Here is a 228606-nt window from a genome sequence, read left to right as displayed (position 1 = left end):
AGAAGGGTCAAGGCGATGGCGCGGCGCCAGTTGAAGGGGCGGCTGGAAGGACGACGGCGGGCGCCGTTCTTGTGGGAGGCAAGAGTGGTCATGGCGTGTCCTTAGTCCAGGTCAGACTGGTTGCCGCGGAGGAACTTCATTTGGATGAAGGCAACGATGGCGAGGATGAGGAAGAGGATGACGGCCAGGGCGGATCCGTAGCCGAAGTCCTGTTCGTTGAACGCGCGCTGGTAGATGTAGAACTGCAGCACGCGGGTCGCGTTGACAGGTCCGCCAGCGGTGGTGACGGCAACGGTGTCGAAGACCTGGAAGGAACCGATCACGGTCACAACGAGGACAAGCACCAAGACCGGGCGCAGCAGCGGCAGAGTGATCCGCCAGAAAGTGCTCACGGCCTTGGAACCGTCGATGCTTGCAGCCTCGTAGACGCTGTTGGGGATGGCCTGCAGGCCGGCGAAGATCAGTAGTGCTGTGTAGCCCATGTGCCGCCAGGTATTGATGAGTGCCTGGGTGGGGATGGCCCATTGCTCGCTGCCGAAGAAGGCCACCCGAGGCAGCCCGGTCCATTCGATGACCTGATTGATGATTCCGATCTGGTAGTCAAGCATCCAGAACCACAGCAGGGCCGCGATGACGTTGGCCATCAGATAGGGCATCAGGAGTGCACCGCGGATAAGTGTGGACTTTGCCACCCGGTGCATCAGGATTGCCAGGCCCAGGGCCAACGCCGTCTGAAGGACAATGTTGATCACGACGTATTCAGAGGTGACGCCCAGGGCGTTCCAGAACAGCGGATCCTTGGCTATGCGTTCGTAATTCCTGGCACCAATCCATTCCGGGTCACCCAGGATGCTGTACTCGGTGAAGCTCAGGTAGATGCCCCGGATGGTCGGCACGAGGTAGAAGAGGATCAATCCGACCATCGCGGGAGCGATGAAGAAGAGAGCGACCTTCAGGTCCCCGATGCCGCGGAAGCCGTCGGACGGTTTTCCCCGTTTCCGTGACTTTCGGGGCCCGCTGGGGACGGAGAGCCCCGGATCGGGTTGCTTGGTTAGCGTGGTCATCGTCGACCCTTTCCTAGCTGTGATGTGAATAACAACTGGGATAGAATCTACACGAGTAGATTTAGCTTGTGCAACCCTTTTTGGGATTTTTTGTTCGTTTATGTCCAATCTGTTGACTCGAGTAGATCGCAATGGAAGACTCAAGCGAACCCACTAAAGGTCACAACAAACTGCTGCCGAGTCAGCTTCAGGGAAGGCAAACGATGACGTTTTCGATCGGTGTTCTAGGTGTCGGGCAATTCGGCAGCCAGTTCGCGCACCTCTTCAAGCTCCACCCCGGCGTCAGTGCCGTCTACGTGGTGGATGAACTACCGGAGCGAGCTACGGCGGCTCAGGAACGCTGGGGCCTTGATGGCGTGTTGGGAAGTTTTGAAGAACTCCTGGAGTCCGACGTCGATGCTGTCGCCATCTTCACGCAACGGTGGACTCACGGACCCCTCGTCGAGCGGGCGCTGCGCGCCGGCAAGCACGTGTACTCCGCCGTGCCGATGGCGATCTCCGAAGCCGAAATCGAACGGATCATCCAAGCCGTGCGCGACACCAAGCTTGTTTACGCCATGGGGGAGACCAGCTACTACAACCCTGCAACAGTCTTCGCCCGCCAACAGCATGCCGCAGGGAAGTTTGGCCGGATCTTCTACACCGAAGGCGACTACGTCCACGACATGGACCTGGGTTTCTACGAGGCCTACCAGTACAGCGGTGGCGAACGGTGGAAGGAAACGGCGAGCTACCCGCCCATGCTGTACCCGACCCACGCCATCGGCGGCGTCCTCGGCGCAGTGCCAGCCCACGCCGTCAGCGTCAGTTGTATTGGGGTCAAGGACGATCGCGGCGATGGCGTCTTTGATAAGGACATCAGCATGTTCGCCAACGACTTCTCGAATGCTACGGCCTTGTTCGAAATGAACGACGGCGGTGCGATGCGCACCAACGAGATGCGAAGGGTCGGCTATCCCTCGCATCTACGCGAATCCCGTTTCCGCTTTTTTGGCACGGAAGCCAGTTTCGAGCAGCTCGCAACCACCACGGTGTGGCAGGACAAATCTTCTGTGCAAGACGTGTCTGAGCAGGTGGAGACGAAACCGACCATGTCCGCGGATGACCCGTCCCTGGCTGACGTCGCACCCGAACTGCGGGATGCCTTCATCTCAGGCCTGGCACCCGTGCACGACCAATCACGGCTTCCGGAAGAATTCCTCGGAGCGCCCAACGGACACGAAGGCAGCCACCAATTCCTGGTGGACGATTTTGTCACTGCGGTCAACAACCGGACCTTGCCGCCCGTGAACGCCTGGGTTGCGGCCCGGTTCACCTTGCCCGGCATCGTCGCCCACGAATCCGCCCTCCGCGGTGGCGAACGCCTTCCTATCCGCGACTTCGGCGACGCTCCCTCCTTGTAGCTAGCATTTACCTCATGACAACTTCGGCAGTACAAACCCCGCGCGGACCGGTTACACGCAAGGACGTGGCCCGGTACGCCGGGGTGAGTACCGCCGTCGTGAGCTATGTTGTAAACGGCGGGCCCAAGAACGTGGCCCCGGCGACGGAAGCCAAAGTGCGCGATGCCATCCGTATCCTCGGCTACCGTCCCAACGCTGCAGCGCGGGCTCTGAAGCTCGGCTCAAGCGAAACCGTGGGCGTGATTGTTCCCGACAACACCAACCCCTTTTTCTCGCAGCTCGCCCACGCTGTTGAAGATGCTGCGGCAGAACTTGGCTACGGCATGGTCCTCACCAACTCCGGCGGCAGCCTGGCCAAAGAGCGCCAAAACATCCGCAACCTTGCCGCACGGCAAGTGGACGGAGTGTTCCTGGCCAGCTGTGTGTTCGATCCCGACCTGACCGACCTTGAAGCCTCGGAAATCCCGTCGGTGTTGCTGAACAATGCCGGTTCGCCGCCAGGGTTCACCAGTGTAGGTGTGGACCTCGAAGCAGGCGCCCGGGCCGCCGTCGAGCACCTCATAGGCCACGGCCACACAAACATTGGCCTGGCCATAGGAACCAACACAGGTAACCAGCTCGACGGGCGTGAAGTGGGCTGGCTACGAACTTTGCGCGACGCTGGACTGCCGGATGGCCCCATGCTTCATGGCGAGTTCAGCAGGCCGGGAGGCTACGAAGTAGGCAAGCGCTTCCTCGCCATGGCCAACCGACCCACGGCAATTTTCGCCAGCAACGACATGCAAGCCATCGGAATCCTCCGCGCCCTCCATGAGGCGGGCGTTCGGGTGCCTGATGACATTGCCTTGGTGTCCTTCGACGGTTCCCTTGATTCCGAATACAGTTGGCCGGCGTTGACCACTGTGGCGCAGCCCGTTGAAGCCATGGCTGAAGCCGCTGTTCAGGCGCTCGTTGGGGAGGGCCGGGGAGAGGCACTGCAGCACAGCATCCTGCCCACCGAATTGATCGTGCGCCAGTCCTGCGGCTGCAAGTAAGCTTCCAACGTTCTCTCACATCCTGCCGTGTTGGTGCGGATGTTCTCTCACTTCCTGCCGTCTGGAGGGCGGATGTTCTCTCACTTCCTGCTGTCTGGAGGGCGGATGTTCTCTCACTTCCTGCCGTCTGGAGGGCGGATGTTCTCTCACATCCTGCCGCCTGGAGGGCGGATGTTCTCTCACTTCCTGCCGGTCGATGTGAGAGAACATCCGTCAAAAAGCGTCCCGATGTGAGAGAGCGTCGGTCAAAAAGCGTCCCGATGTGAGAGAGCGTCGGTCAAAAAGCGTCCCGATGTGAGAGAACATCCGTCAAAAAGCGTCCCGATGTGAGAGAACATCCGGGGGTTACGAGTCCATGTTGGCGTAGCGTTCGGGCCGGGCGAGTACTTGGCTGATCTGCGCCGTGCCCGCGGCCAGGGCGAGCCGGACCAACAGGAAACCGGCCGCAAAAACTCCACCGACGGTCAGGAACACCACAGGCCGGGTCAACAAGGCAGGACCCGCCAGTGGGAGAACCAATGCCGCTGCTGCGGCCGCAGAGATGCCCGCCACCAGGAGCAACGGCGACATCACTGCCCTGACGCGTGCAGCCACCATTAGTTTCTGCGGCATCCCAACCCGGTCCAGGGCGACGAGGGTGGAGGCGCGGTCGAGCACGGCAGCGGCCTGGTTCACGCCCGAGGAACAGGCCACCATCAGGAATGAGCCCAGCAGGGTGATCATCACGCCGGTGTTGATATCACGCACCAGCAGCGTGGTCTCATCCGACGTGCTGCCGCCCATCGTGTCCGCGACCGCCATGCCGACGCCCACGAACACTCCCACAAAACTGGTCATCGCGACGCCCCCAACTTGTCGCCACGATTCCTTGGGACTTTCCAGGACTGTCCGGGCAGCGAGCAGTTGTTCGGGACGCCTTGCCCTCTTGAGCAGCGATGACGCCTGCAGCCGTAACACCCACGGCCCCATCAGATTCAGTGCAAGCAGCGCCAGTCCGAAGCAGCCGCCCATGACGGCGATAATCACCAGAAACGCGCCCAAGCTGCTGAGCATGCCCATAGCCACCACTCCGAAGACCACCACCACAGCCGCAATGACACCGCGGACCCAGTGGGCGCCGTCGGCCGTTTGCCTGGTCCGCACGCCCAGTGGCGTCAGTACCACCTTCCGCAGGCCAAGCGCAGCGCTCGCTCCGGCAAGCAGGCAAACCGCCAGGATACAGGCCAGGATGGACGGCACGGACAACCAGGCATGGCTGCCGATCGCCTGTCCACGGAACTGGATCAGCCCGAGGAACGGCGCCGCGCAGGCGTACAGTCCCGCGCCCGCCACGGCCCCGATTGCCGCCAGGATTGTTGACTCCATGATCGTCATCCACATGACCGTGGCACTGCTGGCGCCCAAGAGGCGAAGGGAGGCCAAGCGGTCATCACGACGACGGGCGGCGAGTCGCGCTGCAGAGGCACCGAGCGTCAGCAGCGGAATAACGAGCAAAACCATGGCGACGACGGCCAGCGCCTGGTAGGTGCCCGCGATGTCATCAGACCAGGACCAAAAAACTTGGGAACCGCCGGCCACCGTTAAGAGAAGTGCCGTGACGGTGCCGAACGCGAGAACAGGCAACCCGGCGTCGCGCAGTTTGGTTTGGTGCAGCCCGGTTTGACGAAGGCTGCTGCCCCGGGAAAGGTACGGGGCGAGGCGAAGGGCAAGGGCAAGGCTAGACATTGAACGCACCCTTGAAGTCAGTAGCGGCAGGAACCGGCTGGCTGGGAGCGGCAACAGCACAGCCAGTGTCCGCTACGATTCGGCCGTCACGCAGCTCAACGACGCGCTGGCAGCGTGCTGCCACGTTGGGATCGTGCGTGACCACCAGCAGTGTTCGGGCATTGGATGCGACGGATTGAAGCAACACGTCCAGAACTTCACTTGAGGTAGCGGAGTCCAGGGCACCTGTGGGTTCGTCGGCGAAGACGATGCGTGCCCCTGTGACCTGGGCCCGGGCGATGGCCACCCGCTGGACCTGCCCGCCGGACAATTCACCGAGCCTGCGCTGTTCCATGCCGCCCAGGCCAAGGGCCGCCAGCCACTCCGCCGCACGGGCCTCGGAGGTAGTCCGATCGGTGCCGTTCAGCATCAGCGCCAAAGCCACGTTCTCAAGGGCGGTCAGTTCCTGGAGCAGCATGCCCTGCTGGAAGACGAAACCGAATTCCTCCCGGCGGAGACGCGAAAGCGCCCCATCTCCGAGGGAATTCAACCGGATCGGTCCGGCCGCCGAGCTCAAGGTGACCGTACCGGCGTCGGGCTTCAAAATCCCGGCCAGGCAGTGCAGAAGGGTGGTCTTACCGGAACCCGACGGCCCAATGATTGCAATGGATTCACCCGCGATTGCGGCGAAGTCCACGTGGTCGAGCGCGATGTTGCCGGGGTAGTGCTTGGTGAGTTGCTGAGCGTGGAGGATGGCGTTCATGAATCCAGCATCCCCAAAGGCCCAATCCCTCGGCGTCAGCCCACTGGTTGAACTCCCCGGGCAGGCCTCCACCCGCGGTATGAGAGCCTACTTGGCCTGGACGTCCGCGATTCTCAGCTTTGCAACATTCTCGGCGAGTACGCGGCGGGCATCCTCACCCAGGTTCGAATCGGTGATGAGCTCGTCGGCTTCTTCCAACTGGGCTATGGAGGCTATGCCCACTACGCCCCACTTGCTGTAGTCGGCCAGGACCACAGTGCTGCGGGCCGATGCCATGAACGCCCGGTCCGTTTCGGCCTCGAGCAGGTTGGGGGTGGTGAAACCGGCTTGTGCGTCCATGCCATGGACACCAAGGAACAGGACATCCAGATGAAGCTGCTTGAGCGAGGACGTCGCAATCGGCCCCACCAACGCGTCCGACGGCGTGCGCTCGCCGCCAATCAGGATGACGGTGGAGCCGAACCTGGCCGGCCCTGATGAAGACCCATGATGGAAGAGATCGGCAATCCGCACGGAGTTGGTGACAACTGTGATCCGGGGACCATGGACGAGCTCCTGCGCCAACGCCCATGTGGTGGTTCCTGCGCTGAGCCCGATCGCCATGCCTTCGTGGACCAGCGAGGCAGCCTCGACCGCAATGGCATGCTTTTCCGCGGTCAGCTGTGTGGACTTGAGCTCAAAGCCGGGCTCGTGGGTGCTGGCATCGCCGGGAAGTTTGGCGCCGCCGTGGATGCGTTCCACCCGGCCGGTTTCCTCGAGGGCTTCGATATCGCGCCTCACCGTCATGGGAGAGACCCCCAACAGCTGGGCGAGGTCCGATACCCGCACAACGCGCTCGCGCTGGACGGCATCGATGATGGCGGAGTGGCGTGCTGCCTGAAGCATCAGGGCCTTTCTGGAGAGCCTCATCAAACATGAGGCTGATTCTGGCTCCAGTCTAGGACGCGACGCTGCTGCGGGGTGGCAAATGCCGTCGCGGCGCCGTCACGATCCTTTTGAACGCACGACGGCGCCGCTCGCCTTGGGAGGGGAGCGGCGCCGTCGACCAGTGGGACCGGGTGACGCTACTTACGCAGCGATTCCGCGATCTGGGTCATGATGCCCGGGTCTGCCAGGGTGGTGGCGTCGCCGGTGTCGCGGCCTTCTGCGATGTCCTTCAGGAGGCGGCGGACAATCTTGCCCGAGCGGGTTTTCGGCAGTTCCGGCACGATCAGCAACTGCTTGGGTTTGGCGATCGGGCCGATTTCCTTGCCCACGTGGTTGCGGAGTTCCAGGATGGTCTCTTCACCGTTGTTCACGGCGTCACCGCGGAGGATGACGAACGCGACGATCGCCTGCCCGGTGGTCTCATCGGCGGCACCAACCACGGCGGCTTCAGCGACGGAGGGGTGCGAGACGAGGGCGGATTCGATCTCCGTGGTTGAGAGGCGGTGGCCGGAGACGTTCATGACATCGTCCACGCGACCCAGAAGCCAGACGTCGCCGTCTTCGTCCTTCTTGGCACCATCGCCGGCGAAGTACATGGTGTCGAAACGGGACCAGTAGGTGTCTTTGAAGCGCTCCGGATCGCCCCAGATGCCGCGAAGCATGGAGGGCCAGGGTTCGCGGACCACGAGGTAGCCGCCTTCGCCGTTGGCCACTGACTCGCCGGTTTCGTCCACCACGTCCACGGCGATGCCGGGCAGCGGAACCTGTGCGGAGCCGGGCTTTGTGGCGGTGACGCCGGGCAGCGGGGCGATCATCTGCGCGCCGGTTTCGGTCTGCCACCAGGTGTCCACGATCGGGGCGGGGTGTTCCTTCTTTTCGCCGTTCTTGCCGGCGTTTCCGCCGATGACTTCGCGGTACCACATCCACGCTTCGGGGTTGATGGGTTCGCCCACGGAGCCCAGGACGCGGATGGAGGACAGATCGTACTTGCCCGGGATCTCCCGTCCCCACTTCATGAACGTGCGGATGGCCGTAGGGGCGGTGTACAGGATGGAGACTTTGTACTTCTCCACGATTTCCCACCAGCGGCCCTGGTGCGGGGAGTCCGGGGTGCCTTCATACATGACCTGGGTGGCGCCGTTGATCAGCGGCGCGTAGGCGACGTACGAGTGGCCGGTGACCCATCCGACGTCGGCGGTGCACCAGTACACATCCGTTTCAGGGTGGAGATCGAACACAGCCTTGTGCGTGTACGAGGTCTGCGTGAGGTAACCGCCGGTGGTGTGCAGGATGCCCTTGGGCTTGCCGGTGGTACCGGAGGTGTACAGGATGAACAGCGGATGTTCGGAGTCATGCCCGACGGCGGTGTGCTCGGTTGCTGCCTTGTCAACGGTGTCGCTCCACCAGAGGTCGCGGCCTTCCACCCAGTTGACGTCCTCGCCATTGCGCTTGACCACGACGACGTTGTTCACAGAGTGCCCGCCGGTGTTTTCCATGGAGCTGAGGGCCTCGTCGACGGCTGGCTTCAGCGGGCTGGGCTTGCCGCGGCGGTAGGTACCGTCCGCGGTGACCACGAGCTTGGCCTCGGCGTCCTCGATCCGGGACCGGAGCGCATCCGCGGAGAAGCCGCCGAACACCACGGAGTGCACGGCGCCGATCCGGGCACAGGCCAGGAGCGTGATGACGGCCTCGGGGATCATCGGCAAATAGACGGCCACGCGGTCACCCTTGGCCACGCCGAGGGATTCGAACGCGTTCGCTGCCTTCTTGACCTCTTCGGTCAGCTCCGCGTAGGTGTATGTGCGGGTATCGCCGGGCTCGCCTTCGAAGTAGATGGCAACGCGGTCTCCCAAGCCGTTCTCCACATGGCGGTCCAGCGCGTTGTAGGCAGCGTTAACCTCACCGCCAACGAACCACTTGGCGAACGGCGGATCAGACCAATCCAAAGGCTCGCCGAAGTCTTTGTCCCAGCTCAACAGCTCACGGGCCTGCTTGGCCCAAAACGCGGGTCGGTCCGCTTCGGCCTCTTTGTACTCATCGGCGGTAGCCACGGCGTTCGCGGCAAACTCAGGTGATGGCGGGAATTTACGGTTCTCGTGGAGCAAATTCTCGAGAGCCTCGACGTGCGGTGCCCGACCGTTCTGCGGCGTCGACGCTGCAGCGGTGGTCGTGGATCCGGTGGTGTCCTGGGACATGGTGAACCTCATCATTCATCGATCTTTGCTGCGCGGACGCCGCCGGCTAAGTCCGCACTCCAGCCGTGAGCCGTTGTAGTGCGTCCCGCGGAGGATCCGCAGAGTGCTGTCCGTCTTCAACATTATCGCTTCGGGAGGTCCTACGTGTGCGTGGTCACAAATGGGTCAGCGAGCGGTACGGATTCGGCGACGAATGGCTGTTTTGGCTGTCAGGAAACGTTTACATGACGACGATTGGCAACGCTTGTTTGTAAGGAACCTTGGAGTTTCCTGTGGACGGCGCAGCGTGGCCGATTTCAGCTAGAAGACTGTCAGTGGCGTGGCATAGGCTGAATAAGTCTTGGGACGCATCGTCAGGTGTGCCCGGTTTTCCGCGGAAACCCTGCGGAAAATACCGGTCCGGACTGTCCAAGGCGCCGCCGTACGAAGGAGAAATAGATGAACCAGCTGAGCCCAGGCCCGCACGACTCACACCCAACGGGACCGGACACCGCGGCTGGAAAGGCGAACGACGCCGGTACCACCACTGCTGCGAAGTCCGCCTCAGGCGCACCCACCAAATACGAGGCGGTTGCCGGCCCTTTCACCATTCGTGACCTCACGGTTTTCGGTTCTGTACTCCTGATGTTCATCGCCTCGCTGCTGCCCATGTTTGGTGGCCGCTTCAACCTGTGGAACCTGGACAACCTTTTCTTCCTGCTCCTGGGAATCATCCTGCCGGTAGTGGTTGTGGCGCTTTTCGTTGCCCGTCGGCTGCAGCCCGGGACCATTGTCCGCGTCGGCTCGCTGTCGATTGACCAGTTCGCTTCCGTGACCGCTGCATTCGCCGTTGCGCTGTTCTTCCTAACGATCGCCCAATCCTTCAACGGCAGTGTCCTGCTGGGCCTGGTGGGTTCCGTGGGTCTGCTGGCGGCCACCGTTCTGGCCCCGCATCTGCCATTGCTGTCCACTGATTTCAAGGGCCGCGCCGAAACGCCAGCCCACATTGTTGCCCGCCAGGCAGCGATTCCCACCCGTAAACCCGCCGCCCCGAAGCCTCCCAAGGAACCCAAAGCGCCGAAGCAGGCCAGCGGTCTCTCGACGCCGGGCTCCCAAGCAACGGGGTATCAGGCACAGAGTGCAGGTTCTGCCGGTTCCCATCCGTATGCTCCGCCAGCCGGTGCGAGCCCCTACGCTCCGCCAGCCACCTCCGGCCCTGCTGCTCCGGCCCCAACTGGTGGGCCCGCCGTCGTGCATTCGGCTGATGCCACGCCTGCTACGCAAGCTCAAGCTGCCGCCCCGGCTGCTGGTTCCGCGCCCTCAGCTGCCACCCCAACCGCCGCAGCCCCGGCTGCATCCGGGTCGGCCGCCCAGACGTCACCGGCAGAGCCTTCACCGGCCGAGCCCGACGTCGTCGTGGAAAACCCGGTTGTGGGAAACCCGGTCGTAGGAAACCCGGGAGAACCGCAGTCGCCGACACAGGCACCGGCCACTACCCAGCACGCCCAGCAACCGGCTGCCCAGGTGCCGGACGCCCAGCAACCCGCTGCCCAGCAACCGGCCTCCCAGCCGCCCGGCAATGACCGCGGATGGGCTGCCACCATGGCCACGCCTATCGTGTCCTCCAATACCCGTTCCGTGAGCGACTCCATTGGTGCCACCGTGGATCCGTCCAGCCGACCTGATGACTCCGGGTCCTCTCCTGCCTATGAAGCCTTCTGGTTTGCCGTAGCCCAGCCCCGAACCGCCTATGACGAACGGACGGGTGCTCCGGCGTTCACCATTGAGCCGGGCGGTTGGGTTCTGGCGCTCGAGGACCGTGGCGACGAATTCCTGGTTCAGGACACCGATGGCAAGGTTGGGGTCCTGCGGGAGCTCAGCAATATCGAACGCGGCTGAGACCGACGCTGTGGCCATCGCTGAAGCTGGTTCCCTCCTCGCCCTGAAACGCCGGGCACGCAAGATCAACAGGATCCTGGCAGACAAATACCCTTATGCCCACGCGGAGCTGGATTTCCGGAACCCGTTTGAGCTTGTGGTGGCTACGGTCCTCTCAGCCCAGACTACGGACGTGCTGGTCAACCAGGTCACCAAGATCCTGTTTGCCCGCTACCCTGACGCCCGTGCCTTGGCGGAAGCGGACCCTGCTGAGCTGGAATCGATCCTGCAGCCCACTGGTTTCTTCAGGGCAAAGGCCAGGAACGTCCTGGCTCTTAGTACCCGTTTAGTGGACGAGTACGACGGCGAGGTTCCAGGTCGCCTTGAGGATCTGGTGACGCTTCCGGGCGTCGGGCGGAAAACAGCCAACGTGGTCCTCGGGAACGCCTTTGGTGTCCCCGGAATTACTGTTGATACGCACTTCGGGAGGCTGGCACGCCGTTTCGGGTGGACGGTATCCGATGATCCCGTGAAGATCGAATTCGACGTCGCTGAGCTCTTTGAACCACGCGACTGGACCATGCTTTCGCATCGCGTGGTCTTCCACGGCCGGAGGATATGCCACGCTAAGAAACCGGCCTGTGGGGCGTGTCCGGTCGCCAGCCTCTGTCCCAGCTATGGCGACGGCGAGACGGACCCTGTTAAGGCTGCAAAGTTGTTGAAGTACGAGCTCGCGCCCGGCAACGAGGCCCTGTTGGAGAAGTTGCTGGCCGAGACGCACAGGGCGGCGGAGATCCGGATGGAATCACAGAGGAGGCCGGGTGACCGCGTTTGAGGACCTTGCCACGCTGGTAGCGCGCTTTGAAGCCGGCGAGCAGCAGCATTCTTCCCATTGGTCGCAGTTGCCCGTCACGCCGGAAACCAATCGCGCCGCAGCCGTGCTGATGCTCTTTGGTGTGCTGGACAACATCCCGGCAGAATCCGGACGCCCCTTTGCGCCAGCGGACCTCGACGTCCTCCTGCTTGAACGGGCCCACACCCTGGACGACCATCCTGGGCAGGTAGCGTTTCCGGGCGGGAGCGTGGATCCGGAGGATGATTCCGTAGTTTCCGCCGCCTTGCGCGAGGCTGTGGAAGAGACCGGGCTGGACGTCAGTGGCGTGAAGGTGTTGGGCGTCATCCCCGAGCTCGGGCTGATCCGCAGCAATTTCCGGGTGACACCCGTACTTGCCTGGTGGGACTCGCCATCACCCGTTCGCGTGGTCGATTACGCTGAGTCCGCCCAGGTGTTCCGGGTACCGGTTCGGGACCTCCTGGACCCCGTCAACCGGGTAACCGCCACTCTTTCCCGCTTCGGCCGGACTTTCAGGAGTCCGGGTTTTACGGTCAACGGCGTCGTGGTCTGGGGCTTTACCGGGATGGTACTCAGCGGTTTGTTCGACGAACTGGGATGGACGGTCCCCTGGGACCAGGAGAAGCTGTACGAGATCGAGCTTTAGCAGCTCCACCGCAGGCGTCGTTCAGGCTGCCCGTCGGTTCGCCGTCGAGCGGTCTACGATCAGCCCTGTCGCAGCGTTTTCACGCACTGCATTAATGCCGTCCACCACGCCTTTGAGATGTTTGAACGTTGGTGACTCCGCTACAACCGTTCCGTCCGCCGCTGTAAGGCGAAACCGGTACGAGCCGTCGCTGTCTTTGAGAATTTCGAACCTGCCAGCCATTTTGTGCTGTCCCCCTTGATGCTTCCTTGCAACAGTCGTGGGCCGGTGTGCCGGTCCCACCTAGAGAACGTATCCAGAAGCTGGCGGGAAAGGAAGTTACTTGGCGGTACTGGTCATGGAATTGTCATGCACCATCACACTGCGGAATGTGACTGGCTTGTTCTGAGGGTGGCAGCTAGTCTGGGCCGCTCTCTACTCCGTCTACTCCGTCGACGGCGAACGGGCGAAATGATCAACTTGGCAGCATTCGGCGAGGCTCGGGGATAGGAGAGCTGTGCAACGCTGCATGGAGGCTGGCCTCGGTCTCGACGAGCCGACGCAGTTCCATGCTTTGAAGGGCCTCGACATCCAGGGGCTCTACACCGGGCATTTCTGCGAGGCTTTTAATCCACGCCTGGCCAGCCACGCTGTCGTGTTGTTCCCCGAGGAGACGCTGCAGGACCATCGATGGTTGGATGATCGCCGTGGCGCCCGCACCCAGGACCTGGGCCACAGCCTCCACGGAATACCGCAATACTTTGATGTCCTTTCGCGCGCCGTGGAGCACTTCGTTGCGTTCCGCTTCATCAGGATGCCCGTTTTCCGCTTCCAGGCTTCGTTTCGTACTGTCCAAGCTCTTTTGGACCGTCTCCCAACGCGGCTGCAGGAGTTCTGCAACCTCGAGGAGACTGGGATGGTTGTCAATCTCCCGTGCCGCCGAGTGGGCCGTTCCAGGAAGCAGGGCTTGCCGGGTGGCCCGGACGATTCCCTGCCAACGCTTTCCGGTCCCGATGCGGGTAGCCATTTCGTTGCTGCCGGCCAGGAGCTGATTCACGGCTTCATGGAGTGCTTCCGGCGACAACCAGGCTTCTGACGCGTCCAGCCATAGCGCCGTACGCTGGGACAGAACGTATGCGTCGCGGGCTTCGCCGAGCGAGCGAGCCAGCCACCGGACGTCCCGGCCCGTGGCCTCAGGGACGTCAGGGAGAACGGATTTGTAGCAGGAAAGGACAGAACGGAGCCGCCGAAGGGCCAGCCGGGCACCGTGGACCGCCTCCTGGTCAGCAGCGCCAACCAACGGCAAGCAGCCCTCCAGCTCAGCAAGTTGTAAAGCGATGTACGAATCCACGGAATCACGCACGTCCGAACCCACGTGGCCAGTTTCCCCCGGACAGCCGGGGCGGACAAGCGGGCGCCTACTTCGCTTTGTCGTAAGAATCGACGACGGCGACACTCACCGGGAATTCGACCGGAATCCGGCCGAACATCAGCTCTTTCGCTGCGTTTGCGGACTCCTCGATCGCCTGGATACAGGCTTCTACGGCTTCTTCCTGGGCATGGACCATTACTTCGTCGTGGAGGAAGAAGACGAGTTCCCCTGAGGGTAAGCCTTCGGCATCCAAGGCCCGCAGCCGTCGTCGTAATTCCGCCAACCAGCAGGAAGCCCATTCCGCGGCCGAACCCTGGACCACGAAGTTTCGCGTGAAGCGGCCACGAGAGCGCGCCAGGTTGTCGGCCCGCCGCTGCTCCTCGGCCGTGGTGGACTGTTGGCTCCGCAACCAGCCCTGGGACGGGGGTGGGCTGCTTCGTCCCAAACGAGTGGTGACGGTCCTGCCTGCCTCGCCTTCCCTGGCTGCTTGCTCCACAAAGCCCACCGCTCGCGGATACGTCCGTGCCAGTTGCGGCATGAGCCTGCCCGATTCACCGGTGGTGGCGCCGTAAATGGCGCCGAGGAGCGCAACCTTCGCCTTGGACCGATCCCCGCCGAACCCTTGTGCTGCTATGCCTGCGTAAAGGTCCTTGTCGCGTGCGGCCTCGGCCATTTTTGTGTCCTGGGCGAGCGCTACAAGGACGCGGGGTTCCAGTTGGGAGGCATCGGCGACGATGAGCTTGTGGCCAGGGTCCGCACGGACTGCGGCCCGGATATTTCGGGGAATCTGCAAGGCACCTCCGCCGCGTGAGGCCCATCTTCCGGACACCACGCCTCCCACCACGTACTCGGGATGGAACCGGCCATCCTGGACCCAGGCATCCAGCCAGGCCCAACCATTCGCGGTGTGCAGGCGGGAGAGCTTCTTGTACGCAAGCAGAGGCTGGATCGCAGGATGTTTGGACTCCTGAAGCTCCCATTGCCGGGTGCTTTTGACTTCGATTCCGTTCCGATGAAGGGCCCGCATAAGGTCCTGAGGGGAGTCCGGGTTCAGCCCTGGTGATGTGAGGATCTCCCGTAGCTCGTTGCACAGCATCTCAAGTGCCGGGGGCCTGTGGCCAAGTGGCGGACGAGGCCCCAGGACGTCGGCAAGGATTTGCTCGTGCACCTCTTCCCGCCATGGAACACCGGCGTGCTGCATTTCCACCGCAACGATTGCACAGGCGGACTCGGCCGCGAGCAGCAATTGCAGGCGTTGCTTTCGTTGGTCGTCTGCGGGGACCTGGGCGATCGCGTGCTGTTGCGCAGCAAACTGTTCCCGCAGTTCAGCCAGCCCCGGACTTTTGGACGTCGGGGTGAAGTCGTCAAAGAGTGCACCTTGATCGGCGGGCGGGGGTGGGGGCTGCAGTGCCCGGGGCGGCGTTGAATCGTCGTCCTGCGTCAGCTTTTCTGCGTTCTTTGCGTAGTCTGTGTGCGCCGTGAAAGAGGAGTGCGCCAGGATAGCTCCGCAGAGAACGAGGTCGTGGCAGCGTTCCAGCTTCACGCCGTTCCTCAGGAGCTCCGGGTAGAAGTCCTGCGCGCGATGCCACACCCAGCGGGGCCGCTGGCTTTCCAGTTCACTAACGACGCCGGGCAACTCACCTCGCGTGACGACGCGGGGGTCGGTGGTGGCCTTCCCCGTGGGAGAGACTCTTTGTATGGCTGCGCCGTCCGGATGGGCGGCGAGCAGCAAATACATGGTTTCCATTCTGCCCTGTGGGAATACACCAACTGTTCCTCCACACCCCTTGTTTGGGCCGGTTTGTCCACATGGGGCGTTTGAGAGCTTATGTTCCAGGGTTCGACGCCGGGAAAGTGGCTTCATGAGCAAGCGACATCTTGGGCACAGACGGTCCGGCAACGAACTCCCGGGGCAGGCTGCGGACGATTCCTGGATGCCGGGGGAAGCTGCCGATATCCTCCTCGTCACCGGCGACGCCTATCTTCAGGAGGAGGCGCGAAGAATCGTCGCTGCCGCAGGTGGCAGCCTCCAGTTGGCTGCCGACGTCGGAGCCGCAATGCATGGCTGGGATGGGGCCGACGTCGTCCTGGTGGGCAGCGACATCCGCGAGTTGCCGCCTCGAAGACAGGCGCCCACTGTGTTACTGGGCAGGTCTGTTGAGGGCGATGGTTTGTGGCGGCTGGCTGCTGCCCTGGGCGCAGAGCGCGTAGCTGTCCTGCCCGAGGCCGCAAACTGGTTGGCCGAGTACTTGAGTGTGTCCGCTTCGCCGGAACCTGTCGGGTTTGTTGTCGGGATTGTGGGCGGCTGCGGCGGGGCTGGAGCCTCCACCACAGCAATTTGGCTTGCCCAGGCAGCGGCGGGCCACGGCGTCAGCACCATCCTGATGGACGGAGATCCCCGGGGCGGCGGCCTGGAACTGGCAATCACCGTTCAAGAGTTGGCTGGCCTGCGCTGGCCGGACTTCGCCGAAACGCGGGGAAGCATTGATCCTATCCAATTCAGGGACTCCCTGCCGGTGGCCGGCGGCTTCGCGTTCCTGTCCTGGCCGGGCACACGTGAAGCGTTCACAACACCGGATGCCGGTTCTGTGGCCGCTGTCCTGGATGCCGCGCGACGTAGTTTCGAACTCGTGGTGGTGGACATTGGCCGAAGTGAGGACTGCCTGCGAACCTTTGCGTGGGACTGCGAGAGGATCCTGTTGATGACCACAGCCCACCTGAAACCGGCTGTTGCCGCAGCACGCATCCTCAATGAGTTGCCACCCCTGGATACGGGATTGGTGGTTCGGGGTGGTGGCCCTTCTGCCGTTGATGCGCAACTCATTGCCGAATCGTTGGGACTGCCGCTGTTGGGGATTCTTCCGGAGATTCGAGGAGCAGCCGCAGGGACCGAACTCGGTCGGCTCCTTGATCTGGGGCGTCGCAAGTCCGTGAACCGGTTTGCCCGGGGCGTGCTGGAATTGAACGGCATGGTTGAATGACCCGTCAGGACAGAAGCGCGCAAACCTTCACCCGGGCACCCTTCACCGCGGGCCGCCGGAGTCACAGCCGTCGGTTGGACTCAGTCCTTCTTGAAACCGTACGGGAGTCTGTCCTCTCGGGAAACGGGCCAGTAACACCCTCCACTGTTGCGGCCGCCGTACAGGCCAGCGGCAAACTGTTGGGTACCGCCGGAGCGCTGGAAGCCGCAGAATCCATCAATGCTGAATTGAATGGCCTGGGGCCCCTGCAGCAGCTTGCGCACGATCCCTCGGTCACAGACATCTTCGTCAATGGCCCCCAGTCCGTCTGGCTCGACCGGGGACGCGGCCTGGAACGGTCCCCGGTGCATTTCGATTCTGAACAGCAAGTCAGGGCGCTGGCCGCAAGGCTGGTCTCTGCAGGTGGTCGACGGCTGGACGACGGCTCTCCCTGCGTAGATGTCAGGCTCAAAGGCGGCTATCGCGTGCATGCAGTTCTGGCGCCGATATCAACCGCCGGGACTCTGTTATCGATTCGAATTCGACGCGAAGAAACCTTCACAATGGCTGAACTGCGCGAAGGTGGCATGTTCGATCACCACATCGAGGCTCTACTCCGCGCGATTGTGGAACGGCGCCTCAGCTTCCTGGTCAGCGGTGCCACGGGATCAGGGAAGACCACACTCCTGTCCACCATGCTTGGGCTGTGCCACCCGTCCGAACGATTGGTATTGATCGAGGATGCCGCCGAACTCAACCCAGTCCACCCGCACGTACTCACGCTCGAATCGCGCCATGGAAACCTTGAGGGAGGTGGAGCGATGGATCTTGGCGAGTTGGTACGTCAAGCCCTTCGTATGCGTCCGGACCGGCTCATTGTGGGGGAGTGCCGCGGCGCCGAAGTCCGCGAGTTGCTCACCGCGCTCAATACCGGTCATACAGGCGGTGGAGGAACGATCCACGCCAACACGGCGGAAGCAGTTCCGGCACGACTGACAGCCCTCGGCGCGCTCGCAGGGTTGAACGCCGAGGCCGTAAGGCTGCAGGTCTCAAGTGCATTGGACGTTGTGATTCATGTGGAACGGACGCCTTCGGGCCGGAAAGTAGGCTCGATCGGTCTGCTGAGTGACTCCTTGCATGGCCAACGAGTAGTGACTGCACTGCAATGGAGCCCCGAAGGCCTGGTGCATGGACCAGCGTGGGCGGAGCTGAGTTTACGGCTTGCTCCTGGACTATCCGGGGAGGCGGACTTATCTTTACAGGGCCTGACCGTCGGCTCGGACGTGCCCGCAGTGACGGGCCTGGACTTGTGATCCCCACCCTGGTTCTAGCACTGGCGTTGGCGGCATTGCTCCAGCTCAAGCCGCCCCAGGCAGGCAGTCGCCGAATGCGGGCGAGACTGGCCAAGCCCCCACCCCTGAGCGGGACCGGTGTTCGGAAAGAGCACGCAACACCAGGAGCGGGCAAAAGGCCGTGGCGCCGGCTCTGGCGGACTAAGGTAGAACCCCTCTCCCTGGTGGTGCTGGTGCAGCAGCTCGCTGCACTCCTGCGAGGAGGACGCGGACAATCGCAGCTTTGGGAAGAATTATGGCTCGTCCACGGCTCGGGACAGGGTTTGGAGGCCCAGGCGAGGACTACAACCCACCGTCCGACCCCGGGAATCTCAGTGGAATCGGCCAGGGTGCTGGCTTCAGCGCGGGCAGCCTCAACCATTGGAAACTCCCCAGCAGAGGCCATTCGCAACACCTCCGCGAAGGTCTATCCCGGCCGGGGAAGCACAGAACGCCGCATCTGGATGGAATTGGCTGCATGCCTCGATGTAGCCGAAACCAGCGGCTGTCCACTCGCAGAGCTCCTCACCCGGTTCGCAGCACAGCTCGAGGCTGAGGAGGATTCTGAAGCAGCGCGTCAAACTGCCCTCGCTGGACCCAAAGCCACTGTGAGGCTGTTGTCCTGGCTCCCGGTCCTTGGCTTGGTACTGGGGATGGCCCTCGGAGTGGACCCGTTGGGAATCCTGCTGGGTAATATCCTCGGAGTGGCCACTCTGGTCAGTGGCCTTCTGCTGACCGTGGCAGGGCGTGTGTGGTCCTCCCGACTCGTCGCTTCAGCGGTAGGGGCCACATGATGCTGTCTGCGCTCGTGGCTGTACTGGCTCTGGCAGCGTTTGTGGGATTCGCCAGGCCGGCAGGTCTTCGAAACCGGATGTACGCAAGTTTGGCCGAGGACCCCAACTCCAAGGACGACCCCAGCCTTCAACCGGAGGCCGCCACTGCCGGGGACGGGCTTCGCGACACGGCGATGATGCTGGAACTCGTAGCTTCCATGCTGGATGCAGGTGCCGGAATCGGGCGGGCACTGGAACTGATTTCCCTTTGTGCCGCACCGAAAATCAGCCAGGATCTCCGTCCCGTCGTCGCTGCGCTGGCCATTGGGGCCGACTGGGAGGCTGCCTGGCGAAACCCTACGCGGCGTCAGCCCGAGGTAGCGCGCTTGAAGGATGCTCTGTCTTTCGCCGCATTGACCGGTGCGCCCTCGGCTTCCATTCTTTACGCCCAAGCAGCTAGGGAACGCCGCGAGCAATTCCGGGCCGCTGAGAAGCGAGCTGCCGCCCTGGGAGTGAAGCTTGTGGTTCCCCTGGGCCTTTGTTCCTTGCCGGCCTTCATTTGCCTGGGAATCGTGCCCGTCCTCATTGCCATGCTCCCGGCTGGATAAGGGAAGGGCATCAGCGCATGCGCGTCTCTTCCTCGACAGGCCTCTCTCTTCCTCCACAACCAGTCCCAGCGGGTCTTTATCCACTTGGATGAACCAGGGGCTTCAGGGGCGGCCCGAGTCAGGGAAGAGTCGATGTCACCCGGCAGACCTGCCGGATCATTTGAAAGGAACACACTATGGAAACTCCCTCGAGCACCCTCCCCGCCCGGCGCTCCGGGCGACGGAACGGTTCGCGTGCGCTGACGCCAACTCCGGCGGGTGTTGCATCAGTGGGAAATGGCAGCGGTCAGGATGAGGCGCCACAAAACAAGAGTGGCAACCGCGCGGGTGTGCAGTTCGGGATTGAACAGAATGGGATTGACCGGCGTGGGATGGAGCAGTTGGGGATCGAGCTTTTCACTCCAGTAGAACCTCACGGCCAGGCCGCAATCCCGCGGTTGGACAACCAACGGGTTGGGACAGCTTGGACCAGCAAGTGGACCAACTACCTGCGCTGGCGTACACCCAGCGGAATCCGCCGACAGGCCAGCTCGAAGCCGAACAGCCCCAAGCAGACCACTTCCAGCCAGACAAAGCAGAACACTCTCAGCCAAACCATCCCCATGCAGACGACCCTCAGCCAAACCACCCTCAGGCGAACCCCGCTCATGGGGTCCGAAGGCGGAATGGCGACGGCGGAATACGCCATAGCAACGCTAGCGGCCGTGGGGCTCGCTGGTTTGCTGGTGGTTATCCTTCGGAGCGAGGAAGTGCGGGGCTTCCTGCTCAACCTGGTTCGCACCGCGCTGTCCTTGCCATGACCTCGTTGGCGCCTCTCCCAATCAAGCTGGCGCCTCTTCCACTCAAGCTGGTGCCTATCCCAATCAAGCTGTCGCGTCTCCCAATCAAGCGGGTGACTCTCCCAATCAAAATGCCCGCAAGACAGAAGCAACGTGGTGCCGTGACAGCTGAGTTCGCAGTCGCTCTGCCAGCGGTGATTTTGCTGTTCGCCTTCTTGTTGGCTGCCGGTGCAGCAGGAATAACGCAGCTGCGGTTGGAGGAGGCGGCCAGGGCCGGTGCTCGAAGCCTTGCGCGGGGTGAGAGTTCCGGCGAAGTGCAGGGCATCGTCAGGCGCTTGGCGGGCGAGGGAGCCGCTGTGGGGGTGGCAAGCGACGGCGATTGGGTGACTGTGACAGCCTCCGCAGCGGCAGGAGGTTCGCTGGGCTCACTGATCCCCTGGACGTTGACGGCTTCGGCGTCTGCCCGCGGTGAAGCAGCTGGGGCATCTGTTCGGAGCGACGCGAGCGACCTGCCGGTGGCCTCGGTGGTCGGTGCACCGCAACTGGCATTACCCGAACTGTCGTCGCCCGAACTGGGATCACCGCCACTGGCATCACCGCGGAACATGCCACCGGGGGATGCTGCCTCACGGGTTGCGGCGAACCCTTGGATTCCGTTGTGAGGGTGCGCTGCCTACCACTGCTGCGAACCCTCAAGGGGCGTCCTGTAGCGTCAAACCCCGAGCAAGGATCCGGCACAATTCTGGCTCTAACACTGGGGTTTGTAGTCTTGGCGTTGCTTGCCGGGCTGCTGCTTCTTGCCCAAGCGGGGGTCATGGCGTCGCGGGCTGCGTCGGCAGCAGACCTGGCAGCTCTCGCTGCGGCCGATGCTGCGCGTGGAATAGCCTCGGGTGATCCCTGTGCCGTGGCGGCCGGCGTGGCAGGCCAGCAGGGTGCCACAGTGACAGCCTGCGACGTCGTCCGGGGCGAAGTGGTGGAGGTCGCCACCGAACTGGAACAACCGTTCCTCCTCGGCAGGGCTACAGGCAGGGCGCGGGCTGGCCCCCCTCCATAGGCAAGGGGCTGGGCCGCCTCCTTAACCGAGCGGGCTGGGACGTCGTGTTGGTTGGGACTGCCCCAGGCTAGATGTATTGACCTGGGAGGTTGGTGACGCGGCTGGCCGGTGTCTGACCCTTGAGGGCAGTGTGGGCTCGGTGGTGATTGTAGGCATGGAGCCACTCGGGGAAAGCTGCGACACGCTCGGCCTCGGAGCGGTAGGGCCGGATGTAGGCCCATTCCTCCAGCATCGTGCGGTTGAACCGTTCGACCTTGCCGTTGGTCTGCGGGCGATAGGGGCGGGTGCGTTTGTGCTTGATGTCCGGGCCCAGGGCCTGAGCGAAGGCCTTGGACCGGTAGCAGTTCCCGTTGTCCGTCAGGACCCGCTGGATAGTGATCCCTTGGGCTTGGAACCAGATATTGGCCCGCTGCCAAAAGGCTGCTGCTGTTTCCTTTGTCTCGTCCGCGAGGATTTCGGTGTAGGCCAGGCGGGAGTGGTCATCGACTGCGTTGTGGAGGTAGTGGTAGCCGGGCCGGCGGTTGGACGGCGTCCCGGCTTTGTTTCGGCGTCCGGCGGCCCTACTCAGAACCCGGTGTCCACCGCCGTCCGGGATCCGGCCGAGTTTCTTGATGTCGACATGGACCAGGTCCCCGGGCCTGTCGTGTTCGTAGCGGCGGATCACCCTTCCGGTGCCGCGGTCGAGCCAGGCCAGTTTCGCCAGCCGGTAACGGGACAGCACGCGGTGCACAGTGGACGGGTGGATGCCCAGCAGATAACCGATCCTGGCAGGCCCCCACCGGCGGTTGACGCGCAGGGCGATGATCCGCCGCTCGATACGCGTTGCCGTCCGCCGTGGAGAAGAATGCGGGCGGCTGGAGCGGTCCTCCATCCCAGCCGGGCCGTGCTCGCGGTAGCGCCGCGCCCACCGCGCGGCGGTCGGAACCGAGACCTGGAACCGTTCCGCGGCCCGGCGCAGACTCCAGCACTGATCAACGACACATTGCGCGAGCTGCAGCCTGCCACGAGGCGTCAGAAGAGCGTTAGGGTGGGACATGAAGACCTCCGTGCGTGGAATTGGACTCTAGACAAGCCCCACTCCACCCGGAGGTCTTCTTCATGTCACCAAACCACGCCGAGCGTCATCAACGTCCGTGGTCAATACAGCTAGACCGCATCTTTCAAGAGGACATCCAGAAGTGTGATGGCGGCTGCCTTGTCCAGTGGGTTGTTCTTGTTGCCGCATTTTGGCGACTGCACACAGGACGGGCAGCCGGCTTCGCATTCGCACGCCTTGATGGCCTCCCGGGTGGCTGTAAGCCAGACCTTGGCCTTCTCAAAGCCTCGCTCGGCAAAACCGGCGCCACCGGGGTGCCCGTCGTAGACGAAGATCGTTGGCACCCCAGTGTCAGCATGCAGGGCGGTGGAGACACCGCCAATGTCCCAACGGTCACTGGACGCCACCAGCGGAAGGAGGCCGATCGCCGCGTGTTCCGCCGCATGCAGAGCGCCGGGGAACTGCGCTTCCACCAGACCGGCACTATGCAGTGACCTGTTGTCCACAACGAACCAAACCGCCTTGGTAAACAGGTCCCTTGCCCCGAGATCCAGCGGCTCCTCGCCCAGGATCTCGTTCGATATCAATGCCTTGCGCTGGAAGGAAACCACTTGGGTTGTGACCTTGACGTCCCCAAAGTGCGCCGTGATGTCGCCCCACTGAACCGATCGCAAGGTTTCCAGGACTTCGATCTGCGTTACATCCCGGGCTGTGGTGTAGAAATCGGGGTTCACGCGCCTCACTATGACGCAGTGGTCGGCCTCGTTGAGTTCCTCCACCAGGTAACTGTCCCCCTGATGGACATAGATCGCTCCGGTGTGGGCCTGATAGTGCGTTTGCGGCGAGTCCATCGTGCCCAAAAGGGAACCTGTCCCGGCGTCGACGATGCTCACGGGTCCGCCACCGTCGGCCCGCAGATTTACCATCCCGGCTGCACTCTCCGGATGGGTCCAGAACCATCCGGCCGGGCGTTTGCGGAGATACCCCTGCACGACCAGCCGGTCAAGGAGGCTTTCCGCTGTGGGCCCGAAGAGTTCGAGCTCAGACGGACCTACGGGCAACTCCGCTGCTGCCGCGCACAGGTGAGGTCCCAGGACGTACGGGTTTCCCGGATCAAAGACTGTGGCCTCGACCGACACATCGAAGATGGCTTCCGGATGGTTCACAAGGTATGTATCCAAGGGGTCGTCGCTTGCCACGAACGCCGCTATGGCATCCTGGCCAGCCCTTCCTGCGCGTCCAATCTGTTGGAAGAGCGAGGCCCTGGTCCCGGGCCAGCCGGCGACCAAAACCGCGTCAAGCCCGGAGATATCGATGCCGAGTTCCAAGGCAGAGGTACTGGAAACCCCCAGCAGCTGTCCGGACCGCAACGCCTTTTCCAAGGCACGCCGTTCTTCAGGCAGGTACCCGGAACGGTAGGCCGCCACGCGGCTGGGCAAGCTGGGATCCACCTCGTCCAGGAGCCGCTTGGTGATGGACGATATCGATTCAGCACCGCGCCGGGACTTGATAAAGGCAATGGTCCGTACCCGCGAGGAAACAAGGTTTGCCAGGATATCGGCTGTTTCGGCCACGGCAGTCCGCCGTTGCTTCGCTCCGTTTTCGCCCTTGACGTCTGTCAAGGCTGGCTCCCAGAACGCGACGGTTGTAGAGCCATGTGGAGAACAGTCTTCGGAAACTTCCCTCACTGGAGCACCGATGAGCCGCCCGAAGGAGACAGCGGGCTCGGAAGCAGTGGCAGAGGCGGCGATGAATACGGGCTCAGGGAAGGAGCTCCCGGCGCCGTAGTAGGCGCAGATCCGGCGAAGGCGCCTCATAAGGTTGGCTACGTGCGAGCCGAAAACACCCCGGTAACTGTGTGCCTCATCCACGATCACATAGCGCAGCCTGCGGAAGAACCGCGCCCACCACGCGTGGTTGGGCAGAATGCCAAAGTGCAGCATGTCCGGGTTTGCCAGGATGAAATTGGCATGGTCGCGGATCCAACGGCGCGACGCGACATCGGTGTCGCCGTCGTATGTTTCTGCTCGAACCGTAGGGAGCTTCAGCGCACGGATGGCCGCCAATTGGTCCGCCGCCAGTGCCTTCGTGGGGGACAAATAGAGTGTCACGGCACCGTCGTCGTGGATCTTTCCGGGCTCGGACAATACGCGCAGCTCCGAGCGGTGGATCGCGTCCAGTGCGGGTAGTTGGTAGGCGAGCGATTTCCCTGAGGCGGTCCCCGTTGCGATCACCACGTGCTGGCCCGCCTGGGCGAGGTTAGCGGCCTGGACCTGGTGTCGGTACGGCTCGTGGATGCCCAGGGAGCCGTAGGCCTGGACGATGTCCGGGTGCACCCATTCGGGCCACGGTTCGTTGACGGCCTTGCGGGCAGGGATGGTGTGGACATGGCGCAGCTGCTCCGGGTCCGGGGTCCGGCCCAGCAGGGAGATCAGCGAATTTGGTGCAGCCACCAAATCATTCTGTCACTCTGCGCCGGCGCCTACGGCGGCACCCGAAGGGACCGGCGTCGACGAGGGCCGTTAAACAAGCGTTTTCACGCTACGGAAAGGTCCGAACCTTCACCGGTGCTCACTGACATCATCAGAACGTGGCACACAACGTCCCACCCCAGGTGGGAGTAGAGCTTCTGGCCGTCCAAGGAGGCGAGGAGGAGGCCGTTTTGGACGTCGTGCTCGAAGGCCTGGGCGGCAAGGGCCTTCATGATGAAGCTACCCAGGCCACGCCGCTGAAAGGCAGGCTCAGTAACGATCTTGTCGAAGACTGCAGTGCCGTTCACCACGAACACCCGGCCGCTGGCAGCAACTTGCTCTCCCGAGTGGACCACCGCGTGGTGGACTCCGTTGGATTCTGAAGTGGCAAGTTCCAGGTCGTCATCCGGCAGCCAGGGATCCTCGGCGTCCTGGGTTTCCATGTCCACGATCATCATGGTCTGGGAGGCCGAGTTGACGTTCAACCCATGCTGTTCGGCCAAGTACTTATAACGCTGGACGTCATTGGTGAGTACCGTCAGAATCCGTGTCTCGGCTTCCGCGGTCTTCGCTGCGAGGGCGGCAAACTCTTCGTCGGACGGATCATGGGCGAAGTACTCCCAGTCACCGGTTTTATCGGCGCGCAGCGCGGCAGGAAAGCGTCCCTCTTGACGTGACTCATAGCCCCGGCAGCCGGACCAGCCGGCCACCCAGACTTCCAAGAGGTGCGCGATGTCTTCAACCAAGGCGTCTGGACTCATGTAGAGAGACTATGCCAGCGCCCGGGGAAGCAACAGAGGCCGGTCAGGGGAAGAATCCGTGCTTATGAAATTGTGACTTCGGCGCTGGGAGCGTGTCAGGTTTCTCCGGGCCTTCAGTGCATCCGTAAGCGTAGCGCAGCGGATTTTAGTACACCCAGTACCCTTTAATAGTGGCTTTGAACCGAATTGTGCTTTTCTATGGCTTTACCCCGATCGCCGACCCCGACGCCGTGCGTCTGTGGCAGCGTGCCCTCTGCGAGAAACTGGGGCTCACCGGCCGGATCCTGATCTCCAAGGACGGTATTAACGCCACGGTTGGCGGCGAGCTCAACAACATGAAGCAATACGTGAAAACCACGCGCGAATACAAGGGCTTCCATGACATCGACTTCAAGTGGTCCGAGGGCGGGGCTGCCGATTTCCCACGCCTCAGCGTTAAGGTCCGCGACGAAATAGTTTCCTTCGGGGCTCCCGGTGAGCTGAAGGTCGACGAAAAGGGCGTGGTGGGCGGAGGCAAGCATCTCCAGCCTGAAGAACTTCACTCCCTGGTGGACGCAAAGAAAGCGGACGGGGAAGAGGTGGTGTTCTTCGACGGTCGCAACGCCTTCGAGGCGGAGATCGGCAAATTCAAGGACGCCATCGTTCCGGACGTCGCCACTACGCACGACTTCATCAAGGAACTCGAATCCGGCAAGTATGACGCCCTCAAGGACAAGCCCGTTGTCACTTACTGCACGGGCGGCATCCGCTGCGAGGTGCTCTCAAGCTTGATGGTCAACCGCGGTTTCAAAGAGGTGTACCAGCTCGATGGCGGCATTGTCCGCTATGGCGAAACCTTCAAGGACAAGGGCCTCTGGGAGGGGTCGCTCTACGTATTCGACAAACGCATGCATCTGGAGTTCAGCGACGAAGCCAAGACCATCGGCGAGTGCGTTCGCTGCGCCTCGCCCACCAACAAGTTCGAGAACTGCTCCAACCTGAGCTGCCGGACGCTGACTCTCTACTGTGCAGAATGTGCCTCAAGTCCTGAAACCCTTCGCTGCCCCGGAGGCTGCGAAGCCGCCTGAGCTCCAACGCCCTTCAGAGCCTGCTGACCCGATACGCAAAGTTCGCGTCGGATCGGGCACCCACAGTGATGGCCAGGATGGCGTCCTTTTCCAACTGCACCACGCTCACCCGGGCATTGGCGCATCCCAAGGTCAGGTCAACCAAGTCCGTCTCGCCTACGCTGACTGCGAATGAAACGCGGCGGGTGCCGCGGCACGCCAGCGTCACCGCGTACGTTCCGCCGGGCAACTGTACGGTCTGCTCAGTTCTGGACTCACCGGAATTCAGGAAGCCGCTGCTCGAATAGAACGACTGCCCCTGCGATTCCGGCAAGGCCGCTTTGGCCCACTCTTTCAGGGCCTCACCTGTAACGGTTTGCTCCAGGGCTGGGTCGGGAGGAAGCACGACATTGCTGCCGGTAGTGTCTGTGGGGCTGGAATCCGCACGCCCGCCGTCGTCATAGGTGTACTCGCACGCCGTCAGCGCGCTACCCAGCACGAGCAAGAGCCCGACGGCGGCACTTGCCAGCCGTCTGGACACAACCGAGCCAGCCACCTTGCTGCCCATACGTTGACTTTACGCTGGCCTGGAAGCGCACCATAGTGCTGGCGCAAGGGGCTAATTAGCGGCGGGCACCAGCTGGTAAGCAAAAATCAGCGGGGCATCCACACTACTCGTGGAGATAGTGAGTGCGGCGGTGGCGGGGACTTTGATCTTCACCACTTCAAGGCTGCCGTTGCAGGCGGCTCCCGCGTCGGCGATTTGCTTTCCACCGGAAGAGACGGCGAAGAACACCTTTCCTCCTCCATCACAAGCCATCGTCAGTGTGTAATTCCCTGCTGGAACGCCCGGTGACTCCTTGATCAGCGGGTCCCGGTTCAGGATCTTGCCGGAAGCCTCCAACGTCACGGTGCTGGCAGTGGGCAGGACTTTATCTTTCCACGCCGGCACATCGGCATGTTCGACGCTGACCGGACCCTGGCAGGCTGAGGCCGCCAGGAGCGTCCCAGCAGCAATGACAACAAGGCCTGCGCGGCGCCTTGTGGAGGAATGGTTGAGCATGCTTCCACGCTACCGGGTCCCACAACAAGGTTTTGTCCACATAGCCCAAACCGGAAACGTCTCCCATGAAGCGGCGCCCATAGACTTGCAATGTGACTCAAACCCCCGAAATATTTACCGCTGGCAATACTGACGACGCCCCGCGCAGCGACCACCCGGAGCTCCTTGCGTCGCTGGCCTCAGACCTTCGCGCCATCTCATACACGGTCGACGGCGTTGCGGAACTACTGGGGGAATCCGCCTATGCCGCATTGAACAGGGACCAAATCATTCCAGCGTTGTTGGTGAGTGAACGCATGTCCAAGAGCGGCGTGGAAAGCACCCGGGCGCTGTCCGTCATAGTGCGGCTGTGGTTGCTTGCTGTCCCACAGCCGCAGTCCGATATTGACCTTGCACTCCCCGGCGTGGGCGCCCAAGGACTCGCCCGGCTTGGACTTATCACCCTGGACGCCGGTGTTGCCACGGCCAAGGTGGATCTACGTCCCTATGGCTGGGAGGCCAATGCGGACGGCAGCGGGGGAGCGGAGCTTTGGGTAGCCAGTGATCTCGCTGCCCACCAACAAGCCGGGGTCCTAAGGCACGACCACGTGCTGGGGATAGGACGGGCATCAACAACCCTTGTCCAGACAACCATCAGGCAGCACACGCACCGTGCGCTGGACCTCGGGACAGGCTGCGGCATCCAGACGTTCCATTTGTTGCATCACTGCGAACATGTCACGGCAACGGACATCTCCGGGAGGGCGCTCGCCTTCACCCGTTTCAATCTGCTCCTTAACGCTCAGGAACTGGACCTGGATCCGAACAACCTCGAAGCCCGCGTCAGCCTGCGCCTGGGCTCGCTCCTGGAACCCGTGGCGGGGGAACGTTTCGGGCTCGTCGTCTCCAACCCGCCCTTCGTCATTACCCCGCGCAGCGCCGGTGAATCCTTGGCTGATCAATTTACATACCGCGACGGCGGACTGCCCGGCGATGAGATCGTCGCCTCGTTGGTGCGGACCCTGGCAGGCGTCCTTGAACCCGGCGGCACAGCCCAAATGCTCGGCAACTGGGAGATCCGCACAGGGACACCATGGCATGACAGGCCTTCCTCATGGCTGAAAGGTTCAGGCCTGGACGTTTGGTTCATTCAACGTGAGCAGCTGAGCCCGGAACAGTACGCAGAGACCTGGCTGCAGGACGCTTCGGAGAACCGGGACCGCACTCACTATCAGCAGTCCTACGCCGCGTACCTGGACGACTTCGCATCGAGGGATGTTGAAGGAATCGGCTTTGGCATGATCTGGCTACGCCGCCCACAAACTTCAAACGAAGCACGCATCAGCCGGTTTGAGGAGATTACTTACCCCATTGAGCAACCTATCGGTCCCCATCTGGGCGCGGCCGTGGAACGCGCGGACTGGCTCGCTGGCAGTACTTTGCCGGAAGTACACCTTGTGGTGGCCGAGGACGTCACCGAAGAACGCCATCAGCGTCCCGGGGCGGTGCATCCAGGCGTGATCCTCCTCCGGCAAGGGGCCGGCCTTCGTCGAACAAACCTGCTCAGCACGGAGCTGGCGGGCTTTGTTTCTGCTTGTGATGGCCAATTATCCGTAAGGCAGATTGCCGGAGCCTTGGAAGCACTCCTGGGAGGCGCGGACGACTTCGATTCAGGGTCCTTCCAAGAAGGGCTTCTTGCCGAAGTACGGAATCTCGTCCTGGACGGGTTCCTCCTCCCGGATACGCAAGAGGCGTCCGTATGAACAGTGCACGGCCGCCGCGCCCGCTCGGTAGCAAGTCCTCAGTTAGTGACCCTGCTTACACTGATGAAGTGATTGCGAACAACCAGACATCCCAGGCGTCGGGCGATGCCCCTCGGCGAAAGAGGGCCGAGAAAACGGTTGAGATAACCGATCCCAAGGCTATCCGTGCATTGGCGCACGCCGCCCGCCTTGAGGTCATCTCCGAGCTCTACGCAACACAGGTAAGCCACACGGCTACTGAGCTCGCGGCCCGCACCGGCCTGACACCCAGTGCCATGAGCTACCACCTCCGTGCACTCCAGAAATGGGGGATCGTTGCCCCGGCCGAAAATGCCGGCGACGCAAGGGAACGCCGTTGGAAGGCTGCTGGAACTGACTTCAGGATTTCAGGCGGCAGCGTGGCCAGCCCGGAGATCGCAGTGGTCGATCTTGAGCTGGATGCCTTCCGGCGCAGAGCTTCGGCTTTTGCCAAGGCCCGCGGAGAACGCCGGCAACGTGGCGAAGCGGCGGACGAGCCGGCGTCGGTGGTGCTGGCGAGCAATTTGCTGTACTTGACCAACCAGCAGCGCAAAGAGCTTTCCGAACGGATCAGGGAGGTCCTGCGGGAGTACGAACTGGACGACCCCACCCGGATTCCACAAGGTGCCGAGCGTGTTGCTACTCTGTGGTCAATGATCCCGGATGACCGCATGGCACCTGGGCACTAGGGGTCCGGCCAGACCCTCGGATTTCCACGCCGGAACGCAGGATTCTGCAATCTATGGTGAACTAGGCCAATATGGGCACCAGCCCAATTACACATTTTTTCTGTAGGAGCACCGTGCCCAGCAAGGCAAAAACCGGCAAGAAACTCGTGATCGTGGAGTCTCCGGCCAAGAGCAAGACCATCGCCAAGTATCTTGGCGAGGGCTTCATCGTCGAGGCTTCCATCGGCCATATCCGGGATCTCCCGCAGCCATCGGACCTCCCTGCAGAACTGAAGAAGACCTCGCTGGGCAAGTTCGCCGTCGACATCGAAAACGACTTCAAGCCGTACTACGTCGTATCCCCGGACAAGAAGAAAAAGGTCGCCGAGCTCAAGGCCCAGCTGAAAGACGCTGACGCGCTCTATCTCGCAACCGATGGGGACCGCGAGGGCGAAGCCATCGCGTGGCACCTCCTTGAGGTCCTTAAACCCAAAGTTCCCGTGTATCGCATGACTTTTGGCGAAATCACCAAGGAAGCGATTCACCGTGCCATGGATAACCTTCGGGACGTCGATACCGCACTGGTTGATGCCCAGGAGACCCGGCGTATTCTGGACAGGCTCTACGGCTATGAAATCTCACCGGTTCTGTGGCGCAAGGTCGCCAGGGGGCTCTCCGCAGGACGTGTGCAGTCCGTGGTTACCCGTATGGTGGTTGACCGCGAACGTGAACGTATGGCTTTCCGGGCCGCTTCCTACTGGGACCTGACCGGCCAGTTCGGAGCCGACTCGGGATCCTTCAAGGCGAAGCTTGCTGCGGTGGACGGTTCCAAGGTCGCCAGTGGTCGTGACTTTAACGACAATGGCCAGCTCACATCCTCCAACGTGGTGCACCTGAACGAGGAACTTGCCACGTCCTTGGCCGCAGGCCTGCAGAACGCCGATTTCCGCGTTCGTTCGGTAGACACCAAGCCGTACACACGCCGTCCTGCCGCACCGTTCACCACCTCCACGCTGCAGCAGGAAGCCGGTCGAAAGCTCAGGTTCTCCTCGAAGAGCACCATGCAGGTCGCCCAGCGCCTCTACGAAAACGGCTACATCACTTATATGCGTACGGACTCCTCGGCTTTGAGCGATGAAGCTGTCACAGCAGCCCGGCGCCAGGCCGCGGAGCTCTACGGCCCCGAGTACGTGCCCCAAAGCCCCCGCGTCTACGCCAACAAAGCTGCAAATGCCCAGGAGGCCCACGAGGCCATCCGCCCCGCCGGTGACTCGTTCCGCACTCCCGCCCAGGTGGCCAAGCAGCTCAGCGGAGACGAATTCCGTTTGTACGAGCTCATTTGGAAGCGCACGGTCGCGTCCCAGATGGCCGATGCCAAGGGCTCCACAGCCACCATCCGGCTGGGTGCCGTAGCAGCTGACGGGCGCGACGCTGAATTCTCGGCCTCCGGTACCGTCATCACCTTCCCCGGCTTCCTCGCCGCATATGAGGAAGGCAAGGACGAGAGCCGCGGAGATGAAGACTCCGATGAAGCGCGCCGGCTGCCCAACGTGGCCAAGGATGACTCCCTGCAGGCCTCGGACATCGTCGCTGTGGGGCACGAAACCTCACCGCCTCCGCGTTACACCGAAGCGTCGCTGACTGCTGAGCTGGAAAAGAGGGGCATCGGCCGTCCGTCGACCTATGCCTCCACGATTTCCACCATCCAGGACCGTGGTTATGTCCGCAAACAAGGTTCTGCCCTGGTCCCCAGCTGGATCGCTTTCTCGGTGATTCGCTTGCTTGAGCAGCACTTCACGGATTACGTCGACTACGAGTTCACCGCTGACATGGAAGGCGATCTGGACAAGATCGCCAACGGCCAAGCCGTGGGCGCAGCGTGGCTGAAGCACTTCTACTATGGTGAAGACGCTGATCCCGGGCTGTTGAGCATCGTGAACAACCTCGGCGAGATTGACGCCCGCGAGATCAACTCCGTGCCCATAGCGGAGGGCATCACCTTGCGTGTGGGTAAGTTCGGCCCGTACCTGGAAAGCAGCATTCCCACCGTTGATGAGAAGACCGGTGAAGTGGTGGAGTCCGCACGGGCCAACGTCCCGGAGGAGCTCGCACCGGATGAGTTGACAGCCGCGAAGGCAATCGAACTCATGGAAACTGCGGCTCCTGAGGAACGTGTCCTGGGAACCGATCCACACACGGGCCATACCGTGGTTGCCAAGAACGGCCGTTACGGCGCCTACGTCACCGAGATCATTCCCGAGATGACCGAGGAACAGCTGGCAAACCAGCCCGTTGAGTACTACAAGAACGGCAAGCCCAAGCCTCCAAAGAAGCCGGTGAAAGCCAAGCCACGCACAGGTTCGCTGTTCAAGTCCATGACCGTGGACAGCGTCACCCTGGATGAGGCCCTGCAGCTCATGAGCCTGCCCCGGGTGCTGGGCGAGGACGCTGAAGGAAATGTCATCACCGTCCAGAACGGCCGGTTCGGACCTTACCTGAAGAAGGGTACGGACTCCCGTTCAATCGGCTCCGAAGAAGAAATCTTCACCATCACCCTGGAACAGGCCTTGGAGATCTACTCCCAGCCCAAGCAGCGTGGTGCCCGGGCCGCCGTGCCGCCGCTGGCCGAGTTCGGCCCGGACCCCGTGTCCGAGAAGAACATTGTCGTGAAGGAGGGCCGATTCGGTCCATACATCACCGACGGCGTCACGAACATCACGGTTCCGCGCTCAACGTCCCTTGAGGAACTGACCCGGGAACGCGCCGTCGAACTTCTTGCCGAGAAGCGGGCCAAGGGTCCCGTCAAACGGACGACCACGCGCAAGGCGCCAGCCAGGAAAGCCGCCGCCAAAAAGTAGCCAGCCAAAAGTGGCCCGGCCAAAAGCAGGCGGGCCAAAAGTAGCCCGGCCAAAAGCAGCCGGGCCACGAGCGGCCGGCGTCAAGGTGACGCCTCAACAAGACAGGGTGCGGTCCGGGAAGCCATCGAATTGCGTCCCGGACGGCATCGTGGTCGAGTAGAACCATGACTGAACAGACGGCTTCACCGGACAACGGACCCTTGAACGACCTCGAAGCGAAGCTCGCCTTGGCTGAACAGCCGGACGCCAACCCGGTAGACGTCATCCTTGCTTTCCTGAACAACGAGGTCTACCTCATCAGTTCCGAAGCAGTGGATGGACCGGACTCTGCCGTAGAGCCATTGGTCCTTTCGAACGCTGATGGACAGCCTGTTCTTGCGGTGTTCAGCCACCCGAGCCGTGTGGATGAGCGCTTCCTGGAAGCGGCCCCGCACATTCTGGGCACCATGGGTTCGGCGATCCTCGGCAACATCGGCGACGAACTGGGCATGGTCATCAACCCCGGAAGCGAATATGGCTTCGAAATCGATCCTGAGGGGATCGCCAACATCCGCCGCGACTTCAAACGGGCAGACGAGGCAGGGGAGCCAACGGAATAGCTGGCATCCTGGGCACGGGAGGTCTGCCTGGCAGCGAAACGTGGCCGCCAAGTTGCTTCCCCGGCTTCGAATCAGTGAATAATGGCAGAATGCGTCTTGGCGTTCTCGATATCGGTTCAAACACCGTCCACCTGCTGCTCGTGGACGCCCATCCCGGTGCCCGCCCAGTGGCTTTTGCCTCCCACAAACGGCCACTCTCCCTGGTGCAATACCTCGACGGCGATGGCAACATCAACGATGCCGGCCAGACTGAGCTGATTGAGTTCGTCCTGGAGGCGTGGGAATTCGCAGCACGCCACAAGGCCGAGGATTTGCTCGCGTTTTGTACCTCGGCAATCCGTGAGGCAACCAACGGCGCCGAGGTCCTGGCCCGGGTGAAACACGAGACCACGGTGACTCTCCAGGAGCTCACGGGCAGCGAAGAAGCGTCAATGACTTTCTTTGCCGTTCGTCGTTGGTACGGCTGGGGCGCCGGTCCGATCCTGGATCTGGACATTGGCGGGGGATCCTTCGAAATGGCCTACGGCACGGACGAACTCCCGGAATTCGCTACGTCCGTTCCCTTGGGAGCCAGCCGGCTGACGCGGGATTGGCTCCATGATGATCCACCCAGCGCCAAGAGCGTCAAGGAGCTGAGGCGGTACATCCGCTCTACCCTTAAGCCTGTTGTCCGAAATTTCCACGAGCTTGGCCGGGCCAACCTGGTGGCGGGTACCTCCAAGACGTTCCGCTCCCTTGCGCGGATCGCTGGTGCTGCCCCCAGCGCGGCCGGTCCGTATGTGAAAAGGGAACTCCACGCCGCCGATCTTGGCTTGTGGGCCCAGCGCATATCCGCCATGAAGGTTGAGGACCGCCTATACCTCCCAGGCGTTTCAGATGCGCGCGCCCGACAATTGCTGGCCGGGGCTCTGGTGGCGGAGGCCGCATTGGAGCTCTTTGAATTCCCTAAGATGGAAATCTGTCCGTGGGCTTTGCGGGAAGGGCTGATCCTTCGACGCCTGGACCAATTGGTCTTCGATGATGCCGTGGATCCTGCGCCTCACGTCGGGAAGCGCAAGAAGGACAAGTCCAAGAAAAAAGCAGCCAAGGAAGGCGACAAGACGACGGACAACGACGAGCCCCAGCACACGTTTGAGGAGTTCCCTGTGCCCGTGAACAACCCTGCTCCTGCACCAATTCCGGCCCCCGTGGCAGGCGGGCTGGCTTCCTGAGATGAGCACCGACGTCGAGCCCGTTGCAAATAACCGCCACATCCCGGTGGCACTGTCCAGTGCCTCCGTCTATCCGCTGAGCGTCCATGATGCTTTCGCGGTTGCCCAGGACCTTGGTTATGAAGGTGTTGAGGTCATGGTCACCAACAACGCCGTGAGCCAGAATCCCGACGCCCTCATCCAATTGAGCCATCGTTACCACCAGCAGATCGTCTCTATTCACGCGCCCACACTGCTGCTCACCCAGCAGGTCTGGGGAGCCGCATGGAACAAGATCGAGAAGTCCTGCCAGATGGCCAGGGAGGTCGGCTGCGACACCGTGGTGGTCCATCCACCGTTCCGCTGGCAGTCGAATTACGCCGAGAACTTCGCTGCGGGCGTTCGGGAAATCGCTGCAATGTACCAGGTGCACATCGCAGTTGAGAACATGTACCCGTGGCGTGTCCGCGGACGGGAGGCTGTTGCCTACCTGCCGCACTGGGATCCCTTGGGACAGGATTACGACGACGTCACTTGGGACTTCTCGCATGCGGCAACTGCGGGGGCAAACAGTTTGGAAGCCATCCAGGCACTAGGCAGCAAACTCCGCCACGTTCACCTCACGGATGGTTCAGGTTCCGGGAAGGACGAGCACCTGGTGCCGGGTACGGGGACGCAGCAGTGCGCCGACGCCCTCCAACACCTTGCTTCCAACGGTTTCAGTGGTGTTGTGGTGGCGGAGATTTCAACCCGCAAGGCCAAGGTGGCTGGTGAGCGTGAAGAAATGTTGGCGGAAACGCTTCGTTTCGCACGTCAGCACCTCAGCATCCCGCTGGTGCGGTCGCACGATAATTAGTAGCCAACTCGCTAATTGGAAGCCAACGCCATTAAAAGCGAAAGCACCGGCGGCCGAATCGGGAAATGGGGGAAAACCCGCCCCGGCCACCGGTGCTGTTGGCGGGCATCCCCATGCCCGCCTCATCACTCGCACCCTCAATGAGGTAACTACTAAGTTACGGACCAAGGTTGGGTGCTGCCTGCAATATTCTTGGGAACAAGCTGTGAATCCGGACAGCGTTCGACCCCTCCATGGGCAAACTGCCATGATGGTGCAATGAGCAACCGAATCGCATTCCTTGGCTGTGGATCCATGAACGAGGCAATTCTGGCCGGTCTCCTTGCCGCCGGGGCTGACCCATCCGATGTCGTCGCCACTGTCCGACGTGCCGAGCGCGCAGAAGAGCTTGCGCAGCGGTACGGCGTTATGGCGATCGCCGGCGAGGAAGAGCCGGACAACAACAAGCTCGCCGCCAAGGGTTCAGGCATAGTCATCCTTGGGGTCAAGCCAGTTGGCATTACAGACCTTGCCCGGGAAATCAGCCCGGCACTCGCGAAGGACACCGTTGTTGTGAGCGTGGCAGCTGCGGTTTCCATCGCGCAGCTTGAGGCCGCCCTCCCGGAGGGGCAGCCGGTGATCCGCACCATGCCGAACACACCCGCAAAGCTGGGTCGCGGCGTCGTATCCGTTTCGCCCGGGACGCACTGCACGCCGGAACAGCTGGAGAAGGTGAAGGCAGCGCTGGCAGGAGCCGGCAAGGTTGTGGAGGTGCCGGAGGAACAAGTGGACGCCTTGTCCGCCATCAGTGGATCCGGCCCCGCCTACGCGTTCTATTTGGCTGAGGCCATGGCCGCTGCGGGTGTTGAATTGGGGCTGGACGCCGAACTGTCCGTCATGCTGGCCCGCGAAACGGTGGCGGGCGCCGGTTTCATGCTGGCGGAACCAGGTGCGGACCCCACTGCACTTCGCGTTGCCGTAACCAGTCCCAACGGCACCACCGAGCGAGCTATCGCAGCATTCGACGACGGCGGGATCCCCAGGATCATCGCTGAGGGAGCCCGTGCGGCTGCCAACCGCGCAGCCGAGATCACAAAACAGCTGGGCTGACCGCGCCCTAGGGCCGTGCTGCGAAGCGCTCCAGGAGATCGACGTGTCCGGACACGATCAGCATGTCGTGTCCTGACACCTTGGTTTCCGGCCGCGCATACGTGAAGTCCTCACCGGGGGTCTTCACGCCGACGATCGTCACGCCGTATTTGGAGCGCACCTTGGATTCCTCCAGGGTGAAGCCCACAGTTTCCTTGGGCGGATACATCTTGACGATCGCGTAGTCGTCGTCGAACTCGATGAAGTCCAGCATGCGCCCTGACACCAGGTGCGCGGCACGGACGCCGGCGTCGGCTTCCGGGTAGATCACGTGGTTTGCGCCGATCCGGCTGAGGATCTTGCCGTGGGATGGGGTGATCGCCTTGACCCAGAGGTGTTGGATGCCCAGGTCCACCAGGTTCACCGTGATGAGCACCGAGGACTCGATGGACGTGCCCACGCCTACCACGGCGGAGCTGAACTCCTGGGCCCCCAGCTGCCGCAGGGCATCGATGTTGGTGGCGTCCGCCTCCACCACGTGGGTGAGCACGGGAGCCCATTTCTGGACGAGCGTCCGGTCGCGTTCAATCGCCAGGACTTCCCGGCCTTGCTTGACCAATTGCTCGGCTGTGGCCGACCCGAACCGGCCAAGGCCAATGACCAGCACTGGTGCGTTGTGGGCGGGGCGGTTGGCCGCCCCTGTGGTACTAGCCAATGATTGGCCTCTCTTCCGGGTAGTGGTACAGCTGGCTGCGCTGGCGCAGGGCCAGGCCGGCAGCGAGGGTTACGGTGCCCACACGGCCTGCGAACATGAGTGCGGTCAGGACGTAAACGCCCGACGGCGGCAGCTCGGCGCTGAGGTTGGTGCTCAGTCCCACTGTGGCAAAGGCGGAGATGGTTTCAAAGAGCACCCTGTCCAGTGTTGCGCCGCTGATGGAGAGCAGCAGGAATGCCGCGACCGATACAAGTGTGGCGCCGGCAACAATCACCGAGATGGCCACCCGCATGGTGCCTTGGGGAATCGTGCGTCCGTAGACCTTCACATCGGCATCTCCACGGGCCTCGGCAACAATGGCGAGGAACATGACCGCGATAGTGGTCACCTTGATGCCACCCGCGGTGGACGCCGAGCCGCCGCCGGCAAACATGAGGGCATCCGTGAGGAGCATCGTGGTGGATTCCATGTGGTTCTGGTCAACCAGGTTGAACCCGCCTGAGCGCGTCATCACTGATGCAAAGAGGGAATGGATGAGCTTGTCGCCAAGATCCATGTGCGCGATGGTCCGCACGTTGTCCCATTCCATGAGCGCCCACAGGACCGTGCCGGCGAGCAGCAGGATGAAGGACACCTGGATGGTGAGCTTGGTGTGGAGGTTCCACTTCTTCCAGTTCAGGCCGTTCTGTTGCAGAACCATCACTACCGGGAAGCCGAGGCTGCCAAGGAACACGCCCAACATGAGTGGAACCAGGATCCAGAGGTCGGTCTCGTAGGGCACGATTCCGTCCGAGTGCGGCGTAAATCCGGCATTGTTGAAGGACGAGATCGAGTAGAAGACCCCGTGCCACACCGACTGCCAGAATGGCTCGCCGAGAAGCATGAAGCGGGGGATCAGGGCCAAGGCAAGGGCGCCTTCGATCACCACGGAGGTCACGATGACGATGCGCAGCAGCGTACCCACTTCACCAAGCCTGCCGGCGTTGTTCATGGCCTCCTGGGCGATGAGCTTGCCGCGGACACCGAGCCGCTTGCTGACCATGAGGGCCAACAGTGAAGCGAGGGTCAAAGTGCCAAGGCCGCCCACGAAGATGCCCACCAAAATAATGAGCTGGCCAAGGAAGGACCAGTGGGTGGCGGTGGAAACCACGGTCAGGCCGGTCACGCAGACACTGGAAACCGCCGTGAACATGGCCTGGTGCAGAGGAGTAGGTTCGCCCGAAGCCGAGGAGAACGGCAAGGACAACAAGCCTGTGAAGAGCAGGATCACCGAGGCGAAAGCGACCAGGGCCAGGCGGGCCGGGGACGTGTTGGCGATGTTGTCAATGAAGTCGCGCGCACGCGTGAAAATCCACAGACCTTCACGTTCCTGCTGGCCGGGTTGCCAGTGGGCCGGGCTCGCAGAGCGCGACTGGCTTTGAGACATGGGTTCTTCCTCGGTTGAACATGCTTTCCTGAGTAGTAAACCACTATTCCTGCAGCGTAACCGGGCGGTAGAGCTCCGCGGCCTCAGGTAGCCTGTTCTGGATGAACTCCAGGCTTGGAACAACTGCTTCCAGCATTACGCGATCCGCACTGCCAACGACGGTTGTGTGGGATCCGGCCATGACTGCTTACAACTTTGGTCCCAGCCATCCTATGGCCCCGCAGCGGCTGGAGTTAACTGCGAGGCTCGCGGAATCCCTCGGTCTTTTCAACCACAGCCATGTGGCGGTGGAGAAGCCGGAGCTGGCCACCGACGTCGAACTTTGCTCGGTGCACAGCGCGGAGTACGTCGCGGCGGTGCGCCGCGTTAGCCAGGATCCGTCCATGCCCGAGGAAGACCGGGGGCTCGGAACCGAGGATGATCCCGCATTTGCCGGCATGCACGAGGCCAGTGCCCGACTCGCCGGTGGTTCCCTGTTGGCTGCTGAGTCCATCCTCTCCGGGAAAGCCGTGCGCGCCGTGAATTTCAGTGGTGGATTGCATCATGCCGCGCGCGAGCGGGCCAGCGGATTCTGCGTCTATAACGACGTCGCAATCGCCATCCAGCGGCTTCTGGACGGCGGTGTGCGGCGCGTGGTGAGCATCGACGTCGATGCCCACCATGGCGACGGAACGCAAAGCATTTTTTGGAATGACCCCCGCGTCATGACAATTTCCCTGCACGAATCCGGGCTTACCCTCTTTCCGGGAACGGGTTTCGCTAATGAAACCGGCGGCCCGGATGCGCAAGGCACGGTTGTCAACGTCGCGTTGCCGGCGTTCACGGGAGACGCCGCATGGCTTCGCGCCTTTCACGCGGTGGTACCGCAACTGGTTGGAGCTTTCAATCCCGAGGTGATTGTCAGTCAGCACGGCTGTGATTCGCACCGCCTGGATCCATTGACGCACCTCAACCTCAGCGTGGACGGGCAGCGGGAGGCGGCCAGCGCCGTCGCCAGCCTTGCCGCCAGGTACTGCGATAACCGGTGGATAGCCACTGGTGGAGGCGGCTATGACATCACGGGTGTTGTGCCACGTGCGTGGAGCCACCTGATCGGGATGGTGACGCAGCGGCCGGTCCCGCTAAGCACTCCCGTTCCCGAGGCCTGGCGGACCTATGTCAGGGAAACTTACGGGGTTTGGGCGCCCGAGTCGATGAGCGATGACGTGGATGTCTGGTGGCGCTCCTGGGAGGTTGGATACGACCCCGCGGACGAGGTGGACAGGACGGTCATTGCCACGCGCAAGGAGATCTTCCCTTTGTACGGGCTCGATCCCTGGTTCGATTAGACGGTCTTGCCACCTACGGCCCAGTGTTCTCCGTCTGGAACACCACGCCCGCCGCACCCACGAGCCAGCCCAGCAACGACAAAGCAAATGCTCCGATGAGGTCCGTGGACGCTTGGCCCTTGAACAGCCATAGCACCAGGACCAGCAAGCCCATGGTGATGTAAACCATGATCGCGACTATCACCCGTCCCGATAACCGCAAGGCAACCTCGGCCGGGCTGACGACGGCACTGGATTCGCCCGCGTTCGCGCTGTCCCGCTTAACCTCCGAAATGGTGAACCCCAGTGCGGATGCCGTTAGCGAACTCAGGGACGTGGCGAGGACGCCCGCCGCGGTAACCAGGGCGCCGTTCAGTTCAGGGGCCGTCAGATCACCTGTTGGAACCCAGGTGCCGACCCGAAGGAGCACGGCACTCCACACAAAGACGAAGACGGCAAGGAACACACCGGCGATGATGTTGAAGATTTGGCGCCGAAGGAAATCAGTCATTGCCCCGCCCCCGTGCTTTTGGCGGCCGGGGCCTGGCAGCCCGGACGGACCGTGAATCCGTTTTAGCATTGGCCTTGGATAGGGTCAACGATCCAGCGCCGTCGCGGCACGAAACAGGGATGCCATTTGGCGTATATGTCGCTAGGGTGGGAGGCATGGTGACTGACGACGTATTTGCCGTCATAGCTGAGGCAACCAGGCGCGACATCCTGGTTTCACTCCGCTCTGGGGATAAAGCTGTAGGCGAACTGGTGGAAGAACTGGCTGCAAGCCAGCCCACTATCTCCAAGCATCTGAAGGTGCTCCGCGAGGCTGACCTCGTCAGCATGCGCGCCCAGGGGCAGAAGCGCTACTACGCGCTGAACCCGAAGCCGCTGGCAGGTGTGGCTACCTGGCTGGAAACGTTCGACGTCGGACCCTCGGCCAGCGCCGCCGTCGGACCTTCCGAGGAAGCAGCGCCGCAAACGGTGGCTTCCGCTGAGGCTGTGCCCGCCGGGTCGAATGTGGAAGCCACTTTGCCGGATCTCGTTGCAACTCGTGCCGAGGCCGTCAGCAAGGCCGTGAAAGTCCACTCAGATGGGATGCCCCTCTCGCTGGATCCGGCATCGGACGATACCGTTCCGCAGCAGATTGGCCGGACTGTTGGCCGCGCTGCCACTAAAGCGGCGGATCTGCTGGCCAACCTTCCGAATCTTCCCAACCTTCCGAAATTCGGTCGCAAGCGCTAGTTCGCTTACCAACTCAATACAACGTGATCTTGAACACCTTGTGAGGTTTCGTTAGCGTCAGGTTTCCTTGCGTTTGCGGGGTTTTTCTACGGTTGTGTTAACTCTTCCCGTGGGTCACATTCTCGCTGGATGGAGATCCTACGTCCAATGATGCAACGATGACGGGACTGAATCGTCTCGTCGCCAGTCGGCGCATGGATGGATAGGAAGACGCATGGATTCGAGGCTCGAAGCTGTCCGGAACACCGTATTGGCGCGGAACCCTGGCGAGAAGGAGTTCCACCAGGCGGTCACCGAGGTCTTCGAAAGCCTGGGGCCTGTTCACGATCGGCACCCCGAATTACTTGAGGGTGCCGTGCTGGAGCGTCTGTGCGAACCCGAACGGCAGATCATCTTCCGCGTGCCGTGGACCGACGACTCAGGCCGCGTCCACGTAAACCGCGGTTTTCGGGTGGAGTTCAACTCGGCGCTTGGCCCGTACAAAGGCGGGCTCCGGTTCCACCCGTCGGTGTACCTGGGCATCGTGAAGTTCCTCGGCTTTGAGCAGATCTTCAAGAATGCCCTTACAGGCATGCCGATCGGCGGTGGCAAGGGCGGCTCCGACTTCGATCCCCGCGGACGCTCCGACGCCGAGATCATGCGGTTCTGCCAGTCGTTCATGACTGAGTTGTACCGGCATATCGGTGAATACACCGATGTCCCGGCCGGCGATATTGGGGTTGGCGGGCGCGAGATCGGCTACCTCTTTGGCCAGTACAAGCGCATCACCAACCGCTATGAATCCGGCGTCCTCACCGGCAAGGGGATTTCCTGGGGTGGCTCGTTGGTCCGGCCGGAGGCTACCGGTTACGGCACCGTGATCTTCGCCCAGGAGATGCTCAAGACCCGTGGTGCTTCCTTTGATGGCCAGCGCGTTGTGGTGTCCGGTTCCGGAAACGTGGCCATCAACGCGATTGCCAAGGCACAATCTCTCGGTGCAACCGTGGTGGCCTGTTCCGATTCCGCCGGTTACGTCGTGGATGAGGCGGGAATCGACGTCGGGCTTCTCAGCCAGATCAAGGAAGTGGAACGCGGGCGCCTCACCGAATACGCTGCGCGCCGTTCCGGAGCCAGCCACGTTGCCGGCGGTTCCGTGTGGGACGTGAACGGCACGGTCGCGCTGCCATGCGCCACGCAGAACGAGCTCGACGGCGAAGCTGCCGCCAAGTTGGTCAGCAACGGCCTGATTGCCGTAGCTGAAGGCGCCAACATGCCCTCCACGCGTTCGGCAGTGTCAGTGTTCCAGGAGGCGGGCGTTCTGTTCGGCCCGGGTAAAGCCGCCAATGCTGGTGGTGTTGCTACGTCCGCGCTGGAAATGCAGCAGAACGCCAGCCGTGATTCGTGGTCATTTGAGCACACGGAACAGCGGCTTACCGAGATCATGGTGGGCATCCATGACCGCTGCGCAGCAACCGCCGAAGAATATGGTTCGCCGGGAAACTATGTGGTGGGCGCCAACATCGGCGGTTTCGTCAAGGTAGCCGACGCGATGCTGGCTCAGGGCCTGATCTAGAGCCCGCGCCCCCAACTGGGTAGCAGTTAAGCGCGTTTAGCGGGCTCAAAACGTGCTTAACTGCGACCTAGTTGGGTGGCTACTTCTGCAGCAGCCGCACGTGGTCCGGGTTCAGGTCCGATACCTTGCTGACGCCCAGGAGTGCCATGGTGCGGGTCATGTCCTTCTCGAGGATCTGGATCGTGCGGTCCACGCCTTCGCGTCCGCCGGCCATGAGTCCATAGAGGTATGCGCGGCCGATCAAGGCAAAGTCTGCCCCCAAGGCGAGGGCGGCCACGATGTCGGCGCCGCTCATGATGCCCGTGTCCAGCATGATCGCGGCCTTGCTGTTGTCCGCCTTCAGGGCCGCCGAAACTTCAGGCAGCAAATGGAACGGGATAGGCGCCCGGTCCAGTTGGCGGCCACCATGGTTGGACAGGACGATGCCGTCGGCGCCGTGGTCCACCACCTTGCGGGCGTCTTCTACGGTCTGGATGCCCTTGACCACAAGCTTGCCCTTCCAGGTTTCACGCAGCCAATCAAGATCCTCATACGTCAGCGTGGGGTCGAACATTGAGTTGATGAGGTCCGCCACCGTTCCCGTATACCGCGAGAGCGACGCGAAGGTCAGCGGCTCATGCGTCAGGAAGTTGAACCACCACGCGGGTCGGTAGGACGCATCCAGGACTGTCTTGAGTGTCAGCGCCGGCGGGATGGTCATGCCGTTACGGACGTCCCTCAGTCGAGCCCCGGCGACAGCAGTATCCACGGTCACCATGAGGGTATCGTTGCCTGCTTTGGCGGCGCGCTCGATCAACTCCAGGGAGCGGTCACGATCGGTCCAGAGGTACAGCTGGAACCAGTTGCGGCCGTTCGGAGCCGCCGTAGCAACGTCCTCGATCGAGGCCGTGCCCATCGTGGACAGCGTGTAGGGAATGCCGGCAGCTTCTGCGGCCTGCGAGCCGGCGTATTCGCCCTCGGACTGCATCATCCGGGTGAATCCGGTGGGCGCAATGCCGAAGGGGAGGCGCGATTCCTTCCCCAGAATGTCCGTACGGAGGTCGATCCTGGAAACATCGCGAAGGATCCCGGGGCGGAATTCGATGTCCTGGAACGCCTGGCGCGCCCGGCGTAGCGTGACCTCGGCTTCCGCGGCGCCGTCGGTGTAGTCGAATGGGGCCTGCGGCGTGCGGCGCTTGGCGATGTCGCGCAGGTCCCAGATGGTGCTGGCACGCTTGAGGCGGGCCGCCTTGCTGAATTCGGGCTTCTTGAACTGCATGAGCGGCGCCAGGTCCGACACCTTGGGGATGCGCCGCTTCAGTGCCGGAGATTGTACGACGGCGGGCGTCGGCTGGGGCGGCCGGCTGACGGTTTCGTCGCTCCCGGCATTGGCCGGGGCTGCTGTGATCTTCGGATCGAGGGTGTCGGTCATGCGGTTCTCCCTTGAAATTCTGTGGTCCTACCACTGTGGTCTAACCACACTGTAAGCCATGTGGTTGGACCACATCAACTAGTATTCCCGTATGCGTACCCACGAACTAGTCCTGCAGTGGATAGAAAAGCAGCTATCCGACGGCGACCTCGCCCTCGGCGGTCGGCTCCCCGGAGAGCGGGCAATGGCCGAGCAGCTGCAGGTATCCAGGACATCTGTACGGGAGGCCGTGCGGATCCTTGAAGCAATGGGTGTTGTGCGCGCGGGTGTTGGCTCGGGCAAGGATGCGGGAACTGTAGTGATCGCCGAGCCCGGCTCTGCACTGGGCTCCACGCTCCGCCTCCACGTGGCGACCCGGCACCTTCCCGTGGCCGACATCGTGGAGACCCGGGTGCTGCTCGAATCCTGGGCAGCTGCCCGGGCCAAAGTTGGCGCCCCTGCCCTTGATGAGGCGGCGGCGCTGCTCGAGCAAATGGACAACAGTCCGGACATCGAGGCGTTCCTGGCCCTTGATGCCCGGTTCCATGTGGCACTGGCACAGGCTGCCGGAAATACAGTGGTCAGTGCAATGATGGCGTCATTGCGGGGCGCAATTGAAAACTACGCCGGCGAGTTGACGGGGAACCTTCCGGATTGGAAGGCGACTTCCGAACGGCTCAGGGCCGAGCATCGCGCCATCCTCGCTGCTGTGAACAACGACGACGGCGGCCGGGCAGCACAGCTCGTGGCGGCCCACATCGAAGGCTTCTACAAAGAGGCCGGAGTGGGCTCGCAGGCTTCCGGAGACTAGAGCAACGCGGGGTCACTTAGGGCCCATGGTGGGCTTCCGGATGGGCCCTAAGTGACCCCGCGTTGCATTTCTATGCGGGCTTGAAGGCCGGGGCTGCAGTGCTCTTGCGGATTTCCATCCTCGGCGAGAACTCATCCTGGGCTTGGGTGGTGGATTCGCCTGCTTGCTGGATCTGCTCCCGCATCCTGCGCCACGCCAGGCTCCCAAGTTCATTGATGGGCACGGCGGCGGTAGTCAGCGGGGGAGTGGTGTACTTGGCGAACGGGATGTCGTCGAACCCCGTCACCGAGATGTCCTCCGGAACCCGCATGCCACGCTCGTGCAGGCCACTGAGCAAACCCATGGCGACGAGGTCGTTAAAGGCCAGGATGCCGGTGGCGCCACTGGCGATGATGGCCTCGGTGGATTCATGTCCGGAGTCGAAGTTGGACCCGCCGCGGAGCATTTGGAGTTCAATCTCCGGGTGCTCTTTCCGGAATTTTTCCAGGCCCACCAAGCGCTGGCGGTTGGATGCGCTGTGCTCCGGGCCGGAGAGATAGGCCAGCCGCCGGTGGCCCAGGCCCACCAAATGCTGGGCGAGTTCCTGGATACCTTGGCCGTAGTCCACGCTGAGGCTTGGAGTGTTGGTGGCCACCGTGGTGCGGTTGATGAGTACCAGCGGATGCAGGGTAGGTGCCAGCTCTTCAAGTTCGGCATCGCCCATTCGGGGTGCGCAGAGCACCACGCCATCGCAGCGGCGACGGGCTTCTCCGGCCAGGATTGCTTCCTCGCTGGTTACCTCGGATGAATCCGCGATCAGGACGCGATACCCGTCCTGGGAGGCGGCAATGCTAAGTCCGCGGAGGATGGCCTGGAACGTGGGGTTTGCCAGGTCCGGGACAACTATGCCGATGGTGTCGGTTTTGCCCAAGGCCAGGCTTCGGCCCACCGGGTTGGGTTGGTACTTCAATTCGGCTGCCGCCGCACGGACGCGCTCGGCAATGCCGGGATCAACGGCGGCGTTACCGTTCATGACGCGGGACACTGTGGCGTGCGAGACGCCTGCCTTCTCCGCGACATCGGCAATGCCAATCCGCCGATTGGTGTTCCTCCGTGCCATGTTGCCCCTTCCGGTTGGCTGTCCGCGTGCTGCCCCTGCGTTGGGGCAATGGTTGACGGAACCGCCAGAGTCTTGATACAAAGCTTATAACGCTCTGAGAAAACGCTTTCTCATGATTCTTCCCAGATCACGCCGGGCCGTCAAGCGGTTCACTCCTGCCTTTTGAAAGGGGCCTTCCCATGGTCAACGTCGACACCGCCGAGACCCAGTCGCCCGCACCGGGCACTTCCGGGTTCTCCGCCGGAAGCACTGCCCGCCATCGGACGCGCATTGCCCTTATCGGGACCGGGGGCCGCTCCGAAATGTACATTCGCGCGATCTATGGACAGCACGCAGACGTAGCTGACCTCGTCGCCCTCTCAGACGTGAACCAGGGCCGCGTGGAGTTCTACCAGGAACTCATCAAGGAACTCGGCGGAACAGAGCCGGTGGCGTTCTTCGAGCCGGCAAAGCTAACCGGGTTCATCCAGGCCAACGGCATCGAACGCGTCATTGTCACGACGCCGGACTACACCCACGCGGACTACATCGTGGAGGCACTCGAGGCGGGTGCCGACGTCGTGGTTGAAAAGCCGCTGACGATCGATGTCGAGGGCTGCCGCCGCATCACCACTGCCGTGGCAGAAACCGGTCGGAACGTCGTAGTCACCTTCAACTACCGTTACTCGCCGCGCAACACCGCCCTTAAGGAGATCATCCAGAACGGCGTGATCGGCAAGGTCACGTCCATCGACTTCACCTGGGTGTTGGACACCGTGCACGGCGCGGACTACTTCCGCCGCTGGCACCGTGAGAAGAACAACTCCGGGGGCCTCCTCATCCACAAGGCCTCGCACCACTTCGACCTCGTCAACTGGTGGATCAATGACGTCCCCGAGCGCGTTTTCGCCTCCGGGGGGCTCCGGTTCTATGGCGACAAGAATGCTGCCGAGCGCGGTCTGGGTGCCCGCCCGGAGCGCGGCACGGTTGATGGCCTGGCGCGTGATCCGTTCCGCCTGGACATGCGGGAGGACGAACGCTTGAAGGCCCTGTACTACGACAACGAAAAGTTCGACGGCTACCTGAGGGACCAAGACGTGTTCACGGAAGGCATCACCATCGAGGACAACCTGGCCCTCGTGGTTGATTATCAGGGCGGGCCCACGTTGAGTTACTCGCTGAACGCCCACAGCCCGTGGGAAGGGTACAGGGTCAGCGTCAACGGCACGGAGGGCCGCGCCGAGCTCGAAGTGGTTGAGCGCGCAGCGGTCCAATTCAGCACAGACAAGAAGACTGTGGTGGACCCTAGCGCCACGCCTGTTGAGGAAGAAGACGCCGTTCGACGAAATGGAGAGCGCCTGGTGGTCCAGCGTCACTGGGAGGCGGCCTACGAAGTCCCGATCGTCAACGGGGAAGGAGGCCACGGAGGCGGCGACAACCTGCTGCTCTCCGACCTCTTCAATGGACCCGGCGTAGACCCCCTGGGCCGTCCGTCGGGGTATATCGATGGCCTCCGTTCCGTCTCAGTCGGCATCGCCGGCAACCAGTCCCTGGACACCGAACTCCCCGTCCGCATCAGCGAACTTGGCCTGGGCATCGATCTCAGCCGCGGCCAGGCCTAACGGCCCAACACACACGAGGACAAACACCATGAGCAGGATTTTCGTCACCGGCGGTTCCGGCAGGCTTGGCCGCAGCGTCGTGGCCGGCCTCGCCCAGGCCGGACACGAGGTGGTATCGGTTGACCGCGACGCCATCCCGGCGGAGCAGTTGCCGGCCGGCGCCGTGCAGTACGCAGCGGACCTTTTGGCCCCGGGAGAAGCTGAGCGGCTCCTCCGGGAAACAACTCCCGACGCCGTCATCCACCTCGCTGCTATCGCCGTACCTTTCAGCGCCCCTGAGGAAGTCATCTTCAGTACCAACACCCGGCTCGCCTACGCGGTCATAAGTGCAGCCACCGACGCGGGTATTCCGAAGATTATTACGGCAAGCAGCCCCACCGCCCTGGGCTACGGCTCACCGGCCGGTTGGCTGCCGCCGTCGTTCCCGTTGGACGAGCAGACGCCGCCCAAGCCCTGGAATGCTTACGCGTTGTCCAAGCTGATCGCCGAGCAGACAGTGCAGATGTTTGCCGCGGCGCAGGGGGACAAGATCCGCTACGCAGCGTTCCGGCCGTGCTACGTCATTTCCCCCGAGGAATGGCAGGGCGCGCCCACGCAGCAGGGCCACACGGTTCGCGAGCGGTTGCAGGATCCCGCGCTGTCCGCGCCGGCACTGTTCAACTATGTCGATGCCAGGGACGTGGCAGACTTCCTGGACGTGCTGCTGGAGAAGATGGACGCCATCCCCAACGGGCAGGTCTTCTTCGTCGGAGCGAAGGATGCCTTGGCCACTGCTCCGCTCGCTGAGCTGTTCCCGCGTTTTTTGCCGGGCAGCGGCCCGCTTACCGAACACCTGTCCGGTACCAGCCCCGCGTTCTCCATCGGGAAAGCGCGTGAGCTTCTGGGCTGGGAGCCCAAGCGCAGTTGGCGAACCGAACTTACGCCGCCCTTCGAAGGCGAAGACTCAGCAGCATCAGAGCAAGCACTACTCAACGACGAGAATCCTGCCGGCCTGGTCCCGGCGGGAGCAACCAAGGAGACACCATGAACTTCGACGGCGTATTGTTTTTCCCCGTCACACCCTTTGCCGAAGACGGCTCGGTGGATGTAGCCCTTCTGAAGGAGCACATCACCTCGCGCCTTCCTTACGGCCCCGGAGGTGTTTTTCCAGCGTGTGGCACGGGTGAATTCCACGCCCTCTCCCTGGATGAGATCCGCACTGTGGTGGCTGCCGCCGTCGAAGCTGTTGCCGGTGCTGTTCCGGTAGTCGCAGGCGCCGGCGGCCCGCTCGGCCACGCACTTGCTGCCGCCAAGGTTGCCGAGGAGGCAGGCGCCGATGCCCTGCTGGTTCTCCCGCCGTACCTCGTTACAGGGCCAACAGACGGCGTGGTTGCTTACGTCGAGGCCATCGCCGCTGCCAGTAGCCTCCCCGTGATCGTCTATCACCGTGGCACGGCGAAGTTCACTGCCGCGGCCATGACCCGCCTTACTGCCAATCCCAAGGTCATCGGGTTCAAGGACGGGATCGGGGACGTCGGCCTCGCGCAGGAAATCGTATCGGCCATCAACGCCAGCGGCCGAACCGACTTCGCACTTTTCAACGGACTCCTCACGGCAGAGCTGACCCAGGGCGCTTACCGTGGCTTGGGCATCCCGCTCTACTCCTCGGCCGCATTTGCCATGGCCCCGGAGATTGCAAAGGCCTATTACGACGCCTACGTGTCAGGTGACGAGGAACGGCGCAACGCCCTGCTCGAGGGGTTCTATTCGCCCCTTGTGAGGCTTCGGGACCAGACGCCCGGCTTTGGCGTCTCGCTGATTAAGGCAGGCCTTCGCCTGGCAGGGCTCCCGGTTGGCTCCGTCCGACCACCGCTGGTTGACCCTACGGAGGAACAGCTGTTGGAGCTCAAGTCGATCCTGGCCAAGGGCCATGAGTTGGCCGTCAGCTGATGACAGCGCGCATTACCGGACTCAGCACACGGTTGATCACGGTTCCGTTGCTGCGCAGCTGGGGTGCTGAAGCCCCCGAGAACCATGTGATCGTCACCGAACTAACCACTGACGACGGCGGCGTGGGCCACGGTTTCTCGTGGACACCTACTATTGGTCCCCAAGCGGTCAAAGCGCTCCTGGAGCACGACATCGCCCCCTTCGTCCTTGGGCTTGAGGCCAACCCGGAGATCGTCTGGGACCAGCTGTGGAAGCGTCTGCACGAAGCTGGCGGGGGAGGCCTGACCACCATCGCCATGGCCGGCGTGGACCTTGCGCTGTGGGACCTTAAAGCGCGGCAGGCGGGCACGTCCGTCACCGCGCTTCTGGGCCAACGCCAGGAATCGGTGGAGGTCTATGGCTCGGGTGTGAATCTCCACTACTCCCTGGAACAGCTCGTGGAGCAGGCACAGCGCTGGGTTGCCGCTGGTCATAAGGCTGTGAAGATCAAGGTGGGAAAGCCTGAGCTACGCGAAGACGCTGAACGGGTGGCAGCCGTTCGGCAGGTCATTGGCCCCGACCGCCTGCTCATGATTGATGCCAACCAACGCTGGGACCTGGCGCACACTTTCCGTGCCTTGGATGTTTTGGGGGAGTACGGATTGGAATGGCTTGAAGAGCCAATCCGTGCTGACGATCTGTGGGCCTACCGGCGCCTGCGTAAACATTCTCCGGTGCCTATCGCGCTTGGCGAGAACGTCCACACTACCTACCGTTTCCGTGACTTCATCGAAGCCGAAGCTGTTGACATCATCCAACCCAACATTGTCCGCGTGGGCGGCATTACGCCGTTCCGCAGGATCGTTGAGTTGGCCCGTGCGAACAGCATCAGGGTGGCGCCGCACCTTCTGCCGGAGCTCTCCGGACAATTGGCGCTCACCTTGGCTGAGGCCGTGAGCGTGGAAGAAGTGGAAGACGCTTCCTTCGAGCAACTCGGCATCCTCGCCGGGCCCTCTCCCATCCGAATCCGCAACAGCAGGCTCAGCTCCGTAGGCCGTCCAGGTCTTGGCTTCGACTTTGCCGCAACGCCGGCCGCGCGTCAGAGCTCCGCCCCTGAGAGTAAAGGAAACCACATTGAGTACAGCAACTCTTGACCTGACCGAGGTTACAGCCGCTGCCGCCGCAGCCTTCAAGGTGACCGCCGCAGCGTCCGACGCCGAGCGCGCAGCCTGGCTGACCGCCGTCGCCGACGCCCTGGACGCCAACGTGACGGAACTGGTGGCCATAGCTGACTCCGAAACCAGCCTTGGCACGGTTCGGCTCACCGGTGAGGTGGCGCGGACGAGCGGCCAACTCCGGTTGTTCGCGAGGGTGATCACGGAGGGCTCGTACTTGGAGGCCGTCATCGATCACGCGGATCCTGCCGCCACCCCGCCCAGGCCTGACCTGCGCCGCATCCTGCGTCCGATTGGACCGGTGGCCGTGTTCTCGGCGTCGAACTTCCCGTTCGCGTTCTCGGTGGCCGGTGGCGACACCGCATCGGCGCTGGCTGTCGGCTGTCCGGTGATCGTCAAAGCACATTCCGGCCATCTACGACTGTCCGAGCGGACTGCCGGGATCGTGACCGAAGCCTTGGCCAAGGCCGGGGCCCCGGAGGGCATCTTCGCCCTCGTGAGCGGACGCGAGGCCGGTACGGCATTGGTGCAGGATCCCGCCATCAAGGCGGTGGGCTTCACCGGGTCCATTCCCGGCGGCCGCGCACTGTTCGACCTCGCAACGTCCCGCCCGGAACCGATCCCCTTCTACGGCGAACTGGGCAGCCTGAACCCGGTGGTCATCACGGATGGTGCTTTGGCTGATCGTGCTAAAGAACTTGCTGCCGGCCTGGCTGGTTCGTTCACCCAGGGAGCGGGGCAGTTCTGCACCAAGCCAGGACTCGTTTTCATCCCTGCGGGCACCGACTTCGCTGCCCAGGTGGCTGAGGCGAGCAAGGACAAACCGACCGCCGCCATGCTGACCGAGCGGATCGCGGAGGCCTACCCTTACGGCTTGCGCAGCGTCGCCGAGCAGCCGGGTGTTGCGGTGGTGAGCGGCATTGTGGATCAGGACAGCCTGGCCGATGGCGCCGCTCCGGTGGTGTTCTCAACGAGCGCCGCCAACGTGCTGGAACGTCCGGATGAGCTGCTGGAGGAGTGCTTCGGCCCCACAACTCTCCTCATTGAGTACGCCAACAACGACGAACTGTCTCAGGCGCTCGCCAAGGTTCCGGGCAGCCTCACCGGCACCGTACACGCGCAGCCAGGTGAGGACATTTCAGCGCTTGTGGAGCAGCTGAGTGAGCTCGCCGGCAGGGTCCTGTTTGACGGTTGGCCCACTGGCGTTGCCGTGAACTGGTCGCAGCAGCACGGAGGACCGTACCCCGCCACCACATCGCTGTTTACCTCAGTGGGCGCTACCGCGGTTCGCCGCTTCCAGCGTCCCGTGGCTTACCAGGACGCTCCGGAAAGCATCCTGCAGCCGGCCCTGCGCGAGGCGAACCCGTTGGGCATCCCGCGCCGTGTGGACGGCGTGCTGACGCTCGGCTAACTCACCTACAGCGCACCCAACTAAGTAGCAGTTAAGCGCGTTTTGAGCCGTCAAAACGCGCTTAACTGCGACTTACTTGGGTAAGAGCAGATGAAAGAGGCGGGGTCACAATCGCGGTGACCCCGCCTCTTTCGCGTTGACTCGAGCTTGACGAAGGCGCTACTGCCGCAGGGTGATCGGACGACGGCGACCGTCCACTTCCGTCGTCGGCCAGCGGTGGTCCACGGTCAGCACGCGCAGCCCCGAGTCCGTGAGCAGCACGGTGTCTTCGATTTTCACACCAGGTCCTGAGGGGTTCCACGTGAACGGCTGGTGGAGGACGATCCTGTCCGTCACGTCCGCGGTGACCCGCGGATCACGGCCCGCATAACCTGCAGGACCACCTTGGTGATGCAGGGTCCATTGATCGGGACCAAAAAGGTGGCGCACATAGGCATCCTGAATCTCGGCGAAGACCTCACTGAGCTTGGCACCCGGCACGGTGGCCCGGAAGATGTCTGCTTCAACTGCCGCGATGCGGGCTTCGGCGTCGAGCTCCTGCGCGCTACCGGCGTCGAACGCTACCCAACGGGTCACGTTGGCCACCAAGCCATGACGACGTGCGCAAACCACAACCATGGCCCTGCGCCCGATGGGGGCGTGCGTTGCCAGCGGGTGGCGGAAACCGCTTCTCGCCGCCCCGTTGCACAGCAGCACAAGGGGCTCGGCGCCCACTGCCACAATCCGGGCAGCCAGGTCCGAGACAAGCTCAAATTCGGTTGTCGCGGGCGTTGCTGCCGTGAGGACGTCCGTCATCGCGGTTGCTGCGTCGGCGGACAGCCGGGCATAGCGGGCTGTTTCTGCAGGCAGCAGCTGTTGTCGCGCTGCCCGTAGTTCCCCTGCGACGGCGGCTTCCATCAGCGGGTTTCCGTCATCGGCCAGCGCGGCCGCAGATGCGTGCAACTGGCCGTGCCACGGAACACTGTGCAGGTTGACGCCCTCCGGAAGTTCCTCGGCCTCGATGCGGCCGGCTTCATTGTTGAACGTCACCAAGTGATCCCCGGCTCGATCCACCAGGAGGGCCGCGATGGGATCCCCTGCCAGGCTGATATGGACCCGGCTGCCGTCCAGGTACCACGTGAGTGCCGTGTTGCTGGTGAGCAGAAGTGAGTCGCGACCCGAATGGTCCAGGATGTCCAGCATGCGGCGGCGCTTCACCACGCGGTCGGCGGCATTGCCGGGAGCCGGGGACGCGGTGCCGGATGTTGGCGCGGCGTCGGGTGTCACTGCAGATCGAGTCGGAGCGTTCATGCTGGGTCCCCCTGGGTTGAGATGAGCTGTTCAATGTCCTGAGTGGCCAGGAAGCCGTCAGCGATGAGCACCCTGACGGTGCGATGCACAGGGCGGCCGGGTTCTGCGGCCACTGGAGAGTCCCAGGCCAAGGACAGCCCCACACCCGGATAGCCCGAGTGCCGAACGAACCAGGGGTCCGGGGCTTGGGGGGATGCCAGGAAAACGAGCGTTGCAGGATGGCCCAGGCCCGGGTCGCCCGCACTGCGGCCCCCGGCCGTTCCGGCGTCGAAAGTTCCTGACCAAGCCAGCCAGGGCGCGACGCTGCCATGGACGGCATCTTCACCACGCGCCACAGGGGTCCAGATGGTCGCATCACTGACCCTCGGCAGGCGCCAGAAGAAGCCACCGTAACCGCCCTGCGGCCTTCCGTTGGAACCGGGGCTGCCCAGCAGCACCGAGCGTCCCGTGGCGGATTCGAGCGTGAAGTCCAGCGTCAGCTGCCAGGCGGAATTCCCGACGGCGGCCCAGCGCCACTCGCGCTGTTCGCGGAGGAGGGGCTTGCCGTCGGGGCCCACCCAGCTCAGCAGCTCGTCCCTCTGACCATCCCTGTGCTCCGCGGACTCAACGAGCACGCGGCCGTGGTCCTTGCGCCAGACGTACGCTCCGGCGTCGCGGGTGTAGGTCCGGCCACCCCAGAAATTGACGCCGTCGACATCCTGGATGGCGACCCCTGCTCCAAGGTGCCACACATGGTCCTCCGGAATGTGGTCACATACAACCGTGCCGGCAAGGGTTCGAACGGGGTGGAGATATGGACGCGGCGAGGAGGTTGGCCGGATGCGCGAACCGTCGTGCATCGTAGCCACGGATATTCCGTTGACTTTCAGCTCTGGCTTGACTGCTGTAGCCCCCGTCTGTCCGGCCTCCGTCTTCGAAACCCACGGCGTCCCGAGTTCCGCAAACGTTGCTTGCCCAAGGGCGGCCCGGCGGATCCACGATTCCACGGCCTGCACCACGGCATGGGCGTCGTCGCCTTCGCCCAGCCACGTCACGTGGTCCGGATGGATGAGCCGGGGTGCGTCCGAGGTCCGGACCGCTTCCAACACGGACATATAGGCGCCCGTTTCACTCAATGGGCTGAGCAGATCCTGTTCGGTCCGTGCTGAAAGGAGGTTTTCCAGCAAGTCCGTCCGCCCGAAGGCCTCATTCCGGATCCCGTCGGGAGTAGTGATCTCCACTTTGTCTTCGGTGTAGGAAAGCCGGATCTGCCCGAGCGTGCCGTAGACGGTCACCGATGGCGCTGACTGCACGGGCGCGCATAATGTCAGTGCGCAGGTCAGCACTGTGCCCGTTGCGGTCCGGACCCTGATCACTGAGGTGTCATCGCTTTCGGTGTCATTCGCCCGGTAAAGGTCGGTTTCAACCAAGTCGACGTCCGCAAGGGTCCTGGCACCAGCGAGTCGCAGCCCGGTGGCCACGGCGTGTGCCAAGGCGTTCGTCGCTACGCCGTCCACAACATCCGTACCATTCAGGCTTCGCTTGCCGGCCCAGCGGGAGCGCGTGAAGTACCGCTTTGTCCGAAGCCATTGGCCGGTCGCGCTGATGCCGCGGACCTCGCCGATTTCTCCCGATGCCACAAGCTTTTCAATGGCGGGAAGGGCGTGCGAACCAAGGCTTTGGAAACCGACTTGAACCATCCGCCCGGCGCTCGCCGACGCTGCGAGGACGCTTTCGTACTGCGCCATGGAAGCCACGGGAGGCTTTTCGAGGTAGAGGTTGGCACCGGCCCTCAAAGCGGCGAGGGCGAGGGTGGCGTGGGTTTGGATAGGAGTGGAAATGATGACGACGTCGGGGGCATTTCCCGCAGCCAGGAGCTCATCCAAGGAACTGTAGACGCCCACATCGGGAGGCAACTGGCCTTGGGCCGGTGGCTGTGGATCGGCAACAGCCACTAGTTCAAGCACTCCGGCGGAATTGAGCCGATGGAGGTTTTCAAGGTGTCGTTCGCCGAATCCGTGAACGCCAACCAGTGCTACCCGGGGCAGTTGGTTGTGGGTGGCCGAGCTTGTGTGGGGCGCCGTTGCGGGCAAAGTCATAGTGCTGTCCTAGCGGGATCAGTTGAGGGGAAACCCGGGGCTTCATTGGCCTGGAGGGTGGAGGAGAGAAAAGTTGCCGCCTCTTCCTGCATGGCGGTGGAAAAAACATGGGGCCCGGGCCAAAAGCTGCCTGTGTACCGCCCAGCCGGCATCCGCTGCGAAAGGTGGGCATCGGCGTCGCGCATTCCCGCTTCCGGAAACAGCTGGTCGGCCAGTGCGTATTGGACCAGGACAGCGCCGGCAGTTGAACGCACCACAAGATCGGGCCAATCCCCAAGCTTTGACAGGCCAGGGGAGTGGAGCAACCAGGAATGCGCATCGAGGTAGGCGGGAAGGAGGGACGCGAAGGTGGTCATCATGCAGGTGACCACGTAGCTGCGGATCAGTGGACTAAGGGCGGCGAGCACCATGGCCCGGCCGCCTCCACCTGAAAATCCGGTGCAACCAAGGCGTTCCGGATCGACTCCGGGGAGGGACGCCAGGACGGCCAACGCCGCGAGGTCGTCATGCGCGACCGTGCCGGCGATGCTGGTGCCAAGGAGCGTTGCGGCTTTTGCCACGGTTTCTTCGTGATCGGCCGCTGCTGCGTTGTAAAGATCCGCCGAGGATGGTTCGACGCCGGCCTCCCGCCACAGTGCCTGCTGGCCGTTGATGGCCCGGGCCGTCCGCCAAGGCTGGTCTTCCAGGCCAAAGCCGCGGCTGCCCCACATGAAGGCGTCGTGTGCCAGGACAGCGAAACCCTGCTGGGCAAGCCATGTAGCCATGGGCCGCCCACCGTAGAGCTCTTCCCGTAACTGGGCCGGCACGGGACCGAAGCCAACCGGAGTGGTGGCCCCGGCGTCGTTCCCTTCATCTCCTGGAAGCAGGACAAGCCGTTCCGCGCCATGGGATTTGATCCCGCCATGGCAATGAAGGGCCAGTATCCCGGGTAGTGGGTCCGTGATGCCGGTTGGCCGCACGAACCAAGCCGAGGTCCTTGGCCCGAAACCAAGCTGCCAGGACAGGCCGGTGGTGATGACGCCGTCGTGCTTTGTTTCGGTGTCTACCCTGTATTTCGGAACCGGTGCAGTGGGAGGGACGCCGAGGGTGTCAACCAGCTGCTGCGCACTTGGAGAGCCTGCCGCGAAGTGCTTCCGGGCGGCGTAAGCGGGCCAATCCTCGTAGCGGCCAAGAGCACTGGGGCGGATGGGCATTCCTGCCATGTCAGCAGTGGTCATGGCAGTCGCCGTGCTTGGGGAACAATGGTGTCCTGCCTTTTTGGTGCGGATGATGTGCGAAAGCACACGCCGGGCTTCTTCGGCGTGTGTAAACCAGGTATGGGCGACTTCCTCAGAAAACGCTTTCTCAAAAATTAGCAAAAGGCTGTACATGGGTCAAGAAAGCGTTTACTTTGGTACGGAGCCGCTGATCACCAGGATGCACATCCCGGCGAGTCAAGGGGTACCGCCAGGAGAATGGCGGCGTCCCGGAAGGCAAGCATCAACCACACTCGTACTCCGTGGATGGCCACGATGACCAAAGGAGACCACATGGCCGCATATGAACACACGGGGACGCCGAAAGGCGTTCGCGGTCAGGCTGGAGGGAAGCGATGAGCGCCATCGGCGAACTCTCCACCATGACACGCCGCAAGGGGCCCATGACCAAGGAAGAGAAGAAGGCGAACGGCCGCGACAACAAGGCCGCCTATGTTTTCCTGCTTCCGTGGCTGATCGGCCTCGTGGTCATCACCGTGGGTCCGATGCTGATGTCGTTGTACCTGTCCTTCACGGACTACAACCTTCTGCAACCACCGCAGTGGGTGGGAATCGACAACTTCGTCCGCATGTTCGGCGATGCCCGCCTCCATAACTCCTTGCGGGTTACTTTCACCTACGTGTTGGTAGGCGTGCCGCTCCAACTGGCTGTGGCCCTTGTCATCGCCCTGGTCCTGGACAAAGGGCTTCGCGGCCTTCCGTTCTACCGTTCCATCTTCTATTTGCCGTCCCTCCTGGGCGGATCTGTGGCTGTTGCGATTCTTTGGAAGCAGATCTTCGGCACCACCGGCCTTGTGAACCAGGTCCTTGCCATGATCGGCATCCAGGGGCCTGGATGGATCTCGGATCCAAACACGGCGCTCGGCTCCATCATCCTGCTGCATGTCTGGACGTTCGGCAGCCCGATGATCATCTTCCTGGCGGGCCTGCGCCAGATCCCGAACATGTACTACGAGGCCGCCGAAGTTGACGGCGCCACCACCTTGCAGAAGTTCTGGCGCATCACGCTGCCCATGCTGAGCCCCATCATCTTCTTCAACCTGGTGCTGCAAATCATTGGTTCGTTCCAGTCGTTCACGCAGGCATTTATCGTCTCCGGCGGAAACGGCGGACCGTCCGACTCCACCATGTTCTTCACGCTGTATCTGTACCAGAAGGGCTTCGGCCAGTTCGATATGGGCTACGCCTCGGCGATGGCCTGGTTCCTTCTGGTCATTATCGGCGTCTTCACTGCCATCAACTTCATCGCTTCAAAGTATTGGGTGTTCTACGATGACTAAAATCCAGACCCTCCCGGCCGCAGCTGAGGACCAAAGCAGCAAGCCCAGTAAAAGCCCGCGCCGCCGCGAATCGCCAGGAAACCTGGCCTTCAGCCGGAACGCCCGCATCAAGGGACTCATCAAGCACGCCATCCTGATCCTCGTTGGCGGGATCATGATCTATCCGCTGCTGTGGATGGTTGTTTCCTCGCTGCGGCCCAACGACCTCATTTTCCGCGAGCCGGGCCTTTGGCTGAACAACCTGGAAATGAGCAACTACACCGATGGCTGGTCTGCGCTGACGCACCCGTTCGGGCATTACATGATCAACTCTGCGATCGTCGTACTCGGCTCGATCGTCGGAAACCTGATCTCGTGCTCCATGGCCGCCTATGCCTTCGCCCGGCTTCAGTTCAGTGGCAAAAAGCTGTTCTTCGGAATCATGCTGCTGACCATCATGCTGCCGTTCCACGTCGTGATCGTGCCGCAGTACATCCTGTTTTCGCAGATCGGTTGGGTGAACACGTTCTGGCCGCTGATTGTGCCGAAGCTCCTGGCCACGGACGCGTTCTTTGTGTTCCTCATGGTGCAGTTCATTCGTGGCATTCCGAAGGAACTGGATGAGGCTGCCCGCATTGACGGCGCCGGCCACCCGAGGATTTTCCTCCGCGTCATACTTCCCCTCATGGTTCCGGCCCTCGCCACCACCACGATCTTCACCTTCATCTGGACCTGGAACGACTTCTTCGGTGCTCTCATCTACCTCACGGATCCGGACATGTTCACTGTCCCCGTAGCGCTTCGCGCTTTCGTTGACTCGCAGTCCGCTACAAGCTGGGGCTCACTCTTCGCGATGTCCATCGTGTCCTTGTTCCCGGTGTTCCTTGTCTTCCTGTTCGGCCAGCGGTTCCTGATCAAGGGCATCGCAACTACCGGCATCAAGTAGGACCTTGCCGTACTCAATGGAAGTCCGGGGCTTTCGCCCCGACAAGTAATACAAGCTGGGATCTTGTCATACAAGATTGTGACTTGTACCATAAAAACCACGCAAGAAAACGCTTTCTCAGTTCGCATCAAGATCAACGAGGATCGGAGACAACAGTGCCGGTATTTCCAAAGGGTGAAGCAGTCGCCCCCGAAGGTGCTTCCAAGGCCCGGGCATCGGAACCGAAGGGCAAGCGGTCCAGGCGGCGGCTTCGCGCCTCCGCCATTATCGCTGCCACAGCTGCTGCCGTTCTGGCGCTTAGCGCTTGCGGCGGTGGCGCAGAACAAAAGAGTGCCGACGGCAAGGTGGAGCTCCGCTTTTCCTGGTGGGGTGGCGACAAGCGTGCGCAATTGACGCAGGCAGCCATTGCAGCTTTTGAAGCCGAGAACCCCAACATCAAGGTCAAGGCCGAGTATGGAGACTGGAGCGGCTACTGGGACAAGCTGGCAACGCAAGTTGCTGCCAACGATGCTCCGGACATCATCCAGATGGACGAAAAGTACATCACCGAGTACTCCACCCGCGGCGCGCTGCTGGACCTCTCCAAGTACGACATCGACACCTCCAAGCTGGACGAAGCGGCACTGAACGCAGGCAAGGGCGCAAAGGGGCTCACCGGTATTGCGGCAGGCATCAACGCTGCCACGATCCTGGCCAATCCGGCGGTCTTCAAGGCTGCCGGCGTTGCACTCCCGGATGACAAGACCTGGACGTGGGAAGACTTCGAGCGCATCGCTGCTGAGGTCACCAGCAAGTCGCCGAAGGGAACCTACGGGGCTGCTGCATACGGTACCGACGAGGCGTCCCTGGGTGTGTGGCTACGCCAGAATGGCAAGTCGCTGTACACGCAGGACGGCAAGCTTGGCTTCGAACCCTCGGACATCGCAGGTTACTGGGACTTCCTGAAGGATATGAGCGAGAAGAAGGCCGTTCCGTCGGCATCGGAGATAGTTGAAGCCGAAGCTGCGCCGCTGGACCAGAGCGGCCTGGCAACGGGCAAGAACGGCATGGCCTTCTGGTGGTCCAACCAGTTGCCGGCGCTCGAGAAAGCTGCGGGCGGGGAGCTGCAAATCCTCCGTTTCCCGTCCAAGACGGGCAAAGCCGCTGATACCCAGCTTTGGTACAAGGCCTCCCAGTTCTGGTCTGCATCCTCCAGGACCAAGCACCCTGAAGAGACGGCCAAGTTCATCGACTTCCTGACGAACAACGTCAAGGCCGGCGAAATACTGCTGGCTGACCGGGGCGTCTACCCCAACTCGGACGTCCGCGAAGCAATCGCTCCCAAGCTGGCCCCGGCGGACACCAAGGTGGTCAACTTCATCAGTGACATCCAGCCCGAGCTCGGTGAAGCTCCGGCTGCGCCGCCCAAGGGTGCAGGTGCCATCCAGGAAATCATCAAGCGCTACTCCTCGGAAGTCCTGTTCAATAGGCTCTCCACCGAGGAAGCCGGCAAGAAGGCCGTGGACGAAATGAAGTCCGCCATCGGAGCCTAGCTTCCGGCGGCACCGGACCAAGAGAACCACCGCACCAAGAGAACCGCGTCCCGGGCGAATCATTCGTGATCCGTCCGGGGCGCGGTTTTTGCGCGCGCGCACCCAACTGAGTCGCATTTGTGCGCGTTTAGAAGGCTCAAAACGCGCACTGCTGCTACTTGGTTGGGCTAGTCTTCCGCGATAACTGCCACAGCTCCGGCGGGGACCACGCCGGTGAAGCGCGCTCCGCTCAGCAGCTCGTCGCCGTCGGCCTTCACAGTCACGTCCTCCCGGCTGTGGTTGATGGCGAAGAGGAAACTGCTGCCATCCGCGGATCGCCGCCGTGTGAGTTCGACGCCGGCAGAAGCCTCGGCAACGGCCGTCACCCCAGCTTCCTCCAGCAGGCGGGCAGTCAGCGAATCGATGCCGTCGGCGTCGGGTAGTGTCGCAAGGTACCAAGCCGCCCCCGCCCCGGTGGGTCTGCGCGTGAGGGCGGGAACGCCGTCGAGCGGGTAGTCCGTAAAGGTAGCCAGAACCTCAGCTGGCCGGCCGTCAGATTCAGCCACGTGAACGTGTTCGCTCCACAAGGAACCAAGTGTTCCATCGCTGAGGGTGACTGTGCTGCCGGGGAAAAGCGGATGGAATTCCTCGGTTCGGATACCCAGCAATTCGCGGAAAGCGCCCGGGTAGCCACCCAGCCGAACGTGGTCCTGCTCGTCCACGATGCCGCTGAAGTAGCTGATGAGGACCGTTGCGCCGCCCTCTGCTGCGGCAGCGATAGAGGCGGCCGCGGCATCCGTCACGGCGTAGAGGGTGCAGACCAGAATGAGATCGTAGCCGGAGAGGTCGGCGGAGGGGTGGACGAAGTCCGCACTGACACCACGCAGGTACAGCGAGCGGTGGAAAGCACGCATGGTTTCCAGGTACTTCAGGTCCTGGCTTGGGTGCGAGTCCAGCTCGGAGGCCCACCATGCTTCGTAGTCAAAGACGAAAGCAACGCGCGATTCCACGCGGGAACCCTTCACGGATTCCACCTTGGAGAGGGCTTGGCCGAGCTGCACCACATTGCGCCAGACCTGTGTGTCGCGACCGCCGTGCGGAACCATGGCTGAGTGGAATTTTTCAGATCCAGCCTTGCTCTGGCGCCATTGGAAGAACATGACGGCGTCGGCGCCGCGGGCCACATGGGCCAGGGAGTTGCGGAGCATTTCCCCGGGCATCTTTGGCTGGTTATGGGGCTGCCAGTTGACCGCCGATGTGGAGTGTTCCATCAGGATCCACGGTTCGCCCCCGGCCACGCCGCGCGTGAGGTCAGCGCTGAAGGCAAGTTCGATTTCCCGTTCAGGATCGGCAGCCACCAGATAATGGTCGTTCGCGATCACATCCATGTCCTTGGACCAATCGAAGTAGTCCAAGGTTTTGGTGGCACTGGAAACCATGAAGTTGGTGGTGGCCGGGACGTTCGGTGTAACTTCGCGGATTACTGCCAGCAGGGCGCGGTAGTAATCGATGAACGCCCACGAGTTGAAGCGTGCAAAGTCCAGCTGCTGTCCCGGGTTGAGCGTGGTGGGTGCGGCGCCGGGCGGGATGATTTCCTCGAATGAGGCGTAGTGCTGGGACCAGAACGCGGTTCCCCATGCCTCGTTGAGGGCCTCGATGGATCCGTACCGGCGTTCCAGCCAGGCCCGGAATGCGGCAGCGTCTTCTTCGCCGTAGAACTCGCCAACATGGCAGCCGAGCTCATTGTCCACATGCCACAATGCCAGCGCGGGGTGGTTCTTGTAGCGTTGGGCGATGACCTTCGTCATCGTGGTTGCGTACTTGCGGTACATCGAGGACGACGGCGTGTAGTGACGTCGCGAGCCGCGTTCCAGCCTTGTTCCTTCCGCTGTCACGGGAAGGATTTCGGGGTGTTTCCTGGCCAGCCAGGCTGGCGGTGACGCGGTAGCCGTAGCCAATGCCACCTTGATGCCGGCTTCGTGGAGGTTGTCCAGGACGTCGTCCAGCCAGCCGAAATCGTACTGGCCTTCTACCGGTTCCAGCAGGCCCCAGGAGAAGATGGCGACGCTCAGGAAATTGACCCCCGCCTCCTTCATGAGCTCGATATCTTCACGGCGGACGTCTTCTGGCCATTGCTCAGGGTTGTAGTCGCCGCCGTAGGCCAGGCCATTGATGCTGTTCCATACGGGCGATGCTCCGGACGGGCTTTCGGATGGGCCTCGGGAGAGTTCAGGGGAGGACAAAGGGACTCCTTGGTCAGGTTCGGCTGTGCGGGATAACTGTGGAGCTTGGCTGCTATCAGGTTAGGCGAGGATCTTGGAAAACGCTTGCCCAGATTCCCGATTGGGGATATTGTATCGATTCAGAACGAGTGTAAGCGAGGTCACTCTCCCTGGTGGGGAACCGAAAAGGCTTGCACCAACTGAGCAAGGAGGCTCTCATGATCAACAGAAGGAATTTCCTCACCACGGTGGCCCTTGGCACTGCATCCGCGGCATTCCTGTCCGCCTGCGGCCAGTCTTCGTCGTCCAGCAAGACGGGTTCTGCCGATAACCCCGTGACCATCACGTACACCTGGTGGGGCAACGACGACCGTGCTGAGCGCACTCGCAAGGCCATCGCACTGTTCGAATCCAAGAACCCTGACATCAAGGTCAACGGCAACTTCACCGACTTCGCCGGATACTGGCAGAAGCGCGCCACTGAAGCTGCCGGTGGTGGCTTGCCGGACGTCATGCAGTGGGATTTGTCCTACCTGCGCGACTACGGCCAGCGCAACCAGCTACTGGACCTGGGCACCGTAAAGATCAACACGGACGCCTTCGACAAGTCACTACTGCCCTCGGGCCAGATCCGTGGCAAGACCTACGGTATCCCCACCAGCACCAACGCCTTCGCGGTCTACTACGACCCCGCCAAGCTCAAGGCCATGGGCATCGCTGAGCCTGATGGAACGTGGAACTACAAGGAGTTCAACTCTTTCCTTGCCGAGGTGGGGCAGAAGGGCAACGGAACATTGTTCGGCGGCACCGACTACACCGGTGTTTGGTGGATGTTCAACATCTGGCTGCGCCAAAACAACATTCAGGCCTTTACGGATGAAGGCAAGCTCGGGTTCTCCAAGGACGACCTCAAGAAGTGGTGGAACACTACCGCCCAGCTTCGCGGAACCCCGGCGTTAGTGGGCGAAGACAAAACGACGCAGCTGCTGCCGAAGTCCCCGTTCGGCTCAAACGTCACTGCCACTGAAGCCACGTGGGACAACTTCATGGCCGGTTACCTCGGCGATAGCGGCGCCAAGGAACTGAAGCTGGTGCCGGTTCCCTCCGACGACCCCGACAACCTGGGACTCTTCCTCAAGCCGTCAATGCTGATGGTGGCCAGCGCCAAGACCAAATACAAGGATGCTGCTGCCCGGTTCATCGACTTCATGGTCAACGATCCCGAGGTAGGCCAGATCTTCAAGACCTCCCGTGGTGTTCCGGCATCCAAGACCCAGCGCGACGGAACCACCTTCGAAGGCACAGACAAGCTGGTTGTGGACTACGAAAAGTCCATCGAAAAGTACCTCAAGGATGCTCCGCAGCCGCCCATCGTCGGTTTCGGCACGCTTGAATCCTCTTTCAAGCGCGTCAGCTCCGAGCTCAATTACGGCAAACTCACCATCGACGCCGCTGCAGATGCGTGGTTCAAGGAAGCCGAAGACCTTATCAAGCAGAATGCCTGAGCAGACTTTTGTGTCTGATCCAGGCTTCCCAACTGACGGACTGATCCCGTGACTCAAACCCCAACCCTGAGCAGGCGCTCCCAGTCGTCCGCTCCCTCGCAGCCGCGTACATCGCGGAGACGAGGGGCGGACGCCCGCGCCGGCTACACCTTCCTGCTTCCCTGGCTGCTCGGATTCATTGCCCTGACCGTGGGCCCGATGATTTCCTCGCTGTACCTTTCCTTTACCAACTACAACCTCTTCGATCCCCCCAAGTGGATAGGCCTGGACAACTACGCCACGCTCTTCCAGGACGAACGCTTCCTGCAGTCGGTGGGAGTGACCCTTAGCTACGTAGTGTTCGGTACCCCTTTGAAGCTGGCGGCGGCGTTGGCGATCGCGATGCTGCTCAACAGCAAGCGCAAGGGCCAGGGCTTCTACCGCTCCGCGTTCTATGCCCCGTCCTTGATCGGCGCGTCCGTGTCCATCGCTATTGTCTGGAAGGCGATGTTCGGCGATTCCGGTCCTGTGGATGAAGGCCTGTCCTTCTTCGGGATCAACCTCGGCGGCTGGGTGGGCAATCCATCCATGACGATGCCCATGATGATCCTTTTGACGGTGTGGCAGTTCGGGGCCCCGATGGTGATTTTCCTGGCCGGGCTCAAGCAGATTCCTGCCGATCTCTATGAGGCGGCTTCGATGGACGGCGCCGGTCCGGTCCGTAAGTTCTTCAACATCACCTGGCCCATGCTTTCCCCGGTGATCTTCTTCAACCTGCTCATGGAAACCATCCACGCGTTCCAGATCTTCGCCTCGGCGTACATCATCTCCAACGGTGAAGGCGGCCCGGCAGGCTCCACCCTCTTCTACACCCTCTACCTGTACTTGCGCGGTTTCAGCGACTTCCGGATGGGCTACGCCTCGGCTATGGCCTGGCTCCTGGTGATCGTGGTCGGCATCATCACGCTGATCTTCTTCAAGACCTCCAAGTCCTGGGTCCACTACAGCGGTGATTCAAAATGACAACCATGGCAACGCCCACCCAATCCACGCCCTCCACGGCGGCCCCGGCCTACAACCCGAAGTCCGAGTCGGGCACCGCCAAGCGCATCAAAAGCATCATCTTCCACATCGTTGCGCTGGCGCTTGTGGGGGTGGTCCTCTACCCGGCGCTCTGGATGGTGGCCTCGTCCTTCAAACCGAACTCTGAAATCGGTGGTTCCACCACCCAGCTATGGTCCAACAACTTCAGCTTCGACAACTTCGTCACGGCCATGGACGGCATCGGCGGGGTGTCCACCCTGACGTTCTTCACCAACTCCCTGATTCTGGCCGTAGGCGCCGTGGTGGGCACTGTCCTGTCAGCGTCCATCTCCGCCTACGCCTTCGCAAGGATCAATTTCCCAGGCCGTGGATTGTTCTTCGGCATGATGATTGCCACCTTGCTGCTCCCGTTCCACGTGGTGATCATCCCGCAGTACATCGTGTTCCAGCAGCTTGGCCTGGTGGACACCTACGTGCCCCTGCTGATCGGCAAGTTCCTCGCCGCGGACGCGTTCTTCGTCTTCCTCATGGTCCAGTTCATGCGTGGCCTCCCGGCCGAACTGGACGAGGCCGCCCGCATCGATGGCGCCGGACACGTCCGAATCTTCGGCTCGATCATGCTCCCGCTGATGAAACCGGCACTGATCTCCACGTCGATCTTCTCCTTCATCTGGAGCTGGAACGACTTCCTGGGCCCGCTGCTCTACCTGAACACCCCCGAAAAGTACCCGCTTCCCCTGGCGCTGCGCCTCTTCGTGGACCAGACCCAGAGCTCGGACTACGGTGCCATGATCGCCATGTCCGTTCTTGCGCTCCTGCCCGTGCTGGTCTTCTTCCTGGTCTTCCAGCGCTACATCGTAGAAGGCGTTTCAACCCAGGGCCTCAAGGGCTAAGGAGTACAGGAGATGAGCATCATGGACACGACAGGAAATTCCCACGCGGAGAAGCCCGGCATTCCGGTCAACCGCTTTGCCCTCTTCTCCGAGACCATCCTTGCGGGCGTCGTTGTCCTTCTCCTGTCGATTCCCTTGGTGACGGCGCCGGCGGCCTATGCTGCCGGCGTCGCCCACCTTGAACGGCACCTCAGCGGCAGGGATGATTCCCTCAGGAGCCTTTGGAGCAATTTCCGCCGGGCGCTGCCCGGCAGTTGGAGGACGGGAATCACGACGGCGGCAGCCGCCGTCGTGATTGTAATGAACCTGCTGCTCGCTTGGGTTGGTCAACTGCCCGGCCGGGCAGTCATCCTTCCGGCGACCTTGATTTTGGCCGCAGGGGGCGCGGTGCTGTTCCTGCGGATCGCCGCCAATTGGATCGGCGGCGTGAACTGGAGTGGCGATGCCGCCGAACTCCCGGGGCCGCAGCGCTGGCAGGCGGCCTACGCCGAAGCCAAGACTGATGCCGTCCGCGACTGGAGTGGATCCCTCCTCCTGCTGGCAGCAGTGTTCATGGCGGTGGTGTTTGTGTGGATGCTTCAGGCGCTCTTCCTGATCGTGCCCGGCATGCTGATTCTGGCCGCCGCCGCCATCAGGATCAGGACCGCCAACCGCACCCACATCTGAGAGTGCATCCGACAACCTGCTGAATCGAGCTGACAGCCCCCCGTGTCACCGCGTCCGTTGCCACCGCCCCGTCCCTCTGACCAGACCTCGAACTCCGCCGGCAAAGACGCCATACCGCCAAGGCCCCGCTCCACCGAATCGTGGCACTACCCACTCCGCCACCACAATTACCGGATCTTCGTGACGCTTTCGCTCGTCGGCAGCGGCGGAGTGTGGATGCAACGACTCGCCCAGGATTGGCTTGTCCTGCAGCTCACTGGAAGCCCGGCCGCGGTGGGGTTGGCCGTGGCACTTCAATTCCTGCCCATGCTGGTGGTTGGTCCCGTCAGCGGCGTGCTGGTAGACCTCTTTCCGAAGCGCCGAATCCTCATGGTGTGCCAGTCTGTGGCTGCACTGCTGGCCGCTGGACTAGCTGTTTGGAATGCCATGGGCGGCACGGATGTGTGGGTTGTCTATGGCTCCTGCGTTGCTTTGGGAATTACAAGCTCCATTGATGGGCCCGCCCGGCAAGTCTTCGTCAACGAGGTAGTTGGTGATGCCGGCCTGCCGGCGGCTATCGGCCTGAACAGTGCCATAGGTCAACTGGGTGCCATGCTCGGTCCCGCCCTGGCCGGCATCGTCATTGCCCAGGCTGGCCCAGCCGCCGCGTTTGCGACGAACGCGGGGATCGGGGTGGCCGTTTTGGTGATGATCGCCATTATCCGGCCATCTGAGCTTCATCACGCACACGACCCCGACGCTCTGCCGCGGGACAGGCGTGGACAAATCCTGGCTGGCTTCAGGTATGTGAGGGCGAGGCCCCAGCTTTTGCTCATCATGCTGTTGGCGGGGCTCCTGGGAGCGTTCGGCATGAACGGTCCGGTGGTCCTTGCAGCGTTCGCTGACCGTGTGTGGCACAGCGGTCCTGCCGGATTTGGGCTCTTCAATATGGTCAGCGCCTTGGGAGCCTTGGCTGGTGCTCTCCTGGCTCCCCGGATCAAGCACTTGGGCCGCAAGGGGATCGTGGGTAGTGCCGCGCTGTTCGGGTTCACGCAGTTTCTTGCCGCGCTCATGCCTACTCAGGAATTGTTCGTAGCCATGCTCGTGGTGGTGGGATTCATGACGCTCATGTTCCTCACAAGTGCGGCCACCAGCGTCCAACTCGAAGCCGGCCCAAGCGTGCGGGGCAGGGTCTTGGCCCTCTACTTTCCACTTCTCCTGGGCGGGCATGCCTTGGGAGGCTTGCTCGCTGGCTGGCTCACGGAAGATTTCGGCGTGCGTACCGCATTGCTGGTCACCGGTGCGCTGGGGATGATATCCGCTGCGGTGATCGGGTTGTTGCTGTGGCGCAAGCGCGCTAGCTGTATTGACCTGGGAGGTTGGTGACGCGGCTGGCCGGTGTCTGACCCTTGAGGGCAGTGTGGGCTCGGTGGTGATTGTAGGCATGGAGCCACTCGGGGAAAGCTGCGACACGCTCGGCCTCGGAGCGGTAGGGCCGGATGTAGGCCCATTCCTCCAGCATCGTGCGGTTGAACCGTTCGACCTTGCCGTTGGTCTGCGGGCGATAGGGGCGGGTGCGTTTGTGCTTGATGTCCGGGCCCAGGGCCTGAGCGAAGGCCTTGGACCGGTAGCAGTTCCCGTTGTCCGTCAGGACCCGCTGGATAGTGATCCCTTGGGCTTGGAACCAGATATTGGCCCGCTGCCAAAAGGCTGCTGCTGTTTCCTTTGTCTCGTCCGCGAGGATTTCGGTGTAGGCCAGGCGGGAGTGGTCATCGACTGCGTTGTGGAGGTAGTGGTAGCCGGGCCGGCGGTTGGACGGCGTCCCGGCTTTGTTTCGGCGTCCGGCGGCCCTACTCAGAACCCGGTGTCCACCGCCGTCCGGGATCCGGCCGAGTTTCTTGATGTCGACATGGACCAGGTCCCCGGGCCTGTCGTGTTCGTAGCGGCGGATCACCCTTCCGGTGCCGCGGTCGAGCCAGGCCAGTTTCGCCAGCCGGTAACGGGACAGCACGCGGTGCACAGTGGACGGGTGGATGCCCAGCAGATAACCGATCCTGGCAGGCCCCCACCGGCGGTTGACGCGCAGGGCGATGATCCGCCGCTCGATACGCGTTGCCGTCCGCCGTGGAGAAGAATGCGGGCGGCTGGAGCGGTCCTCCATCCCAGCCGGGCCGTGCTCGCGGTAGCGCCGCGCCCACCGCGCGGCGGTCGGAACCGAGACCTGGAACCGTTCCGCGGCCCGGCGCAGACTCCAGCACTGATCAACGACACATTGCGCGAGCTGCAGCCTGCCACGAGGCGTCAGAAGAGCGTTAGGGTGGGACATGAAGACCTCCGTGCGTGGAATTGGACTCTAGACAAGCCCCACTCCACCCGGAGGTCTTCTTCATGTCACCAAACCACGCCGAGCGTCATCAACGTCCGTGGTCAATACAGCTAGCTCGCGAGACGGCATTAGATGACAGTTGAGACGCAAAACATTGCCATCAAATGCCATCTCGGCGAACCAAGCGTTGGATTTCCTGGAGATCCAGCTTTCCGTCACTGATCCAGACGAAGTTGGTGCGCTTGACGGTGGATCCGGCTGTGAGCTCAACGGCCTTGTCCCAAGCGAGGGCCGAGCCGACGGCCGGGTATTCGGACAACCGGACGAACCATGGGTCCGGCGATTCCGGTGGCGCGGCAAAAACCAGAGTGGCAGGGCCGCCGTCGAACTCTCCCGTCCACGCCAGCCACGGCGCAACGGAACCATGCACGGCAGGCTCCCCGTCACCTGTTAAGGAGAAGACGCGCGGCGAGCTATTGACAGGAAGACGCCAGAAGAAGCCGCCGTAGCCGCTGCCCGGGGCACCATGCGAACCGGGGCTGCCGAGTGAAACATCGACGGCGGCGAGCAGTTCCGTCTCGATGTCGAGGCGCCAAGTGCGCGAGTCAACGACGGTCCGCCCGTATGATCGTCGCTCCTTGAGGACCAAGCCGCCGTCGGAGGCCAGCCAGTCGAGTTCAAGGGTCGTCCGGTCGCCTTCACGGGTGATCTTCGCTGCTTCAATGCGGCCGTGGTCCAAGAGGTCCACATACTTCCCAGCCGATCGGCGGTAGCTTCGGCCGCCCCAGAAGTTGCTGCCATTGACGTCCTGCAGGGCGAATCCCGCGCCGAGATGCCAAACGTGATCCGCCGGCAAGTGATCGGTCACCACTGTGCCGGACAACGTGGAGACCGGGTGGAGATACGGCCGGGGCGAGAGCTCGGTTTCGAGGTCCGGTCCGCTGCGAAGGGTGGCCGCAGGGTTGTTCCCTGAAGAGAAGAGAGGCTCCGCACCCGTGGTGGTCGGACGGGCCCAAGGGAGGCCCAATTCGCTGAAGGTGGCGTGGGCGCGCGTGGCACGATCCAGGATTTCCTCGATGCCTGGGATGACGGCGTGGGCCTGATCGCCCTGGCCAACCCAGTCGACACTGGTGTGGGGAATGAGCGCGGGAGCCTCGGCGGTGCGGATGGCCTCGAGGACACGCATGAAGGCGCCGCTGTGATCCAAGGGGCTCAGGAGCGGCGTTCCGGACGACAGGTGCTGGAGCAGGTTTTCGGTGAGGTCGTCGCGGCCGAAGGTGCGGGTCGATTCGCCGTCGCCGTTGCGTACTGTGACACGGTCCTCCGTGTAGTGGAACACGGCAGTTCCTTCCGTTCCGTGGAGGGTGACGTAAGGTTCCACGGACTCGGCGGCGCAAAGCGTCAGGGCGCAGGTGATGGGCAACCCGTCCACGGTCCGCATCCGGATCACTGAGGTGTCATCGGCTTCGATGTCGTTGGCACGGTAGAGGTCGGTCTCCACCGAAGCGAGGTCGTTTGCGGTGCGGGCGCCGGCGATGCGCAAGGCCGTGGCAATGGCGTGGGCAAGCGGGTTCGTGGCCACACCGTCCACGACGTCCACCCCGTCCAGGCTGCGCTTTCCAGCCCATCGCGACCGCTTGTAGTAGGCGCGGTCCCGAACCCATCGGCCGGTAGCCGAGATTCCTTTGAGGGTTCCAATACCGGGGAGTTCGTCCGTGGCTTCGCCGCTGGCCAGGCGTTCAAGTGCCTTGATGGCGTGTGAACCGAGGCTTTGGAATCCGATTTGGACGCTGCGGCCGGCAGCGGTGGCGGCTTCCTGAAGTCGATGGAAATCCTGCATGGACGCGACCGGGGGTTTCTCCAGATAAAGGTCCGCGGCGGAGGCGAGCACTGCGAGTGCCAGCGGCGCATGGGTCTGGATGGGAGTTGCCACGATGATGACGTCTGGCTGGTGTCCACCTGCCAACAGGGCATCCAGATCGGCGTGAATGGCGGTGTTCTCCGGCAACGCGCCGGGTGCCGGAGGGTTGGGATCCGCCACAGCGACGAGGTCTACCGTTCCCAAATGGCCAAGACGTTCAAGGTTGCCCAGGTGGTGTGCTCCGAAGCCGTGAACACCAACCAGGGCTATTCTCGCCGGAGCTCTCCCGGGCGTCTTGGTGCTCAGGGCTGACTCGTCGGACGGCTTGTCCATGGTTCTCCTCTGCTGGCGCTGCAACGAGGCAATGACGCCGTCGTCAGGGTAATTCGTGAAGTGTCCCAGCGGGTTCAGGCTACACCTAGCAAGCGCTTTCCCAGACCCGACTGAGCTCAGTGTAGCGCGGATTTGGCTGGAATGTAACGATTCAAGAATTGTCTTGACTCTCGCGAGGGGATGCGTCTAGATTTTCGGGAAAGCGTTTACTGACTGTGACGCGGCCCACCCGGGCTACCCTGATCGGCTTGCATGACTCGTTGTTCTGCCACTTCGCAACACTTTTCTTGCCAGCCGATCGGGGCTTCTTCTGCAACGATGGAGAGGGGATGCCATGGCGTCTGCCGCCTTCGCCTTTAAGGCCTACACGCTCTTTGACACGCTCTTGTGGATTGCATGCCTGAATATCCTGTGGATCATTTTCACGGTACTGGGTGGCGTTGTCCTTGGGTGTGGTCCCAGCACTGTGGCAGCTCACATCCTGGTTCGCGAGAAGGTGCGCGGCGATGCCGCGCCGCTTGTGCGCCGCTTCGCCCGCGAGTACTTCAAGAACTTCGGCAAGGGGAATGCTCTTGGGTTGCCTGTGCTCATGGTCGGCGTAGCGCTCGTCCTGAACTGGGGGTATTTCTCGGCGGGCTGGGACTTTGGCTCGCAAGTAGCGTCGGCCGCGATCTTCGTCGCTGCCCTGTTTGCTGCCGGGGCGTGCTGCTACCTCTTCCCGATGTTTGCCCGCTACACCTTGCCGTTGCCCCAGTACTTCCTGATGTCCTCACGCTTTGCCATGAGGCACCTCGCCGGTACTGCCATTCTCCTTTTTGTGACTGCGGCCGCCGTGTTTGTTTGCCGTTCGGTGCCCGGATTGATTCCATTCTTTGGGGTCGGGGCGTGGCTCTATGTCACCGGGTGGCTGTGCGATCGCTTCTTTGCTGCCAACGACCACGCCATGGCCGCCGGCGAAGCGGCCGGGACCGAGGTCTTCGTAACCCCGGCAGCGGCAAGCCCGGCAGCGGCAACCCCGGCAACTGCCGCCCCAGCCGTCAGGCGGGAGGGCAACCTTGTCTGAGGCTCCACGCAACCGCCCTCCCGTTGATACCAGGATGCTCCTTCATCGCTCCTTGGACACCCCGGTCGCCGGCATGAATGAAACGTATCAAAACGAATCGTCACTGTGGAGTTTCAAGAGCTTTCCTGCCAACTCCGCAGATACACCCTCGATCTCAACCAACCCCGAAGAAGTGGAAAAGGAACAGCAATGACCAACAACGTCCTGTCCCGTAAGAAGCCAACGCTGGCGGCCGCCGTCGTCGTCGCTGCCGCCTTGGCCCTGACCGCCTGCGGTGGCGAAGCGCCGGCGTCGGACCTCTCATCCGTGAAGATCATGGCGCCCTTCCTGGAGGCGCAACCGCCGACGCCGGACGGCGCCGTGCAGAAGAAGCTTGAAGAGCTCACGGGCAAGGACATCAACATCTCGTGGGCGCCCAACGCCTCGTACGAGGACAAGATGAACATCACCTTGGCCTCCTCCGAGATCCCGAACGTCCTGGTGGTCCAGGGCAAGTCGCCGGGCTTCGTGAAGAACGCAGAAGCCGGGGCGTTCTGGGACCTCACCGATAAACTGAAGGACTACCCGAACCTGAAGACCACGTTCCCCGAAGTCCAGCAAAACGCCAGCGTCAACGGCAAGGTTTATGGGGTTTTCCGGGCTCGTAATCCGACCCGCGCCGCCGTGATGTTCCGCCAGGACTGGCTGGACAAACTGGGCCTGAAGGCGCCGGAGACCACCGAAGACCTCTACAAAGTGGCCAAGGCATTCACCGAGCAGGATCCGGATGGCAACGGCCAGAACGACACCTACGGCATCACGATTCCCAAATGGGGCGCCCTGGGCACCAACAGCCCCTACGACATGATCGAGACCTGGTTCGGCGCCGGAAACCGCTGGACCGAGCGGGACGGCAAGCTGGTGCCGAGCTTCGAAACCGAGGAATTCCTGCAGGCTGATCGCTTCATCAAGAAGATGGTGGACGAGAAGCTCATCAACCCCGACTTCGCCACCTTCGATCCCACCAAATGGAATGAACCCTTCTTCAACGGCAAGGGCGGCATTATTGTCGACGTCGACTCCCGGGTCAGCGTACTGATCAACCTTTTCAAGCAGGCCAACCCGAGCGACTTCCAGAACAAAGTGGGCTTCGTAGGCAGCCTTAAGGGCCCGGACGGTGAACTCCACGCCCACCCGACCGACGGCTACTCCGGCTTCCTGGCCATCCCCAAGTCCAGCGTCAAAACCGAAGCCGACCTGAAGAACGTCCTGACATTCCTGGACAAACTCAACAGCAAAGAAGTTGCAGTGCTTCTCAACAACGGCATCGAGGGGGTCAACTTCACGGTTGAGGACGGCCTCGCCGCCACCATCAAGCCGGAAACGCCGGAGGGCAAGGTAGTCAACACCGACATCAAGAGCTACGCGCAACTTGGAACCAACGTCACGGGGAACAACTTCTACCCGGTGAAGCAGGCGTCCGAGTACGAGCAGAAAGTCTTTGACGATCGCGTTGCAGTGATGGCAAACGACCTCAAGAGTGCCGTGTACAACCCGGCCGCGGCCTTCGTTTCCCCCACATATGTAGCCAAGGGCGCTCAACTGGACAACATTGTGGCCGATGCCCGCATCAAGTACCTGGCCGGGCAGCTGGACGAGCAGGGCTTAAAGGATGCCATCAAGCTGTGGAACACCAGCGGCGGTGACAAGGTCAAAGAAGAAATAAACAAGCTGTGGCAGGACACCAGGAAGTGACCGCCCCGGTCGTCGAAGCCAAGGCCCCGGAGCGGGCGGCCAGCGTGCCGCCCGCCCCGGCGCGGCGACGCAGCTTTGCAGTCCACTTCGCACATTACAAATGGTTGTATCTTCTCCTCCTGCCCGGCGTTCTGTACTTCGCAGTGTTCCGGTACGGTCCCATGTACGGGGTGTCCATCGCCTTCAAGGACTACGTTCCGTTCCTGGGCGTCAACGGCAGTCCATGGGTGGGATTGACGAACTTCACCGATTTCTTCGCCAACCCGGACTTTCCGCGGTTGCTGGGCAACACACTGATCCTGGCTTTCCTGAACCTGGGGATCGCCTTCCCGCTGACCATCGTCCTGGCATTGCTGCTTAACGAGGTCCGGCTCTCGGTTCTGAAGCGAACCGTCCAGACACTCGTCTACATCCCGCACTTTCTGTCCTGGACCATCGTGGCGTCCCTGAGCTTCCTGCTCTTCGCACTGGACATCGGGCCGTTGTTCCAGTTCGTCAACGGGTTGTTCGGCACCAACGTGGACATCCTGTCCGATCCGAACTGGTTCCGGCCGCTGATCGTGCTCCAGGAAATCTGGAAGAACACCGGTTGGGGAACAATCATCTTCCTGGCGGCACTGGCTACCGTGGACCAGGACCAGTACGAGGCCGCAATTATCGACGGCGCCGGCAGGTTCCGGCGCGTCTGGCACATCACCTTGCCCGGCATTCGGTCCACCATCATCGTGATGCTGATCCTGGCCATAGGGCAGATGCTCAACACCGGCTTCGAGCAGATCTACCTCATGACCAACGCACTCAACCGCAGCGTGGCCGACGTCTTCGATACCTACGTGTACTTCGTAGGCATCACCCAAGGCGCCTACAGCTACAGCACCGCCGTCGGGCTTTTCAAGTCTTTGGTGGGCATCGTACTGATCTTCGGCACCAACTGGCTGTCCAAGCGGTTCAACCAGAGCGGACTTTTCTAATGGAGATTCACAACACGCGCGGCGGGCGGATTTTCGATGCCGCCAACTACGTCTTCTTGTCCCTGATCGGCATCATCACCCTGTTGCCTTTCGTCTACGTCCTGGCAGGATCCTTCGCCAACGAAGCGGAAATTACCCGGCGGGCGTTCTTCGTCTGGCCGGAGCAATTCACGTTGGGGGCGTATGAGTACATCTTCTCCACGCCGGCATTTACCCGGGCACTGATCACCACCGTGCTGGTCACACTGGTTGGGACGCTGGTGCAACTGGTCCTCACGGTCACCATGGCCTACCCGCTGGCCAAACGTGGACTTCGGGGCCGGAAACTGATCCTGTCCCTGGTGGTTTTTGCCATGGTCTTCTCAGGCGGCATGATTCCAACGTTCCTCCTGGTGAAGGACCTGGGCCTGCTCAACAGCTACTGGGCGCTCATTCTGCCCGCGGCCATCAATCCGTTCAGCCTGATCATCATCAAGAACTTCTTCCAGGAACTCCCCGCCGAGCTCGAGGAATCGGCCAAGATGGACGGCGCGACGGAGATCGGAATCCTCTGGCGGATCCTGCTGCCGCTGTCCAAGCCGGTGTTGGCCACGTTTGCGCTGTTTTACGCGGTGGGTATTTGGAACGACTTCATGTCCCCGCTTTTGTACCTCAGCGACAACAACATGTGGACGCTTCAGATGTACCTGCGCCAGGTCACCGCCGCCTCGGATCTCCTTGGCACCGGCAACGTGGATCCGTCATACATTCCGCCCGAGCAAGGCATCAAGTTTGCCGTGATCGTGGTGGCAACCCTGCCCATCCTTATCTTCTACCCGTTCCTGCAGAAGCACTTTGCCAAGGGAATGCTGATCGGTTCGGTTAAGGGGTAGCAGCTCCTTGATGAAAGGAAAATCATGAAAATCCTCCTCGCGGGCGACTCCACTGTGGCAGCCTGCCCCAGCTACGAATACCCGATGAGCGGTTGGGGAGCCCACCTCGCGCCCGAAACCTATTGGTGGGCTGCGGTGCACAACTATGCCAAGGGCGGTGCCACTACAAAGTCGTTCCGCGATGAAGGCCTCTGGTATCAGCTGCTGGACCAGACCGTTAAGGGCGACCTCGTGCTGATCCAGTTCGGGCACAACGACCAAAAGCGCGGGCATCTCGCTGCCCGAACGGGCTACACGGAGAACCTGAAGCGGATGGTGGCCGATGTCCGTTCCAAGGGCGGCATTCCCATTCTGTGTACACCGGTGGAACGCCGGAACTTCCTGGATGGAACGCTGCAGCAGACGCTGGGTGACTATCCCGCCGTCGTGCGTGAACTTGGCATGGAGCTGGGGCTGGACGTCATCGACCTCAACCAGTGGACCCGCGCGCTGTACCAGGAACTGGGGGAGGAGGGGTCCAAAGAGCTGTTCTTCCACTTCGCTCCCGGCGAGCATGCGCACTGGGCTGGCGGCCTTGAGGACAACACGCACTTCCATGAGACGGGTGCGCGCCGGGTTGCGGTGTACGTCGCGGAGCAGCTCGAAGCGCTCGGCTATGGGTTGGCTGCCACCCTCAAAGCTGGAGTGGGCGCTTGATCTACTCCAACCCCTTGCGGGGTCCTTCGGATATCGCTGGTTGGGTCGCCGAAGGGCCGGTCCAGTTCGGAGTGTACGACGACGGCGGCCCGGATTTGGGCGGCGACGGAACCAGGGCGCTGGTTCTGTCGGGCTCCCTTGACCCAGAGGAACACGGAGACCATGCCCACTGGACCCTCTGGTGCCCTGAGGAAATCCCGGACCATGCCCGGATCGGATGGGAGTTCCTTCCGCTTGAGGAACCAGGCCTGGCCATGGTGTTCTTCTCCGCGCGGGGGCACGATGGCAAGGATCTGTTCTCCGCTTCGCTGGCACCGCGGACCGGTTACTATCCGCAGTACCACTCGGGGGATATTGATACGCTCCACATCTCCTACTTCCGCCACAAATACGCCGCGGAGCGTGCCTTCAGGACGTGCAACCTGCGCAAAAGTGCCGGCTTCGAACTTGTAGCGCAGGGAGCGGACCCGCTTCCTCCAGCTGAAGATGCAGGCGGCTTTTATCGGATGGAAGTCATCAAAGCTGGTCCCCGTGTGGCCTTTTCGATTAACGATTTGCCCCTCTTCGACTGGGTGGACACCGGCCAGGAACTCCTGGGCGGCGGCTACTTTGGAATCCGCCAAATGGCCCCTCTACGGGCGGCTTACCGAAACCTCTTGATCACTCCCTTGTAAGTCCCCGTCCTGGTGACCGGCGACACAACCCTATGACGTAGGATGTCCTCATGCCTCTCTTTGACCTGCCCCTTGAGCAGCTCCGTAACTACACCTCCAGCGCCGTTCCGCCTACTGATTTCGACGCTTTCTGGGAGCGCACCCTCGCCGAGGCCCGGGCCTTGCCCCTGAATGCTGCGTTTGAGCCGGTGGACAACTACCTCAGCGTCATGGACACGTACGACGTCACGTACTCCGGCTTCGGGGGAGACCGCATCAAGGGCTGGCTCCACGTTCCGTCGCACCTTGAGCCAGGGCAGCAGCTTCCCGTTGTCGTGGAGTACATCGGCTACTCCGGCGGACGCGGACTGGTCAACCAGAACACCCGGTGGGCGCAGGCTGGATACGCCCACTTCATCATGGACACCCGCGGCCAGGGCTACGGGGGCGTATCCGGTGACACCCCGGATCCACATCCGTCAGCCGGCGGCATCAGCTATGCAGGCCTGATGACCCGGGGAGCCGGCCATCAGGACGATTACTACTTCCGCCGGGTCTACGTGGACGCCTTCCGTGCGGTAGAAGCGGCGCAGAGCCATCCCGCCGTCGACCCTTCCAAAGTGGTGCTGGCCGGTATCAGCCAAGGAGGTGGCATTACGGTGGCGGCCGCCGGCCTGATGGCCGGAAGGCTCGACGGCGTGATCGCCGCGCTGCCCGACGTCCCCTTCCTGCAGGACTTTCCCCGTGCGATCGACATCGCGCCTCGTGGGCCATACCCGGAAATTGCCGGCTTCCTGGGGCGGCACCGCGACAAGTATGAGCCCATGCTTGCCGTGCTGAATTACTTTGACGGCGTGCATCTCGGCCGGGCAGCCACAGTGCCTGCCCTCTTCTCAGCAGCCCAGATGGACGATATTTGCCCGCCCTCAACCGTGTTTGCAAGCTTCAACAACTACGGCGCTGGAAACCCGGCTTCGGGCGGAGATGCGCCCGCCAAGGACATCGAGGTCTACCGCTTCAATAACCACGAGGGCGGCCAGGAACACCACTGGATCAAGCAGCTCCAGTTCCTCCGCAAACTTTTGTCATCATGACGGACCCAATTTGCCCGGTTTGACGAACCGCGGTTATGGTGTGGCTATGACTAAGCGTTGGTATGCGTATTTTTCGTTGGCTCTGGAGGGGCCCGCGTCTAACTGACACGCATCCAACTTTCCTTCAGAGCCAGCAGGGCAGAGATTATTCTCTGCCCTTCGCCATATCCGGCGGGTTCTGAAAAGGGGCCCGCTCCGCATCCGGAACAGGACCCAGAAATGACCAGCATCGCTGCAGAATCCACCGAGACACTCGATAACGAGGCACTCCCCGCTGCCGGGAAAGCTTCCCAGCCCGCCACCTCCAACTTGCGGGTAGCCCGCTTCGAGCCCCTTCCGGCCCCTCAGGACCTCATCGCCGAGCTGCCGCTGGACGCCCGCTCAGCTGCCGTCGTCGACCGTGGGCGGGATGAAGTCCGGGCCATCATGGACGGCGTGGACGACCGCCTGCTGGTCATCGTCGGGCCTTGCTCCATCCACGATCCCAAGGCCGGCCTGGAATACGCGCGTCGACTGGTCAGCCAGGCGGAGAAGCACAAGGAAGACCTGCTGATCGTCATGCGGACCTACTTCGAGAAGCCCCGCACCACAGTCGGTTGGAAGGGCCTCATCAACGATCCCCACCTGGACGGCAGCCACGATATTGCCGCCGGCCTGCGGGCAGCCCGCGGCTTCCTCAAGCAGGTCACCGCGCTTGGACTGCCCACCGCCACGGAATTCCTGGAACCTATCAGCCCCCAGTACATGGCGGACCTCGTCTCCTGGGGTGCCATCGGCGCCCGCACCACGGAAAGCCAGATCCACCGCCAGCTCGCCTCCGGGCTGTCCATGCCCATCGGCTTCAAGAACGGAACCGACGGCGACCTCCAGGTGGCCATTGATGCCTGTGGCGCCTCGGCGGCTGAGCAGGCTTTCCTCGGAATCGACGACGACGGCCGGGCGGCTCTCGTGGCCACGTCCGGCAACCCGGACACCCACGTGATCCTGCGCGGCGGCCGCAAGGGCCCCAACTACTCGCAGGAAGACGTTGCCGCTGCCTCCGCCAAGCTCGCCGCCAAGGGACTGAACCCACGCCTGATCGTGGACGCCAGCCACGCCAACAGCGGCAAGAGCCACCACCGCCAGGCCGAGGTTGCCTTGGAAATCGGTGCGCAGCTTGAAACCGGTTCTTCTTCTCCTGTTGCCGGCGTGATGCTGGAAAGCTTCCTGGTGGGCGGGGCGCAGAACCTCGACGTCGCCAAGCAGTTGGCTGGTGAGCAGGAACTGGTCTACGGCCAGAGCGTGACGGATGCTTGCATGGAATGGGACGTCACTGCTTCAGTGCTGGAGCAGCTCGCTGCGTCGGCCCGGAAGCGCCGGCTGGTTCCGGGGGAGTAGCCGGGGAGTAGAGTCCCACTTACCGGAAATGCTTTCACATTGGTCACTTCAGCCTCTAGAGTATCTAGCACATGGTTGTTTGATGGCTCAGCATCGGCACACCGTTCTACTGGGGGTGTCCTGTCCAGCTGAGAGCAAAGGAATATGGGAAATGTCCGCGGAGACTAACTTCTCGAATGCGCGTTTCATGACTGTGGCTGAAGTAGCCGACGTCCTGCGTGTTTCCAAAATGACTGTGTATCGCCTGGTCCACTCAGGGGAAATGCCTGCCGTCAGGTTTGGCCGCTCCTTCCGGGTGCCTGAAGAAGCCGTGGCCCAGTACCTCAAGGGTGCTGTGGTCGACGGACAATCGGAGACCGCCTGAGGGCGCCGGAGTCCGTCCCGCGGACCGTGGTCACGGGGTGCCCCTTTGAAGCGGTACTCTGTTAAGGAACGTTTTACGTCAATGTAAGAATCTGTCAGTTGTACTGTCTGCTGCTAGTCCGCGGATCCGTTCCAACAGACAGGACCTTCATCTAGTTTGTAAGGAACTTTCGTGGGTTCAGTTATTAAGAAGCGCCGCAAGCGTATGGCCAAGAAGAAGCACCGCAAGCTGCTTCGCAAGACTCGCCACCAGCGCCGCAATAAGAAGTAGAGATACTTCACCAAGCGTGAATGCCCGTTGCCTCCAAGGCGGCGGGCATTTTTGCTCTCTCACATCGTGACGCGTTTCGCCGGATGTTCTCTCACTTCCTGGCCTGTTTGGCGGGATGTTCTCTCACTTCCTGGCCTGTTTCGCCGAATGCTCTCTCACTTCCTGACCCGTTTGGCGTGATGTTCTCTCACATCCTGACCTGTTTGGCCGAATGCTCTCTCACATCCTGACCTGTTTGGCGTGATGCTCTCTCACATCGCGTTCCTGGCAAACCCCGACGCAACGGATGGATCCATCCATGCAGTCCGCAGGGCCCTCTTGATCTGCCGAACGGCATTGCCGAAGTTGTCCGCCTGGTCCTCTTTTCCAAAGACAAGGACAGTCCAACCGGCTGCTCTGAAGGCCTTATCCCTGTGCCGATCGCTATGCATCTGCTCCTCCTCAAGGTGATGGCCGCCGTCGTACTGGATCGCGAGGCGACGGGCCTTGAAACCCAAGTCCGCTGAGGGCGAGAAGGGGTCGTTCGCGCGCAGCATCACCTGAAGCTGAGGTTCCGGCAAATTGGCATCAAGCATGGCCATACGTAGCAAAGTCTCTGGAGCCGAGTCGGCCCCGACGCGCATAAGGTCCAGGGCTTGCCGTGCACGGACTACGCCTTGGCGGTTTTTGTGTCGCTCGACGATGCTCCCGAGCTCCTCAGCAGTAGCAAACGGTGCATCGCGCCCCTCAAACTCGGGCCGCGGAATGCGGATCAACTGATCTGCCACGCATACGAGGTCATGAAGGGGGAGACGACGCGCCAAATCCAGCCATGTTCGGGCTCGAGTGCTCATCCAAATCCCTTGGACTTGCTCAATCTCTCCCTCGAAGTGCTTTTCCGTGTGCCCGATGATGCCCTTGCGCCGAACAGATGGCAGATGTCGGGGTTTGCTCAAATGCAGTTCATTGGAATCCGAAAGCCACGCTGGCAAGACAAAACCATAGAGCCTGGCGGCAGTTGTGTGGGAGATCCAAGCGCCAGGGCTGGCTGAGGAAAGGGAACGGGCGGCTGCCGGAAGGTCGAAATCCCAATCGCTTGGCCGGTACAAGCCACGGCTAACGGGAAGAATGTTGCTGCTGCGCCAAATGGCAGCGGGGTTGATGCCCGCTGCTTTGGCTTCGTTCAGGCTGAAAGGCCGCAAGATCGGGCTGGACGGGTTGAGTAGCGAATTCTGCATACCCGCATTGTTTCTTGGAAGCGGCAAAGCGTGCAGAAGTTATCCACAGGCAGACCAGTGCTAATGGAGGATGAGAGAGCGGAACGGTGGAAACGCGTTGGGATGTGAGAGCGGAACGGTGGAAACGCGTTGGGATGTGAGAGCGGAACGGTGGAAACGCGTTGGGATGTGAGAGCGGAACAGCTAGCGGGGACCACGGAACTTTGAGAACCCACGCCACAATCCGTAAATGGCTCCGCCGACGGTTGCGGCCTTAAGTCCTAGGGTTGCTGCACGGCGTCCGGAGCGGAAGTCGTATACAGGCCAGTTGTTGTCGCGGGCATGCCGGCGCAGCTTGGAGTCGGGGTTGATCACCACGGGGTGACCCACCATAGTCAGCAGCGGGATGTCATTGGCAGAGTCGCTGTAAGCCCAGCAGTGTTCCAAGTCCAAGCCTTCTTGATCAGCTATGAGTTGGACGGCGATGGCCTTGGCCGGCCCGTGCAGGATGTCACCCACAAGCTTGCCGGTATACATTCCGTCATGGACCTCGCCCACGGTCCCCAGCGCGCCCGTCAGTCCGAGCCTTGTGGAGATGACTGTGGCAACCTCAATGGGGGTGGCCGTCACTAACCACACCCGTCGGCCTACACGAAGGTGCTGCTCCGCGAGTGCCTTGGTTCCGGGCCAGATCCGTGACTCGATCATTTCGTCATAGACTTCTTCGCCGAGGGCTTTGATGTCCTCCACGGTTATCCCGGCAGCCAGAGTCAGGGCCGAGTCGCGCACCGCATGGACGTCGTCCATATTCTCGCCACGCATGACAAATTTGAACTGCTTCCACGCGAAGCCAGCCGCCTGGGACAGGGTGAATGCCTTGCGTTCGTACATCTTGCGGGCCACGTGGAAGAGGCTCGCGCCCTTCATCAAGGTGTTGTCGACGTCGAAGAAAGCGGCTTCGCCGGTGTGCTGTGGCACCTTGGCGTCGGCGACCACGGCGGCGTTCTTCTCGTCGGGCATGCCTTGAGTCTAGTCAATCGCCCGGCCCCGGCGTTGAGGGCGCACGGTGGGCGACCGCCGGGGTGGATGTGAGAGAGGGATGGCCGGGGAGGGGGTGGATGTGAGAGAGCGTTGGGGCGGTTACCGTTGTGTCATGGCTATTCCCGACGTCGTCCTCCTCACCAAAGCTGACTGCCACCTGTGCACGGAGGCACGTGCCGCCGTCGAGCGCGTTACCTCGGCACTGGGCATCCAGTGGACCGAGCAGGCAATCGACGGAAAGGCAGAACTGCAGGAGCGTTACGCGGAGGAAATTCCAGTGGTGCTGGTGGATGGGGTCCAGCGCGACTTTTGGAAGATCGACGAGCAGCGCTTGACACGTACATTGAAAAAAGTTCTCGAAGGCTGAGGACCACGGGACTCTGTTACCCGGAAGTACCGGCTTTTGTTGAGTCCGCCCAAGGGCCATAGAGTGGAACAACAAGCGACGCAATGGAGAAAACCGTGACTGCGCTGGAACCGTCCCCGGGGGCAACAAGCGGGGACAACGAACCTGCCGCCAAGCAGATCCCGCCCGCGGCTGTGGCCCGGATGACTCTCTATTTGCGCGCGCTCAACTCGCTCCTGGCAGAAGGCGTGGAACGTGTGTCATCGGACGCGTTGGCCGAGGCTTCAGGCGTCAGCTCCTCCACGCTCCGCAAGGACCTCTCCTACGTGGGCTCGTACGGGACCCGCGGGGTGGGCTACGAAGTCCAGTACCTGAGCCGTCACATTGCTGCAGCCCTGGGCCTGACGCACGACTGGAAGGTCGCAATTGTCGGTGCCGGTAACCTCGGCAAGGCGCTGGCGCGGTATGGCGGCTTCGAGTCCCGGGGATTCGACGTCGTGGCTATCTTCGACGCAGACCCCATGGTGATCGGCAACGAGGTGGGTTGGTTGCGGGTCAGCGATTCAGCGGAACTTGAACGTGTCCTGGAACGCACCCACACCAACATGGTGGTGCTGGCATTGCCCGCCACAGTGGCCCAGGAAGTCTGTGATCGCGTCATCGCTGCCGGAATCCGGAGCATCCTGAGCTTTGCTCCGGTTCTCCTGCAGGTTCCGCCGCACGTGAACCTCCGCAAGGTGGATATGGCCACCGAGCTGCAGATCCTGGCGTACCACGCACAACGGGCGCAGACACCGGGTCAGGCTGTCTAGCCTTTCCGGGTCCGCGCCCGCTGTGGAACGAACTGCCGTGGTTTAGCGGCCGTACGGGTTCTGGTAAGGGTTGGCGAAAGGCTGCGGCTTACGGAAATAGGGAGCCGACGCCGGCAGGTACAGCAGGACGATTGCGGCCACTCCCAGCAGGATCACCAAGAGCTGCAGGATGCCATACGTAGCACCGAACTGGAACAGTCCGGCGAGGCCGAGGACGGAGATCGCCGCGAAGACGGTGCCCAGGATCCTGGCCCAGTTCTTGCCCTTGCGGACCGGGAATGCAACCAAGGCGTAGAGGCCCAGGGACACGATGGCCCCAATGATGGCGGCAACGACGATACCGCCACGCATGCCTTCCAGGGAGCCTTCCGGGAATTCAGTGCCCTGCTGTGCAGCCTGCTGGATCATCGAGTTGATGAAGGCATCCGAGCCGGTGGTGGCCAGGATCAGCGAGCTGATGGCGGACAGGATGCCCGCTGCGATGATCATCCAGAAGGAGATGTTGACCAGCGGGGGAACCGTAGCAGGCCCTGGCTGCTGGCTGGGCCAGTTGGTGTCCTGCCCGTATTGCGGGGCCTGCTGACCGTAGGGAGACGGCTGCTGGCCGTACGGCGACTGCTGGCCAAACTGCGGCGACTGCTGACCAAACTGGGGAGCCTGCTGACCATATTGGGGAGCCGGGGGTTGGCCATATTGGGGAGCAGCCGGGGACTGCTGACCGTACTGCGGAGCGCTCGGCTGCTGACCATATTGGGGAGTCTGCTGGCCGTACTGCGGTGCCGACGGCTGACCGTACTGTGGCATGGATGGCTGGCCCGGCTGCTCAGGCTTGTTGGCGTCGCCCTTGTTATCACCTGTGTTGGGATCGCCCGGTTTGGCGTCCCCGGCGTTGGACGGCGGGTATGGAGGGTTGCTCATGGCATTCCTTTGCTTGTTCGACTGCTGGTACGGCTGCCGGGATCAGCAAAAAGACCCTGCCCCCAGCCTGGTTCTGCTTCCACCGTACCTCCGGGGTCCGGTGCTGCGGTTGATCACACGCAGGAATTTCCTGCTTCAGATGAAATCATCACGATGGCGTACGCCTTCATGATGAAGGCCGTGGTGGTCGAATGGACCACCACGGCCTTGTGCACCTGTCAGGGCGGCTTGGATGAGCGCCCGACGGCGGTACTTCAGGCAGGTTAGACGGCGCCCTTTACTGCCTTGAACCACAGCTGCGAGTTCGGCAGCCACATCAGTACAACGGCCACCGCGCTGACCAGGAAACCGAACCAGTTGCCACCCAGGCCTGCACCGGGTCCGCCGGCGTTGATGGAGCCGAAGATGGCGAGCAACAGGGAAACTGCGGCAAGGACGGTGAGGGCGAGGCGTGCCCATTCCTTGCCTTCCTTCATCTTCATGGCAAGGACTATCTGGGCGGCTGCAACAGCAAGGCTGATGATCAGGAGAACCAGCAGGAGTGCGGCAACTCCCGGCATGAAAGCGAACGCTGCGATGATGGCGAAAAGCCCGATGAGGCCAAACAGGAGGCCCAGGAGTCCCGAGATGACCCAAATGAAGTACGACACTTTGAGCTCGGTGGGCAGGCCCATGGTCTTGAAGAGGCCCGAGAAACCACCTTGGGGAAGGATGTCATTGAAGTTGCGGGGGCCGTCGGTGGGCATTTCGAAGTGGAAACCGCCCGCCTGTCCGGGCTGGCCTGGCCCGGGCTGCGAGTACTGGCCAGGCTGCGAATACTGACCTGGTTGCGACGGCGGCTGGTAGCCCTGGGGTGGTTGGTAACCCTGCGGTGGTTGGTAACCCGCAGGAGGAACATTGCCGGGCTGCGGAGGCTGGGCGCCGGGCTGCTGAGGCTGTGGTGCTTCGTCTGGGTTACTCATGGCATCACTTTAGACCGCAGGTTGAGGGATGCATAGGAAATTCGGAGCTGCCGCGCAGTGAACTACAGGGTGTTTGCCGAATAATCGCAGGGTGACGAATGAGTATGCGAAACGGCGCCCCCACAGCGGAACTGTGACGGGGCGCCGTTTACTCGGGACTGCTGTACGAGTTCCCGTGCAAGCTGCTGTGGATCTAGGCAGCTGCCGGTGCGATGAACGCGAGTTCCAGGTTGATGACAACCTTGTCGCTGACCAGGACGCCACCGGCCTCAAGCACGGCGTTCCAGGTCAGGCCGAAGTCCTTGCGGCTGATGGTAGTTTCGCCGGAGACGCCTGCACGGGTGTTGCCGAAGGGATCCACTGCGACGCCGTTGAATTCGGTTTCGATGGAAACTTCCTCGGTGACTCCCTTGATGGTGAGATCGCCCACAAGATCGAAGCCGTCGCCGTTTGCCTTGACGTGGCGGGAGACGAAGGTGATCTCCGGGTACTTCTCCACATCGAAGAAGTCTTCGCCCTTGACGTGGCCGTCGCGGTTGACGTCGCCGGAGTCAAAGCTGGCGGTCCGGATGGTTGCGTTGACCTTGGAGTCCGTCAGCGTCTCGCCGACTTCGAGGGTTGCTTCGGCATCCTTGAAGACGCCGCGGACCTTGCTGATACCTGCGTGGCGGACGGTGAAGCCGATCTCGCTGTGAGAAGCGTCGAGGGTCCAGATGCCGGTGGTGACGTTGGCGGGAAGGGTCATCATGATGTTTCTCCTGTATGTAGTGGAAGGTACCGCTTGCTTGCCCGGCGGACTGGTTGATGCATTTACTTGAAACGTCAACCGAGCTTCGTGTCTAGTATAAACATGCATATGCATCTTTTATTCCAACTCCACGGAACATTTTGAGAAAACTTTGAGTTCTACTGACGGTAGAAGATTTCGGATCGCCCCGCTTCTTTGAGAAACTGGTAAACATGCCCCAAGCAACTGTCCATCTGCTTCGCCATGGCGAGGTCCATAATCCCGATGGCGTCCTCTATGGCCGGCTGCCTGAATTCCATCTCTCCGAGCGGGGCCGGGAGATGGCCCGCATGCTGGCCGAGCACTTCACCGTCCGCGCAAACGAGGGTGCCAGGATTGTCCACTTGGTCGCCTCGCCGCTCACGCGCGCCCAGGAAACGGCAATGCCCACTGCCGAGGCGCTCCATCTCGATATCCATACAGACCCCAGGATCATCGAAGCAGAGAACCACTTCGAGGGACTCCACCCCACGCGCAGCGAATTCCTGAAGCCCAAGCACTGGCTCTATTTCCGGAACCCCCTGCGCCCGTCCTGGGGCGAGCCCTACAAAGAGCAGGCCGCACGCGTCATGGCTGCCGTTGAAGATGCGCGTGTCAAGGCGATCGAACTGGGTGGCGACGGCGCGGAAGCGATCCTCGTCAGCCATCAGCTTCCCATCTGGTCCACCCGCCTGTCCGCCGAGGGCCGCCGGCTGGCGCACGACCCCCGTAAGCGTGAGTGCACCTTGACCTCCCTGACATCCCTGGTCCTGGACGAGGACGGCAGGATTGTGCGGGTCGAATACAGCGAACCTGCTGCCGTGCTCCTTCCCGGTGCAGCAAGCACTCCGGGGGCGTAGGCACATGGACAACAACGTTTCGCGTCGCGGCGTGCTCACAGCCGGTGGTGTCCTGTTGGCAGGACTTACCATGGGCCTGTCGGCCTGCGCCCAGAAGGACTCCCTCGCAGAGCAGGCCCGAAAAGGCGACAACAAGAACTACGTGGCCGGGGATGGTTCCGTCACCGAGTTCGCCAAAGCCGACCGTGCTGCACCGGTGGCGCTCAAGGGGACACTCTTCAATGGGGAGACGGTCAAGCCCGAAGACCTCAAGGGTAAAGTCACGGTCTTGAACTTCTGGTTCGCGGCCTGTGCCCCGTGTCGCGTCGAAGCTCCCCAGCTTGAAGCCCTGCACCAGGACTTCAAGGACCAAGGCGTTCAATTCTTCGGCGTTAACCTGCGTGACGAGAAAGCCACCGCAGAGGCCTTCGACAAGACCTTCAACCTCACCTACCCGAGCTTCAACGACAAAGACGGGGCTGTGCTCCTGTCTGTGTCCGGAATCGTGCCTCCCGGCGCGGTGCCCACCACATTGGTCCTGGACAAGGAAGGCAAAGTTGCCTCCCGCGTCCTCGGCGAAATCGAGAAAAGCACGTTGAAGGCCCTCATTACGTCCGCAGTGGCTGAGTAGTACCCATGAACAGTCCTTTCGCCGAGACGATCCTGAATGGATCACTGCTGCTTGCCGTGCCGGTTGCGCTGCTGGCCGGACTCGTCTCGTTCCTTTCGCCGTGCGTGCTGCCGCTCGTCCCCGGCTACCTTGGCTACGTCACGGGACTGACCGGCGTCGACCTCCAAAAGCAGCGGCGCGGCCGCATGCTGGCAGGTATTGGGCTGTTTGTGCTGGGCTTTTCGGTGATCTTTGTCCTCCTGGGCGGTGCGTTTGGGCAGCTCGGGACCCTACTGACAGGCCCGCAGAACGCCTGGATCACCCAAGTGCTGGGCATTCTGGTCATCCTCATGGGCGTCGTCTTCATGGGTGGCTTTGGTTGGCTGCAGCGCGACGCCAAAATCCATGCCAAGCCTCCGGCCGGCCTGTGGGGCGCGCCGCTGCTGGGGCTGACGTTCGGTCTGGGGTGGGCTCCATGCATCGGGCCCACATACTCCGCGGTACAGTTGCTGAGTTTGTCCGGCGGATCGTCGGCGGCAAAGGGTGCGCTCCTGGCCTTCGTTTACAGCCTTGGCCTGGGTATCCCGTTCCTCCTGATCGCCCTTGCCGTCCGGCGGGGCATGGGCGTCATGTCCTTCTTCCGGACGCACCGCCTGGCGATCCAGCGGTTTGGTGGAGGCATCCTGATTTTGCTCGGCATCCTGATGGCCACCGGTGTGTGGGGAACCTGGGTGACCGAGTTGCAGTACTGGTTCCAAACCGATGTGAAGTTGCCAATCTGATGAGCGAGTCCGTGAAAGCCAAGAAGAAGTCACCACCCGCTGAAAGCACGAACACGAAGACAGCGGAAGGAAAACTCCAGCAGGCCAAGTCCGAGGCCGCGCTGCCCTCCCTGGGTATCCTGGGCATGCTTCGGTGGGCTTGGACCCAGCTGACGAGCATGCGGACGGCATTGTTCCTGCTGCTCCTGTTGGCTGTGGGCGCGGTGCCGGGGTCCCTGTTCCCGCAACGCCCTGCAAACCCCGCGGTTGTCACCCAGTACATCAAGGACAACCCGTCCTACGGGCAGCTGCTCGACGCCCTGCAGCTTTATGACGTGTACTCGTCGGCCTGGTTCTCGGCCATTTACATCCTGCTGTTCATCTCCCTGATCGGTTGCGTCACCCCGCGGGCCATCGCCCACTACAAGGCGATGAAGTCGCAGCCGCCGCGCACCCCCAAGCGCCTTTCGCGACTGCCGGAGTACGGCACCTTGGCGCTGCCCGCCGACGCCGGGATCCCGGCGTCGAAGGCTATCAACGATGCCGCCGGACTGCTCAAAAGGCGCGGCTACCGCGTGGAAGTCAGGGACGTCGACGGCGACCTCCCGTCCTTGGGTGCCGAGCGCGGCTTCCTGAAGGAAGTCGGCAACCTGGTCTTCCACACTTCACTGATCGGCGTGCTGGTTTCCGTGGCTATCGGCGGCCTGTTCGGCTACAGCGGCCAGCGGATCCTGGTAGAAGGCGAGACGTTCGTCAATACTTTGGTGGGCTACGACCAATTCACGCCGGGCACCAACTTCCAGAGCAGTTGGCTCCAGCCCTACTCCATTCGGTTGGACAAGTTCGAGGCCACCTTCGATCGCGAATCGCCGAAGAAGATCGGCCAGCCCATCGACTACACCGCTGAGGTCACCACCAAGGAAAATCCGGATTCGCCGGCGAAGAAGGAAATCCTCAAGGTCAACGACCCCATCACACTGGGCGGCACCAGCCTGTACCTCACGGGAAACGGCTACGCCCCCGTAGTGACTGTCCGCGACGGCGAGGGCAACATCGCGTTCCAGGGGCCGGTCACAGCCAAGGTCCAAGGCGACAACTACTACTCATCCGTGGTCATCAAGGTGCCGGACGGCAAACCGGACCAGCTGGCGTTCCAAGGCTTCTTCCTGCCCACGGCCTTCAAGTCCGATGAGGGCATCTCCTTCAGCGCAAGTCCTGAACTCTTCAACCCACAGTTGAGCCTTGACTCCTACTACGGCGACCTCGGCCTGGACAAGGGCGTGCCGCAGAACGTGTTCGAGCTGGACGTCAGGGACCTCACGCAGCTCAACGGCCGGAAACTTGAAGCCGGCGGAATCACGCTTGCCCCAGGAATGACGAAAACACTGCCGGACGGCAAAGGCAGCATCAGCTTCGACGGCGTCAAGAAGTACATCGGCGTAGACGTCCACCACAACCCCGGGCAGCTGTACGCCTTGATCTTCGGCCTACTCGCCGTTGCCGGCCTGGTGACTTCGCTCTACGTCAACCGCCGCCGTGTCTGGGTCCGCACGGGAACCCACCAGGACGGCCGCACCATGGTGGAATATGGCCTGCTGGCGCGAGGCGAAGACCACCGGCTCGCGGGCGAAGCAGCAGCCCTCCGCGAACTCTTTACCCGGGAATGGCAGATCTCCTCTGACTCCGGCAACCCGGCAGCAACCCCCACAGTCTCTTCCCCAACCTCGAAGGACCAGTAATGCCCGTCATCAACGAAACCCTGGGCCAGTACAGCGAGCTGTTCATGCTGCTGGCCGCCGGCACGTACACCGTGGCGTTTATCGCGTTTGCCTGGGACCTGGCCAAGAGCAGCAAGGCGCTGCGTGCAATCGACTTGAAGGCTGCCGCCAGCTCTCCTTCAGAGAAGGTGGCGGTGGCCGCTGGTCGCGCCAGCGGACGCTTGGGAGGGACCGACGCCGGTGGGCCGGCTGGCCGTGCCGAGCGTCCGACGTCGGGCCTCACCATCGAGGGTGGCACAGCGGCCGGTGACATGAAGTACTCAGCCGAACGGCGTGTGCCTGCCCGGGTGGCTGTGGCACTTACAGTACTGGGCGTACTCATTCATGGTGCGGGCGTTGTGACCCGTGCACTGGGCGCAGGCCGGGTGCCGTGGGGCAACATGTACGAATTCCTCACCACCGGTGCATTCGTCGCCGTGGCAGTCTTCCTGATCGTGCTCATCCGCCGTGACCTGCGGTTCCTGGGTACGTTCGTCATCGGCCTGGCCATCATCATGCTGGTGGCTGCTTCGGTATCGTTCTGGACGCCGGTGGGCCACCTGGTCCCGGCCCTGCAGAGTTACTGGCTGATCATCCACGTCTCCATCGCGGTCCTCTCCTCGGCCCTGTTTACTTTGACCTTCGCCATGTCCGCGCTGCAGTTGGTTCAGTCGTACCGGCAGAAGAACCTGGCCGCCGGCCGGGCGGACAATCTTGGCTTCATGCGGGTGGTTCCGAACGCGCTGAGCCTGGAAAACCTGTCCTACCGCATCAACGCGATCGCCTTCATCGGCTGGACGTTCACCCTCATGTTCGGTGCCATCTGGGCTGAGAAGGCCTGGGGCAGGTTCTGGGGCTGGGACCCCAAGGAAGTGTGGACGTTCGTCATTTGGGTGGTCTACGCCGGATACCTTCACGCCCGGGCTACCCGTGGTTGGACTGGAACCCGCGCAGCGTGGTTGTCGATCGTTGGCTACGCCTGCGTGATCATCAACTTCACACTGGTGAACACCGTCTTCAACGGCCTGCACTCGTACTCCGGGCTCTAAGCCGTGCTCGGGCTCTAAGCCGCGGAACGCCTTAGATTTCCGTCGCGCGCCGGCGTCCGCTTATCAGCCACGCCGTGGTGGAGGGCAGGAACAACAGGATCAGGCCTGCTGCAGCCAGGACGTACTGCACGGCAAGCAGCACAGTGGACAGGATGCCTTCGCTTCCCGGCGCGACGACGAAATCGGCCGTGATCACTGTGACCACGGCGTGCAGGAGCGCCACCGGTGCCAGCAGCCAGCGCGCCCAGCTGCGGCGTTTGAAGGCCACAGCCAGCAGGACCGCTTCCATCGCGACCACCAGCGCAAGCATGGCCAGGCTTCCCAGGAACACGACGGCGGTTGCTCCCTCGATTGCCTGGGCGTCGCCGTCGGGGAGCTTTCCCGCGATAACGTCCTGGAGACGATCCAGGTGCGAATCGCGGGCAAGGAAACTGGTGACGACTACTGCGGTTCCTGCGGCAAAGCTGGCTACCCACAACCACCTGGACAGCAGCGCCGGGCCTGGTGGCCGCACGACGGCGTCGCCGGGTGCGGTTTCGACGGGTGCGGTAGAAGAGCCGGGCGGGGTAGGCGCGCCGGGTGGGGGAGGAGACAGGGAAACGCCGGAGCTGGCCTGCGGCGTGGACGGTGGTGGCCCGCCGATGGGTGACGCGGTAGTAGAAGACTGCCGTGATCCATCAGCTTGCCGGGCCATGTTCCCTACTTCAGTTCGTCGGTGCCATGGGTATCCGGCTCGCCGCGTTTGGCATCGCCGGACTTGTACCCGGGGGCTTTATTGCCCTGGCTGCCCTCCTGGCCATCAGTACCATTGAGCTTTCGCTCTTTGGCTTCCAGCTCTGCCTTGAGCTTCTTGAGGCGCTCTTCTTCGGCGGTGTTCCGGCGGCGGGTTTCGAGGTTGCGGAGGAACTCGGGATCGTCATCCGGGGCGGTGGGGTGGCGGCGGATGGGCTGCGCCGAGGGCTTGCCGTAGGGCCTGCCGAAGATGAACCAGAGGACTGCACCCAGGAGGGGCAGGACGATCATGACCACGATCCAGGCGGGCTTGGAGATGCCGCGTGTGTATCTGCCATCGGTACGTATCACGTCCACGAGGGCGTAGACGAAGATAACAAGGACGACGACGACGCCAACAACCCGGAGCATGCACCAAGTCTAGTCGCCGGAAGGCATTCACTGGACGCCCGGCTCCGGCTGTGATCAGAGTGCAACCATCCGGGCGGCTAAACTTGGATAGTGGCTTTCCTGAAGTATTCCCTCATCCGTTTGGCGCTGTTCGTGCCGCTGTTCATCCTGTTCGCCCTTTTGCAGGTGGGCTGGATCCTGGCGGTGGTCTTCGCGGGGCTGATCGCGTTCGCCATCAGTTACCTCTTCTTCCAGAAACAGCGCGACGCCGCCACTGCGGCCATCCGGGACCGTATTTCCGGCCGGGCCAAGCCCATTCGCACCGCTGGTGAAGTTGAGGACGCCGAGGCGGAGGATGGCCTGGTGGAGCAGAACCCGGACATTGCCGTCAACAACGACAAACGCCCGGGTTCCAAGTAGCTTTCGTTACAGAAGCTCAGAAGCTCAGAAGCCCCGGCTCAGGATCAGCCCCAGCGAGAACAGCAGGCTGTAGCCGAGGTTGATCAGTCCGGTCTGCTTGAGCACGGGAATGAGGCTCTTGCGCTTCTTGCCGTTGACCATGAGCCAGGCGGGCATCAGGCAGGCGGGGATCAGCAGGAGAACGATCAACATCCACGGCTTGGTGGGTGCCAGCACAATCACCAGCAGGATGGCGACGGCCAGCATCAATACGTAGCTCTCGCGGGCGTGCCTGTCTCCAAGACGCACGGCCAGGGTGCGTTTGCCTGCCGCTGTGTCTGTGGGAATATCCCGGACGTTGTTGGCCATGAGCAGGGCGCAGGCGATGAGTCCAGTGCCGATCGCGCCGATGACTGCTGCAAGGCTGACCTGTCCGGCCTGGGTGTAGGTTGTGCCGAGCGTTGCTACCAGTCCGAAGAACACGAAGACGAAGACGTCGCCCAAGCCAAGGTAGCCGTAGGGGTTTTTGCCGCCCGTGTAGCCCCAGGCCGCCAGGACGCAACCGAGGCCCACCAGGATCAGCCACCAGGTCTGGGTGATGATGACCAGGATCAGCCCGCACACCATGGCCGCGCCGAACAGTCCAAAGGCCGCCCACTTCACTTGCTCGGGCTTGGCGAGCCTTGAACCAACCAGGCGCAGCGGCCCTACCCGGTCCTCGTCCGTCCCGCGGATGCCGTCCGAGTAGTCATTGGCGTAATTGACACCTACTTGGAGGAGGAGCGCCACGAGCGCCGCCAGGATCGCATTCGGCAGCCGGAAAGCATGGAGCTCGTACGCCGCTGCCGAACCGATCAGTACGGGCGCGATTGCCGCGGGCAGTGTGCGGAGCCGGGCTCCTTGAATCCATTGTGCAGCTGTCGCCACGTGTAGTACCTCGTGTATTTCGCGTTGATCTTTGGTCGGAGTCATGAGGGCAGAACGTGTCTATTGTCCCTGATGCACGGCGGAAAGCTGTTCGATCATGGCCAGCCGGTCCGGTTTTCCGTTGGGCAGCATCAGCAATTCCTTCCTGGCGACCACAGTCTTGGGGGCCAGAACTCCCAATGCTGCTTCGCGGCGGGCCGTGAAGCCCTTAAGCCCTTCCGGCGAGGGGTCGGACATGGCCACGTAGGCTGCCACGGCCTGGCCCCATTCTCGCGACGGTACGCCCGCGACGAAAGCCGCAGTGACGCCGTCGAGCTCTTCCAGTTTGCTTTGGATATACCCGGCAGAGGCCTTGACGCCGCCGCTGATGATGACGTCGTCGGCGCGGCCCAGGACAGTGAGCTTGCCGTCACCGGCAACTTCGCCGAGGTCGCCCGTGACGAACCAACGCACGCCGTCTTCCTCGAGGAACGCGGCCTTTGTGGCCCGCGGGGCGTCAAGGTAGCCCGCCGCCACGGTGTCGCCGCCCAGCAGGATGCGGCCTTCCAGTTCGCCCTCGCCGATGCGGACCTCGACGCCGTCCAGCGGCTCGCCGTCGTACACGCACCCGCCGCACGTCTCGGCTGATCCGTAGGTGGTCACCACCTTGAGGCCCTCGGCATGGGCGGCGGAAAGGAGTTCAGCCGAAGCGGGCGCGCCGCCCAGCAGGATGGCATTGAAGCGGCGCAGCACGGCAAGGGTTTCCGGTGCGGGGGAGTCCAGGAGCCGCTGCAGCTGGGTGGGGACCAGCGACGTAAAGCGGATCTTGTCCGTCAGTTCCCCCGCCGCAGCGGTGAATGCCTCGGGCGTGAAGCCGTTCGACTGGTCCATCACCCAGGGCCGCGTGCCTGCGTAGAGCGAGCGGACCAGGACCTGGACGCCGGCCACATACTGCAAGGGCAGTGCCAGCAGCCATTGGCCTTCGCCGCGCAATGCCATGGCCGTGGCCACGGAGGAGGCCGCCAGGGCATCCACAGTAAGGACGGTGGCCTTCGGTGTCCCGGTGGAGCCGGAGGTCCGCACCACCACCGCGGCCTCTTCCACGCCGGTCTCTACCGGAACGGCTTCCGGCCGCCCGTCCTCGTGAACCACGATTTCGACGGCGGGACCCTCGCCATGCAGGGCAGCAGCCAGTGCTTTGAGTACGGGATCGATGTCCACAGGGGAGTCCTAGAAGTAGTAGGGGAAGTTGGACCAGTCGGGGTCGCGTTTCTGGAGGAAGGCTTCCTTGCCCTCCACGGCCTCGTCCGTCATGTAGGCCAGCCGTGTGGCTTCACCGGCGAAGACCTGCTGCCCGGCCAGGCCGTCATCGGCCAGGTTGAAGGCGAACTTCAGCATGCGGATGGCCTGGGGGGATTGGCGGGCGATATCAGCCGCGTACTCCAGTGCGACCTCCTCCAGCCGCGCGTGGTCCACGGCCTCGTTCACGGCTCCCATCCGGACCATGTCCTCGGCGGAGTATTCGCGGGCCAGGAAGAAGATCTCCCGCGCGGCTTTCTGCCCTATCTGGCGGGCCAGCAGCGCAGAGCCGTATCCGGCGTCGAAACTTCCCACGGTGGCGTCAGTCTGCTTGAACTTGCCGTGTTCGCGGGAGGCGATAGTGAGATCGCTGACCACGTGGAGGGAATGACCGCCGCCGGCTGCCCAACCGTTGACGACGGCGATGACCACCTTGGGCATGGTCCGCATGAGCCGCTGGACTTCCAGGATGTGGAGGCGTCCGGCGCGTGCGGGATCGATGGTTTCCTGGGTGTCTCCTTGGGCGTAGCGGTAGCCGTCCCGGCCACGGATCCGCTGGTCGCCGCCAGAACAGAACGAGTGCCCGCCGTCCTTTTCCGACGGTCCGTTGCCCGTGAGCAGCACGGTGGCAACGTCAGGAGACATGCGCGCGTGGTCCATGGCCCGGTAAAGCTCGTCCACAGTGCCCGGACGGAAGGCGTTGCGGACCTCGGGGCGGTTGAAGGCGATACGTACAGTGGGGAGGTCCTTGATCGTGCCGTCGCTGGAACGCTCAACTTGCCGGTGGTACGTCATGTCCTTGAAGTCGTCGAAGCCGGAAACGGTGCGCCAGCGTGAGGGGTCAAAGATGTCGGAAACCTTGGCAGGGAGTTGGTTGTTCACAGTCCGAGTCTAGTAATGGCCTCGGCTGATGCAGAACTCGCGGCCCTGATGCAGGCCTTGGCATGCCTCTGTTACCCGGTGGGGAGGAAGTCCGGCGGGATCGCATAAATGAGAACCACGGCCAGGAGGTTCTTGGCCGCATGGACGAAGTAGGAGAACATCAGGTTCTTTCCCGTCCACACGTAGACCGCCACCAGCACCAGGGCCATGCCGAGATAAGGCGCAAGGGCCGACAACGCCAGCCCTTCCCGGCCCACAACATGGATCGACGCGAAAACGCCTACCGAAATCGCGCAGCAGATCCAAATGTTCACGTGCTGCGACAATTTGCCGATGAGTAGGTGCCGGAACAGGTACTCCTCGACGAACGGCCCCAGGACCACCAGCAGCGGCACCATGAGCCAGGCCGGCACACGCTGAAGCAGGCCTTGGATGCCCAACTGGTTTTCGGAGGTCTGCGCCGTACCGAGCGCCGCAACCAGAATTGCCGTGACGATCAGCATGACCACCACCGCAAGGGGGACCATGCCAAGGGTGAACCAGGGACGGGTGCCCAGGATCTTGATGTCGCGGCCAACAATGCGCCAGGCGGACGCCAAGGCAAAGACCCCGACGGCAGCATAGAAGACCGCGTTGACGGCATAGGAAGCCGTGGCGGGGTCGGAAAAAAGCCGGAGCATCATTCGCTCCACGGATTCGCCCGCAAAAGTGAAGTAGACCGTGAACCCCACGTAGGCGGCCACGGCGACTGCGTCCAGGGCATTGAACCGGTAAAGCCTCGCCCCCATCGAAATGGTGCCCATATGACCAGACTATCTTTGCTGGGTGGCCCCCGCTTCGCTACACTTTTCGGTATGCCTAACTTTCCGTTTCGGCGCGCCAAAGTTGTCCGCCGATTCGCCGCCTTACTGACCGCATCCGCTCTGGTGCTCGGGGTGTCCGCCTGCGGAGGAAATTCCTCCGCCGGAGGTGACGACAAACCCGTTGTCCTGACCACGTTTACCGTTTTGGCCGACGTCGCCAAAAACGTCGCCGGTGACAAGCTCCGCGTGGAATCCATCACCAAGGCCGGGGCCGAAATCCACGGCTATGAGCCGACTCCCGGGGACATCCGCAAGGCTGCCCAGGCCGACCTCATCCTGGATAACGGCCTGAACCTTGAAGCATGGTTCTCCCAATTCGTGGAAGGACTCGATGTACCCCACGCTGTGGTGAGCGACGGCGTGAAGGTCATGCCCATCGCAGAAGACTTCTACCAGGGCAAACCAAACCCGCACGCATGGATGTCCCCCAGCAACGTCCAGATCTACGCCAACAACATGGCCAAGGCCTTCGCCAAGCTCGACCCCGCCCATGCCGGCGAGTTTGAAGCCAATGCCAAGGCCTACAACGCCAAACTGCAGACCGTCCAGGACGAGATGGTCTCCAAGCTCTCCGTTCTGCCCGAAGCCCACCGGGCGCTGGTGACGTGCGAAGGTGCGTTCTCCTACCTGGCCCGGGATGCCGGACTCAAAGAGGTCTACATCTGGGCCGTGAACGCTGAGCAGCAGGCCACGCCCCAGCAGATCGCGCGGGCCATCGAATTCGTCAAGGACAACCAGGTGCCGGCCGTGTTCTGCGAATCCACCGTCTCCGACGCCCCCATGCGGCAAGTCGTCGGTGCTACCGGCGCCAAATTCGGTGGCGTACTCTACGTGGACTCGTTATCAGAAGCAGACGGTCCTGTTCCCACGTATTTGGACCTCATCCGCCACGATGCGAAGACCATCACCACAGCCCTGGCAGGAGGAGCGTCATGACCAGCCCCGCGATCGTCGTTGAGAACGTCACGGTCCACTACGGCGAGGTGCTGGCGCTGGACTCCGCATCCCTCACCCTGGACCACTCCAGAATCTGCGGTTTGGTCGGCATGAACGGCTCGGGCAAGTCCACCCTGTTCAAGACCATCATGGGCATGGTGAAGCCCGATTCCGGCCGGGTCCTCATCAACGGTCACCCGCCCATGAAGACCCGCAAGGAGGCCGGCATCGGCTACGTCCCGCAAAGCGAGGATGTGGACTGGGCCTTCCCCCTGTCCGTGCGGGACGTAGTGATGATGGGCCGCTATGGGCACCTCGGTTTCACCCGCCGTCCGCGGAAAGCCGACCGGGACGCCGTCGAACAGGCCCTGGACCGCGTGGAGCTTGGCGAGTTTGCCGACCGCCAAATCGGCCAGCTGTCCGGCGGGCAGAAAAAGCGTGCCTTTGTAGCCCGGGGCATCGCACAAGGCGCCACCATGATGCTGCTGGATGAACCCTTCGCCGGAGTGGACAAGCGATCAGAAGCCACTATCACCAGGCTCCTGCGCGAACTTGCGGCTGACGGCGCCACCATCCTCATCTCCACCCACGACCTCCACGCGCTCCCTCAGCTCTGCGACGAAGCAGTGCTCCTGATGCGTAAGGTGCTGATGCATGGCAGCCCGGACGTAGTGCTGCAACCTGAAAATCTAGCCATGGCATTTGGCCTTGACGTCATGAACAGGGGCTAAGCCGTGGAATTCCTGCTTGAACCTTTGAGCTACGACTTCATGGTCCGCGCCCTCGCCACCACGGCAATTGCTGCGGTGGTTTGTGCGGTCCTTAGCTGCTGGCTCGTTCTGATCGGCTGGTCCCTCATGGGCGACGCCGTATCGCACGCGGTGCTTCCCGGCGTCGTGCTCGCCTACATTGTGGGTGCGCCGTTCGCGCTTGGTGCGTTGGTGTTCGCGCTGATCGCCGTGACGTTGATCGGGGTGGTGCGGAACACCAGCCGCGTGAAGGAAGATGCGGCAATCGGCATCGTGTTCACGTCGCTGTTCGCGCTGGGCCTGGTGCTGATCTCCGTGACGCCGAGCCAGACTGACCTGAACCACATCATCTTCGGCAACCTTCTGGGCGTCAGCGTCCCTGACCTCATCCAGGTTGTGGTCCTTGGCGTGGTGGCCTTCGCGATCCTGATCCTCAAGCGCCGGGACCTCACGCTGTACGCGTTCGACCCCACGCATGCCCACGCCATTGGACTGTCGCCCAGGCGGCTCGGAGCGCTGCTGCTCGGCCTGCTGGCGCTGACATCGGTGGTGGCTTTGCAAACCGTGGGCGTGGTGCTGGTGGTGGCCATGCTGATCATTCCCGGCGCCACCGCCTACCTGCTGACGGACCGGTTCTCCCGGATGCTGGTGATCGCCCCGGTCATCTCGGTGGCGTGCTCCATGACCGGCATCTACCTGAGCTACTACCTGGACACGGCATCAGGGGCGATGGTGGTGGTCACCCAGGGTGCGGTGTTCGCCGTCGTCTATCTGTTCAGTCCGCGGCAAGGGCTGATTGGTACGCGCGTGGCAAAGGCCCGGCGGAAGCGCGCGGTCGCGGCGGCCTGAAACTTGACGTGCCCCGATTCGCCGGGCAGTCTGGAGCGATGAAGTCTTGAGAGCAGCCCGTCCATGCGGCTGCATCCCCAGTAGACCACTGAGGCAGTACCCCAAGGGTTTCCTGCCATTCACTGCGGACTTTGCGAGGACCTCTCTTGACTGACCACCTTCACCTTTCCGGCGTTTCCCACGGCTACGGGGACCGCGAACTTTTCCAGGGCGTTGAACTCACCATCGATCACGGCGAGCACGTTGCCATTGTCGGGGAAAACGGGGCGGGGAAATCCACCCTTCTCCGCCTGCTGGCCGGCGTGGAAACGCCCGACGACGGCACGGCCGGGTTGGCAGGGAACGCCGGCTACCGCCTGGGCTACCTCGCCCAGACGCACGGACTTCCTGCCTCGATTACTGTCGGCGACGCGATCGACGAGTCCCTTAAGGCACTCCGCTCGCTTGAGGCCCGCATCACCGAACTGGAACAGGACCTGGCGGACGCGGACCCCGAAACCCTGGAACTCTACGGAAGCCTGCAGACCCAGTACCAACTCCGCGAGGGGTACGCTGCCGAGTCCCGGGTGGAAGCAGCGCTGGACAGGCTGGGGCTGGGAGGCCTGGATCGGCGTCGAACGCTTGGGTCTTTGTCCGGCGGGGAGCAGGAGCGCGTTGCCCTCGCCTGCCTGCTGGCAGATCCTGCCGAAGCCCTGCTCCTGGACGAGCCCACCAACCACCTGGACGCCAACGGCACAGCCTGGCTGGAATCGAGGTTGGCTGCGCACCGAGGCACCGTGGTGGTGGTTTCGCACGACCGCGTCCTGTTGCGGAAGGTAGCCAGCACAGTAATCGAAGTCGACGCCGAGCGCCGTTCCGTCAATAGATACGGCAACGGCTACGAAGGTTACCTGCGGGAGAAAGCGGCCCAGCGGGCCCGTTGGGTGCAGCAATACGAGGAATGGCTCGACGCCATGGCCGCCGAACGGTTCCAGGCCGCCACGGTTTCCGGCGGCATGGGCTACGGCCGGGTGCGCGACAACGACAAATTTGCGACCGGCTTCAAAAAAGGCACCTGGCAACGCGCAGCCACCAGCAAAGTTCGCAACGCCCAGGAACGCCTGCGGCGGCTCGAAGAGAACCCCATTGACCGGCCACCCGTGCCGCTCAAGCTCGCCGCGCAACTTGACGTTCAGCTCGAGGAAGCTGCTGGACCGGCCATCGAAGCACGCGGCATTAGCGTGCCCGGTCGCCTCAAACCGACTGATCTGCGCGTCGAAACCGGGGAGAAGGTCCTCATCACCGGGCCAAACGGCGCAGGAAAATCAACGCTGGTCTCCGTGCTCGCCGGGACGCTTGAGCCGGCCAGCGGAACCTTGGCCGTTCAGGGCACGGTGGGGTATCTGCAGCAGGAACTCGACGTGCCGCCGCGTCCCGGGCTCCGGCTCCTTCCGGCGTTTGCCGCAGGACTGGGCGGAAACATCGACGAACACGCCGAGGCCCTGCTTCGCCTGGGCTTGTTCCGGCCTGCGGAGTTCCACGTTCCCGTGGGCAGCCTCTCGGCCGGACAGCAACGCAGGCTCGCCCTGGCCAGGCTGCTCCTGGGCAGCTACGAAACCATGATCGTGGACGAACCCACCAACCACCTTGCGCCGGTGCTCGTGGAACAGTTGGAAGCTGCGCTCGCAGGCTTCGCCGGGACACTGGTCATCGTGAGCCACGACCGCGCGCTGGGGGAGTGGTTCGATCGGTGTGCAGCGGCCGGTTCAGTGGGTAGCTGGGTCCGGTACGGGATGCAGGATGGTGAGTTGCTGTAGGCCGACGTGGCCGCCGCTGCCGCCGGGGTGAGCTGTTCGCAAAGGGATCGTTACGCCGTGTCCTGCATATGGAAACACGGCATCGAGCGTCCTGAAACAACGGCGGAGCACCATGGAAGGAAGCCGGCCGAAAGGATCTTTCCGTGATTTCCAAGAACCTCTTCCTTCAAGGCATATTCCCGTTTGACGGCATCGGTATGGAAAAGCCGGTTCCCCTCCACAGCGAGCTCGCGCACTTTGTCCCGGACGGCGTCGTGAACCAGACGCTCTACTTCCGCGGCGGCAACACCAGCTCCGAACTCATCGCGGTTGTCCTTATGCGCGACGGTGTGCCGATGCGGTATTTCCCCATCGGGGCCAAAGGCGATGTGCACGTCCCGTTGCGGGTCGTGGAAGATATCGAGGGCGGCTCGATGATCGAGTTGTACATCGCCGCGCCGGCCGGCGTCCGCGGTTCCGTGGTGGTGGACCTGGGCATGGTGGAGCACTGATGACCAGGCAGCTGGTGGTCATCGGCAACGGCATGGCCGGTGCACGTGCGGTGGAGGAGATCCTGGCCCGCGGCGGCGGGGACGCGTTCGACATCACCATTTTCGGTGACGAACCGTATGGAAACTACAACCGCATCATGCTCAGCCACGTGCTTTCCGGCGAGGAAAGCGATGCCGACATCTTCCTCAACGCGCTGCCGTGGTACCAGGAAAACAACATCACCCTGCACGCAGGGGTCCGGGTGGAGCGCATAGATAAGTACAGCAAACACGTCTTTGCGGCCGATGGCAGGGTGGTTCCCTACGACGTCCTGATCATCGCCACCGGAAGCCACTCTTTCCTTCCCCCGATGGATGGCCTCTACACGCCCAGCGGATCGGTGCGCCACGGGGTTTTCACGTTCCGGACCATGGACGATACCCGCAAGATGGTCCAGTTCGCCCAGCACGAGCATCACCGCAAGGCTGTGGTGATTGGCGGGGGATTGCTGGGGCTTGAGGCTGCCCGCGGACTGCAGGCGTACGGCCTTGACGTGGCGGTGGTCCACTCCGGTGGCCACCTCATGAACGCGCAATTAGGGCCCGATGGCGGCGCAATACTGCGGCGAAGCGTCCAGGCGCTGGGCATCGAGGTCCATACAGGAAGCCGGACCACTGCGGTGCTGGGCAAGGACCGGATCACCGGCGTGCGGCTGCGTGATGACACTGAGCTGGACTGCGACATGGTGGTTGTGACTGCCGGCATCCGGCCCAACGTGGATGTCGCCGTCGTGAGTGGATTGGCCGTGGAACGGGCCATCGTGGTGGATGACCACCTGCGCGTCATGGACGAAGAGGACATCTATGCCGTGGGGGAGTGCGTTCAACACCGGGGCGAGGTCTATGGGCTCGTAGCGCCCCTGTGGGAGCAGGCCGCTGTTCTTGCGGACCAGATCACCGGTGTGGATCGTTCCTCGGTCTATCTGGGTTCCAGGACCGCCACCAAACTGAAGGTGGCCGGCGTCGACGTCGCTTCCATGGGCCTGGCGGGCCCGGAACGGGACACGGATGAGCACATTGTTTTTTCGGAACCGAGCCGGGGCGTGTTCAAGTCGATCGTGATCCGGGACAACAAGATGGTGGGCGCTACCCTTCTTGGTGACAGCCGCAAGGTTGCCTACTTGACCCAGGCTTTTGACCAGGGCCTGCCGCTGCCCGAGGAACGGCTTTCGCTGATGTTCGATCTCGGCTCGCCGGGTGAAGAGGAAGGTGTTTCCGAGCTGGCGGATTCGGCACAGGTCTGCAACTGCAATGGGGTTTCCAAAGGAACGCTTGTTGCCGCGGTGCAGGGTGGTTGCCGTTCGGTACCGGCAGCCATGGACGCCACCCGGGCCGGCAAGGGCTGTGGTTCCTGCAAGCTGCTGGTCACACAGGTGGTGGAGTGGGCGGCCGACGGCGCCGTAGAAGATGACCCGGCTGCCAGCTACTACGTTCCCGGTATTCCCCTGGACAAGGCCGCGTTGATATCCCGGATCCGGGAGCTTGGTCTGCGCTCGGTTTCCCAGGTGTTTGCTGCGCTGGCTCCCGGAAGCGCTGAAGATGCCAAATCCAAGATGGGCCTTGCCTCGCTCCTGAAGATGATGCTGGCAGAGCAATACATCGACGAGCGTGACGCCCGCTTCATCAACGACCGCGTGCATGCGAACATCCAGCGTGACGGTACGTTCTCCGTGGTTCCGCAGATGAAGGGAGGCGTGACGTCCGTGCAGCAGCTCCGCACGATTGCCGACGTCGCGGAGAAGCACAACATTCCCATGATCAAGCTGACCGGTGGGCAAAGGATCGACCTTCTGGGCGTTCCAAAGGAAGACCTTCCGCAGGTTTGGGCCGATCTGGACATGCCCTCCGGCTACGCCTACGGCAAGAGTTTCCGCACCGTGAAGACCTGTGTGGGGAAGGACTACTGCCGCTTTGGCACGGGTGATTCCACGGGTTTGGGCATCTCGCTGGAATCCCGCTTCCAGGGAATCGAGTCGCCGGCAAAACTGAAACTCGCAGTCTCCGGGTGTCCGCGGAACTGTGCGGAGTCCTTGGTCAAGGACGTAGGCGTCGTTGCGGTGGAAGGAGGCCGCTGGGAAATCTATGTTGGGGGAGCGGCCGGCGCCCAAATCCGCAAGGGCGATCTGCTGGTCACGGTGGATACTCCGGAGGAAGTCACACTGCTGGCGGGTCGGTTCATGCAGTACTACCGGGAGAACGCGAACTGGCTGGAACGGACGTATGCGTTTGTTCCCCGGGTGGGGATCGATCGCATCCGCAGCGTCATCCTGGACGACTCCGAGGGCATCGCCGCCCGCCTGGATGAGGCGATGCAGGAGTCAGTGGACAACTACGTGGATCCGTGGAGTGAGCGCGATGATCCACTCACGCCCGGCCAATTCCGGACCTCGCTGCCGCTCACAGTCCTGCCGCAGGTGCCGGTCCGATGAAGATTCCACACGTCATAGGGCCGGTGGACCAAATTCCGTTCGGCGAAGGCCGGGCGTTCGGGATCGACGGCGAGCAGGTTGCGGTCTTCCGGCTACGGGACGGGACCTTGCGGGCTGTGTCGGCAGTGTGCCCACATAAGGGCGGCCCCCTTGCCGACGGAACCATCGACCAGCGCGTGGTGATGTGCCCGCTCCACCAGCACTCGTTTGAGCTGGAAACCGGGTGTTCCACCACGGGAGCCAAGCCCCTGCGGACGTACGAAGTCTTCGCAGATGAGAGCCGGAATATCGTGCTGATCTCCTAAAGCAACGCGGGGTCACTTACGGCCCATTCCGGGGGGAAACATGGGCCGTAAGTGACCCCGCGTTGCTGTGTCCAGGCCGGGTGTTGTTGCCTGCGTCACGGGCATTCCCATTAATCCCGTAAGATAGACGGGTTGCGCGAACCTTCGGCGTTCTGCGTTCTTTGTCACACTTCGACGCCCTCCAACGGGGAAAGCTCGAATTTTGTGTGGCCAAGACGCCCATGTTCCGGCATAGGCGTAAACACCTACAGCAATACCCCAACCCACAAGGAACAGCTGTGCCGCAAAGTACCCCCACAGATCTCCAGAACCCGACGGCCCCATCCACCGCCGTCGGCTCCACCCTCAGCGCCGAGGGTTACCAGAAGACCCTGAGCCGGCGCCACGTCACCATGATCGCCATGGGCGGCGCAATCGGCGTCGGCCTGTTCATGGGCGCCGGTGGCCGCCTGGCCTCCACCGGCCCGGCCCTGATTTTCTCCTACGCCATTGCCGGCGTCATCGCTTACCTGCTGATGCGTGCCCTCGGTGAACTCATCATGTACCGCCAGACGTCCGGCTCTTTCGTGAGCTACGCCGGTGAAATGTTCGGCAAGAAGGGCGCCTTCCTTTCAGGTTGGATGTACTTCATCAACTGGGCCATGACAGGCATTGCCGAGCTCATCGCAATCGGGCTGTACTTCCAGTTCTTCTTCCCCAACGTTCCCGTTGAACTGTCCGCCATTGCAGCGCTGGTGCTGCTGGTGGCCGTGAACTTGTTCAGCGTCAAGGCCTTCGGCGAGTTCGAATTCTGGGCCTCCTGCCTCAAGGTCGCAGCCATCCTGATCTTCCTGGCCGTTGGTACCTTCATGGTTGTCACCAACGCCCAGGTGGGTAACGGGCATGCCTCGGTGGGCAACCTGTTCCACGAAGACGGTGGCATGTTCCCCAAGGGCGGCCTGGTCATGATCCTGGTCCTCAACGCCGTGATCTTCGCCTACAACGCAATCGAACTCGTTGGTATTACCGCTGGTGAGATGGAGAACCCGGAACGCGAAGTTCCCAAGGCGATCCGCGCCGTCGTGATCCGCATTATTGTCTTCTACGTCGGTTCCGTGATGCTGCTTGCGATGCTGCTGCCGTCGGACCAGTACAAGGCCGGCACCTCGCCGTTCGTCACCGTGTTCGGCCAGATGGGCCTCGGCTGGATGGGCGACGTCATGAACATGATCGTCATCACCGCCGCGCTGTCCTCCTGCAACTCGGGCCTGTACTCGATCGGCCGCATCTTCCGGACCATGGCCAACAACGGCCACGCGCCGCAGTGGCTCACCAAAATGTCATCCCGCCACGTGCCGTACGCTGCCATCCTGGCGATCGGCGGTGTGTACCTGGTGGGTATCCTGCTCAACATCTGGCTGGGTGGCTCCCACGCGTTCGACCTCGCGCTGAACACGGCCTCCATCGGTGTGATCTTCACCTGGGGCTCCATCTTCGCGAGCCAGATTGCCCTGCGGAAGAAGCGCGGCAACGTCTCCAGCCTGCCGATGCCCGGTTCGCCGTGGACCAGCTGGCTGGGCCTGGTTGCGCTGCTGGCCATAACCGTACTGATCGGCTTCGACACCATGACCGATAAGGCAACCGGCGAGGTCTTCCTCCTGGGTCTCTGGACCTTGGCGACCATCCCGTTCTTCGCCCTCGTCCTGTGGCTTGGCTGGCAGAAGGTCAAGAACAACGAGCCCAAGAGCGAACTGTTCAGCTAACGCTTGGCTCATAAACGCTCGACGGCGGGTGCCTCCTTTCCGGGGGCACCCGCCGTTCGCGTTGTGGGGCATGGTCTGCATTCTATGTGACGAGTAGGGGCGCAGGGCAGGCCCCACAGCGTCTCGGCTATGAGGACGGGCGTTCGGCCAGTTGGACCTTTACTTCCTGGGTTTCTGATCCCCTGCGGAATTCCACCGTCACGTTCTGCCCGGGACTCTTGGTTCTCAAGGCTGCGAGGAGATCCTCGGGGGTTGCCAGGTCCTTGCCATCGAGCTTGACGAGTACGTCCCCTGGCTGGATGCCGGCTTTGGCGGCCGGCCCGCCATCCTGCACCGAAAGGGCCAGCGCCCCGTGGGTGTCAGGTAGGCCCAGCCGGTCGGCGATCTGTTGAGTGATATCCCCCGGTCCCAAACCAATGAAGGCGTGATCGGCTGTGCCATCCTCCTTCAGCTGGTCAGCCACTTTCACGGCGGTGGCAGCGGGGATGGCAAACCCCAGGGCAACCGCACCTGACTGCGGCGGAATGTAGGCTTCGCTGATGCCGGTCACTTCGCCCCGGCTGTTCACTACGGCTCCGCCTGAGTTGCCGGGGCTGATCGCGGCGTCGGTCTGGATGAGGTCCACCAGAGACTGGCTGCTGGACGCCGAACCCGGGATCTGGCGGTGGAGGCCGGAGATGATGCCCGCCGTCGCCGTATTTTCGAATCCCAGCGGCGAGCCTATGACGATCGCCAGCTCGCCGATCCGGGGCAGGGAGGTTTGGAATTTCGCGGCCGGCAAACCTGTCCGTTTTGCTTCCACGAGGGCAAGATCAGTGATGGCGTCGGTGGCCCGCACGGTGCCAGCCACCCGCTGGCCGTCAGCAAAGCCAACCTCAACATCGCGGTTGCCGCGCACCACATGTTCATTGGTCAGGATCAGGCCATCCTGCGAATATACGACTCCACTGCCCAAACCGCCGTCCGTGAAGATGGTAACCACCGACGGCTGGACATTGCTGATGATGTCAGGGATGTCCGCGGCACCCTGCTGAGGGGCCGGGCTGCTGGCCCCTTGACCGGATTGTCCGGCGGATTCTCCTGCGGATTGCCCGGCGGTTTGTCCGCCGGGTGGGCTGCCGGTCGCGCCCGAGAACTGTGAAGTCGACGGTCCCTGCGGGCTGGGCCCAGGAGCTGTGCAGCCGGAAACCACGGAGGCTAGGACAGCTGCTGCCGCGAGGAGTTCGACGGGACGGGACGCAGTGCACTTGGCTGAAGCTGGCCGATGGTTCATTGAAGAGTCCCCTTCATCACCGGGCTCTATGGATGCTTTTTAAGGCTAATCCCGCCCTTGTTCCCCCGCCAGTTGGGACTGTCAGTGCCCGGGTCTAGGCTCGATGTATGGATCACACCACCACCCTGACGCAGCACATCAACGCCAGCCCGGAGAAAGTTTGGGCGGTCCTCTCGGACATCCCGGGCTCGGCCGGCACCCTTTCGGGCATCAATGCAATCCAGATGCTCAGTGAGGGTCCTTATGGGGAGGGCACCCGCTGGAAGGAAACACGGACCATGATGGGCAGGCAGGAAACCGTGGAGATGTGGGTGTCCCAGGCTGACCCACCCCGCAGCACCACAGTCAAAGCACTCCAGGGCGGCGCCGACTACACCACCCGCTTCAATCTGGCGGAGCGCGACGGCGGAACTGACCTTACGCTGACATTCGGCGCCGAGGTCCTCAAACCCACGCTCGGGAGCAAGGTCGCCATGGCCTTGTTCGGGAAGATCGGCATGAGCATTACGCGAAAGGCCCTCAGCAAGGACCTTGCCGAGATCGCTGCGAAGGCGGAATCCCTCTAATGGCGGCTGCAAAAGTGGCAGCCCCCAAGATCTCCCCGGTGCGCCTGGAAGAACTGCGCGACGACGACGCCCCGGACTTCCAGCGTGGCGAACGGTATGACGGCATCAGGTTTACCCGGGTGTCTGCCGATGGGGAGGAACTGAGCGGTGCCGACTTCATTGAGTGTGAGTTCACAGGAGTCTCGTTCAACGAGGCCCAGTTGCGTGGCGCCACGTTCCGGGAATGCATCCTTGCGGAGCCGTATGCGCCAGTCTTCACTGCGGCACGGACTTCCTGGCAGGACGTGGAGATCAGCAATCCGAGGTGGGGATCAGCCGAGCTGTACGAAGGCACGTGGCGTTCGGTGCGGATCGAAGGCGGCAAGCTGGACTACGTGAACCTGCGCGGCTCCAAGCTGATGGACGTCCAGATTTCAGATTGCATCATCAACGAGCTCGATTTGGGCGGCTGCACGGGAACACGGCTATCGCTGAAGAATTGCACCATCGGCACCCTGGACGTGACCGGCGCCAAGCTCAAGGACGTGGACCTGCGGAGTTCGGAGTTCCGGGGTATCAACGGGTTGGCCGGGCTTGCCGGAGTTGTTATTGACGATTACCAGTTGAGTCTCATGGCCCCGTTGCTGGCCGGCCATTTGGGCATCCGGGTGGTCTGAGGCGATGCCGTGCCGGGCTGGGGAAGTGGCTTCATCTGTTGACCCGGACGGCAGGCCGTGTAATCTTTATAGAACGAACGGTCGGTATATTATTCCGGGGCCGGTCCCTTTCACTTCGCGAAGGATGTTCTCATGGTCGAGGCTTTTCTTGTTGGCGGCGCACGGACGCCGGTTGGTCGTTACGGCGGGGCATTGTCCTCCGTCCGTCCTGACGACCTCGCCGCGCTGGTGGTCCGTGAGGCAGTGACGCGTGCCGGCGTCGATCCTGACTCCATTGATGAGGTAATCCTCGGCAACGCCAACGGCGCTGGCGAGGAAAACCGCAACGTGGCCCGCATGGCAACCCTCCTTGCCGGGCTTCCCCTCCACATTCCGGGCATCACCGTGAACCGTCTCTGTGCCTCGGGCCTGAGCGCCATCATCATGGCGAGCCAAATGATCAAGTCCGGCGCTGCGGATATCGTGGTTGCCGGCGGCGTCGAATCCATGAGTCGTGCTCCCTGGGTGCAGGAGAAGCCCACCACGGCATTCGCTAAGCCGGGCCAGATCTTCGATACGTCCATCGGTTGGCGCTTCGTCAACCCGCTTTTCACCAAGGGCGAGCTCTCCCGTGACGGCAAGATGACCTACTCCATGCCTGAAACGGCCGAGGAAGTGGGCCGTGTGGACAACATCTCCCGCGAGGATGCAGACGCTTTCGCTGTCCGCTCGCACGAACTCGCTTTGGCGGCCATTGCAGGCGGCCGGTTCAAGGAAGAGATCGTTCCGGTCACCGTCAAGACCCGCAAGTCCGAGACCGTGGTGGACACTGATGAGGGTCCCCGCGAAGGCACCACCATGGATGTCCTGGCGGGACTTCGGCCAGTAGTCCCCGGTGGCTCCGTCGTCACTGCGGGCAACTCGTCCAGCCTCAATGACGGCGCCTCTGCGATCATCGTCGCCTCCGAGGCAGCCATCAAGAAGTTCGGCCTGACCCCCCGTGCCCGGATCATCGATGGCGCGTCGGCGGGCTGCGAACCGGAAATCATGGGCATCGGTCCTGTCCCGGCAACGCAGAAGGTCCTTGCCCGCACCGGCCTCACCGTGGACCAGCTCGGCGCGGTGGAACTCAACGAAGCTTTTGCCACCCAGTCCCTTGCCAGCATGCGGCGCCTGGGGCTGGACCCGGAAATCGTCAATAACGACGGCGGTGCCATCAGTTTGGGGCACCCGCTGGGTTCCAGCGGGTCACGTCTGGCCATTACCCTTCTGGGCCGCATGGAGCGGGAGCTTGCCAGCAACAATGGACCGAAGCTTGGCCTTGCCACGATGTGCATCGGCGTGGGCCAGGGCACGGCAATGCTGCTGGAAGGCGTGTAAATGGCACTGAACCAGGAAGACTTCAGCACCCTTCTCCTCGAGGAACGTGACGACAGGCTCACTGTTCTTCTCAACCGTCCCGAAGTACGCAATGCGATAGACCAGACCATGGTGGACGAGCTTCACCTCGTCTGTGCCGAACTGGAGCGCAACCCCAAGGTCCTGATCATCGCGGGCACGGACGGCGTCTTCGCCTCGGGCGCGGACATTGGACAACTCCGGGAACGCCGGCGGGATGACGCACTGCGGGGGATCAACTCAACCATCTTCATGCGCATCGCCAAGCTGCCCATGCCCGTCATCGCAGCTTTGGACGGCTATTGCCTGGGCGGCGGTGCGGAGCTTGCCTATGCGGCAGATTTCCGCATCGGAACCCCAAGTGTGCGGATAGGCAACCCCGAAACTGGACTGGGAATCCTTGCCGCAGCCGGCGCCAGTTGGCGGCTCAAGGAGCTCGTGGGCGAGCCGAAAGCCAAGGAAATCCTCCTCGCCGGCGCCGTGTTGAGGGCCGAGGAAGCCCTGCGCATCAGTTTGATCACTGAGATTCACGAGGCCCCTGAGCTCATGGAGGCCGCACACAATCTGGCTGACAGGATCGGCCGCCAGGATCCCCTTGCGGTCCGCATTACCAAGTCGGTGTTCCACGCTCCTGCGGAAGCGCACCCGCTGATCGACACCCTTGCCCAGGGGATTCTCTTCGAATCCCAGGCCAAATTCGACAGGATGCAGGCTTTCCTGGACAAGAAGGACAGAAGCAACTCCGCCAACTCCGCTGCCAACGACGACAGGATCCAGAAATGACAGCAGTACCCGCGATTCCCCACGTTGTTGGAGTCCTTGGCGGTGGCCGGATGGGTGCGGGAATCGCGCATGCTTTCCTGACCAAAGGGGCCACCGTGATCGTCGTGGAGAGGGATCATGAGGCAGCCGCCGGGGCGCAGGGTCGGGTAGCAGACGCGGTGGCCAAGTCCGCGTCCCGTGGCACCCTGGGCGAAACCCCCGAAGAAGCCTTGGCCAGGTTCAGCACGTCGACGGACTACGAATCCTTTATCCACTGCGGCCTGGTGGTAGAAGCCGTGCCCGAGGATTACGATCTCAAAGTCGCCGCGTTGAAAGCTGTGGAGGACCGCCTTTCCGCAGATGCATTCCTTGCTTCAAACACGTCGTCTTTGTCCGTGACGGGGTTGGCGAATGAACTCCGCAGGCCAGCCAACTTCATCGGGCTGCACTTCTTTAACCCGGTGCCCGCCTCCACCCTCATCGAAGTGGTGTTGGCCAAAGAGACCTCGCCCGAACTCGCCCGAGCGGCGAAGAACTGGACCGAGGCACTCGGCAAGACCGCCGTCGTCGTCAATGACGCGCCCGGCTTTGCGTCCTCAAGGCTGGGCGTCGCTATTGCCTTGGAGGCTATGCGCATGGTTGAGGAGGGTGTGGCATCAGCGGAGGACATCGACGCCGCGATGGTCCTGGGGTACAAACACCCCACCGGGCCGCTCAAGACCACCGACATCGTGGGTCTTGATGTTCGTCTGGGCATCGCGGAGTACCTGCATTCCACGTTGGGTGACCGCTTTGCTCCGCCGCAGATCCTGCGGGACAAAGTTGCCCGTGGGGAGCTTGGCCGCAAAACAGGCAAGGGCTTCTTCGACTGGAACGACTGACCATCGCGTACCGGTTAGGCTAGCCGGGTGACCTCGATTGAACCCATCACCTTGACCGGCAAATTCGTGACCCTGGAACCCTTGCGGCCAGATCACCACGACGACCTCGTGGAGGCGGCCAAGGACGGCGATCTCTGGAAGCTCTGGTACACCTCCGTACCCACGCCGGACGATATGGCTGCGGAGATTGAGCGGAGGCTTGGCCTGCAAACCCAAGGTTCCATGGTGCCCTTCGCCACCAGGCTCAACAGCACCGGCAAGGTCATCGGAATGACGACGTACATGAACATCGATGCCGCCACTCCGCGCGTCGAGATCGGCTCCACCTGGAACGCAGCGTCCGTCCACGGAACAGGCACCAACCCCGACTCCAAGCTGCTGCTTCTTCAGCATGCCTTTGAAACCCTGGGCTGCCCCGCCGTCGAATTCCGGACGCACTGGCTCAACCACCAGTCCCGCGACGCGATCGCCCGTCTCGGCGCCAAGCAGGACGGTGTGTTGCGAAACCACTCGCGCACCAAGGACGGAGTGCTTCGCGACACCGTGGTGTTCTCCATCCTGGAACACGAATGGCCCGCGGTGCGGAACGGCTTGGAGTTCAGGCTGGCCAGGTACAGCGCGTAGTTGGCCAGCGATATGACGCTCTTACCGGCAGATCAGGACATGCCCCGCAAGCCACGGTTCAGTCTTCGCGCGGCTGTTATTGCAATCGTTCTTGGAATTCTATGGCTGCTCCTCTTCCATAACGCACCGCCGCGCGAGGGCACGGTGGCCGGGCACGGAATCGTGGTTGACCAAAAGATCAGTACAAAAGGCCTCTGCGAGCCTATAGCCGACGTCGTGATCGATGGCGCCACGTACCGCACTCCTCCAGGAACCAGCGCCGAGCCCTGCGCCTACGGGATCGGCGAATCCATCGATGTCACCTACCACCCTGATGACATCACCGGAACGCTTGAGATTCCTTTGGAAGGACCATCCAAGAAGGCTGTAGCGCTTTTGCCCTTGATAGGGGTCGCGCTGCTTATCGGCGGCACAATCTCGCTGGTTGGAAACATCCTTTACCGCCGGAAAGTGAAAGCCCAAAAATAGCTTGTCGATGGGTCTGTACCGCATTGCCTGCCGGGCGTAATCTGGCCAACACATTGCCCCGTACGCGGCCGACGGGTGGGCGAGCCGCGAAGTGATCCCTTTTGACGGACCACCGGAGCCCCAAAGAGCAGCATGAAGGGGAAACACCATGGCAACTCATCGAGCACGACGCCGGCACTTGGCTTTCGCAGGCGGATTGGCCGCCCTTGCACTCACGTTAGGATTCACGGCCAGTCCGGCGACCGCCGCACCGCCGCCACCGATCACGTATGTGGCACTCGGCGATTCGTACACGGCAGGGACGGGCGCGGGGGACTTGTACCGTCCACCGGTAGCTTGTTGGCAGAGTAGTCCGGGCTATGTCGATGATGTCGCCGCGACAGGGCGGGTCGCTTTAGTGGCCAATTTGGCCTGTCACGGAGCCGTGCTGTTCCCGGCCGGACCCTTTTATGACGGAGTGACGCCGTCCGTATTTGAACAGATCACCAGCAGTGTAGGGCAATCCGCGCTCCACAATGCTGGGTTGGTGAGCATTACCGCTGGTGCCGTAGATGCCGGCAGTTTGCTCGCTTTGCAGAACTGCTCTACGCCGGATACACAGCTTTGTGAGGGCACCGTAAGCGGGATCATCGCCAATCTTCCCGTGATCGAGTCCGGACTTGAGATCATCTATCAAAACATCCGAGCCTCGGCTCCGGAGGCGACCCTCACTGTCATGGGCTATCCGCGGCTTTTTGATCCCGCCAATGGTCTCCCGGTGATCCCACCGGCGAACCAAGTCCAAGTGAATCTGGCCGTCGATGCCCTCAACGCGACAATTGCCAAGGCGGTGGCTGACAGCCAGACCAACGCCAAGTTCATCGATGTCACCAAGAAGTTCCTCGGGCATGCAGCGAATTCTGCAGATCCATGGCTTGTGATGATCCTGGCGCCCGTACCCCCGTTTGATCGGCTGCCCGACGCTAACTTCCATCCGAACGAGGCAGGACATCTGGCCTACGCCGCAGCCCTGCTGTCGGCCATCAAACCCGCTCAGCTCGCCAAACGCTAAACCACTAACACGTTGCGAACCCGCTGTTTCGTTGTTGCCCAGCAACGAAACAGCGGGTTCTCAGCGTTCAGGCAGGCAGCGTTCAGGCAGGCAGGAAGCCCGCACGCTCACACCTTCTGCCAACGGCTCCCAGCCCCGGCGCTGGCCTCAACCGCTGCCAGCACTTTCTGTACCTGCAAGGCATCAGAGAACGACGGCGAGGGCTGCTCGCCAGCGCCGATGGCATTCACGAGGTCCACCACCTGATGCGTGAATCCGTGCTCGTAGCCCAGGCCGTGCCCTGTGGGCCACCAGTTTCCGACGTAGGGGTGGGATGGTTCCGTCACGATGATCCGGCGGAAACCGGCGTCCTCCTCGGAGGCATCGTAGAAGGACAGCGAGTTCATGTCCTCGAAGTCGAAAGCCAACGAGCCGAGCGTGCCATTGAGTTCCAGCCGCATGGCGTTCTTCCGTCCCAGGGCGAACCGCGTCGCCTCGAACACGCCGATCGGGCCGGCGTCGGATGTCTTTCCGGCCCCGGATGTCTTCGCCTGGAAACGGGCGGTGAAGATCGCTGCGTCGTCCACAGTTACTGGCCCGCGCGGACCATCTGTACCTCCGTGCCCACCGAGCCCTACGAGGTCCCCGCCGATCGGCCGTTCCTTCACGAACGTCTCCATGAGGGCCGAAACCCCGGTGATGCTGGACCCGGTGATCCACTGGGCAGCGTCGATACTGTGCGCACCGATATCACCCAGTGAACCGGAGCCGGACTTTGACTTGTCCAGGCGCCACGTTAGAGGGGCGTCCGCGTCCGACAACCAGTCCTGGAGATACTGGGCCCTGACGTGCCGGAGCTCGCCCAGCCGGCCGTCGTCCACCATCCGCTTTGCCAGGGCCAGTGCAGGAGTTCGCCGATACGTGAAACCGCACATCGAGTACACGCCCCGCTCGGCGGCCGAGGATGCGACAGCGGTCATCTTTTCGGCCTCAGCAACACTGTTGGCCAAGGGCTTCTCGCACAGCACGTGTTTGCCCGCTTCCAAGGCGGCAATCGCAATCTCGGCGTGCGTGTTTCCGGGGGAGCAGATATCGATCAGGTCAATGTCATCGCGCTCAATCAGGCGACGCCAATCGGTCTCTACGGAATCCCAACCGAACTTGTCCGCGGCTGCCTGAACACCGGCAGCATTCCTGCCAGCCAGCGCCGTCAGCTCGGGCGCAAGTGGGAGATCGAAGAAGCGGGGCGCGGTTCGCCACGCATGCGAGTGGGCCGCGCCCATGAAGGAGTAGCCCACCATGCCCACCCGCAGCTTCCGCGTCACAGTCGAACGCCTTCCCCCGCAAGCGCACTGCCTCCGGCAAGCGCACTGCGAACCGATGTCCAGGACTTCAAAACCTCCAACACAGCGGGGTCCCGCTCGGCTAGTAGGGCCTGCTGGTACGAGTCCTCAAGCAGCGCGTCCACGGAAACACGGGCCCCGGACGAAGCACTCAGGATGGCCGCCTCCACCATGGCCAGGCTCATGATGTTCTGGTGCACCTGCCCCATTGGGGTGCTTCCCGTGCGGACTGCAGATACGAAGTCGCGCAGGGAGCCAGCGATTTCCTGGCCCGGATCGGAAGCACCGGGCCCCAACGGAATGGGTGCCGAGGAAACAGGTTCGTTGTCCCCGTCCCACAAGACCGTGCCGTGCTCGCCGCTGATCCGCCATGAGGCGTTCCACGAGGTTTCCTGACCGGGGCTGCACCAGCTTCCGTTGAACACGAAGCGCTCCCCGCCGGTCATTTCGAAGACGGCCGTGGCCCCGGCATCACCGCGGTACCAACTCCAGGAGGGGTTGTACTCCTCGCAGAAAACAGAGACGGGATCGGCGTCGAGCAGGAACCGGGCCATGTCGAACTGGTGGATGGCCATGTCCAGCAACAGTGGGTGGTTCATGGCGTCGCGGAAGCCGCCAAAATGTGGCGCCTTGAAGAATTCGGCAGAAACAATGCCAACACGGCCGAGAGACCCGGACAGCCGCTTGGCTTCAAACAGCTGACGGTTGTAGCGCCGGGACTGGCTGACCATGAACAGCTGGCCGTGGAGCTCAGCAGCTGCTGCCAACGACAGCCCTTGCGCCACCGTCGAGGCCACGGGCTTTTCGCCAAGGACCGGCAGGCCCGCAGCGAGTGCCTCGGTCGTGACCGGATGATGCGCGGCTGGAACGGTGACGTTGATGACCGCTTGGGCTCCGACGTCGGACGCCAGTGCCGCCGTGCCGACACCTACCGGAAGGTCGGGACGGCCCAGCGAGGCTGCAGCCTCGGCAGCGGTCGCAAGGTCCAGATCCACGATGCCCACGAGCTCCACCAACGGTGACGCCTCAACGGTTCGAAGCCAGGCACGGCCCATGCCCCCGGCACCGACCACGACGACGCGAAGGGGAGTGCCGTCGTCGGGGATTGTGGCGAAAGGCGTGCTCACGCGTTGGCTCCTTGGTAGCTCTTGCCGTTGAAGAAGTCGTTGGTTTCATACCTGAGCAGCTCCGGAACGGCGCGCTCGGGACGGTCGGTGACGGCCCATTCCACGGCGTTGGCGATGACGCGGCGGATGTCTTTGTGGTGATAGACGGGGTAGTCCTGGTCGCCGGGGCTGAAGAAGAAGATCTTGCCGTGGCCGCGCCGGAACGTGCAGCCGGAACGGAAGACTTCGCCTCCGCTGAACGAGCTGATGAACACCAGCTCCTCGGGCGTGGGGATATCGAAGAATTCGCCGTACATTTCCTGCTCGGGGATCACGATGGGGTGCGGCACGCCCTTGGCGATGGGGTGGGTCGGGTCCACCGTCCACACGAGCTCGCGATCATGTTCCGAGCGCCAGCGCAGGGTGCAGGTGGTGCCCATGAGCTTGGTGAAGATCTTGGACCAGTGCCCCGAATGGAGCACGATCAGGCCCATGCCCGCGAGGACGTGGCGGTGGACGCGTTCCACGATCTCGTCGTCAACGTCTGCATGGGACATGTGTCCCCACCAGGTGAGGACGTCGGTATTGGCGAGGACTTCCTCGGTGAGGCCGTGCTCGGGTTCGTCCAGGGTGGCGGTCCGGACCTCGACGGCGGAACCCAGGTTCTCCTCGATGCCCGCCTTGACGGCACCGTGCATTCCCTCGGGATAGAGGCGTGCCACGAGTTCGTCCCGCTTCTCGTGCCGGTTTTCGCTCCAGACGGTGACGCGGATGGGCTTGCTTGTTTCAGGCATGATTCTTTCCTTCTGATGAGTGACGGTCTACTTGACCGCGCCGCCGGTGGTGCCTGCGGCGATGTATTTTTGGGCCGCGACCAACAGGACGATGGCCGGGATGGAGGCGAGTACCGCCGTCGCCATCACTGAACTCCAGTCGTTCACGTAGGCGCCGATGTACTGGAAGATGCCCAGGGTGACCGGACGGACCGCTTCCGTGGTGGTGAGGGTCAATGCGAAGAGGAAGTCGCTCCAGGCGAACAGGAACGTAAAGAGTCCTGCGGTGATCAGCGAGTTCCGGCTCAGCGGAATCACGATCGACCAGAACGCCCGGACGTGCCCCGCCCCATCCACCCGCGCGGCCTCGATCACGGATGCCGGCATGCCGTTCATGAACGCCCGGATGATGAGGATGGCGAACGGGATTCCGTGTGCCGAGTCCGCAAGGATCAGGCCCGGAATGGAGTTGAGAAGCCCGAGGTCGTTGTATGCCGTGTACAGGGCGTTGGCCACTACGATGCCCGGGATCATCTGGCTGATCAGGATGGCGAACAGGACAACGCCTGCGCCGCGGACCTTGAAGTAGGCCAGCGCGTAGGCTGCCGGGGCGGCGATTGCCAGGCTCAATGCCACGCTGCCAAGGGAGATGACCAGGCTCGTGCCGAGGTTCCCGGCTTGCTCATTGATGGCTGTGGCATAGCCCGTGAAGTCGGGCTTCAAGGGCAACCACGAGGTTTCCAAGGTAGTGCCGTTGGGCTGCAGGGAGGCGTTGACCATCCAGTAGACCGGAAACAGCATGATGGCCAGGAAGAGGATAGCAAGTGCCGTGTAGCCCCAGTTCTTGCGTCCTGTTGCTTTTGATCTGGTGGGCCGGAGCGTGGGTGCTTTCAGTACGGTTGTCATGGTTTCCTCACTCATCCACAGCGCGTCGGCTTGCCCGCAGGTACAGGACCGCGAAGACCAGGGAAATGATGACCAGCACGTTGCCCAGGGCCGCGCCTTCGCCGAATTTGAATTCGTGGAAGGAGAGATCGTAGGACTGGGTGGCGATGGTCTGGGTCGAGTTCGCCGGGCCACCGTTGGTCAGGCCCAGGATGATGTCCAGCACCTTGAGGGTGTAGACGACGCCGAGAACCAGCACCACGCTCACTACCGGCCGGAGCATCGGCCACGTGATATGCCGGAACGCCTTCCAACCCGTGGCGCCATCGAGTGACCCGGCCTCATACAGCTCATCCGGGATCTCCTGCAGGCCGCCGTAGAGGATGGTCAGGTTGAACGGGATGCCAATCCAGATGTTCACCCCCACCACAGCGATCAAAGCCAACGAGGTACTGGTCAGCCACGGAACGCCGGTATCGACGATGCCCAGATCGCCCAGGAAACGGTTGAGCGCTCCGCTGTCCTTGTCCAGGATCCAACGCCACACGGCACTGGAGACGATCAAGGGAAGGAGCCACGGCAGCAGGAGCAGCGACCGCAGGATGCCGTTGAGCGGGAACTTGCGTTGGAAGAAGATCGCCAACGCCAGCCCGATCACGAACTGCCCCAGGATGGAACCTATCGTGAACAGTGCGGTGTTCAGCAGCGAGGTGGAAAACAACGACGACGACAAGACAGTTACGTAGTTGGCCAACCCTACCCATGGGGCTTCTCCGGTGAAGAAGGTGGCCGTGGTGTAGTCCTGGAAACTCATGACGACGTTCTTGACCACCGGGTAGCCAAAGAACAGCGCCATGTAGACCACGGCAGGGACCAGGAAGAGCCACTGGAAGATGCGCTCGCGACGTTGGCGGGTCCGGCGTCGTGGTTTCTGCGCTTCTGTAGGCGAGCCTGCCGGGCGGCCGCTCTTTGCCTTGGCCTTTCCGGTGGAACGTGCCGCTGTTTGCGACAAATCTGTTGTCAATGACATGGCTCGCCGCTTACTGGCCTTGCGCTTGCTTGAGGGCATCAGCCGGGGAGGCGTTACCGGTCAGGGCAGTCTGGATTGCGGTGTAGATCTTGGTTGCCTGGGCTGGCCATTCTGTGCCGAGCTCGCCGGTGCGGGCCCGGGCCGTCTTGATCAGCTCCGTGAACGTAGCAAGCTTGGGGTTTTCGCTGGCGAACTTATCCGCCAGCGTGGTCTTGGAAGGAATGGTGTTGCGGACCTTGGCCATGGCCATCTGGTTCTCGTCGCTGTTCAGGCAGGCAACCACTTCCGCAGCCTTGGCCTGGCGTGCCTTGTTACCGGTCTGGGGGACCGTCCACACCTCGCCACCCAGCGGAGCAACGGACGTCTGGCCGGCTTCACGGACGGGGATCTTGACCACGCCGTACTGCAGAGTGGGCTGCTTATCCAGGGCCGGAATCTGCCATGGGCCGTTGACCATCATGGCTGCTTTGCCGGCCATGAACTGGTCCTTGACATCGGCCTGGGTCCAGTTCAGGGCCGAGGAAGAGACGGAGCCGCTCTTGACCAGGTCGGTCCAGAGCTGGAGTGCTTGCTCGGTTTCCTTGGTGTCGATCTTCTTCTCGTCGCCGCCGTTGGACCACATGACCGGGAGGAACTGCCAAGTGCCTTCATACGTGGGGTTGGCATTGAATGCGAGCCCGTACTGGTCGCCCGCAGTGAGCTTCGCGCTTGCTGCCTTCAGCTCATCCCAGGTGGTGGGCGGGGTGACGCCGGCCTTGTCCAGGATGTCCTTGTTGTAGAACAGGGCAATGGTGTTCACGGTGGGAGCCAGCCCGTACACCTTGTCCTTGTAGGTGCCTGCACTCAGGACACCCTCGGCGAAGTTGTCAGTGCTGATCTTGAAGTCTGCCAAGGGAGCCAAGGCGCCGGTGGCGGCAATCTGCTGGAGATCCGGATTATCCAGCATGAGCACGTCCGGAAGCGTCTTGGAGGAGGACTGCTGGAGCACCTTGGAGATCAGGGACTTGCCCGGAACGGTCTCCCGCTTGATGGTGACACCTGCCTGGGTGCCGCACTTGGTAAGGGCGTCACCGATGAAGGACTTGTCGGGCTCGTTGTTGTAGTAGTCCATCACGGAAATTTCGGTGACGGCCTCCGACGACGAAGCTGCAGTGGAGGTCCCGCAGGCTGAGAGGGCCAGGGGGAGACCGACCAATGCAGCGACGGCGAGGGCAAGAGGACGACGGGTTGTCCTTTGTGCTGACTTCATTGTCTGTTCCTTTTTCTGGGGGTTGAGTTATCGATGCGTATCGACGATGCGTATCGATGAATTCGGAAACTGTAATACAGGGTGCTTTGAGAGGGTTTAGCTGCCGTGGGGTGGACGCAGCGTGCTGGCACGGTGCGTAATGACCGTGGGTACCAATTCCAGGGATTCGGTTGGTCCCTGGTTTTCGGTTTCGAGGAGATCGCAAATAATCTTCACCGCACGGCGGGATACTTCGGCCGGGCGGAGGTCAATGGTGGAAAGGGGGACGGGCTGAAGCTCAGCCAAGGTGGGGGAAGCGCTGCCGATGACGGAGACATCCGTGCCAGGAGTGAGGCCGCGGCTGGTCAGGACGCGTCGAAGAACGTCCTGAACGGTGCCGTCCGGAGCGATAAACGCAGGCACTCCGGTGGTCTCCGCCAAGGCTTTGTCCACGGATTCCGCGATCGCTTCGCGATCAGTTCCCCCAGGGAGGTGAAGCACTTTGACGCCCAGGCTTTGGGCGGCTTTGTCGGTGCCGGACATGAACCGCTCAACGTAGTTCACGTGACGGTCTACTACTTCCGGCTGCCAGTCAAGGACGGAGATGACTTCATGGCCTGCCGCGGCGAGGTCCTGGACGCATTGTTCTCCGGCCATTTCAAAGTCGGCATCAATGCAAACCAAACCGGAGGGATCATGCGGGATGCCGATCAGCACCACGGGAACGTGGAGGCTGCGGACCACCGGGAGACGTTCGTCGTCGCCTTCCACCTGCATCAGGATGAGGCCGTCGCAGATCTGCTGGCCCACCACACGCTGCAGCCCAGGCGCGCCCTCATCCTCAGTGACCAGCAGGATGTCGTGGTCATAGAGGCGGGCGGTGTTGGCGATCACGGAGACGAACTCCATGATCGATGCCATGTGCAACTCGGGGATGAAAGGGATAACGAGGCCGATTACGCGCGTCCTGCGGCTGGCAAGTGCGCGGGCTCCTGCATTTGGCTGGTAGGTCAGCTGCTGGATGGCGTCCTCCACCTTTTTCCGCGTTTTCTCGGAGATGGGCCGCTTGCCGCTGAGAACATAGGAAACCGTGCTCTGTGCAACGCCGGCGGCCTGGGCAACGTCCTTGCTGGTGGGCATGTCCCGGCCTCCTTGCGCTCTCTGCTGAACGGTCTGCGTGTGGTTCTGTGGTGCTGGTCTTGCGTGCTTTGTTGTTCGTGTCGTCGATACGTATCGTCGATGCGCATCGAGAATGAGTATGACATGAGTCACTCGCCCCGCGCAATACCCCCATTCCGTCCCTCTCTCACATCCACCGCCCTTTCACCGGATGTTCTCTCATTTCCTCACGCCTTTCCGCGGATGTTCTCTCACATCGCCACGGACGAATGTGCTTAGCTGGCTCCTATGGACGGGACAGCACCGCAGTTAGGCGTCCACTGGGATGGCGCCGTGAACGCCTGGCGGATCGCGGGGGACGTGTACAGGATGGGTCGCCACGAGTGGGTTAGCGAAGCTGGATGGCGCCAAATGTACGACGACGGCATCCGCACTGTCATCGATTTGCGCGCCTCGGGCGAGCGGCGGCAACGCGACACCGATCCCGAGGTGCCGTACGACGTGAAGGCTCGAATCGACGTCGTGCATTGCCCCACGGAGGACCCGGACCATAGCGATTTTGGCGAGCTCTTCGGCCCGTACCTGAAGGACCCGGCGCAGTACGGCGAGTATGTGGGGCTGTTTGCCGGGAAGATTGCGGCCGTCTTCAAAGCCATCGCGGCCGCGCCTGGCAAGGTCGTGATTCACTGCTCGGCGGGCAGGGACCGCAGCGGGGTGATCGCACTCATGCTGCAACGTTTGGCCGGTATTGGTGATGACGAAATCCTGCGCGGCTATGAACTTGCGGCGCGGGGGATCAATGAGCGGCACCGAACCCACGGGGCACCGCATGCGCACGATCCCTACCTTTCAGACGAGGAGTTTGAGGCCTGGTTGGAGCTGAAGCGGGCGGGAGTGAGGACGTTCTTGGGTTCGCTGGAAGTCGAATCGTTTCTGGCGCGGAATGGGGTCACCGATGCGGAAGTGGCGGCGATCCGCACGAAGCTGCAGTGATGTGAGAGAACGATGGCCCGAATCGGGCGGTATGTGAGAGAACGATGGACCAAAACGTGCGGTATGTGAGAGAACGATGAAATTCCTGCTGTACTCCTCCGGGCATTCATGTACCCTGTATATATTACCGAACGGCCGGTCAGTAATGTTTGCGCTCCCGCAGACCCAATGATCGAGCCGATTTCACGTGCCTTGGAAGGACCCGTCGACGATGACCACTACCGCAGTCGCCCCGGAAACCACAGCCGTTGCAACCGTCCCCAGCTATATCCAGGATGCGTGGTGGACTCCCGCTCCCGACGCAAAAACCGTCCCGGTCCGTGATGCCAGCACCGGAGAAGTCCTGGCCAACGTCAGCACCGACGGACTGGACTTTGCCGCCGTCGTACATCACGGCCGCACCACCGGCCAGGCCGAACTTGGAAAGCTGACCTTCCACCAGCGTGCGCTCAAGCTCAAAGAACTTGCCATGTACCTCAACGGCCGGCGCGAAGAGCTGTACGAGTCCTCGTCCCAGTCCGGCGCCACCAAGATCGACAACATGATCGACATTGACGGCGGCATCGGCGTTCTCTTCACTTTTGGGTCCAAGGGTCGCCGCGAACTGCCCAATTCACAGGTTGTGGTGGATGGGCCGATGGAGGTGCTGTCCAAGGACGGTTCATTCGCCGGTGAGCACATTTACACCCGTATTCCTGGTGTCGCGGTGCAGATCAACGCCTTCAATTTCCCGGTCTGGGGCATGCTGGAGAAGTTCGCGCCCGCCTTCCTGGCCGGTGTTCCCACCATCGTCAAGCCGGCCACGCCCACGGGCTACGTTGCAGCCGTTGCCGTCAAGGCGATCGTCGAGTCCGGCATCCTGCCCGCGGGATCCCTTCAGCTGATTTCCGGCTCCGCCCGGACCATCCTGGACGAACTGGATTACCGCGACCTCGTCTCCTTTACGGGCTCGGCGTCCACGGCCAACTCGCTGAAATCGCACCGCAACGTGGTCCAGGGTGGTGTCCGCTTCACCTCCGAGACGGACTCGCTCAACGCCGCCATCCTCGGCCCTGACGCCGTTCCAGGCACTCCGGAATTCGACGCATTTGTCCGGGCTGTCGTCACCGAAATGACCGTCAAAGCCGGCCAGAAGTGCACCGCCATCCGCCGCGTGATCGTTCCGAAGGAGCTGATTTCCGACGTCTCCGCCGCCATTGGTGCACGCATCAACGAGCGTGTCGTCGTTGGCGACCCCCGCGCCGAGGGCGTCACCATGGGCGCCCTGGCTTCGCTGGAGCAGCTCGCCGACGTCCGCGCGGCCGTTCAGTCAATGCTCGACGCCGGTGGTGAGCTTGCGTACGGAACGCTCGATTCGCCGTCGGTCACCTCCGTCGGCGGCAAGGTGGGCGTCGTGGAAGACGGCGCGTTCATGTCTCCTGTGCTCCTCAGCTGGGCCGACGCGGAAGCCGAAGAAGTCCACTCCCTTGAAGCGTTTGGCCCCGTATCCTCGGTAATCGGATACTCGGATCTTGCCGACGCAATCCGCCTGGCAGCCCGCGGTTCGGGTTCACTGGTGGCTTCCGTGTGCACCAACGATCCTTCCGTGGCGCAGGAGCTGGTGCTCGGTATCGCAGCGCACCACGGCCGCGTCCACATGCTCAACCGTGAAGACGCGCGCTCGTCCACCGGTCATGGTTCCCCGGTCCCGCACCTGGTTCACGGCGGTCCCGGCCGCGCAGGTGGCGGCGAGGAATTGGGCGGTATCCGCTCGGTCCTGCACCACATGCAGCGCACCGCCATCCAGGGCTCGCCGAACATGCTCACCGCCGTCACCGGCCAGTGGCACACCGGCGCTGACCGCAACTTCACTGTGGAAACCGAAGGCGAGCACCCTTTCCGGAAGCACCTCTCGACGCTGAGGATCGGCGACGCCGTTCGCTCCGATCTGCGCCAGGTGACCCTTGAGGACATCACGGCCTTCGCCAACTCCACGGGCGATACGTTCTACGCGCACACGAACCAGGAAGCGGCCGAGGCCAATCCCTTCTTCCCCGGAATTGTTGCCCATGGGTACCTGCTCCTGAGCTGGGCTGCCGGGCTGTTCGTGGAGCCCGCGCCGGGTCCTGTGCTGGCCAATTACGGCTTGGAGAATCTGCGCTTCATCACGCCGGTTGCAGCTGGCGACTCGATCCGCGTCACGTTGACCGCCAAGAAGATCACGCCACGCGAGACCGACGAATATGGCGAGGTTGTCTGGGATGCCGTGCTGACCAACCAGAACGACGAGATCGTAGCCACGTACGACGTCCTGACCCTCGTGGAGAAGTAACCCCACCTTTAAAGCAACGCGGGGTCACTTAGGGCCCATGTTGACAGCCAACATGGGCCCTAAGTGACCCCGCGTTGCAGTTTAACCGGCGCTTGATTCCCGAAGAGTCAACCCGGGCGCGAAGTCGCGTTCTTTCGGGGGCAGGCCTTGAATTGCATCGATCAAGGCGTCAGCCATGGCAGCGCCCTGAAGGTTGAGCTTGGTGCCGACCGTCGTGAGCCTTGGCCGCAATTGCTCGGCCAACTGGACTTCCTCGCACGCAACAAGACCGATTCGCCCGGGCGTGGCCAATCCAGCGTCGGCCAATGCGGACATTGCCCCCAAAGCCACGGAAACACTGGACGCCACGATGCCTTCCGGGTTGTCGGGGCCGGAAAGTAAGCGCTGCGTGGCGCCGCGGGCCGCGTCGGTGCTGTACTCGGTGCGGACAATGAAGTCCTCTGCATCTTCATGCCCGGCCTCGATGCAGGCACGGAGAAAGCCAAGGGTCAGGAACGGCGACAGCACGGACGATTCGCTCCCGCCGAGCAGCGCCACGGGCCAACGCCCTTGGTCCAGCAAATGCTTGGTGGCTTGGTAGGCAACGGATTCGTAATCCGTGGTCAGAACCAGCGCACCCGTCCCGGCAAGCTGCGGAGTGCCAAGCAGAACCTTCGTACCACGGTCCTCGGCCTCCTCAATGGCGGCACGTACAGCGGCCGTATCGATGTCGTCACCTGTTGCCAAAATGACACCGTCAACACCCTGCAAAGGCAGGGATTCCAGGAGCCGCTCAAGGCGGGTGATGCTGTGGTCAAGGTCGCAGAGAAGGACGCTGTAACCGCGTCCTTCTGCGGCATGGGCAACGGCCTTTGCCAGCTGGCTGTGGAAGGGCTGGGCGATATCGCCCACCAACAATGCGATGGTGTTGGAACGTCCACTGCGCAGGCTGCGGGCCGCGCTGTTCAGCACATAGTTCAGCTGGGCGACTGCGTCCATCACCTTGGTGCGCGTCTCCTCCGCAACAGTCGATGGGGCGGTAAAAACACGCGAAACTGTGGCGCGGGAGACGCCGGCCGCCCGCGCCACATCGAGCATGGTTGCTGGTGCCGCGCTACTTACCGTCATGGGATCTGATGGTATCGAGAAACAGCGCCGCGTAGCGACGTCCGTCGACACCGAGGGCGACGTCGATGCTGTCGCGGCTTAGGTAGCCGTGTGGCAGCGTGGTCTCGGAGGCCTTTGTCCGGCGATCGACGACGGTCTGCCCCCGGGTCAAGGGGTTTGAGAGGCTGACTTCAACCCGATGGCGATGGGTCACAAGGCCTTCGGGATCGATCACGGCACAGACGGCCCCGGCGTCACCGATGCCTGCCGAACCGGGCGACGTCAGCCGGAAATCATCCGCATTAACCTTCGCCAGATGAGTCAGAAGATGACCGCTGAGCCGGCATCCGGCGTCGTCGGATTCCCTCAGCAGCTCAATGTCGGGTGCCTCGATCGCCACGGAATAGAACACGTCCAGTCCGTACATGGTGATTGGCAAGCCACTGCTGATGACGATCTGGGCTGCCTCGGGATCGTGCCACACGTTGAACTCGGCCACGGGCGACGCGTTGCCCACTGACGCCGATCCACCCATGAAAACGATCTTCCCGATGTTCGCCGCAACTTCCGGGTAGGCCCGCAGCAGCAGGGCGATGTTCGTCATCGGGGCGAGGGGCACCAAAGTGACAGGCTCAGGACTGGAGAGGATCTCGCGCCGCAAAAGTTCGACGGCGTGAATCGCCTCGGGCTTTCTGGCTGACGGTTCCCAGCCAAGATCGGCCAGCCCGTCCCCGCCATGGACGTGGCCGGCGTCCCGGGGTTCCTCGAGCAGGGGCCGGGCAGCGCCGGCGGCCACCGGGACACCCGTGGCGCCGACAGCGTCCAGGACCGTCAACGTGTTTCGGACTACTCCTTCCAGACTGGTGTTACCAGCAACGCAGGTGACGGCGCGCAGGTTCCAGTCAGGGTGGCGGGCAGCGAACATGAGGGCGAGAGCGTCGTCCACCCCTGTGTCCACATCAAGAATCAGTTGTCCCATGGTTCTACTCCGTGGATTCAATGAGCTCGGCGAGATCCTCGAGGTCCGGGGTGTCCCTGAACCGCAACACTACGCGATCCATCGCTGCCTCAGGGAAGGCAAACGGTGCCTCGTACTCCGCGGAAACTGTACTGACCGGGTCCGAGCCGATGTCCATGCCCCAGAACGACAGGTGGCTGGACGTGCCGCTGATTGTCGCTGCAGCAACCACCTGATCCCCATGGAGCAGTTCTGCCAGCGCTGCCCTGTCGTCCAGGGGAGTCAGGCGCAGGCCCACTGCCTGCGGTCCGCCGGACAAGGCAGTGTCAGACTTCAGCACATCGCGGGCGCCCAAGGCATGGTGTTCGAAGATCAGGACATCGTTGCGAACGTAGAGCACGTAGCCGCCTTGTTGGTTGCCGCTGGATATTAGGACCCCTTCCATTCCCGGGTTGAATTCCCGGAGGTGGGCAGTGAACTGAAGGGCGCGGTCGCTGCCCGTGATGGCGCTGGCAAACGGGACGTGGCTCTGGCCCGCCCTGAAAACGATCTCCTTGCGATTGACCAAGCCAGCCGGACCCCGGGCAGTGAGCAGCTCTACCAGGGTGCGGTCGTCCAGGGGAAAAGCGCCTATTTGCTCCGCCTGCTCCCACCAGAGTTTTTGTAGGGTCCGAAGTTTTTCCGGCTCGGCCGCGGCGAGGTCGTGCGCCTCCGCGAAGTCTTCCCGGGTGTTGTACAGGCGCCAATCGTCCTGCTCGTAGTCCTGTCCGTGAAGATGTGCCGTCACGGCTTTCCACTCACCATGGCGGATTGCACGGTGGCCCAGCATCTCCCAGAATTGCGTTTCGCGGGGCTCCTTCACGGCTGCATCGACGAACGTCGCAACTGCCGACCCGCCGTCGAACGTTGTATCAGTCTCTATGTTGGCTGCATCCAGGAGGGTGGGCGTGATGTCGATGGCGTGCAGGAACTGGTTCCTGACCTCTCCCGCTTTGGAGATCCCCGCCGGCCAGGAAACGACCAGCGGCGAACGTACGCCGCCAAGGTCAACGAACTGCTTGTAACGGCGGAACGGCGTGTTGCCCGCCATGGCCCAACCCTCCGGATAGTGGGCGCCACCCAGGGGGCCGCCGAGCTGAGGCAGCAAGCTGACCTGCTCGACGGCGGGCCTGCGGACGCCCGAATACGGCGCGTTGCAATCGACATCGCCCGTGGGGCCGCCCTCGCGGGATGCACCATTGTCCGACATGACCAGGACGATGGTGTTCTCGTAAAGGTCCATCGCCCTCAACGCTTGAACAACACGGCCAATTTGGGCATCCGCGTGCTCAAGGAAACCGGCGAAGGCAGCTTGCAGGTGGGTGAAGACATCCTGTTCGGTACTGCTCAACTCCTCCCACGCGCGGACGTCTGCCAGCCGTTCCGTGAGTGCCGTGCCGTCCGGCACGACGCATAGTTCCACCTGCCGCTTCAGCCTGTCGCTGCGGGTTTTGTCCCAGCCCTTGGTGAAGACATCGATGTACTTTTCGATGTACTCCCTCGGCGCTTGGAAGGGGGCATGGGTGGCCCCCAAAGCCAACTGGAGGAAGAACGGAGCGTGCGGACGGTACGTGGTGTGGTCCTTGAGGAAACGGATTGACTGTTGGGCCAGGTCCTCGCTGAGGTGGTAGCCCTCCCGGGCGGGTGGTTCAATGCTGTGGTTGTCGGCCACCAGCTCGGGGGAGTACTGGTCCGTGCAGCCATCCAGGAAACCGTAGAAGCGGTCGAAGCCACGGTTCAGCGGCCAGTTGTGGAACGGCCCGGCCGGCGTGAGTTCGTTCAGTGGCGCAAGGTGCCACTTACCGGCCAGATAGGTTCCGTAGCCGTTCCTGCGCAGTATCTCCGGGAGCATGGGCACGTCCGGACGGACGCAGCCGCGCGAGTTGGGGAAGCCAGTGTCTGCATCGGCCAGGAACCGCATGCCCACAGAGTGGTGGTTGCGGCCCGTGAGCAGGCTCGCCCTGGTTGGGGAGCACAGGGGGGTGACGTGGAAGTTGGTGTACCTGAGCCCTTCTTCGGCGAGTCCATCGATGGCAGGCGTGTTGATTTCGGAGCCAAAGCAGCCGAAGTCCGACCATCCGGTGTCATCAAGTATGACCATGAGAATGTTGGGTTGTGAGCCGTTGGCTGCTTGCTGCTCGGGCCACCAAGCCTCGGATTCGGCAACTGTGGTGCCGATGCGGCCGGGAAATTCCTGCTGCATTGCTGCGGTTCCGTTCTGTTTCGGGACGTGTTTGTTTGCTTTAGAGCTGGGAAGCAGCCACGGACGCGGGCGATGCCTGGGAAGCATGGACCACCTGGGTCTTGCGGGACGTCAGGTATAGCGCGCAGCCGAGGGCGACAAGCGCAACCAGCATGAGATATCCGGAGATGCTCCACGTGGCGCCGCCGGCGTTGTTTTGGAGGGCCTGGGCGATCAGCGGGCCGAATCCGCCTCCGATTACCGTGGCCACCTGGAACCCAATGGACATTCCGGTGTATCGGACCTTCGGGTCCAGGACTGCTGCGAAGAGCGTGGCCTGCTGGCTGAACAGCATTCCCACGATGAGTCCATTCGCGGACATCACAACGAACAATGCCAGGACGCTCTTGGTCTCCATGAGCCAGAACATGGGAAAGGCCCACAGCGCCAACGCCACGGTGGCGGTAACCAGAACCCGTCGTGGGCCGAAGCGGTCAGAGATGATGCCGGAAACGGGCGTGATGATGAGGTTGGTGATGGAAGAGGCAATGTTGGCCATCAAGGCTACCGTGGGGCTGATGCCCAGCGTGGTTGTAGCGAAGCCGATGATGAAGACGCCCTGCATGAAGCCCAGCGTGGTGTCGCTGACATGCACGCCAACCATCGCCAGTATCTGCTTCGGGTAGCGGCGCAGCGCAACGACCAGGGGCAGCTTTTCCTTGGCCGCAGGCGTGGCCACGGTCTTCTCGAAGTCCGGCGTTTCCGTGATTTTCAGACGCAGGATCAATCCAAAGATCACCAGGACTGTGCTCAGCAGGAACGGGATACGCCATCCCCAAGCGAGCAGGTCTGCCCGGGACAGTGTGCCCGTGAGAATTGCTACGACGCCGCTGGAGAGAATAACGCCGATGGGAGCGCCGGCCTGGACAAGGCTGCCGAAGAAGCCGCGCTTGGCTTCCGGTGCATGCTCGACGGCGAGCAGTGCAGCGCCGCCCCATTCGCCGCCGAGGCCTATGCCCTGGAGGAAACGAAGTGAAACCAGCATGATCGGTGCCCAGGCCCCAACTTGTGAGTAGGTGGGTAACAGGCCGATGCCCACGGTGACGAATCCCGTTAGGAAGAACGCGAAGAGCAGCATCTTCTTACGGCCAACGCGATCACCGAGGTGCCCGATGACGATGCCGCCAAGGGGCCTCGCAACGAATCCGACGGCGAACGTACTCAGTGAGAGGACGGCAGCCAGGCCGGGGTCGCCGCTGGGGAAGAAGACAGCCCCGAAAACGAGTGCCGCCATGGGGCCGTAGACGAAAAAGTCGTAGTACTCCAGCACCGAACCGATGGTGCTGGCACCGGCGGCAGTCCACGGTGAAGTCTTCGTGGGGGCCTTTGACGCATGGGTTGTATGTGGGGGGTTCATGTTAATCCTCGTCGCTTAACTGTAGCCATGGGATCGATCTCATCCTCTTCCCCAATGGACACCTTGTTTGTGATGAGATCGATCCCATCACGTTAGGTGATGTCCGTCACGCGTGTCAAGGGGTGTGCGCCGTGAGGTTCAAAACCGGTCCTCTCTCACATCCCACTGCTTTTTCCCGGTTCCACGCTCACATCCCGCGCGCTTCTTTCGGTTCCTCTCTCACATCCCGACCTGTTTTAGCGGTTGTTCTGCGCTCGTCAAGTTTGTGAGACAGTTCTCGTTGTTGTTGGTTAGGCGGCCAGGGGTCCCTGAACGGTGGTTTGGTAAGCGGTGTGGGCTGTTACGGGTGGTGCGCCGCCGGCCCGGCGGTTGGGTCGGCGGCGGTTGTACCAGCCCTCGATGTAGTCCATCACGGCGGTCCGGGCGGCGAGCCTGGAACCGAAGCGGTGGTGGTGGTAGAACTCGGTTTTGAGGTGGGAGAAGAAGTTCTCGGCGACCGCGTTGTCCCAGCACACCCCTACCTTGCCCATGGACTGAGTGACCGCGTTCGTGCCGCACCATTGCTGGAATTCCTCAGAGGTGTACTGGGCGCCGCGGTCGGAGTGGAAGACCACAGAATCCTCGGCGAAGCGGCCGTGGTTCCGGGCCATCTGCAGGGCCGCGGTGCACAGGCTCGCACGCATGTGTCCGGCCATGGACCAGCCAATGACCATGCCGGAGAACAGATCGATGACGGTGGCCAGGTAGAGCCAGCCTTCGCCGGTGCGCAGGTAGGTGATATCGCCGACCAGACGGGTCCCGGGCACGGTGGAGGTGAAGTCGCGTTTGCCGTCGGTGTCGAGCATGTGGTTCTCGATGTGGGCGGTCTTGGCCTGCGGGTCCTGGACCGTGGTCTGTTTCCAGGCCCGAGTTCGGATGGCACGCAGACCGGTCTCGCGCATGATGGCTCCGACGGTTGGGGCGGAGACCTTGGTCCCGGCCGCGTTCAGCAACAAGGCCAACTGGTCCCGTCCGGCACGGCCTTCCTCCTTCGTATAGAGGTCGGTGACCGCGGTGACCAGATCCTCATGCCGCACGGCACGTGGTGAGGGCCCGGCGGGGTTGCGCCACCGATAGAACGAGGCCCGGGAAACCTTCAATGCCCGGCACAGCCACACCACTGAATGGTTGGCCTTCTCCGCTTCGATGAACTCGTAGAAATCCTCTACTTTTGCTTCGCGGCAAAGAAGGCGCTGACTTTTCCCAGGAACTCGACCTCGGCCTTCAACCTGGCGTTCTCGGCCAAGGCCTTTTGGTGTTCTTCCCAGGCAACCGGGCCCCTGTCCTCGGACGGGACAGGGGCATTTGGTTGACGTTCCCGATGTCGGTGAAGCCAGTTCCCCAGCGTGCTTTCCTTCACCCCGATCTCCTCGGCGACCTGCTTCACCGAACGGTTCGTGGACAGCACCAGCCGCACTGCTTCCTCACGGAAAGCGGCATCATATTTTCTTCTGGGCGTGGTCATCTGAAACGAATCTCCCATCAAGCTGTCTCAGAAAACCATACGGCCGCAGTTCCTTCAGATAACGACGAAGCGCGTCCCCCATGCAGGGGGACGCGCTTTGTCTTGAGGGGTTGGTTAAAGCTGGTATTCGGCTTGTTGGCCGAGCGTCTCATGGATGCACAGAACGTTGTTCTCGGTATCCATGAACCAAGCGCACTTCTCTGCGTCGGTGGTGCAAATATGGTTATCGGTCTTGAGCTCAGGCTCGTCGTAATCCTGGAATTTGACGCCTTGGGCTTCCATCTCCGCAACAGTCCGCTCGATGTCCTCGACCTCAAAGCTCATGGCGGTATGACCGGAGTGCTTACCGTCCGTGACCGGCAACAACTGCAGCATAGGGCCGCCGTCGTTGCCAAATAGATCATTTCCGTCCCATGTCCTGCCGCGATGCGGAAGGCCGAGCTTTTCCGCGTAGAACTTTCTTGCGCGGCTCAGGTCATCGACAGGCAGGACAGTTGTGGCTGTGTTAAGGGCTAGATGCATTTGGCCACCTCCTACGCTGAAAATTTTACGCTTGAGGCCCCCGGAAGGATCTTACGAATCATGTCATAAGGTTGAACGATGGGACTTGGCCGGGTTGCGCTAGATGCGTTCCGAGGCCTAACCCTGCCCGATTTAGTCTCGGACCAGACGAGGCTCCTGTTCGTCGGCATCAATCCTGGCCTGCGTGCTGCTGCAGTGCAGGCGCACTTCGGTGGCGGCAGCAATCGCTTCTATCCAGCGTTATTTCGGGCCGGCATCGTCGATCGTCGGATCGATGCCTCTGCAGGGTTCCGCCCCGGGGACCTCAATCATCTGCTGGAACGTGGCGTTGGGATTACGTCCATAGTTGCGGAAGCTTCGGCGCGAGCGGATGAACTCACCCCGGAGCAACTCCTTGCCGGAGCCAAAGCACTATCTGCGCGCGTCGAACTTATGGCGCCGGCAATGGTTGCAGTACTGGGAATCGGAGCCTATCGGACCGCTTTCGCCCGGCCTAGGGCGACGTGGGGACGACAGCCGGATTCCCTTGGGCGTTCCCCGGTTTGGGTACTCCCAAACCCGAGCGGCTTGAACAGGCACGCGAGTCTTGCTGATCTCGCCGCTGCCTACCGTGAAGTCGCCGTCGCGGCTGGCATCGAACCGTTTCCTGGCCCGGAATAGCTACCTTGGTCGGACCAACCGGTGGCCTTCACAGTCCGTCAATGAGCCCGTCGATAATGTTGCTGAACCTCTCGGCTGGCCCACCTGTTTTGACCAAGACGCTTAGTCCGATAACGGACGCAACGAGTTGGCTGGCGACAGCGTCGGGGACCTGGCCACGGCACGGCGACAAAGGGTGAGAGAGGAAGCGCAAAAAACCCGCGGGATGTGAGAGGGGAACCGTAAAAAACCCGCGGGATGTGAGAGAGGAAGCGTAAAAAACCCGCGGGATGTGAGAGAGGAACCGTAAAAAACCCGCAGGATGTGAGAGAGGAACCGGAAAGGGTCAGGCGGCGGCGTGGAGGCCGTCGAAGGCCATGGTGATGACGTCGTCGGCCAGCTTCTCGGGGGACAACGAGCCGCCCGGCTTGTACCACTCCACGATCGAGTTGATGGTGCCGAACAGGAGCCGCGTGACCGTCCGGGGGTCGATGTCCTGGCGCAGCGAGCCGTCTTCACGGGCAGCGGCTATCAGGGCAGCCACCTTGTGGTCGAAGGCACGCCGGCGTTCCAGGGCATCACGTTCAATCTCGGTGTTTCCCCGCAGCCGCAGCAGCAGGGTGACGAACGGCAGCCTGTCTACCAGCACCGCAATGGTCTGCCGGAGCACGAACTCAAGCCGGGCATCGGCCGGCCCGGAAGTGGCTGAAGGCTCATCCAGGATGGCCTCCAAGCCGCCCAGGGCGTGGTCCAGGGCGAGCTTTAGCAGATCGCCCTTGGACGGCACGTGGTGGTAGATGGCCGACTTGGAGATCCCGAGGTTCTCAGCCAGGATGCCCATGGACGTTGCGTCGTATCCGTGGCGGTTGAAGACGTCGACGGCGATGCGGAGCACCGACTGCTGGTCGTAACCGGGCCGTCCGCGCTTGGTAGTTGTCTCAGTAGGCATGGTGGCATTTTCTCACGATCTCTAGACGGGCTGCCGGTCAGCGACGCCGCATGTCAGCCCTTTGGCCGCAGGTCGTAGATCCGGCGGAGCTTGCCGTTGGAACGCTCAAGGGAACCGGGCTCTACAACTTCAACTACGCAAGAAGACCCCACATGAATCTTGATCTGCTCGCGCAAGGTGCGGGCCGCCGTCGAGCTTGACTCTGCGGGGACGTTTTCGCGCCGCTCGATTTTCACGGTCAGCGAATCCATGCGCTTGCCTTCGGGGCGGGTGATTTCGAGCTGGAAGTGCGGGCTGAGCTCGGGGATGCGGAGGGCGATTTCCTCGATCTGGGAGGGGAAGAGGTTCACGCCGCGCAGGATGATCATGTCGTCGCTGCGGCCGGTGATGCGGCCCATCCGGCGGTGTGCGGGGCGGGCGGTGCCGGGGAGCAGGCGGGTGAGGTCCTTGGTGCGGTAGCGGATGATCGGCAGCGCTTCCTTGGTGAGGGACGTGAAGACCAGCTCGCCGGGTTCGCCGTCGCCCAGGACCGTGGAGTGATCGAACGGATCGATGATTTCGGGGCGGAAGTGGTCTTCCCAGATGTGGCAGCCGTCCTGAGTTTCAACAGCTTCGCCAGCCACGCCCGGGCCCATGACTTCAGAGAGTCCGTAGATGTCCGAGGCCTTGATGTTCATGGTGGTCTCGAGCTCGTGGCGCATCTCTTCGGTCCACGGCTCGGCGCCGAGCACGGCGTACTTCAGCGATGTGGAGGTGGGGTCGATGCCCTGGTGGGCCATGGCGTCGGCGATGGTCAGCAGGTACGTGGGGGTTGCCAGGATGGCGTCCGGCTTGAAGTCCTGGATGAGCTGGATCTGGCGTTCGGTCTGGCCGCCGGACATCGGGATGACCGTGCAACCGAGCGCTTCAGCGCCGGCATGTGCGCCGAGCCCGCCGGTGAAGAGGCCGTAGCCGTAGGCGTTGTGGACCTTCATACCGGGTCGGACGCCGGAGGCGCGCAGGGAGCGGGCCACCAGGGTTGCCCAGTTGGCGAGGTCGTTCTTGGTGTAGCCCACCACTGTGGGGCGCCCGGTGGTGCCGGAGCTCGCGTGGATTCGGGCAACCTCATTCTGGGGCACCGCGAACATGCCAAACGGGTACTCCAGCCGGAGGTCTTCCTTGGTGGTGTAAGGGAACTTGCCGAGGTCGCTCAATTCGCGGAGGTCGGTCGGGTGCACGCCGGCTTCGTCGAACTTGCGCTTGTACAGCGGCACGCGATCGTAGGCGTAGGCCACCGTGTGCTGCAGGCGGCTGAGCTGGAGTGCTTCAAGCTCGTCGCGGGACATCGTTTCTTCGCGGTCCAGGATGGGGGCGGTTGCCGTGGAGGCGGGCGATGTGGGCGCGGCGACGGTGTTCTGGGTCATCTGGAGTTCCTACTTCTTGGAGATGGTGCGGCTGCGGCCCCGGAACTCTGCAATGAGTTCTCCGGGATCTGGATCGGGGGTGGCGCCCGCGGCGCCGGGTGAAGCCGCGTAGATCTGGATGTCGTAGAGGCCGCTGCGGCCAGTACTCGCGCGACGGTTTGCGACGGCGGTAATCACCTGGCCTTCGAACGCCGGCTTGATAAAGTTGATGTCGACGCCGGACGCCACCGTGATGTTGGCAGCTTGCTTTGGCGTTGGGTTGGCCGGGTTGCAGGCCAGTGCGAAGGCGGTGTCCGCGAAGGCGAAGATCATTCCGCCATGGGCCATTCCGAATCCATTGAGCATTTCCTGGCGGAGGTGCATGCGGATGGTGGCATGGCCGTCGTCGATCTTGAGGACCTCAATGCCCATCCATTCAGACGCGTAGTCGTTCGTCAGGATGTGGTGCGTTGCACCGGAGAGGGTTGTTTCAACCATGCGTCATTGCCTCCAGCTTTATTTACCGAATGTTCATTAGGTAATCCCAGATCGGCCCAACTGTCAAGACTGGACAAGCTCAGGGCCGGGATTTGGACGCGCCTAGTAGCCTCGAAGACATGCCCGAAATTGAGCTTCCGATCATGACCGAACGACTCATTCTGCGGCGTTTCGAGGCCGAGGACCTTGAGCGGTTCCACGCCTATCAGTCGCTGCCCGAAACCGCCCGGTACCTGCTCCGAAACGAACTGACCAAGACGCAATCCATGGAAGTCCTGGGCCGCTACGCGAATGCGCAGTTCAGGCATGAAGGCGATTGGGCCTGCCTCGCCATCGAGCTCCAGGACCGTCCGGGACTCATGGGCGAGATCGTCCTGAAATGGCTGGAGGGAACAGGCCAGGCTGAGCTTGGCTGGATCCTCCACCCCGAGGGCAGGGGGCAGGGAATCGCGACGGAGGCGGCGGAGGCTGTCATGAAGCTGGCGTTCGACCAGTTGAACTTCCACCGCATAGACGCGAAACTCGATGCCCTGAACACCGGCTCCGCCGGTATCTGCAAACGCCTGGGGATGCGGCTTGAGGCCACCCTCGTGGACACCTGGCACTACAAAGGCCAGTGGGCCACCGAGAACATCTATGCGATCCTCGACTCCGAATGGCGGGCGCGCCAAGAGGGGGCTTGACGGCGTCAAAGCCGCAACGCGCCAGCCGCCAGCCAACCGCCAGCCAAGCGAAAAGGGCGCCGCACCCTAAAGCCGGCCCACCGCCGTCGTGCCTTTAATCCTGAATCGGCCAGGTCTTGTGGTGCTTGAGCTGTTCGGTGAGTTGTGCCTCCGGCAACGGCCGGCTGAAGTAGTAGCCCTGCCCGCTGGTGCACCCAATGCTGAGCAGGAAGTCTGCCTGCTCGGCGGTTTCGATTCCCTCCCACACAGCACCGAGGCCGCACGCACGAATGAGTTGCAGGACTGCCGCGAGGAGGGCGGGCTGCGCGGGGTCGCTACCGAGTGCCGAGAGGAGCGTTCGGTCCACCTTGACGGCGTGCACGGGCAGGCGGCGGAGGTAGTCAATGGAGGAGTAGCCGGTGCCGAAGTCGTCGATCTCCATCTCGACGCCCAGCCGCCGCAGGCTGTTCAGCGTGTATCGGTCGAGGTCGTTGCCTTGAATGACAGCGCTTTCGGTCAGCTCCAGAACCAGCAGCGATGGGTCCAGCCCGGCCGAGGTCAACGCTTCGCGTACGTCCTCCACGAACTCCAGCCGCTGGAGGTCTGCGGCGGACACGTTGATGCGCATGTTGAAGTCGTGGCGTCCCGTCAGGGGGTCGCTGCGCCACCGTTGCAACTGCTCGACGGCGGTGCGCAGCACCCAGCCGCCCAGATCGGAAATCATCCCCGTTTCCTCGGCGATGGGGATGAACTCGTCCGGCATGATCATGCCGCGGGTGGGGTGGTTCCAACGGACCAGGGCCTCGACGCCTTCAATTCCGCGGGTGTCCAAGCGGATGATGGGCTGGTAGTAGAGCACCAGTTGCGAACCGGCGATCGCTTCCTTGAGCTCACCCACGAGTTGGTTGCGCAGTTGCCGGGCAAGGAGCATGTCCGAGTCAAAAACCTTCAACTTGCCGCGCCCATCCGCCTTGGACTCATACATGGCGATGTCCGCTTCCATCATCAGTTCCTCGGCGCTCTTGCCGGGATCTGCCATACGGAGGCCCATGCTGGCGCCACACCGTACGTACTGGCCTTCGATCTCCATTGGACCGTCCATGGCGGCCAGGATCCGGTTGCCGATGGAAGCCGCCTTCGCGGCGGTAACGTCCTGCAGCAGGATCGCGAATTCGTCGCCGCCCATGCGGGCAACCATGTCCTCCTCGCGGACGGCAGCGCTGATGCGGGCTGCCACTGTTACCAGCACTTTGTCTCCGATGGTGTGGCCCAGGGAGTCATTGACGCCCTTGAAGCCGTTCATGTCCATCAGCAGGATGGCCGGCCGCTGGTTGCCATTGGGTTCCCTGCCCTGGGATTCGGCCAGCGCGGCGGAGAAAGCGGAGCGGTTGTGAAGGCCCGTGAGGGGATCGGTCATGGCCATGTGCTGCATTTCGCGGTGTGCCTCGTGCAGCTGCCGGGTGCGGGCCGCCACCCGCTGCTCCAGCTCTTCATAGACAATCTGGAGGTCCTCGGCCAGGAGGTTGGTACCCATGATCACGGCGTCGATCTCGTCGCGGGCATCGGAGATTTCAATCCTGGTGTGCAGGTCTCCCGCAGCAAGCCTGACGATGCCATCAAGCAGCAATCCCAGACGTGGATCTGATGCGGCATTCGAGTTTTCCTCGGACATGGTTACTCCCCGTGCGGTTCGCCTCGCTGCTCAACCATATCCCGGAGGTATTCGCGAACGGCCGAGCTTCGATCAGGCAGCGCTGCCTGATCGAAAAGGCTCGCGGTTTCGCTGAAAGTTGCCACGGCTTCTTCCCGGCGGCCCAGGGCAAGCAAAGTCCTGGCCAGGAGGAAGTGCGACTCCGCGGAGGTTTGGGTGGCGAGGATCGAAGACCGGGCGCACAAGGGCTCAAGGATGGTCAGGGCTTCCTGCATGTCACCGTTGAGGTAGTTCCAGTGGGCGCGGACCAGGGACATTTCCAAATGGTCCCGCTCGGAACCGCCCACGATGTCTGTAGCGAGCTCCGCCCTCTCGATGCAGCGGAGGGTGGCGGCATCACTCAGCCGGGCCTGAAGCCGCATTTCGGCCGAGGCGCGGTTGAAGCGGGCCCACAAGTCCACGTCCTTGGATGGAGACAGCCGTTCCGAAGCAAGATCGTGGTAACGGCTGCCATCTTCAACCCGGTTTGCCAGGAAAGCGACGTTACCGATCACCCAATAGCCCTTGCCCGCGGTGTCTTCGTCGATGTCTTCGGTCAGCAGGGATTCCAGCTCCAAGCACTCACGCCAGGCATCGTCCAGCAGGCGGCTTTCGGCAAGGGAAGCAATGAGTGCGCGCTGTGCCAGGATCTGTACATAGACCAGGTCCGCGTCCCGGGCAGCCAGTTTGGCGGCGTCCGCGGCCATGGCAGCGGCCTCGGCCAGACGTCCCAGGCCCTGCAGGGCAACGGCGACCATGGTCCCGGCTTTGGCTCCAAGCTCAGGCGAGGACGCTGTGAGCTGGTGCTCGTTCAGTTCCAGTGCCAATGACAGGTATTCATCGATCCTGCCTTGGTCCCGGAGGCATTCCGCCTGCAGGTAACGCATGTTCCACCAGGACACTTCATCCCCGGCATCAGCGGCAAGATGTGCAGCTTCGCCGGCCAAACGAAAGGCCTCATCAAAGTGACGTTCTTTCCATTTGGCGCGCGCATTGAGTCCGGCTACAAGGTGGGGCGTTAATTGTGGACTCTGCATGTGCCCATTATCCATGTCCATGGTGAAGAAAAGCTCGTATAGTTTGCCACGTGACCTTTTTCAAGTCACACCGGTAATTCGCATCAGTATGAAAGGGCACAGCGGATGAAGAAATTTGCGGCAACACTGCTCATGGCAGCAGTTCTGGCAGTAACGGGGCTAGCTGCTCCGGCTAACGCCGAGCCTTCGCAGGACAGCAACAGCACGGCAATCGGCTGGTGGCCGAACAGCACAACCACCAAAACGAATACCACCACCATAGGTTGGTGGCCGAACTAAATTGGGGGAGCGCCTCTCAAGGCCAGATGACTCAAACTGATGCCCCGGGCTTTTGCTCGGGGCATCGGTTTTATTGCGGAGTGTGTCGCGGATTAGTGACTTTGCGGTCAGGTTTCAGGTCAGCCGTTGACGGGGCTGTCAAGGACAGGCACAAGACGCCATGAGGGCGTCAAGTGAGAAGGAAGGCGTAGTCAACTGGCAATTTGGGGATGTCAACCGGCCCTTAAGGACCACCAACCGGCAACTCGACGGAAACCGTAGTCCCTGAGCCCAGCGTAGAGTCGAAGACCATCCGCCCCATATGGCGGCTGATGATGTCCTGGGCGATCGCAAGCCCGAGGCCGCTTCCGGGAACGGCGGCTGCCGTGGCGTTTGAGGCGCGGTAGAACCGCGTGAAGATGTGGGGAAGATCGTGTTCGGGGATCCCCAGGCCTGTGTCCGCCACTTTCACCAATGCTGCACGGCCACCGTCTGCCGATGCGGACATTGAACTCGTGATGCCCACCCGTCCACCTGCCGGAGTGAACTTGATGGCATTGGCCACGATGTTGGTGAAGACCTGTTCCAGCTTGGCTTCATCGGCGGTGACCTCCACGTCCTCGGTTCCCTCGGTGAAGGACACAGCCACCTGCCGGGACTCTGCCAGTGGCCGCAGGGTGGCCACCACCACCTGGAGGAGCTTGGCAATATCCACCGGTTTGAGGTCCAGGTTGCTTCCGTCCTGCATGGATACGGTCAACATGTCCTCGATGAGCCTGCGGAGTCTGTCGGAGTTCCTGGCGATCACGTCCAGCATCTTGCTGATGCCTTCAGGAACAGGGCCGCCCGAACCGTCCCTGATCATGTCCAGGTAGGCAGTGATCGAGGTTAGGGGAGTCCGGAGTTCATGATTCACCGTTGCCAGGAAGTCCGTCTTGGCCTTGTCCAACTGCCTGAGCTGGTGCAGTACGCGTTGCTGGGCGCTGATCAGGTGGCCCTGAATGAGTCCGTGCGCCACATTGCCGGCGACGTGCTGCATCAATGCGATCTCAGGCCGAGTCCAATCGTGTTGTTCCTCCACCGTGGTGAGAAGGATGATGCCCAACGCTGACCCACCTTCGCCCACAGGCAGCAACACCGATGACACGGGGTTGAGCTCGCACGACCACTCTTTCAGCGCCTGGGTGATCCTGGATTCCGGCTGGGTGCGGTGGTCTGTAACCGCCAGAACGTCAGCTTCGGCCCATAGCCTGTTGGCTGTCTCGACGATCAGGTTCTCGCTGTCGCCCAATCTGGCTGGCAGCATGGGCGTGCCCGGCCGGTTCCATTGGGCGCGAATGGAGGGGACACGTTCGTCCCGGAAAGTTGCAAACCAAACATGGTCCATTCCAAGGGCTTCGCCAAAACCCCGGACCACGTGCTCGGCAATCAGCTGGGGGTCGTTGGTTTGCCGGATGGCGGACGAGACGTTTCGTAGGCTTTCGCGTAAGGCTTCAATTTCTCCCCGGGACCGCGCACGCTCCCTGGCCCTGCCAATCAGGGTTTCGGCCCGGTAGACAAGTTCATCGGCACGCACGGGGTTCATCACATAGTCCACAACGCCCCAGGCCTGGGCTTCTTCAAGGTCTACGGATTCGCCGGCGTTCAGGAGCAGCAGCACGGGAACGCCCGGATTCCGAAGACCATGCGCCAGGGAGTTCTCCACAACCACCACGGACGGACTTTCGGTTTCCAGCCGCGACGCCATGGAAGCGGTGTCTGCGGCGGCGAAAACTTCGAACCCAGCGGCTTTGAGCGCAGCCTTTGTTAAGGCCAAACGATCAGTGTCTGAATCCGCCACGACGGCGGAGCGGGAAGAGTGCTGCACATCGGCCCCGTTCTTACCCACTGAGCCCCCTCCGTTACAACGTTCGTTCACCGTAATTCCAGATTTGGCAACACACTATCAGCGCCACCGCGGGCTTCGGACCCGCAGGGGCATTTGATCCTCAATTGCGTCGCCCTTCAGGGCATTGCGTCGGGGGAGGAGAGCCTTTACATTCGGAGCCGGATTCGACAGCCTAGAGGATGAGAGCCCGGGGGAGGCCTTGTCCTCCTGCCGTCCGCGAGGAAACGACAAGGAGACCAGTGAACCAACCAGCAGCACCGCAAGACCACCAAGAGGTGGCGTTCGAGTTGGAACTGGAAGAGTCCGGAATCCTGCGGCTGACGTGGCCACGCGGCTCCAGGATCCAGCAGGCGGATGCCCAGCGGGCGATGGACCGGGTCAACGAGCTCTGCGGTGAAGCGCGCCACCCAATGATTGTGGACATGGCCACCACTGCAGACGTCACAAGGGGCGCCCGCTCCGTCTTCGCCAAGCCCTGCCAGGCCTCAAGGATCGCCCTCTGGGGTTCGTCCCCCGTGGACAGGGTCATCGCCAACTTCTTCATTGGCATCATGAAACCGCCGTGCCCCACAAGGTTCTTCACCTCCGAAACAGAAGCCCTGCAATGGCTGAAAGAGCATTAGCGCCACTTATATTTGGAGCATGCTGTCCGCGCTTCGGAAATATCTGCTGGTTCCCCGCCTGATCCGGCTTTCCTCGGCCGCGCCCAAGGACCCGCTCACGGCATGGGACCGCTACTGGGGAAACGTCCGATCCACCGGGGCTTCCGGCGATGTGTTGTGGGATTCCGGCAGCTCTCATGAACTTGAGGGTTACGTGCCCAAATTCGCCCGCATGGATCAGTCCCTCCCGGTGGTGGACGTGGGGTGCGGCAACGGCAGCTTCACGCGCTTGCTGGCCCAGCATTTCCCGCACGCGCTTGGGCTCGATTACTCCGCTAACGCCGTGAACCGCGCACGGCAAGAGGCGGGGGACATCACGACGGCGTCATTCGCCGTGTGCGATATGACGGCACCTGACGCTGCGCGGACTGTCGTGACGGCCCTTGAAGCTGCGGGCTGGACAGGCGATGCCAACGTGTTCATCCGAGGTGTATTGCACGTTCTGGACTCCAAAGGAAGGGCCGCCCTGGCCGCAAACCTGTTGCCCGTCGTCGGATCCCGCGGCAGCGTGTTCCTGGCCGAAACCAACTTCCCCGGCACCCCCGTGGATTACGTCAGCCACCTCGGCGCCACCCGCCACTCCATTCCCGCCCCATTGGAGTGGGCCATCAAGGGCTTGCCGATGCCTGGCCGCTTCGGCGCCGCCCAGCGGGCCAAGGCGTTCCCGACGGCGGACTGGAACCTCCTTGAGGAGGGCGCGACCAGTATCGAGACCCGACCGCTGAGCAACCCCTCTGACCCTGACCTCATTCCGGGATACTTCGCCCTGCTCCGCGCACGCTAGCGCCGCGCCGGTTGACGCGGCGCCGGCTGACGCCGCGCCGCTCACCAAGAGGAGTGGCACAGGATTCACTGGGGCCGTTGAATTGGAATAAAGTCCGAGTGCCGGTGAACAATCCGCCAGGCGTCGTCCTCGCGACGGTAGACCTGCGTCGTTCGCATGGTGTAGTCGTCCGGTGCGCCATCAACAATGGCCTGACTGTGTTCCAACCCAACCGTGTAGGCGAGGCTGCCGCTGGCACCGGCCGCGACAACCTCGAACTCGAACCCGGTGGCGCCGTCGAACCGGTGGGCTTCCCGGCGAAACTTGGGTTCCAGGTCAGTCCAGCCCGCTCCGGAAATGTGCGCACCGAACAGTGTGATGGGGTCAGTGTGGGACCACAAAGCGATGCGCGGTGCCACATCGCCCTTGTGGAGGGCCACCGTCATATCGCGCTGCTTGGGAAGGATCTCGGCCAGGAAGGCCTCGGTCTCCCTTCCCATAGCCTGTCTCTCGCCGGTCATGGGGCCCGTCCGGCCAGCGGGCAACGGAACGCTGGCCTCTCCCGCCGGGAAATCAGCGTGACGATGCACGATCCGCCATGCACCGTTTTCACGGCGGTAGACGTGGGTCACCCGCAAGCTGTACTTCCTCGGAGTGCCCTCAACGGTGGTGGTGGTGTGCTCGTAGCCGACAGTGTAGGCAACGTCCCCGCTGACGCCGGCCGCGATGATCTCAAGATCGAACGAATCCGAATGCGAGAACCACGAGGCGACGTTCTGGAACATGGGCTCAAGCTCTGCCCGGCCGCTGCCGCTGAGGCTCGCGCCGAAGAGCGTCAGCGGCTCGTTCTCCGACCACAGCGCGAGGCGCGGTCCGGCGTCGCCGTCGTGGATTGCACCGTCCGCGGCCAGCTGTTTCGGAACCATCTCGGCGAGGAAAGTATCGGTCTCGGTAGACATGGCCAACTCCATTACAGTGAGACTGTTTTGAATACTGTTAGAATGCATCCAATGGGCGCAAAAATCAAGAGGCCGTACGACTCCACCCGCCGGCAGCAGCAGGCTGCAGAGACACGGCGAAGCATCATCACGGCTGCCAACGAGCTGTTTATTTCGCAGGGATACGGGCAGACGACGGTCAAGCAGGTGGCTGAGCGGGCGGGCGTCGCCGTCGAAACCGTATACGCGGCGTTTGGCACGAAAGCTGCGCTGCTCCGGCACGTTTGGTACGTCGATTTCCGCGGCGACGAGGCAGACGTGACCCTGTACGACAGGGCGGAGATGCAGACCATCCTGGCCGAACCGGACCTGCCCACAAGGATCCGACGCCACGCTGTATTCGTCACAGCGAGCAATCGGAGGATTGCCCCACTCCTTGAGGCCCTCACGGGAGCAGCAGCGAGCGAGCCCGACGCCGTCGCCATGCTCGGCGAATGGGCCGACCGCCGCTTGGATGTGGCGACGCGCTACGCACACGCTGCGGCTGCCACCGGTCAGCTCGGCGTCACCGAGGAGGAATGCCGCGACGTGTTGTTTGCGACCATGGACGGCACGCTCTGGACCCGGTTCGTAGAGCAGCGCGGCTGGAGCGACGACCGGTTCTCGGACTGGCTTGGCGCGATGTGGATCAGTATGCTCGTCCGGGAGTAGCTACGCGCCGCTACTTGAGCCCCGCTCCAGGTAGAAGTTCCGTGGCGCCCAGCGAGTCGGCAACGAACGCGTAGTCCCAAGCCCGCTCCCGCCACTGAACGTACCGGCCGGACGCTCCGCCGTGACCGCCGTCCATCTCGATCTTCATGACGATCGGCTCCGAGCCAGTGGATACCGAGCGCAGCGCCTGCACCCATTTGGCCGGTTCCACGTACAGCACGCGGGTGTCGTTGAAGGACGTCACGGCGGCGATCTTGGGGTAGGGCACGCCCCGCACGTTCTCATACGGAGTGTAGGACTTCATGTACGCGTAGGCTTCGGGATCGGTGATCGGGTTGCCCCATTCCTCCCATTCCAAAGCCGACAGGGGGAGCTCGGGGTCCAGGATGCTGGTCAGCGGGTCCACGAACGGCACCTGCGCCACTACTGCAGCGTACTTTTCCGGAGCCATATTGGCGATGGCACCCATGAGCAGGCCGCCAGCGGAACCACCCATGGCCGCAATCCGGGAAGGATCCACCCAGCCGGAAGCAGCAAGCCAGTCGGTGGCAGCGATGAAGTCCGTGAAGGTGTTCTTCTTGGTGAGCTTCTTTCCATCCTCGTACCAGTGACGGCCCAACTCCCCGCCACCTCGTATGTGGGCAATAACCATGACGATCCCGCGGTCCAGCAGCGACAATCGCGCAACGCCAAAGCCCGGGTCCATGCTCATCTCGTACGAGCCATAGCCGTACACCAAGCCAGCGGCCGTGCCGTCCTGCTGTACCGAAGCGTGACGCAGCACTGACAGCGGAATCCGGGTGCCGTCGTCGGCGGTTGCCCACTCACGCGTGGCCACGTAATCCTGCCTGGAGTAGCCGCCCAGTACCGGGCTTTCCTTGCGCAGCAGCAGCTGGCCTGAGGGCAGCTCCGACGTGGGCAGAACAAAGTCGTAGACGCGGGACGGTGTGAAGTAGGAGGTGTAGCCCATGCGAATCACAGGGGCCTCGTAGTCGGAACTGGAAACGCCGGCACTGTAGAGCTCTTCGTCGAAGGCCGGCTCCACTGGCGCGGCCTGCTGCGGCGTGCCCAGGCCTGTGAGCGGCAGCACCTGGACACGCTCGATGGTGTCCTTGCGGACGGACAGCACCAGGTGCGTGGAGGTGACGCCCGCACCGTTGACGCGGACGTCGTCGGAATGCCCGACGACGGTCCGCCACTGCTGCTCTGCCAGCGGCTTGGTGAGTTCGGACGGGTCAACCAGGCTCACCATGGAATTGATGGCGTCCTTGTTGTGGGTCAGGAGAAGGGTTTCCTGGCCATCCAGGAGGAAGGGCTCGGCCTCGTAAAGAACGTGCTCCGCACGCGGAATGACCGTGCTGAGCCCGGCGTCGTAATCGTCAAAGCGGAGCAGCCGGGTCTCGCTGAACTCGGAGCAACCGATGCTGAGCACAAGGTGCCGCCGATCGGAGGCGAGATCGAAGCCCAGCCACATGGCGACGTCGTCCTCCTGGTAAAGAACCTCATCCTCGGCAACCGGCGTGCCTAATACGTGGGCCTTGACCTGGTAGGGGCGCCAGGAATCGTCCACCACGGTGTAAAAGATGCGGGTGCCGTCAGGGGAGAAGGCTACGCCATAGAAGATGTTCTCGATGACGTCCGGCAGGAGTTCGCCCGTCCGGAGGTCCTTGATCCGCAGCGTGAAGCGTTCATCGCCGGAATTGTCCACGGCGTACGCGTAAAGGTTGCCGTCGATTGTCACGGCAGCGCCACCGATGCTGAAGAACGGCTGGCCCTCGGCTTCCACGTTTCCGTCAAGGAGTACCTGTTCGCCCGGGATCTCCACGCCTGGCTCAACGGATGGCGGAGTCCAGTCGGCCACGGGGTCACCCGTGTTCCGGGCAACTACGCGGCAATGGATGCTGTATTCCTTGCCCTTCACCGAACGGCTGTAATACCACCAGCCATCCTTCCGGCTGGGCACGGACAGGTCAGTCTCCTGCGTGCGGCCCTTGATCTCCTGGAAGATTGCTTCGCGGAGCGGTTCCTGATGGGCGGTCACAGCCTCCTGATAGGCGTTCTCCGCTTTCAGGTGCTCCACTACCTCTGCGGATTCCTTGTCCCGGAGCCATTCGTAGTTGTCCACGAAGACGTCGCCGTGGTGTTCGCGGCGGCTGGGGACGCGTTTGGCAACAGGCGGCCGGGGTGCTGAACCGTTGACAGGGGCAGCGGCAGGCGCGGAGGAAGTGTGGCTCATATGGCAACTCTATAGATGGCCTCTGACACGGAACCACTGATTTCGCTCAGAGCGCCCGCACATGCTCATTAAGGCCCGGACGGGAACAACTTGAACCTTCACGTCAGACTCGCGTCATGACTTGGGGTGTCTTCGCACTGCTTAGGAGGCGAGCACCGCTTGGTGCCGTTCCGATTCTTGGAGGGTCAGATGGGTTTGCTTCATGTGCAAGGCCGAACCACGGGTTTTGCCTTCGATGTTGAGCTCCTTCTCTGCCTTCAACACGAGGGGGCACTGATTGTTGAGCTGCCCGTGGGCTGTACTGACAGTAGCGGTAGCTAATCAGTGGATTTATCCGAACATGCCATAACCACCGCAGTGAGCTTGCGGCCCAGAGCTGGAAGCCGGGAAAGGACGCCGAACCGCGACCCCAACATAGCTCAAAACAGTGGCTTCCTGGCTGTGTCGGCGGGGCTGGTGGGTGTGGTGAGCTACGCCTGCACCTTGCTCATGGCCAACATGCTGGGGACAGCGGATTACACACAATTCGCCGCCGCCGCGATGATCCTGGGCGTGGTGGGGATCGTGGCAAATGCAATGGTTCCGCTTCCTCTGTCCCACGTGGTCGCCGTGCATCCGGAAGGGTCCGAAGAGCGGCGGAACGGCGTGGCCTTCTCGGTCTTCGTGTCTTGTCTGGCGGGAGTTGCCGCGGCGGCCATCACCGGCGGCGTGACTCTCGCGCTTGCCACCCCGGACCTGGCAGCAGCGGTGGCTCTGGCAGCCTTTGTCATTTTTGTCGTGAATGCGCCCGCCGGGTGGCTCCAAGGCGAACTCCGCTTCACTTGGTACGCAATGTCCACCATCGGCGAGGTTGTCTTGCGGTTGATCTTCAGCCTGCTGGTGATCCTTATGGCGTGGGGTGCCGGGGGAGCGGTCCTCGGTTTTGTCGCGGGGTGCCTGGCACCTCTGGTGGTGCCCTGGTCGTTTTATCGGGATCTCCGTTGGCGTCCGGGGGTGCTGCTTCAGAAGTGGCGGTGGGCCGAAACGAGCGATATTGCATCGGTCCTGTGCGTCGTGTCCGTGCTGGTGGGGACCGACGTCGTACTGGTCGGCTTCCTCGACAACGGCTCGGTTGAGGCAGCGGGCTTCCAAGCGCTCGCCACCATTGCAAAGGGGCCCGTTTACGTGGCCGCCGGGACAGCGCTGGTGGCATTTCCCTTGCTTCGCACCCCTGGAGTCAAGGTCAGCGAGGTGCTGGGCGCTTCCTTCGCCTCGTTCGGGCAGCTTGTGGTGGTGGCCTTCGCCATCATCGCCACGGCACCGCCCCTGATGTCCGGCCTCATAGTTCCGCCGAAGTATCACGGCTCCCTTGGACTCCTGCCATGGCTGGCGGCTTCCGGTCTCGGTTATGCCGTCCTGATGGTGCTCGCCACCATCCTCCTGGCCATGCGTGCCTACCGCCGCTGCCAAATCGGCCTCGCTTGCGCGTGTCTTCTGGTTATCGGCGGGCTGTGGATCGGCTGGCAGGTGAACGCCGTCCCGGGAATGGCCGTGGGATCTGCCGTCGGTGCGGTGACCGCTGGCCTCGTCCTGACACTATTGGCGCGTCCGGTGCTGGCGGCTACCAACCAGGGAAAGGGGACGGGCAGGTTCGCCATCCTGGCGTTCGCCCTGATCGTGGTCCTTGCCGGAGCCGCCCACCTGCAGCCCTTGCTCTGGTTGCTTCTCGCCGGCATCAGCGGAGTCACCGTTCTTGCCCACCAGCGCGGCATGCTGCCGCACAGGAACGACTTCAGGATCTCCCGACGCCGGCAGGCTGGCAGCCGCAGCAAATCTACCGGCCGCCGGTCGAATAGGGCACTTCACCGACGTTCTTCTCCAAGAGGACGCCACTACTCCTGATTCAGCGGAGTTGTAAGGGGCAGGGTGCCCTCCAGAAATGTAGAGATGGGAAGACAGCTTTGAAAGTTTTGCATTTGGGCTTTGAAGATCCGCGAATGCCCGGGGCAGGCGGGGGATCAGTGAGGACGCACGAAATCAATCGCCGTCTGGCGACAAAGGGCTTCCACGTCACAGTGCTGACCACCCGCTATCCGGGCTGGCAGGAACGCATCGAAGACGGCGTGCATTATGTGCCCATCGGCTTCGGAACGGGCAAGCACCGCCTGGCCAGGCTAGTGGCCTATATTGCGCAGCTACCGTTTGAGGTTTGGAAGCGCCGGTCAGCTACAGAGCTGGTGGTGGAGGATTTTTTCGCTCCGTTTTCGACCATGGCCGCACCGCTCTGGACCAAGCGCCCCACCATCGGTGTTGTCCAATGGCTGCACGCCAGGGACAAAGCACGGCAGTACAAGCTGCCCTTGCACTGGATAGAGCGACTGGGCGTGTTGACGCACCGCAGGCTGATTTCGGTTTCGCAGGGCATCAGTGATCGGTTAAAGGAACTGAACCCGGACCTGCATGTGGACGTCATCGGCAACGGCGTAGATCCCGGAGCCTGGAACAACCAACCCCGGCTGGGGAAGGATGTCCTCTTCATCGGACGACTGGAGTACGGGCACAAGGGCTTGGATCTCCTCCTGGAAGCCTGGGCCCATGCCTGCGAAAGGGTAGAAGGCAAGCTGCTGATCGCCGGTACAGGTCCGGACGAGGAACGGTTGCGCACGTCCGTCCGGGACAAGGGTCTATCCGGGCGCGTGCAGATGCTCGGGTGGTTGTCCGGGGAAAGCAAGTTCCAGGTTCTCAGCAATGCACGGCTGCTGGTAGTGCCCTCGCGGCACGAAACCTTCGGGCTGGTGGCCATTGACGCGCTCGCGGCAGGCACTCCCGTTATTGCCTTCGACATTCCTTGCCTGAAAGAGATCATCCCGCCGGGTACGGGGTGGGTGGTAGAGGCTTTCGATGTTCTGGCACTGGCTGATGAAATTGCCTCCCGTTACTCCCAAACGGGGCTGGAGCACGTGGCTGAGCAGGGGCGGAAGTTTGCCGCCGGTTACAACTGGGATGCACTCGCCGACAAGCAGGCGGAGGCCTATCGCACCGCTCTCACTGAACTGAAGAACCCTCAAACCCGGCGGCCACAAGCCGACCACGCCGAAAGGGCCTGAATGCCGCTCCGATCACGAGTCGAACACTCCATGGCGGGCGACGCCCCCTGGCTGTTCCTGTCACCGCATCTGGATGATGCAGTCCTGTCATGCGGCTCGCTTATTGAAGCCCAGGCCAAAGGGCGGCAGATCATCGTGGCCACGCTGTTCACTGAGGCCATGCCATCACCCCACACGCGGGCAGCCCGATCCTTCATGCGCCAATGCACCGTTCCGGACGCTGGGGAATTGTTCCAGGCCAGGCAGTCGGAGGATCGTGCCGTGCTGCAGGACATGGGTGTTCAATCCATCCACCTTGGCGAAGTGGACGCCCTGTTTCGAAAGCGGCGAAAGCCCCCATTGCTGGGGAGCAGCCAGTGGGAGCGGCTGCTCCCGGAGCTCACTCACCGCTACCCCACCTATCGGTTCGACATCGCGATGGGAAGGATCGCCAAGGGTGATCGGGCCCTCATCCGCCGGCTTCGCTCCGACGTCGCCGGACTCATGGCACAAACCAAAGCTCAGCTGTTGTTTTGCCCGGCAGGGGTGGGTAAGCATGTGGACCACCTGATCACCCGGGAGGTAGGCAAAGGACACCAGGACAACGTGGTGATGTACTCAGACTTTCCCTATGATCTGGCTGCCGGTCCGGACGAAACGCACATGTCCAAATTGGGCTTTGTGCCGTGGACCTGGGACACCGGACTCGATGCAAAAGCCGGGCGGATCAGGCAGTATCCCACGCAGGCAGATGCCCTGTTCCGCAGCGGAGTAATCCCACTGAAACCGGAAACGTACTTTGTGCCTGGGCACCTCGATGCCGATTAGCCATCTGGTTCACACACACATTTCTTCTGGTTCAGTACTTTTTCGCTTCACATAAGGGTCATTATGAATTCGCTTTACCAACTCCACGTCAATGCCTCGGGTGGGCGGGCGCGGAGGTCTGCACATGCCTCCCAGCGGGCATTGCGGGGACACTTGTGGGTTGCAGCCCTTGTAGGCTTGCTGGCCACGCTCTTCCGGGTGTTCGGTGTTCAACGGGCCAATGACGTTTTCATTGACGAAGTAACCTACGCGGACGTTGCAAGGCAGATAGCGGATGGCCACATGCCATCAATCCTTGGCACCCCGTTTTTCCTGCATCCTCCGGGTTCTTACGCCCTCAACGCACTGGTCATCCGCGTGCTGGGACTCCAAGGCAACTCCACGGACTTGGCGTTGCAGTTGCGTTGGGTCAATAGTGTTCTCGGAGCAGTTGCGGTTGTTGTCTGTTTCCTGCTGGTTCGCCGTCTTGTGGGTGTTGGACCTGCTGCCGTGGCTGGCGTCATTCTGGCCAGCGACCCGTTTGTCCTTCGCATGGATGGGCGGTTGATGATGGAGACTCCAGCTGGCCTGGCGGTCTTGTCGGGATGGCTATTGGTCCTGTTGCTGCTCGACCGTAAGTCGGGGCGAACCCGCCTGTGGCTTGAAATCAGCGCCGGATTGGTTTTCGGACTGGCCATCGTCATGAAAGACATGACTGCAGTGTTCACAGTGGTTCCGTTGCTTGCCGCGGTGGTCTGGCGTAGAACCGTGCCCCTCCAAACAGCCTTGCGAATCCTCGCCTGCTCCACAGTTCCCTATCTGGTTTATCTGGGTTTGATCGCTGCCAGCGGGCTGATTCCGCAGTTCGTTGAACAAAAATCGGTGGGCGTCCTGAGGATGATGGGCGTCGTTCAGATGACAGGCTTCAATTCAGTCCACAGCGTGAGCCTTGCAGACCGGCTCATTGACCTGGCCGGACGCTTCGGCACCAGCTATCTGCTTCTGGGCCTTTCCGTCGTGGCTGGGGCAGTGACTGCTATGTCTCCGCTGGTGGAACGGCGGGCTATTGGCTTGTTCTCGCTTTTTACCGGCTTGGTGGGTATCTACTCCGTCTTCTTCGGGGCGGCAGAGGAACAGTTTGGCTACTGTGTGGTGCTGTCTGCCCTGGTTTCGGTGCCCGTAGCCGCTGTAATGGTGGTGAAATGGCGCCCCCGCCTGCGGGCGCCCGTTATGGCTGCCGCAGCGATCATGACCATACTCAGCCTCTTTCTGGGTGTTCAGGCAAGATCAGTCGTCGATGACGGGCTTGTCCGTGCCCGGGACTGGATGAACGCCGAGCTGCCCATGTCCTCCAAGGTGGGTTTGACGTCAGTAACTGCTGAGTTCGCGCTCATGCCGCATGAGGGGTGGGAGGTCCTGCCATCCTTGCAGTCCCTGCATGACCGCGAGGCGCAGTATGTCCTCACACAGGGGAGGCAACTGAGTGAGGGGTACGGCTTCGCCGCACCTGAGTTCCTGGACTGGCTTCAGGACAACGCCCAAGCGGTTTTCACTTTCAGAGGACCAACGTCCGGTGACACCGTGGTGTGGCAATTGGACCGCGCAAAATTGGACGCCGCTGTGGCGGGAGGGCTGAGCGTCCCTCCCGTGACCGGCGGCTACCCGTGAGAAGCCTGCTTCGTGTGGTCTTGATGTTGATGATGACAACACCTGTGATCGTCGGTTGCAGTGTGCAGACCCAGCCGGCGGCAGAGCTCTTGTCTTTCGGGGTTCTGGGTGCCACGTGCACTCCTGAACGCCTCGCAGAACTTCGCGAGACCGGCGTATCCGTAGTGGAATTGCCCTTGGCCTGGGATCGGTACCAACCGGGAGCCGGAGGGGTGGACCATCACTACGTGGCGGAGGTTCGTGAACGACTGAACCGCTGCCATGAGGCTGGCATGGCTGTGGTTCTGTCCCCTGGTCTGCATTACGCGCCTGATTGGGTAAGAGGTCTGCCCGGAGGTGTGCTGCGGGGAAGCGCAGGAGGAACGCCAAAGGACCAGGGTTCCGAGCTCATATTCAGTGCCGATGTGCGGGATGCGGCGCAAAAGTACTTGGCCCTTGTTGCGTCGGACTTGGGGTTTGAGGGCGTAGCAGCAATACGAGTCGGGACGAATGCCAGCGGGGAGCTAGGGTACCCAGGGCCCCGTGACGGTGGAAATGAACGCGAGTACTGGGCATTTGGTGACGCCCCCCAGTACGGCATCGGTTTAGCTGAAGGCGTTGCGCCTTCTCCCATGCCGGGGTGGATTCCGGGCGCCAGCTCATGGCACGGGCGGTCCGTAACTGATGAGCAGGTCCAACGGTGGTGGGACTGGTATGCCGGATCTGCGGTGGACGCAGCCGTATGGCAGATACGCGAGCTGAGGAAACTTGGGTATCAAGGGCGTTTGCATGTTCCCGTAGCGGGTCGGGGAGTCTTGCCGAATGACAAAGCAACAGCCATAAAAGGACGCTTGGATGGCCGGGCCGATCCGGATGGCGCCCAAGAACGCGGTCTGGACTACGCTGTTCAATTCGCTGCGCTCGCGGCTTTAGCGGGGGTGGATGTGGACTTCACGGGCTTGGATGACATATCGGCCGTGAGTGCAGCCGCTGCCGTTCCGCGGCAAGATCAGTGCCTCCCCACTGACGACGAGAGCATGCTGATGGAAGATGTCTCACAATGGTCCTCCCACAGGTACATCAGCGCCTTGGCTCGGCGAGCCGGGCTGGGACTGGTCGGTGAAAACCCCGGTCCTCCGGATGCACCTTTCACCGGCGGCTCACCGCAATCGCACAGCCTAGCCGAACAATTGCGCACCGCTCCGGGGTACGCCGTGCAATGTGGGATGACGATGTTCCTGTTCGGCTTCGAAGAGAACCTCTTTGATGAGGAAGGCAGCGGTGTCACCACTGAGGACTACAAAGAAGTCATCCAGCGGTTGCAGCCTCCGGCTCAGCAGTGACGCCCCGAAACGGTCGGAGCTATAGGGGCGCGGCACCAAAGAAGATCCAAAGTTCACGTCACGTCCGCCGAGGTTCGCTCACTCAACGAATGGACAGCCTCGTCGCATCCAGGCCAAAAAACAGAGGAGATTGACACCCGTGCCTAAATTCAAACGCACTATTAACTTCGGCTGGCCCTCCCGGGACGTCACACGTCACGCATTGGCCGCGGCCGGGTATGCAACAGACGGTGAGCGCCGGAAAGGACGCGTTGCCCGCAGCACGCCCGCTATTAGCAGTCCTGTGCTTGTTCTTTGTGTCCTCGCGTCAACCGGTGTCCCAGCAGCAGCTGCTCCCCTTCAAGGTGCCGCAGCCTTGACGGTCACATCGTCGTCGTGTTCGTTAAGCGGTGCCACGGGTAGCAGTTCGACCAGCATTTATGGCGTCACTGCCACTCCGAACGATGCCCTCGACGATACTGCAAGTATCCAAGGCAGAATTAACGCGGCCGGAATTGCTGGCGGGGGAGTGGTAAAAATTCCTGCGGGCACGTTCATTATCAATGGCAAGTTGCGGATGGAGAGCAATGTAAAGCTTGAAGGTGTGGGCCCTGAAACGATCCTGAAAGCTGGTCCTTCGTTCACTGGTAACTACGGCCCCGCTGGCGGATATCCCATCGTGACGACAGCAGGTGCAGACAACACAACCCTCTCGAACTTCACGGCAGACCAGTCAGGTGACTCATTGAACGGGAATGTGTCTGGCCGCCTGAATGAGTACGTGATTGACGTCCGCAATTCAATGAATTCACTTGTCCAAAGCGTTCATACAAGGAACCCTTTTACGTACTCAATCGCATTTGTTGGTGGTCAGAAGTGGTGTGTTAAGGACAGCAGTACACAGTCGGCAACCGACGGAAAGTACGTCGAACTGGATGGCATTCATGCGATGAACACGAGCAACGGGGACATTGTTGGAAACGTAGTGGACCAGCGCAAGGGCACTGACGGAGACGACGGCATCGCCGTTCACACCTACGGCGATGAGGACGTTCATGACATCAGGATTGCCAATAACAACGTGCGTGGAGGCCGTCACGGCGCCGGGATTGACCTTGCTGGAGGATCCGGGGCCCTTTACAACATTGACATCACTGGCAACACCGTCTGGGGCTCACCTCGGGGTTTGCACGACGCCTACTACGACGGTACGAAGCAAATCCACCACATCCAGATCGTAGGGAATACCTTCAAAAACAACGACATCAAGTCCACCGGCGGGGCGGTGGACTCAGAGCGCCCGGTGACTTACGTGACGATGACAGACAACACGGCATGCAATTCAGGTGATTACCGCCTTCCGGCCGGCACCGGGAACGTAAATGCCCGCAACATTCAAAGCGCGGTGTGCTGACGCGCGGATGAAGCCGGGCAACTGCTGTGCATCACCCCCCAACACTGAAGTTGCTGGTCACTCTAAGCGGAGGGCATTGGCCAGGGACACCCGGTTCCTGCCCGCGGCCTTGGCTGCGTACAGGGCCATGTCGGCTTCCCGCAGCAACTGCTCGGTTCCGGCGCGGTGACCATCGGAAAAGGCCGACACTCCCGCGCTGATGGTGAGTATCCCATCGGGGTCGCCGGAGTGCTCGATCTGCAGCGCATGCACGGCCGCCCGGACCCGCTCCATCACAACTTCAGCCCCAGCCGCCGTCTGCTCCCGGAGGACCAAAAGGAACTCCTCGCCCCCAAACCTGTATACGCCGTCGGACTGGCGGACCTCGCCGGCGAGGGTCGAGGCGATGGCCACCAGGGCGGCGTCTCCTGCCTGGTGGCCGTATATATCGTTGTAGCGCTTGAAGTTGTCCACATCCACCATCGCCAGACAGTAATCCCGCGAGTAGCGGTCGCTTCTGCTGTGCAGTTGGCCCAGGTCTTCCGTCAGCTTGAGTCTGTTGTGCAGCTTGGTCAGGGGGTCTGTGCGGGCCTGTTTTGTCAGCGCCGAACGATACTTGGCGAGGTCTGCGTGCAGCGAGGTGATCCGTTGCGCGGCCAGGAGGCGGATGTGCAGGTTGAACGGGTCAAGCGGTTTGGTGACGTAATCGTCCGCGCCGGCCTCCATGCCTGCGAGGACATCTTTTCGCGAACCGTGGGACGTCACCAGGATGACGTACGTGTAGGTGTCCTCCTCATGGGCGCGGATCGCCCGGCAAAGATCCAGGCCGTTCAACCCCGGCATCATCAGGTCCGTCACCACAGCTGCGGGAGCGTGTTCCTGGTAAAGCTCCCAGGCCGAGTCGCCGTCCACTGCCACGATGCAATCATGACCGGATTGCTCGACGGCGGCTTTGGTGATCATCCGGGAGATCTGGTCGTCGTCGGCGATCAATACTTTCATGGGGCTCCCAATAGTGTGCGCTCAAGTGCCCCATCCACTCGAGCGAGTTCCGATTTTAGTTCTTCGAGTACATGCGTTCCGTGCGCTTCAAAACCCGGGACTGCCTCACGTCCAAGTCGTTCCAAGTCCTTGGCCAGGATTGCGGCACCCGTAGCGCCGATGTTGCCGGCCGCACCGGCGAGTTTGTGGGAAGCTGCCTCCACAGCGTCGGCTTGCCCGCTCTCCAGGCCTGAACGAATTGCCTCCTGTGCACGCTGGGCTTCTTCGCGGAAAGCCCGGATGGCGTCAGGCAGCAGGCCCAAACCGTCCGCCGGTCCAAGTTCGCGGAGGATCTGCAGCCGGTCCTCATCGAGGACGGCGACGTCAGGGTCGGTAACGTCGGCGAGAACAGCGGCCTCCGCGTCTGAACCATTTGAGACAACAACGTTCGACGGCGGTGCTTCCGCCCGCTGCTCCTGCGGCACCCACCTTGCCAGGATGTCGCGGAGCTTGTCCAGGTCAACCGGCTTGCTGATGTAATCGTCCATGCCAGCCGCGAAACACCGCTCGCGGTCCTCGTTCAGCGCCCCGGCCGTCATGGCAATGATGGGAATCCTCACGGTTTTTGAGTCACGGGAGCGAATGGTCTTTGTGGCCTCAAAACCGTCCATCACCGGCATGTGGCAGTCCATGAGAATGGCAGCGTAGTTTCCGGTGAGCGTCGCAGCAACGGCTTGAGCGCCGTCGTCGACGATGTCCACTTGGTAGCCGAGCCTGTTCGCCATCCCGCGGGCCACCAGCTGGTTGACCTCGTTGTCTTCGGCCACCAGAAGCTTGCCCAACCGGAGTTCCGGGTTCTCGGATGGCGACTCGGGCTGCGTTGCATAGGGGAGCGGGGCGCCTGCATTGCCGATTGTTCTCGTTGCCACGAGCCGTAGCAGCCGGTTGTAGAACTCGGAGCTCCGGACGGGCTTGGTGAGGTACTCGCGGATACCTGCGGAGGTGAGATCGGCCTTGTCCACTTGCATGGTGGAGGTCAGGAGAATGATCCCCGGGCCGCCCGAGCCGTTGCTCTCTTCATTGATCTGGCGGGCCAATTCCAGGCCATCGGTATCGGGCATGCACATGTCCACCACGGCGATGTCATAGGGGTGGTGGTCCGAGACGGCCGAACGGTATTCGTCCATGGCAGTGCGCGCATCTGCGACTGCCACCGGCTGCATTCCCCAGCTTGCGAGCTGCGTTTCCAGCACCAAACGGTTGGTGGCGTTGTCGTCCACCACGAGGACTTTTCGTCCCGCGAGCGAGGCAGGCAGGATTCCGGTGTCCGTAGCCGGAGGGCCGACGGGCAGGTCCAGGACAAACCAGAATTTGCTGCCCACACCCATTTCACTGTCAAGCCCTATTTCGCCGCCCATCACTTCGGTCAGCCGCCGGGAGATGGCAAGACCGAGGCCCGTGCCGCCGTAACGGCGGGTGGTGGAAGCGTCCGCCTGCGCGAAGGATTCGAACAGTCGGTGGTGGTCCTCAGTGCTGATGCCGATTCCGGTGTCACGGACTTCAAACCGCAGGGAGGCTTTGTTTGAATCCTGGCTGACTACTGAAACCTGGATCTCCACCTCGCCGGCTGGAGTGAACTTGACCGCGTTGGATGACAGGTTCAGCAGGATCTGGCGGATCCGCCCTGAGTCGCCCATGAGCCGTTCAGGCACGTTGGGGTGACAGTAGGAGATCAGCTCAAGTTCCTTGCTTTGGGCTTGCTCGGCAACCAGCCCTGCAACTTCTTCCACCAGTGCGCGCGGATCGAATGCCGTGATGTCCAGGTCCACTTTCCCGGCTTCCAGCTTGGAGAAGTCCAGGATGTCGTTGATCAGCGTGAGGAGGACCTCGCCGGCGCCCTTGACTCCTTGGGCGTATTGCCGTTGGACTTCGTTGAGGCGCGTGTCCAGCATCAGGGACGTTAGACCGATTACAGCATTGAGGGGGGTCCGGATCTCGTGGCTCATGGTGGCCAGGAACTCCGACTTGAGCCTGCTCGATTCCAAGGCTGCTTCCCGGGCGGACATCAGTTCGGATTCCGCAGCTTTGCGTTCCGTGATGTCCCGTGAAATTGTGGCCACGCCCCAGATGCCCGATTCATTGCGGACGGGGGAGAGTGTCACGGAGACCGGAATGGTGGTCCCGTCCCCGCGTTTGCGTAGGGTTTCAAAGTTCTGGACGTTACCACTTTCGGCGGTTGTTCGGAGGGCCTCGTGTTCATCGTTCTGCAATTCCTCCGGGACAAAGAAATCGCTGTTCCGGCCGATGGCCTCCGCCGCCGTATAACCAAAAATCCGCTCTGCCCCCGGATTCCAACTGAGGATCTCTCCCTCACGTGTCTTGCCGATGATGGCGTCGCCGGAGGAGTTTACGATTGCCCCCAAGCCCTCCAGTTCGGCCGTGCGGGCCGCCACTTTGGACTCAAGGTCCCGCGTCAGCGTCACATTCTCGACGACGATCAGCACCTGCCGCACGATGACGAAGGCCAGGACAGTCAGGCCCGTGATCAGCAGGATCGGGTCTGCCAGGTTGATGGCCCGGCTGCGGTTGAAAAGGACTGCGCCGAAAACGGGAATGTATGGCAGAAGTTCCAAGGCGGCAGCATAGGTGCGTCCGTCTTTTTTGCTGCTGCTGGTCTCTGGAGCCAGTGGGCTGAGCCCAACCAGCAGGAAAGCTGCTACCCAGCCCAGTGCCAGGGGTGACCCGGTTACACCTGTGACGCCTTCGGTGGTGAGCCGCACGTAGGTCAGGTCGGTCAACGCGAGCACCAGGAAGCCCAGGCCAAGGCACAACCAGGGAAGGCGCCGGCCCCGGGCGGCCCGCATGGTCAGCACGATGAGCAGGGAGACCATCACCACGTCCACGAACGGGTAAGCCAAGGTGGTCAGGAAGGCCAGTGGGTCAACGTTGCCTGCCGCGATCACTGGCCCCAGGACCGCACCCCAGGCGATGAAAAGAACGGCACTGGCCACCGTTCCGACGTCCAGGACCGTGCGGACAACTGACATGCGGACGCTGCCGCCTTTGGAAAGCATGACAAGCCCGACGGCGACCGGCAGCGCGTAGCCGATGAATCCGGCGTCGGAAGCTGATGGGAAGGGGTAGGCGTGGTCCAGCACTATGCCGTTGAAGGTCCAAAGTGCTTGGCCGCAGGACCAAAGAGCCAACCCTGCAACAACGAACCATCGGGCCTTTGTGTTGCCGTGGCCCCGCACAGCGGCACTGGTGTGGGTCATCAGCGCAGTCAGTGCGGCGGTAAGTATCGCCAGGTCGCCGGCCAGTTGGGCTGTGGGTGTCCCGATCCCGCTGCCGAGTCCGGCGGCCAAGAGGACCGCGCACATTCCGACTGCTACAAGGAAAAGCGGCATACCCTGCCTCGCCCACGAGCGCACCGGAAGAACCTCGTGCTTCACTCCTGCCACTGAACCCCTGCCTTCGAAAGTGGCCCCACCAAAAGCGAACAACGCATCTTGCCTTTGCGCTGAGGGAAGCATACGCCGGGAAACCCCATCTAGGTAGCAGCTGAGCGCGTTTTGACGGCTCTAAACGCGCTCTAATGCGACGCAGTTGGGTCAGCGCTCCGGGGTGAGGGTCTTCGAGAACAGCACAGCTCCGTTGGCGTTGCGAAGGCTCGCGGTGAACGTGCCGTCCGCGGCGAGGTCCACGTGCCCGAAATATTGGTTCTCGCCATCCCGCGGGGATTCGCCCGGGAAGCGACCAGCTTTGCTGAACACCACTTCGGGTCCGAACGTTCCGTCCATGGCATTCGGACCAAACGAGCCAGCGTTGATGGGACCGGCCACGAACTCCCAGAAGGGATCGAAATCGGTGAACGAGGCCCGTTCGGGGGAGTAGTGATGGGCGGCGCAATAGTGCACGTCCGCCGTCAGCCACACAGTGTTCTTGACACCGTCCCGCTTGAAAGCACTCAGCACGCCGGCGATCTCCAGTTCACGCCCGAGGGGAGCCCCGTTGTCCCGGTTGGAAAGGCTCTCCTGGTTCACCGGCCCATCCGGCACGATGATGCCCAACGGGAGGTCCGCGGCGATCACCTTCCATGTCGCCTTGGATTGGCGTACTTCCTTGATGAGCCAGTCCACCTGCTCCTGGCCCAGGATGTTGGTGGCATAGGGTTCTTTGCCGTCGGTGTTGGGGGACTTGAACGTCCTCATGTCCAGGCAGAAGACATCCAGCTGGGGGCCGCGCGAAATCTTCCGGTAGATGCGGGCAGGTTGGTACTGGCCGGCGTCGAACGTTCCCGGGCGCCATAGCGCCGCGGAGTCCGCGATCGGCATATTCTCCTGCCATGCTTGCCGGCCGCGGGCTGCGAGGACATTCACGTTGCGTTCGGTGTAGCGGGCGTCGTCCAGGATCTGGCCCGGGTACCAGTTGTTATGTGTCTCGTGGTCGTCCCACTGGGCGATCACCGGAACCTCGGCGAACATGGCGCGCATATTCGCGTCCAGCGAGTTGTAACGGTGCCGGCCCCGGTATTCGGCGAGTGTCTCGGCGACCTTGGAGACTTCCTCGGTGACGATGTTCCGCCACACCTGGCCGTCCTTCTCCGTGACAGTGGCAGCGATGGGGCCGTCGGCGTAGATGGTGTCCCCGGAGTGGATGAAGAAATCCGGCCGCGTTGCGTGCATTGCCTTATACCCACGCATGCCGCCGATCTCCTCGTTGATGCCCCAGCCCTGCCCGGCCGTGTCGCCGGTCCATACGAAGGACTGCGAGTACGACGACGGCCTGCCGCCTAGGTGGGCTTCTTCAGGCCCGCCGTTCCCGGATGAGTCAGGGGCAGTAGTGAACGTCCCCTTGACTGCCTCGCCGAGGCCGTTCTCGTCCTCGAAGTTAAGTTCAAGGGCAAAGCGGGTCCCGGCAGGAAGTCCTTTGACGTGGATCTTGGCGGTGAAGTCGCTGGCTTCGGTAGCGAGAGGGCCTTGGATGGTGCGGCTGAATCCGTAGCGCCCCCGGAGGATTTCGCCGGCGCTGTCCACTGCCTGCAGCCGGGCGCTCAAACGGCCCGGACCCGAAGCACGTGACCAGAGGACAGCGGAGTCGGTGGTGACATCCCCGGTGGCAATTCCCGTGGGGAGTGTGAGGCGTTTGCGGACCAGGGGGATGGCGGCGGGGGCGGGCGCGGCGGTACCGGTTGCGAGACCGGCCAAAGCCAGGCCGGTTAAGGACGTTTTTACGAGGGTGCGGCGTGAGAGATCAGTCATGGTTCCACTGTTCCGGGCAGCAGTGAACAGAGCATGAGCCTGAGGTGAAGGAAACGGAACGAGTACCGGTGCCCGCCTAAACAAGTGGCCTATCCCGGAAAATTGCGTACTACCTGGTGCAATTTCCGGCAATCAATGAAAAAGACGAGTATCTGCTACTCGTGCGGTGCCAATGGCCAATTCCTAGCATTAAGTTCCCTAGGGTTTCTGAAATTCTGTTCCGCCGGCTCAGCGGTGGTTCGCTCCCTCGCACGTGACGAGTGGCGCTCCCCATAACACTTCTGCGCTATCGCATACGCCCCTCCCCTGGGACTTCTGCGTGCTCAGACCAAAGCCACGGATTCTGGGACATCTAATGAACATTTACAATGACGAGCTACAAACTACTCTGTCAAAGAACACGCCCGGCGGCACCTTGCTGCATGGGTCGCGCAAAAATAAAGTCCTGTTGATCGCAATTGCCATCATCGTAGTTATAGGGCTAATTCCATTGATTTTTGGGGTGCTTTCTCAGGCAAGCAACCCCGCAGCCGATGTGGGCCAGAATGTTTCCACTGAACAACTGGCCACCCCCCAGGCCTCTGAGTCCAGCCCCGCCACGGCCGCTGCGAGTGAAGCAGCAGCTGCACCTGCAACCGAAGCCAAGGCTCCCGCCGTCGAACCGGCCGTGGCCGCGGCGCCGGCTGCAGAACCTGCACCGGCCGAGCCTGCGCCGCCGGCGGTGGATACCAACCTCTATACGGTTGTCGCCGGAGATACCGTGGGCTCCATAGCTGCCCGGTACGGGGTGAACATGAACGAGATGCTGGCTGCCAATGGCTTGAGCGGTTACTCCGTCATCGTGCCCGGCCAGGTCCTGAAACTTACTGGACCAGCTGTTCCACTCATCGAGCCGGCGCCGGCCCCCGCCGCAGCCCCAGCCCAGGCCGCCCCTGCGCAGGCCGCTCCGGCGCAAGCTGCTGCTCCGGTAGCTGCAGGCTGGACGATCTACGTGGCTGGATCCGGAGGCCAGAGCATGGTGGACGCATGCATAGGGCCGATCCATTTCACCCCCACGGACGCCTACGCACTGTTCATCACCGAGCACGACTTCTGTGGAGGTTGGGCACGCTTCTCCGGTATCGGTGTGGGACAGACGGTTAACATCCCGGGCTACGGCACGTACACAGTGACCGGAAGGGGCCAAGTGCCCAACCCCGGAACCACCAACAATGTGGCGGCTGTCTTCGGCGGCTTCCCCGCGGTTGTCCTGCAGACCTGCATCCCCGGCACCAGCCAGATGTTGGTGATCGGACTTAACTAGTAAGGACAGCCAATCAGGCCGGCGCCGTAAGGCGCGCAAAGCGGAGGATGCCCAAGATGGCCGGGGCCAGCTCATCCTCCATCTGGTGGTAGACCTCTTCCGCTCGGCGGTAGGGGTCTACCACGTCGTTGTCGGCAGGATCGGCAGGCAGTGCCAGATGCCGGACGGAAGCGGCACGGGCGGGAAGTGCGCGCCAGAATTCCACGATGTCGCCCTCGGGAACAACATCGCCACGCGTCTCCAGGACGGCAAGCATCCTCGCAAATTCACGGATGGTGAACGTTCGCTTCAACAAGGAGGCATCCAGTTGAAGGACTTCGCCCCGGTGCCTGGACGTCATCGCCAGCACAAGGTCGGTTTCCCGGAGGATCTTCTGGTTCAGCTGCCTGGCCGCGAAGTTGTCCGGGCTGCCACGGAAGGTGCTGATCATCTTGGCCGACAGGGGTTGAATCGGCTCTCCCACCATGGCGCGCGTTCCGGCGCTGCGAACCTCGAATGATCCCGGGCTTGCGTGGTTGAGGCCCGCCTGCAGCAGCCGTTCCGCCACCGGGGAACGGCAGATGTTCCCTGTGCAGACGGTGAGGATCCTGAAGGGCTGGGGCGATTCCACGTGAGGCTCTTTTCTTGCGGGGGCTTGGGACGGCTCGGGTCCCATCCCAAGTTAACACGGGCAGCAAAGCGCACCTTGTCACAACGCCCAGCTGCACCCGTGCGTTGTAATCAGCCCTTGGTGTCCCACTGAACGCTTGACTGAAAACGTCCGCTCCGCATATTCTGAACGAACGGTCGGTAATTTATTAGGAGCAACCATGGCATCGCAGAATCTGCAATCAGTGCCCGCTGAGCTGTCCCCGGAAGAGCAGGAGCGGGAGGCAGCCGGCAAGGCGTACTTTGATCGCATCATTTCGGAAGACTCGCGCATTGAACCGCGCGATTGGATGCCGGAGGCTTACCGCAAGACTTTGCTGCGCCAGATCTCGCAGCACGCGCACTCGGAAATCATCGGCATGCAGCCGGAAGCCAACTGGATCACCCGCGCTCCAAGCCTGAAGCGCAAGTCCATCCTCATGGCCAAGGTCCAGGATGAGGCGGGCCATGGCCTGTACCTCTACTCGGCAGCTGAAACCCTGGGCCAGACCCGGGACAAGATGATGGATGACCTCATTGCCGGCAAGGCCCGGTACTCGTCGATCTTCAACTACCCGGCGATTTCCTGGGCGGACATGGGAGCCATCGGCTGGCTTGTGGATGGCGCAGCGATCTGCAACCAGGTTCCCTTGTGCCGGGCATCCTATGGTCCTTACGGCCGCGCAATGGTGCGCATCTGCAAGGAAGAGTCCTTCCACCAGCGCCAGGGTTTCGAGATCCTGCTGGAACTGTCCAACGGCACGCCTGAGCAGAAGCAGATGGCGCAGGAGGCTGTGAACCGCTGGTACGCGCCGTCGTTGATGATGTTTGGCCCGCCGGATGATGACTCACCCAACTCCAAGCAGTCCATGGCCTGGAACATCAAGCGGTTCAGCAACGATGAACTGCGCAGCCGGTTCGTCGGCATGATGGTGGAGCAGGTCAAGGTCCTCGGCCTGACCCTGCCCGATAAGGACATCCGTTTCAACGAAGAAACCAAAAAGTGGGAGCACGGACCCCTGGACTGGAATGAGTTCAAGGAAGTCCTGGCCGGCCGCGGCCCCTGCAACTCGCAGCGCATCGAGCGCCGCCGCGAGGCACACGAAAACGGTGCCTGGGTTCGCGAAGCCGCCGTTGCCTACGCCCGCAAGCAAGCACAGAAAGAGAACGCAGCATAATGGCTCCTCACGGTAACCCGGAAGAACCGGCAAGCTCGGCCAGCGAGATCAAGCGCGAGCCCCCCAAAGTTGCGGCGACTACGCCGGCGGAACAGCAGCACCACGAGACCCCGTGGTCCCTCTGGGAGGTCTTCGTGCGCTCCAGCCGAGGCCTGTCCCACGTGCACGCCGGTTCCCTGCACGCCCCTGATGCCGCCATGGCACTGAGGAATGCACGCGATCTTTACACGCGCCGCAACGAAGGCGTCTCCATCTGGGTTGTCCCGGCCGAGGCGATCTCCTCCAGCGATCCCGATTCCAAGGGCGCCTTCTTCGAATCGCCGCAGGGCAAGGACTACCGCCACGCGACGTATTACACCAAGAGCGAAGGCGTGAAGCACCTGTGATGACTGACAAAGACACTGACTTCGCCATTGAAGGCCACGGCGACATCTCCGTGGGCGTTCACGGAGCGGGAGCTTCCGGTGACGGTTCAGCCAGCGCCACCCGCATCACCCCGGGCAACGCCCTCCGCCCGGAAGACATTGCCCTTGAAGTACGGCGTGGACAGGTCAAGCCCAGCGATGATGTGGCCGAGTTTGCCCTGCGCATTGGCGACGACGGCCTCATCCTCGCACAGCGCCTTGGCCACTGGATTTCCCGCGCACCCGAGCTTGAGGAGGACATCGCCCTCGGAAACATCGCGCTGGACCAGTTGGGCCACGCGCGCTCCTTCCTGACCTATGCTGGTGCGGCCTGGGACAAGTCCGAGGACGATCTCGCCTACTTCCGCCGCGAGCACGAGTTCCGTTCCGCGCACCTGTTCGAGCAGCCCAATGGGGACTTCGCGGTGACAATCGCCCGCCAGTTCATCGTGAGCTACTACCAGTACGAGCTCTACACGGCCCTCACCGCATCCAAGGACGCCACCATCGCGGCCATTTCCGCAAAGGCCGTGAAGGAAGTGGATTACCACCGCGACCACAGTGCCCAGTGGGTACTTCGCCTGGCTGGCGGCACGGATGAGTCCCGCGCGCGCATCATCCAGGGCTTCAAGCTCGTGTGGCCATACGTGGACGAACTCTTCGAAGACGATGAGCTCACCACCCGCCTGGCCGAGGCTGGCGTGACAGTGCAGCCCTCAAGCCTCCGCGCCGAATTCGATTGCCTTACTGGCCAGATCATGGCCGAAGCCGAACTGGACATCCCTGCCGTTCCGCAAGCACTGGGAGGCGGCCGTCGCGGCAAGCACTCCGAATTCCTGGGTTACATCCTCGCTGAGATGCAGGTCCTGGCCCGCGAGCACCCCGGCGCGAGCTGGTGACCATCATGGCAACCCTTGCTCGTTCAAAGACACGCACCCAAGAGCAGCGGGCCTGGGACATTGCGTCCACGGTCTGCGACCCGGAGATCCCGGTCCTCACCATCGAGGACCTCGGCATCCTCCGCGGTGCACACGTCGTCGAGGTCCCGGACGCCCAGCAGCCCACGGACAAGCAGCAGCCCACGGACAATGCGGACGACGGCGGCACCTCACGTACCGCCGTCGAGGTCACCATTACGCCCACGTACTCGGGCTGCCCGGCCATGGATGCGATCGGTGACGACCTGCGGAGGGCCTTCGAGAAGGAGGGCTACGCGAGCGTGCACGTCAACCTGGTGCTCTCCCCGGCCTGGACCACGGACTGGATGACCGAGTCCGGCAAGGCCAAGCTGCTGGAATACGGGATCGCGCCTCCCACGGGAAGGGCTGCCGCAGGCGGCCACTCCGGTCCCGTCCGTTTGAACCTGGCTGTGAAATGCCCGCAGTGTTCTTCGCTGAACACCAAGGAGCTCACCCGCTTTGGTTCCACGTCCTGCAAGGCGTTGTTCGTCTGCCAGGACTGCAAGGAACCGTTCGACTACTTCAAAGTCCTCTAAGGAATTCCATGACCACCGAAACCCAGACGGCCAGCCGCCGTCGTGCGTCTTTCCATACCCTGACCGTCTCGGAAGTCCGGCGCCTTACGGACGACGCCATCGAGGTGACGTTCGCTGTTCCCGCCGAGCTGGCCGGCCAGTATGACTACCTCCCGGGCCAGTACGTTGCGCTACGCACCACGCTGCCGGATGAGCAAGGTGAGCCGCACGAGATCCGCCGCAGCTACTCAATCTGCGCAGAGCCGCGCAGCTTTGCCGATGGCAGCAGCGAGATCCGGGTGGCCGTCAAGAAGGACCTTGGCGGTGTCTTCTCCACGTGGGCCAATGCCGAGCTTAAGGCCGGCGACAGCCTTGACGTCATGAGCCCGCAGGGCGCGTTCATTTCGCGGCACGGCAAGGACGGCTCGTCGGTCCAGCACAACGTCATGAATTCCATGAACCACCCGGAAGAGCTGGCGGGGGAGCCCGGGAACTTCGTTGCGATCGCTGCGGGTTCAGGCATCACCCCCGTAATGGCGATCGCCCGGACGCTGCTGGCCGCCAATCCGGAGACCACGTTTGACCTGATCTATGCCAACAAGGCTGCCATGGACGTCATGTTCCTTGAGGAGCTGGCGGACCTGAAGGACAAGTACCCCTCGCGCCTGGCGCTGCACCACGTTTTGTCCCGCGAGCAGCGGATCGCCCCGCTGATGACCGGCCGCATCGATTCGGAGAAGCTGCAGGCTTTGCTGAGCAGTGCCATCCATGCCGAGGATGTGGACGAGTGGTTCCTCTGCGGGCCTTTCGAGCTGGTCCAGCTGTGCCGCGACACCCTCGCTGCCCGCGGCGTGAAGCCCGAGCACGTGCGCTTCGAGCTGTTCACCACTGGCCGTCCGGACCGCCCTGAGGGTAACGCTGGCCGTCCCGTTGTGGAGGACGAGTCGAAGGAAACCTACAAGATCACGTTCAAGCTGGATGGTTTGACCGGCGAGGTCGCCAGTCCCACCCACGCCCGTGAGTCCATCCTCAATGCTGCACTGCGTGTCCGCCCCGATGTTCCGTTCGCCTGTGCAGGCGGGGTTTGCGGCACCTGCCGCGCCAAGCTTGTGACCGGTACGGTGTCCATGGATGAGAACTACGCCCTGGAGCAGGACGAGCTGGACAAGGGCTACGTCCTCACCTGCCAGTCCCACCCCACCAGCGAAGAAGTTACCGTCGACTTCGACGTCTAAGGAGTCCCCATGATCGAGCTCTCCATTGCCAACGGCATTGCCGAAATTGTCCTCAATGCCCCCGAAAAGCTGAACTCGCTCAACGAGGACGCGCTCGCCGAACTGGATAAGGCGTACGACGACGCTGCTGCCGCCGCCTCGCGCGGTGAGGTTCGGGCCCTGCTGCTTCGCGGTGAGGGACGTGCCTTCTGTGCCGGCCGCGACATCGCAGGTGTCACCCCCGAAACCGACGACGCGCAGGCGTACCTGGGCGGGCTGGTGGAACCGTTGTTGAAGAAGATGGCCGCGTTCCCGGCACCCACTTTTGCTGCCGCACATGGAGCTTGCCTGGGTGTTGGTTTAGGTCTCTTGCTGGCCACTGACGTGGTGTACGTGGCGGAGAACGCCAGGTTCGGTTCGCCCTTTGCCAAGCTGGGCGCCACCTTGGATTCCGGCGGGCACTGGTACTTTACCGAGCGTCTGGGCATGCACCGGACACTGGACCTGATCTATACGGCCGACCTCATCAGCGGAGCCGAGGCCGTGGAGCGCGGAATGTTCAGCCGGGCGATGCCGGATGACGCATTGCTTGCCATGACCCGCGCAATCGTCGAGCGCGTAGCCACAGGTGCCACCGGTGCTTTCGTTGCCTCCAAGGAACTCGTGGCCCACATCCGCGATCAGCGCCTGGGACTCTGGGCGTCCATGGCCGAGGAAAACACAGAGCAGGCACGGCTGTGCAAGACCGACGACTACGCCGAAGGCTTCCGGGCGTTCCAGGAGAAGCGGGCGCCGGTTTTCAAGGGGTAGTTCCCTGGCGGTGAAGCTCGCTTAGACAAATTCCTTGAGGAGCTTGTACCCGGCCACTTTTCCTTCCAACGAGATCACGGCCATGCCGTCCTCCGCAGTGGTGAGGTCGGTGAGCGCACCGTATGTGAGTGCTGGGACGGCCACGCCACTCTTCATGCATGGAAAACCCGTAACCGAGCCAGCGCTGATGGCACCGCCAGGCTGGTCTTCGTAGGGTCCGTTTGGAGGTGGCGTGTAGGTGGTCTCCTTAAGGCAGACAAACACGTCCTCGAAGCTTGCCCCGCGGAACTTGCCGGTCCGGGTGTCCAAGAGATTCACGCTCCTTGGGACGCCCGCAATCACCAGATCGCCGCGACTTGCTGTAGGAATGAGTTCCCTCGTGTTCCAGCCGACATCCATGGGCTCGGTTTCCCATGCGGCGTCGCCGGTCAGGGGGTTGTAGCCGACCAGCTTCGACTTGGCACCTCTGTATTTGCCCGCGGGAAATTCTATATACCCCTCGGTGTACTCGCATCGAATGGGGAAGGCATCGCCACCCTCCAGCTTCGTCGCTACTGTGCCAATGGTTTTGGAGCATTCCACCTGTGAGCCGTCCGCTGTCCACAGAATCCGTGCGCTTGAAGCCCGGAAGCCTACGGTCTTGGCGGTTTCGCGCAAGTTTAGTGAGAAGGTTTGCTCCGTAAATTTGTCGGGTGAAAAATCCGTAGGGTTGATTCCAACGGAGCCGACATAGAGATCCAGCTCTTCAGAGTAGGTGAAGTGCCAGCCCATACTGGTGCTGGCCCCTTTGCCAAAGATCTTTTCGATTTCAACTTCCCACAGCACCTCGCCGTAAGAGACATGGGCCAGGGTTTCAACTCCACCAGCCACCACCGAGTACAGTTCTTTGCCCACCGGCCGGAAATTCCCCGTGAGTGGGTTGATTTCGGGACCGGCCAGATCTTCGCCGGAATCCAAGTCCACCCAGTGCTCCACTGTTTGGGAAGTTTCATCAAAGGCGATAAAGCACATGTCCACGTGGTCGTCGCAGGCAAAGGGACGGGTGCCCACCAGTTCGGGCCTGCCGCGGTAGAGCTCCTTGCCGGTGTTCAGGTCAAAGGCCACCGGGGCAGTCCACCACGTTGCGCCGCCATTATTGGCCGGGGGAGTCGCCGCCTGCAGGAAAATGGCGGCACTCTTCCCTGTCGCTGTCCTGGTGACAACAGGTTCAAGGGGAACAGCGGGCGCCTCGAGCCCCGGGTGAACAGGCTGGGTCCACAGTTCCTTGCCGTTCGCAACTGAAATGGCATGGGCTGCAATTCCGGCAGGGGTCTTTGCGTAGACCAAGGCAACGCCATCAGCCACCACAGGTTGGCCGATGGCATCCAGCGGTACTTCCCATGCCGCCGTCGCGATTTCTGTGCTCCTCTCTACCGGAGAAGTCGTGGGGGGTGGAGTGGTTGCGACGGGTAACCCCGGAAGGGAAATGATGGTGCACGCGGAGAGCAGCATGGCAACACCTACGGCCGCGACGCCGAACCGCACTGGCTTCAAGCGTTCAAAGTAACGGGCGGATCGGGACTGAATCATGGTTCCCCCAGGAACGTTCATGGTTCAGCACCTGCAGGGCGTAGTTCCAAACCAGAAAAGGCCAACAAGGTGTGGCTCAGATAGAGAATACAGCTCGCGGACCTGGATGAATGCAGCCACGAAATGGCACCCCGGATCGGTGCGAGTACTTATTGCGCGTACTTATTGGCGATCAGTAGTCCGCGCTTGAGGACTCCAAGCGGCGTTGCCAGAGTGCTGATGTCCTGCATGGGGTCCGCCGCGGTGACGATGAGATCGGCCCACAGGCCGGGCCGGATGCGACCCACTTGCGCCTCGAGGCCGAGCATGTCGGCGGCCTCGCACGTCGCAGACTTCAGTGCATGCTGTGCTGCCAGTCCGGCGTCGACATAGCGTTCCAACTCGCTGGCAATGAGATCAAACGTGACGTGTGCAGGTCCTGCGTCCGTCCCAGCCACGATTGACACGCCAGAGTGCAGGAACCGGGTCACGTTGGTAAACCGCGATTCCAATCGCGCCACCGCATTGCGGTCCTGCGGGTTGGATAGCACCTGGTGACCCTCCCGCAATTGCCGGGAAACGATGTCCGCTGAGATGACGGTGGGCACAATGTGGATCCCGGCATCGGCCGCCCTGCGCAACAGATCGCGATCGGGCGCGCACTGCTCATCCGGCCCCAGCATGGAGGCGTGTTCCAACGAGTGCACGCCTGCCTCGATGCAGGCGGCCATCGAGGAACTGGCATGGGCATGGGCCGCGGTCCTCATGCCGTAGGAGCCGGCGATGACCACTGCTTCACGGAGCAGCGTGGGGTCGAACTCAAAGACCGCCGGACTGGTTCCGGGAGTAAATCCGCCGCCGCTGGCCATGAGCTTGATCCAGCTGGCGCCGGCCGCGTGCTGTTCGGCGATGATGGTCTCGACGTCGTGACGGGTGCGTACCTCTCCGCCCAGGTCGTGCCCGTGCCCGCCCACGCGGCAGATCGGCGCACCACAGTGAACCACCGTGGCGACGTCGGACGCCATGCCGAGGGCTGCCCTCATGGGGGCGAGCAGGTGCCTGGGTGTCCCGCAGTCCCGCACAGTGGTTGTCCCGGCACGAAGCGCAATCCGCGCATTCGCCACAATCTGCGCAACGATCTGTTCATCGCTGCTGCCCTGATAAGTTCCCTTCGGGTCATCACCGCCATCGAAGGCCAGGTGGACATGGGCATCCATCAGTCCGGGGGCCACGAACCTGCCCTTCAGATCCAGGACGCTGCCCATGCCCGGCTCGCTGCCGGCTGGAGTAATGCGGGAGATCTGCCCAGCCTGGAGCCATACGTCGCTGAGGGAACCAGATGTGCCCGACTCGGGATCAACAACATGCGCATTGAGCAGCACGGTGACGTCGTCACCTATCCGGGCGGCCCGGCTGACGCTGGACGGTAGGGGACGGTCCGTCACGTCAAAGGTGATGGTCATGTCAGTTGCTCCTTTTGCTTACGTCTATCGAGTACGTTTCATCCAGCAATTCCTTGAGCGCCTCAGCGGCGAGGCGTACACCTTCGGTATCAACATCGAGATGGGTGACGGCGCGAATCGTGGACGGTCCAAAAGCGCCCATTCGTACCCCGCTTTCCTGGAGCAGGCGGTCCACCAGCACATCTGCGGTGACGGGGAAATCGACCAGGTCAAAGAGGACAACATTTGTCTGAACGGTTTTTGGGTCGATCGAAATGTGGGGGTGGACGGCAAGCAGCCCGGCCAGCAGACGGGCATTCGCATGATCATCTGCCAGCCTGTCCACGTTGTTGCGCAGGGCAAAAGTACCGGCTGCAGCCACAATCCCTGATTGGCGCATGGAGCCACCCCACCGTTGCTTGAGCCGCCACGCCTCATTGATGAAATCAGCGTTGCCGGCCAGCACCGCTCCTATGGGAGCGCCCAACCCTTTGCTGAGGTCCAGCCAGACTGAGTCAAACGGGGCACAAAAATCGTGCGCAGATACGCCGGTAGACACCACCGCATTGAGCAAGCGGGCGCCATCCATGTGGGTTTTGATCCGATGAGCGCGTGCCACCTTCGTCACTGATGTGATGCCCTCCAGGGACCAGCACGTACCACCTCCGAGGTTGGATGGTTGTTCAATGGAGAGCACCGCATTCCGGGCCGATGACCTGCCCACCGGGCGGAGCGCCGCTTCAAGCTGGGCAACAGAGAACACGCCACGTTCTGCCCGGATGGGCCTGTACATAGCCCCGGCCAATGCGGGAGCCCCGGTTTCCTCATGGCACAGAGAGTGGGCGCTCTCGTCAACAAGAATCGCATCGCCAGGCCGGCAATGGAGCGCATAGGCGATCTGGTTGCACATGGTTCCTGATGGCAGGAAAACCGCCTCGTCCTTACCCAGAAGCTCCCGTGCCAGGGCAACCAGTTCGTTGGTGGAGGGGTCCTCACCCTTTTGTTCATCCCCAACCTCGGCGTTTGCCATGGCCTGCCGCATGGCCTCTGTTGGCCGGGTAATAGTGTCGCTGAACAGGTCGATCCTGATGGGGTGGTTTGACCTGACCGGAATCATTGTGCGGCCTTTGCTGCCGTGGCAGTCCGGGGCTGGAACAACTTGTAGCCGTCCCGTGGAATGCCCACACGTACATGGGAGGCATCCGTGCGCTCGCGGGTTTCAACCACCAGGACCTGCTCGCCGACGCCAACCCTGTAGCGGAAGTGATGTCCGTGATACGACCTTTCAAGGACGGGTCCATTAACAGTCATTTCGTAGCCCTCGGACGACGCATCGTCAGGCAACAACGCCAGGGCTTCAGGCCGAACGGCAACCACAACGCCGTCGGAACCAATCGAGGACGGTACGTGGATCGCTTGGTCCAACCCGTCGATTTTGATCGTCAGGATCCCCTTTGAGCGGGCGATCACTGTTCCCTCCAGCAGGTTGCTGGTGCCAACGAAATCAGCAACGAAGAGATCGGCGGGATCGTTGTAGATCTGCTCCGGCGTACCAATTTGCCGCACGGTTCCGGCCGACATGACCGCAATCTTGTCGCTCATTGCCAGGGCTTCGTCTTGATCGTGGGTCACGAAAACCGTGGTGACGCCAATCTTGCGTTGTAACTGGAGCAACCAATCGCGGGTACGTTCACGCAGCTTGGCGTCAAGGTTGGAAAACGGCTCGTCGAGGAGCAACAAGCGCGGAGGAAATGCCAATGCGCGTGCCAGCGCCACTCGTTGTTGCTGGCCGCCGGAGAGCTGATGCGGATAGCGGTCTGCCTGATCGGAGAGGTCAACCAGCTCAAGCACTTCGTCGACGCGCCGGCGGAGCGCCTCGGACTTGAAGCGTCGGAGCCGCAGCGGATAGCCGACGTTGTCGCGGACCTTCATGTGCGGCCACACGGCGTACGACTGGAAAACCACGCCGCAATCGCGGCGTTCCGGCGGCAGGAATGCGGAGGAGTCATGGTTGAACAAGGTTTGATCGCCCACAACGATGCTGCCGCCGTCGGGCATGAGCAGTCCTGCGATGGACCAGAGCGTTGTGGACTTGCCGCAGCCGCTTGGGCCGAGCAACGTCAGGATCTGTCCGTCGGAAGCGGTCACCGACACGTTGTCCAGGACCGTCAGACGGCCAAACTTCTTGGTGAGATTGGTGATGACCAGATCAGGCATGAGGGCGAACTCCAAACAGGATGCGTCCTGCGCCCAGGACAGCTGCGGTGATGACGAGTTGGATAACTCCGAGGGCGGCGACGGTGCCGCCGAGGCCATTTGCTGCAATTTGAAGCATTGCCAGTCCCAAGACCTGGGTTTCGGGGGTCACCAGGAAAACTGCGGCGTCGGCTTCATTGAGCATTGCTACAAAGAGCAAGACGAAGGAGATGCCCATGGCTGGCCTCAGAAGGCTGAGGATGATGGTGCGCATCGCCGTCCACCAATCCGCCCCGGCCGAGCGCGCGGCGCGGTCCAAGTCTGCACCCAGCGCAGCCAGCGATGGGTAGAACGCGGCATAGCCCATGGCGAGTGCCCGGACCCCGAAGGCGATTCCGACCGCCCACAGTGTGGCTCTGAAGGTTCCGGAGTGGTCCAGGATGGCAAACGTCCAGAAGAAGGCCATGCCGGTGATCAGGCCTGGGACAGCCCGGGGATACAGCACGATGTGCTCCAAAGATGCGCGGAACCGAAAATTGGAACGGTGGGCAACCAGCGCGATCACGGAAATGCAGGCGGTCGCGATTGCAGCGCCAACGGTGGCAACCAGCAAACTGTTGCCGATCGCACCCGTGTAGAGCGGGTTGGTCAAGATCGCTGAGAAGTTATCCAATGTCAGCACGCTGAACGGATTGATTGCCGGCGTCAGAAGGGCGGTCACAGAGGCGAGGACCACCCCGCTGAGCGGCACCAGGGTTGCACAGCCCAGAACAACTCCGACGACGGCGGACAGCAGCCAGCCGAGGGGGCCCAATTTAACAACGTTCGCCGGTCTGGATGACTTTCCACCGGTCGTAGTAAAGCGCGCGAGGTCGCCGGCCAGGCGGTTGCGCAGCAACAGCAGCAGAGTGACGGCGAGCAACAACATGACGGCCCCTGCAGGCAGAACTCCTCCACCGGCGTCGGGGCTTCCGGTCCACTGCCTGTACAGGTAGGTGGACATCATGTTGATGTTCTTGGACGTACCAAGGATGAGGGGGATCCCCAGCGTTTCCAACGCCAACGCGAAGACCAGGAGCCCGGAGTTGAGTAATGCCGGGCGGAGCAACGGCAGAGTCACCGAGAGCAAGACGCGGAGGGGACTGGCGCCAGCGCAACGGGCGGCTTCTTCGAGTGTCGAATCGCCTGAGGACAGCGTCCCCCGGGCAAAGAGGTAGACCACCGGCGAGCCAAGGACTGTACCCATGACCACCATTCCTGCAACGCTGTAGAGGTCAAAGGGAACAGTGAAGGGGGTGTACTCTTCCAGCAGATGGGTGGCATACCCGTTCTTTGACCACATCGACTGCCACCCGACGATGAGCACCAATCCGGGCAGGACCAAGGGCAGGACAATCAGGGCAGAATAGATTCTCCTCAACGGGAGGTCCGTCCGGGCTACCAACAAGGCCAGCGTGGTTCCAACCATAACTGAGCCGATGGTGGCGAAGAGCGCGAACTGCAGGCTGTTGGCGACGGCTGACCACCAGAGGGGATCAACGGCCAGTTTCCGGAAGTTGTCCAGGGTAGCGCTGCCGCCGCTCTCGTAGAGAGGGGTGGACCAGAGCGATGACCAGACGATCGGGACGATCGGGCCGAGGATCAGCAGGACTGCCAGGATCCAGACACCGTAGTGGATGACTTGCTCCGGCAGCCATGCCCGCTTGAGGTTCCCTATACCTGGCGGCGGTGACGGTGCCTTGGGGTCAGAGTGTGTGGGGCTGCTCATCGCCCGAATGCTTCCTTCCAGCGGTTCTTGAAGGCCGGTGCATCGGTAACCAGGGCTTGGTCCCATTTGGCAATGTTGATATTCTCCGCACCCAGCTGCGCAGTTACCCTGGCCAGGTTCACCGGGCAGTCCACCCCGTCCAGGTAGGGTGCGAATCCGCCGGCGCACCCGGCCGTCTGGCCGGCCTTGTCAATCAGGAAGTTCACGAACACCTTGGCCGCATTGGGTGACTTGCCCCCAGTGGTCGCTCCGGCACCGCGGGGCATGATGGGTGTTCCATCTGCGAAGAACCTGTAGTTCAGCACCTTCGCGGCAGCGCCGGTGATAAGTGGCCGGGTGGCGCCGGACTGGAAGTAGGACATGGTGTACTCACCCTGCAGGAGTTTGTTGTACATGGGCCCTGCGCTGGCTTCGACCTTGGTGTTTGGTCCGAGTTGCTCAAGGACCTTCCATCCTGCCTCTCCCGCCTTGGCTATGTATGCGTGATTAACCGTGTAGCCAAACTCCGTAGTGCCGTCGTAGGTGACGATCCTGTCCTTGAGTTTGGGGTCACTGGACATCTTGGCAAGCGATGCAAGGGAATCGGGTTGTTCGGATTCGGGCAGGAGGGTGGTGTTGATCAGTGCCATGACCGGGTTCAGTTCCATCGCGAAGACCCCGGGGGCGAGTTTCCCGAAGTCGGGCAGCGGCGCGGCGGCGGGTGGTGTGAAGTCCTGGATGTCACCACGCTTGACCAGATCCAGGAAGTTCGCGCCTTGGAGGCTGACGATGACGTCCGCGGTCTTTCCGCCAGTTGCTTTTTCGTTGAGGTACCGCTGGAAGCTTTCCGTTCCACCCAGGCTGATGTAGCTGGTCTTGATATCCGGATACTGGTTTTGGAAAGCAGCCAGGACCGGCTTCATGGACGCCTCATTCGCCTCGCCGTAAACCAGCAGCGAGCCTTCCTTGACGGCGGCGTCGAGGATTGCCGGATCCATCGCTGCTGCGGTCGGAATGTCCGTCTTGACGGAATAGGCATTGGGGGCGTCATTCCCTGTGCTGCAGCCAGTCAGGGTTGCGAAGCCGAAAAGTGCAGCAATAGCGACTATTGCACGTCGTTTCATGGGGACTCCTTTGTCACCGGACGGTGCTGGGGTTTGGGGGGCTTGGGGTGCTATGGGGCTTGGGGAATGCTTCTCTGGGTCTGGCACCCGCTTGGCGTCCCGTAAGTGAATATGCATCGGCCGCCGGGATGCTCGGGCCGGTGCTCGCATTGAGGGGAAACCTTCACGTTTCCCGCTACGGTGAGTCACTGCTATCTGGCGGCAACGGGCTTATCCGCAAGTGAAGGGCAGTCTTTCGCATGTCGTTCTTAAACTTTGGCACGTGGCGGGCTATTGCGCAATAAGTGAATCTGACTAATCCTATGAATATGAATGAGTCCTCAACCGCCCCGGCGCGCGGCACCAGGCCGCGGAACCGGCGCGCCCTGATACTTGCTGCGGCAGGTGACCTCTTCGCGCAGAAGGGATACGCGCAAGTCAGCATGACCGATGTGGCCAAAGCCATGGCGGTTCAACCATCCGCCCTTTACCGACATTTCCCGAGCAAGGCCGAGCTGCTTCGCGAGGCAGTTGTGGCCAGCTTCCAGCCCGTTTTGGATAGCGTCACCCAAGCCCCTGACGGCGACCTCGAACAGTTGATCGCGGCGCTGGGCCGGGCAGTTTTGGAGCACCGGGAAAACGGCGTGCTGTGGGAGCGTGAATCCCGGCACCTTCCGCCTGCCACCCGCTTCGATATTGCGAGCAGCATCAAGTTTGCTATGAGCAGCAAACTGCAGTCCGGCAGCCATGCGTTGCCCGCTTCCGAGGCTGACCTGCGGGCTTGGGCGATGTTTGCTGTGATGATCAGTGTGTCGTGGAACCCTCACCGGCTCTCACGGGTGGAGGAAGAGTTCCAGCTGGCCAGGCTCGCCCGCACAGTACTCGTCATGCCATTGCCCCCGATTGAAGCGTCGGGGAACCACCGGCGCACGCAGATTCCCATGCCGCGTAGCCGCCGTGAGGCATTGCTGGCTGCCTCAATCCGACAGTTCGCTGCGTTTGGGTTTGAAGCCGTGAGTCTTGACGACATTGCCGCCGAGATTGGAGTCACGGGTCCCAGCATTTACCGGCACTTCGACAGCAAGGCGGAAATGCTTGCCGCAGCACTGCATCGAGCCAAAGAAGTGCAATGGATGGACATGTGGCGCGCTCTATCTGAAGCCGCTGATGCATCCGAGGCACTGCAGCGCATCCTTTCCTCGTATATTGCTTTCTCGCTGGCCAGCCCGGAATTCCTGCAGCTGGCCGTGTCTGAACGTCCACACCTGCCCGAGGAGGACTTGCGGAACCTAATGGACGCGCAGGGCGACTACATCACCGACCTGGCCTCGCTGGTGGAGGACATTTACCCGAGTGCCAATCCGGAGATGGTCAGAACCCGGGTGAAAGCGGCGCTGCACGTGATCAGCAGCGTTGTCCGTACTCCCTCCCTGCGGGACATCCGGGGCATCCAGGAAATTCTCGAACACATGGTAACGGGCCTCATAGCACCCACAACCGAGCAGGGTGGCTTGTCATGAAGAAGCGCTGAACCAGCCAGGGCAAAGTTTCCAGGGCCACCTCTACTCCGATGCCCTCCACTCGCAATGGTTCCCTCAAAAATGAGATCTTGCGCACAAAGCATCTCAGCAATAAGATAATGACCACTGAAGTAATCTGCATCACTTCAAAGCTCATTCTGAGACAGGTGCCCTAAGCAGCCCTGATTACCACGGTCCACGCATAGCGGGGCCGACTCTTCGCAAAATTACCTGGAGGCACAATATGAGTGCAGTGGTTGCACAACCATCGGGCGCGAGTTCGCCGAGGAAGGTCGCATTCGCGAGCCTCATCGGTACGACTATCGAGTGGTACGACTTCTTCATCTACAGCACCGCGGCGGTGCTCGTTTTCAACCAGCTCTTCTTCCCCGGCTTCGACCCCACCACCGGGACCTTGCTTGCGTTCTCTACTTTCGCGGCCGGCTTCGTCGCGCGTCCCATTGGGGCGATTGTCTTCGGTCACTTCGGGGACAGGGCAGGCCGAAAGCCGATGATGGTCCTCACCATCCTGATCATGGGCATTGCCACCGTTGCGATCGGACTGTTGCCCACATATGACGCGATAGGCGTGTTCGCCCCTGTTCTGCTGGTGGTGCTGCGGCTGACTCAAGGGTTCGCGCTCGGCGGCGAATGGGGTGGTGCAGTGCTGATGGCTACCGAACATTCCCCGAAGGGTCGGCGGGGCTATTTCGGTAGCTGGCCGCAGGCAGGCGTTGCCGTGGGGCTGATCCTGGCCATGACGTTGTATATACCCCTGGAATCGATGTCCAAAGACCTTTTCATGGCCTGGGGGTGGCGGGTCCCCTTCCTGCTTAGTGCGGTACTGGTTATCACCGGCCTGGTTATTCGCATGAAGGTCGCGGAAAGTCCGGAGTTTGATCGAGTCAAGGCTGACCACGGCGTTGTGCGTCTGCCTGTAGTCGAGGTACTTCGGACACACCCCAAGCAAGTGTTCCTTGTGGCCGGCGCCAGCCTGGCACCGGGAATCTTCTTCTACCTGATTACGGTGTACAACTTTGTCTACGCGGGGAAGTCAGGTGAGCTGGATTCGACGTCGATGTTGGTCCTGGTGATCGTAACCTCTGCCATTGGCTTCGTGGTTACCCCGCTCGCCGGTGCACTCTCGGACAAATTCGGCGGACAACGGGTGTACCTGTGGGGGCTTGCGCTCATCGTCATCGTTGCCTTCCCGCTGTACTTTGCCCTGGACGGCGGCACGTATGGCTTCATCGCCGTCTGCTACTTTGCCGCAACGGTAGCCGTATACATCCCATGGGCGCTGACGCCGGCATACTTCTCCACCGCCTTTGACGCAAAGGTCCGCTACAGCGGATTGTCCCTGGCCACCACCCTCGGAAATCTCTTCGGCAGCGCCATTGCACCTCTTATAGCCGGTGCCCTGTTTGCCGCGACGAATGCGTCCGTCTCCACATCGCTTTACGTGTTCGTCGCCGGAACTGTATCGATCATCTGCGCGCTTTTGCTCGGCAGGGTCATCCGAAACAAGGCATCACAGGTCCGGAGGCGCAGCAATGCGACGGGAGTTGACGAGGTCCCCACACCCACGTTTTCCGAGTGATTTGACACAAGCATTTCCAACAAAGGAAGGAACCACCATGAGCGGCAACAACCAAGAGTTCAAGACATTTACGCTGGAACGAGCAACACCCACCATTGGGGCGTATATCCATGGACTGGATCTACGGGAAAAGATCACCCCCGAATGCCGGGCGGAACTACGGGAAGCTTTCCTGGAGTACCAAGTACTGTTTCTCCGCGATCAGCAGATTACGCCGGACGATCAGATCGAATTCGCCAAGGTGTTCGGGGATCCCCAGGAAGTAAGTGCGTTCTTCCCCTCGCTCCCCGAATATCCGCACATTGAGGTGCTGGAGTCGCGTGGCCGGGCTGCAGGAACCGACGTCTGGCACTCGGACTTGACCTGGCAGGCAACCCCGAATTCAGCTACTTGCCTCCATGCCCAGGAAATTCCGCCGTGTGGCGGTGACACGCTCTGGGCGAGCATGACCGCGGCGTATGACGCCCTGCCGGAGAACGTGAAAAGCGTCATTGACGGGCTTGAGGGAGTGCACGACTGGGAAAAGGAACTCACCGGCGTTGTCCGCCAGGGGCCCGACGGCGAGGCGCGCTACGAGGAAACGCGGCGGAAGTATCCACCCATGACGCACCCTGTTGTGCGTAAGCATCCGGAAACCGGCCGCAAGCTCGTCTACGTCAACGCCTTGTTTACCACCCGGCTCACGGGTATTTCCACGCAGCTGGGGGACTCGTTGAGAAACATGCTCACGGATCTGGCCAGAACCCCGGAATACCAGGTTCGTTTCCGTTGGGAGCCGAACTCCTTGGTGATCTGGGACAACCGATCGACGCAGCACTACGCGGTGGGGGACTACCACCCTCACTACAGGCTGATGCACCGGGTCACGCTGAAGGGCGACCGCCCGGCGTAGGGGTTGTTGGAGCCGTGCCGGGCGGCCCGTTGTGGGGCGCCCGGCTGGCTAATAAGGAATACAGGTTTTGTCCGGCGAAAGAAGGCTGACCAATGCGAGGCCAAAAATTAGGGGCGGGGCTGATAGCCCAGAGCCAGTCCGCCCTTCCACCATTTGTTTTGCATCGGCCTACTTCGCTGGGAGAGGCAGTGGCTCTTACCCGGCAACATCCAGAAGCTGTGATTGCGGCGGGTTGTTCGGATCTCGTGGCGCAATTCCGCGAGGGATTAGAGCCGGAGGTTCTGATTTCCATCCAACGAATCAGGGAATTGCGGGCAATATCGAATGAGGACGGGCTGCTGCGCATTGGTTCCCTGGTGAGCCACGCTGAAGGCAGCAGAAGCCCGGAAATCCTGTCATCCGTCCCGGCCCTGGCAGCAGCCTGGGGATCAATTGCCACAGTTCGAATCCGCTATCGCGGCACCCTCGGGGGAAATCTCCTTGCCCGCCGCTATCGATACGAAATGCCTGTCATTCTGTCGGCCCTGGGTGCGCAGATGCAGTTTCAAGGCGGAGATATTGCAGCCCTGCCCGTCTCATCGCTCTGGGATCCGGACCCTGGCAATGTGGGTATTCTGACCGCCGTCACCATCGATACCCCGTCCCTGCTGTGGTTCGGTTACGAGCGGTCAATGCGCCCCCTCAGCACGGTGTCCCTCACGGTCCGAAAGAACCCACAGGCCGGCCTTACCGTCACTGCCGTCTGTGGCAGTGAATACCGGCAGCCTTTTGTTCTGTCACACACTGCGGAGGCGACTGCCATCACCGAGCTTGACCCGGCCTTTGTGGGCGAGGTCCTGGCGGCTCAGCTTCCGGACGAGGCGGGCGACTACTCGGGATCCATCGACTACCGGCGACACCTTGTGGGCGTTCTCTGCCGCCGTCTTCTTGCCGAAGCAACCGGTAACCAAAGGAAAGGTAGCCAGCCATGAGCCTTGAATCACCGGAATCAAGCCAGGAAACATTCACCCACAAGGTTGAATTTGAGCTGAATGGAAGCCCGGAAAGGCATTCTGTTCCCACGAGTACTACGGTCTTGGATTTGCTGCGCAACAGCTGCAGTAAGCAAGGCGTCCGTGCTTCGTGTGAGCGAAGTGTCTGCGGTGCCTGCACTGTTTTGGTTGATGACCTTCCCGTGGCTGCGTGTTCCACGTTCGCTTTCGACATTGACGGTGCGCGTGTTGAAACGGTTGAGGGCTTGGCTGCCCAAGACGGCACTTTGAGTGCCCAGCAGCAGGCATTCAGGGAATGCGGCGGCTTCCAATGCGGCTTCTGCACATCCGGCATGCTGATGGTGACCACAGCGCTGTTGCGGCAAAATCCGCAACCGGACCGGGAAGAGATCCGGGACTGGATAAGTTCGAACACCTGCCGGTGCACGGGTTACGAGATGATCCTGGAATCCGTGGAGCGTGCCGCGGAGCTGGCTGGGGCCAAGCAGCAGGATCAGGCGCCCGAATGAACGGGATCGTGATTCCCTTCACGCCGAACGATTCGCCGATCGTCGGACGCGACCGCCCTCGCCTGGACAGCACCGCCAAAGTCACCGGGCGCGCCATCTACACAGTGGACATCGAGAAGCCCGGGATGCTTCACGCGAAGGTGCTGCGGAGCCCACACGCGCACGCCCGGATTCTCAGCATCGACGCTTCGGCCGCCCGCTCCCTGGCAGGAGTTACTGCCGTGGTCACCCGCGAGGAAATCCATGGATTGCATTCCTACGGTACTTACGTCAAAGACCAACCGATTGTTGCCACAGACGCGGTCCGCTACGTTGGCGACGTCGTTGCTGCTGTGGCTGCTGTGGATGAACGCACCGCTGTTGCGGCCTTGGATTTGATTCGGGTTGAGTATGAGCCGCTTCCGGCGGTCTTTGATTCAACAGCAGCACTGGATCTGTCAGCACCTGCAATTTTTCCCGACCAGCCCTTCGCCGCCTATCCCGAGTACGGCGATGGCGCCTCGGGCGCGGCACACACCGCCCACAACGTGAGCTACGAATTCCGCTACGAAACGGGAGAGGAGAGCATCTGGGCAGATTGCGACTACATCTTCGAGGACACCTTTACCTTCTCCCGGATGAACCACATGCACCTCGAGCCCTTTGCCACCGTTGCCGAGGCAACAGCGACTGAAATCGAAGTGTGGACCTCTACTCAAAGCCCTTTCCCCATGCGCAAGGAACTGGCCAGGGTTTTTGGGCTTGCTGAAAACGACATCCGGGTCAACGTCCCGCTCCTGGGCGGCGGATTTGGAGCTAAGAACGGCCCAAAAACGGAGGCGATCGCTATCCGGCTTTCGCAGTTGTCGGATGGGCGGCCGGTTCGCTACTGCATGAGCACCGAAGAAGTCTTCCTGACGCTGAGCCAGCATGACGCCATCCTCACGGTTAAGTCCGGGCTTAAGGCAGATGGCGAGTTCATGGCGCGCAAGTCCCGGGTGCTGCTCAATGGTGGCGCTTATGCGGATGCCAGTCCGCTGGTGGCAGAGAAAGCCGGGTACCGGATGCCCGGAGCCTACCGCTGGAAACGGATAGATTCCGTCTGCCAGGCGGTGATCACCAACACCGTCCCTGCCGGCGCCTACCGTGGTTTCGGCGCAACCCAGGCCACCTGGGCCAGTGAGCGCCAAGTTGACCTGATCGCCGAGCGGCTGGGTTTCGATCCACTGGAGCTTCGACTCAAGAACGCCAAGGAATTGGGTGAGGAGTTCGTTCCAGGAGAAACTCCCATCGATTCGGATCTTAAGCTTGGCCTGAACCTGGTGGCCGACGCTATCGGTTATCGCGACCGGCCGCGTTCAGGCAACCGTGGCATGGGAGTTGCCATCGGCATCAAAGATGGTGGTGGCGTCAACAAGCCTGCCCAAGCCAGGGTCAAGGTGACCACCAATGGCGATGTCTTTCTGAATTGTGGCTTGGTGGAGATGGGCCAGGGCGGCCATTCGGCGCTGTGCCAAATTGTGGCGGAGACGCTGGCATGCGATCCGAAGCGGGTGAAATATGCCGCAATTGACACCGACAACACCCCTTTCGACCAAGGCACCAACGCCTCATCCGGCATCGCGGTCATGGGTCATGCAGTGCTTCAGGCTGCTGAGCGGGTGAGGAGTTCCGTGTTGGACATGGCGGCAGAACACCTGCTGCTGGACCGCCAATCGATCCGCCTGGACAACTGGCACATCGTTGGCGCTGACGGCACCACCTATGAGCTCCCGCCGTTGATTATGGACAGGTTCGGCGGAACAGGATTCGAGTTCACTGCGGACGGCTACTTCAAGGTCCGTTCTTCCAGCAGCGCACCCCTGGAAGCACCCTGCATGTTTTGGGAGATCGGTTGGGCAGCCGCGGAAGTGGACGTTGATCCGGAAACGGGCCGGGTGGAGATTTTGCAGCTGGTTGTCAGCGGAGACGCCGGCAAGGTTGTGAACAAGCTGGGTTGCCGCGGCCAGGACGAGGGCGCAGCGGTCTTCGGATTGGCCCAGGCACTCTTCGAGGAACTGCGGTACGACGACGGCGAGCTGCTTAACGGCGAGGCGCTCCTCTACCGGGTACCGCTGGCTGAGGACATTCCCCGGCGCTTTTCCTCCATCACCCAGGAGCAGGGCCATGGGGCCGGACCTTTTGGGACCAAAGGGATGGGCGAGGGTGGCATGCTTCCCATTGCGCCGGCGATTGCCCAGGCCATCGCTGACGCCACCGGGGCACAGCTCACGTCGTTGCCCATGACGCCTGAACGGGTCTACAACGGCATCCGCGCTGCACGTGCGCGCCAAGGTCGGGCTCACCGAAATGCGTGAGGTGATGGAAAAGCTGGAGGAAGCGCTGCTGACCGGTCAGCGGCTCACCTTGGCTACGGTGGTCCGCACGGAGGGTTCCGCGCCGCGGGCCGTCGGAACGTCCATGCTCGTCACCGAAGACGGATCGCCGGTGGGCTCAGTTTCGGGTGGATGCGTAGAGGCAAGTGTGATCGAGGCTGCAGCCGGCGTTCTCGCCAGCGGGGTCCCGGAGCTCCACAGTTTTGGCATTTCAGACGACGACGGTTTCGGCGTCGGTCTGATGTGCGGCGGCAGCGTTGAGATTTTCATCCAGACGTACGATCCGGCCGCCTGCCCGCATTTCGCTTCATTGCAGCGGGCTTTGGCTGCGAACCTGCCCTGCGCCATGGTCACCATCTTCGACGGCGAACCGGGCTTTGTGGGTCGATCCGAACTGGTCCCGCAAAATGCGGACATCGAAGAGCTGTTTGAAGGTACCGCCGTTGTTCCCGATGCGGTCCGCGCCGCCGGGGAGGCAGTCCAGGAGGCAATCGCCTCCGGAATTACGACGTCGGTCCTTCTTCCGGCGGCCACCGGCACCGAAAAGCCGCTGTCCTTGTTGATCGATGTCTACCGTCCGGCCCGTAGGCTGCTGATCTTCGGGGCGATCGATTTCTCCGCCTCGCTGGCCCACTTGGGGGCTTTCCTTGGCTTTCACGTCACAGTTTGTGATGCCCGTGCTGTGTTCGCGACGGCCGAGCGCATTCCTTCAGCCCATGAGATCGTGATCGACCAACCGGTGCGCTACCTGCAGAAAGAAATTGCCCGGGGAAAGCTGGCCACTGATGCCGCCATCTGTGTGTTGACGCATGATGCCAAATTCGATGTTCCGGTCCTTGATGTAGCCCTAAGACACGGTTTCGCGTACATCGGCGCGATGGGTTCACGCCGAACTGCCCAAGACCGCCGGGAGAGGCTGATTGGCTTGGGCCACACGGACCAGTCGATGGCACCGCTTCGCTCGCCGATCGGACTGGACCTTTCCGCTTCCACTCCCGCTGAAACGGCGGTTTCCATCATGGCGGAGATCATCGCCGCCAGGAACCAGACCTCAGGCCTGCCGCTGGCGCACACCAGCGATCCGATCCACAAAGGCGCGCTGGAGCGCGCAGGTTATCAGCTGCGCCCAGCCGGCCAGCCGCCGTCGTTCTGTTATTGAGCTTCCCCCGGAGCCGGTTGATGCCAAAATAACTTTAGATCTAAATATCTTGACAGAAAGTATCTTACTACTGATATTCTTTTCCTATGACGTAGTTCACATGAATTCACGGCCTGGGCATAACAGACAGATGAACGGAAGCTGAAGATGAGTACGGACAGCCTTGATACGCGGGATGAAATCTATGTGGGCGGCGTCTGGACCCGAGGCGGCGGCGCGCTGATCGAATCGGTCAATCCCGCTACCTCTGAGGTTTTCGCCACCCTCCATGGAGCGACGACGACGGATGTGGACGCCGCAGTGGCTGCCGGCCTGAAAGCCGTGGAAGAGTCGGGATGGGCAAAGATGCTCCCCCACGAACGCGCTGCCGTCCTGCACCGCATCAGCTCGGCCATCGAGATCAACGCAGATCGCATTGCCGACCTGCAGACGCTGGACACAGGTAAGACACTCGTGGAAACCAAGGCGCTCGCCATGAGCGCGGCAGCAACCTTCCGGTTCACCGCGGCTGCACTGGAAACCATGGAGAATGCGCTGACGTCCCCTCGCGGGAACTACCTCAGCATGTCCACCTATGAACCGATCGGAGTCGTCGGGGCTATCACGCCTTGGAACTCGCCGATTGCCAGCGACGCACAAAAAGTGGCGCCGGCACTCGCGGCGGGGAACGCCGTCGTGGTGAAGCCGCCGGTCTGGGCTCCATGGGTTTCGCTGCTGTTGGCACGGATTTGTGAGGAGGCCGGCCTCCCGGCAGGTCTGCTCTCTGTCCTTCCAGGCCCCGGCCGCGTCGTGGGCGACGCGATCGCGCGACACCCTGATGTGGGCAAGATTTCCTTCACGGGCGGGACTTCCACGGGGCGTCAACTGGGCCATATCGCAGCCGAGAAAATCATGCCCATCACCTTGGAGCTGGGCGGAAAATCGCCCACCATTATTTTTGCCGATGCCGACCTGGACCAGGCTGTGGCCGGCGTGCTTTATGGCATCTTCTCCTCGAGCGGTCAGAGCTGCATTGCCGGCTCGCGCGTCTTCATCCAGCGATCGGTCTACGACTCCGTTGTCGAAAGACTCGTCAAAGGTGCCGAAGCCCTGCGAATCGGACCAGGTACGGATCCAAGCACCCAGGTGGGGCCACTGGTCGCCCACGCCCACCGTGACGCCGTGGCCGGCATGGTTGAAGACGCGAGGCTGGCGGGCGCCCGCATCCTCTGCGGCGGCACTGCCCCCAATGACTCCAGGCTGCAGGCCGGCGCGTTCTACGAGCCCACCATCATTGCTGGCGTGAGCAACTCGGACGTCATTTGCCAGGAGGAAATTTTTGGGCCGGTGGCAGTCGTCCTGCCGTTTGATGATGAAGCCGATCTCGTCCTTCAAGCCAACGACAGTGTTTTTGGCCTGGCGTGCGGCATCTGGACCGCTGACTACCGCCTGGCCTGGAGAACAGCCCGGGCCGTTTCGGCGGGCACGGTCTGGGTCAACACCTACAAGCAGTTCAGTATCGCCACCCCGTTCAGCGGGCTTAAGGAAAGCGGCCTGGGCACCGAAAAGGGCCGGGACGGCATTCGATCCTATATGCACCAGAAGAGCATCTACATCGACCTCTCGGGTGCCTCCATCCCATGGGCCGCCAACTAGCTGGACCGGCTACCACCATCCTGCGTTCGAAAGGTACGTCAATGAATGCTCACCCCTACAGCCCCGCCTTTGTAGCCGGGGGATTCGGCTTTATCTCCGGCGCATTGTCGGTGGATGAACGTGGTATTGCCGTACCCGGACGCTCCGAAGCGCTGGTCGCCGCAGCCGCGAGGCTCTCCGAACGACTCGGATCCGTCGGTATGTCCTTGGAGGACGTCGTAAAAACCACCTACTTCGTCACCGACGTGACGCTGCGGGATGAAGCCAACAAGCACTACGAGCTGCTGTTCGAGTCGCCCCGCCCGGCACGTTCGTTTGTGGAGGTGGCCTCCCTGCCTTATGGAGCCACGGTGGAAATCGAAGCAATCGCGCACCGGAGGAAATGAAGACCTATGAGTGTGGAAATTCAGAATCGCAGGATGGTGACTCCTGCTGGCGCGGAGCCGAAGGTGCTGACGCTCAGGGTGCAGCAGAAAACCTGGGAAGCCGACGGCGTCATCCGGATTACGTTTGTTGATCCCGCCGGGGCGGAGCTTCCGCAGTGGCTTCCAGGTGCCCACCTGAGCCTGCACCTGCCCAATGGGCTCACCCGCGAATACTCCTTGTGTTCGGACCCGGAAGACTCCACCAGTTGGACGGTTGCTGTGCTCCGAACCCCCGATTCCCGCGGTGGCAGCAGGCTGATCCATGATGAGCTGCCGGTGGGAACGCTCATTAAGGTTGAGGGTCCGCGCAACAACTTCGAGCTTGAACATGCCGGGCGATATGCATTGGTAGCAGGCGGTATTGGCATCACCCCCATCATTTCCATGGTTCGGCAGTTGGAATCGGTCGGAGCTGACTGGTCACTGCTATATACCGGCCGGTCACGTTCCACCATGGCCTTCCTGTCAGAGATTTCAGGCCTGCCCCGGCATCGGATCAGTATTCACGCTGCCGACGAAGACAACGGCAACTACGCGGATCTCTCGGAGGCAGTCGGCTCGCTCCCTCCTGAAGCCCTGGTGTATGCCTGCGGCCCTGAATCCTTGATGCAGGCCGTAGCCGGTGCCATGGCAGACGACTCGAAATTGAGGATTGAGCGGTTCAAGGCACCGGACGTCGTGCCCGGACCGGAACTCGACCCGACAAGTTTCGACGTCATCTGCCAAAGCACTGGCCAGCGGATCGCCGTCGGGCCCGATGTTTCAGTTCTGGATGCACTGAACGACGCCGGCATGAACGTTCCCAGCTCATGTGCAGAGGGCATCTGCGGAACCTGCGAAACCGGGGTCATCGAGGGGGACGTTGAGCACCGTGATTTCCTCCTCTCACCGGCCGAGCGGGCAGAGAACAAATCAATGTTTGTCTGCGTCTCACGTTGCCGGTCCCGGGAACTCATTTTGGATCTCTAGCACGAACATCACTCGACTGAAGGTTGATTTCCCATGAACTATTTCTCAGCAGAGCCTGTCTGCAATCTGCGGTCGCTGCGTTCTGTGTCCCTGAAAGTGCCCGATACCCGGCCAGCGAGGGATTTCTACCATGAAGTCTGGGGCCTCTCCACTGTGGAGGAGGACACCGACAAATTTTGGCTCCGCGGAACGGGGTCCGAACATCACATCCTGAGGCTTGAAAAGGGCGAGCAGAACGCCCTGGGCGGGGTCTCCTTCGCCCTGTCCACGCCGCAGGACGTTGACCGTGCAGCCACTAAGCTCAACGCCCTGGGGATTCCCCTGTTCCGTGAGCCCGGTCCTTTAAATGATGCTGCCGGCGGCTACGGTCTTCAGCTGATTGACCCCGAAGGCAGGCTGGTGGAACTTTCCGCCAATGTCCACGCCGTAGTCAGCCAGGAGCCGGCTGGTCGGCGTGCCCTGCCACGGAAGATCGCCCATGTGGTGCTCAATACCGTGGATATTGACCGGGCCACCGCCTTCTACACCCAGGTGCTGGGGATGCGGATTTCAGACTGGTCCGAGCACCAGATGGCCTTCCTGCGGTGCAACAGCGAGCACCATGCCATCGCCTTCAACCAGGCCCCCTGGACCTCGGTGAATCATGTGGCTTACGAGATGCAAAGCATTGACCATTTCATGCGCGGCATCGGCAACCTGAAGCGACACAACATCGCGCCTCAGTGGGGGCCGGGCCGGCACGGTCCCGGCGACAATACCTTTTCGTATTTCACGGACCCCTCTGGCCTGGTTTGCGAATACACCTCCGAAGTTGCCCAGGTGGATGAGGACAGTTGGCTGTGCCGCACGTGGGAGCGGACGCCGGAACTCTCCGACCAATGGGGAACCGCAGGTCCGCCCACTTCAGCGGTCCGAAGCGCCATGGCCGGCGTTCCGGACAGCGGGTACAGGTCGCTTGTAGTCCCTGGACGTGAGGATTACTTCTCAACGGTGGAAGCTCCTGCCGCAGAAAAAGCCCATGCGTAGCAGCTCCCTGCCGCCAGCCGCCGAAACGGCGCCGATGGACACCGTTGCCGAACGCCGGAAATTTGTCCAGGGGGTCTCCCTTGTTATCCGCGGGGAAGGGATCCCGGTCTTCCTCATGCACGGCATCGGGGGAGCCGCGTCCTCCTGTGGGGCCCTGGCCCAGTTGCTGAGCGCCCATGGATACCAGACGTTTTGCTGGGATGCTCCCGGCTACGGCGAATCGGCGGCGCCACCGAAAGGCTTGGATCATCCTGATTTGGTGCTGGACATCCTGGTCACCTTGAATCTGGGCCCCGCCCACCTGATTGGCACGTCATGGGGTGGCGTTATTGCTACCCGGATAGCGGCCCAAGCTCCGGAGGCAGTGAGGTCCATTGTGCTGGCGGACAGCACCCGGGGTTCGGGAATTACACGAACAGCCGCGGAGCGCATGCTTGCCCGCGTTCCGGAACTGGCCGCCGTCGGTCCTGAAATTCTCGCGGCCCGACGATCGGCAAAGCTGGTCTCCCCATCCGCCCCGGCATGGGTGGCCGAAGCTGTTCGGGCGGACATGGCTGCCGTCCGCATGTCCGGCTTTGCGTCGGCCGCCGCCATGATGGCGCAGTGCGACACCACGGACCTGCTGCCCCGGCTGCGGATCCCGGCGCTGGTCTTGGTAGGCCAGGACGATGTGATCACTGGCGTGGCGGAATCCAAGGTCCTTGCAGAGAACATCCCCGGTGCTGCACTGCGCATCATTGCCGGTGCAGGGCACGCCGCAGTGCAGGAAAAACCGGAGGAGATGTCCGCTGCCATCCTCGCTTTCTGGGAGGGCATCCAATGACGCGCCTCGTGGTAGTTACCGGCTCCGGGCGTGGGCTCGGGTTCGACATTGCCGAACGATTGGCAAGCAGTGGAGACCGAATAGTCATTGCCGAGAAGAACACAGACCTCGCCGAGCAGGCGGCCGCCACACTTCGCGGACGGGGCTTTGACGCGACGGCGGTCATCACCGACATCGCTGACAAATCCTCGGTGGCGGACCTGGCCGCTGCAGTCCAGCAGCTGGGCGGTGCGGATGCACTGGTCAACAATGCGGCATTGGCCGACGGCGTAGGCGGGGACACCTTTTGGGAACTGGACGAAGACTTCTTCCAAAGGGTGATGACCGTCAACGCCTACGGGACCTGGCTGGTCAGCAAACACCTTTACCCCCAGCTGGCACAAAGCCAGGCAGGGTCCATTGTTAACATCGCATCGGACGCAGCGCTTTACGGCTCCCCACGGCTGGTCCACTACGTCGGATCAAAGGGGGCTGTCCTGGCGATGACCCGGACAATGGCCCGCGACGCGGGACCAGCCGGAGTCCGCGTCAATGCCGTTGCCCCAGGGCTGACCCGGGTGGAGGCCACCGAGTCAGTGCCGGCCTCCCGCTACCGGCTCTACGAAGAGAACCGCGTCCTGCCCAGGGACCAAGAACCCAAGGACGTATCCGGCGTCGTCCAGTTCCTGCTGTCCGAAGCCGCAGGCTTCATCACCGGCCAGACCATCGTGGTGGACGGCGGCTTCGTGATGGGCCATTGAAGTCATTGGCCACTGAAGTCCTGCATTACTGAACCGCCCGCAGCGGAAAACCACTAACAAGGAGTCCCACAACATGGACCTGCAACTGAAGGACCGCACGGTGGTTGTCACCGGGGCGAGCTCCGGCGTCGGCCTTGCCACTGCCCGCTATTTGCTGAGCGAAGGTGCGCAGGTTGCTGCCTGTGCGCGCGATGCAGGCCGCTTGGCCGCAGCATTCGAGGAGTTTTCGTGGGCGGACAAGGACTCGATCTACCTTGCTTCGTGCGATGTCACCGACCAAGATGCCACGAACAGGTTTATCGCGGGCACTTTGGATCGGTTTGGTGCCGTTGATGGACTGGTCTGTAACGCTGGCCGATCCTTGATGGCAACGCTCCAGGAAACCACGGACCAGCAGCTGCGTGATGAGTTCAGCCTGAAGATTTTCGGCGTTTTGAACATGGTACGTTCCGCCAGATCTGCCTTGAATGCATCACCGCACGGCTCGGTGGTCAACGTCAATGCGATCCTCGCCCGGCAGCCCGAGTTACGCCTGGCTGCCACCTCTGCTGCCCGCGCCGCACTGCTTAACCTCACGCATTCCCTTGCCGAAGATCTGGCCGCAGAGGGAACGCGGGTGAATTCGGTCCTGCTCGGTCTGGTGGACACCGGGCAGTGGCGGCGTCGCTTCGAGGAAGCCGGCTCTGAACTCGACTACGAGGCGTGGAGTGCCGAAATCGCCGGTAACCGCGGCATCAAGCTGGGCCGTTTCGGCACGGCTGAGGAGGTGGCTTTCCATATTGTCTCCCTGCTCTCGCCCCTCAGCGGATACACCACAGGAGCAACCATCGACGTCGGCGGTGGCGTTGGGCGCTATGTCTAGCCAGCGGAACCTCATCAGGAAAGAGATCCAAATATGTCAGTGACACAAGAATCAACGGTCCCAAGGGGGCCAACGGGCGGTGACGTCCTGGTCCGTGTGATGCGCCGTCATGGCATCGATACGGCTTTCGGCGTGATCAGCATCCACAATCTTCCCCTCGTCGAGGCCGTGGACAGGGAGCTGAACTTTGTTGCCGTCCGCCACGAGGCCGCTGCAGTCAATGCTGCTGACGCTTATGCCCGTGCCTCGGGCAAAATCGGCATTGCCCTCACCAGCACGGGCACAGGAGCCGGCAACGCCGCAGGTTCCATGGTGGAGGCGCTCACCGCCGGAAGCCGTGTGCTGCACATTACCGGCCAGATCGACAGCGAATTCATGGGCAGCAACCGTGGCGTGATCCATGAGGTCCCACGCCAATTGCAGATGCTCCACGCGGTCTCCGGCTATGCGCGCACCATTTTTAACGGCAAGGATGCCGAGGCGGATTTGGAGGAGGCAATCGCACACCTGCTCTCCTCTCCTCACACACCGGCCAGCATCGAGTGGCCTACTGATCTGCAGTACCTTGCCCACCCGGAGGATCAGCGCCCGGTTGATGCCCAGGTGAAGCCTTTACCCGATTACGACGCCGATGCTGTCGCCGAAGCCGTTCGGCTCCTGGCCGGTGCCAAGCGACCGCTGATCTGGGCCGGGGGAGGAGCGGCAGGCGCGGAATTGGAACTTGCAGCTCTGCTGCACCGTCTCGGCGCGGGATTGCTGACCAGCAACTCCGGCCGGGGTGTGGTTCCGGAAGACAACCATCTTGTCATCGGGAACTTCGCCACCACTCCCGCCGCAATCCGGCTGATCGAACAATCTGATCTGCTGTTGAGTGTTGGCACGCACTTCCGTTCCAACGAGACGAAGCACTATTCACTCAAACTGCCCGGCACCCACATCCAGCTGGATCTCAACCCTGAAGCCGTGGGCCGGGTGTATCCGGCCACGGTGGGTCTGGTGGGCGACTCCCGCGCAATACTGGAGGCGATGGTCACCCAGCTGGGTAGCCATTCCGTGGATCCCGGCTGGTCGCAACAGGTGAACGACGTCCGCCTTGAGGTACGGGCCGAGCTGACTGAGTACATCGGTGGCTATGCGGAAATCTGCCACAGCCTCGGGGAACGCCTGGACCGTAAATCCGTTGTTGCACGTGATGTGACCATACCCTCCAGCCAGTGGGGCAACCGCCTGCTGGAAATGTACTCCCGCGAGACCAATATCTTTCCGCTGGGAGGCGGAATCGGCCAAGGTTTGGCCATGGGCATTGGAGCAGCCTGCGCCCGCCCGGATGTTCCCACGGTAGTTATTGCCGGCGACGGCGGCCTTGCCGTTCATCTGGGTGAACTCGCCTCCCTTGCCGGTTCAGGGGTCTGGTGCGTGGTGTTGGTCTTCAACGACGGCGGCTATGGGGTGCTGCGCAATATGCAGAAAGCCAACGGCTTCGCGGAGGCAGGAGTCAACCTGCACACACCGGACTTTGCTTTGCTCGCGCAGTCACTGAACCTGCCATTCTGGCAGGTGCGCGGCCCGGGGTCCTTTGACGCGGCCTTGGTCGAAGCGCTCGCGGTGCGGGGGCCAGCGGTAATCGAGATCGACGTCACCGCCTTGGACCCCGTCCCGGGCGCATTCGTGCCGCCGGTGCACATTCCAACCCCACATCAGTAGAGGAGAAGGGGAGCACATGAAATCAAGTACGGAAGTAGATCCGCGCCCCGGCCATGCGCCAAGCGACACGATGGAACCCCACGATGTCATGCCACAGCATGACGTTATGTGCTTGCACGGTCGCGGGGGAGCACGCGAATGGTTTGCCCATCAGCTTGACGCTTTGGGCGCCCGTGCCTGGGAACCCCGAATCGGCTTTAGCTTGGACGTTACGGGACCGCCTGGACAGATGGATGAGTGGGTTGAAGCCGCCTCGTCCGCGCTTCACGAGTCAACGGAAGGTCCTGCGCACATTCTGGCCACCGGAACAGCCGCGTATGGGGCCATAACCCTAGCCGCGCTGCACCCGGAACAGGTCAAGAGCCTCATCCTCGGTGACCCGCTGGTGGACATGTCTGTCGACGGATTTGTGGCCACGCTCCGGCGGGTGCGGGCGCCGTCGTTGGTCATCGCCGCTGCGCCTGACATCGATACCGATATCTCCGTACCGCAAAGCATTGCCGGCGGCATCAGTAACGGGGTTTTTGTCATCATCGACAACACCGCCGTTCCAGCACATCAAAGCCGATCCCACTCATTTAACGAGTGGAGCAGGTCATTCATGAATATCGCTGAAGGTCTGCATACTGTCACCGAAACACAGGAGGAACACAGTGCCTGAACAATATCTTGAAGCCAACCAGTCCCGCTTGGGTCCACCCAATCCTTATGAGCTGAAGCTGGCCGGGGCTCTGTCCGAGATTTTTGCCAGTGGCAGCCATGAACTGCCGGCAATTGTCTCGGGCCTGAACAATCTGGGCCTCAACGCCCCGGACGGTGAACCTTGGGATGAAACCCGATTCCGTTCCGAAATGCGACGACTGGGAGATTAGGACATGACAACTGCAACTGCAACTGCCACCGCAGCAGCCGGAGCCAGGGCCGGCAGGGCCAAGATCAAAACTGTTGTCGGCACGCGCCGCCAACTCGACGCCGCAGAGCTGGCTGCAACGGGATTGAGGGATCGCTGGTATCCCATTTACCCGTCGCGATTCGTGGGTCCAGGCGACATGGTTAAAGTCCGGCGGCTGGGCGTGGATTGGCTGCTGTTCCGTGACGCCAGGGGGCAAATCCGGATGCTGGAGGATCGCTGTCCCCACCGCAGCGCCCCTTTGTCCGTCGGCCAACACCTGGGGGACCGCGTGGCTTGTAAGTATCACGGCGTTCAGGTGGACGGACGCGGCACGGTGGTTTCGGTTCCGGGCATGCCGGGCTGCGCGCTTGAGGGTAAGACAGTGACGGCGTCGCTGGCTGTGGAGGAAGGCGCTGACATGATCTTTGCCTTCATGCCCTTGACCGAGGACTCGGAGGTGACGGAGTTCAAGCTGCCCGACCGCCTGGACAACCCCGACGTTTCCTGGTTCTCCAACTACGCGGAATGGAATAGTCCGTGGCGTTTCTACATGGACAACGTGTTGGACCCAATGCACGGTGCGTTCCTCCACCGTGACTCGCATTCGATGTTTGGCGGCGATACGAGTGCCCGCTTCCGCATTCGCGAGACCGATCGGGGATTCTTCTTCGAGAAGACCGATCAACGCGGCAAGAACTTTGACTGGGTGGAGTACTGCCGTGAATCCATGGATTACGTGGACCTGGAGATCCCGTACGCCGATTCGGCAGGCCCCGGGGGTTCTTTCGGGATCGTAGGGATGTCCACTCCCATCGATGCCCATACTTCCGCCGTCTTCCATTGGCGTACCCGGACCGTTTCCGACTGGGAACGGGACGTCTGGCGATTCATGTATAAGACAACCCTTGAAGCAAAGCACTGGGTGGTCTTGGAACAGGACCGCGAACTGTTGGAGGCGCTGGCTGCGGATGCCGATAAGGACGAGCACTTGTACCAGCACGATCTTGGGGTAGCCAGGATCCGTCGGGTCCATGATGCCGACGCCCAGAAGCAGGCGGCCATTCTCTCAGAGGGACTCGCCTAGCCCGTCCTTCAGGTTGGTGATTCCACCGGCCATTGGATGGATACAGCAAAGAGCCTGCAGCTCGAAAATCTTCGAGCTGCAGGCTCTTTCTGGTTGCCATGATGGAGTTCTTCCGATCCCAAACAATCCAGCAAAACGGAACCCGGGTACCGGCCGCGTTGGCCGGTACCCGGGTTCGTGAAGATCTAGCGGGTCACGCCATACATCTCCGAGGTAGGGGGATAGAAGGGGATCTCCGGCTTCTTGGCGCCGATGATCACGCAGATAATCGCGTCTTCATCGCTGACGGTGCGCAAGCTCCGGGGAACGCCTGCCGGCACCCGGATCAGATCGCGGTAGCCCAGCACGCGGCTTGCCTTTTTGTTGCCGTCTTCGACGTCGTGAACGCTGAACTCCACCTGTCCTTCGAGGACAAAGAACACCTCTTCGACGTCCGGGTGCGTGTGCTCGGGACCTACACATCCGGCGGGCAGCACCATGTTGGAAAAGGTGAAGTGTTCCGCCTGCAGGATGTTGTTGTCGTCAGAGTGGTCTCCGGTTGCTCCGGAACCGATGTAGCGGACCTGTCCGCGTCGGAATTTCTCACCCATTTTGGTCTGGAATTTCAGGGTATTGAAGTCAACAACCCGGCTGTCACGCGAGGCGATAGCCGAATCAATCAGCTCCTCAAGTTCCGGTAACTTGCTGTCGATAACGTCGCTCATGATGGACCTCTCTCGGATGGTTATTGCCAGATTTCGCAAGAGCCAGACGCGGAGTGAATCTCCCTCGACTCTAACTATCTCAAGACTAAGATATAATGGAGCACGCTGCAAGATGTCGGTGGAAAGTGCGCGAAAATTGCCGCACGCATTGGGAAGCTCAGTGTTAAGATACTTAGACCGGACGAAGGAGAGACTGCGCATGACCACCGAATCGCGGAACACTGACATGGACGCCGTGGACGCCATTATTGAGGACTGGCACCGCGAGCGCCCTGATCTTGATCCCAGGACCATCGGCGTCTTTGGCCGCCTGCAGAGCCTGGTGGCACGGCAGCGGGCTGTTCAGGATGTGAACTATGAGGAGTACGGGCTCACGTTGGCATCCTTTGATGTTTTGGCGAACCTGCGCCGATCCGGCCCGCCGCATCGGAAGACAGCCGGTGAACTGGCAAGTTCATCCATGCTGACCACAGGTGGCATCACCTTCCGGCTGGACCGCATGGAGGAACAAAACCTCATTGAGCGGGTTCGGTCGAAGGAGGATCGTCGCGTTGTCTACGCCCAGATGACGGACCACGGCAAAAAGCTCATTGACGAGGTCATCTCAAAGCATCTGGAAACGCAGCGCAATATGCTCGCCGGCCTGACCGCCAAGGAGATCGACCAATTGGCGCTGCTACTGAAAAAAGCTGAAGCCTCCATCGTCGCTTATGACCCGAAGGCTTCCTCCGCGGACGAACTCACCCTGAACGTATAGACGATCACGGCGCCGGTTCGTCCATCCACTCCATCAAGCAAGGAATCGAATGAAGCCAGGAGCCCGCAGGATCGGAATAATCGGACATGGAGCCATTGGGGCCCGTGTTGCTGCTGACATTGCCGCTGGAAAAGTCAAAGGGGCCACCCTTGAAGGAATCATCTCCCGCAGCGCCATAGACAACGCGCCGGCTCCCCGGCTTGATATTGACCAAGCGTTGGAGCGCTGTGACCTGCTGGTTGAATGCGCAGGGCAGGAGGTCTTGATAGACCATGGCGAGGCGGTGCTTTCTGCGGGCGTAGACCTGCTCGCTACCTCACTGGGGGCCCTTGCGGACCCACACCTCTCAGCGCGGTTGTCGGCTGCAGGGCCCGGCAGGCTTTTCTTGACCCCGGGCTCCATTGGTGGCCTGGACCTGTTGGCGTCGGGCGCCCGCGCAACAGGCTATGACGCCGTCAGGATAACCACAACCAAGCTCCCGGGTTCCCTGATTCAGCCGTGGATGGACGAGGTGGAGGCCGATCGCATTCGGAACACGTCCGGTCCCATCGAGATCTTTTCCGGTCCCGCAGCCCAGGCCACGCAATTGTTCCCCAAGTCGCTTAACGTGGCAGCCGCCGTCGCCCTTGCAGTAGATGACTGGAACGCTGTGGCTGTGTCGGTGAGGGCCGACCCGGCGGCCGAGTTGACGACGCACTTGATCGAGGCTTCCGGAGGCAGCGGGAATTACCGTTTTGAAATCTGCAACAAAGTATCGCCGCAAAACCCCCGCACCAGCGGCGTTGTCCCGTTCGCTGTGCTCCGGTCCCTGGAACTGATCATCGGCGCGCGCGGTGGAATGATCTAGGCTCTAAAGCGCTCACCGAAGCCTGCGCTACGGGGGTCCCTTCCCGCATCGCTATCCTTGAATGATGAGCGAAATTGCGCATTCCACCATCGCCCTTGAGGGCCATTTCGCCCGGGACTTCCCGGAGATGGCTATTCCGTGGCGGGCGGAAGAAGCGCCTGATCCGCAGCTTTTGGCACTCAACGAGCCCCTCGCCGTCGAGCTCGGTCTTGATCCTGGTTTCCTCCGCAGCCCGGAGGGCCTGCGGCTGCTGATAGGTAATGCCCTCCCGGAAGAGGCAACCCCGGTGGCCCAGGCGTACTCAGGCCACCAGTTCGGCTGGTACTCGCCCCGTTTGGGGGATGGCCGGGCCCTTTTGCTGGGGGAGATCGCCGGCGCTGACGGGAAGCTCCGCGACGTCCACCTTAAGGGCTCGGGGCGGACGCCCTTTGCCCGCAACGGTGACGGCCAGGCGGTGGTGGGCCCCATGCTTCGCGAATACATCGTGAGCGAGGCGATGCATGCTTTGAACATTCCCACCACGAGGTCCCTGGCGGTAGTCGCGACGGGCCGTCCGGTTCAGCGTGAGACCCTCCTGCCGGGCGCTGTTCTGACCCGGGTTGCCAGCAGTCACCTGCGGGTGGGCAGTTTCCAATACGCCAGGGCAACCAACGATATGGATCTGCTGCGCCGCCTTGCCGACCACGCGATCGAACGCCACCACCCGTCGGCAGAGGCGGAAACCAACCGCTATCTCGGGCTCCTAAAGGGCGTCATTGCGGTCCAAGCGAAACTGGTGGCCCAGTGGATGCTCGTCGGTTTCGTGCATGGTGTCATGAATACCGACAACATGACCGTGTCCGGCGAAACCATCGATTACGGTCCGTGCGCCTTCATGGAAGGCTTCGATCCGGGAGCGGTCTACAGCTCCATCGATGAAACCGGACGCTATGCCTATCGCAACCAGCCGCTGGTTGCCGAGTGGAACCTCGCCCGTTTCGCCGAATCACTCGCTCCCCTTATTCATGAGGATGACGAGCAGGCGGTCGCCCTTGCCGTCGAGGCACTTAATGGATTCCGCCAGCAGTACAGCGCTGCCTGGTTCAACGGCGTGAAGGCCAAGCTTGGGCTACCTCAGGGAATTGACGACGGCGTTGCCTCACCTTTGGTGGATGACCTGCTTGAGTTGGTTCAAGAGTCACGTGCGGATTACACCTCGTTTTTCCGCAGCCTTGGCAATGCCGCCCGCGGGGACGTTGAACCTTCCCGGGGCATGATCCTTGACCTGGCGGCGTTCGATGCCTGGCTGGAACGCTGGCGGGCTGTGTCTCCGGATGCCGATGCCATGGACCGCATCAACCCGGTCTACATCCCCCGCAACCACTTGGTGGAAGAAGCCCTTTCGGCCGCCACGGAAGGGGATACCGGGCCAATGGAACGCTTGCTTGAGGCAGTTGAGGCCCCGTTTAGCGAACGCCCGGGCCTGGACTATTACGCCGCGCCCGCTCCCGACAGCTTCGGGCCATACCGGACGTTCTGCGGCACTTAGTTCGGTGCACGATATTTGAATTTCAAAGGGTTTCAGGGGCACGCCGTTTCCGCATACCGGGCTTGCGGCACGACCCCTCCCAGCAGGGGTCGCATTCTTCCTCTGTTATTGACCTACCTGCCCGCACGTGCCGTTGAGCTTGAAGTCAGACCAAGCTGGGCTCGTCTCGGTGAATCCGTTCGTCGTGGCTGACAGGGATGCAAGATCACTGTTGGTGGAGTGATGGCCATATCCTGGGGTCACGCCCGGAACCTCAGCAACGTCTCCCAGTGGATGGTTCTCAAAAGCGGTTTGGCTGGCACAATCAAACGATTCGACTATGGGGTGGATCGTTGCTGACGCAGCCGGCGCGAGTCCTAAAGTTCCCGCGAACGCAATGCCAATAATTGCGAGTGATTTAGTCGTCAGGCTCATAGTATTCTCCTCCGAAGACAGGAGCGTCGGGCGGCGCCCCGAGCACCATTAAGCTCCCGCCCAAGACGCAAGGCAAGACAGCGAAGGTTCCCACCCGGCTCTGGGGGACCTACAGGCCGCAGCCGGTACTGCTCCTCCTAACCGGACGTGCTAGTGGCGGATGGTTTTTAGGGCTGTCGACCACGCAAGGACTTGCTCAATGAGGACGTCCAGGTCTTCTTCCGCCGTTGCACTCGGGGTGAACGTCGTGAAACCTTCAAAGTCCGTAGCGAAGGGCAGCGCCACTTGTGCCCGGACGTCGGCCATTTGGAGTTCGCCGGATATCAGACGAAGGTTTTCAACCGCGCGCACCCCACCGGCACTTCCGTATGAGACAAAGCCGGCCGCCTTATTGTTCCATTCGGCGTAGATGAAATCGAGTGCGTTCTTCAATGCCCCGGGAACGGAGTGGTTGTATTCGGCCGTGACAAAGACATAGCCATCAAATTCCGCTACTGCGCGTGCCCACTTCTTGGTGTGCTCGTGTTGATAATTCCCCATGGATGGAGGCATTGGCTCATCCAATAACGGCAGCTTGTAATCGGCCAAATCAAGCAGTTTCTACTAGGCGCCGCCTTTGGCCACCGCACGTTCAATCACCCAATCGGCCACCTGCTTGCTTCGCCGCCCGGGACGGGTGCTGCCCACAACAATCGCGATCTTAACCATTTCGATCACATCCTTCAAAAGGAACTTTGAATGGATTTATAAAGTTCTCAACATCGGGACAGGCCTCTTTCATCCCTCGGAACTGCCTCCTCGCTGCGGGCCTCATCGGATCCTTGCCCCACAACATATCGAGGTCTAGCCTAAAAGCGGGAGCATGGTCCAGAGGTGGGCAGCAGCCTCCCTTTCTTGAGGAAACAGTCGATGTCGATCATCTCTGATCCCTACCTCCCCGGCGGTTTTCCATCGCCGGGACGAAGTCCATCGGACTATCCTCAGGCGCTCCACTTTCCGGAGATCACAACCATTCTGAACCGACGCGTACTCCAGCTCGCCCTCGGAGGCCTACCGCTGTCCGCTGTTTGCGGGCAGCTCCAACAATAGGAGGAAAAATGGAAACCGTTGAAGAAACCATCGATGTCGCCGTCCCGGTTCGCACGGCCTACAACCAGTGGACCCAGTTTGAGTCCTTTCCCCAATTCATGTCCGGTGTAGAGTCCGTGACTCAACTAACTGACACCACCAACCATTGGGTCACCAAAATCGCTGGCGTGGAGCGCGAATTCGATACCGAAATCGTGGACCAGGAGCCTGATGACCGAATCGCCTGGCGCAGTACCGACGGGAAGTCCCATGCCGGCGTCGTGCGGTTCACCCGGATGGATGATAACCACACCAAAGTCAACGTCCATTTCGAGTGGGCACCGGAAACCTTTACCGAGAAGGCAGGTGCGGCCTTGAAGATCGACGAGATGCAGGTTAAAGCCGATCTGCGGAAATCTAAAGACTTCATCGAGTCCCGGGGAACAGAAACAGGTGCCTGGCGCGGAGAAGTGGAGGACAGCGGTCCGGGCGGACAGCTTTAGAAAACCCGCTTCGAACGTCTCGGAAAGCAGTATCTGATGCGAAGAGTTCCAGCGCTTGGAGTATTGGCAGTTGCGGCAGTGGCTTTGGCGGGGTGCAGTGGAGGTGGGGGCAGTGCAGCAAGTCCTTCATCTACCACCACGTCGTCAGGCCCAACCTCGGCCTCGGCGCCGGCCCAGGAGAAGGTCTACAGCGAGGATGAATTGCGAGAGCTCATCTCCGGCATGAGGGATGGAGATGGCAACGAGCTCAAGCTCTATTCCAAGGAGCAGGTAGACCAAGGTGGCAAGATCGCCGATCTGCTTTTGAATACGGCCAGTGTGGATCCCGAGGATTGCAAGGACATCGCCACGGCTGGGCTGGTAGACAAAGTTGAACACGGAGATGTTGCCGTGGCCCTGTCTGACAGTGATCAGCCCAGGTCCCTGTCCGCGCAATCCGGCAGCGAAGGTCCTGACGCGGAAAAGGTTCTCAAGGACATCAGCGGAAACATGGACAAGTGCGCAAAATTCACTGTGAAAGCTGTTGGCCAGACTTATGAAGTCTCCAGTGAGGAGTTGGACGCCAAGACGAAGGCAAAGGAAACGTTCGGAACAATCAGCACCCGTTCCGACGAAAGCCAGAAGAAGCTGATGCAGGTCTCCGCGGCCGACGGGAGGTTGCTGGTGGTGGCCACTAAGAGTGGGCCAAGCCTGGGCGATCCTGACCAGAAGGAACTCGAAGACCTGATCAACAAGGTGCTTGCGAAAGCCGAGGGCGTTAGCGAAACTCCCGGTGAAATGATGAGCAGTTCTTCCGGAAGCATGACCAGCTCGCCCAGCAGCATGAGCAGCTCGCCGTCGTCCAAATCGTTGACACCGACACCAACCATGAGCACCTCGGAGGGCAGCGTTACTTCCTCATCGTCGCCAAGCACATCTCCTTAGACCGTTCAGGGTGGGCCCAGTTGACTCAGGGCCCATCCCCGTTTGATCTACTCCGCAAGCGCTTGCGTTAACCTAGCGTTGCCGCTACCGTCATTCCCATGTCGTCAACAGTGGATGCGGTTGCGGAACGTGCAAAGGTCTCGGTATCAACGGTTTCGCGTGCCTTGCGGGATATGCCGGGTGTCTCGCAAGAGACGCGCAAGCGCGTGCAAAGTATCGCGAGGGAACTAGGTTATGTTCCCTCTCTTGCTGGTTCCCGTTTGGCGACTGGCCGGACGGGAGCCATCGCGATTGTCACCCCCAACCTCTCCAAATGGTTCTTTGGGCAGGTGCTGGCGTCGGCGGGGCGGGTGCTTCGCCAGGCAGGCTTTGATGTCCTGTTGTACGAACTTGCCGATACTGCCGCGCGGGAGCGTTTCTTCGCGGGATCAAGCCTTGCCGGGCGGGCTGATGGCGTGTTGATCTTTGCCTTGCAGCCGACTCCGGCGGAACTGGCCACCCTTGAAGCCCAGAACTTGCCGCTAGCGTTTTTGGGCTCGGGAACTCCGGGCAGGTCTGGTGTTCGGGTGGACGACCACGCGGCGGGGCGGGCAGCAGCCCGGCACCTCATCAATTTGGGGCACGAGCGCATCGCCTTCATCGGAATTCGCGAGGCTGCAGACAGCACGCTGGGTGGCGTCCCGCCGGCAAACCGCTTGAAGGGCTACCGCGCGGCCTTGGCCGAGGCTGGGTTGGAGCCCGGCCAGGACCTTGAGGTCCACGAGGAAAATTCAACGGCCGGCGGATCGAGGGCGATGGCCCGGTTGTTGTGTGCGGAAGTAGCCCCTACTGCGGTCTTCGTGGCGTCCGACGAAATGGCTTTCGGCGTGCTGCACACTCTCAAGGCGGCAGGAATCGATGTTCCGGGCCAGATGTCGGTAATTGGCTTCGATAACCACGAACTCTCCAGGATTCTCGACCTGACCACCATGGACCATTCGGTCGCCCTGCAGGGGTCCGAAACCGCGCGTCGATTGCTGGCTTTGATAGGGCACGACGCCGGTGCGGAGCCGGACTTGGTGCTGTCCGCCCAACTGATTGTTCGCGGCACTACAGCGCCGCCATTTCCCTTGCGAGGCGGGCGCACTGTCACACCACCTGACTAAGAGTCACACCCCACAGCCAACAGTCACACCTTTGAAAGGGACTTGACCCATGGAATATCGCAAGCTCGGCGCCTCCGGAATGTACGTCAGCGAATTGGCCTACGGCAACTGGGTCACCCACGGCGAACAGATCGACCAGGAGGCGGCAACATCCTGCGTACGGCAAGCACTGGATCTTGGGATCACCACGTTCGATACTGCCGACGCTTACGCGGGAACCCGTGCAGAATCGGCCTTGGGCGAAGCCCTCAAAGGGGTCCGGCGTGAAGGCCTGGAGATCTTCACCAAGGTCTACTTTCCCACCGGTGAGGGGAAGAACGATCGTGGGCTCTCGCGTAAACACATGATGGAGTCAATAGACGGCTCGTTGCGCAGGCTTGGTACGGATTACGTTGACCTATACCAAGCCCACCGCTATGACTACGAAACGCCGCTTGAGGAGACGATGCAGGCATTCGCGGACATCGTCCGGGCCGGCAAAGCAATCTACATCGGAGTTTCCGAATGGACTCCAGACGAGATCCGGGCCGGCGCCGCACTCGCCAAAGACCTTGGTATCGGCCTCATTTCCAATCAACCCCAGTACTCAATGCTGTGGCGGGTCATCGAGGAAGAAGTCGTACCCACCAGCGAGGAGCTCGGCCTGGGACAGATCTGCTGGTCGCCGTTGGCACAGGGCGTCCTTACAGGCAAGTACATTCCCGGCGAGGGGGCGCCCACCGATTCGCGCTTCACTACAGAGGACGGGGCTCTGAAAGACGAGCACAAGGTCATGCGCCCGGAGGTGCTGGAGAAGGTCCAGGAATTGCAGCCCATTGCCAAGGAAGCAGGACTGTCCATGGCCGCCCTCGCCGTGGCCTGGGTTTTGCAGAACAGCAACGTCTCGGCAGCGATCGTTGGGGCCTCCAAGCCCGAGCAATTGGTGGACAATGCCACGGCGTCCGGGGTTAAGCTCACCACGGAAATCCTCGCCAAAATTGATGAAGTGCTGGAGCCGGTGATCGAGAGGGACCCTGGAAAAGTCGAGTCATTCCTGACCCGGCCCTAAGCTAAATGCCCTTTAGCTTTTCTTGAATCGCCGTTCGGAGCGATTCCAGCTGCGGCAGGCCTCGGGGGCCGTCGATGGTTGGATAGATGCGGCAGCTCAGCGCGGGCTCGCCGAGGACCGGAAAGAGGTCCTGTCCGTCAAGCTGGAACGTGGGGGAGCCGTGGAAACCGAGCGAGGCTGCTTCCTCCTCGGAGTCCACCACTAAGTGCACCATTCCGGAAACCCCGGCCAGCCTCAGTGCCCGCTCGAAGAGTTGCTGAGCGGCCGCAGCATGGGGGCATTCAGGAATTGTCAGCAGCTCCGCGCCCATACTTGATTATCCAACACACCGTCCCTGAGGGGCGACGAGTGCTCTTTCATCACCGGGACATATCGATGCTGGTTCCCAATCCATGAAGGACCGCAGCGTCGTACAGCAGCCGGCCGATTGCCAGGTCAAGCATGCCGATTCCCACCGAATTGAAGAGCGTAATATCGTCCTCGCTTTCGCGTCCCGTCACGTCGCCTGCGATGACCCCGCCGAGTTCACCCTCGACGTCGTCTATCGTTATGACTCCTTCGGCCACAGCCATCATGAGGTCGCCCGACTTCTCGATGGCAGTTGGCATGCTGTCCACGAACACTCGTGACCGTCTCATCCCCTCCGAATCGATTTCCCGGTGGGTAGGACGCGGCCGGGCGCCGACAGCATTGACATGCAGTCCGGGACGGAACCACTCGCCACGAACCAAAGGCTCCACGGACGGCGTCAGGGTACAGAGCACGTCGGCTTCCTCCACAACTTGCTGGACACTGGAGGCCCTCACCACTTCGATCTGGTGGTGCGCGGTCCCGGCCTTGAACGCCGCAAGTGTAGACGCGCTTCGGGACCACATCACTACCTTCCGGATGGGAAGAACAGCCATCAACGCTTCAACGTGGGCGATGGCCAGGGCTCCTGCACCAACCAGCCCCAGAGTTGAACTGTCAGGGCGGGCAAGGAACCTGCTGGCAACGGCGCTCGCGGCCGCGGTTCGAATTCGGGTGGGCACCCGCCCGTCCAAAAGTGCGAGTGTTTCACCTGTCCGCCGATCGGCCAACAGGATACTGGAGCGCTGGGTAGGCAGCCCTTCATGGTGGTTCGCGGGGATATCGGAAAGAAGCTTCACTGCCGCCAGCCCTTGGCTTTCTGCCAGCCCGGCCATGAGTAGGTAGCGCGCCTCCGACGACGGTAGGTGCAGAGATAGCGGACCGGGCTGAAGGGCAGTGCCGCGGGCGATGTCACCAAAACCGCGCTCGACGGCGGTAATGGTTTCGGTCATGCTGGCGAGGGACTCGAGTGTGGATGCTGTGAGAACAAGTGTCATGGGTGCCTCTGTGTCCGGGGGTGGAAGGAGCCAGGGGGTCTGGCATTTTGCGCACGGCGGGAGGGGAGCCTTCCTTCGAGCTGGGCAATGGCAGGGGCCCTGCTGTGCTCAATGTGGGCGACGGCCAAGGCCGAGGCCAGTTCTGCTTGCCCCATGCATATCGCTTGGCACAATGCCCGATGTTCCTGGCACAGCACCGCGGCGTCCTGTTCCACGACATTTCCGAAAAGCCAGCGCATGCGGTTGGCGACCGGCCTTATGACGGAGGTCAGCAGCTCGTTGCCCGTCAGCCGGAAGATTTCGTCGTGAATGGCGATATTTGTCCGTGCCCTCAGATCGGCATCCTGGCTATCGATGAGCGATTCTGCATGTGCCATGACCGTGAGCAGCTGATCGGGAGCGGCACCATCGGCTACCTGCCTGGCGGCAATGCTTGCTGCTGAGACTTCAATGCTGAGCCTGATATCGAATACTTCATTGACGTCCTGAATGGTCATTTGTCGAACAACGGCACCGTGCCGTGGCCCTGTGGTGGTGTAGCCGTCGGCCTCGAGTTGCAGCAGGGCTTCCCGGACCGGCACACGGGAAACGTTGAGCTCAGTGGATAGCTCCCGCTCCCTGAGCCACGTCCCGGGCGTCAGGTCCCCGCTGATAATCCGGTCTCTGATGTGTAAATAAGCCAAGGCTGTGCGTGATGCTGAAACTGGAACATCGTCCAGGGCTTCACGGTCTGTCATAGGGGCGTGTTCCTGTTCTGGTGTCGTGGGGTCCGGCGATCGCCGGACCCCACGCTTTCACTTGACGTGGCGAAGGAAATTGGCTGTTCGATCGTTGGATGGATGGTCGAGTACCTGTGCTGCCGGTCCTGATTCGACAATCCGGCCTTCATCCATGAACACGACTCTGTCCGCGACTTCCCGGGCGAATCCGATTTCGTGGGTCACGATGATCATCGTCATCCCTTCCTCAGCCACCCGCTTCATGACCGCCAGTACGTCGCCCACCAATTCCGGGTCCAGGGCGCTGGTTGGTTCGTCGAACAACATCAGTTGGGGTTTCATGGCCAGCGCGCGGGCGATTGCTACGCGTTGCTGCTGCCCGCCGGAAAGTTGCGCTGGATAGGAGTCTCGTTTCAAGGACAAGCCAACCTTGTCCAGCGCATCCAGCCCTTGTTTGATTGCCTCTGCTTTGGGGAGGCCGAGGACTTTCCGGGGGCCATACGTGACGTTTTGCAGGGCCGTCATGTGATTGAAAAGATTGAAATGCTGAAAGACCATCCCAATCCTCCGACGCATCAGTGCAGCTTCTTGTTCGGTGTGTTCGTACAGCTGTCCCTTATGGGTCTTGAATCCCACGCGGTCGCCATCCACGTTGATGGTGCCGGACTCGATTGCCTCAAGTCCGTTGATGCACCTGAGCAGCGTGCTCTTGCCAGAGCCTGATGGACCGAGGACGCAGACAATTTCGCCTGGCTCCACCGTCATGTCCACTCCGCGAAGAATGTGGTTACGTCCCAGCCATTTGTTGACATCCCGGGCTTCCATCAAGGGTTCCTGCATTTGAACGGCACTCATGGCTGTCCTGCCTTCCGGATAAGTGCGGATTGCTGTTCCGGCACCGCAGCACGGCCTAGGAAGAGTTGCCGAAATGAGAGGCGGGAGGATGCTCCCTCCGGATTGAACTTCCGCTCCAGGAAGTACTGGCCTACGCTGGCGAGGCTTACCAGGATCAGGTACCAAACTGTGGCGACGATGAGCAGGGGAACGATCTTGAAGTTTTGTCCATAGATCAACTGGGTTTGGGTGAGCAGGTCGCTGCCACCGATCGCTGAGACCAACGAGCTTGCCTTGAGCAGTCCGATGAATTGATTTCCCGTGGGCGGAATGATGACCCTGATGGTTTGGGGCAGGACGATCCGGCGAAGGGCTTGTCCCCGGGTAAGGCCGATGCTCAGTCCCGCCTCAGTTTGGCCTTTATTGACCGAGATGATGCCGCCTCGAATAATCTCCGCCATATATCCGGATTCGGCCAGAGACAGGGCACAGAGGCCCGCGGTGAATCCTGAGATCAATTCATTCGTGTCCCTCCCCAGGATGGTGGGGTAAAGCACGGCGAGATTGAACCAGATGAGGATCTGCACCAGCAGGGGTACGCCCCTGAAGAACCAGACGTACAGTTTGCCTACCGCTGACGCCACGCGGTTTCTGCTTTGGCACATGAGGGCGACGCCGAAGGCCAGAACCACCGAGATCAGCATGCTGAAAACCGCGAGTTCCAGCGTGACTGTTATGCCTTTGAGTATGGCTGGATGGAACATGAACTGGCCCACGCTGGCCCAGTCGAGCCTTTCATTGCCGGCCTGCGTCCAACAGAATGCGCCGATGGTTGCCAGGATCAGGGCTGCGGAGGCCCATTGTCCGTATGGTTTTCGCCTTCTTGCCTTTTCTCCGGATACTCCCTGGGGCTGGTCCGAACTACGTCGGGGAGTTGTCAGTGGGGAATCGGTCGCCAAATGCACTTTTGTCAGCGCTTCATTATTAGTGGTCATTTGGCGAGGTTGATTCCGGGCTTTGGCAGATCGATGACAGCAACATCCCATTTCTTCAGGATCTCGTCATACGTGCCGTCGGCATGGATGGCCTCGGTTGCCTTGAGGAAGGCGTCGCGCAATTGAGGGGTTTGCTTGTTAAAGATCATGCCGAGGAAGACTTTTTCCTCGAAGTTCACCGGAACGGACTCCAGCTTTCCGCCGGTCTCCCTCTGCACTACGGATACGGCCATATCGGGCCAGAACATAGCGTCCACCCGGCCTGAGGTTAGCGCCAGGTTCTTATCGCTTCCGGTGGGGAAGGTCACTAGTTCCGGGGCAGGCTTGCCTTCGGCGGTGCAGGCCTCGGCCATCAGTTTGACCAGACGTTCGTCGTCGTTGCCCTTGACTCCGCCGATCTTGATCCCGCAGCCGCCGTTGACCTCGCTGGTGATCTTCTTTGGGTTGCCTTTGGCCACCATGAAGACGGTTCCTGCCACTTGGTAGTCTACGAAATCAACTTTTTCCTGGCGCCCGGGCCGGTCCGTCATGCCAGCAATGGAGGCATCAAACTTGCCGTTCTGCACGCCCACCAGAAGCTGGTCGAAAGGGACCTTCTGGTAGGTGACTTTAAGGCCCAGCTTGGCTGCCATCGCGTCCATCAAGTCAATGTTGAATCCCTTGACGCCGTCTTCGCCGATCGGAGTGTAGTTGGCGGGTTCAAAGTCGGGCTGTGTTCCGACGGTGATGGAACCCTTTGCTTTGATGTCTGCGGGGAGCAGATCACTCAAGGTGGCATTACCGCTTGCTGCCGGTTCCACCTTCGAAGCCGGCTGTGCGGCGCCACCACAGGCGGCGGTGCTTGCGACTATGCCGACGAGAACTGTCGTTACAGCGACCTTCTTCCAGTATTCAGATACCTGGGGAGCAAAGTTCTTCATTGATCTATCTCCTAATAATTTGAAGGGAACTACTTGGTCTTGAAGGGAACTACAGGGTCAAAAGTGGGCAGCACGGAATATCCCGGGTGTGAACCGCGGGATGTGCGGGGGAGGGGTTAGCGGAGGGAAGCGGCGGGTATGAGGTCGCTGCGGGGCTCGTCGACAAAGACTCCGTCGGCTGCCATCTGGTCCCAGATTCTCTGGACGACCTTGCCGGCTTTGTGGACCAGGGCGGCCTCGTCAACGATAGTCAGGGCGCCGTCGCGGACCTGCCACTGTCCGTCTGTCATGACATTCCTGACAGAGAGGCCATTGGCGTACATGAGGTGGTTCAGGGGTTCGCGCGGCACGGTTCCGACGCCGACAAACAGGCCACTGACGTCGATGCTCGTGAGGTCTGCTTTCGCTCCCACGGCGATGCGGCCCAGATCTTCACGGCCAAGTCCCCTAGCTCCGCCCAGCGTGGCTGCCTCGACGGCGGTCCAGATCGATGGGCGGACCATGGGCACCGGGGTGGAATCACCCAGGAAGTCAGCACGGATGCGCCCATAGATGACCGCCATTTTCAGGTTCTCGATGTAGTCGTTGGAGTGGGTGTCCAAACCGATGCCGGAATTGACGCCAGCCCCCAGCACTTCCGGCCACGGCCACTGCGCCGGTGTTACTCCCGCTCCCGTACCGGAAGGGCAGTTGGCAAACGTGAAGCTGGAGTTCGCCAGAAGGGGGAGGTCACGCTCAAAGTCGATGCCCAGCAGATGGGCCCCGAAGACGCGAACGGAACCATCGAAGATGCCCATGCTGTGCAGCCACGGTATTTCATCCTGGCCCCACAGCCTGTTCATGGCTACCTTGTCTGGCTGAGGGGCGCGGCCATATCCAGCCTGAAGGTGAATGTGCAGGCCGTGCAGCTCTTGTGCTGCCGACTTCATTGCCGCAAAGGTTTCCGGTGTGTGCACAGCGTTGGTTGCCGGCGCCATCATGGGAAGGATGCGACCATCGTCAACGCCGTTGATGCTGCGGGCGTAGTCCAGGTTTTCCTGGATTTCGGCCAGGGTTTCCGGCACCGAATCGAACAGCGCTTGATCGTCCGTACCGCGCTTCCATATGGGCAGGATCCGCTTCATTCCCGGGACAGCGCCTGAGGGGTAGCCCCGGATGCCAAACTCGCGGGCAACCCGGACGTATGACTGCATTGAGCGCAGGCCCTTGGACATTTCCACTTGGGTAGTACACCCACCGCGAAGAATTTCAGCGAGGTTCAACGCGGTCATAGTGTCCAGATCTTCGTCCGGAAGGTCTTCAAGGAGGACCATGGCTTTAAGGAATTGCCGCCCCTGCCGCAGCGGCGCCCCTTTGCTCATGGGAGTCAGGTTGCCTTCAACGTAGCCACGGGTGGCTGCGCCTCCGGCTACATGGCTGTGCATGGAGATCAGTCCGGGAAGGAGCAATTGTCCCGGCATATCCACGCGCTCGTCGGTGCTGCCCGTGCGGGGCCTGACTGCCTCAATTCGACCGTTCGTGACCACAACCTCGTGATCGGCCAGGAGAACCATCTCGTCATTGATATGCGCCAGGAGCCAACTCGGGGCCAGAACCAGTGGACGGCTTTGGTCACGGAAGCCGTCAGCTCCGAATCCCCGCATCTTCGCCAGCGCAGACCCGCGCTGCACTTTGTCCTCCAACAGCCCTGTTTGAGCCAGCTGGTTCCTGACTGTGCGGGTCTCGCCCTCGAGCCCCACATCGCTTCCGCAGTTGGCACAGCCAGCTCCGGCCTGGTTCGAAACGACTTCTACTTCTGCCATTCGTCTTCCCTCATCGTCGAGGCATCCAGTCAAGTGGATGCGGAATAGCGCTGACGGTATACCAAACTTGAAAGAAGCGTCAATAGCCTTGCTGATGTTCGCGTCAGTCGCCCCAAAGCTTCAGGAGTAGATGCACTCTTGGCATACCAACTGGGTCTTGCGCGGAGCCGCCCCGCGCAATATTGTGATGTGGCTAACGATATTTTGACGATCGTCGCATTTTCGACAAAGGAGGACCGCGACGTCATCTTCTGAGAATTAGGCCACGAAAAGTTTGCATAATTCCGGGTTCTGGGTAATCTTCCTTTTTAGGTGAGCCTAACCTTGGTCCTCGACACGAGATTTCGGTGTCGCGTCTCGGCTAGCTCAACCTCATGCATCACTCTCCCCAACATCGCATGACCCCCCCAAAGGAATTACCCATGTCCAAAATCACTCGCGTCACGCGTTTGAGGTACTTGGCGGCAACGGCCGTTCTCCCGTTGTCGCTGGCTGCCTGTACCACTAACGGCGGTGCTTCTGCCGCTGACGTCATCAAGGTCTCCAGCACCGCCGATGCGTGCTCACTCTCTACTGTGACCACCAGCAGTGGCAACATCACGTTCGCCATCCAGAATGAGGGAAATCAGGTTACAGAGTTCTACCTTCTGGCCGAAGATGGCCTTCGGATTATCGGTGAAGTTGAAAACATTGGACCGAGACTCACCCGCAACCTGGTAGTAACCGCACCTGCCGGCAAATACACGACGGCGTGTAAGCCCGGTATGCAGGGCGAAGGAATCCGCGCTGAATTCAGTGTCACCCAGTCCAGCGGGAAGCCGGCCACGGACACCAATGTCAAGGCCCTCACGGATCAAGGCACCAGCCAGTACTTGGCTTACGTCAAGGACCAGACAGAACAGCTCCTCGCTGGAACCAAGGAATTTGCTGCAGCGTACAGCGCTGGGGACGCAGCCAAAGCCCGTGCCCTCTACGCCGCCACGCGTATGCACTGGGAACGGATTGAACCGGTAGCCGAGGCCTTCGGTGACCTCGACCCCAAGCTGGATGCCCGGGAAGCAGATTTAGCAGCAGGGGAGGAATGGACCGGATGGCACCGCGCTGAGAAGGACCTCTTCCCACCTGCGGGCTTCGCTGCCCTGTCTGCGCCGGAGCGCGAAAAGCTCGCCGCGCAGCTGGTGGCCGACACCGAGGACCTTGCCACCCGCACCCGCACGGTTGAGCTCACCGCAGACAAGCTGGGCAATGGTGCCAAGGAATTGCTGGATGAGGTTGCTACCGGCAAGGTCACCGGCGAGGAAGAAATCTGGTCGCACACGGACCTTTGGGACTTCCAGGCAAACGTTGACGGCGCCCGGATTGCCTTCGAGAACCTCAAACCGGTTCTTGAGCAGAAGAATCCCGAGCTCGCCACGTCCCTTGGAGAGAAGTTTGCTGCCCTTCAGGCTGAACTCACAACGCACGCCCGTGGCGAAGGCTTCGTGTACTACAACGAGCTGAGCCCTGATCAGGTCCAGAAACTGGCAGCCCTGGTTGATGCCCTCGGCGAACCGCTGTCCAATCTCACAGCAGCGGTGGTCCTGTGAGCGGCTGCCCATTCGGTGGGGGCGCCGTTGGCGACGGCGCTGGGAAGCCCTTCGCTGAGAAGCCGGACGTTCAGAAGCCCGACGCCGTCCCGACGGTTTCCGCCGAACGTGACGCTCCGGCGTCGCGCCTCTCGCGCAGGGGGCTGTTGTCCCTTGCCGGCGTCGGTGGCGCCGGAGCCGTTGCCGGTATTGCCGCCGGCCTCCTGAGCCACGACGCCGTAGCAGCTGTCGCTGCGCCTCCAGCCAGCGGTCCCGGCGACGTCGTCCCCTTCCACGGAAGCGTCCAGGCGGGCATCACCACTGCCGCCCAGGACCGCCTGCACATGGCTGCCTTCGATGTCATCACCGAAGACCGTGCCGCCTTGATCCAGCTCCTGAAGGACTGGACGGCTGCGGCTGAAGCCATGAGCCAAGGCCGTGAAACTGGTGCCACTGGAGCCGTGGATGGCCCCTATGACGCTCCTCCCGAAGACACGGGTGAAGCCATGGGACTCACGGCCGGCAAACTCACCGTAACTTTCGGGTTCGGGGCAGGGCTGTTCGAGAAGGACGGCAAGGCCCGGTTCGGCCTTGATGGGCGGCGGCCGGATGCCTTGATTGACTTGCCGCATTTTCCCGGTGATGACCTTGAACCAAATCGCAGCGGCGGCGACATTATTGTCCAAGCGTGCTCGGACGATCCCCAAGTAGCCGTCCACGCGATCCGCAACCTGGCCCGCATCGGATTTGGAAGGGTCCGGGTGCGCTGGTCCCAGCTGGGCTTCGGACGCACGTCGTCCACGTCCCGGAGCCAGCAAACAGCACGGAACCTGTTCGGCTTCAAGGACGGAACCAACAACCTCAAAGCCGAGGACACGCAGCTGCTCAACGACCACGTCTGGGCCGGCCCCGGCACTCGCTCCGGCGAAGCCTGGATGCAAGGCGGCAGCTACCTTGTGGCGCGACGGATCCGCATGCACATCGAGATCTGGGACCGCACGTCGCTGCGGGAGCAGGAACAGCTGATTGGACGAACCAAGTCCGAAGGCTCTCCGCTCTCCGGCGGCAAGGAGTTCACAGCCCCTGACTTCGCCATCAAGGGCAAAGACGGTGAACCCCTGATCGGCATGGACTCGCACATCAGGCTTGCCCACGCGGACCAGAATGACGGCGTGCGAATGCTCCGCCGGGGCTATAACTACACGGACGGTTCCGATGGCCTGGGCCACCTTGACGCGGGGCTGTTCTTTATTGCCTTCGTCAAGGATCCACGTACCCACTACGTGCCCATGCAGATGGCCATGGCCAAACAGGACACACTGGCCTTGGAGTACCTCAAGCACACCGGCTCGGCATTGGCGGCCGTCCCTCCAGGCGTTCAGCCCGGCGGGTACATAGGGGAAGGGCTCTTCACATAATGGCGGGGCCGGCAATTGACGCTACCCCCACGCGTTCCATATTGTCCGGGCCCGGCATCCTGATACCGGCGCTTATGGCGGCAGCCGCCGCTGCGTGGGTGACATCGTTGGCTGTAGGGCATACCTGCACCTTCGACGTCGGCACCCACCGGCTGGCGCTGTCCGCACATGTGCTGGGGATGGTGCTGGCCTTCGGGTCCGTCATTGTTGTCGACTGGGTAGGGTTTCTTTGGCTCATCGGCAAAAGAGGACTGCATGATACGAGCAAGCTGGAGCGCGCGGCTGCGCCGCTGATCTGGGCCGGGCTGCTTGGGCTCCTGGTTACCGGCGCTCTCATTCATCCGGACATCACCAGTGCTGCAACCCAGCTGAAAATGTCCTGCGTCCTGGGGCTGATGCTTAACGGAATTTCGCTGATTCCGGTGATGCGTCGGGTCCATGCCCTCCCGGAAGGCACAATGTTCAAGGAAGTGGCCGGCAGCCTTCGGGCCCGGATGCTCGTGGCCTTGGTGCTGTCCCAGGCCTTCTGGTGGACGGCGATCGTAGTCGGCTTTGCCAACAGCATGAGCCGGCGCTGAAACGGGCTCCACACCGGGGCGGCGGCGGTGTTGCGCGGAAGCACTTAACGAGGAACAGTGATCGTCACAGTCGTGCCGGACCCCGGCTGGCTGTTCAAGCCGATGGTTCCACCGTGGGCTTCAACAATGGCTTTGCTGAGTGGTAAACCCAGGCCTGCCCCCGGTATTGCTGATTCCATTGCCTGATCGGCCCGGAAGAACTTGGTGAAGGCTTCGTCTTGTTCTTGTTCGGTCATGCCGATTCCGTGATCGCGGACGGATAGCTCTACCTCGCCGTTTTTTCCCCGGAGGCCAATGACCACTTGTGTGCCTTCGGGAGAGAACTTGATCGCGTTGGACAGCAACTGGTCAATGGCCTTGGAGAATTGACCGGGGTCGACATCTGCAGCGACGTCTCCATGGATTTGCAGAGCAATGGTGATGCCCCTTGCGGCGGCGGCCGGCCTGGCGTTCTTGACCGACTCCTGGAGCAGCTCGGAGACGTTGGTCGGCCGGCGACGCAGTTCGAGGTCTTCGGAGGCGACAAGGAGCAAATCATTGACGAGGGTCAGTAGGCGTTCCGCGTTCCGTTCGATGATGCCCATGAACGCAGGATTCGGCTGGTTGGCGAATATTTCCAGGTAACCAAGGATGGACGTTAGCGGAGTCCGAAGTTCGTGGGAGATAGTGGCGACGAACTTGTCACGCGCTGTTTGCGCCTTCACCAGGGCTGTGACGTCCGTGAAAGCAATGATGGAACCCTTCAATTGGCCCGATTCGTCGAGCAGCGGCCGTGCGGCGGCCGAAAAGGTCCGCTGCTTCTCCCCATCGCCCACCCGGACGAGCCTGTTGGTGAAACTGGCGCCTCGGACGGCAAGATCCGCGGGACCGTTCCGCTCTTCGGCGGACGGCCCAGCCACAACCGTGAAGGGGTTTACGGAGTCCGTCGACTCCTGAACCCATGAACGATCGGCCCGAAGGCGGCGGTTCGTAAGAATGTCGGCACCGTTTGTGTCCATGGCCCAGACACCGACGTTGACCGTTTCAAGGACTGTGTCCAGGAGCTGCGCGTGATCTTTGGTTGCGCCATGGAGTCGCACCAGTTCGCGATCCTTACGGTCCAGACGCTCGCCATGTTTGATCAGCCCGCGGGCAACAGCATGCCCAGTGATGGCCAAACCAGCCATGATGACAGGGAAGACAATCATGCGGACCAACTCTGGCCGTTCAACTTCGTGCCCCAATAAGAACGGTGAAGCAACGGTGGCGCAAAGCGGTGCCAGGATGGCGAAGGCAACGCGCACCTTGCTGACGCTGACAGACAGCCAGATCACAGGAAAAGCCATGACAAGCCCCACCACGCTGAGCACCGGACCGCCGACCTCGCGGAGTAGGCCCAGAACGAGACAATCCACTACGGGGATGAAAACGAAACTCCAACTGGGAAGACGGTTCCATGGAAGAACGAGGCATGCAGCCAGGATGATGACGTGCAGGAGCAGGACGACGACGAAGACAGGGTCGAAGAGGCTGCTGGCGTTGAACAGGATTGCTAGGAAAACAATCAATGTGACCATGACCATCAAGGGCAATTGGCACAACACAACCGCCCTGCGCCTACCGATTCTGTTGAAATAGTCCTCCAGCGGCAAGAAAACGCTATCCCCCATAGCCAAGCACCTTCCATCCCCCGGGATCTGAAAACCAAGCCCTGCTGCCCAGCATAGTGATTCACAGATCAGCAAAGACAACGCGCGGTACGAAAGCACAGGAATTTCTGGAAAGTCCTGCCACTCCAAGACCAAGTACCCGGCAAGCAGGCAAGTAGTGGGGCCGGCTGGAAACGAGTACTCACTACTCGTGACGGGGCCCTTCTGCAGCCGATTCAATTGAGCACAGCGGATCTGAAATGACGTTTGTTGGAGGGGTTTACGTTGAGTACAGGAATGGAATCGGCAGCAATGTTCGCGGGGTCGCTGCCCGGGCTTCTCCTTATGTCCGTGGGACAAATAATGGTAGTGGTGTGCCTGTGCTTCGATATGGTGCGTGCGATGTCCATACCCAGTTCACGCCCCCGGTACGTGGCAAATACCATTTTCAGGACCTTGGCCGTGCCTTCCATCATGGTCATGGGGATCAGCGCGCTCGCTGAAGCGGTCACCTGGTCATGGCTTCAGGTGGCCATGTGCATGGCCGTGCTGGTGATGATCATCTTCCGCTGGCACTCCGACAAGGACGAAGACAACTGGTGGAAGGGCAAGGGCAAGAAGTTGGCCCGGTGGGCGCGTAAGCAGCTCTCGCCACCACCCGTGGTTGCCCCTGCAATGGGCTGACAAAACTCAACAATAAGGCCGTGCCAATGGTGGCGCGGCCTTATTTTGTGTGGGCAAAGCGAGGGAATTCCTAGGTTTAGCGCAGGAAATGCGCAGGTTCCAGAGGCTTTCCACAGGAAGTCCCAAGGACTCCGATATAGGCCTCTCTCCGTTGCTACGTTGGTTGGGAGCTGGTATCGGGCCAGCCCACATCTCCCCAACTCGCTCAGGAGTTTTCAAAATGTTTGCTACCTTCCGCACCATCGCATCCCGTGCCCGCCGCGAAGAGAACGGCGCTACCGCCGTCGAATACGGCATCATGGTTGCGCTCATCGCCGTTGTCATCATCGTTGCTGTGACCCTGCTCGGCGGGAACCTCGTCGAGACCTTCAATAGCTCAGCCTGTGCCGTCAAGGGCGGCACCTGGACTGCGACGACCGCCACCGTCGGCAATGTCCAGGGCGTCCCAGGCAGCTGCTCGAAGTAGTCCGGCTCACAGCGGGTACCCGGGTGGGTGGGTCGGTGGCCCCACCCACCCGTTCCTCTTTCCACTTTCGATGAGAAGGCAGATCCACATGCGCGGGACATCAGAACGGGGTGCAGTAGCGGTCGAGTTCGCACTGCTTGCACCCATCCTGATCCTCCTGGTCCTGGGGATCATGGAATTCGGACGGGCCTACAACGCGCAAGTCTCGCTCACGAACGCTGCCCGCGAAGGCGTGCGCGTGATGTCCATCGCGAATGATCAGTCGGCAGCAAGGACCGCGGCGAAAAACGCCGCTGTAACCCTGAATCCCAAGCTGGCAGATGCGAACTTCACCTTCAGTGCCACCAGCTGCACGTCCGGCGCGCAGATGTCCGTAACCGTCAAATACACGCTCAGCACCCTCACGGGAATCGCAGGACCGTTCCCGATGCAAGGAGTAGGGGTGATGGTATGTGGCGGCTAAATGGCAATGACGACGGCGAACGCGGAGCCGTCGCGGTCCTCATAGCTCTGATTCTGGTTGCGTTGCTTGGCTTTGCCGCCCTGGCTGTGGATGCTGGAATGCTCTACTCGGAAAAGGCGCAGGCGCAGAATGGATCCGATGCAGCGGCCCTGGCCGTGGCGGAGAAATGCGCCGCCAATCTTAGCGACCCGAATTGCTCCACTACGTCCCAGATCGCCAAGGACATGGCCAATAAGAATGCCATAGACGGCCTTGGAAACATCAACTCGGTAAACCTTGATCTGACTAACCGGAAGGTGACCGTGTCCGCCGGCTCCCAGCAAGCGGGCGGCGCTCCAAATGCCGTTTCACTGGTCTTCGGCCGTGTCCTGGGCATGAATACGGCGGACGTTGTGACGTCGTCGACTGTTCAGTGGGGCAGTCCTCGTGCTGGAACAACTCCCTTTCCCCTGGCGTTTTCGATCTGCCAGGTGCAGGGGTACGTTGGCGGTGTCCAGCAGCTTTTGCAGGCTCACGGTACCGGCGCCAACCCCAGCTGCAACTACGGGCCTTCTGGCGCGGCAGTGGAGGGCGGGTTCGGTTGGACTGTCCAGGATCCTGGCGTGTGCGGTGGCACCATTGACCTGGCGCTCAGCGAAGGTGGCAGCGCTCCCGGAAACAGCGTGCCGCCAAACTGTGCAACTACCCTGAACAAGTGGGCAGCCAGCATCAACGCCGGAAAAGACGTTATCGTGCTGCTTCCGGTCTTCAATGCCGTCACGGGCACAGGCAGCGGAGCCATCTACCACTTGGTCTCGTTTGCAGCCTTCAAAGTGACGGGATGGAAGTTCAGCGGCGGCAGCAGCCTCCCTGACGCTTTCCATAACGACAGCCCCTATGTTTCCTCCTCACTGTCCTGCACCGGAAATTGCCGGGGGATCGTGGGGAGGTTCGTCAAGTACGTATCGCTGGCAGATGGCTATTCCCTGGGACCTGTGGATGCCAATGGTGTCACCGTAGTGCGCCTGACCAGCTAGCCTTTCCAACTATTAAGCACAGGAGTGTTAAGTGAAATCACGCTTATTGGCAGGATCGGCAGCAGCGCTGCTGGCGGTCATAGGGGTGATCCTCGTGTTCGCTTACGCGCAGGGCGCTGATCAACGTGCTGTCCAGAACCTTGCCCCTGTTGAGGTGTTGATGGTCAAGGCGCCGATTCCTGCCGGCACGCCGGTCGAGGCCATGAAGGCTTCCCTTGCCGCGCAGCAACTTCCTGAGTCTTCTGTCCCCGAATCAGCACTGAAGACGTTGGGCGATTCCGCGGGCAAGGTGGCCGCTGTGGACCTGGTACCGGGCGAACCATTGGTGGCCGAGCGTCTTGTAGCTCCGGAGGCATTGAAGGCTCCGGGAAACGTTGCGGTGCCTCCAGGAATGCAGGAAGTTTCGTTCCAGCTGGACCCCGTGCGAGTCGTGGGGGGACGGATAGTTCCTGGTGACCACATCGGGATTTTCATTTCCATGGAGAGCGGTGGAATTGAGTCCAAGCCGGATAAGGAAACCACCCAGTTGTCCATTCACAAGGTGCTAGTGACCGCAGTGCAACGTGCCCCCGAGCCAGCAGCCACAGCCCAGCCCAGCCCTGCCCCGAGTTCCGGGACCCAAGCACCCGATCCCAAGGACAGCACCCTGCCCACTGGTTCCCTGCTCCTTACCGTGGCAGTGGGCGACTCGGATGCAGCCAAGATCGTTTTCGCCGCCGAGTTCGCCAAGATCTGGCTGAGCAAGGAGCCTGTGGACGCCCAGGAGAGCGGACCCAGAATCATCCAACGGAGCGAGGTGTACAAGTGAGTCGCTTTGTCCTGATAACGCCCAGTGCTGAATTTGATCAGCGGCTACGTCAAGCCGTTGCCGGCGGCCTCCCCGGAAGCGTGCAGACCTTCTTCACCAGCGTCCTGCCCGTTGACCCGGCCGAGCTCTTCGGCGCCCTGGACCAGGGACAACTCGAGGTGCTGATCCTGGGACCGGACGTGCCGGTTGAGGAAGCGATGCGCCTGGCTACAGTCCTTAACGTTCAGGTGCCGGAGCTCAGCGTACTTCTCGTCGCTGAGCCGCAGCCGGACTTTATCCTCCAAGCGATGCGGTCCGGCATCCGCGACATCATGAGTCCGTCCGCAGACATGGCCGAGATCAGGGTCACCCTGGAGCGTGCTTGCCAGTCCTTCGCCACCCGTCAGCGAACTTCGGAACCTAAGCCGGCAGGAGCACCTAAGGGACTGGTGATCGGCGTCTTTTCTCCCAAGGGAGGCGTGGGAAAGACGACCATCGCCACGAACATTGCCGTGGGGTTGGGCAAGATAGCGCCGATGAGCGTAGTGATCGTGGATCTCGATTTGCAGTTCGGTGATGTCGCCTCAGGGCTCTACCTCAATCCGGAACATACGGTTACTGACGCGGTCACGCCGTCGGCCAGCCAGGATTCTTTGGTGCTCAAGGCATTTCTCACGGTCCATCCCGCGAGCATTTATGCTCTGTGCGCGCCCAAAAATCCTGTTGAAGCAGATGAAATTACTCCCGAACAGGTGGGCCGGCTGCTGGAGCAACTTGCCGAAGAATTTCAGTACGTGGTGGTTGATACAGCCCCGGGCTTGCCTGAAATCGGCCTCGCGGCGTTGGAGCAGTGCACCGACGCCGTGTGGGTGTCAGCCATGGATGTGCCAAGCGTTCGGGGCCTGCGCTCCGGGTTGGACATCCTTCGCAAGCTGAATCTGCTCCCGGAAACCCGCCACGTGGTACTCAACATGGCCGATTCCAAGTCCGGGCTGTCCGTCCAGGACGTTGAATCGACCGTTGGTGCCCCCGTAGATATCAGCATTCCCCGATCAAAGGCAGTGGCGCTCTCCACCAACCGTGGTATTCCGGTGCTGCAAGAGGGGGCGAAGGACCCAGCAATCAAGGGCCTGAACCATCTCGTTCAACGGTTCAACCCCGCATGGCGGGCCACGGCCCAGCGAAAACTGCACAGAAGGGTGGTAGTCCAGTGAAGCTGTCCGAACGCCTGCGTGACGCCGAGGAAGAATCCGCGGCTCCAGCCACTGCGCTTGGACAAGGATCCAAGCCACTCTCGACGCCGAACCCCACCTTTGCGCAGGCCGCCCAGCAGGCCAAACCGAACCTTCAAACGAAGGCCACGGTCGCGTCGAAACCCCACCTCTCAGTGAAATTGGCTGATCATCCTGACGCGCCGATGCCAAAGGCCCAGCAGCCGGTGGACGCCTTCGCTGCCCTGAAGCGACGCGCCGCAACGGCATTGTTTGAGCGTCTGGGTGCGAGGTTCAACGATTCAACGTTGAGTGAGCAGGAGTTACGGACGGCTGCCCGGGAAGAGCTGACCAGGATCATCGACGCCGAGCAGGTGCCGCTCTCTCCTGAGGAGCGCAGCCGGCTTGTGGCGGATGTGGCCGATGATGTCCTGGGCTACGGGCCACTGCAGCGCCTGCTGGATGACCCGGAAGTTACGGAGATCATGGTCAACAGAATGGACCAGATTTACGTCGAACGGCGCGGCAGGCTGATCCTCACTGATTCGGGATTTAGCTCCGAAGACCATCTGAGAAGAGTCATCGAACGCATCGTCTCCAAGGTGGGACGCCGAATCGATGAGTCGTCACCGCTGGTCGATGCCCGGTTGGAGGACGGCTCACGCGTCAACGCTGTGATCCCGCCGCTTGCTGTTGGCGGTTCGTCCCTGACAATCCGAAAATTCAGCAAAGTGCCCTTGACCATCAGGAATTTGATCGACTTTGGCACACTGACCCCTGAAATCGCCGAACTCCTGAATGCCTGCGTCAAAGCGAAATTGAACATTATTGTTTCCGGCGGTACCGGAACCGGCAAAACCACGTTGTTGAATGTCCTGTCTTCATTCATTCCTGAGGACAACCGAATTGTGACCATTGAGGACGCAGTGGAGCTGCAGATCCAGCAGCAGCACGTGGTCAGGCTTGAGAGCCGGCCCCCGAACACTGAGGGCAAGGGCGAAGTCACTATCCGCGAACTGCTCCGGAACTCGCTCCGTATGCGCCCGGACAGGATCGTGGTGGGCGAGGTGCGCGGGGGAGAGTCGCTGGACATGCTGCAAGCCATGAACACCGGGCACGATGGGTCACTCTCTACGGTGCACTCGAATTCTCCCCGTGATGCCGTGGCCAGACTTGAAACGCTGGTTCTTATGGCTGGGATGGACCTCCCGTTGCGGGCGATCCGTGAGCAGCTTGCGTCCGCGGTGAACCTCATCATCCAAATTTCGCGTCTCCGCGATGGCACGCGACGAATCACGCACGTGACTGAGGTCCAAGGGATGGAGGGCGATATCGTCACGCTTCAGGACGCTTTTGTTTTCGACTATTCGGCCGGCGTCGACGCTCACGGTAGGTTCCTCGGCAAACCAGTTTCCACCGGTATCCGTCCGCGGTTCATCGATCGCTTCACGGACTTGGGCATTCATGTTTCTCCCGAGCTTTTTGCGGCTCCACTGACATCGACGCCGAGGACGTGAGCGCGCCATGATTCTTTTCGTCGGGCTGGCCCTCATGCTGTCAGCCATCGTGCTGTTCGGGGTAGCTGTTATTTTGCCAAAGACCCCCGATGTTCCGCTGGACCGGCGGAGGCCCTACCAGGTGCTTCCCGGTTCGCATCTGACGCGGTTCACCGGGTCAACAACGGACGCACTTCATCGTGTGCTGACGCAGCGCAAAGTTCGGCTTTTCAACCGCGAACAACTCGATGACGCGGGTGTGCGAATGAGCCAAGCGGACTTCGTCGTCCTGGTGATCGCCGGCGCGGTGGTGGGAGCCTTGATCGGGCTGATTGTCGGCGGCATTCTCTTCGCGATTCTCCTCAGCATTTTGGCACCCTTCGTGGCTCGGCTGGTTCTGAAGTTCAGGGCCGGCAAAAGGCGTGACAAGTTCGATGATCAGCTTGGCGACACACTTCAGCTTCTTTCCGGCGGCCTAAGGGCTGGCCACAGCATCCTGCGCGCCATCGACGCCGCTGCCACGGAATCAGTCAGCCCCACATCCGAAGAAATGCGCAGGGTCATCACGGAGACAAGTCTGGGACGGGACTTGCAAGCGTCCCTGAACGATACGGCGGAGAGAATGCGGAACGAGGATTTCGTCTGGATAGCCCAAGCAATCCAGATCAACCGTGAGGTGGGTGGGAACCTCGCAGATGTGCTGGACCAGGTGAACGACACCATTCGCGAACGCAGTGAAATCAAAGGGCACATTAAATCCCTGGCCGCAGAAGGAAAGTTTTCGGCCTACATTTTGATGGCCCTCCCGGTGGGAATCGTGTTCATGCTCATGATCGTCAACCCCGGCTATATGAACGTGATGTTCACCAATCCGCTGGGCTGGGTGATGATCGGAGGTTCCGTCATCTTGATGACCATCGGTGGTCTGTGGATGCGCAAGATCATCGACTTGAAATTTTGAGGTGAACCTTGCACCCTTTCCTGCTTTTATCCTTGTTGCTCGTTCCGTTGCCGAGCGCCTATTTCGCGTGGTCCCTCCTTTCAACTGACCGGAGGACCCCGCGGGCAGTCCGTGAGCTCCTGTCGCGGGGTCAAATCGCGATTGAAGTGGAGCAGCAGAGCAGGAGCGGGGCATTGGAGCGCCTGGGCTACAGGCTTACCCCCGGAAGTTATGTCCAGAAATTGGACAGGCTACTGGCCTTGGCTGGCCGTCCCACGTCACTCCCTCTGGGACGTGTCCTTGCCGCCAAGCCAGCACTTGGCCTTCTCGGCGCGATTTTTGGTGTGTTTATCACTACCACCAGCCAGAGTGGACTCATCAAGCTTGTGGGGATCTTTGTGGTCCTGCTGGGATATTTCATTCCGGACCTGATGCTTTACAGCAAAGGTCAGGAGCGGCAAAAGAAAATCCAGTTGGAACTCGCCAACACCATGGACCAAATGCTCATCTCCGTGGAAGCCGGCCTCGGCTTCGAAGGAGCCATGGCCCGCGCCGGAGAAAACGGCAAGGGACCGCTGGCGGAAGAACTTGTCAGGACACTCCAGGACATGCAGGTTGGCAGGAGCCGCCGTGAGTCCTATCTCGCGTTGGCCCAGCGGACCAATATTCCTGAGCTTCGAAGCTTCGTGCAGGCGGTTATCCAGGCCGACACGTATGGGATTGCCATTAGCCGCGTGTTGAGGGTTCAGGCGAAGGTCATGAGGGTTAAGCGCCGGCAACGCGCCGAGGAGAAAGCCATGAAGCTTCCGGTAACAATTCTCTTTCCCCTGCTATTCTTCATCTTTCCAGTCCTGTTTATTGCCATCCTGGGACCAGCAGTGATCAATACCATAACAACCCTCAGTGCTGGCTGAGCAGGAATAACGAATTTGTGTAATAAAAGGAAACTCAAGAAATCAGGGGGAGCTAAGGATTTGCTCAAGATCAGCACAAGATCGGTTTAAATCTGAGTTCAGGAAGTAGCATCGAGTTATGTTCAGTTCAGATTTCAGTGAGGTCGACGAGCGTGGGGACTCCGACCGTACCGGACAGACGAAAGGCTCCACATGGATGCCCAACGCGTCCGGACGGCCGATACTGGACCTCGCGGAATTCCAACTCTTGGAAGATCAGGTGGGCGATCCGCGCATTGCGCGCATATTTGCAAGCGACTTCGCGAGGCTCTGGCCAACACGTTACGGAAACCTCGCGGCCGCCGTCGAACGTGGTGACGAAGCGGCGGCAATGGACACAATACTTAGCCTGAGAACATCTTCAGCGATGGTGGGGGGCATTCGCCTTTCGGTTCTCGCAGCCATTCTTGAAGGACACCTTCTGAACGGTGAATTACGCAATGCCCAGACTCTCCTTGATGAGATTGCCGAGTGTGGTCAGCGCACTGTCAAGGAGCTCAAGGAAAGCTACGTACTGAGGAAAGAAAGCCCGGAGCCGGATCCCATCTCTTAATCGGGCCTTTTCGGGGCAAGTCGATAGCCGACTCCCCGGATCGTCTGTAGAAACCGGGGAGACTGTGAGTCTTCGTGCAGCTTTCGGCGAAGATTTCCAATGTGGGTTTCAACAGCCCGTTCGTCGGCCTCGCTGATATATGCATCGTCGTCGTAATAGTCGCCACGGGCAGCCCGAACCAAGTCAGCCCTTGTCCGAACTTCGTCCGGGTTGCGGAGCAAATCAAGCAGCAGGTCGAATTCGCTCCTGGTCAAAGTCAGGGGAGAACCATCAAGGGCCACTGCCCGGGATTTGTAATTCAACGACAATCCATTGTGTTCAAGGACCGGATCGTTACGTCCATTCGAACGGACCAAGCCGGATTCGTTGGCCTCCTCGGGTAAGGACAACCCAACGCCCACGCGGGGCCGCCGCATCATCGCTGTGACCCTTGCCCTTAGCTCGCGTGGCAGGAATGGTTTCTTTACATAGTCGTCGGCACCCGTCAGGAAAGCGGTGAGAGTATCCGGTTCGTCGCGGCGTGCAGTGAGCATGACAACATACGCATCACTGAATTGCCGGATCCGCCGCAAAACCTCATGGCCATCCATGTCTGGAAGTCCGACGTCCAGTGTCACCGCCACGGCTTGATGATGTCGGACAACCTCGACGCCTTCGCGTCCAGTCGCGGCGGAATGGACTACAAATCCCGCCTCTCTCAGGATGGCGCCCACCAAATTCCGGACGTCCTCATCATCCTCAATGACTACAGCAACCCCAGGCTCGCTCATTGATTCCCTCGAGTCGGCGCACATCCCCGCAAGCCCAGCGCAAAGCGGGAAGTGTCACCCAATACGTACGATACAAGCATTCAAGTTTTATAGCACCTAATATGTGCAATATGCGCCGTCACAACGTTCCGGTTTTACGCTCCGCCCCCTGCTCTTCCCGGAATCGGCGCGAAACGATATTTGGTCCGTGTCCCCCAAACGAAGGATTCTGCCTTGACTGAGCAGCCTTTGCTTCGCACAGCCGCCCGCATCTTTAGAAAACTGACGCCCAGAGCCCGGGTAGCCGTCTGTGAATTGCCTTTGACTCTGGTAGTCGGAGGATTGTTCGTCTCTGCCCCAGCCCTTTGGCCAAGCCTCATGCAGAACGGGTTGTTTGTCACCGGAATCCTCATGCATGGGATCCTTTTCGTGAGTTGCTTCCTGGTTCCATGGGAGCGTCTGGCGCCGGGCGCCAGCCTGGTCATTCCGGTCCTGGATCTGGTTGCCCTCGCATTTACGCGAAGTGGTGCCTATGGCTCGCTGCCAGGCCTCGTGGTTCTGGCACTTTTTCCCGTGATCTGGTTGTCCGCCTCAGGTCTGAGAACCAGGTCCAGCCTCATCATTAGTTTTCTGGGTCCCCTCGTCATTGCCCTCCCGCCATTCATTTCGCACCTGCCTAAGCCGCCGTCCTCCGACATGTTCTCGGTTACCGTCCTGCCCCTGGTGATGTTGGCGGTGGCAATTACCATCCGGCTCTCGGGCTCGAATGCGCGGATTCAGCAACAGCGTGTCAGGCAGCGTGACCAAGCGCTGAGGCAATTGCTCGCGGCCAGCAGGGATCGCGAAATGCTGCTTGCGACGATCCTGGACACCATCGACGTCGGAATTGTCGCCGTCGATTCCAAGGGCGAGACGCTTTTGACGAACAACCAACAAAAAGAATTCCAGCGCGTGGCGACTCCATCCCGGTCCGGAGCGGCGCCCACACGCGAGGAGCTATTGATCTTTGGCCAGGATCGGCTGACACCGCTTCCACCCGAAAAGAGCCCCACCCAAAGGGCAGTCCAGGGAGAAACGTATTCGGATTACCTTGTGTGGTTCGGTACGGGAGCAGAACAGCGGGCCATTTCCACCGCCGCGCGCAGCATGAAATACGGCGTTGATGAAGGGTTCGGGGGAGCCGTGATCGTGTTTCGCGACGTGACCGACGTCGTCCAGGCCCTCGCGGCCAAGGATGAATTGGTTGCCAACGTTTCCCACGAATTCGGATCGCCACTCACGTCCATCCTGGGCAACCTGGACTTGGTGCTCCGCGGAGATGAAGAGCTCTCGGACAGGGCGCGGACCCGTTTGGAAGTCGCCGAACGCAACGCCGAGCGGCTCCGTGCCCTGGTGGATGATCTGCTGATGTCAGCCGCCGCAGTGGAGAGCATCCACCTACGGCGTACCGACGTGGCCGGCCTGGTTGAAAACAGCTTGGTGTCAGCCCATGCGCAGGCTGATTTTGCCAATGTGGGCCTCGTGGCCGACGTACCTTCACCCCTCTGGGCAGATGCAGATCCACTGAGGTTGGGTCAGGCCCTGGATAACCTCGTGTCCAACGCCATCAAGTACTCCCCGGGTGGCGGACGCGTCACCGTGAGGGCTGCCCGGAACGACGGGTGGATCCAGCTGGAAGTTCAAGATACCGGCATGGGGATGACCACGGAGGAGACCTCGAAGATTTTCACGCGCTTCTTCCGGACAGGTGCCGCCCGCCAGGCCGCCATTCCGGGCGTTGGCCTGGGATTGTCCATCACCAAGTCCATCGTGGAACGGCACGGCGGCAGTATCACCTGCACCAGCAAACCCGGGAGAGGCAGCACCTTTACGGTTTCGCTTCCAGCCACGCCATCCGAGGAGAACTGAAGGCATAAGCCCGTTCAGTGCATAAAGCCGCTGCCATCCCAGTCGCGGTCGTACTTGCCGCACCGCGTGCAGCGCCTGTAGCGGCCGCTGCCATCTTCTGCCGATTCCACATGCCAGGCGTGGCCCAGGTTCAGCTTGCACAAGAGCATCTTGAGCATGGCGCTCTCCATTCCTAAACACGGGCAAACCAGCGAGCCGTGATTGCTTCGTGCCCCCTCAGTTTAGGCAGTGAGCCCGTTCGGCCGGTAGGGCATTGGGGTTCAGGCATGCCGGTTCCATGTCCTGGAAAGCCCTGATGTCCGGATTCGATGTCGTAGTCTGATGCGTAGTTGGGCCGGCTGCCGACCAACGGGCCATGCCTGTTACTTCCATTGGGAGGAATTGATGACAAACGCCACGGATGGTGCGGCTTACGGCCAGTCGGAAGTTCCGGCGGTGCCGCTGCAACAGCCGCAGCCCTTCGCACCGCCGGGAGTGCCTGCGGGCTCGCCTCCGTATGGCTCGTCGCAGCCTTTTGCAGCACCCGCTGCTGCTCCAGTGCCACACCATTACCAGCAGCCGCCCTTCCAGCAGGCTTCCTTCCAGCAGTCGCCTTTTCAGTATCAGCCCTACTACCAGCAGCAGCCCTTCCAACATCCGGGCTTCGGACCCCCACCTTTCCCGCAGAACCCTCCGCAGGAAAATTGGTCCAGCGGTTCCAAGAAGCGCATCGGTCCCTCGTTTTGGATCGTGGGCGCATTGCTTGCCCTACTCGCCGTGGCCAATGCTGTGACAGGGAATGGCGAATCGATCCTGATCTTCATCGGGCTGGCAGCGTTGCTTACTGGTCTCTATTCGCTCATTTTCAAGCGGCCCTCTTGGGCTGCGCTACCAAGCAAACAGGCGGCGGTAGTGGTTGCCGTCGCGGGAGCGGCCTCGCTTTTCCTCGGCGTGGTTGCTGCCGGGACTGAAGCGGCTCGTGATTCGGCAGTCGCCGCTGCTCAGCGAGCCCCGAGCACCACCCAAGACAGGCCCGGAGACGGGACTATTCAAGACGGGATCATCCAAGACGGAACATGGATTGTT

215 protein-coding genes (2 of these 215 running past the window's edge) are annotated in these 228606 nt (G+C 61.8%); 132 read left to right on the top strand and 83 right to left on the bottom strand.

Features of this window, described 5'->3' with window-relative positions; all coding sequences use genetic code 11:
• Both LDN82_RS18260 and LDN82_RS18255 read right to left on the bottom strand, forming a co-directional pair.
• Window positions 1-92, bottom strand: the start of a protein-coding gene (locus LDN82_RS18260; RefSeq protein WP_224088856.1) for a carbohydrate ABC transporter permease. It extends 835 nt beyond the left edge of the window; the window shows 92 of its 927 coding nt (coding positions 1-92); the start codon lies at window positions 90-92; its stop codon lies beyond the left edge, outside the window.
• Window positions 93-101: 9 nt separating this feature from the next.
• The gene (locus LDN82_RS18255) at window positions 102-1064 is read right to left on the bottom strand and encodes a sugar ABC transporter permease (protein WP_224088855.1); all 963 of its coding nucleotides are present in this window, start codon (window positions 1062-1064) and stop codon (window positions 102-104) included.
• A 203-nt stretch (window positions 1065-1267) separates the two neighbouring features.
• Here LDN82_RS18255 and LDN82_RS18250 point away from each other — a divergent pair, with 203 nt between their 5' ends.
• Together LDN82_RS18250 and LDN82_RS18245 are read left to right on the top strand one after the other, a co-directional pair.
• Window positions 1268-2467, top strand: a complete 1200-nt coding sequence (locus LDN82_RS18250) for a Gfo/Idh/MocA family oxidoreductase (RefSeq protein ID WP_224088854.1) — start codon at window positions 1268-1270, stop codon at window positions 2465-2467.
• A gap of 14 nt (window positions 2468-2481) precedes the next feature.
• A complete protein-coding gene (locus LDN82_RS18245; protein WP_224088853.1) occupies window positions 2482-3501 on the top strand; it encodes a LacI family DNA-binding transcriptional regulator in 1020 nt (339 codons plus the stop codon).
• A gap of 345 nt (window positions 3502-3846) precedes the next feature.
• On the opposite strand, the gene LDN82_RS18240 is transcribed toward LDN82_RS18245, so the two are convergent.
• The 4 genes from LDN82_RS18240 to acs all read right to left on the bottom strand — a co-directional run bounded on the left by LDN82_RS18240 (window position 3847) and on the right by acs (window position 9090).
• Complete coding sequence (locus LDN82_RS18240; RefSeq protein WP_224165313.1) at window positions 3847-5226, bottom strand: FtsX-like permease family protein; 1380 nt, start codon at window positions 5224-5226, stop codon at window positions 3847-3849.
• Window positions 5219-5968 (bottom strand): ABC transporter ATP-binding protein, encoded by a 750-nt coding sequence (locus tag LDN82_RS18235; RefSeq protein ID WP_224165312.1) that lies wholly within the window; start codon window positions 5966-5968, stop codon window positions 5219-5221. Before LDN82_RS18235 ends, LDN82_RS18240 begins: the two co-directional genes overlap by 8 nt.
• Before the next feature lie 87 nt (window positions 5969-6055).
• Window positions 6056-6853 (bottom strand): DeoR/GlpR family DNA-binding transcription regulator, encoded by a 798-nt coding sequence (locus LDN82_RS18230; protein ID WP_216927051.1) that lies wholly within the window; start codon window positions 6851-6853, stop codon window positions 6056-6058.
• Window positions 6854-7032: 179 nt separating this feature from the next.
• Window positions 7033-9090, bottom strand: a complete 2058-nt coding sequence (gene acs, locus LDN82_RS18225) for an acetate--CoA ligase (protein WP_224167572.1) — start codon at window positions 9088-9090, stop codon at window positions 7033-7035.
• 438 nt (window positions 9091-9528) lie between these two features.
• Between acs and LDN82_RS18220 the strand changes: the two genes are divergently transcribed.
• Genes LDN82_RS18220 through LDN82_RS18210 form a run of 3 tightly spaced genes read left to right on the top strand, consistent with a single transcriptional unit; the run spans window position 9529 to window position 12446 of the window.
• Window positions 9529-10968, top strand: a complete 1440-nt coding sequence (locus tag LDN82_RS18220) for a hypothetical protein (protein ID WP_224165311.1) — start codon at window positions 9529-9531, stop codon at window positions 10966-10968.
• Window positions 10969-10978: 10 nt separating this feature from the next.
• Window positions 10979-11782 carry an endonuclease III gene (gene nth / locus LDN82_RS18215; protein ID WP_224165310.1) on the top strand — a complete coding sequence of 268 codons (804 nt, stop codon included), beginning with the start codon at window positions 10979-10981 and terminating at the stop codon, window positions 11780-11782.
• Window positions 11769-12446: a CoA pyrophosphatase gene (locus LDN82_RS18210; protein WP_224088848.1), complete on the top strand. Its 678-nt coding sequence runs from the start codon at window positions 11769-11771 to the stop codon at window positions 12444-12446. Before nth ends, LDN82_RS18210 begins: the two co-directional genes overlap by 14 nt.
• Before the next feature lie 21 nt (window positions 12447-12467).
• On the opposite strand, the gene LDN82_RS18205 is transcribed toward LDN82_RS18210, so the two are convergent.
• From LDN82_RS18205 to LDN82_RS18195, 3 genes are all read right to left on the bottom strand, one after another.
• Entirely contained in the window at window positions 12468-12668 is a 201-nt protein-coding gene (locus tag LDN82_RS18205; protein WP_223934443.1) for a DUF1508 domain-containing protein, read from the bottom strand.
• Window positions 12669-12900: 232 nt separating this feature from the next.
• Entirely contained in the window at window positions 12901-13788 is an 888-nt protein-coding gene (locus tag LDN82_RS18200; RefSeq protein ID WP_224165309.1) for a CHAD domain-containing protein, read from the bottom strand.
• Window positions 13789-13843: 55 nt separating this feature from the next.
• Window positions 13844-15535, bottom strand: coding sequence for a bifunctional 3'-5' exonuclease/DNA polymerase (locus tag LDN82_RS18195; protein WP_224165308.1), 1692 nt, complete (start codon window positions 15533-15535; stop codon window positions 13844-13846).
• 124 nt (window positions 15536-15659) lie between these two features.
• Between LDN82_RS18195 and ssd the strand changes: the two genes are divergently transcribed.
• From ssd to LDN82_RS18160, 7 genes are all read left to right on the top strand, one after another.
• Window positions 15660-16778 carry a septum site-determining protein Ssd gene (ssd, locus tag LDN82_RS18190; protein WP_224088844.1) on the top strand — a complete coding sequence of 373 codons (1119 nt, stop codon included), beginning with the start codon at window positions 15660-15662 and terminating at the stop codon, window positions 16776-16778.
• Entirely contained in the window at window positions 16775-18070 is a 1296-nt protein-coding gene (locus LDN82_RS18185; protein WP_224088842.1) for a TadA family conjugal transfer-associated ATPase, read from the top strand. Before ssd ends, LDN82_RS18185 begins: the two co-directional genes overlap by 4 nt.
• A 74-nt stretch (window positions 18071-18144) precedes the next feature.
• The gene (locus LDN82_RS18180) at window positions 18145-18882 is read left to right on the top strand and encodes a hypothetical protein (protein ID WP_346347100.1); all 738 of its coding nucleotides are present in this window, start codon (window positions 18145-18147) and stop codon (window positions 18880-18882) included.
• A complete protein-coding gene (locus tag LDN82_RS18175; RefSeq protein WP_224088838.1) occupies window positions 18879-19469 on the top strand; it encodes a type II secretion system F family protein in 591 nt (196 codons plus the stop codon). Before LDN82_RS18180 ends, LDN82_RS18175 begins: the two co-directional genes overlap by 4 nt.
• Window positions 19470-19957: 488 nt before the next feature.
• Window positions 19958-20269, top strand: coding sequence for a DUF4244 domain-containing protein (locus LDN82_RS18170; protein WP_224167571.1), 312 nt, complete (start codon window positions 19958-19960; stop codon window positions 20267-20269).
• A 140-nt stretch (window positions 20270-20409) separates the two neighbouring features.
• Window positions 20410-20910, top strand: coding sequence for a TadE family type IV pilus minor pilin (locus tag LDN82_RS22640; RefSeq protein ID WP_346347099.1), 501 nt, complete (start codon window positions 20410-20412; stop codon window positions 20908-20910).
• Between the two features lie 107 nt (window positions 20911-21017).
• Window positions 21018-21302, top strand: coding sequence for an Rv3654c family TadE-like protein (locus LDN82_RS18160; protein WP_346347098.1), 285 nt, complete (start codon window positions 21018-21020; stop codon window positions 21300-21302).
• A gap of 67 nt (window positions 21303-21369) precedes the next feature.
• Here LDN82_RS18160 and LDN82_RS18155 read toward each other — a convergent pair whose 3' ends face one another.
• The 3 genes from LDN82_RS18155 to LDN82_RS18145 all read right to left on the bottom strand — a co-directional run bounded on the left by LDN82_RS18155 (window position 21370) and on the right by LDN82_RS18145 (window position 25570).
• Window positions 21370-22338: an IS481 family transposase gene (locus LDN82_RS18155; protein WP_224165307.1), complete on the bottom strand. Its 969-nt coding sequence runs from the start codon at window positions 22336-22338 to the stop codon at window positions 21370-21372.
• Window positions 22339-22448: 110 nt separating this feature from the next.
• Entirely contained in the window at window positions 22449-24791 is a 2343-nt protein-coding gene (locus tag LDN82_RS18150; protein ID WP_224165306.1) for a DEAD/DEAH box helicase, read from the bottom strand.
• An 83-nt stretch (window positions 24792-24874) separates the two neighbouring features.
• Window positions 24875-25570, bottom strand: a complete 696-nt coding sequence (locus tag LDN82_RS18145; RefSeq protein ID WP_224165305.1) for a GNAT family N-acetyltransferase — start codon at window positions 25568-25570, stop codon at window positions 24875-24877.
• 170 nt (window positions 25571-25740) lie between these two features.
• On the opposite strand from LDN82_RS18145, the gene LDN82_RS18140 reads away from it, so the two are divergent.
• Window positions 25741-26637 carry a rhodanese-related sulfurtransferase gene (locus LDN82_RS18140; protein ID WP_224165304.1) on the top strand — a complete coding sequence of 299 codons (897 nt, stop codon included), beginning with the start codon at window positions 25741-25743 and terminating at the stop codon, window positions 26635-26637.
• A 13-nt stretch (window positions 26638-26650) separates the two neighbouring features.
• Here LDN82_RS18140 and LDN82_RS18135 read toward each other — a convergent pair whose 3' ends face one another.
• Together LDN82_RS18135 and LDN82_RS18130 are read right to left on the bottom strand one after the other, a co-directional pair.
• Entirely contained in the window at window positions 26651-27184 is a 534-nt protein-coding gene (locus tag LDN82_RS18135; protein WP_224165303.1) for a DUF6023 family protein, read from the bottom strand.
• Window positions 27185-27235: 51 nt separating this feature from the next.
• Window positions 27236-27679 (bottom strand): hypothetical protein, encoded by a 444-nt coding sequence (locus LDN82_RS18130; protein WP_224165302.1) that lies wholly within the window; start codon window positions 27677-27679, stop codon window positions 27236-27238.
• Between the two features lie 92 nt (window positions 27680-27771).
• Here LDN82_RS18130 and LDN82_RS18125 point away from each other — a divergent pair, with 92 nt between their 5' ends.
• The 7 genes from LDN82_RS18125 (at window position 27772) to proC (ending at window position 36699) form a co-directional block, all read left to right on the top strand.
• Window positions 27772-29421 (top strand): methyltransferase, encoded by a 1650-nt coding sequence (locus LDN82_RS18125; RefSeq protein WP_224165301.1) that lies wholly within the window; start codon window positions 27772-27774, stop codon window positions 29419-29421.
• Window positions 29418-30128 carry a helix-turn-helix domain-containing protein gene (locus LDN82_RS18120; protein WP_224165300.1) on the top strand — a complete coding sequence of 237 codons (711 nt, stop codon included), beginning with the start codon at window positions 29418-29420 and terminating at the stop codon, window positions 30126-30128. Before LDN82_RS18125 ends, LDN82_RS18120 begins: the two co-directional genes overlap by 4 nt.
• Window positions 30129-30241: 113 nt before the next feature.
• The gene (topA, locus tag LDN82_RS18115; RefSeq protein ID WP_224165299.1) at window positions 30242-32965 is read left to right on the top strand and encodes a type I DNA topoisomerase; all 2724 of its coding nucleotides are present in this window, start codon (window positions 30242-30244) and stop codon (window positions 32963-32965) included.
• Window positions 32966-33129: 164 nt separating this feature from the next.
• Entirely contained in the window at window positions 33130-33564 is a 435-nt protein-coding gene (locus LDN82_RS18110; protein ID WP_224165298.1) for an SseB family protein, read from the top strand.
• Between the two features lie 89 nt (window positions 33565-33653).
• The gene (locus tag LDN82_RS18105) at window positions 33654-34775 is read left to right on the top strand and encodes a Ppx/GppA phosphatase family protein (protein WP_224088825.1); all 1122 of its coding nucleotides are present in this window, start codon (window positions 33654-33656) and stop codon (window positions 34773-34775) included.
• Window position 34776: 1 nt separating this feature from the next.
• Window positions 34777-35610 carry a sugar phosphate isomerase/epimerase gene (locus LDN82_RS18100; protein WP_216927041.1) on the top strand — a complete coding sequence of 278 codons (834 nt, stop codon included), beginning with the start codon at window positions 34777-34779 and terminating at the stop codon, window positions 35608-35610.
• Between the two features lie 258 nt (window positions 35611-35868).
• Window positions 35869-36699, top strand: a complete 831-nt coding sequence (gene proC / locus LDN82_RS18095) for a pyrroline-5-carboxylate reductase (RefSeq protein ID WP_224088823.1) — start codon at window positions 35869-35871, stop codon at window positions 36697-36699.
• Window positions 36700-36706: 7 nt separating this feature from the next.
• On the opposite strand, the gene LDN82_RS18090 is transcribed toward proC, so the two are convergent.
• From LDN82_RS18090 to LDN82_RS18080, 3 genes are read right to left on the bottom strand one after another with little or no spacing between them, the layout of a single operon-like run.
• Window positions 36707-37393 (bottom strand): TrkA family potassium uptake protein, encoded by a 687-nt coding sequence (locus LDN82_RS18090; RefSeq protein WP_223934424.1) that lies wholly within the window; start codon window positions 37391-37393, stop codon window positions 36707-36709.
• Complete coding sequence (locus LDN82_RS18085) at window positions 37386-38819, bottom strand: potassium transporter TrkG (protein WP_224165297.1); 1434 nt, start codon at window positions 38817-38819, stop codon at window positions 37386-37388. The genes LDN82_RS18090 and LDN82_RS18085 overlap by 8 nt, the downstream gene beginning before the upstream one ends.
• 43 nt (window positions 38820-38862) lie before the next feature.
• Window positions 38863-39000, bottom strand: a complete 138-nt coding sequence (locus LDN82_RS18080; protein ID WP_224088820.1) for a hypothetical protein — start codon at window positions 38998-39000, stop codon at window positions 38863-38865.
• Between LDN82_RS18080 and LDN82_RS18075 the strand changes: the two genes are divergently transcribed.
• Window positions 38999-40147: an acetoin utilization protein AcuC gene (locus LDN82_RS18075; RefSeq protein WP_224088819.1), complete on the top strand. Its 1149-nt coding sequence runs from the start codon at window positions 38999-39001 to the stop codon at window positions 40145-40147. The genes LDN82_RS18080 and LDN82_RS18075 overlap by 2 nt on opposite strands.
• A 13-nt stretch (window positions 40148-40160) precedes the next feature.
• Here LDN82_RS18075 and LDN82_RS18070 read toward each other — a convergent pair whose 3' ends face one another.
• Complete coding sequence (locus LDN82_RS18070; protein WP_224165296.1) at window positions 40161-40637, bottom strand: hypothetical protein; 477 nt, start codon at window positions 40635-40637, stop codon at window positions 40161-40163.
• A gap of 155 nt (window positions 40638-40792) precedes the next feature.
• On the opposite strand from LDN82_RS18070, the gene LDN82_RS18065 reads away from it, so the two are divergent.
• Together LDN82_RS18065 and gdhA are read left to right on the top strand one after the other, a co-directional pair.
• Window positions 40793-41365: a metalloregulator ArsR/SmtB family transcription factor gene (locus tag LDN82_RS18065; RefSeq protein ID WP_224165295.1), complete on the top strand. Its 573-nt coding sequence runs from the start codon at window positions 40793-40795 to the stop codon at window positions 41363-41365.
• 214 nt (window positions 41366-41579) lie between these two features.
• Entirely contained in the window at window positions 41580-42917 is a 1338-nt protein-coding gene (gene gdhA, locus LDN82_RS18060; protein WP_224165294.1) for an NADP-specific glutamate dehydrogenase, read from the top strand.
• Between the two features lie 79 nt (window positions 42918-42996).
• Here the strand turns inward: gdhA and LDN82_RS18055 are convergent, their stop codons facing one another.
• Entirely contained in the window at window positions 42997-44328 is a 1332-nt protein-coding gene (locus LDN82_RS18055; protein ID WP_275964692.1) for an alpha-hydroxy acid oxidase, read from the bottom strand.
• Between the two features lie 91 nt (window positions 44329-44419).
• Between LDN82_RS18055 and LDN82_RS18050 the strand changes: the two genes are divergently transcribed.
• On the top strand, window positions 44420-45118 hold the full coding sequence (locus LDN82_RS18050; protein WP_224165293.1) for an FCD domain-containing protein: 699 nt from the start codon (window positions 44420-44422) through the stop codon (window positions 45116-45118).
• A 70-nt stretch (window positions 45119-45188) separates the two neighbouring features.
• Here LDN82_RS18050 and LDN82_RS18045 read toward each other — a convergent pair whose 3' ends face one another.
• Complete coding sequence (locus LDN82_RS18045) at window positions 45189-46217, bottom strand: LacI family DNA-binding transcriptional regulator (protein ID WP_224165292.1); 1029 nt, start codon at window positions 46215-46217, stop codon at window positions 45189-45191.
• A gap of 179 nt (window positions 46218-46396) precedes the next feature.
• On the opposite strand from LDN82_RS18045, the gene LDN82_RS18040 reads away from it, so the two are divergent.
• Genes LDN82_RS18040 through LDN82_RS18020 form a run of 5 tightly spaced genes read left to right on the top strand, consistent with a single transcriptional unit; the run spans window position 46397 to window position 52312 of the window.
• Entirely contained in the window at window positions 46397-47818 is a 1422-nt protein-coding gene (locus LDN82_RS18040) for a Gfo/Idh/MocA family oxidoreductase (RefSeq protein ID WP_224165291.1), read from the top strand.
• A 28-nt stretch (window positions 47819-47846) separates the two neighbouring features.
• On the top strand, window positions 47847-48845 hold the full coding sequence (locus LDN82_RS18035; RefSeq protein ID WP_224165290.1) for an NAD(P)-dependent oxidoreductase: 999 nt from the start codon (window positions 47847-47849) through the stop codon (window positions 48843-48845).
• Window positions 48842-49747: a 5-dehydro-4-deoxyglucarate dehydratase gene (locus LDN82_RS18030; protein WP_224165289.1), complete on the top strand. Its 906-nt coding sequence runs from the start codon at window positions 48842-48844 to the stop codon at window positions 49745-49747. The genes LDN82_RS18035 and LDN82_RS18030 overlap by 4 nt, the downstream gene beginning before the upstream one ends.
• A complete protein-coding gene (locus tag LDN82_RS18025; RefSeq protein WP_224165288.1) occupies window positions 49747-50880 on the top strand; it encodes a mandelate racemase/muconate lactonizing enzyme family protein in 1134 nt (377 codons plus the stop codon). Before LDN82_RS18030 ends, LDN82_RS18025 begins: the two co-directional genes overlap by 1 nt.
• On the top strand, window positions 50861-52312 hold the full coding sequence (locus tag LDN82_RS18020; protein ID WP_224165287.1) for an aldehyde dehydrogenase (NADP(+)): 1452 nt from the start codon (window positions 50861-50863) through the stop codon (window positions 52310-52312). The genes LDN82_RS18025 and LDN82_RS18020 overlap by 20 nt, the downstream gene beginning before the upstream one ends.
• A gap of 159 nt (window positions 52313-52471) precedes the next feature.
• Here LDN82_RS18020 and LDN82_RS18015 read toward each other — a convergent pair whose 3' ends face one another.
• From LDN82_RS18015 to LDN82_RS18005, 3 genes are all read right to left on the bottom strand, one after another.
• Window positions 52472-53494, bottom strand: coding sequence for a M24 family metallopeptidase (locus tag LDN82_RS18015; RefSeq protein ID WP_224091152.1), 1023 nt, complete (start codon window positions 53492-53494; stop codon window positions 52472-52474).
• Between the two features lie 104 nt (window positions 53495-53598).
• A complete protein-coding gene (locus tag LDN82_RS18010; protein ID WP_224088806.1) occupies window positions 53599-55680 on the bottom strand; it encodes a DUF6807 family protein in 2082 nt (693 codons plus the stop codon).
• Window positions 55677-56897: an acetylxylan esterase gene (locus tag LDN82_RS18005; protein WP_224165286.1), complete on the bottom strand. Its 1221-nt coding sequence runs from the start codon at window positions 56895-56897 to the stop codon at window positions 55677-55679. Before LDN82_RS18005 ends, LDN82_RS18010 begins: the two co-directional genes overlap by 4 nt.
• A gap of 374 nt (window positions 56898-57271) precedes the next feature.
• Between LDN82_RS18005 and LDN82_RS18000 the strand changes: the two genes are divergently transcribed.
• The 3 genes from LDN82_RS18000 (at window position 57272) to LDN82_RS17990 (ending at window position 60673) form a co-directional block, all read left to right on the top strand.
• Window positions 57272-58216: a sugar ABC transporter permease gene (locus tag LDN82_RS18000; RefSeq protein WP_223934407.1), complete on the top strand. Its 945-nt coding sequence runs from the start codon at window positions 57272-57274 to the stop codon at window positions 58214-58216.
• Window positions 58209-59141, top strand: a complete 933-nt coding sequence (locus tag LDN82_RS17995) for a carbohydrate ABC transporter permease (protein WP_224088802.1) — start codon at window positions 58209-58211, stop codon at window positions 59139-59141. Before LDN82_RS18000 ends, LDN82_RS17995 begins: the two co-directional genes overlap by 8 nt.
• A gap of 155 nt (window positions 59142-59296) precedes the next feature.
• A complete protein-coding gene (locus LDN82_RS17990; RefSeq protein WP_224165285.1) occupies window positions 59297-60673 on the top strand; it encodes an extracellular solute-binding protein in 1377 nt (458 codons plus the stop codon).
• Between the two features lie 167 nt (window positions 60674-60840).
• Here the strand turns inward: LDN82_RS17990 and LDN82_RS17985 are convergent, their stop codons facing one another.
• Window positions 60841-62895, bottom strand: coding sequence for a beta-galactosidase (locus LDN82_RS17985; RefSeq protein WP_224165284.1), 2055 nt, complete (start codon window positions 62893-62895; stop codon window positions 60841-60843).
• Window positions 62896-63092: 197 nt separating this feature from the next.
• Here LDN82_RS17985 and LDN82_RS17980 point away from each other — a divergent pair, with 197 nt between their 5' ends.
• From LDN82_RS17980 to LDN82_RS17960, 5 genes are all read left to right on the top strand, one after another.
• Entirely contained in the window at window positions 63093-64379 is a 1287-nt protein-coding gene (locus LDN82_RS17980; protein ID WP_224165283.1) for an ABC transporter substrate-binding protein, read from the top strand.
• Window positions 64380-64427: 48 nt separating this feature from the next.
• The gene (locus LDN82_RS17975) at window positions 64428-65381 is read left to right on the top strand and encodes a sugar ABC transporter permease (RefSeq protein ID WP_224088797.1); all 954 of its coding nucleotides are present in this window, start codon (window positions 64428-64430) and stop codon (window positions 65379-65381) included.
• The gene (locus LDN82_RS17970) at window positions 65378-66295 is read left to right on the top strand and encodes a carbohydrate ABC transporter permease (protein WP_224088795.1); all 918 of its coding nucleotides are present in this window, start codon (window positions 65378-65380) and stop codon (window positions 66293-66295) included. The genes LDN82_RS17975 and LDN82_RS17970 overlap by 4 nt, the downstream gene beginning before the upstream one ends.
• A gap of 12 nt (window positions 66296-66307) precedes the next feature.
• The gene (locus LDN82_RS17965; protein ID WP_224165282.1) at window positions 66308-66961 is read left to right on the top strand and encodes a Poxvirus protein I5; all 654 of its coding nucleotides are present in this window, start codon (window positions 66308-66310) and stop codon (window positions 66959-66961) included.
• Window positions 66962-67135: 174 nt separating this feature from the next.
• Window positions 67136-68326 carry an MFS transporter gene (locus tag LDN82_RS17960; RefSeq protein WP_263422311.1) on the top strand — a complete coding sequence of 397 codons (1191 nt, stop codon included), beginning with the start codon at window positions 67136-67138 and terminating at the stop codon, window positions 68324-68326.
• Here LDN82_RS17960 and LDN82_RS17955 read toward each other — a convergent pair.
• Both LDN82_RS17955 and LDN82_RS17950 read right to left on the bottom strand, forming a co-directional pair.
• On the bottom strand, window positions 68298-69266 hold the full coding sequence (locus LDN82_RS17955) for an IS481 family transposase (protein ID WP_224165281.1): 969 nt from the start codon (window positions 69264-69266) through the stop codon (window positions 68298-68300). The two genes, LDN82_RS17960 and LDN82_RS17955, sit on opposite strands and share 29 nt — an antisense overlap.
• 160 nt (window positions 69267-69426) lie before the next feature.
• Window positions 69427-71460, bottom strand: a complete 2034-nt coding sequence (locus LDN82_RS17950; RefSeq protein ID WP_224165280.1) for a DUF6807 family protein — start codon at window positions 71458-71460, stop codon at window positions 69427-69429.
• A 334-nt stretch (window positions 71461-71794) separates the two neighbouring features.
• Between LDN82_RS17950 and LDN82_RS17945 the strand changes: the two genes are divergently transcribed.
• From LDN82_RS17945 to LDN82_RS17900, 10 genes are all read left to right on the top strand, one after another.
• Window positions 71795-72523: a DUF624 domain-containing protein gene (locus LDN82_RS17945; RefSeq protein ID WP_224165279.1), complete on the top strand. Its 729-nt coding sequence runs from the start codon at window positions 71795-71797 to the stop codon at window positions 72521-72523.
• 189 nt (window positions 72524-72712) lie between these two features.
• Window positions 72713-74257, top strand: a complete 1545-nt coding sequence (locus LDN82_RS17940) for an extracellular solute-binding protein (protein WP_224165278.1) — start codon at window positions 72713-72715, stop codon at window positions 74255-74257.
• The gene (locus LDN82_RS17935) at window positions 74236-75228 is read left to right on the top strand and encodes an ABC transporter permease subunit (protein ID WP_224165277.1); all 993 of its coding nucleotides are present in this window, start codon (window positions 74236-74238) and stop codon (window positions 75226-75228) included. Before LDN82_RS17940 ends, LDN82_RS17935 begins: the two co-directional genes overlap by 22 nt.
• Window positions 75228-76100, top strand: coding sequence for a carbohydrate ABC transporter permease (locus LDN82_RS17930; RefSeq protein WP_224165276.1), 873 nt, complete (start codon window positions 75228-75230; stop codon window positions 76098-76100). The genes LDN82_RS17935 and LDN82_RS17930 overlap by 1 nt, the downstream gene beginning before the upstream one ends.
• A 24-nt stretch (window positions 76101-76124) precedes the next feature.
• A complete protein-coding gene (locus LDN82_RS17925) occupies window positions 76125-76796 on the top strand; it encodes a rhamnogalacturonan acetylesterase (RefSeq protein ID WP_224165275.1) in 672 nt (223 codons plus the stop codon).
• Entirely contained in the window at window positions 76793-77470 is a 678-nt protein-coding gene (locus LDN82_RS17920) for a DUF1961 family protein (protein ID WP_224165274.1), read from the top strand. The genes LDN82_RS17925 and LDN82_RS17920 overlap by 4 nt, the downstream gene beginning before the upstream one ends.
• Window positions 77471-77520: 50 nt before the next feature.
• Entirely contained in the window at window positions 77521-78543 is a 1023-nt protein-coding gene (locus LDN82_RS17915; RefSeq protein ID WP_224165273.1) for an acetylxylan esterase, read from the top strand.
• A 219-nt stretch (window positions 78544-78762) separates the two neighbouring features.
• Window positions 78763-79920 (top strand): 3-deoxy-7-phosphoheptulonate synthase, encoded by a 1158-nt coding sequence (locus LDN82_RS17910; protein WP_224165272.1) that lies wholly within the window; start codon window positions 78763-78765, stop codon window positions 79918-79920.
• Window positions 79921-80071: 151 nt separating this feature from the next.
• Window positions 80072-80284: a helix-turn-helix domain-containing protein gene (locus LDN82_RS17905; protein ID WP_017199160.1), complete on the top strand. Its 213-nt coding sequence runs from the start codon at window positions 80072-80074 to the stop codon at window positions 80282-80284.
• 171 nt (window positions 80285-80455) lie between these two features.
• Window positions 80456-80554, top strand: a complete 99-nt coding sequence (locus LDN82_RS17900) for an AURKAIP1/COX24 domain-containing protein (protein WP_003792170.1) — start codon at window positions 80456-80458, stop codon at window positions 80552-80554.
• 251 nt (window positions 80555-80805) lie between these two features.
• Here the strand turns inward: LDN82_RS17900 and LDN82_RS17895 are convergent, their stop codons facing one another.
• Window positions 80806-81771: a DUF559 domain-containing protein gene (locus tag LDN82_RS17895; protein WP_224165271.1), complete on the bottom strand. Its 966-nt coding sequence runs from the start codon at window positions 81769-81771 to the stop codon at window positions 80806-80808.
• Window positions 81772-81954: 183 nt separating this feature from the next.
• The gene (locus tag LDN82_RS17890) at window positions 81955-82770 is read right to left on the bottom strand and encodes an HAD-IB family hydrolase (RefSeq protein WP_224088781.1); all 816 of its coding nucleotides are present in this window, start codon (window positions 82768-82770) and stop codon (window positions 81955-81957) included.
• A gap of 133 nt (window positions 82771-82903) precedes the next feature.
• On the opposite strand from LDN82_RS17890, the gene LDN82_RS17885 reads away from it, so the two are divergent.
• Both LDN82_RS17885 and LDN82_RS17880 read left to right on the top strand, forming a co-directional pair.
• The gene (locus LDN82_RS17885) at window positions 82904-83158 is read left to right on the top strand and encodes a glutaredoxin family protein (protein ID WP_224088780.1); all 255 of its coding nucleotides are present in this window, start codon (window positions 82904-82906) and stop codon (window positions 83156-83158) included.
• 83 nt (window positions 83159-83241) lie between these two features.
• Window positions 83242-83949: a redox-sensing transcriptional repressor Rex gene (locus tag LDN82_RS17880; protein ID WP_224088779.1), complete on the top strand. Its 708-nt coding sequence runs from the start codon at window positions 83242-83244 to the stop codon at window positions 83947-83949.
• Between the two features lie 42 nt (window positions 83950-83991).
• Here LDN82_RS17880 and LDN82_RS17875 read toward each other — a convergent pair whose 3' ends face one another.
• From LDN82_RS17875 to LDN82_RS17865, 3 genes are all read right to left on the bottom strand, one after another.
• Complete coding sequence (locus LDN82_RS17875; RefSeq protein ID WP_224165270.1) at window positions 83992-84867, bottom strand: hypothetical protein; 876 nt, start codon at window positions 84865-84867, stop codon at window positions 83992-83994.
• 263 nt (window positions 84868-85130) lie between these two features.
• On the bottom strand, window positions 85131-85829 hold the full coding sequence (locus LDN82_RS17870) for a hypothetical protein (RefSeq protein ID WP_224165269.1): 699 nt from the start codon (window positions 85827-85829) through the stop codon (window positions 85131-85133).
• 193 nt (window positions 85830-86022) lie between these two features.
• Entirely contained in the window at window positions 86023-86574 is a 552-nt protein-coding gene (locus LDN82_RS17865; RefSeq protein WP_224167567.1) for a YceI family protein, read from the bottom strand.
• 215 nt (window positions 86575-86789) lie between these two features.
• Here LDN82_RS17865 and LDN82_RS17860 point away from each other — a divergent pair, with 215 nt between their 5' ends.
• From LDN82_RS17860 to ccsB, 5 genes are read left to right on the top strand one after another with little or no spacing between them, the layout of a single operon-like run.
• Window positions 86790-87455 (top strand): histidine phosphatase family protein, encoded by a 666-nt coding sequence (locus tag LDN82_RS17860; protein ID WP_224088776.1) that lies wholly within the window; start codon window positions 86790-86792, stop codon window positions 87453-87455.
• Between the two features lie 4 nt (window positions 87456-87459).
• The gene (locus tag LDN82_RS17855) at window positions 87460-88065 is read left to right on the top strand and encodes a TlpA disulfide reductase family protein (protein WP_224165268.1); all 606 of its coding nucleotides are present in this window, start codon (window positions 87460-87462) and stop codon (window positions 88063-88065) included.
• A gap of 5 nt (window positions 88066-88070) precedes the next feature.
• Window positions 88071-88826, top strand: coding sequence for a cytochrome c biogenesis protein CcdA (locus LDN82_RS17850; RefSeq protein WP_224088774.1), 756 nt, complete (start codon window positions 88071-88073; stop codon window positions 88824-88826).
• Window positions 88826-90544 (top strand): cytochrome c biogenesis protein ResB, encoded by a 1719-nt coding sequence (locus tag LDN82_RS17845; RefSeq protein WP_224165267.1) that lies wholly within the window; start codon window positions 88826-88828, stop codon window positions 90542-90544. The genes LDN82_RS17850 and LDN82_RS17845 overlap by 1 nt, the downstream gene beginning before the upstream one ends.
• Complete coding sequence (gene ccsB / locus LDN82_RS17840) at window positions 90544-91611, top strand: c-type cytochrome biogenesis protein CcsB (RefSeq protein ID WP_224165266.1); 1068 nt, start codon at window positions 90544-90546, stop codon at window positions 91609-91611. Before LDN82_RS17845 ends, ccsB begins: the two co-directional genes overlap by 1 nt.
• Before the next feature lie 31 nt (window positions 91612-91642).
• Here the strand turns inward: ccsB and LDN82_RS17835 are convergent, their stop codons facing one another.
• Together LDN82_RS17835 and LDN82_RS17830 are read right to left on the bottom strand one after the other, a co-directional pair.
• Window positions 91643-92305 (bottom strand): hypothetical protein, encoded by a 663-nt coding sequence (locus LDN82_RS17835; protein WP_224165265.1) that lies wholly within the window; start codon window positions 92303-92305, stop codon window positions 91643-91645.
• A 5-nt stretch (window positions 92306-92310) separates the two neighbouring features.
• Window positions 92311-92754 carry a PLD nuclease N-terminal domain-containing protein gene (locus LDN82_RS17830; protein WP_224165264.1) on the bottom strand — a complete coding sequence of 148 codons (444 nt, stop codon included), beginning with the start codon at window positions 92752-92754 and terminating at the stop codon, window positions 92311-92313.
• Between the two features lie 87 nt (window positions 92755-92841).
• Between LDN82_RS17830 and LDN82_RS17825 the strand changes: the two genes are divergently transcribed.
• Window positions 92842-93153 carry a DUF4229 domain-containing protein gene (locus LDN82_RS17825; protein ID WP_224167566.1) on the top strand — a complete coding sequence of 104 codons (312 nt, stop codon included), beginning with the start codon at window positions 92842-92844 and terminating at the stop codon, window positions 93151-93153.
• Between the two features lie 24 nt (window positions 93154-93177).
• On the opposite strand, the gene LDN82_RS17820 is transcribed toward LDN82_RS17825, so the two are convergent.
• The 4 genes from LDN82_RS17820 to LDN82_RS17805 all read right to left on the bottom strand — a co-directional run bounded on the left by LDN82_RS17820 (window position 93178) and on the right by LDN82_RS17805 (window position 97022).
• Complete coding sequence (locus LDN82_RS17820) at window positions 93178-94059, bottom strand: 1,4-dihydroxy-2-naphthoate polyprenyltransferase (protein WP_224088765.1); 882 nt, start codon at window positions 94057-94059, stop codon at window positions 93178-93180.
• Window positions 94060-94119: 60 nt separating this feature from the next.
• On the bottom strand, window positions 94120-95259 hold the full coding sequence (locus LDN82_RS17815; protein ID WP_224165263.1) for an AMP-binding protein: 1140 nt from the start codon (window positions 95257-95259) through the stop codon (window positions 94120-94122).
• A gap of 9 nt (window positions 95260-95268) precedes the next feature.
• Complete coding sequence (locus tag LDN82_RS17810) at window positions 95269-96219, bottom strand: 1,4-dihydroxy-2-naphthoyl-CoA synthase (RefSeq protein WP_224088761.1); 951 nt, start codon at window positions 96217-96219, stop codon at window positions 95269-95271.
• Window positions 96220-96290: 71 nt separating this feature from the next.
• The gene (locus LDN82_RS17805) at window positions 96291-97022 is read right to left on the bottom strand and encodes a CPBP family intramembrane glutamic endopeptidase (RefSeq protein ID WP_224165262.1); all 732 of its coding nucleotides are present in this window, start codon (window positions 97020-97022) and stop codon (window positions 96291-96293) included.
• A 51-nt stretch (window positions 97023-97073) separates the two neighbouring features.
• Here LDN82_RS17805 and LDN82_RS17800 point away from each other — a divergent pair, with 51 nt between their 5' ends.
• From LDN82_RS17800 to LDN82_RS17765, 8 genes are all read left to right on the top strand, one after another.
• A complete protein-coding gene (locus tag LDN82_RS17800) occupies window positions 97074-98018 on the top strand; it encodes a metal ABC transporter substrate-binding protein (protein ID WP_224167565.1) in 945 nt (314 codons plus the stop codon).
• Window positions 98015-98749 carry a metal ABC transporter ATP-binding protein gene (locus LDN82_RS17795; RefSeq protein ID WP_224088758.1) on the top strand — a complete coding sequence of 245 codons (735 nt, stop codon included), beginning with the start codon at window positions 98015-98017 and terminating at the stop codon, window positions 98747-98749. The genes LDN82_RS17800 and LDN82_RS17795 overlap by 4 nt, the downstream gene beginning before the upstream one ends.
• A 3-nt stretch (window positions 98750-98752) precedes the next feature.
• A complete protein-coding gene (locus LDN82_RS17790) occupies window positions 98753-99616 on the top strand; it encodes a metal ABC transporter permease (protein ID WP_224088757.1) in 864 nt (287 codons plus the stop codon).
• 146 nt (window positions 99617-99762) lie between these two features.
• Entirely contained in the window at window positions 99763-101412 is a 1650-nt protein-coding gene (locus LDN82_RS17785; RefSeq protein WP_224165261.1) for an ABC-F family ATP-binding cassette domain-containing protein, read from the top strand.
• A gap of 143 nt (window positions 101413-101555) precedes the next feature.
• Window positions 101556-101903, top strand: coding sequence for a molybdopterin oxidoreductase (locus LDN82_RS17780; protein WP_224088755.1), 348 nt, complete (start codon window positions 101556-101558; stop codon window positions 101901-101903).
• A complete protein-coding gene (gene nirB, locus LDN82_RS17775) occupies window positions 101903-104371 on the top strand; it encodes a nitrite reductase large subunit NirB (protein ID WP_224165260.1) in 2469 nt (822 codons plus the stop codon). The genes LDN82_RS17780 and nirB overlap by 1 nt, the downstream gene beginning before the upstream one ends.
• Entirely contained in the window at window positions 104368-104676 is a 309-nt protein-coding gene (locus LDN82_RS17770) for a Rieske 2Fe-2S domain-containing protein (RefSeq protein WP_224165259.1), read from the top strand. Before nirB ends, LDN82_RS17770 begins: the two co-directional genes overlap by 4 nt.
• A gap of 278 nt (window positions 104677-104954) precedes the next feature.
• Entirely contained in the window at window positions 104955-106418 is a 1464-nt protein-coding gene (locus tag LDN82_RS17765) for an amino acid permease (protein ID WP_224088750.1), read from the top strand.
• 127 nt (window positions 106419-106545) lie between these two features.
• Here LDN82_RS17765 and LDN82_RS17760 read toward each other — a convergent pair whose 3' ends face one another.
• Window positions 106546-107691 carry a trypsin-like peptidase domain-containing protein gene (locus LDN82_RS17760; protein ID WP_224165258.1) on the bottom strand — a complete coding sequence of 382 codons (1146 nt, stop codon included), beginning with the start codon at window positions 107689-107691 and terminating at the stop codon, window positions 106546-106548.
• Between the two features lie 107 nt (window positions 107692-107798).
• Between LDN82_RS17760 and LDN82_RS17755 the strand changes: the two genes are divergently transcribed.
• The 8 genes from LDN82_RS17755 (at window position 107799) to LDN82_RS17720 (ending at window position 114076) form a co-directional block, all read left to right on the top strand.
• Window positions 107799-108257 carry an SRPBCC family protein gene (locus LDN82_RS17755; protein ID WP_224165257.1) on the top strand — a complete coding sequence of 153 codons (459 nt, stop codon included), beginning with the start codon at window positions 107799-107801 and terminating at the stop codon, window positions 108255-108257.
• Window positions 108257-108913, top strand: coding sequence for a pentapeptide repeat-containing protein (locus LDN82_RS17750; protein ID WP_224165256.1), 657 nt, complete (start codon window positions 108257-108259; stop codon window positions 108911-108913). Before LDN82_RS17755 ends, LDN82_RS17750 begins: the two co-directional genes overlap by 1 nt.
• A gap of 132 nt (window positions 108914-109045) precedes the next feature.
• A complete protein-coding gene (locus LDN82_RS17745) occupies window positions 109046-110272 on the top strand; it encodes an acetyl-CoA C-acyltransferase (protein ID WP_224165255.1) in 1227 nt (408 codons plus the stop codon).
• A complete protein-coding gene (locus LDN82_RS17740) occupies window positions 110273-111073 on the top strand; it encodes an enoyl-CoA hydratase/isomerase family protein (RefSeq protein ID WP_224088742.1) in 801 nt (266 codons plus the stop codon).
• A complete protein-coding gene (locus LDN82_RS17735) occupies window positions 111070-111933 on the top strand; it encodes a 3-hydroxyacyl-CoA dehydrogenase family protein (protein WP_224165254.1) in 864 nt (287 codons plus the stop codon). The genes LDN82_RS17740 and LDN82_RS17735 overlap by 4 nt, the downstream gene beginning before the upstream one ends.
• A gap of 27 nt (window positions 111934-111960) precedes the next feature.
• On the top strand, window positions 111961-112557 hold the full coding sequence (locus tag LDN82_RS17730; RefSeq protein ID WP_224165253.1) for a GNAT family protein: 597 nt from the start codon (window positions 111961-111963) through the stop codon (window positions 112555-112557).
• 12 nt (window positions 112558-112569) lie between these two features.
• Complete coding sequence (locus LDN82_RS17725; RefSeq protein ID WP_224165252.1) at window positions 112570-113025, top strand: hypothetical protein; 456 nt, start codon at window positions 112570-112572, stop codon at window positions 113023-113025.
• 148 nt (window positions 113026-113173) lie between these two features.
• Window positions 113174-114076, top strand: coding sequence for an SGNH/GDSL hydrolase family protein (locus LDN82_RS17720; RefSeq protein ID WP_224165251.1), 903 nt, complete (start codon window positions 113174-113176; stop codon window positions 114074-114076).
• A 107-nt stretch (window positions 114077-114183) separates the two neighbouring features.
• Here the strand turns inward: LDN82_RS17720 and LDN82_RS17715 are convergent, their stop codons facing one another.
• The 7 genes from LDN82_RS17715 to LDN82_RS17685 form a co-directional block, all read right to left on the bottom strand.
• Window positions 114184-115356 (bottom strand): Gfo/Idh/MocA family oxidoreductase, encoded by a 1173-nt coding sequence (locus LDN82_RS17715; RefSeq protein WP_224167564.1) that lies wholly within the window; start codon window positions 115354-115356, stop codon window positions 114184-114186.
• A gap of 20 nt (window positions 115357-115376) precedes the next feature.
• Window positions 115377-116525, bottom strand: a complete 1149-nt coding sequence (locus LDN82_RS17710) for a Gfo/Idh/MocA family oxidoreductase (RefSeq protein ID WP_224165250.1) — start codon at window positions 116523-116525, stop codon at window positions 115377-115379.
• Entirely contained in the window at window positions 116522-117298 is a 777-nt protein-coding gene (locus LDN82_RS17705) for a ThuA domain-containing protein (RefSeq protein ID WP_224165249.1), read from the bottom strand. The genes LDN82_RS17710 and LDN82_RS17705 overlap by 4 nt, the downstream gene beginning before the upstream one ends.
• Before the next feature lie 27 nt (window positions 117299-117325).
• Window positions 117326-118183 (bottom strand): carbohydrate ABC transporter permease, encoded by an 858-nt coding sequence (locus LDN82_RS17700; protein ID WP_224165248.1) that lies wholly within the window; start codon window positions 118181-118183, stop codon window positions 117326-117328.
• A 7-nt stretch (window positions 118184-118190) separates the two neighbouring features.
• Window positions 118191-119192: a sugar ABC transporter permease gene (locus LDN82_RS17695; protein ID WP_224165247.1), complete on the bottom strand. Its 1002-nt coding sequence runs from the start codon at window positions 119190-119192 to the stop codon at window positions 118191-118193.
• 10 nt (window positions 119193-119202) lie between these two features.
• Complete coding sequence (locus tag LDN82_RS17690) at window positions 119203-120441, bottom strand: extracellular solute-binding protein (RefSeq protein WP_224165246.1); 1239 nt, start codon at window positions 120439-120441, stop codon at window positions 119203-119205.
• Between the two features lie 96 nt (window positions 120442-120537).
• Window positions 120538-121560, bottom strand: a complete 1023-nt coding sequence (locus LDN82_RS17685) for a LacI family DNA-binding transcriptional regulator (RefSeq protein ID WP_224165245.1) — start codon at window positions 121558-121560, stop codon at window positions 120538-120540.
• 267 nt (window positions 121561-121827) lie between these two features.
• Here LDN82_RS17685 and LDN82_RS17680 point away from each other — a divergent pair, with 267 nt between their 5' ends.
• Together LDN82_RS17680 and paaZ are read left to right on the top strand one after the other, a co-directional pair.
• Window positions 121828-122532, top strand: a complete 705-nt coding sequence (locus LDN82_RS17680; RefSeq protein WP_224165244.1) for a tyrosine-protein phosphatase — start codon at window positions 121828-121830, stop codon at window positions 122530-122532.
• A gap of 211 nt (window positions 122533-122743) precedes the next feature.
• On the top strand, window positions 122744-124843 hold the full coding sequence (gene paaZ, locus LDN82_RS17675; protein ID WP_224165243.1) for a phenylacetic acid degradation bifunctional protein PaaZ: 2100 nt from the start codon (window positions 122744-122746) through the stop codon (window positions 124841-124843).
• An 81-nt stretch (window positions 124844-124924) separates the two neighbouring features.
• On the opposite strand, the gene LDN82_RS17670 is transcribed toward paaZ, so the two are convergent.
• The 7 genes from LDN82_RS17670 to LDN82_RS17640 form a co-directional block, all read right to left on the bottom strand.
• Window positions 124925-125950, bottom strand: coding sequence for a LacI family DNA-binding transcriptional regulator (locus tag LDN82_RS17670; RefSeq protein WP_224165242.1), 1026 nt, complete (start codon window positions 125948-125950; stop codon window positions 124925-124927).
• Window positions 125937-126908: a nucleoside hydrolase gene (locus LDN82_RS17665; RefSeq protein WP_224088724.1), complete on the bottom strand. Its 972-nt coding sequence runs from the start codon at window positions 126906-126908 to the stop codon at window positions 125937-125939. Before LDN82_RS17665 ends, LDN82_RS17670 begins: the two co-directional genes overlap by 14 nt.
• 4 nt (window positions 126909-126912) lie before the next feature.
• Entirely contained in the window at window positions 126913-129129 is a 2217-nt protein-coding gene (locus LDN82_RS17660; RefSeq protein WP_224165241.1) for an arylsulfatase, read from the bottom strand.
• A 40-nt stretch (window positions 129130-129169) separates the two neighbouring features.
• Window positions 129170-130525: an MFS transporter gene (locus LDN82_RS17655; RefSeq protein ID WP_224165240.1), complete on the bottom strand. Its 1356-nt coding sequence runs from the start codon at window positions 130523-130525 to the stop codon at window positions 129170-129172.
• A 290-nt stretch (window positions 130526-130815) separates the two neighbouring features.
• The gene (locus LDN82_RS17650) at window positions 130816-131712 is read right to left on the bottom strand and encodes an IS3 family transposase (RefSeq protein ID WP_263422302.1); all 897 of its coding nucleotides are present in this window, start codon (window positions 131710-131712) and stop codon (window positions 130816-130818) included.
• Window positions 131713-131729: 17 nt separating this feature from the next.
• Window positions 131730-132029, bottom strand: coding sequence for a transposase (locus LDN82_RS17645; protein WP_224090242.1), 300 nt, complete (start codon window positions 132027-132029; stop codon window positions 131730-131732).
• Window positions 132030-132143: 114 nt separating this feature from the next.
• Window positions 132144-132551: a VOC family protein gene (locus tag LDN82_RS17640; RefSeq protein ID WP_224088722.1), complete on the bottom strand. Its 408-nt coding sequence runs from the start codon at window positions 132549-132551 to the stop codon at window positions 132144-132146.
• A 78-nt stretch (window positions 132552-132629) separates the two neighbouring features.
• Between LDN82_RS17640 and LDN82_RS17635 the strand changes: the two genes are divergently transcribed.
• Window positions 132630-133211 carry a mismatch-specific DNA-glycosylase gene (locus tag LDN82_RS17635; RefSeq protein WP_224088721.1) on the top strand — a complete coding sequence of 194 codons (582 nt, stop codon included), beginning with the start codon at window positions 132630-132632 and terminating at the stop codon, window positions 133209-133211.
• Window positions 133212-133536: 325 nt separating this feature from the next.
• On the opposite strand, the gene LDN82_RS17630 is transcribed toward LDN82_RS17635, so the two are convergent.
• Genes LDN82_RS17630 through LDN82_RS17620 form a run of 3 tightly spaced genes read right to left on the bottom strand, consistent with a single transcriptional unit; the run spans window position 133537 to window position 136019 of the window.
• Window positions 133537-134139 carry a TetR/AcrR family transcriptional regulator gene (locus LDN82_RS17630; protein WP_224088720.1) on the bottom strand — a complete coding sequence of 201 codons (603 nt, stop codon included), beginning with the start codon at window positions 134137-134139 and terminating at the stop codon, window positions 133537-133539.
• Between the two features lie 53 nt (window positions 134140-134192).
• Window positions 134193-135542, bottom strand: coding sequence for a phenylacetate--CoA ligase PaaK (paaK, locus tag LDN82_RS17625; protein WP_224165239.1), 1350 nt, complete (start codon window positions 135540-135542; stop codon window positions 134193-134195).
• A 9-nt stretch (window positions 135543-135551) separates the two neighbouring features.
• Window positions 135552-136019 carry a hotdog fold thioesterase gene (locus LDN82_RS17620; protein ID WP_224088717.1) on the bottom strand — a complete coding sequence of 156 codons (468 nt, stop codon included), beginning with the start codon at window positions 136017-136019 and terminating at the stop codon, window positions 135552-135554.
• A 119-nt stretch (window positions 136020-136138) separates the two neighbouring features.
• On the opposite strand from LDN82_RS17620, the gene LDN82_RS17615 reads away from it, so the two are divergent.
• Window positions 136139-136702 (top strand): GNAT family protein, encoded by a 564-nt coding sequence (locus LDN82_RS17615; RefSeq protein ID WP_224165238.1) that lies wholly within the window; start codon window positions 136139-136141, stop codon window positions 136700-136702.
• Window positions 136703-136796: 94 nt separating this feature from the next.
• Here the strand turns inward: LDN82_RS17615 and LDN82_RS17610 are convergent, their stop codons facing one another.
• Together LDN82_RS17610 and LDN82_RS17605 are read right to left on the bottom strand one after the other, a co-directional pair.
• The gene (locus LDN82_RS17610) at window positions 136797-138353 is read right to left on the bottom strand and encodes an EAL domain-containing protein (protein ID WP_224165237.1); all 1557 of its coding nucleotides are present in this window, start codon (window positions 138351-138353) and stop codon (window positions 136797-136799) included.
• 2 nt (window positions 138354-138355) lie between these two features.
• Window positions 138356-139408 carry a hypothetical protein gene (locus LDN82_RS17605; protein ID WP_224165236.1) on the bottom strand — a complete coding sequence of 351 codons (1053 nt, stop codon included), beginning with the start codon at window positions 139406-139408 and terminating at the stop codon, window positions 138356-138358.
• A 105-nt stretch (window positions 139409-139513) separates the two neighbouring features.
• On the opposite strand from LDN82_RS17605, the gene LDN82_RS17600 reads away from it, so the two are divergent.
• On the top strand, window positions 139514-139687 hold the full coding sequence (locus tag LDN82_RS17600) for a hypothetical protein (protein ID WP_224088709.1): 174 nt from the start codon (window positions 139514-139516) through the stop codon (window positions 139685-139687).
• Window positions 139688-139910: 223 nt separating this feature from the next.
• Here the strand turns inward: LDN82_RS17600 and LDN82_RS17595 are convergent, their stop codons facing one another.
• On the bottom strand, window positions 139911-141554 hold the full coding sequence (locus LDN82_RS17595) for an ATP-binding protein (RefSeq protein ID WP_224165235.1): 1644 nt from the start codon (window positions 141552-141554) through the stop codon (window positions 139911-139913).
• Between the two features lie 239 nt (window positions 141555-141793).
• Between LDN82_RS17595 and LDN82_RS17590 the strand changes: the two genes are divergently transcribed.
• Window positions 141794-142177: an STAS/SEC14 domain-containing protein gene (locus LDN82_RS17590; RefSeq protein ID WP_224088706.1), complete on the top strand. Its 384-nt coding sequence runs from the start codon at window positions 141794-141796 to the stop codon at window positions 142175-142177.
• Between the two features lie 19 nt (window positions 142178-142196).
• Window positions 142197-143000, top strand: a complete 804-nt coding sequence (locus LDN82_RS17585; protein WP_224165234.1) for a class I SAM-dependent methyltransferase — start codon at window positions 142197-142199, stop codon at window positions 142998-143000.
• Between the two features lie 65 nt (window positions 143001-143065).
• On the opposite strand, the gene LDN82_RS17580 is transcribed toward LDN82_RS17585, so the two are convergent.
• Entirely contained in the window at window positions 143066-143938 is an 873-nt protein-coding gene (locus LDN82_RS17580) for a nuclear transport factor 2 family protein (protein WP_224165233.1), read from the bottom strand.
• A gap of 51 nt (window positions 143939-143989) precedes the next feature.
• On the opposite strand from LDN82_RS17580, the gene LDN82_RS17575 reads away from it, so the two are divergent.
• Window positions 143990-144628, top strand: coding sequence for a TetR/AcrR family transcriptional regulator (locus tag LDN82_RS17575; protein ID WP_224165232.1), 639 nt, complete (start codon window positions 143990-143992; stop codon window positions 144626-144628).
• 10 nt (window positions 144629-144638) lie between these two features.
• Here the strand turns inward: LDN82_RS17575 and LDN82_RS17570 are convergent, their stop codons facing one another.
• Window positions 144639-146864: a S9 family peptidase gene (locus LDN82_RS17570; RefSeq protein ID WP_224165231.1), complete on the bottom strand. Its 2226-nt coding sequence runs from the start codon at window positions 146862-146864 to the stop codon at window positions 144639-144641.
• Between the two features lie 324 nt (window positions 146865-147188).
• Here LDN82_RS17570 and LDN82_RS17565 point away from each other — a divergent pair, with 324 nt between their 5' ends.
• The 6 genes from LDN82_RS17565 to LDN82_RS17540 all read left to right on the top strand — a co-directional run bounded on the left by LDN82_RS17565 (window position 147189) and on the right by LDN82_RS17540 (window position 155119).
• The gene (locus LDN82_RS17565) at window positions 147189-148745 is read left to right on the top strand and encodes an oligosaccharide flippase family protein (protein ID WP_224165230.1); all 1557 of its coding nucleotides are present in this window, start codon (window positions 147189-147191) and stop codon (window positions 148743-148745) included.
• Between the two features lie 119 nt (window positions 148746-148864).
• Window positions 148865-149950, top strand: coding sequence for a glycosyltransferase family 4 protein (locus LDN82_RS17560; RefSeq protein WP_263422269.1), 1086 nt, complete (start codon window positions 148865-148867; stop codon window positions 149948-149950).
• Window positions 149951-150757, top strand: a complete 807-nt coding sequence (locus LDN82_RS17555) for a PIG-L family deacetylase (protein WP_224165228.1) — start codon at window positions 149951-149953, stop codon at window positions 150755-150757.
• A 63-nt stretch (window positions 150758-150820) separates the two neighbouring features.
• Window positions 150821-152404: a glycosyltransferase family 39 protein gene (locus LDN82_RS17550; RefSeq protein ID WP_224165227.1), complete on the top strand. Its 1584-nt coding sequence runs from the start codon at window positions 150821-150823 to the stop codon at window positions 152402-152404.
• Between the two features lie 29 nt (window positions 152405-152433).
• A complete protein-coding gene (locus LDN82_RS17545) occupies window positions 152434-153726 on the top strand; it encodes a hypothetical protein (protein ID WP_224165226.1) in 1293 nt (430 codons plus the stop codon).
• 139 nt (window positions 153727-153865) lie between these two features.
• On the top strand, window positions 153866-155119 hold the full coding sequence (locus LDN82_RS17540) for a glycosyl hydrolase family 28-related protein (protein ID WP_224165225.1): 1254 nt from the start codon (window positions 153866-153868) through the stop codon (window positions 155117-155119).
• A gap of 57 nt (window positions 155120-155176) precedes the next feature.
• On the opposite strand, the gene LDN82_RS17535 is transcribed toward LDN82_RS17540, so the two are convergent.
• The 3 genes from LDN82_RS17535 to LDN82_RS17525 all read right to left on the bottom strand — a co-directional run bounded on the left by LDN82_RS17535 (window position 155177) and on the right by LDN82_RS17525 (window position 161340).
• Window positions 155177-156100: a diguanylate cyclase gene (locus LDN82_RS17535; protein WP_224165224.1), complete on the bottom strand. Its 924-nt coding sequence runs from the start codon at window positions 156098-156100 to the stop codon at window positions 155177-155179.
• Window positions 156097-159540, bottom strand: a complete 3444-nt coding sequence (locus LDN82_RS17530; protein ID WP_224165223.1) for a response regulator — start codon at window positions 159538-159540, stop codon at window positions 156097-156099. The genes LDN82_RS17535 and LDN82_RS17530 overlap by 4 nt, the downstream gene beginning before the upstream one ends.
• A gap of 150 nt (window positions 159541-159690) precedes the next feature.
• The gene (locus tag LDN82_RS17525; protein WP_224165222.1) at window positions 159691-161340 is read right to left on the bottom strand and encodes an alkaline phosphatase D family protein; all 1650 of its coding nucleotides are present in this window, start codon (window positions 161338-161340) and stop codon (window positions 159691-159693) included.
• Window positions 161341-161695: 355 nt separating this feature from the next.
• Here LDN82_RS17525 and LDN82_RS17520 point away from each other — a divergent pair, with 355 nt between their 5' ends.
• Window positions 161696-162643: a LysM domain-containing protein gene (locus LDN82_RS17520; protein WP_224165221.1), complete on the top strand. Its 948-nt coding sequence runs from the start codon at window positions 161696-161698 to the stop codon at window positions 162641-162643.
• Between the two features lie 13 nt (window positions 162644-162656).
• Here the strand turns inward: LDN82_RS17520 and LDN82_RS17515 are convergent, their stop codons facing one another.
• A complete protein-coding gene (locus tag LDN82_RS17515; RefSeq protein ID WP_224165220.1) occupies window positions 162657-163253 on the bottom strand; it encodes a low molecular weight phosphatase family protein in 597 nt (198 codons plus the stop codon).
• A 199-nt stretch (window positions 163254-163452) separates the two neighbouring features.
• Here LDN82_RS17515 and paaA point away from each other — a divergent pair, with 199 nt between their 5' ends.
• From paaA to LDN82_RS17485, 6 genes are read left to right on the top strand one after another with little or no spacing between them, the layout of a single operon-like run.
• Entirely contained in the window at window positions 163453-164448 is a 996-nt protein-coding gene (gene paaA, locus LDN82_RS17510; RefSeq protein WP_224165219.1) for a 1,2-phenylacetyl-CoA epoxidase subunit PaaA, read from the top strand.
• Entirely contained in the window at window positions 164448-164834 is a 387-nt protein-coding gene (gene paaB, locus LDN82_RS17505; RefSeq protein WP_224165218.1) for a 1,2-phenylacetyl-CoA epoxidase subunit PaaB, read from the top strand. The genes paaA and paaB overlap by 1 nt, the downstream gene beginning before the upstream one ends.
• On the top strand, window positions 164834-165751 hold the full coding sequence (paaC, locus tag LDN82_RS17500; RefSeq protein ID WP_224165217.1) for a 1,2-phenylacetyl-CoA epoxidase subunit PaaC: 918 nt from the start codon (window positions 164834-164836) through the stop codon (window positions 165749-165751). Before paaB ends, paaC begins: the two co-directional genes overlap by 1 nt.
• Before the next feature lie 5 nt (window positions 165752-165756).
• On the top strand, window positions 165757-166347 hold the full coding sequence (gene paaD, locus LDN82_RS17495; protein ID WP_224165216.1) for a 1,2-phenylacetyl-CoA epoxidase subunit PaaD: 591 nt from the start codon (window positions 165757-165759) through the stop codon (window positions 166345-166347).
• Between the two features lie 8 nt (window positions 166348-166355).
• Complete coding sequence (gene paaE, locus LDN82_RS17490; RefSeq protein ID WP_224165215.1) at window positions 166356-167561, top strand: 1,2-phenylacetyl-CoA epoxidase subunit PaaE; 1206 nt, start codon at window positions 166356-166358, stop codon at window positions 167559-167561.
• A 9-nt stretch (window positions 167562-167570) separates the two neighbouring features.
• Window positions 167571-168350 (top strand): enoyl-CoA hydratase-related protein, encoded by a 780-nt coding sequence (locus LDN82_RS17485; RefSeq protein ID WP_224165214.1) that lies wholly within the window; start codon window positions 167571-167573, stop codon window positions 168348-168350.
• 21 nt (window positions 168351-168371) lie between these two features.
• Here the strand turns inward: LDN82_RS17485 and LDN82_RS17480 are convergent, their stop codons facing one another.
• The 6 genes from LDN82_RS17480 to LDN82_RS17455 all read right to left on the bottom strand — a co-directional run bounded on the left by LDN82_RS17480 (window position 168372) and on the right by LDN82_RS17455 (window position 176407).
• Window positions 168372-169940 (bottom strand): hypothetical protein, encoded by a 1569-nt coding sequence (locus tag LDN82_RS17480; protein WP_224165213.1) that lies wholly within the window; start codon window positions 169938-169940, stop codon window positions 168372-168374.
• Window positions 169941-170068: 128 nt separating this feature from the next.
• Window positions 170069-171361, bottom strand: a complete 1293-nt coding sequence (locus LDN82_RS17475; RefSeq protein ID WP_224165212.1) for an amidohydrolase family protein — start codon at window positions 171359-171361, stop codon at window positions 170069-170071.
• A 1-nt stretch (window position 171362) separates the two neighbouring features.
• The gene (locus LDN82_RS17470) at window positions 171363-172457 is read right to left on the bottom strand and encodes a threonine aldolase family protein (RefSeq protein ID WP_224165211.1); all 1095 of its coding nucleotides are present in this window, start codon (window positions 172455-172457) and stop codon (window positions 171363-171365) included.
• The gene (locus tag LDN82_RS17465) at window positions 172454-173557 is read right to left on the bottom strand and encodes an ABC transporter ATP-binding protein (protein ID WP_224165210.1); all 1104 of its coding nucleotides are present in this window, start codon (window positions 173555-173557) and stop codon (window positions 172454-172456) included. The genes LDN82_RS17470 and LDN82_RS17465 overlap by 4 nt, the downstream gene beginning before the upstream one ends.
• Entirely contained in the window at window positions 173550-175304 is a 1755-nt protein-coding gene (locus tag LDN82_RS17460; RefSeq protein WP_224165209.1) for an iron ABC transporter permease, read from the bottom strand. Before LDN82_RS17460 ends, LDN82_RS17465 begins: the two co-directional genes overlap by 8 nt.
• On the bottom strand, window positions 175301-176407 hold the full coding sequence (locus LDN82_RS17455) for an ABC transporter substrate-binding protein (RefSeq protein ID WP_224165208.1): 1107 nt from the start codon (window positions 176405-176407) through the stop codon (window positions 175301-175303). The genes LDN82_RS17460 and LDN82_RS17455 overlap by 4 nt, the downstream gene beginning before the upstream one ends.
• Before the next feature lie 308 nt (window positions 176408-176715).
• Between LDN82_RS17455 and LDN82_RS17450 the strand changes: the two genes are divergently transcribed.
• The 18 genes from LDN82_RS17450 to LDN82_RS17365 all read left to right on the top strand — a co-directional run bounded on the left by LDN82_RS17450 (window position 176716) and on the right by LDN82_RS17365 (window position 195572).
• On the top strand, window positions 176716-177906 hold the full coding sequence (locus tag LDN82_RS17450) for a TetR/AcrR family transcriptional regulator (RefSeq protein ID WP_224165207.1): 1191 nt from the start codon (window positions 176716-176718) through the stop codon (window positions 177904-177906).
• Window positions 177907-178150: 244 nt separating this feature from the next.
• On the top strand, window positions 178151-179506 hold the full coding sequence (locus LDN82_RS17445; protein WP_224165206.1) for an MFS transporter: 1356 nt from the start codon (window positions 178151-178153) through the stop codon (window positions 179504-179506).
• Between the two features lie 37 nt (window positions 179507-179543).
• The gene (locus LDN82_RS17440; RefSeq protein WP_224165205.1) at window positions 179544-180398 is read left to right on the top strand and encodes a TauD/TfdA family dioxygenase; all 855 of its coding nucleotides are present in this window, start codon (window positions 179544-179546) and stop codon (window positions 180396-180398) included.
• A gap of 188 nt (window positions 180399-180586) precedes the next feature.
• The gene (locus tag LDN82_RS17435) at window positions 180587-181369 is read left to right on the top strand and encodes an FAD binding domain-containing protein (RefSeq protein WP_263422268.1); all 783 of its coding nucleotides are present in this window, start codon (window positions 180587-180589) and stop codon (window positions 181367-181369) included.
• Window positions 181366-181899, top strand: coding sequence for a (2Fe-2S)-binding protein (locus tag LDN82_RS17430; protein ID WP_224165203.1), 534 nt, complete (start codon window positions 181366-181368; stop codon window positions 181897-181899). The genes LDN82_RS17435 and LDN82_RS17430 overlap by 4 nt, the downstream gene beginning before the upstream one ends.
• On the top strand, window positions 181896-184235 hold the full coding sequence (locus tag LDN82_RS17425) for a xanthine dehydrogenase family protein molybdopterin-binding subunit (protein ID WP_224165202.1): 2340 nt from the start codon (window positions 181896-181898) through the stop codon (window positions 184233-184235). The genes LDN82_RS17430 and LDN82_RS17425 overlap by 4 nt, the downstream gene beginning before the upstream one ends.
• Window positions 184201-185412 carry an XdhC family protein gene (locus LDN82_RS17420; protein ID WP_224165201.1) on the top strand — a complete coding sequence of 404 codons (1212 nt, stop codon included), beginning with the start codon at window positions 184201-184203 and terminating at the stop codon, window positions 185410-185412. Before LDN82_RS17425 ends, LDN82_RS17420 begins: the two co-directional genes overlap by 35 nt.
• Before the next feature lie 147 nt (window positions 185413-185559).
• The gene (locus LDN82_RS17415) at window positions 185560-187047 is read left to right on the top strand and encodes an aldehyde dehydrogenase (RefSeq protein ID WP_224165200.1); all 1488 of its coding nucleotides are present in this window, start codon (window positions 185560-185562) and stop codon (window positions 187045-187047) included.
• A gap of 41 nt (window positions 187048-187088) precedes the next feature.
• The gene (locus tag LDN82_RS17410) at window positions 187089-187433 is read left to right on the top strand and encodes a RidA family protein (RefSeq protein ID WP_224165199.1); all 345 of its coding nucleotides are present in this window, start codon (window positions 187089-187091) and stop codon (window positions 187431-187433) included.
• Between the two features lie 33 nt (window positions 187434-187466).
• Window positions 187467-188441, top strand: a complete 975-nt coding sequence (locus LDN82_RS17405) for a PDR/VanB family oxidoreductase (protein WP_224165198.1) — start codon at window positions 187467-187469, stop codon at window positions 188439-188441.
• 33 nt (window positions 188442-188474) lie between these two features.
• Window positions 188475-189467 carry a VOC family protein gene (locus LDN82_RS17400; protein ID WP_224165197.1) on the top strand — a complete coding sequence of 331 codons (993 nt, stop codon included), beginning with the start codon at window positions 188475-188477 and terminating at the stop codon, window positions 189465-189467.
• Complete coding sequence (locus LDN82_RS17395) at window positions 189460-190290, top strand: alpha/beta hydrolase (protein ID WP_224165196.1); 831 nt, start codon at window positions 189460-189462, stop codon at window positions 190288-190290. Before LDN82_RS17400 ends, LDN82_RS17395 begins: the two co-directional genes overlap by 8 nt.
• Complete coding sequence (locus LDN82_RS17390; RefSeq protein WP_224165195.1) at window positions 190287-191030, top strand: 3-oxoacyl-ACP reductase family protein; 744 nt, start codon at window positions 190287-190289, stop codon at window positions 191028-191030. The genes LDN82_RS17395 and LDN82_RS17390 overlap by 4 nt, the downstream gene beginning before the upstream one ends.
• Window positions 191031-191103: 73 nt before the next feature.
• Entirely contained in the window at window positions 191104-191892 is a 789-nt protein-coding gene (locus LDN82_RS17385; RefSeq protein ID WP_224088652.1) for an SDR family oxidoreductase, read from the top strand.
• A gap of 33 nt (window positions 191893-191925) precedes the next feature.
• Window positions 191926-193596 (top strand): thiamine pyrophosphate-binding protein, encoded by a 1671-nt coding sequence (locus LDN82_RS17380; protein ID WP_224165194.1) that lies wholly within the window; start codon window positions 191926-191928, stop codon window positions 193594-193596.
• Between the two features lie 16 nt (window positions 193597-193612).
• Window positions 193613-194257: an alpha/beta hydrolase gene (locus LDN82_RS17375; protein ID WP_224165193.1), complete on the top strand. Its 645-nt coding sequence runs from the start codon at window positions 193613-193615 to the stop codon at window positions 194255-194257.
• Window positions 194250-194468 carry a recombinase-like helix-turn-helix domain-containing protein gene (locus LDN82_RS17370; RefSeq protein ID WP_224165192.1) on the top strand — a complete coding sequence of 73 codons (219 nt, stop codon included), beginning with the start codon at window positions 194250-194252 and terminating at the stop codon, window positions 194466-194468. The genes LDN82_RS17375 and LDN82_RS17370 overlap by 8 nt, the downstream gene beginning before the upstream one ends.
• A 3-nt stretch (window positions 194469-194471) precedes the next feature.
• Window positions 194472-195572: a Rieske 2Fe-2S domain-containing protein gene (locus tag LDN82_RS17365; RefSeq protein ID WP_224165191.1), complete on the top strand. Its 1101-nt coding sequence runs from the start codon at window positions 194472-194474 to the stop codon at window positions 195570-195572.
• Window positions 195573-195757: 185 nt separating this feature from the next.
• On the opposite strand, the gene LDN82_RS17360 is transcribed toward LDN82_RS17365, so the two are convergent.
• On the bottom strand, window positions 195758-196276 hold the full coding sequence (locus LDN82_RS17360) for a cupin domain-containing protein (protein WP_224165190.1): 519 nt from the start codon (window positions 196274-196276) through the stop codon (window positions 195758-195760).
• A gap of 199 nt (window positions 196277-196475) precedes the next feature.
• Between LDN82_RS17360 and LDN82_RS17355 the strand changes: the two genes are divergently transcribed.
• The 3 genes from LDN82_RS17355 to LDN82_RS17345 all read left to right on the top strand — a co-directional run bounded on the left by LDN82_RS17355 (window position 196476) and on the right by LDN82_RS17345 (window position 199408).
• Entirely contained in the window at window positions 196476-197033 is a 558-nt protein-coding gene (locus LDN82_RS17355; RefSeq protein WP_224088645.1) for a MarR family transcriptional regulator, read from the top strand.
• Between the two features lie 49 nt (window positions 197034-197082).
• The gene (locus LDN82_RS17350; RefSeq protein ID WP_224165189.1) at window positions 197083-197880 is read left to right on the top strand and encodes an aspartate dehydrogenase domain-containing protein; all 798 of its coding nucleotides are present in this window, start codon (window positions 197083-197085) and stop codon (window positions 197878-197880) included.
• Between the two features lie 64 nt (window positions 197881-197944).
• Window positions 197945-199408, top strand: a complete 1464-nt coding sequence (locus tag LDN82_RS17345; protein ID WP_224167563.1) for a protein adenylyltransferase SelO — start codon at window positions 197945-197947, stop codon at window positions 199406-199408.
• Between the two features lie 105 nt (window positions 199409-199513).
• Here the strand turns inward: LDN82_RS17345 and LDN82_RS17340 are convergent, their stop codons facing one another.
• Window positions 199514-199822: a hypothetical protein gene (locus LDN82_RS17340; protein ID WP_224088639.1), complete on the bottom strand. Its 309-nt coding sequence runs from the start codon at window positions 199820-199822 to the stop codon at window positions 199514-199516.
• A gap of 150 nt (window positions 199823-199972) precedes the next feature.
• Window positions 199973-200374, bottom strand: coding sequence for an NADPH-dependent FMN reductase (locus tag LDN82_RS17335; RefSeq protein ID WP_346347097.1), 402 nt, complete (start codon window positions 200372-200374; stop codon window positions 199973-199975).
• A gap of 545 nt (window positions 200375-200919) precedes the next feature.
• On the opposite strand from LDN82_RS17335, the gene LDN82_RS17330 reads away from it, so the two are divergent.
• The 4 genes from LDN82_RS17330 to LDN82_RS17315 all read left to right on the top strand — a co-directional run bounded on the left by LDN82_RS17330 (window position 200920) and on the right by LDN82_RS17315 (window position 204510).
• Window positions 200920-201393, top strand: a complete 474-nt coding sequence (locus LDN82_RS17330; protein WP_224165188.1) for an SRPBCC family protein — start codon at window positions 200920-200922, stop codon at window positions 201391-201393.
• Window positions 201394-201429: 36 nt separating this feature from the next.
• The gene (locus tag LDN82_RS17325) at window positions 201430-202317 is read left to right on the top strand and encodes a hypothetical protein (RefSeq protein WP_224165187.1); all 888 of its coding nucleotides are present in this window, start codon (window positions 201430-201432) and stop codon (window positions 202315-202317) included.
• A gap of 98 nt (window positions 202318-202415) precedes the next feature.
• Complete coding sequence (locus LDN82_RS17320; protein ID WP_224165186.1) at window positions 202416-203462, top strand: LacI family DNA-binding transcriptional regulator; 1047 nt, start codon at window positions 202416-202418, stop codon at window positions 203460-203462.
• 49 nt (window positions 203463-203511) lie between these two features.
• Window positions 203512-204510: an aldo/keto reductase family protein gene (locus LDN82_RS17315; RefSeq protein ID WP_224165185.1), complete on the top strand. Its 999-nt coding sequence runs from the start codon at window positions 203512-203514 to the stop codon at window positions 204508-204510.
• A 1-nt stretch (window position 204511) separates the two neighbouring features.
• On the opposite strand, the gene LDN82_RS17310 is transcribed toward LDN82_RS17315, so the two are convergent.
• The 7 genes from LDN82_RS17310 to LDN82_RS17280 all read right to left on the bottom strand — a co-directional run bounded on the left by LDN82_RS17310 (window position 204512) and on the right by LDN82_RS17280 (window position 211126).
• Entirely contained in the window at window positions 204512-204820 is a 309-nt protein-coding gene (locus tag LDN82_RS17310; protein WP_224165184.1) for a hypothetical protein, read from the bottom strand.
• Between the two features lie 49 nt (window positions 204821-204869).
• A complete protein-coding gene (locus LDN82_RS17305; RefSeq protein WP_224165183.1) occupies window positions 204870-205856 on the bottom strand; it encodes an ornithine cyclodeaminase family protein in 987 nt (328 codons plus the stop codon).
• A complete protein-coding gene (locus LDN82_RS17300; protein ID WP_224165182.1) occupies window positions 205853-206593 on the bottom strand; it encodes a GntR family transcriptional regulator in 741 nt (246 codons plus the stop codon). Before LDN82_RS17300 ends, LDN82_RS17305 begins: the two co-directional genes overlap by 4 nt.
• A 57-nt stretch (window positions 206594-206650) precedes the next feature.
• Window positions 206651-207430 carry an amino acid ABC transporter ATP-binding protein gene (locus LDN82_RS17295; protein WP_275964648.1) on the bottom strand — a complete coding sequence of 260 codons (780 nt, stop codon included), beginning with the start codon at window positions 207428-207430 and terminating at the stop codon, window positions 206651-206653.
• On the bottom strand, window positions 207427-208404 hold the full coding sequence (locus LDN82_RS17290) for an amino acid ABC transporter permease (RefSeq protein WP_224165181.1): 978 nt from the start codon (window positions 208402-208404) through the stop codon (window positions 207427-207429). Before LDN82_RS17290 ends, LDN82_RS17295 begins: the two co-directional genes overlap by 4 nt.
• The gene (locus tag LDN82_RS17285) at window positions 208401-209324 is read right to left on the bottom strand and encodes an ABC transporter substrate-binding protein (protein WP_224165180.1); all 924 of its coding nucleotides are present in this window, start codon (window positions 209322-209324) and stop codon (window positions 208401-208403) included. The genes LDN82_RS17290 and LDN82_RS17285 overlap by 4 nt, the downstream gene beginning before the upstream one ends.
• Window positions 209325-209440: 116 nt before the next feature.
• On the bottom strand, window positions 209441-211126 hold the full coding sequence (locus LDN82_RS17280; protein ID WP_224165179.1) for an amidohydrolase family protein: 1686 nt from the start codon (window positions 211124-211126) through the stop codon (window positions 209441-209443).
• A gap of 422 nt (window positions 211127-211548) precedes the next feature.
• Between LDN82_RS17280 and efeO the strand changes: the two genes are divergently transcribed.
• The 3 genes from efeO to LDN82_RS17265 are packed head-to-tail and all read left to right on the top strand — an operon-like array spanning window position 211549 to window position 214687.
• Window positions 211549-212712 carry an iron uptake system protein EfeO gene (efeO, locus tag LDN82_RS17275; RefSeq protein ID WP_224165178.1) on the top strand — a complete coding sequence of 388 codons (1164 nt, stop codon included), beginning with the start codon at window positions 211549-211551 and terminating at the stop codon, window positions 212710-212712.
• Window positions 212709-214109: an iron uptake transporter deferrochelatase/peroxidase subunit gene (gene efeB / locus LDN82_RS17270; RefSeq protein ID WP_224165177.1), complete on the top strand. Its 1401-nt coding sequence runs from the start codon at window positions 212709-212711 to the stop codon at window positions 214107-214109. Before efeO ends, efeB begins: the two co-directional genes overlap by 4 nt.
• Window positions 214109-214687: a hypothetical protein gene (locus tag LDN82_RS17265; protein ID WP_224165176.1), complete on the top strand. Its 579-nt coding sequence runs from the start codon at window positions 214109-214111 to the stop codon at window positions 214685-214687. Before efeB ends, LDN82_RS17265 begins: the two co-directional genes overlap by 1 nt.
• 44 nt (window positions 214688-214731) lie before the next feature.
• On the opposite strand, the gene LDN82_RS17260 is transcribed toward LDN82_RS17265, so the two are convergent.
• Window positions 214732-216336: a HAMP domain-containing sensor histidine kinase gene (locus LDN82_RS17260; RefSeq protein ID WP_224165175.1), complete on the bottom strand. Its 1605-nt coding sequence runs from the start codon at window positions 216334-216336 to the stop codon at window positions 214732-214734.
• Window positions 216337-216600: 264 nt separating this feature from the next.
• Here LDN82_RS17260 and LDN82_RS17255 point away from each other — a divergent pair, with 264 nt between their 5' ends.
• The 10 genes from LDN82_RS17255 to LDN82_RS17210 all read left to right on the top strand — a co-directional run bounded on the left by LDN82_RS17255 (window position 216601) and on the right by LDN82_RS17210 (window position 224884).
• Entirely contained in the window at window positions 216601-216999 is a 399-nt protein-coding gene (locus LDN82_RS17255) for a hypothetical protein (RefSeq protein ID WP_346347096.1), read from the top strand.
• Window positions 217000-217219: 220 nt separating this feature from the next.
• A complete protein-coding gene (locus LDN82_RS17250; RefSeq protein WP_224165174.1) occupies window positions 217220-217465 on the top strand; it encodes a Flp family type IVb pilin in 246 nt (81 codons plus the stop codon).
• 88 nt (window positions 217466-217553) lie between these two features.
• A complete protein-coding gene (locus tag LDN82_RS17245) occupies window positions 217554-217928 on the top strand; it encodes a TadE family protein (RefSeq protein ID WP_224165173.1) in 375 nt (124 codons plus the stop codon).
• Complete coding sequence (locus tag LDN82_RS17240) at window positions 217916-218944, top strand: Tad domain-containing protein (protein ID WP_224165172.1); 1029 nt, start codon at window positions 217916-217918, stop codon at window positions 218942-218944. Before LDN82_RS17245 ends, LDN82_RS17240 begins: the two co-directional genes overlap by 13 nt.
• 31 nt (window positions 218945-218975) lie before the next feature.
• A complete protein-coding gene (cpaB, locus tag LDN82_RS17235) occupies window positions 218976-219752 on the top strand; it encodes a Flp pilus assembly protein CpaB (RefSeq protein ID WP_224165171.1) in 777 nt (258 codons plus the stop codon).
• Window positions 219749-220945 carry an AAA family ATPase gene (locus tag LDN82_RS17230; RefSeq protein WP_224165170.1) on the top strand — a complete coding sequence of 399 codons (1197 nt, stop codon included), beginning with the start codon at window positions 219749-219751 and terminating at the stop codon, window positions 220943-220945. Before cpaB ends, LDN82_RS17230 begins: the two co-directional genes overlap by 4 nt.
• A 203-nt stretch (window positions 220946-221148) precedes the next feature.
• Window positions 221149-222459, top strand: a complete 1311-nt coding sequence (locus tag LDN82_RS17225) for a CpaF family protein (protein ID WP_224167562.1) — start codon at window positions 221149-221151, stop codon at window positions 222457-222459.
• Window positions 222460-222466: 7 nt separating this feature from the next.
• Window positions 222467-223399, top strand: a complete 933-nt coding sequence (locus tag LDN82_RS17220; RefSeq protein ID WP_224165169.1) for a type II secretion system F family protein — start codon at window positions 222467-222469, stop codon at window positions 223397-223399.
• Window positions 223400-223407: 8 nt separating this feature from the next.
• Window positions 223408-224292 (top strand): type II secretion system F family protein, encoded by an 885-nt coding sequence (locus LDN82_RS17215; RefSeq protein WP_224165168.1) that lies wholly within the window; start codon window positions 223408-223410, stop codon window positions 224290-224292.
• 118 nt (window positions 224293-224410) lie between these two features.
• On the top strand, window positions 224411-224884 hold the full coding sequence (locus tag LDN82_RS17210; RefSeq protein ID WP_224165167.1) for an Hpt domain-containing protein: 474 nt from the start codon (window positions 224411-224413) through the stop codon (window positions 224882-224884).
• Here the strand turns inward: LDN82_RS17210 and LDN82_RS17205 are convergent.
• On the bottom strand, window positions 224881-225654 hold the full coding sequence (locus LDN82_RS17205; RefSeq protein ID WP_224165166.1) for a response regulator transcription factor: 774 nt from the start codon (window positions 225652-225654) through the stop codon (window positions 224881-224883). The two genes, LDN82_RS17210 and LDN82_RS17205, sit on opposite strands and share 4 nt — an antisense overlap.
• 213 nt (window positions 225655-225867) lie before the next feature.
• On the opposite strand from LDN82_RS17205, the gene LDN82_RS17200 reads away from it, so the two are divergent.
• Window positions 225868-227541, top strand: a complete 1674-nt coding sequence (locus LDN82_RS17200; protein WP_224165165.1) for a HAMP domain-containing sensor histidine kinase — start codon at window positions 225868-225870, stop codon at window positions 227539-227541.
• A 14-nt stretch (window positions 227542-227555) separates the two neighbouring features.
• On the opposite strand, the gene LDN82_RS17195 is transcribed toward LDN82_RS17200, so the two are convergent.
• A complete protein-coding gene (locus tag LDN82_RS17195; protein ID WP_224088605.1) occupies window positions 227556-227699 on the bottom strand; it encodes a hypothetical protein in 144 nt (47 codons plus the stop codon).
• Window positions 227700-227925: 226 nt separating this feature from the next.
• On the opposite strand from LDN82_RS17195, the gene LDN82_RS17190 reads away from it, so the two are divergent.
• Window positions 227926-228606 carry the 5' portion of a hypothetical protein gene (locus LDN82_RS17190; RefSeq protein WP_224165164.1) on the top strand. 189 nt of this gene lie beyond the right edge of the window, so only the first 681 of its 870 coding nucleotides appear in the window; its start codon is at window positions 227926-227928; its stop codon lies off the right edge, out of view.

Origin of the sequence: Arthrobacter sp. StoSoilA2 (assembly GCF_019977195.1) — a bacterium.
Classification (GTDB): Bacteria; Actinomycetota; Actinomycetes; order Actinomycetales; family Micrococcaceae; genus Arthrobacter.
This window is presented reverse-complemented; position numbering and strand designations above follow the sequence as displayed.

Bases quoted from the DNA above. Each gene is read 5' to 3' on its own strand.
- LDN82_RS17850 (WP_224088774.1), top strand. From the start codon at position 88,071: ATGAACAGTCCTTTCGCCGAGACGATCCTGAATGGATCACTGCTGCTT.
- LDN82_RS17855 (WP_224165268.1), top strand. From the start codon at position 87,460: ATGGACAACAACGTTTCGCGTCGCGGCGTGCTCACAGCCGGTGGTGTC.
- LDN82_RS18010 (WP_224088806.1), bottom strand. From the start codon at position 55,680: ATGACTTTGCCCGCAACGGCGCCCCACACAAGCTCGGCCACCCACAAC.
- LDN82_RS17550 (WP_224165227.1), top strand. From the start codon at position 150,821: ATGAATTCGCTTTACCAACTCCACGTCAATGCCTCGGGTGGGCGGGCG.
- LDN82_RS17410 (WP_224165199.1), top strand. From the start codon at position 187,089: ATGAATGCTCACCCCTACAGCCCCGCCTTTGTAGCCGGGGGATTCGGC.
- LDN82_RS17220 (WP_224165169.1), top strand. From the start codon at position 222,467: ATGATTCTTTTCGTCGGGCTGGCCCTCATGCTGTCAGCCATCGTGCTG.
- LDN82_RS17655 (WP_224165240.1), bottom strand. From the start codon at position 130,525: ATGAACCCCCCACATACAACCCATGCGTCAAAGGCCCCCACGAAGACT.
- LDN82_RS18015 (WP_224091152.1), bottom strand. From the start codon at position 53,494: ATGCTGGACATCCTGGACCATTCGGGTCGCGACTCACTTCTGCTCACC.
- LDN82_RS18220 (WP_224165311.1), top strand. From the start codon at position 9,529: ATGAACCAGCTGAGCCCAGGCCCGCACGACTCACACCCAACGGGACCG.
- paaB (WP_224165218.1), top strand. From the start codon at position 164,448: ATGGCTCCTCACGGTAACCCGGAAGAACCGGCAAGCTCGGCCAGCGAG.
- LDN82_RS17745 (WP_224165255.1), top strand. From the start codon at position 109,046: ATGGTCGAGGCTTTTCTTGTTGGCGGCGCACGGACGCCGGTTGGTCGT.
- LDN82_RS18105 (WP_224088825.1), top strand. From the start codon at position 33,654: ATGCGTCTTGGCGTTCTCGATATCGGTTCAAACACCGTCCACCTGCTG.
- LDN82_RS17685 (WP_224165245.1), bottom strand. From the start codon at position 121,560: ATGCCCACCAGCAAGGACGTTGCCCAGGCCGCCGGCGTTGCACAGAGC.
- LDN82_RS17310 (WP_224165184.1), bottom strand. From the start codon at position 204,820: ATGGGCGCGGAGCTGCTGACAATTCCTGAATGCCCCCATGCTGCGGCC.
- LDN82_RS17615 (WP_224165238.1), top strand. From the start codon at position 136,139: ATGCCCGAAATTGAGCTTCCGATCATGACCGAACGACTCATTCTGCGG.
- LDN82_RS17835 (WP_224165265.1), bottom strand. From the start codon at position 92,305: ATGGCCCGGCAAGCTGATGGATCACGGCAGTCTTCTACTACCGCGTCA.
- LDN82_RS17460 (WP_224165209.1), bottom strand. From the start codon at position 175,304: ATGAGCAGCCCCACACACTCTGACCCCAAGGCACCGTCACCGCCGCCA.
- LDN82_RS17705 (WP_224165249.1), bottom strand. From the start codon at position 117,298: ATGCCTGAAACAAGCAAGCCCATCCGCGTCACCGTCTGGAGCGAAAAC.
- nirB (WP_224165260.1), top strand. From the start codon at position 101,903: ATGACCAGGCAGCTGGTGGTCATCGGCAACGGCATGGCCGGTGCACGT.
- LDN82_RS17400 (WP_224165197.1), top strand. From the start codon at position 188,475: ATGAACTATTTCTCAGCAGAGCCTGTCTGCAATCTGCGGTCGCTGCGT.
- LDN82_RS18000 (WP_223934407.1), top strand. From the start codon at position 57,272: ATGAGCGCCATCGGCGAACTCTCCACCATGACACGCCGCAAGGGGCCC.
- LDN82_RS17940 (WP_224165278.1), top strand. From the start codon at position 72,713: ATGACCAACAACGTCCTGTCCCGTAAGAAGCCAACGCTGGCGGCCGCC.
- LDN82_RS18245 (WP_224088853.1), top strand. From the start codon at position 2,482: ATGACAACTTCGGCAGTACAAACCCCGCGCGGACCGGTTACACGCAAG.
- LDN82_RS17980 (WP_224165283.1), top strand. From the start codon at position 63,093: ATGATCAACAGAAGGAATTTCCTCACCACGGTGGCCCTTGGCACTGCA.
- LDN82_RS18255 (WP_224088855.1), bottom strand. From the start codon at position 1,064: ATGACCACGCTAACCAAGCAACCCGATCCGGGGCTCTCCGTCCCCAGC.
- LDN82_RS17480 (WP_224165213.1), bottom strand. From the start codon at position 169,940: ATGAACGTTCCTGGGGGAACCATGATTCAGTCCCGATCCGCCCGTTAC.
- LDN82_RS17295 (WP_275964648.1), bottom strand. From the start codon at position 207,430: ATGAGTGCCGTTCAAATGCAGGAACCCTTGATGGAAGCCCGGGATGTC.
- LDN82_RS18235 (WP_224165312.1), bottom strand. From the start codon at position 5,968: ATGAACGCCATCCTCCACGCTCAGCAACTCACCAAGCACTACCCCGGC.
- LDN82_RS17670 (WP_224165242.1), bottom strand. From the start codon at position 125,950: ATGACGGTAAGTAGCGCGGCACCAGCAACCATGCTCGATGTGGCGCGG.
- LDN82_RS17695 (WP_224165247.1), bottom strand. From the start codon at position 119,192: ATGTCATTGACAACAGATTTGTCGCAAACAGCGGCACGTTCCACCGGA.
- LDN82_RS17375 (WP_224165193.1), top strand. From the start codon at position 193,613: ATGAAATCAAGTACGGAAGTAGATCCGCGCCCCGGCCATGCGCCAAGC.
- LDN82_RS17305 (WP_224165183.1), bottom strand. From the start codon at position 205,856: ATGACACTTGTTCTCACAGCATCCACACTCGAGTCCCTCGCCAGCATG.
- LDN82_RS17970 (WP_224088795.1), top strand. From the start codon at position 65,378: ATGACAACCATGGCAACGCCCACCCAATCCACGCCCTCCACGGCGGCC.
- LDN82_RS17520 (WP_224165221.1), top strand. From the start codon at position 161,696: ATGAACATTTACAATGACGAGCTACAAACTACTCTGTCAAAGAACACG.
- LDN82_RS17915 (WP_224165273.1), top strand. From the start codon at position 77,521: ATGCCTCTCTTTGACCTGCCCCTTGAGCAGCTCCGTAACTACACCTCC.
- LDN82_RS17355 (WP_224088645.1), top strand. From the start codon at position 196,476: ATGACCACCGAATCGCGGAACACTGACATGGACGCCGTGGACGCCATT.
- LDN82_RS17265 (WP_224165176.1), top strand. From the start codon at position 214,109: ATGGCGGGGCCGGCAATTGACGCTACCCCCACGCGTTCCATATTGTCC.
- LDN82_RS17645 (WP_224090242.1), bottom strand. From the start codon at position 132,029: ATGACCACGCCCAGAAGAAAATATGATGCCGCTTTCCGTGAGGAAGCA.
- LDN82_RS17725 (WP_224165252.1), top strand. From the start codon at position 112,570: ATGACGCTCTTACCGGCAGATCAGGACATGCCCCGCAAGCCACGGTTC.
- LDN82_RS17285 (WP_224165180.1), bottom strand. From the start codon at position 209,324: ATGAAGAACTTTGCTCCCCAGGTATCTGAATACTGGAAGAAGGTCGCT.
- LDN82_RS17870 (WP_224165269.1), bottom strand. From the start codon at position 85,829: ATGAGTAACCCAGACGAAGCACCACAGCCTCAGCAGCCCGGCGCCCAG.
- LDN82_RS17350 (WP_224165189.1), top strand. From the start codon at position 197,083: ATGAAGCCAGGAGCCCGCAGGATCGGAATAATCGGACATGGAGCCATT.
- LDN82_RS17720 (WP_224165251.1), top strand. From the start codon at position 113,174: ATGGCAACTCATCGAGCACGACGCCGGCACTTGGCTTTCGCAGGCGGA.
- LDN82_RS17600 (WP_224088709.1), top strand. From the start codon at position 139,514: ATGAAGAAATTTGCGGCAACACTGCTCATGGCAGCAGTTCTGGCAGTA.
- LDN82_RS17895 (WP_224165271.1), bottom strand. From the start codon at position 81,771: ATGCAGAATTCGCTACTCAACCCGTCCAGCCCGATCTTGCGGCCTTTC.
- LDN82_RS17280 (WP_224165179.1), bottom strand. From the start codon at position 211,126: ATGGCAGAAGTAGAAGTCGTTTCGAACCAGGCCGGAGCTGGCTGTGCC.
- LDN82_RS17475 (WP_224165212.1), bottom strand. From the start codon at position 171,361: ATGACCATCACCTTTGACGTGACGGACCGTCCCCTACCGTCCAGCGTC.
- LDN82_RS17325 (WP_224165187.1), top strand. From the start codon at position 201,430: ATGCGAAGAGTTCCAGCGCTTGGAGTATTGGCAGTTGCGGCAGTGGCT.
- LDN82_RS17755 (WP_224165257.1), top strand. From the start codon at position 107,799: ATGGATCACACCACCACCCTGACGCAGCACATCAACGCCAGCCCGGAG.
- LDN82_RS17395 (WP_224165196.1), top strand. From the start codon at position 189,460: ATGCGTAGCAGCTCCCTGCCGCCAGCCGCCGAAACGGCGCCGATGGAC.
- LDN82_RS17345 (WP_224167563.1), top strand. From the start codon at position 197,945: ATGAGCGAAATTGCGCATTCCACCATCGCCCTTGAGGGCCATTTCGCC.
- LDN82_RS18080 (WP_224088820.1), bottom strand. From the start codon at position 39,000: ATGGCCGGATCCCACACAACCGTCGTTGGCAGTGCGGATCGCGTAATG.
- LDN82_RS17425 (WP_224165202.1), top strand. From the start codon at position 181,896: ATGAACGGGATCGTGATTCCCTTCACGCCGAACGATTCGCCGATCGTC.
- LDN82_RS17320 (WP_224165186.1), top strand. From the start codon at position 202,416: ATGTCGTCAACAGTGGATGCGGTTGCGGAACGTGCAAAGGTCTCGGTA.
- LDN82_RS17630 (WP_224088720.1), bottom strand. From the start codon at position 134,139: ATGCCTACTGAGACAACTACCAAGCGCGGACGGCCCGGTTACGACCAG.
- LDN82_RS17440 (WP_224165205.1), top strand. From the start codon at position 179,544: ATGAGCGGCAACAACCAAGAGTTCAAGACATTTACGCTGGAACGAGCA.
- LDN82_RS17690 (WP_224165246.1), bottom strand. From the start codon at position 120,441: ATGAAGTCAGCACAAAGGACAACCCGTCGTCCTCTTGCCCTCGCCGTC.
- LDN82_RS18180 (WP_346347100.1), top strand. From the start codon at position 18,145: ATGCGGGCGAGACTGGCCAAGCCCCCACCCCTGAGCGGGACCGGTGTT.
- LDN82_RS17845 (WP_224165267.1), top strand. From the start codon at position 88,826: ATGAGCGAGTCCGTGAAAGCCAAGAAGAAGTCACCACCCGCTGAAAGC.
- LDN82_RS18145 (WP_224165305.1), bottom strand. From the start codon at position 25,570: ATGAGTCCAGACGCCTTGGTTGAAGACATCGCGCACCTCTTGGAAGTC.
- acs (WP_224167572.1), bottom strand. From the start codon at position 9,090: ATGTCCCAGGACACCACCGGATCCACGACCACCGCTGCAGCGTCGACG.
- LDN82_RS17605 (WP_224165236.1), bottom strand. From the start codon at position 139,408: ATGCAGAGTCCACAATTAACGCCCCACCTTGTAGCCGGACTCAATGCG.
- LDN82_RS17635 (WP_224088721.1), top strand. From the start codon at position 132,630: ATGGGACTTGGCCGGGTTGCGCTAGATGCGTTCCGAGGCCTAACCCTG.
- LDN82_RS18195 (WP_224165308.1), bottom strand. From the start codon at position 15,535: ATGTATTTGCTGCTCGCCGCCCATCCGGACGGCGCAGCCATACAAAGA.
- LDN82_RS17290 (WP_224165181.1), bottom strand. From the start codon at position 208,404: ATGACCACTAATAATGAAGCGCTGACAAAAGTGCATTTGGCGACCGAT.
- LDN82_RS17450 (WP_224165207.1), top strand. From the start codon at position 176,716: ATGAATGAGTCCTCAACCGCCCCGGCGCGCGGCACCAGGCCGCGGAAC.
- paaE (WP_224165215.1), top strand. From the start codon at position 166,356: ATGACCACCGAAACCCAGACGGCCAGCCGCCGTCGTGCGTCTTTCCAT.
- LDN82_RS17910 (WP_224165272.1), top strand. From the start codon at position 78,763: ATGACCAGCATCGCTGCAGAATCCACCGAGACACTCGATAACGAGGCA.
- LDN82_RS17210 (WP_224165167.1), top strand. From the start codon at position 224,411: ATGTTCAGTTCAGATTTCAGTGAGGTCGACGAGCGTGGGGACTCCGAC.
- LDN82_RS18230 (WP_216927051.1), bottom strand. From the start codon at position 6,853: ATGCTTCAGGCAGCACGCCACTCCGCCATCATCGATGCCGTCCAGCGC.
- LDN82_RS18045 (WP_224165292.1), bottom strand. From the start codon at position 46,217: ATGGCACGGAGGAACACCAATCGGCGGATTGGCATTGCCGATGTCGCG.
- LDN82_RS18025 (WP_224165288.1), top strand. From the start codon at position 49,747: ATGACAGCGCGCATTACCGGACTCAGCACACGGTTGATCACGGTTCCG.
- LDN82_RS17245 (WP_224165173.1), top strand. From the start codon at position 217,554: ATGCGCGGGACATCAGAACGGGGTGCAGTAGCGGTCGAGTTCGCACTG.
- LDN82_RS18205 (WP_223934443.1), bottom strand. From the start codon at position 12,668: ATGGCTGGCAGGTTCGAAATTCTCAAAGACAGCGACGGCTCGTACCGG.
- LDN82_RS18175 (WP_224088838.1), top strand. From the start codon at position 18,879: ATGATGCTGTCTGCGCTCGTGGCTGTACTGGCTCTGGCAGCGTTTGTG.
- LDN82_RS17365 (WP_224165191.1), top strand. From the start codon at position 194,472: ATGACAACTGCAACTGCAACTGCCACCGCAGCAGCCGGAGCCAGGGCC.
- LDN82_RS18075 (WP_224088819.1), top strand. From the start codon at position 38,999: ATGACTGCTTACAACTTTGGTCCCAGCCATCCTATGGCCCCGCAGCGG.
- LDN82_RS17930 (WP_224165276.1), top strand. From the start codon at position 75,228: ATGGAGATTCACAACACGCGCGGCGGGCGGATTTTCGATGCCGCCAAC.
- LDN82_RS17740 (WP_224088742.1), top strand. From the start codon at position 110,273: ATGGCACTGAACCAGGAAGACTTCAGCACCCTTCTCCTCGAGGAACGT.
- paaK (WP_224165239.1), bottom strand. From the start codon at position 135,542: ATGACCCAGAACACCGTCGCCGCGCCCACATCGCCCGCCTCCACGGCA.
- LDN82_RS17380 (WP_224165194.1), top strand. From the start codon at position 191,926: ATGTCAGTGACACAAGAATCAACGGTCCCAAGGGGGCCAACGGGCGGT.
- paaC (WP_224165217.1), top strand. From the start codon at position 164,834: ATGACTGACAAAGACACTGACTTCGCCATTGAAGGCCACGGCGACATC.
- LDN82_RS17640 (WP_224088722.1), bottom strand. From the start codon at position 132,551: ATGCATCTAGCCCTTAACACAGCCACAACTGTCCTGCCTGTCGATGAC.
- LDN82_RS17315 (WP_224165185.1), top strand. From the start codon at position 203,512: ATGGAATATCGCAAGCTCGGCGCCTCCGGAATGTACGTCAGCGAATTG.
- LDN82_RS18005 (WP_224165286.1), bottom strand. From the start codon at position 56,897: ATGACCACTGCTGACATGGCAGGAATGCCCATCCGCCCCAGTGCTCTT.
- LDN82_RS17735 (WP_224165254.1), top strand. From the start codon at position 111,070: ATGACAGCAGTACCCGCGATTCCCCACGTTGTTGGAGTCCTTGGCGGT.
- LDN82_RS17620 (WP_224088717.1), bottom strand. From the start codon at position 136,019: ATGGTTGAAACAACCCTCTCCGGTGCAACGCACCACATCCTGACGAAC.
- LDN82_RS17260 (WP_224165175.1), bottom strand. From the start codon at position 216,336: ATGGGGGATAGCGTTTTCTTGCCGCTGGAGGACTATTTCAACAGAATC.
- LDN82_RS17545 (WP_224165226.1), top strand. From the start codon at position 152,434: ATGATGACAACACCTGTGATCGTCGGTTGCAGTGTGCAGACCCAGCCG.
- paaZ (WP_224165243.1), top strand. From the start codon at position 122,744: ATGACCACTACCGCAGTCGCCCCGGAAACCACAGCCGTTGCAACCGTC.
- LDN82_RS17390 (WP_224165195.1), top strand. From the start codon at position 190,287: ATGACGCGCCTCGTGGTAGTTACCGGCTCCGGGCGTGGGCTCGGGTTC.
- LDN82_RS18250 (WP_224088854.1), top strand. From the start codon at position 1,268: ATGACGTTTTCGATCGGTGTTCTAGGTGTCGGGCAATTCGGCAGCCAG.
- LDN82_RS17965 (WP_224165282.1), top strand. From the start codon at position 66,308: ATGAGCATCATGGACACGACAGGAAATTCCCACGCGGAGAAGCCCGGC.
- LDN82_RS18120 (WP_224165300.1), top strand. From the start codon at position 29,418: ATGAACAGTGCACGGCCGCCGCGCCCGCTCGGTAGCAAGTCCTCAGTT.
- LDN82_RS17240 (WP_224165172.1), top strand. From the start codon at position 217,916: ATGTGGCGGCTAAATGGCAATGACGACGGCGAACGCGGAGCCGTCGCG.
- LDN82_RS17485 (WP_224165214.1), top strand. From the start codon at position 167,571: ATGATCGAGCTCTCCATTGCCAACGGCATTGCCGAAATTGTCCTCAAT.
- LDN82_RS17455 (WP_224165208.1), bottom strand. From the start codon at position 176,407: ATGAAACGACGTGCAATAGTCGCTATTGCTGCACTTTTCGGCTTCGCA.
- LDN82_RS18055 (WP_275964692.1), bottom strand. From the start codon at position 44,328: ATGACCGACACCCTCGATCCGAAGATCACAGCAGCCCCGGCCAATGCC.
- LDN82_RS17465 (WP_224165210.1), bottom strand. From the start codon at position 173,557: ATGCCTGATCTGGTCATCACCAATCTCACCAAGAAGTTTGGCCGTCTG.
- LDN82_RS18155 (WP_224165307.1), bottom strand. From the start codon at position 22,338: ATGTCCCACCCTAACGCTCTTCTGACGCCTCGTGGCAGGCTGCAGCTC.
- LDN82_RS17760 (WP_224165258.1), bottom strand. From the start codon at position 107,691: ATGAACCATCGGCCAGCTTCAGCCAAGTGCACTGCGTCCCGTCCCGTC.
- LDN82_RS18070 (WP_224165296.1), bottom strand. From the start codon at position 40,637: ATGACTGATTTCCTTCGGCGCCAAATCTTCAACATCATCGCCGGTGTG.
- LDN82_RS17945 (WP_224165279.1), top strand. From the start codon at position 71,795: ATGGCGTCTGCCGCCTTCGCCTTTAAGGCCTACACGCTCTTTGACACG.
- LDN82_RS17470 (WP_224165211.1), bottom strand. From the start codon at position 172,457: ATGATTCCGGTCAGGTCAAACCACCCCATCAGGATCGACCTGTTCAGC.
- LDN82_RS17950 (WP_224165280.1), bottom strand. From the start codon at position 71,460: ATGGACAAGCCGTCCGACGAGTCAGCCCTGAGCACCAAGACGCCCGGG.
- LDN82_RS17865 (WP_224167567.1), bottom strand. From the start codon at position 86,574: ATGACCCTTCCCGCCAACGTCACCACCGGCATCTGGACCCTCGACGCT.
- LDN82_RS18050 (WP_224165293.1), top strand. From the start codon at position 44,420: ATGCGTACCCACGAACTAGTCCTGCAGTGGATAGAAAAGCAGCTATCC.
- LDN82_RS17665 (WP_224088724.1), bottom strand. From the start codon at position 126,908: ATGGGACAACTGATTCTTGATGTGGACACAGGGGTGGACGACGCTCTC.
- gdhA (WP_224165294.1), top strand. From the start codon at position 41,580: ATGGATTCGAGGCTCGAAGCTGTCCGGAACACCGTATTGGCGCGGAAC.
- LDN82_RS17415 (WP_224165200.1), top strand. From the start codon at position 185,560: ATGAGTACGGACAGCCTTGATACGCGGGATGAAATCTATGTGGGCGGC.
- LDN82_RS17800 (WP_224167565.1), top strand. From the start codon at position 97,074: ATGCCTAACTTTCCGTTTCGGCGCGCCAAAGTTGTCCGCCGATTCGCC.
- LDN82_RS17555 (WP_224165228.1), top strand. From the start codon at position 149,951: ATGCCGCTCCGATCACGAGTCGAACACTCCATGGCGGGCGACGCCCCC.
- LDN82_RS18135 (WP_224165303.1), bottom strand. From the start codon at position 27,184: ATGGGCAGCAAGGTGGCTGGCTCGGTTGTGTCCAGACGGCTGGCAAGT.
- LDN82_RS18085 (WP_224165297.1), bottom strand. From the start codon at position 38,819: ATGTCTCAAAGCCAGTCGCGCTCTGCGAGCCCGGCCCACTGGCAACCC.
- LDN82_RS17885 (WP_224088780.1), top strand. From the start codon at position 82,904: ATGGCTATTCCCGACGTCGTCCTCCTCACCAAAGCTGACTGCCACCTG.
- LDN82_RS17750 (WP_224165256.1), top strand. From the start codon at position 108,257: ATGGCGGCTGCAAAAGTGGCAGCCCCCAAGATCTCCCCGGTGCGCCTG.
- LDN82_RS17335 (WP_346347097.1), bottom strand. From the start codon at position 200,374: ATGCCTCCATCCATGGGGAATTATCAACACGAGCACACCAAGAAGTGG.
- LDN82_RS17525 (WP_224165222.1), bottom strand. From the start codon at position 161,340: ATGACTGATCTCTCACGCCGCACCCTCGTAAAAACGTCCTTAACCGGC.
- LDN82_RS18030 (WP_224165289.1), top strand. From the start codon at position 48,842: ATGAACTTCGACGGCGTATTGTTTTTCCCCGTCACACCCTTTGCCGAA.
- LDN82_RS17905 (WP_017199160.1), top strand. From the start codon at position 80,072: ATGTCCGCGGAGACTAACTTCTCGAATGCGCGTTTCATGACTGTGGCT.
- LDN82_RS17575 (WP_224165232.1), top strand. From the start codon at position 143,990: ATGGGCGCAAAAATCAAGAGGCCGTACGACTCCACCCGCCGGCAGCAG.
- LDN82_RS17250 (WP_224165174.1), top strand. From the start codon at position 217,220: ATGTTTGCTACCTTCCGCACCATCGCATCCCGTGCCCGCCGCGAAGAG.
- LDN82_RS18130 (WP_224165302.1), bottom strand. From the start codon at position 27,679: ATGCTCAACCATTCCTCCACAAGGCGCCGCGCAGGCCTTGTTGTCATT.
- LDN82_RS18065 (WP_224165295.1), top strand. From the start codon at position 40,793: ATGGTGACTGACGACGTATTTGCCGTCATAGCTGAGGCAACCAGGCGC.
- LDN82_RS18185 (WP_224088842.1), top strand. From the start codon at position 16,775: ATGACCCGTCAGGACAGAAGCGCGCAAACCTTCACCCGGGCACCCTTC.
- LDN82_RS18100 (WP_216927041.1), top strand. From the start codon at position 34,777: ATGAGCACCGACGTCGAGCCCGTTGCAAATAACCGCCACATCCCGGTG.
- LDN82_RS17860 (WP_224088776.1), top strand. From the start codon at position 86,790: ATGCCCCAAGCAACTGTCCATCTGCTTCGCCATGGCGAGGTCCATAAT.
- paaA (WP_224165219.1), top strand. From the start codon at position 163,453: ATGGCATCGCAGAATCTGCAATCAGTGCCCGCTGAGCTGTCCCCGGAA.
- LDN82_RS17995 (WP_224088802.1), top strand. From the start codon at position 58,209: ATGACTAAAATCCAGACCCTCCCGGCCGCAGCTGAGGACCAAAGCAGC.
- LDN82_RS17585 (WP_224165234.1), top strand. From the start codon at position 142,197: ATGCTGTCCGCGCTTCGGAAATATCTGCTGGTTCCCCGCCTGATCCGG.
- LDN82_RS17225 (WP_224167562.1), top strand. From the start codon at position 221,149: ATGCCAAAGGCCCAGCAGCCGGTGGACGCCTTCGCTGCCCTGAAGCGA.
- LDN82_RS18035 (WP_224165290.1), top strand. From the start codon at position 47,847: ATGAGCAGGATTTTCGTCACCGGCGGTTCCGGCAGGCTTGGCCGCAGC.
- LDN82_RS17700 (WP_224165248.1), bottom strand. From the start codon at position 118,183: ATGACAACCGTACTGAAAGCACCCACGCTCCGGCCCACCAGATCAAAA.
- LDN82_RS17955 (WP_224165281.1), bottom strand. From the start codon at position 69,266: ATGTCCCACCCTAACGCTCTTCTGACGCCTCGTGGCAGGCTGCAGCTC.
- efeO (WP_224165178.1), top strand. From the start codon at position 211,549: ATGTCCAAAATCACTCGCGTCACGCGTTTGAGGTACTTGGCGGCAACG.
- LDN82_RS17890 (WP_224088781.1), bottom strand. From the start codon at position 82,770: ATGCCCGACGAGAAGAACGCCGCCGTGGTCGCCGACGCCAAGGTGCCA.
- LDN82_RS17925 (WP_224165275.1), top strand. From the start codon at position 76,125: ATGAAAATCCTCCTCGCGGGCGACTCCACTGTGGCAGCCTGCCCCAGC.
- LDN82_RS17795 (WP_224088758.1), top strand. From the start codon at position 98,015: ATGACCAGCCCCGCGATCGTCGTTGAGAACGTCACGGTCCACTACGGC.
- LDN82_RS17680 (WP_224165244.1), top strand. From the start codon at position 121,828: ATGGACGGGACAGCACCGCAGTTAGGCGTCCACTGGGATGGCGCCGTG.
- LDN82_RS17570 (WP_224165231.1), bottom strand. From the start codon at position 146,864: ATGAGCCACACTTCCTCCGCGCCTGCCGCTGCCCCTGTCAACGGTTCA.
- proC (WP_224088823.1), top strand. From the start codon at position 35,869: ATGAGCAACCGAATCGCATTCCTTGGCTGTGGATCCATGAACGAGGCA.
- LDN82_RS17805 (WP_224165262.1), bottom strand. From the start codon at position 97,022: ATGGGCACCATTTCGATGGGGGCGAGGCTTTACCGGTTCAATGCCCTG.
- LDN82_RS18110 (WP_224165298.1), top strand. From the start codon at position 33,130: ATGACTGAACAGACGGCTTCACCGGACAACGGACCCTTGAACGACCTC.
- LDN82_RS17770 (WP_224165259.1), top strand. From the start codon at position 104,368: ATGAAGATTCCACACGTCATAGGGCCGGTGGACCAAATTCCGTTCGGC.
- LDN82_RS17405 (WP_224165198.1), top strand. From the start codon at position 187,467: ATGGTGACTCCTGCTGGCGCGGAGCCGAAGGTGCTGACGCTCAGGGTG.
- LDN82_RS17875 (WP_224165270.1), bottom strand. From the start codon at position 84,867: ATGAGCAACCCTCCATACCCGCCGTCCAACGCCGGGGACGCCAAACCG.
- LDN82_RS17715 (WP_224167564.1), bottom strand. From the start codon at position 115,356: ATGGTGGGCTACTCCTTCATGGGCGCGGCCCACTCGCATGCGTGGCGA.
- LDN82_RS17360 (WP_224165190.1), bottom strand. From the start codon at position 196,276: ATGAGCGACGTTATCGACAGCAAGTTACCGGAACTTGAGGAGCTGATT.
- LDN82_RS18040 (WP_224165291.1), top strand. From the start codon at position 46,397: ATGGTCAACGTCGACACCGCCGAGACCCAGTCGCCCGCACCGGGCACT.
- LDN82_RS17330 (WP_224165188.1), top strand. From the start codon at position 200,920: ATGGAAACCGTTGAAGAAACCATCGATGTCGCCGTCCCGGTTCGCACG.
- LDN82_RS17300 (WP_224165182.1), bottom strand. From the start codon at position 206,593: ATGACAGACCGTGAAGCCCTGGACGATGTTCCAGTTTCAGCATCACGC.
- LDN82_RS17580 (WP_224165233.1), bottom strand. From the start codon at position 143,938: ATGTCTACCGAGACCGATACTTTCCTCGCCGAGATGGTTCCGAAACAG.
- LDN82_RS17535 (WP_224165224.1), bottom strand. From the start codon at position 156,100: ATGAAAGTATTGATCGCCGACGACGACCAGATCTCCCGGATGATCACC.
- LDN82_RS17195 (WP_224088605.1), bottom strand. From the start codon at position 227,699: ATGCTCAAGATGCTCTTGTGCAAGCTGAACCTGGGCCACGCCTGGCAT.
- paaD (WP_224165216.1), top strand. From the start codon at position 165,757: ATGGCAACCCTTGCTCGTTCAAAGACACGCACCCAAGAGCAGCGGGCC.
- ssd (WP_224088844.1), top strand. From the start codon at position 15,660: ATGAGCAAGCGACATCTTGGGCACAGACGGTCCGGCAACGAACTCCCG.
- ccsB (WP_224165266.1), top strand. From the start codon at position 90,544: ATGCCCGTCATCAACGAAACCCTGGGCCAGTACAGCGAGCTGTTCATG.
- LDN82_RS17445 (WP_224165206.1), top strand. From the start codon at position 178,151: ATGAGTGCAGTGGTTGCACAACCATCGGGCGCGAGTTCGCCGAGGAAG.
- LDN82_RS17610 (WP_224165237.1), bottom strand. From the start codon at position 138,353: ATGTCCGAGGAAAACTCGAATGCCGCATCAGATCCACGTCTGGGATTG.
- LDN82_RS17660 (WP_224165241.1), bottom strand. From the start codon at position 129,129: ATGCAGCAGGAATTTCCCGGCCGCATCGGCACCACAGTTGCCGAATCC.
- LDN82_RS17205 (WP_224165166.1), bottom strand. From the start codon at position 225,654: ATGAGCGAGCCTGGGGTTGCTGTAGTCATTGAGGATGATGAGGACGTC.
- LDN82_RS17385 (WP_224088652.1), top strand. From the start codon at position 191,104: ATGGACCTGCAACTGAAGGACCGCACGGTGGTTGTCACCGGGGCGAGC.
- LDN82_RS17880 (WP_224088779.1), top strand. From the start codon at position 83,242: ATGGAGAAAACCGTGACTGCGCTGGAACCGTCCCCGGGGGCAACAAGC.
- LDN82_RS17340 (WP_224088639.1), bottom strand. From the start codon at position 199,822: ATGAGCCTGACGACTAAATCACTCGCAATTATTGGCATTGCGTTCGCG.
- LDN82_RS18240 (WP_224165313.1), bottom strand. From the start codon at position 5,226: ATGTCTAGCCTTGCCCTTGCCCTTCGCCTCGCCCCGTACCTTTCCCGG.
- LDN82_RS17430 (WP_224165203.1), top strand. From the start codon at position 181,366: ATGAGCCTTGAATCACCGGAATCAAGCCAGGAAACATTCACCCACAAG.
- LDN82_RS17830 (WP_224165264.1), bottom strand. From the start codon at position 92,754: ATGCTCCGGGTTGTTGGCGTCGTCGTCGTCCTTGTTATCTTCGTCTAC.